The sequence below is a fragment of the Citricoccus zhacaiensis genome, from assembly GCF_014645315.1.
Classification (GTDB): Bacteria; Actinomycetota; Actinomycetes; order Actinomycetales; family Micrococcaceae; genus Citricoccus; species Citricoccus zhacaiensis.
Window position 1 is genome coordinate 72,052 of sequence record NZ_BMLQ01000007.1, and the last position, 162,952, is coordinate 235,003.

Sequence of the window (162,952 nt, forward strand, 5' to 3'; positions counted from 1 at the left end):
GTTCATCGTCCACCGGCCGGCCCGCGGCGGTTTCGGAAGGAAGAGCTCACGTGGCCCGCGTGAGCAGGCGCCCGACGACGGCCCGCGGCGTCTCCGTCCCCGTCCAGTCCGCGCCAGCAGCGGACCCGGGCGTCTCCAGCGAATCGAGTAATTCCTCCACATCCGCGAAGACGTCCTGGCGGCCGGTCCGGCGTCGCAGGGTCCAGCCGTCACCCATCAGGGTGAGCGAACAGCCGGGAGCCAGCCCGCGGCGCAGCTCTGCCAGCGCCTGGCGCTTGCGCCCGAGCCGGTTGAGGGTGGCCGTGGTGGGGGACACCGTGGTGCCCCCGGGGCATGCTCCGCACATGGTGACTCCCTACGGCATCACGTCGCCGCTGTTGGGCCCGAGCGTCTGACCCACGTAGATGTCCCCGCCCGGGGAGGATGCCAGCAGCAGGGCCGTCGGGGCGATCTCCTCGGCCGTGCCGAAGCGGCCCAGCGGCAGTTCGGCGCGCTTGGCCGCCTTCCATTCCTCGGTCACGCCGTTCAGCAGGGGCGTGTCGATGGGGCCGGGGGCGATGGCGTTCACCAGGATCCCCTCGGGTGCCAGCTCCAGGGCCATCGCCTTGGTCATGCCGATCACCCCGGCCTTCGCCGCCACATAGTGCACCAGCCCGGTGCCGCCCTTGATGCCCAGCTGGGACGCGATGTTGATGATGCGCCCGCCCCCGCGCGACTGCAGGTGCGGCAGGGCCCACCGGCCGGCGAGGAACACGCCCTTGAGGTCGATGTCCACCGTCCGGTCGAAGTCCTGCTCGGTCATCTCGGCCATCGGCTTCTCGTCCAGGATGCCGGCGGCGGTCACCAGGATGTCGATCCCGCCCAGCTGCTCTGCGACGGAGTCCATGGCCTGCCGGACCGAATCCGAGCTGGTGACGTCCACTTCCGCGAACAGCGCCGTGGCGCCGGTCTCGGTCAGATGCCCGACGACGGCCGCGCCGGCTGCCGCGTCACGGTCCAGCACGGCGATGGCCGCGCCGTTCTCTGCGTACAGCCGGGCGATGGCCGCCCCGATCCCGCTGGCGCCGCCGGTGATGACGGCGACCTTGTCCTTCAGCGCTTCCATGCGCCTGCTCCTTCTCTCACGTGCTGACTGTCGATTCCGAAGTGGGTGGCTCAGCTGGGCCAGCGGATGGTCAGTCCGCCGTCCACGATGAGTTCCTGGCCGGTGACGTAGGCCGAATCGTCACTGGTGAGGAAGCGGATGGTGCGGGCGGTCTCGTCCACGGTGCCCACGCGGCCGGCGGGGATGATCTTCCCGGCGGCCTTGAGCCCCTCGTCCCCCAGGGAGTTCTTCGCGTCCTCGGACTGTGGGCTGCGAATCAGCCCCGGGATCACCGCGTTCACGCGGATCCCGCGCGGGGCCAGTTCCACGGCAAGGGAGCGGCACAGGCCCAGCACGCCGGACTTCGCCGCGGCATAGTGGGCGTGCTCCTCCCAGCCGTACACGCCGCCGGCGATCGATGACGTCGCGACCATCGCGCCGCCGTCGGTCATCTTGGCGGCTGCCGTGCGGAAGATGCGCATCACGCCCGTGAGGTCCACGTCCAGCATGTCCTCCCAGGCCTGGTCCGTCATCTCGCCCAGCGGGTTGCGCCGCAGGATGCCGGCAGCGGCCACGGCGATGTCCAACCGGCCGAAATCCGCCATGGCGGCCTCGGCCATGGCGTCGCAGTCCTCGGTCCTGCGGACGTCGGCGGCCACGGCGATGCACCGTCCGCCGGCGGCCTCCACGGCCCGCACCGTCTCCTGGGAGTCGTGCGGGTCACCGGGGAAGTAGTTGACCACGCTGTGCGCACCGGCCCGGGCGTAGGCCACCGCCAATGCCTGGCCGATCCCGCTGGCGCCGCCGGAGATCAGTGCGACCTTGCCGGCCAGTCCGTCGTCTCGTTGGGTACTCATCAGAGCGTCACCTCATCCTTCTCCGTGTCGGGGTGATTGCCGTGGCCCAGCAGATCGGCCGGGGCGTCCGCGCCGGATCCCTCGATCCTGCGGGTGCCCATCATGCACAGCCCAGCCAGGGCCAGCCCGAGAGTGCCGGAGAGGATGGCGGCGGCGGTCATGGACAGGCCGGCGAAGAGCAGGGCGCTGAGCAGGCCGGAGCCCACGATCCCGCCCACCGGCGCCATCACATGGGCCACATTGGTGCCCATGCCGCGGGCGTGCGCCGGGAAGGACTCGCCCATGTAGTAGAGCAGTGCCGCGAACGGCCCGGTCAGGAAGAACAGGGTCAGGCCATACATGGCGATGATGAACCAGGTGGCCCCCGGGATGAGCAGCATGCCCAGGCTGGAGGCGGCGCCGGCCAGCCAGCCGAGGATCACGGTGCGCTGGCGGCCGATCCGGTCTCCGAGCCAGCCGTGGAACAGGTAGCCGACGAAGCCGACGGCGTTGGCGCCGATGAGGATGACCAGGGCGTTCTCGAAGGAGACGCCCTTGGCCTCCACGAGCACCGTGGTGCCCAGCACGGAGAAGACCTGGATGCCGATCCAGCTGAACAGCCAGGCCAGGGAGAGCAGGATGGTGTGCCGGCGCAGCGCCGGGGAGAAGACCTCCTTGAGGCCGCCCTGGGTCTCGCTGTCCATCTCGAGGCGGTGCTGGTCGATCAGGACCTGGGCGCCGGCGTCGTCCCCCACGGACTGGCGGCGGCGCGCCTCACGGATGGCGGCGAAGGTGGGCGACTCGGGAAGGCGCGTGGCCACCAGGGCCACCGCGATGGCCAGTACGCCGGCGATCACGAAGGACCAGCGCCAGCCGATGACCGGCAGCAGCAGGGCGGACATGCCGGCGGCCACCAGCGCGCCGATCGGGTAGCCGGCCTGCACCACGGAGTAGAAGAAGCCCTTGTTCTTGACGTCCTTGTAGATCTCGGAGAGATAGACCGCGTTGACGACCTCCTCGGAGAGGGACAGGCCGGTGAAGGAGCGCACCAGGATGATCGAGACGGCGCCGATCGCCATGCCGGTGAAGCCGGCGGCCAGGCCGCCGCCGATCATCAGGATCACCAGCGCGTTGCGCCGGCCCAGGCGGTCGATGATCGGCCCGACGATCAGCGAGACGATGAACACGCCCACGTGGGCCAGGGTGTTGATCATCGTGGACTGGGCGGTGCTCCACCCGAAGTCCTCGGCGATCACCGGCAGCAGCGTGCCGAAGAGGGTGAAGTCGTAGACGGAGATGACCCAGGCCAGGAAGCAGACGATCGAGACCTTGCGGATCATGCCCGGGGTGACGGGGACGTCCCAGGGGGCCACGGGCCCGGTTGAGGCGGTGCGAGGAGAGGACATGGTGGGCTTTCGTGTGAGGGGATCACCCGGCCCAGTGGGCCGGGCGATCCATCCAAAGGGGAGTGGTGGCCGGTGGGCTGATCAGGCCTGCGGGCGGGGGTGGCGCTGGGCGAAGTCCCGGGCGACGTCCTCCATGAAGGCGAACTCGACGCCGTCGTGACCCTGGATGTGGTCGAACAGCCGCTCGAGCATCAGCAGGTTCTGCGGGCGGCCGGAGACGTCCGGGTGGATGGTGATGGGGAAGACCGCGTAGTCCATCTCTCGGTAGACCCAGTCGAACTGGTCCTTCCAGAGCTGCTCCACGTCCCGCGGGGAGACAAAGCCGTGGCTGTTGGGGCTGGACTTGATGAACATCATCGGGGGCAGGTCGTCCAGGTACCAGGACGCCGGGATCTCGATGAGGTCGGTCTCCTCGCCGCGGACCAGCGGCTTCATCCAGTCGTGGGCCGAGTTGGCGGAGTAGTCGATCTTGGTCCAGGTGTCACCCACGCGCACGTAGTACGGGGTGTGGTCGTCATGCATCAGGGAGTGGTCGTAGAGGAAGCCGCGCTCGAGCAGGATCTCGTTGGTGACCTTGGAGAACTCCCACCACGGGGCCACGTAGCCCACGGGCTTCTTGCCGGAGCGCCGCTCGATCAGGTCGGTGCAGTAGTCCAGGATCTCCGTCTCCTGGGTGCGGGTCATGGCGATCGGATTCTCGTGCGAGTAGCCGTGCACGCCGATCTCATGGCCGGCGGCGACGACCTCGTCGAACTGCTGCGGGAAGGTCTCCACCGAGTGGCCCGGCCAGAACCAGGTCACGGGGATCTCCCGGCGCTGGGCCAGCTGCAATAGGCGCGGCACGCCCACCTCGCCGGCGAACAGCCCGCGGGAGATGTCACCGGGAGAGTCCTCGCCACCGTAGGAGCCGAGCCAGCCGCCCACGGCGTCGACGTCGATTCCCACGGACACGTAGATCTTCTTGGTCATGTTCGTTCCTTTCTGTGGTCAGCGCAGTTCGCTGAACAGGGTGGTGAATTCGGTGGTGGAGGGATTCCCGGACAGCAGCGCCGCCGCGAGGATCCGTGCTTGGAAGGGGTTCAGGTGTCCGGCGCTGACGGCGCCGGCCGCGATCAGGTCCACGCCGCCGCCGTTGCCGTAGATGGGAACCATGGGGCCGCTCGGAACGCGGGTGCTCAGCACCACGGGGATCCCCGAGGAGACCAGATCCGCCACAGCGTCGGCATGCCCCGGACCCGCGTTCCCGACGCCGGTGCCCGCCAGCACCGCGCCCGCCGCGCCGCTCTGCGCCGCGTGCCGCAGCGCGTCAGGAGAGGAGCCGGGGTAGGCCGTGATGACATCCACCCGGGTGGTGCCGAACCCGGGGCCGGGCAGGGCCAGGGCGCGGGGCCGGGCCGGCCGGGCGACGAGGTCGAGCTCATCATTGCGGAACAGGCCCACGGTGGCGCCGCCGTCGAAGGGTTGGCTGGCGGTGGTGTGGGCCTTCCGGGCGCCACGGGCGGTCTGAACCCGGCCGTCGAACGCGATCAGGGCGCCCATGCCGCGGAAGCGCGGATCAGCGGCCACCGTCAGGGCCTGGCGGAGGTTGCGGGGGCCGTCCGAGTCCGGCTGATCAGCTGCGCGCTGGGCGCCGGTGAACACCACGGTGGTGTCCGTGCCGTTGACCAGATCCACCAGGAATGCGGTCTCCTCGAGGGTGTCGGTGCCGTGGGTGACGACCACGCCGTCCACCGCCGTCTCGGCCGCGCGGGTGAGCGCCGCCGCGGTGATCTCCAGGATCTCCGGCAGTCCCAGCCGGTAGCTGCCCAGCGTCATGACGTCCTCGGTGGTGACCTGGAGGGCCTCATGGGCTGCGGCCGCCGGGGATGAGGCGACGAGGTCACCGATCGTGTCCGAGGCGACCGAGCCGTCAACGTGGCCCATGCCCTCCGCACCCGCGCCGGCCTGCCCGGAACGGGACGCGATGGTCCCGCCGGTGCCGATGATGTGGACTCTGGTCAATCCGTACCGCCTCTGATGCAAGTCGGGCCATGATCGGGAGCAGTGCCCCAATCGATTGCCACAAACGTTTGTGTAAAGTGATGTGATGCACATTAGAGTAGGAATCGACGTGATGCAAGACTCCATGTTCGGCCCGTAGACTGACGGCGCTCCCTCCCGCCCTGCGGGGCGAGTCAGGCGACCGCCAGCACCCGACCACCACCGAAGGCCACCGTGAGCAAGCGATCATCCGTCACCCTGAAGGGGCTGGCCCAGGAGCTGGGTCTCAGTCCGTCCACGGTGTCCCGCGTGCTGAATGACGCGGCGGGCGAGGAATCGCGCTGGGCATCCCCGGAGACCAGCCGGCGCATCCTGGCCCTGGCCCACGAGGTCGGCTACGCCAAGAACCCCTACGCTGCTTCCCTGCGCACGGCCCGGTCGCGGTTGATCGGGGTGGTGGTGCCGCGGCTGCAGGACTACGTGCTGGCCACGATCTACGAGGGCATTGACGAGGCCGCGGCCGAGCACGGCTACGTGGCGGTGGTGGCGAACTCCCTGGACAATCCCGACTCCCACGAGGCCCGCGTCCGGAAGCTGATGGACCGGCGCATCGATGGCCTGATCCTCGGGGACACGCCGTTCGACGGCTCCACCCTGACGGCGATCGAGGGGGAGGGCGTTCCCTTCGTGCTCGTCAACCGCCGGTCCCCGGGCTACCCCTCCGTGACCTGCAACGACTACCTCGGTGGGCAGCTCGCCGGGGAGCACCTCGCCGGACTGGGTATGGAGAGGATATTCCTGTTGGCCGGCAAGGACCGCATGTCCACCTCGATCGACCGCACGGCCGGATTCACCGAACGGCTGGCCGAGCACGGCATCCACGTTCCCGCCGAGCACATCGCCACTGGCGGATTCGACGCCGAGGCCGGCGAGGAGGCCACCCGGCGCCTGCTGGACACCGTGGGCGTGCCGGACGCGCTGTTCGCCGTCAACGACTTCGCGGCCATCGGCGCCCTGGGCGTCCTGGCCGAGCGGGGGCTGTCCGTCCCGGACGACGTCAGGATCGTCGGGTACAACGACACCCCCTTGGCCAGCGGGGTGGGGCTGACCACGGTGCGCTCGCCGATGCACCAGATCGGGCGCCAGGGGCTGGAACTGCTCTTGGAGCGGATGGACGGCAAGGACGTGGAGAGCCGGCAACTGGATCCGGAGCTGGTGGTCCGGACCTCGGCGTAGGGCTCATCCCACCCGGAACCTCTCGAACACCGTGTACATGTAGTCCGTGCCGGTCTTCAGCGCCTCCACGAAGATCCGCTCGTCGTCTCCATGCATCCCGATCAGTTGCTCGTTGGACAGCACATAGGGGTAGACGCCATAGCCGGGGATGCCCTTGGCACGCCAGGGGGCCAGGGAGGTTCCGGCCTCGAACAGGGCCGGGGCGAAGACCGCCTCCGGGTAGGTCGACTCGGCCGCTCCGGACAGCGCGTGGAACAGATCGGTGTCGATGTCCGCCGGGGGAGCACCCCACGTCTGATCCAACTCGTTGAGGTAGTCCTCCTCGCTCGTCCCCTCCGGGGCGGCGATGCTGACCTCCACGTCCCGCCGGGCTAACAAGCTTCGCACCTGTTTCAGGAATTCCCGTGGTTTCTGCCCTCCGGGAACCGCACGGCAGTTCAGCCGGGCCGTGGCGCTGGAGGGGATCACGTTCTCCTTGTACCCGGCCTCCTGGATCACGAAGGCGTGCGTGGTCCGCAGTAGGGCGCGGTGCAGATAGGGGTAGTCGGAGCGTGAGACCACGAGCTTCTCGGCTCGTTCCCGCATCTTGGCGGACCGCGCCGAGAGCAGAATCCGGATGGCCTGGGCGAAACGTCGGTCATCGGTGGATGCAGCCAGGGCCTTGAAGTACTCGCGGGTCACGTCTGTCAGATGGACGGGCGCCTCCCAGTCGCCCAGGTCGGCCAGCGCCCGGGACAGCGTGACCATGGCCGCGTCCGGCATCGGCTTGGACGAGTGTGTGGCGGTGCCATTAGCGGTGATGTCCAGGTTGAAGTAGACCTTGTCCTGGCGGGTGGCCGTGATGAGCATCGGGGTGGTCGCGTCTCCCTGGGCCAGGAACCAGCCGCCCTCGGTCAGGACCGAACCGGCATTGATCTTGTCCCAGTGGTTCTCGGCCAGCCACCGGGAGCCGAAGGATCCGGCCTCCTCATCGCAGTCGGTGAGGACGATGATGTCCCGGTCAAAGCGTGCCCCCTCCTGCAGGTGGCGCAGCAGGGCGCTGATGCTCGCGGCATTCGCGCCCTTCATGTCCAGCGCGCCGCGGCCGTACACCTCCCCGTCCCTCACCTCGCCGGAGAAGGGGTCCGCTGACCAGTTCTCCAGTTCCACGGGCACCACGTCCGAGTGTCCGAGCAATAGCAGGGGCTCCGCGTTGCCGGCGCCGGCGATCCGCGCGATCAGGTGCACGTTGTCCGGTTGGGGCGTCTCGATGATCTCCGCATCCACACCCGCCCGGTCCCAGACCGCCTTGAGCATCTCGGCGTGCGGCCGGGTCTTGCCGCCCTGCCCGGAGTTCTGGGTGTCGAACGAGAGCATGCGTTGCAGCAGGTTCAGCGGATCTCTGTCCTCTGCCGGAATGGTCACAGCGGCGTCGGCGCGGGAGCTGGAGGTCAGCCCCGTGAGTGCTCCGGTGCCGATGGCCGTCGCCCCGAAGGCGGCGGCGCCCACCCCTAAGAACGTACGACGCCGGATGGCCGGCTTGGGTGCGACGGTTGCGGTCGCGGTCGAGTCAGCGCCGGAGGTGGGAGTCGGGTCGAAGGATGCGGGTGATGGGCTCATGGTGTCTCCTCAGGGTGGTGCAGAGGTGAGACGGCGAGGGAAAACACATGAGACGGATGTGGGGTGAGTCACATACTTGCATGACCTGTGAGAGGACTCAACGGGTACTTATCAGCCGATGGTCCAGAGGGACTGCAGGTTGGCTGCAGGCATACAGTGTCGGTGGTAGAGAGAATTCAGCTGCATAGGACGCCCGCGCCGGGCTGATCACGAAGGACCTACATGAAGAACACATCTGCAGCCGGGGAACCCGGGGTCCTGATCGTGGAGGGCGTCGCGGCCTGGCGGGAGTGGTTGGATGCGCACGAGGAGAGTTCGGACGGCATCTGGCTGCTGCTGGCCAAGAAGGGAGCTACTTCCCCGACGTCGCTGACCTACCAGCAGGCCCTGCGGGAGGCGTTGTGCAGCGGCTGGATCGACGGCCAGTCCAAGTCGATCGATGCCACCACCTACCGTCAGCGGTACACGCCGCGCCGCAAGGCCTCGATGTGGTCCCAGCGCAATGTCACGCTCGTGGCCGAGCTGATCGAACAGGGGCGGATGCGGCCCCGCGGGCAGGCCGAGATCGACCGGGCGAAGTCCGACGGCCGGTGGGACCGCGCCTACGCCGGCCCAGCCACAGCCGAGGTCCCCGAGGACTTGGCCTCCGCGCTCGCCGCCTCACCGGCTGCTGCCGCCACCTTCGCCACCCTCAACGGTCAGAATCGGTACGCCGTCCTGCACCGGGTCCTCACCGCCCCGAGCCCGACCAGCCGGACCAATCGGCTGGTCAAGCTGGTCGGCATGCTGGAGCGTGGTGAGACGCCGTACCCGCAGTAACGACATGTCCTCGGCAAACGTTGCTAGAAGGGCCTCGCGGCGTCTCGGGAGTGGCGGGGCAGCCGTCAGAGTGGTGATCAAGGCTTGAGGCGCCAGCGCCAGCGCCCACGTCAGCGGGGCAGGCGCACGGTGCTCGTCAGGGTCGTCAGACTGGGGTGGCGCGGGGTGGAGCTGAAGCCGAACTCGGCTGGCGGATCCAGGTCTGCCAGCCTGCCCAGGTCCTCTCCCGCCCAGGTGGCGGTGGAGGCCGTGATCCGGTGCAGGTCGCGTGCGGCATACCACTCGAGGCGGTCGTTCCCCGCGCTGCCCAGGGTGCGCACGCCGGGCATAGCCCATCGGGCCACCCGGTCGGTGATCCGCGCCATGGTCAGGCTGCGGCCCACCGGTCCGGGAACGGCACGCAACACATGGCCCAGCGGCATCCGGCCACCAACCTCGAAGGCCCATGTCAGAGGACCGGCGGTGACGTGCCAGCGGGAGCCGGCGGCAGCGCCGGCGTCGGGCACCTGGACCTGGACCGGCACCTCGAGTACCTCGTCGAAGGAGTAGGTGGCCGCCACGAACTCGGTCACCCAGGCGTCCGGGGCGAGCAGGATCCGGTGGCCGTCCGGGCGTTGGACCATCACGTCCGCGAACGGCCCGTGCGGGGACCTCATCCAGCGTCCGAGCACCAACCGGGTCCCGCCCGAGGTACCGGCCCCGGCGATGTGGCCGGTGAAGCGCAGCCGCGCCTGCCCGCCCTCCATGTCCCTTGGCCGCTTGTTCACTGCTGCGCCAGTGCCGTCTCGATCGCGCCGCGCATCTTGGCGGGGGCGGTGGTCGGTGCGAAGCGCTCGAGGACGGTCCCGTCCCGGCCGATCAGGAACTTCGTGAAGTTCCACTTGACCGCGCCGCCGAGCATCCCCGAGGTCTCCTGCCGCAACCAGGCGAACAGCGGGTGCGCTCCCGAGCCATTGACCTCCACCTTGGCGAACATCGGGAAGTCGACGCCGTAGTTCAGCTGGCAGAACTCACTGGCCTCGGCGTCCGTGCCCGGCTCCTGGTGGGCGAACTGGTTGCAGGGGAAGCCGAGTATCACCAGCCCGCGGTCCCGGTAATCGGAGTAGAGCTCCTGCAGACCCTCGAACTGCGGGGTCAGACCGCACTGGCTGGCTGTGTTGACCACGACCACCACGTGCCCCGCGTAGCCGGAGAGGGGCCGGTCCTCGCCGGTGGCCGTGCGAGCCGTGAAGTCGGAGAGCGAGGGCATCAGTCCTGCACCACGTTCACGGTGACGTCAATGTTGCCGCGGGTGGCATTGGAGTAGGGGCAGACCTGGTGGGCCTTCTCCGCCAGGTCCTGCGCCTCGTCCCGAGGAAGGTCCGGGATGACCACCTCGAGGGTGACCTCCAGGCTGTAGCCGCCGTCGTCATTCGGGCCGATCCCCACGCGGGCACCGACGCTGGACTCGCCGAGGTCCTTCTTCGCCTGGCGGGCCACTCCCTGCAGGGCCGAATGGAAGCAGGCCGCGTAGCCGGCGGCGAAGAGTTGTTCCGGGTTGGCACCGTCACCGGTGCCGCCCATCTCCTTCGGGGTGGCGAGGTCCAAGCTGATCGTGCCGTCGGCGGTCTGGGTATGGCCGTTGCGGCCGCCTCCGGTGGAGAGGGCTTCTGCGGTGTACACGGTCTTCATGCGGTCTCCTTGGGTTGAGGTCAAGAGGTCAGGCGTCCGAGCCGGCGAACCGGCGGGAGAGGTCCCGGAGGCTCAGCAGGTCCTCCGGGGGCAGAGGGACGGCGCCCTCCAGGCAGCGCTGCACCTCGGCGGCGCGCGAGCGGAGGTCATCACCCGCTGCGGTCAGGTGCACGGAGACTCGGCGTGCATCCGTTGACTGGCGCTCGCGGGTGATGAGGCCGTGCTCATCCAGGCGCCGCAACAGCGGGGACAGCGTGCCGCTGTCCAGGTGCAGCCGATCACCGAGGGCGGAAACGGTCTGCCCGTCCTGCTCCCAGAGCACCAACAGCACGAGGTACTGCGGGTAGGTCAGGCCGAGCTCATCCAACAGAGGGCGGTACGCCTGCTGAGCCGTCCGGGCGGCCGCATACAGGGCGAAGCACACCTGGTCCTCCAGGCGGACGGTGGTTTCCTGGGATGTGATGCTCATGGCGAAAGCATTGCGCACGATTCAATTGTGCGCAATAGGCTGGGGGTGGCAGCACTGCCCACCGGCCAGCGATGTGCCTAGGGTTGGACGTGCGCCAGCCACCACCGTGGCGCCGGGGCGGTCCCCGCCTCGTCACTCACCACCGATGCGCCACACACGCATCACAGAGAGGTTGATCATGAAGGCCTGGCAGTTCGTTGGTACCGACAAGCCCCTGGAACTCAATGATGTCGCGGAGCCGAAGGCGGGTCCCGGGCAGGTCGTCGTGGACGTCAAGGCGTCCGGCGTCTGCCACTCCGATGTCACCACGATCGATGATCCAGGCTGGATGGCCCTCTTCCAGCACGGCCTGCCCCGCACCATGGGTCACGAGTCCGCCGGTGTGATCAGCGAGGTCGGCGAGGGCATGGATCACTGGAAGGTCGGAGACCGCGTGGGCCTGGCCCCGGTGATGTCCGATGGCGACGCCCTGGGCTACGGCAAATGGGACGGCGGATTCGCCCCTCGGATGCTCGCCACGGACGACAACCTGGTCGCCCTCCCGGACGAGGTCTCCTTCGACCTCGGGGCCATGGCCACCGACGCCGGCCTGACCGCCTACCACGCGATGATGGCCGTCGGCGGCGCGAAGAAGGGCATGAAGGTCGGCGTCATCGGCCTGGGCGGACTGGGGTACATCGGGGCGCGGGCGGCGGCCCTGGTGGGCGCGGAGGTCTACGGGGCGGAGATCAACCCGGAGACCCAGAAGCTGGCCGAGGAGATCGGACTGGCCGGCGTGGCCGATTCGATCGACGCCTTCAAAGACAAGGGCCTGGAATTGATCGTGGACTACGCCGGTTTCGGCACCACCACCTCGGCGGCTCTCGAGACGCTGGCGGAGTTCGGCACCCTGGTCCAGGTCGGCATGGGCCAGCTTGAATCGACCATCAACACCTACCCGCTGATCGTCAACCAGCTGTCCATCAAGGGCTCCAAGTCCGGAACGAAGGAGGACCTGGCCGGCATCTACGAGCTGATGCGCTCCGGCCAGCTCAACCCGCCGATCAACCACATCACCCCCGCCGACATCCCGGAGGCCATCGACAAGCTCCGCGTGGGCGGTGTGGTCGGCCGCTTCATCGCCATGTACGAGGGCTGAGGCGAGGCGGGGAGTGATCCTCAGGTAGCGCTCGGGCCGTCCTGGTCTGCTGGAAGGCCATCCACCGGGAGACCGCCCTCGGGGCCGGCCCGAGTCAGCGCCGGGACCAGCAGGGTCAGGGTGGCCGGCCGCAGGGCCTTCCGCAGGTCCACACGGCTGGTCATCCCGAGCTTCGCGAGGCACGTGGCCACCCGGTACTCCACCGTATGCACATTGAGGAACAGGTCGGTGGCGATCTCACGATCGCTCTTACCCTGGGCCACTTCGACGGCGATCTGCCGCTCGTGGGTGGACAGCTCGGCCATCAACCGGAACGCAGCCTGTGCCGGAGCCGAGACCAGTTCAAGGGCGCGGTCTGCCCCTTGGCCCGCCGCCGGTCCGGTGGCTTTGTCATCCTGCTGCTCCCGCAGGGCGGTGGCCAGTTCCTCCGCCTGGCCGTGGAGCGGCATCGCCCCACACCGCAGGAAGAAGTCGGCGGCCTGGCGGGCCCACCGGCCGGCGTCGCCCACTCGGTCCTCGGGCTGCTCGCCGGTGCCCGCGCCGCCCAGGGCGAGCCGGGACAGGTCCAGCGCCAGGAAGGCCCGGACCAAGGCATGGCCGCCGCCGGGCAGGATGTCCGGACCGATGCCGGCCACGTACGGAACCGGCTCGTCGTCCAGGGCGGCCAAGGCCTCTACCAGCTGCTCCCGTGCCTCGTCCGGTTGGGCCCGTGCGCGGTACAGCGCACCGAGCGTGGCCGCCTCCACGGCGCGCAGGACGCCCTCCGGGGCGGAGTCCATGCCCTCCGTGGCGTGGACGGCGAGGGTCTGCAGGCGGTGCACGTTTTCGGTCTCCGCCAGGGCCCGCGCGTACAGGCAGACCGTGGTGAACCCGGCGGTGGCCCACCCCACCCGGGTGGACTCGATGAGCTGGAACTGACGCGCGGCCTCCGGGTGGTCGCCGGCGAAGGTGGCGCCCATGGCGCGGGCGAAGGCCACGGCGCAGGCCACCACCTCACTGGTGGTGCCGGCGTCGTCCACCGCTCGCTGGATCAGCTGGCGGCCGGTCCGCTGTTCGCCACGGGCCAGCGGAACCAGCGCCGCCGTGGCATAGGCGGAGCGGACCCCGGCATCGGCCGGTTGCATCAGGCAGCTGTCCACAGCGTTCGTGGCATGCTCCAGCGCGCGGTCCCAGGCGCCCTGGTGGAAGGCCAGCTGGCTCAGGGTGGTCTCCAGGAAAACCCGCTGTTCGCGGGGGACCTGGGCGTCCTGGGCCGTGGCATCAAGGATCCGGGAGGCGGCGGCCACTTCCCCCTGGGCGCGGAGGCGCGAGCCGATCACCGCGGAGATCACGCTCCGCACGGGTTCGGTCCCCGGGACGGGACGCAGGTCCTCCAGCAGGGATGTCATCTGTTCGGTGAACTCGCCCACGCGGCTGCGGTCACCATGCCGCAGGCCGGACCAGAGGGCGAGCAGTGCCTCCACAGAGCGCGCCTCACTGACCTGGCGTAGAGCCTGGGGGTCCTGGCGGGCGGCGTGTTCGAACCCGCGGCGCACCGGTTCCAGCTCGTCCAACAGCGCGTCCACGGTGCTGCCCACAGCACCGAACCGTCCCGTGGCGTAGGCGACCCGTCCCGCAGCGGCCAGGGCATGGCCGAGCAGGAGCAGCCCAGCGTGCGCCTGATCATCCTCCGGCAGGTGGAGACCCTGCCGGATCTGATCCACCGCCCCCTCCAGGTCCTCCGAGGCGAGCAGATCCCAGGCGCGTGCCGCGCACCCTGGCCGAGTCTGGGGCAACCCGGCCAGGACATCCCGCAACTCGAGCACAAGGTCCGGCCTGCGGGCCAGCACGGTGGCACGCAGGGCCAAGGTCAGGGCGACCGGATCCCCGGTCAACCGCAGGGCCTGATGGAAGTGGCCGAAGGCCTCCACTCCGTCTCCGCGGCCCAAGGCCTCTACTCCGTACTGCATCAGCGTCCGGACGAGCAGCGGGGTCTCCGCCGGCTCCGGGTCCAGCCGCTGTGCCTGGACCCGGTGATTCAGGGCCACGGGCCCGTTCAGGATCGGGGCGAGGATCCGGTGCAGTTCCGCACGTCGCTGGGCCGGCAGCTGGGCCGCCATGAGCGTGGCCAGGTGCGGGTGGGACAGGGCCACTGTGCCCGCGGTGTGGGTGATGCGTACCTGGTCGGAGTCCAGCAGGCCATGATCCGGCAGGCCCGGGTAACCCAGCTCCACCAACGCGCCGCTCAGGTGCACGATGTGGAGTGGCTCGCCGGCCACCGCCAGCAGGCTGAGGGTGTCCCGCAGATGGGGAGAGACTGCCTCCAAGGAGGACTGCAGGGCACGGCCGAACAGGCGCTGGGACGCATCCTGACCCGTGCCCAAAGCCGCCATGGCATCCTGCAGCCGGCGGTGTCCTGGAGGGGCGTGGTCCAGCCACCCGGCCACCGCACCCACCAGCAGGGGGACCCCGCCCGTGCCGCGGTGGACTGTGCGGGCGAAGTCCTCGGACACGGGGATGCCCAGCCGCTCCCGCAGGACCTGCCGGCAGTCCGCTGCCCCCAACGGGCCCAACTGCAGGAGGGTACCGTGCCGCCCCGAGGCCAGGAAGCGCTCGAGGCCGACGGTGAGCTCGGTGGCCTGCGGGCGGAAGGTCAGGATGATCATGAAGGGCCCCGAGGTCATGGCCTGGGCGCAACGCCACAGCACCTCGGCGGAGAACCGGTCCGCCCAGTGGAGGTCCTCCACCACGGTGATCCCCGCCCCATCAGCCGACTCCTGGAGGGCCTCGATGGCGTCGAAGACCACTTGCACGTAGTCCTCCACCGCGGTGGGCCACTGGGCCCGGTACTGACCGGTGATGGTGGACAGCAGCCGCTGGATCAGCGCCCCGGGGACGTCCACATCGGAGGGATACACCTCCACCACCGGCAGCACATTGCGCTTGCCGGCGAGGAAGGTCTCCACCAGGGTGGTCTTGCCGATGCCGGCGGGGCCTTCGATGGCGACGAACTGAGGGGCACCGGTCTGCACCCGTTCCCACACGGCGTTCAAGCGCTGCAGCTCCGCCGTGCGGCCCGGCAACGTCTTGGACTGACCGTGTGGGTGCTGCGTCATGGCGTATCCCCTGCTGGTTGATCGGACCCCCCAGGATCCGGGCGCGCGTGAGCCACGGCGAGGGTTCGTCTGCCGCCATGATAGGTGGATCACCGGGTGGCGTCCGGCCACGTCAGGTTGATGACGTGGCCGGCTCTGGGCAATCTGACCGTGGGCGCGAGACCCAGGAGACCATAGACCCATGGTGACGATGCGAGCAGGACCCGCCCAGGCCGACGTCGTGGGCCGGCTGTTGCACGAGTTCAACACGGAGTTCGGCTCGCCCACGCCCTCCGCGGAGGACTTCACGGCGCGCTTCGGCACGCTGCTGGCGGGCGACGACGTCCTCGTGCTGCTTTCGGGCAGCACCACGGCACCGACGGGCTTCGCGTTCCTGACCCTGCGCCCGACGCCGTACGGCAACGGACCGCTGGCACAGCTCGAGGAGCTGTACGTGCGGCCGGGACAGCGGGGACGAGGCATCGGCACCGAACTGCTGCTGGACGCCATCGAGCGGGTGAGGGCGCGAGGCAGCGAGGAGATGCACATCAACGTGGATGAGATCGACGAGGACACCCGGCGCTTCTACGAACGGCACGGGTTCACGAACATCCAGCCCGGCGAGGACTACCGCATGCTCTGTTACCTGCGGGAGTTCTGAGGTCCGGGCCGGCAAGCCCGCTGGCGCGGTGGCCCGGCGGGGCGGAGCCGCCGGCCGGGGCCGGCGGCGAGGTTTTCCTACCCCAGCAGGTGCAGGGCCACTTCAAAGACGCCGACGGCGGCGGCCGCGGAGATGATGCCGGTGACGGCCCAGAACGTGACGCGCTCGGTGGTGGCCGAGTAGGTGCCCGTGGTGGGGATTTCGGACGTGGAGAGAGACAGCGGAGTGGACATGATGTCCTCCAAATGAGGGGATTCCGGGTCTGCCCAGAGCGGGCATCGGGCAGGACACTACCGCCGAAACCACACGGGTGAAAACGCCACGCCGGACGACACGCCGAACGGGTTCCGTCCGGAGCTTACGGGTCCGAAAACATGGCGACTGACCAGCGGAAACCTCTCAACCGGACGGCCTGTGTACGCTCCCGCCGGTGCCGTCTGCCAGCCCCGTCTGCCGGCCCCGTCTGCCGGCCCCGTCAGCCCATGGCGTGGCCGAGCATCCTCAGCCGCAGGGCGCGGGCCGTGGACATGTGGGCGCGCATGGCCTCACGCGCCCCGGCGGCCTCGTGCTCCCGGATGCAGCGGAGGATCTCCGCGTGCTCCTCCAAGGACTGCTCCCAGCGCCCCGGCGTGGTGAGGGTGGAAGTCGGCGCATGGATCTGGTGGGTGGAGAGCCGGTCCAGCAGATCACGCAGGATGGGGTTCCGGGCGGCCGACCACAGCGCCTCATGGAACTCGATGTTGGTGTCCAGCCGGGTGGCATTGTCCGGGTCCGTGAGGGCCTGATCCCGGGAGAGGAGCCCCTCCAGCCGGACCAGGTCCAGCTCGGTCCGGGCCGAGGCGGCCTCCTCGGCGGCCTGGCCCTCCAGGAGGATGCGGAGGTCATAGACCTGCATCAGCTGCTCGGGGTCCAGGCGCCGCACCTGCAGCCCCCGCGTGCCGCGCTCGAGCAGGCCCTCCTGCTGCAGACGGCCCAGGGCCTCGCGCACCGGCGTCCGGGACACCCCGAACCGATCCGCCAGGGCCACTTCGCGGAAGGGGGTGCCGGGGGAGTGCTCGCCGCGGAGGATCTCCGCCTTGAGCTCGCCGTGCATCGCGGCGGCGTCCATCTTCCCTGCCACAGGTGTCCCCTTCGTCCGCTCTCAGCGGTGCCGGCCGGCGTCGGGAAAACAAGGTTCCCGACGCCGGCCGGCACGCCTTTTCGATGTCAGGCCAGCGTACCGGCGCGTCGTCCGAAGACCACGCCCGCGGCCAGGCCGGAACCGCCGGGGTAGTTGCCGGCGAACAGGCCGCCGAGCATCTCACCGCAGACGTACAGCCCGGAGATGTGCTCGCCCTCGGCGTCCAGGACCCGGCCGTGGGTGTCTGACTTCAGGCCGCCGAAGGTGAACGTGATGCCACAGGTGACCGCGTAGGCGTAGAACGGTCCCTCGGTCAGGGGGGTGGCCCAGTTGGACTTGACCGGGGTGGTCTCCGCCCGGCGGCCGTCCTTGACGGTGGGGTCCCAGGGGATGGTGGTGTCGATGGACCCGTTGTAGTCCTGGACGGTCCCGGTCAGGGCCTCCGGGGCGATCCCGATCTTCTCGGCCAGCTCCTCGAGGGTGTCCGCCTCGGCCACGGTGATGCCGGGCATGTCATACTCCTCAGTCCGCAGCATGGCCCGCAGGGGGGCGTCGAAGATCTGGTAGGCGACCGAGCCCGGCTGCTTGAGGATCTCCCGGCCGAACTTCGCGTAGGTGTAGTTGCGGAAGTCCTCGCCCTCGTCCACGAACCGCTGGCCCTCGGTGTTGACGATGATCCCCAGCGGGTAGGACTGGCGGGTCAGGCGGTTGGTGAGCTCGCGGTTGGACTCGTTGTTCGGGGTGAAGGCATCCCACTGAGTGGAGTGGCAGGTGGACCAGTGCCCGGCCTTCTGCGCGCCGATCTCGAGGCCGGCGGCGATCATGTCCCCGTTGTTGAAGGGGGTGCCGCGGACCTTGGCGTTCTCCCAGCCCTCGCCGAGGTGCTCCCGGCGCCACTCGGCGTTCGACTCGAAGCCGCCGGCGCCCAGGATCACGGACTCGGCGCGCAGCTCCTGCAGGGATCCATCCTCCTGGCGGACGGTGACGCCCTTGACCTGGCCCTCCTCAACGACCAGCCCGGTCACATCCTGGCCGTAGCGGACCTCGGTGCCCAGCTGCTCGGCCACGCGGACGTGGTCATGCATCAGGCCCTCGCCGCCACCGACGTTGCCGACATGCAGCCCTCCCCAGAACAGGTAGCTGCCGTCCTCGCGCTGGTAGGCCTGACGCTCGTACATCAGGCGGTACTTCAGGCCCAGTGACTGCAGCCACCGCAGGTTCGGGGCGGCCTCCTGCACCAGGACCTCGGTCAGCTCCGGGTCGTTGCGGCCGTCGGTGACGCGGACCAGGTCCGCGGCGTAGTCCGCGGCGGAGTAGGCCGGGACCTCGGTGACGGCGTGGCGCTCGTCCGGCTCGATGAAGTCCTGCAGGTCCTCGAGACCGGCATGGGCGATGCGCGTGGCGCCGGCGGTGTAGTAGCTGTTGCCGCCGAAGGCGTCGCGGGGGGCCTTCTCCAGCAGGAGCACCTTCCGGCCCCGCTCGGCTGCTGCGTGGGCGGCGGTGAACGCCGCGTTGCCGCCGCCGACGACGATGACGTCGGCCTCCAGGCCGGTGCCGGTCTGGGCGCCGCCGGTGCGGGCGTCCGGGGTGGGGGAGGTGGTCATGAGGGTCCCTTTCAGTCGGCTCGCCGGTCCGCCCGACGACTGTGCACGAATGTATACAAATGTGGACAGAGGTGCAAGCGGTGGTCCCGCCGACCCTCCGGACCTCAGCTGATCCAGGCGTACCGGTGTTCGGGGCGCCCGGTGGCGCCGTAGCGCGGGCGCAGCTCGGCTCGGCCGCGATCGGTCAGCAGCTCGAGATAGCGGCGGGCGCTGACCCGGGAGATCCCGCAAGCGGCCGCCACCTCGCGCGCCGAGAGGTCGACGCCGGCCCCAGCCTCCCGCAGCGCGGCCGCCACCAGGTTCAGCGTGGGGGCCGAGTAGCCCTTGGGCAGGCGGTCCGGGGGCCCGCTCGGTGGGGCGGCCGCTCCCGCGTGGTGGGCCGTGCCGGATGGCACCCCCGCCCTCGGCTGCTCCGCCGTGCTGGACTGCACCGCCGTGGGCGACTGCTCCGCGTTGCCCGGGGACCGGCCGGAGGCGCCCCGGACCAACCGGTCGATCTCGGTCTGGTCCAGCTCCGGGGCGGTGCCGGCGCCCTGGTCGGAGCCGCCGTGGGATGCGAGGAGGGCGGCGAACTCACGGAGGCGCTCATTGAACTCCTCGCGGCTGAACGGCTTGACCAGGTAACCGTCCACCCCGTGGCCCACCGCGCGGCGGACGGTGTCCCGCTCGCTGGCGGCGGTCACCATGATCACCGCGACGTCATGACCAGCAGATCGCAGATCCTCCAGCACCTGGACGCCGCCCCGGTCCGGTAGGTGCACGTCCAGCAGCACGAGGTCCACCTCGTGTTGGGCCAGGAACTCTGCGACCGGCAGGCCACGCTCCAGGACGCCCACCACCTCGAACCCTTCGAGGGCCTCCACGAAGCGCCGGTGCATCCCCGCGACCGCGAAGTCGTCATCCACCACGAGTGTCTTGATCAACGGATATCCCCACTGTCCTCGGTGTTCGGTGTCCCGGTGTTGTTTCGGCCGGTTCCAGCATCGTCGCCGGTGCCGGTGCCAGTACCAGTGCCAGTGCCGGCGGCCGCCGGCCAGGCGGCTCGGAACCGGGCCCCGCCCCACGGTGACGGGGTGACCTCCACCCGGCCGTGCCGGCGTCGGGCAATCCGGTCCACCAGAGCGAGGCCGATGCCGCGGCCTCCGGCGGGACGCGATGACGCCGGGCCGGTGTCCTTGGTGGAGGCACCCCAGCGGAACAGGGTCTGCGCCGCCTCCGGGTCCAGCCCGGGGCCCGAATCGTCCACCTGGACGGCGAATCCGGCGGCCCCGGCGGTCACCTCCAGCATCACCCGGCCGCCGTCCCCGGCCGCCTCGATGGCATTCGTCAGCAGGTTGGCCACCACCGTGAGAGCGTCGTCGTCCGCACGCCAGTCCGCCTCCACCGAGCCGTCGGCGGTCAGCTCCAGCACGACGCCGGCCTCCCGGGCGAGCGCTGATTTCGCGCCGACCAGTGCGGACAGGGACGCATCCGAGAGGTCGTGCTGGAAGGGTCCGCCGGCCAGGCCCGTCAGGCCCCGGATGTACTCCTGCGCCTCCTCGGTCTCGCCGAGGGACAGCAGCCCGGAGATCACGTGAAGCCGGTTCGAGAACTCGTGGGTCTGTGACCGCAACGTCTCCGTCAGGCTGCGCTGGCCCTCCAGCTCGCGCAGGCTGGACTCCAGCTCGGTGCGGTCCTGCACGGTCAGGGTCCGGCCGATCTGCCGGCCCTGCGCCCGCGCCGGCCGCACCCGGGCCAGCAGGATGCGCTCGCCGGCCAGGGCGAAGGTCGTCAGGTCCCAGTCGGCCTCGTCTGCCGTCGTGCGGCGTGGCCCCGCATCGGCTGCCTTGCCCGTGGCCGATGTGGGAGCTGAGGTGGGGGCCGGTGTGGGGGAGGGTCCCAGGAGGGCGGCCAGGTCCGCGTCCAGCACCTCCGCAGCCGAGCGGCCCTCGACGTCCGCCCCCACCCCGAGCAGTCGGGTGGCCTCATCGTTGACGAGGGTGATGGTGCCGTCCTCGTCCACGCCGATGACGCCGTCTCCGACGCTGTGCAGCAGCGCCTGGCGGGACTGGTGCAGTCCGGCCATCTCCTCCGGGCCGGCACCGTAGATCCTGGTGCGCACGTAGCGGGACGCCCAGGCGGCCCCGGCGGTGCCCAGGCCGGCGGCCAGCAGGACCCAGGGGGCGAAGCCGAGGACGACCTCGAGAAGGTCGCCGCGGATCTCGCTCTGCAGCAGGCCCACCGAGACGGTGCCCACCACCTCGTCGCCGTCCCAGATCGGGACCTTGGAGCGCAGCGACACCCCCAGGGGGCCCTCCTCGGTACCGCGGAAGGTCTCACCGGCGCGGATCGGGGCGTGGTCCGAGGAGACCGGCTGGCCGATCTGCGCCGGGTCGGGGTGGGCCACCCGGATGCCGTCCCGGTCCGCGACGACCACGAACTCGACCCCCGCGGCCCGTTCGGCCAGATGGGCGATGGGCTGGATTCTCTCCACCGCATCGGCTGCGTTCACCGTGGCGATCACCTCGGGGACGCTGGCGATCTCGGTGGCCACGGTGTGGACCTCTTCGAAGGCGAGTTCCCGGGTGCGCAGTTCCTCGAAGCGCAGCACGATGGCCGCCACGGCCAGCACCGTCAGCAGCACGATGGCCAGCTGCAGGGTGATCAGTTGCAGGCGGAATCGGCGGCGGGGCCGGGGCCCGTGCAGGCGAGGCGGGGGACGAAACACCGTGTCGGACTCCTGGGGGATCAAGGGGCGGTCTGGGGTGCGGATGGACGGACGTGCGGTGGTGCGCTGCGGTGTTGTGACGATGCGGCGTTGTCAGAAGTTTCTTAACCACCCCTTATGACCACAACCACGATTCCGCTGTGCCATGGGTCACGTTTCTGTCAACGTGGAGGATCGGCCACGGCTTAAGTGGTCCGAATCACTGACGTAGAGAGTACGGAAGACCATGAGTTCACGCACCTTCACCAAGGCCGCCCTCGGCGTGGCAGCCGCCGGCGTCGTCGGCCTTGCCTTGGTCAATGCCGCCGCTGGCGGAGGCGAGGCCACCGCCCGATCCAAGCTGGTGCTGATGGCACCGGCGGCGCCCGGCGGCGGTTGGGACGGCTTCGCCCGCGAATCCCAGCAGGCCATCAAATCCGATGGCATCTCCAACAATGTCCAGGTCGTCAACGTCCCCGGCGCCGGCGGCACCATCGGCCTGGGACAGTTCGCCCAGATGGAGGGCCGCTCGGACATGATGATGGTCACCGGCGGCGTGATGGTCGGCGCGGTTGAGCTGGCGGACTCCGGGGTCTCCATGGAGGACGTCGAGCCGCTGGTCCGGTTGGCGGACGACTACGCCGCCCTCGTGGTGCCGGCGGACTCGCCGTACGAGACCCTGGATGACTTCATCGAAGCGTGGAAGCAGGACCCGGGCGGCACGTCCATCTCCGGCGGCTCGCTCGGCTCGATCGACCATCTACTGACCGGCCTGGTGGCGGAGAAGGTGGGGATCGACCCGTCCCAGACCAACTACATCGCCTACTCCGGCGGTGGCGAGGCCCTGACCTCCATGCTCTCCGGCACCACCGTGGCCGGCATGTCCGGCTACAACGAGGTGGCGGACCAGATCGAGGCCGGCAACCTGCGGGCCCTGGCCATCTCCTCGAAGGAGCGGCTGCCCGGCGTGGACGTGCCCACCTTCCTGGAGCAGGGCGTGGACGCCGAGATGGCCAACTGGCGCGGCCTGGCCGCAGCTCCCGGCGTCTCCGAGGAGGACCGGGGCGAGCTGCTGGAGATCGTGGAGGAGTACCGCCAGACGGAGCACTGGCAGGACGCCCTCGAGCGCAACAGCTGGACGGACAGCTACATGACGGGCGACGAGTTCGAGGCCTTCCTCGACGAGGAGATCTCCCGGACCGAAGACATCGTGGAAGGACTCGGACTGTGAGCCAGCAGCAGACTGTACCCCCGGCCGGCAATCCGGCTGAGACGGCCGGAACCGCCGGGGCGCCCGGCGGGCCGCAGGGCCCGACGCCGGCCGCACCCCGGGGCGGGACCGCGCGTCGCGGATTCTGGGCCGGCCGCAGCGAACTGATCATGCCCCTGCTGGTGGCCGGCATCGCCACCTGGCTCGCCATCGAGACGGCGACCATGAACGTCATGGGCGACTCTGTGCCAGGGCCCCAGTTCTTCCCGACGATCGTCTGCATCGTGCTCTACGCCGTCGCTCTCGTCCACGCCATCCAGCTGCTGCGCCACCCGCGGCTGCCGGACCTCACGGACGATGCGGTGAACGCGGACACGTCCTCGGACCTGCTCGGCGACCTGGCCTCCGCCTCCGAGCGCGGCCGGGAGCGGATCGCGGGCCGCACTCCCGGCGCCACGCTGCCCCAGGGCTGGAAGACGTACACCGACTGGAAGACCGTGGGCCTGATTGTCGGCGGGATCGCCGTGTTCATCCTCGTGCTGCCCGTCCTGGGCTGGGTGCTCTCCGCGGCCGGCCTGTTCTGGGTGGTCTGCAAGGCCCTGGGCAGCCAGCGTCCGCTGTTCGACCTCATCATCTCGCTGGTGTTCTCCTCGGTCATCCAGCTGGCCTTCAACGCCGGACTCGGACTGAACCTGCCCGGCGGCTTCCTGGAAGGACTGATCTGACATGGACCAGTTGAACCTCCTGCTCGAGGGCTTCGGCTCCGCCCTCACCCCGATCAACCTGCTGTGGGTGCTGATCGGCGCCCTGCTGGGCACCGCTGTGGGCGTGCTGCCCGGCCTCGGCTCGTCGATGGCCGTGGCCCTGCTGCTGCCCATCACCTTCACGCTGGACCCGACCGCCGCGTTCATCATGTTCGCCGGCGTCTACTTCGGCGGCCTCTTCGGTGACTCCACCGCCGGGATCCTGCTGAACACCCCCGGCAACTCCGCGGCGATCGCCGGCTCGTTCGAGGGCCACCGGATGGCCAAGGACGGCCGGGCCGCCAAGGCTCTGGCGACGGCCGCCGTCGGCGCCTTCGTGGGTGGTCTGATCGCCACCACCCTGGTGGTGTTCTTCGCGCCCCTCCTGGTCAAGATGGCCACCGCCTTCGGCCCGGCGGAGTATTTCGCCCTGGCCGTGTTCGCCTTCCTGGCGATCTCTTCCGTGGTCTCCGAGTCCGTGGTGAAGGGCCTGGGTGCCCTCGGCATCGGCCTGGTCCTGGCCATGGTCGGCGTGGACGGCCCCTCCGGCACCGTCCGGTACACCCTGGGGATGCCGCAGCTGTTCGACGGCATCTCGATCGTGGTCATCACCGTGGGCCTGCTGGCCCTCGGCGAGGTGCTGCACATCGCCGGCCGTATCCACCGGGACCCCGCCATGGAACGGATCGGCACCAACGGCCGGGCCCGGCTGGAACGCACGGACGTCCGCAAGGCCCTGCCGGCCTGGCTGCGCGGAACGGCCTTCGGCGTGCCCTTCGGCATCATCCCCGCCGGTGGCGCCGAGGTCCCCACGTTCCTGGCCTACGGCACCGAGAAGCGCCTGGCCAAGCGCCGCGGGGACAAGGAATTCGGTTCGACCGGCTCCATCCGCGGTGTGGCCGCTCCCGAGGCCGCGGGCAACGCGACCGCCGGTACCGCCATGGGTGCCCTGCTCGCGCTCGGACTGCCCACCTCCGCCACCGCGGCGATCATGCTGGCCGCCTTCCAGCAGTACGGCATGCAGCCCGGCCCCCTGCTCTTCGAGCGCAGTGGTGAACTGGTCTGGACCCTGCTGGCCTCGCTGTTCATCGGCCTCGTGGTCCTGGTCATCCTGAACATGCAGTTCGCGGTGGTGTGGGCCAAGCTGCTGCTGATTCCGCGCCATTACCTCTACGCCGGCATCACGGTGCTGTCCATGCTGGGCGTGTACGCCATCAGCTCCTCGACGCTGGACCTCTGGGTCCTCCTGGTGATCGGTCTGCTCGGCTTCGTGATGCGGCGCTACCAGTTCCCGCTGGCCCCCGTGTTGATCGCCGTGGTCCTCGGCCCGCTGGCCGAGACCGAACTGCGCCGCGCGCTGACCGTCTCCGAGGGTGACGTGTCCGTCCTGGTCTCCAGCCCGGTCACCGTGATCCTGTACTCCGTCCTGGTCCTGGCCCTCGTGGTCAGCGCCCTGCAGCACCTGCGTCACCGCCGCCAGAAGTCGGCCGCGGCCCTGGGCGGCACCGGTGAAGGTCCCGACGGCGGCTCCGGCGGGTCCGGCGGTTCCGGCGGGGAGCCGGTGGCCCCCTCGGGACCGACCGGTTCGACGGCGGCGGCCGACGCCTCCGGGCCGTCCGGCACCGCCAGGGAGACCGAGAAAATGGGGACCCGGCTGTAACCACTGCTGAGTCGCCGTACCTTCGAGCGCTTCTCATTGCTGCAGCGTCCTGCTCCAAACGCCACTGCCCCTCCGGATCCCACCGGAGGGGCAGTGGCGTCTGCGGTCCGGTGATCGGCAGCCGGGGTCGGCGTGGCGCGACGACCGGCGGGCGTGATGCCGGGGGGATCCGGGTGATAGGTTCCCGCACAGGGGCCGGACATGCCCCACCCGCCACCCGGACCAGGATCGCGCGGGGCATCACGAGCGAACACCAGGAGGAGCGGTGGACACATCACGGCTGGGCCAGGACCGCCTCTCCGCGATGGAGCGCCGCCTCGGCCTTCTCCTACGCTCCCAGCCCTTCGCGGTGTCCTGGTGCGTCGTCCCCATCGGCGGGGCCGTCCCGACCGGTGGAGCAGTAGCCACCCAGAGCCTCGGTGCGGGCGCCCTGCCGATTGCCGGCGGAGTGCACGCCATCGGCGACCGTGCCGATACGGTGGTGCCCTCCTTCTCCACGCGCAAGGTGAGCATCCTCTGCGCGGTGCTCGCGCTCGCCCGTGCCGGCCGGCTGGACCTCGGCCAGCGGCACACGATCACCGAGGCGCACCGAGACGGTGTCCAGGCCGGAATCATGCGCACCCTCAGCGCCGGGCTCGAACTGACCTTGGCAGACTGCCTGACGCAGATGATGTGCACCTCGGACAACATCTGCACCCAGCTGGTCTTCGAGGCGATCGGTGCGGCCGTGGGCGGCGGCGCGGCGGACGGCGAGGCCGCCCGCGAGGCCGCTCGCGGAGTCGCCGGTGTGGCGGCAGAACGTGCGGCGCTGCAGTATGTCAACGATTACTGCGCCTGGGCGGGGATGCGCTCCACCCTCCACCGTGAGGTCTTCCCTCGCACCGGTGGCCTCGCCTGGCACCACCCGATCGACGGGCTCACCGTCACCACGGCCGCCGACCAGGCCCACCTGCTGGCGCTGATCGGCTCCGGCGCCGGTGAGGGGTCAGCGGCCGTCAGTGCCGCCCGCATCCAGCTCCGCCCCGAGGACTGCCGCCGGATCATCGGCCTCATGCAGGGCATCTACACCCCACGCCTCGGTGCCGCGACCACGCGCATCAGCTTCGCGGAGAAGAACGGCCGCGGCCTGCGCTCGTTGTCCCAGGTGGGGCTGGCACTGGACGCGCACGGGGCGCCGCTGGCCGCCGTCGCCGTCTATGCCGAGACCATCCCCACCGCCCTGCCGGACGGGGTGCCGGGCCGCAACGCCGTCTTCACCGCCTTCGCCGAGGTCGGCCGCGCGATCGAGGACTGGGCCGTGCCGGTGGTCACCGCGTGAGCCGGGTGCCTGCTGTGCGTGCCCTGCGCCTCGGTGAGATCCCGGTGGCGTACCCGCAGCTGCGCTTCGCCGTCCGGTTCGCGGACGGCAGGGATTTCTCGCACGACGCCGGCGCCCGCCATCCGCTCGCCGGCACCGGCGCGGTGGTGCTCGCCGCGGCGGTGGCCCGGCTGGCCGAGTCCGATCCAGGGCTGTTGGGGGAGCGGCTCACCCTGACCGCCGACCGCCTCAGGGGGTCCCGGACGGGGACCCTGCGGAGGATGGACAGCGAGCTGCAACTGACGGTGGATGACGCGCTGTCCCTCATCGTGGGGACCGGCGATGGGGCGTGCCTCCAGGCGGTGCTCGAGTTCTTGGCGGGACGGGGTGTCGACCTGCTGGACGTGGCCCGCACCGTGGTCACCGATTGGGACCTGGCGGATACCGAGATCACCGGGTTCGCACCGGAAGCCGGTATGACGACGCCTGCCGACCTGTGCACCGCGCTGTCCCGGCTGCCCCAGCGGGTGCTGGGCTGGATGGGCCAGGTCTTCGAGCCGGCCGGCCTGGCCAGCGCACTGCCGGGATTCGGACCACGGACGGTGCCCCACCACACTGTGGCCGGCTGGGTACCGGCCAACGCAGTGAACGGCGAACCGACTGGGGACCTGTCCCGGAGGGGGTTCGCCTCGGTCCTCGTCCTGCCCGGTGCCGACGGGGGCGCAGGCGGGGACATGGACGGTGACAGGGGCGCGGGGGCGGGCGCCGCCGTCGTCGCGGCCTATCTTCCGGCGCTCCACCGGGACGGGACCGCCGTCACGCCCCTGGAGGCGTCCACCGCCTTCGGCACGCTCGGGCTGACCGTCTGGCGGGACTGGACGGGCCTGGAGCATCCGCCGTTCCCACCACCGTCTACTTCGCCGTCCATGCCGCAATCCACCTGACGGGAAACTGGCAAGGCCCTGTGCATCCGCCGCCACACCGGCAGGCCGTTTGACGCGGCCAGCCCCGGCTCGGAACCCTTGAAGGGATGACCAGAACTACTGAGGTGAAGACCCCCGAGGAACGCGCCGCCGAGGCCCTGGCCGCCAGGAGCGGACACGACGAGCCCCGCGGCGTCGAGTGGCAGCGGGCGGGAGGAGCCCCCTTCCGCCCTGCCGCCAGTGGCTCCACGCCGTCCGCCTCAGCCACGCCGTCTGCCGCCACCGCCTCTTCCAGTGCGAGGACCGCGGACGCGGATCCCAGCTTGGTCCCCATCCCGCAGCTGATCCGAGATGCCGTGCTGCTCCTGGCACGGGTGGTCCTCGGCGTGGTGCTCGTGGCCCATGGGATGCAGAAGGTCCTTCAGGGTGTGTCCGCCACCGCTCAGGGATTCGGCGGAATGGGCGTCCCCCTGCCGGAGGCCGCGGCCGTGATCACGATGGCCGTGGAGATCGGTGGCGGCGTGCTGCTCATCCTGGGCCTGCTGACGCCGATCGCCGGCGTGCTGGCCGGCCTCGTCTTGGCCGGGGCGGTGGTGTTCGCCCACTTCAGCAACGGCCTCTTCGCCGCTGATGGAGGGTGGGAGCTGGCCGCCGGACTGGGCGTCGGTGCCCTGGTGCTGGCCGTCGTCGGACCGGGCCGGATCAGCCTGGACCGGTTACTGCTCCGCCGTCTGCGCGGCCCTGAAACCCTGGCAGCACCGTGAGACCGTGATCGCGCCGTGAGCTGTGCGCAGGTGCCACCCCGGTGGCGCTGAGCAGGCACAGCACATGCTGCGAGGACTGCACTCGTAGGAGGCCAGAGGGTGGAGTTCAGTCCTCGATCACCAGGGGGAAGACGCTGAGGTAGAGACGGACCCGGCGGGTCTCCTCGCCGTCCGCGGTCTGCCCGGAGAGGGCGTCCGGGGCCGGCTCCGCATGGTCCAGCGCCTGCTCGTGACGCTCGATCACGGACATCAGCTCCTCGCTCAGGGCCCGCGCCTGCCGGGCGGTCATGGTGCGGGTGCTGGAGGAGTCGATGGAGGCCCTGACCCATTCGGGATCGGCGTGGTTCTCCACGCTCAACCACCGTCCGAGGGCTTGCGCCCGCTGGTTGAGGGTCGTCTGGAACAGGGCCTGGATGGCAGGGCGGTTGGACTCGTCCTGCGAGAGTTCGTAGGTCGGCACCGCGAACCCCACGGGTTTCCACCAGCGCTCCCGGCCGGAGCCCCGTCCGGTGTCCTCCTCCACGAAGCCGTGCTTCTCCAGCTGACGCAGGTGGTAGCTGGTCTGACCGGTGCTCTCGTTCAGGTGCTGGGCCATCGAGGTGGCCGTCGCCGTGCCACGGTCAGTGAGGAAGGAGTACATCGCCATCCGCAGCGGGTGGGCGAACGCCTTCATGGCGCGGGCGTCGAGCGCCCGGGACGCCACCCCCGGCATGGCGTCCTTGCCGATGACCGGATCGGGGGAATCGTGCGCGGAGGTCTTGTCATCGGCCATTTGCAGAGCTACCTTTGCATAGACATCTTTGCAGAGAAATCTCTGCATAAACTTCTTGGCATCAGTCTACGGAGATGATGAGCATGCTGCGATCCACCCCGAACTCCCCGCTCCCTCGGGCCGGCCGGTCCGAACTGAGGCCCACGCCGGACGCCGCCGCGGAGGCCCTGACCCCATCGTGGCGGGACCAGCGCTCTGCGGACCCGACGGTCCAGAGGGTGCTGCGTGCCGGCGTCGTCGGTGGGGGGCCGGGACTGCGATGACCGGGACTGCGATGAGAGCTGCGCCGCAACAGTCGGCACAGTGATCCTCGATCGCGGATCCTCAGCCGCGGATCCGCTGGCGCGTGTGGCCGATGAGCTCGTCGGTGCGGCCGGTCAGGCGGTCGGCCTCGCGGATGTGCGCGCCGACCTGGGCACTGGCGTCCTTGTCCTGCAGCGGGGCCAGGTCCGTCTCCAGGGTCACCGCCGCAGCCACCAGCGTCCCACGCACACAGCCGAGCCCGGCCCCGACATCGCTGAGCACGTTCGCGTTGCAGTCCGCCAACACGTCCTCCGCGATCCGCAGGGCATCACCCGAGGCCTCCACCAGATCCCGCGGTGGCACGGCGGCTGCCCGGATCGCCTCCTGGATCCGGCCGGAGCGTTTCTGGCGGTCCGCGTCCGTGTCCTTCGGCAGGCCGAAGGCCTCAGAGACCCGGGCGAAGGCCTGCTCGTCGTCATCGGAGAGGGCGAGGGCGCGCGAGGCCAGCGTGGCCGCCCGCTCCGCCAGTTCCTCGTGGTCACTGAACCGGGCGGCCATGGCCAGCAGGCCGACTCCCTGGGCCAGCAGCAGGGCACCGGTGGCCCCTCCTCCTGGCGTGGGCTCACCGGAGGCCAGCCGTTCCACGTATCCCTCGATGCTTTCGTCGCGGATCATGGTCCGAGGGTAGCCGGAGTCCCCGGTGCTGTCAGCCGCCCCGGCTCCGGGTGGTTCTCCGGGTGGGATTCAGGGTCCTCCCTGAAGGCATCTTGTCCGGGGGCCGCCGTAGACTCTCGGACGTGGACACTGCAGATGCCTCCGGCATGACCCCCGAGACCAGGTCACACCGCGTCTGGCCGCGATTCCTGGTGATCGTGCTGTGCCTGGCCGGCCTGGTCATCACGCTGCAATTCGTGCAGGGTCTCCAGACCATCATTGGTCCCGTGTTCCTCGGACTGAACCTGGTGATCATCGCCTATCCGTTACAGGCTTGGCTCATCAAGAAGGGCGTGCACCGTTTCATCGGTGCCGCGGTCACCGTACTGGTGGTCGTCGTCGTGCTGCTGGTGTTCATGGCGCTGATCCTGTGGTCCGCCTCCGAACTCGTGATGGCCCTGCCCGAGTACGGGCAGCAGTTCAACGAGATCTACAACAGCATGATCACCTGGATCGGCAGCTTCGGCGTCACCCCGGACATGATGATCGAGCAGCTCGCCGGCCTCAACATGTCCACCGTGGTGTCCACGGCCACCGGGATCGTCACCGCGCTGCTCTCCAACGTCACCGCCATCCTGGGGCTGCTGGCCACCGTGATCATGGCCGTCTTCTTCCTCGCCATGGACTCCGTGGCCGTGGACCGCCGCATGGCTCTGCTGAACACCGCCAAGTACGAGCTCGGCGCTGCCCTCACCGCTTTCGCCTACGGGGTGCGCCGGTACTGGGTCGTCACCACCCTCTTCGGGTTGATCGTGGCCGGACTGGACATCGTGGCCCTGGCGATCATCGGGGTGCCCATGATCTGGGTCTGGGGCGTCCTGAGCTTCCTGACGAACTACATCCCCAACATCGGCTTCATCATCGGCATGGTCCCGCCGGCCCTGCTCGGACTGGTCGAAGGCGGCTGGGGTGCGTTCTTCGCCGTGGTGGCCTCCTACTCGGTGCTGAACTTCGTCATCCAATCGATCATCCAGCCCAAGTTCACCGGCGATGCCGTGGGCGTGATCCCCACCGTCTCCTTCCTGTCCCTGCTGTTCTGGGCCTGGATCCTCGGGCCGCTCGGCGCCATCCTGGCCCTGCCCGCCACACTGCTGCTGAAGGCCATCATGATCGACGCCGATCCCCAGTCGCGGTGGATCAACTCCTTCATCGCCTCTGACCTGAAGGGCATGGAGTCACGGCACCGCAAGGCCAGGATCGCGACGGCGGCGCCCGCGAACGCCGGGGGCGCAGCCGGAACCGTCGAGGGCCTGGACGACGGGACGAGTGCCGGTGGTGGCGCCGGTGCGGGTGGTGACTCGGCGGCCTCCGACCAGCCGGAAGACTCCGGCGACGGGGCCGCCGTCGCCCTCGGGTCCGACGACCGGGCCCGTGCCGGAACTGACGCTGGAACCCCCGTGCGGACTGTGGAGAACGGCTGACCGTGTCCGTGGGCCGTGAAACGATGGAGGGATGAGCGGTTCCCCCTCCTACCCCTATGTCGCCGACCAGGACATCACCCGGCTGGTGGGTGCCCAGGCGGCCGAGCGCGGCAAGAAGTACGCGCGCCAGGGAGTGGTCTCAGGGCTGCTGTGGGAGCCGACGGATGGCGGCTCCGGACCGGACCGCGCCGGGGAGCCGGCACCGAACTCACCGCGCACCTTGTTCGGGCAGGTCCAGGGCAACGACCCGCTGCCGTATGACACGTTCGCGATCCTCGTGCCGGGCCGCGCCTCCTCGGAGTCCCTGCCGCGCCAATGGACTCCGCTGCGGGGCGGGTGCAGCTGCCCGGTCCGCAACGACTGCAAGCATGCCGCCGCACTGCTCTATGCAGCCACGACCTTGTCGATCCGGGACCACCTGCGGCCGCCGGCTCCCGGGACCCCGCTGGCCGGGATGTTCGATCCGAATGCTGCCCCGCCAGCCCAGGGCTGGGGCGAGGTGGACCGCTACACGGATGGTGCCGGCGCCGGGAATCAGGCGTCTCAGCACGGCGGTAGCGCCCAGGCTGCTTCAACGGCGGGCGACTGGCGGACCGTGCTCGGTGAGTTGACCGGGCAGGAGGCCGTCACGCACGCCGAGGAGCCGGTGGGGATCGGCGTGGAGTTGCTGGCCGAGCCGCGCAGTGAGATGCGCCGGCGCTGGGGCGCCAACGAGGCGTCGGTGGCGGACATCCAGGAGAGGGCGCCGCTGCACGTCCAACTACGGCCGATGCGCCGGGGTACTCGGGACAACTGGATCAAGGGCGGGCTGACCTGGAAGAAGTTCCAATACGGCGGCCTGCGCCACCAGCTGCGCGGGGACCATGTGGACCTGCTCGGACAGCTCTACCGCCTCTACCTCGCCGAGCGGCCGCACGCCTACGGCAATGACGAGACCCTGCGGCTGGACTCCCTGTCCGGTCCAGCGGCCTGGCAACTCCTGCTGCGCGCGCGGGACCTGGGCGTCGAATTCGTGGGCCAGGGCATCCTCAGCGAGGTGGTCTTCACCGGACCGGCCACCGTGCGGCTGGACGTCAGCGGACCGGACCAGGGACTGGAAGTGGCCCCGATCGTGGAATCCGAGGGTGAGGTCATCCCCGGGGCCCGGGCCGCCGGCACCGGCGGATTCGTGGCCACCGAGATCCTCGACGACGCCCCGCGCCATCTCGCGCCCGTGCGCCTGACGCTCGCGCCGGCGTCGGCGGCCATCCCCCGTCCGGTGCTGGACCTGTTGCAGCAGCCGGAACCCTTGCGGATCCCGCAGGAGGAGTCCGAGGAATTCTTCTACGACGTCTACCCGCGGCTGTCCCGCATCATGGACGTGGACAGCGCGGATGGGACCGTGGAGTTCCCCGAGGTCCCGGCCCCGGAGTTGTGGCTCGAGGTGGACCACCGGAAGAACCATGAGACCGCGCTGGAGTGGTACTGGCTGTACTGGGGGCCGCGCCGCGAACTGCCCGTGGAACACCGGCGCCCCCACACCCGCGGTGGCTGGTCCCCGACCGGCTACTCCGGCCGGGCCCGCGGGGTGGACGTGGACCGGGACGTCGAGCACGAGGATGCCGTGCTGGAAGCGGTCCGCGCGGCCGCCGAGGAGGCCACAGAGGGCGTGGCCGTGCTCCCTGGAACCATACGCAACACGCACCTGCACGGAGCGGACACCGCCCGGTTCGTCGAGTACGTGCTGCCGATGCTCTCGAAACTGGAGCACGTCAAGGTCGTCGAGCACGGCAAGCGCCCGGACTACCGCGAGCTGACGGACGATCCCCAGGTCCGCGTCACCCAGGTCGAGGCGGCGAACCCACGGGACAACGACTGGTTCGACCTCGGCTTCGAGATCACCGTCGGCGGCCAGCTCATCCCGTTCACCGCGGTCTTCAAGGCGCTGGCCCAGGGCAAGAAGACCCTGATGCTGAACGACGGCAGCTACTTCTCGCTCGACCACCCCGGGCTGAATCGCCTGCGCGAGCTCATCTCCGAGGCCGAGTCCATGGGCGAGTGGAAGTCTGACGCGCCGCGGATCAACAAATACGACGTCGCGCTCTGGGAGGAGTTCGAGGACCTCGCGGACGAGTCCGAGGAGGCGGTCGCCTGGCGTGAGTCCGTGGGTGCGCTCAAGGACCTCGCCGAGATCCCGACGCCGGCAGTCCCCTCCGGCCTGCAGGCCACCTTGCGTCCGTACCAGCTGGAGGGGTTCGCGTGGCTGTCCTTCCTCTACGATCACCGCCTCGGCGGGATCCTGGCTGACGACATGGGGCTGGGCAAGACGATCCAGACCCTGGCGCTGATGGTCCGTGCGCGCGAGCTGAGCGCCCCCGGGCCCAGCGAACACATCCACGATGCCATGGCGGCACAGTATGCGGAGATCCACGGTGAACCCGTGCCGCCTCCGCTGCAGGCACCGCCATTCTTGGTGGTCGCGCCGTCGTCGGTCCTGTCTGTCTGGGAGGACGAAGCCGCGCGGTTCGCGCCGGACCTGACCCTGCGGGTGCTCGACACCACCACCGCCAAGCGGGGGACGAGCGTCGCGGAGGAAGCCGCCGGAACCGACGTCGTGATCACCAGCTACACCTTGTTGCGGCTGGACTCGGAGGAGTACACCGGGCTCGACTGGGACGGACTCGTGCTGGACGAGGCGCAGTTCGTGAAGAACCGGGCCGCGAAGGCGCACCAGGCGGCCAAGGCCATCCGGGCGCCGTTCCGGTTGGCGATCACGGGCACGCCCATGGAGAACTCGCTGTCCGACCTGTGGGCGCTGCTCTCCCTGACGGCCTCGGGCCTGTTCCCCTCACCGACGGTGTTCCGCTCCGAGTACACCAAGCCGATCGAGCAGCCAGATTCCTCCGAGGACGGCCGGCGGTTCGCCGCCAAGCGCATGGCCCGGTTGCGGCGGCGGATCCGGCCGTTCATGCTGCGGCGCACCAAGGACCTCGTGGCCTCGGACCTGCCGCCGAAGCAGGAGCAGGTCACCCACGTGGAGCTGGTGCCGAAGCACCGCCGGCTCTACGACCAGGTGCTCCAGCGCGAGCGGCAGAAGGTCCTGGGGCTGCTGGAGAACATGGAGGAGAACCGCTTCATCATCTTCAAGTCGCTGACCCTGCTGCGCATGCTGGCGCTGGATCCGGCGATCGTGGACGAGAAGTACGCCGCCGTGCCGTCCTCCAAGATGGAGGCGCTCATGGGGCAACTCGAGGAGATCGTCTCCGAGGGGCACCGGGTGATCATCTTCAGCCAGTTCACCTCCTTCCTGACGCGCGTGGGGGACGCCCTGGCGGACCGTGGGGTGGCGTTCGCGTATCTGGACGGATCCACGCGGAACCGCTCGAAGGTGATCGAGGGGTTCAAGACCGGGACGGCACCGGCCTTCCTCATCAGCCTCAAGGCCGGCGGCTTCGGCCTGACCCTGACCGAGGCCGACTACGTGTTCCTGCTGGACCCATGGTGGAATCCCGCCACCGAGGCCCAGGCCGTGGACCGCGCCCACCGCATCGGGCAGGACCGGACCGTGATGGTCTACCGCATGGTGGCCGAGGGCACGATCGAGGAGAAGGTGCTCGCGCTGCAACAGAAGAAGGCGGCCCTGTTCTCCTCGCTGACCGACGGGGACGCCGCCTTCTCCTCCACCATCACCGCTGACGACGTCCGGGAGCTCTTCACCCCCGACACCGACTGACGTGGGGCCCTGTGCCTGCGCCTGCGCTGATCGTGCGCCGATTCCCGCCGTCATTGCCGCCGTCATTGCCGTCATCATTGCCGTCACGTGCGGTTACCTGCACTGATTGGGCTTCGATTCCCGGCGATCGTGGGGATTCCCCATGATGATGACGGGAATTATTCACTATCGTCGGGAATCCTCAAAGTGTCGGGCGCTGAGCCGTCTGCTGCGAACGGCTGGCGAGTATCTCAGCAGTATTCAGTCTTCAGCGACGCGGGACGCCGGCGCGCAGCAGCTTGGCTTCCAACCGACGGGGTGACGTCAGGTCATCCCACATCCAGCGGACGAAGCGAACGTCTTCTTCCTGGATACGTTCTGATCTCAACTTCTCGTCCAGGATCACCGGATCGACGTCGCGCCCCGAGTAGCTGTTGCCGCCGGCATACTTCCGCTTCCCGTCGAACTCACCGGCAAGCCGCAGTCCCTTCCACCAGAAGTCGAGGATGCCCAGGAGTTGACCGTCGGCAGTCCGGACATGATGCTGCAGTTCTGGCGGTTCGAAGCCAAGCTGCTCTATGACCACTCGGCTCCACGATTCGCCGGGGGAGCCAGACAAGGGCGAGGCGAAGTCCGCGATCCGACGCAGGCGGTGGGCGGCCTTCTGGGTGGAGCTCGTGTCCGCCATAGAGTTGAGGTCCTGCGCGGTCCACGGCGTCGCAACCACCGCCGGCATGTTGATCGGCGAGTTCCGCAGTCCACTCAACAGTGCGTCTGCCACCACTATCGCGTCTTCCCACGGGAGTCGCGGCAAGGTGTCCGCCAGGCACAGCCGGAGGTCCTCGAGCACCAGCGAGGATCCCGGGACGAGGCGCTGCCGGAACGGGTGCTGCTGTGCCGAAGAGAGGTCACTCCACGCCCGTGGCACGGAGATCCTCCGCTCGTCGAAAAGCGGCCAGGTAGCCCCCTTCGGCTTCGAACGTTTGACGGAGCCGGCCACACTGGTGCTTGAGGCGCGCAGGGTCAGGAGTGCGGGCCTGTTGACGAGTGGCAGCCCATACAGCAGGAGCGCCGTCTCCCGGCAGAAGACGGGGTCGGTCCGGCTGGTCAGGGCGAGAGCCGTCGCGGAAGCACCGAAGCGGTCATCGCGCGATGCCGTGTTCCACGGCTCGGCCGGGGCGAAGACACCGGGGCGGACTCTGATGAGTTCCCCGGATCTGGCCTTTCTGAACACCATGGGTGCGTCGTCCGTCGGTACACCGTCTTCGGTGGTTCGGCGCAGGGGGATCCCCCAGGCGGTGACGTCCTGCGGGGAGGTCGCCTCGAGTGGAAGCTGGAGATCCGGGGCTGAGAATCCTGCCGTGGCGGCCATCATGCCAGTCAGGACATCACAAGCGGGCGGCCCCTCATGGTCAGCTGGAGGGCCGATGTGGACCACTCTGAGCATCTCGCCGGCTGTGGAGGATCGGGCACTGCAGCCTTTCCCGCTCATCATGAGGAATCCCGGTCATTCTGACGGGGAAACTTCACGATCGTCGGGAATCGCGGTGCAGAACGTGAGCGGTGGCCGCCACGACCAGCCGAGACTCCACCCGCCCAGCACCCCTCGGCCTAGGCTGGCGCCCTTCGGGAGGGCTGCGGCAGGACTACCTGGCGGATGCCGACGCCGCGTCGGTACAGCCGCTGTGCCGGGATGGGCACCACCGTTCGCCCCGGGTAGGCGGCCCGCAAGAGCTGGTGAGCGCCGTCGTCGTGCGGGTCCTCGAAGGAGGGGACCACCACGGCGCCGTTGACGGGCAGGACGTTGACGTAGGACCAGGCGAGGGGGCCGCGATCGTCCTGGCCGGCCAGGGGTGCGGTCAGGGTGGCCACGTTCAGGGGCCGGCCCTGGGCGTCGGTCTCGTGCTGGAGGATGGACAGCGCGCGAGCAGAGACAGCGTGGTCCGGGTGGGCCGGGTTCTCCTGCCAGTGGAGCAGCAGCACGGTCGGGGAGGCAAAGGTGACGAGTTGGTCGATGTGCCCGCCCAGGCCGAACCGCCCCTGATTGCGGGTGAGCCCGCCGGGCAACCAGATGATCTTGCGGATGTCCGTGTAGCGGGTGAACTCGGCCTCGACATGCTCGCGGGTCCAACCGCCATTGCGGGCGGGATCCAGCAGGACGGCCTCGGAGGCGATCAGGGTGCCCTCGCCGTCCGTGATGAAGGCACCGCCCTCGTTGACCATGAGGGAGAGCTGGCGCCGGGCGTTGGTGAGGTCGGCGATGGTGCCGCCCACCACGTCGTCCAGGCGGTACTCGAATCCGGGCCGGCGGCCGAAACCGTTGAAGACCCAGTCGATCATGCCGAGCTGGCGCTGGCCCGTGTCCGGATCCACGTCACCGGTGGTGAAGGTCGGACCGGTCAGGCCGAGGAACGGGTTGTCCATGGCCAGCGGCACGATGGGGAACATAGGATCCACGTAGGTGTGCACGATCTGCCGGTCCGCCGGATCCACCAGCAGGGTCACCGGCTCGTAGTCCATGACCGCGTGCGCCACCCGTGTCCAGGCGCGACGGGCCCCGGACAGCTCCCACGTGGAGGTGCCCATCTGCGCATAGTCGCGGGGGAAGGCCATCCACAGCCGTTCCTGCGGCTCGGTGTCCGCGGGCAGGTGCCACACCGCTGTCGACTGGTCCGTGGACAGGTCCGTCGCGACCCCGCCGAGCGGCAGTGCCTGCGGATCCTGGCGCATGGGTCCCTTTCGTCAGGTGCTTCACGGGCATCAAGTGCGTCGGTCCTGACGTGGGCAGGGCAGCGAACATCTGGTCACCGACTCACCCATGGTATGCGAGTGCGCAACCCCATGGCCCCGTTCCGCGCCGGTCGCGACCTGTTCGTTATCCGCGGGGCCCATGGTCAGTGCCGTTCTCGGCGTCCAGCGGCTGTGCCGCCTCCTCCAGGGCGGCACGGACGGCGACGACGGCCGGAGACCGAGCCGACGAGGACCGGATGGACGTGAAGACGGTGCGCAAGGGCCGCCCGCGCAGGGAGATCCGGCGCAGCCGCTGAGGGTGGTCCACCAGAGTCAATCCGGGCAACAGTGCCAACGCGTTGCCGGACTCGACGAGCTTCACGTGGGACTGCAGGTCTGCCGAGACGAAGCGGACGTCCGGCTCATGGCCGGCGGACCGGATCAGCTGTTCGGCCCAGTGCCGGGTGGCCGTGCCCCGTGGTTCCATGACCCAGGGCAGCGGCCGGTGCTGCAGAACGGTGGCCAGTTCCTCCCCGGCGGGCAGCGGCTGGCCGTCAATCGTGAGCCCGGCGGGCACGGCGAGCTGCAGCTCGTCCCTCAGCAACTGACGGCGGTCCAGTCCCGGCCAGTGCGGGGCGGAATGTCCGGGGTACTGTTCGGCGACGACCACGTCGAAGTCCCGCGCCCACGTCTCATGCAGTGCTTCCTCCGGTTCGTACTGGACCATCTCCAGCCGCAGAGCGGGATGGCGCTCGCGCAACAGGGACAGGGCCGGCGGGATCAGCACCAGGGCGGCGGACTGGAACACCGCCAGGCGCACACGCCCGCTGAGGGCACCGCCGGCCGATCCGGCTGAGATGAGGGCGGTCTCGGCTTCCTCGAGGGCACCGAGGATCGGCTCCACCCGTTCCACAAGGGCCATCGCCGCCTCCGTGAGCTGCACGTTCCTCCCGACACGGCGCAACAGCTGGGTCTTGGTCTCGCGCTCCAGCAGGGACAACTGCTCGGAGACGGAGGAGGGGGCCAGGTTCATGGCCCGGGCCACCGCGGAGATCGTGCCTCGGATGGACAGCTCGCGCAGCAGGACGAGACGGCGGACGTCCAGCATGATTCAGGCCTTTCGTTCGGTTCAACCGAACAATACTCTGCGGAAACGTTCGCTAGTCACGCACAGTGCGGGAGAGAACAATGACAGCATGACCACCCACCCCGTTGATCGCTCCGCCCAGCCCGCAGACCCAGCCATCCCGGACCCCGCGGAACTGCGCGCACTGGCCCCGGCCGCCGTCGAGCAGGTCCGGACCTGGCTCCGGGAGGCGCGAAAGCACCCTGCGAACTTCTCGGCCAAGCAGCTGGCGGGCGTGCTGAAGGACCCGGCGGGACTGGACTTCACGGTCGGCTTCGTGGACCGTGTGGTGCGCCCCGATGACCACCGGATCGCGGCGGAGGCGCTCGCGGACCTGGCGCCCCAGACGCCCGGTTTCCTGCCCTGGTACATGAAGTCGGCCATGAACCTGGGCGGCCGGCTGGCGCCTGCCGTGGCCCCGATCGCCGTGCCGGCGGCCCGCAAGGTCCTGCGCGAGCTGGTCTCCCACCTGATCGTGGACGCCACGGACGCCAAGCTCGGCCCGGCCATCGCCAAGCTGAAGACCGAGGGCATCCGCCTGAACATCAACCTGCTGGGCGAGGCCATCCTCGGCCAGCGAGAAGCCGACCGCCGGATGGACGGCATCCGCACCCTGATCGAGCGGGATGATGTGGACTACGTCTCCGTCAAGGTCTCCGCCGCCACCGCCCCGCACAGCGCCTGGGCGTTCAACGAGGCGGTCGAGGAGGTCACCGCCCACCTTCTGCCGCTCTACGAGCTCGCCGCCTCGCAGGGTGCTGCCGATGGATCCACCAGCAGCGGTCCCACGTTCATCAACCTGGACATGGAGGAGTATCACGACCTGGACATGACGCTGGCCGTGTTCATGCGCCTGATGGATAACCCCGCGCTCCACGATCTCGAGGCCGGGATCGTGCTGCAGGCCTACCTGCCGGACGCCCTGGATGCCATGATCCGCCTACAGGAGTTCGCCGCCCGCCGCGTGGCCGCCGGCGGTGCCCCGCTCAAGGTCCGCGTGGTCAAGGGCGCCAACCTGCCCATGGAACAGGTCCAGGCCTCCATCACCGGCTGGCCCGCCGCCACGGTGCCCTCCAAGCAGGCGGCGGACACCAACTACAAGCGTGTGCTGAACTACGCCCTCACGCCCGAGCACACCCGGAACGTGCGGATCGGTGTGGCCGGGCACAACCTCTTCGACGTGGCGCTGGCCTGGCTGCTCGTACAGGAACGCGGGCTCACCACCCAGTGGAAGGACGGTGGCCGCAGCCCGGACGTCGAGTTCGAGATGCTGCTGGGCATGGCCACCGGTCAGGCCGAGGCCGTCCGGCAGGACGTCGGCTCGCTGCTGCTCTACACCCCCGTGGTCCACCCGCACGAGTTCGACGTGGCCATCTCCTACCTGATCCGCCGCCTCGAGGAGGGAGCCAGCCAGGAGAACTTCATGTCCGCCGTCTTCGAGCTGGACACGGACCCGGCGCTCTTCGCCCGTGAGCAGGACCGTTTCCTGGCCTCGCTCGAGGACCTGGACACCGCCATCCCGACGCCGGCCCGCACCCAGAACCGGCAGCTCGCCTCTGAGGCGGGCCTGAAGGCCGCGCGCGGCCCGGCCCCGGAGCCGGTGGACGGCTTCGCCAACACCCCGGACACCGACCCTTCCCTCGCGGCGAATCGCGACTGGGGGCGGTCCATCACGGCCAACATCCCGGGCTCCACGCTCGGCACCGAGACCGTGGCCGCCGCCACGGTGACCTCACCGGACCAGGTGCAGGCCGCCGTCGGGAAGGCCGTTGCGGCGGGGAAGGCATGGGCGAGCCTGACCGGGACCGAGCGGGAGCGCGTGCTGGGCGCTGTGGCCGATTCCCTCGAGGCGCACCGCGCGGACCTGCTCGAGGTGGCGGCCGCCGAGGCCGGCAAGACGCTGGACCAGGGTGATCCGGAGGTCTCCGAGGCCATCGACTTCGCGCGGTACTACGGCCGGCTGGCCCGCGGGCTCGACGAGGTACCCGGTGCGCAGTTCCACCCGTCCAAGCTCGTGCTCGTCATCCCCCCGTGGAACTTCCCCGTGGCCATCCCGACGGGCGGCGTGCTCGCCGGACTGGCCTCCGGGGCGCCCGTGGTGTTCAAGCCGGCCCCGCAGTCGGTCCGGACCGGGGCCGTCGTCTTCGAAGCCATCCGTGAGGGCCTCGTGGCGGGACTCACCGCCCTGGACGGCGTCAGTGCCGATGAGGCCGGGGCGCTCGCCTCCGACGTGGTGAGCTTCATCAGCATCGACCCGGAGCGGGAGGCCGAGCTCGGTAAGGGACTCGTTGCGCACCCGGATGTGGAACGGGTCATCCTGACCGGCGGCTACGAGACGGCGAAGCTGTTCCGTTCCTTCCGCCCGGACCTGCCGCTGCTGGCCGAGACCTCCGGCAAGAACGCGATCATCGTGACCCCGAGCGCCGACCTGGACCTGGCCGCCAAGGACGTGGTGACCTCAGCGTTCGGCCATGCCGGGCAGAAGTGCTCGGCGTCCTCGCTGGTGATTCTCGTCGGCTCCGTGGCCACCTCCCCGCGCTTCCACCGCCAGCTGGTGGACGCCGCGAACTCCCTGACCGTGCGATATCCGGAAGACCCGCGCTCGCAGATGGGGCCCGTGATCGAGGTCCCGGGCGAGAAGCTGCAGCGGGGGCTGACCGAACTGGGCACCGGAGAGACCTGGGCGCTGGAACCGCGTCAGCTGGACGAGTCCGGGCGGCTCTGGAGTCCCGGCATCCGCGCCGGGGTCCGCCCGGGCTCGGACGCACACCTCACCGAGTACTTCGGGCCCGTGCTCGGCGTGATGACCGCCGAGACGCTGGAGGACGCCATCGAACTCGTCAACGCCGTGGACTACGGCCTGACCTCGGGCATCCACTCCCTGGACCCGGACGAGATCGGGGCCTGGCTGGAGACGGTGAACGCCGGCAACCTCTACGTGAACCGCGGCATCACCGGCGCGATCGTCCGGCGACAGCCCTTCGGCGGCTGGAAGCGCTCCGCCGTCGGCGTCGGCACCAAGGCCGGTGGCCCGCACTACCTGCATGGATTGGGGTCCTGGACGGACGCCCCGGTCGCCGGTCCACCGGAGGAGAAAACCGCCGACGCCGGCCACGCCTTGGCAGGGTCCGTCCTGCGACTGGCCGAGGCTGCCGGTCTCGAGGCCGAGGACCGCGTATGGCTGGCCGGTGCCGCTGCCCTGGACGAGCAGGCGTGGAACGAGTGCTTCGGCGTGGCCACGGATGTCTCCGGGCTGATGGCGGAGCGCAACGTGCTGCGCCACCGCCCGGTCCCGGTGACCGTCCGGTGGGAGTCCGGCCCGCTGGTGCACCTGCTGCGCGTGATCATCGCCGGCCTCCGGGCCGGGGCACCGCTCACGGTGAGCGTGACCGAGGGGCTGCTGGCCGGCGTCGGGCAGGTCCTGGCGGGCGACCCGCAGGTGGAGTTGCGAGTGGAGGATACTGAGGCGTTCCACGCCCGGGCGGCCCAGCTGACCCAGCTGCCGCCGTCCGCGCCCTCCGGCGGGGATCCGCGCATTCGCCTGGTGCTGGACTGGTCGGCGGACGAGGCCCAGGTATCCCGTGCGGCCGTGCTGGCCCTGCATGAGGCGCTCGACGGTTCGCCGGACGTGGCCGTCTACGCGAATCCCGTGGTCTCGGCGGGGGACGTGGAGCTGCTGCCCTTCGTGCACGAGCAGGCCATCTCGATCACGGCCCATCGCTTCGGCACCCCGGATCACCTGACCGACCACCTGCTCTGACCACTCCTGGCAACTCCACTCCTGGCAACTGGAGGTCGAATCCGCACCGCCTACCCGCGAGTAATGGGCGAGAACGGTGCGAATTCGACCTCCTGATGGGGAGGGCGGGGCGGGGCTGGATAGAGTCGGGCGCATGACTCTGGAACCTGCGCAGTCCCGATCCGTCGAGGTCCGATCCCTGGTGGTCGAGGCCGCCGTGGAGCTTTTCAGCGAGCGGGGCTTCGAGGCCACCAGCGTGGACGACCTGGCGCGTGCCGCCGGGCTGTCCCGTTCCACGTACTTCCGTCAGGTCGGCGGCAAGGAGGACGCGGTCTTCGCGGACCACCCGCCGCTGATCGAGGAACTCGCCGCGTGGATGGACGATCAGCCGAGTGATCCCTGGACCACCGTGTGCGCCGCCTCGGAGCGGGTCTTCGCGCATCTGTCCGAGGACCTGGAGCTGGCGCGACGCCGGTACGCCGTGGTCGGCGGGGTGCAGGCCCTGCGTGACCGCGAGATCGTCACGGAACGCCGCTACGAGCAGCTCTTCTCCGGGCATCTGCGCCGGACCGTGCCCGGACTCGAGCCCGTGGACGCCATCGGGTTCGCTGCCCTCGTCACGGCCACCCACAACCACTTCCTGCGCCAGGCCGTCCGCAGCGGTGGCGAGGGGGGCAGTGGTGGCCACGGTGACAGGGAAGCGGCCGCCGAGGTCACGGCGCGCTATGCGGAGGCGCTGGACCGGGCGCTGGCCTTGGTTCGGCTGCGTTTCGGGGTCGGTTCCCCGGCGGATGCAGAGACGGGGGCCGGTCCGGGACGTGTGCCGCACCCCGCGGACGACGCCGGCCCGGCGGCGGGCGCGGACCTCGCCGACGGCTCCGGTCGGGTTCCTGACCCAGCCCTCGCACCCGGCCAGGTGGTGGTCGCGAGCTTTCCCACGACGATGCCCTCGGGCGAGGTGCTGCGCCGGGTCCGCGAGGCGCTGGAGTCGAACTCACCGTAATCTGGGCTGATGACGATCCTCGATGCCGTGCTGGCCTTCGCCGTGGTGGCCGGCCTCCTGACGCTGGTCCCAGGCCTGGACACGGCCCTGGTGCTGCGGTCCTCCCTGACCCGGACCCGTCCCTATGCCTGGGCGACCGCCGTGGGCGTGGCCACCGGGGCCATGGTCTGGGGGATTGCCGCCGCCGTGGGGATCTCGGCGCTGCTGACGGCGTCCGAGGTGGCGTACCGAGTGCTGACCGTCGCCGGTGCCGGGTACATGATCTGGCTGGGCGCCTCCATGCTCTGGAAGTCCTTCCGACGTGACGGTGATCCGCGTGAGGGCACCGCGGCCACGCCCCCGGCGGCGGCCTCACCGTGGCAGGGATGGATGGTGGGGGCCGGTACCAACCTGCTCAATCCCAAGGTGGGGGTCTTCTACATCGCCACGATCCCGCAGTTCCTTCCGCCGGGGGTCTCCCCGCTGCTCATGGGTGCGGTGCTGGCCGGGGTGCACTGCGCGCTGTCCCTGGCATGGTTCGCGGTCCTGATCCTCGGCGGTGGCTACGCCCGCCGGTGGCTGGGCAACACGCGGGGGGTGGCGGTGATCGACCGGATCACCGGCGTGGTCCTGGGTGCCTTCGGCGGCAAGTTGCTCATCGATTCGTTCGCTGGCGGGCCGCCCTCCTCGCTGGCACTGCCCAGCACCGTTCGGTATTGAGTTCCACTAGATCTGATACGCAGTCCCACCTATGCTGAGGGGATGACTGAGAACCCTGCCCGCGCCGAGCGTGCGTCTGGCGCCGCCGGATCGCCGTTTCCAGGCGCCACTGAACCCGCCTATGACGTCACGAGCCCACTGGACATCGACTACTACGGCGCCTTCCGGGCCATCCCCGCCGCTGACCGCGAGGTCTGGGAGCGGGCGCGCAAGGCTGCCACCGCCGTCGCTGATCAGATGGCCATGGGCTGGGACCGCCACGAATACCCCATCGAGGCGGCCACCAGCCTCGGACGCCACCAGCTGTTCAACGACGGGCTGACCCACCCGGACCTGGAGCAGTTCTCCCCGCTGGCTACGGGTCTGGTCAACATGGAGCTTTCCCGCGTGGACGGCTCCCTGGGCACCGTGCTGGCGGTCCAGGGTGGGCTCGCGCTGCGCACCCTCGTGTACTTCGGCAGCCAGGAGCAGCAGGAGCGGTACGTGAAGCGCATCGCCGCGGGGGAGGTGCTCGGATCCTTCGCGCTGACCGAGCCGGACCACGGCTCAGACTCCTCGGGACTGGCCACCCGGGCCACCCGCACCGCAGCCGGCTGGGTGCTGCGCGGGGCCAAGAAATGGATTGGCAACGGGGCATCAGGCGGTGTGACCTTCGTCTGGGCACGCGTGGACTCCGAAGGCGAGGAGGACCACGGAGCGGTCCGCTGTTTCCTCGTCCCGCAGGAGACCCCCGGCTACCGGGCTGAGGTCATTGCCGGCAAGGGCGCCCTACGCGCCATCGACCAGGCCCTGATCCACCTGGACGACGTGGAACTGCCCGCGGAGGCCCTGCTGCCCGGCGCGCACTCGTTCAAGGACACCTCCAGGGTCCTCTATGCCACCCGCGCCGGCGTGGCGTGGTCCGCGCTCGGCCATGCCACGGCCTGCTTCGAGTCCGCGCTGGCCTACTCACAGCAGCGGGTGCAGTTCGGCAAGAAGCTGGCCCAGCACCAGATGGTCCAGGAGAAGCTGACCCGGCTGCTCTCCCACCTGGTGGCCATGCAGATGTACTGCATGAACCTGGCCCACCTCGAGTCCGAGGGCATCCTGCGGCCCACCCAGGCGTCCCTGGCGAAGTACCACAACACGCGCACCGCACGCCTGATCGCCTCCGAGGCCCGGGACATGCTCGGCGGCAACGGCATCCTGCTGGAGAACGGGGTCATCCGCCACCAGGCGGACATCGAGGCGATCCACACGTACGAGGGCACGGAATCCGTGCAGGCACTGCTGATCGGCCGCGACCTCACCGGGTTCAGCGCCTTCGCCTGAGAACACGCGCTTCACCTATGCAGGCCGAGGCTGAGATCGTCTCGAGGTTGCCCTCGCATCGCCCCGGGCCTGCCAACGCGGGCCCGGGCGTGCACGTCCATGACCCGATCGGCTACATGCGGGCCGGCTGGCCTCGGCCCAGGCGCCAGGTGAACACGGGTTGCTCCTTGGCAGCGAAGGCCCGGCGTCCTTCGGCAAGATCCTCTCCGGACCGGAAATCGGCCCAAGAGCGGTTCCAGTCCGCCTCGTAGGCACCGACTTCGCCCTCTTGGCCCTCGCCGCATGGAGCCGCGGCCAGACGGGCATAGCTGTCGAGCAGGCGCTTCTGGGTCACCGTAGAGAACAGAGATCTCGACTGGATGGTCCGCACCGTCGCGGCGGCCTGCTCGGCGAAGTCCTCCGCCGGGATCAGGAGGGTGATCAGCCCCCACTCCGCGGCCTGGCGCGGGGTCACTTCGGCGGCGGTCAGCAGCAGATACTTGGCCCGGTCCAAGCCCACCCGGTCGACCAGCCGTTCCAGTCCCGAGCGCGGGTAGATGATGCCCAGCTTGGACGGAGTGATGGCAATCCGGGCGGTGGTTGAGGCGATGAGTAGATCGGCAGCGGCAGCGATCTGCCAGCCACCGCCCATGCAGATCCCTTCCACGAGGGACACGGTCGGCTTGCGCACCGCACGGATGGCCGCGTCCGCCTCGCTGAGCCGGTCGACACCTGTGTCTGGCACGCCTGCGGTTACGGCATCTGGAGCCTTCGCTGCCTCTGGCGGCTCCGGAATCGATGCCACGGACCCGGAGCCGCCCAGTGGGGGAGCGCCGTCGAACAGGACCTCATCGAAGGTGTCCAGCCCGGCCCCGGCGCAGAAATCGCCGCCGGTTCCCGAGATCGCCACCACGCCCACGTCCGGGTGGGCGTCCAGCACGGCCAGCGCCTCCACGAGCGACCGGCACATGTGCCGGCTCAGCGCGTTGCGGTGGCTGGGCCGGTCCAGCACCACGTTCCCCACGCCGCCGTGCACCTCCACGTGGATCTGGCCCTCGTCGGTGTTCATCGGGAGACCACCTCCTGGAGCGCGGCATCAGCGGGGGTCGCCTGTGGTGATGAATCGGGTTGAGCCTTGACGACGCCTGCCGCCACGAGGCGGTCGATGTCGGCCTCGGGAATCCCTAGGCCGGCGAGGATGCTCAGGGCATTTGCCGAGAGTCCCGGCGGTGCGGAACGGACCGGCGTCGGGTAGCCGGCCAGGCTGACGGGACCGCGGAGGATTTCCAGCTCGCGTCCGTCCGGACGGCGGGTGCGCTGGATCATGTCGAGGGCCAGGGTGTGCTCGTCCGCCATGACCTGCCCATAGTCGCGGATCGGGCCGGCCGGGATACCAAGGCCGCGAATGTCCTCGATCCACTTCTCGGCCGGGTGGGACCGCAGAGAGGCGGCGATCTCCCGGTCCAGCGCGTCCCGATGTTCCGTCCGCTCTTGGCCGTTGACGAAGCGAGGGTCCTCGAGCAGGTCGGTGCGGCCGATCAGCGTGCAGAAGTCGGTCCAGTGCCGCTGGGTGGAGACGGCCAGAACGATCGGAACGGTGGCCGTGGGGTAGGAACCGTACGGGGTGATGCTGGGGTGGCTGTTGCCCTGGCGGTGAGGTGTGGTCCCCGTGCTCAGGGCCTTCTGGCCCTGGAAAACGGACATGGCCACGGCGGTCTCGTAGAGGGAGGTGGCCCCGGTGCGGGTGGGATTGCCGCGTTCCCGTCCGAAGAGCAGTGATACGGCGGTGAAGGCGGCCACCATGCCCGAGGCGATGTCCACGATGGGCAGTCCCACCCGGTAGCCGTCCCCATCGGCCGGGCCGGTCACCGAGGTGATGCCGGTGATGCCCTGAATAACCTGGTCGAGCCCGGGCAGGTCCCGTAGGGGACCCTTCTGTCCGTAAGCGTTAACGCTGACATGGACCAAGTCCGGGTTGAGGTTGTGGAGGTCCTCCGTGCTGTAGCCCATCTTCTCCAGGGTGCCCAGTTTGAAGTTCTCCACCAGGACGTCGGCGGAACTGAGCAGGGTCCGGAACACCTCCTTGCCGTCCTCGGAGTAGAGGTCGATCCAGATCGACTCCTTGTTGCGATTAGTCGAGTCGAAGTACAGACTGTCCTTGCCGTCGAACGGTGGCCACTGACGGGACGGGTCCCCGGTGCCGGACTCCACCTTCACCACGCGGGCTCCGAGATCTGCCAACAAGGCAGTGCAATAGGGTCCGGCCAGGGCCCGGCTCAGATCGACGACGGTGACGCCGTCGAGCGGAAGGGGAGCCGGGGTCTCCTGGTCGGGGGCTTTCGAGATGGGCAGGGCCTGGGGTTCGGGAAGCGGTGACATGGTGGTCCTTTCAAAGCGGTCCCGGCCCGGAGAGGCCAGCGGTGCGGCCCTCGATGGAGATTTCTTGCGGGCATCCGAGCGAGGGTGGGGGCGGACGGGGGGTACTACTCCGGTCAGAGCATGGTGGGCAGCACCAGGGCGCCGACCATGGCAAGCGGTCCCACGACCACCATGGACAGGCCCCAGCGGGTCAGGTTCGCGGTGACACGTGGACGCTCGTCCTCGTCCACGGTGGCCACGGCGGTGGCCCCCACGGTCGAGAATGGAGAGACATCCACGATCGAGGAGCAGACCCCCAGGGCAGCGATCACAGCCCAGCCGGCGATGTCGCCGCCGGAGACCAGGGGGATGGCCAGGGGCACGAGCGCAGCCAGCATGCCAGTGGTGGAGGCGAAGGCGGATACCAGGCCGCCGATCAGGCAGATGATGAAGGCGGCGAGCAGCGGCGTGCCCACGCTGCTGGCGGCCTCGCCGAGCATGTCCACGGCGCCCATGGTCTGCAGCACCCCCACGTAGGTGATGATGCCACCCACCATGAGGATGGTGGACCAGTCGATCTTGGCGACGGCGGCACGGCCGGTGGACGGGTCCACGAGGGTCATCACCGTGGCGAAGACGAAGCAGAGGATGCCGATGTCCGGGTCGAGGCCGACCATGGCGACGGCCACCACGGAGAGGACGAGGCCGGCCATGCAGAGCACAGTGCACTTCTGAGCGAGTGTCATCGGGGTGGAGGCAGGTGGAGCCTCGGAGGCACGCTCCAGGACGGTGGTGGCCACCGCCCGGGAGCGGGTGGTGTAGCCCTCGCGCTCGAAGGGGTGTGAGGGCAACGGATCCTTCGTGGCGAAGCCCGGACGTGGGGTGGTGTCCCGATCGAAGCGGTCGGGGGACTTCAGCAACTTCAGCCCGCCGAAGAGGATGAACGCCGTCAGTAAGAGCACCACGTTGAAGGCCAGGGCGATGACGAACAGCAGTAGCGGGTTCAGATCGATGCCGACCGAGTGGGCGGTCCCATAGGTGACGATGCCAAAGAGGCTGGTGGGGGCGAAGCCGCCACCGCTGATGCCGCTGCCTACGGCGATCCCCATCAGGGTCCGGTTGATTCCGTACTTCTTGGCCAGCGGCATGGCGATGGGCATCATCACCAGCCCGGCCAAGGGGGCGCCCATGGCTGCGATGCCCGTGGTCAGCCCGAACATGGCGAAGGGCAACAGCACGGCCCGATCGCCGATCCGGGTGATCACCACGTTGATGATGCGGTCAACAGTGCCGTTCTGCTGGGCAATGGCGAAGAAATAGGTCACGCCGGCGAGGAGGACGAGGAGGGAGACGGGGAACCCCCCGATGATGTCATCCATCTCCATGTCTGCGAGCCAGATGCCGACGCCGGCTGCGGCCGCGAGCATGATGACCCCCAAATGGACCTTGCGCAGGGTGGCCAGTGTGAAGACTGCCACGAAGATCACGATTGCCAGGATCTGTAGTCCCACCATCAACCCTTCGTTTGTGGTTCACTAGATGAACCATCGGTTCATTTGCTCGTCCAAGTAACCTAGGTCACATCAGATGGTCGGTCAAGGGTGACCGGCGCTGGCGGGGCCGATGACGCGTGCCCGGGGCAGCAGAAGCCCCCGGAGGATTGAAAGGGGTCGTCATGACCACCCGAAGTGTGGACACGGCCTTGTCGATTGTCGAAATCCTGGCGGAGGATGGCGCGCTGGGCCTCTCTGAGATGGCTCGTCGCCTCGAGATGTCCAAGGCCACGGCCCTGCGGCTGCTCAAGACCCTGGAGGCCAAGGGGTGGGTTCGGCAGGAGCCGGAGCCGTCCTTGGCTTGGAGCCTGTCCCAGCAATTTGCGTGGCTGGGGCGGCAGGTCTCCATGGATACCTCTCTTCGGGAAATCGCCCTGGACAGCATGAACCGGCTGCAATTGGAGACCACGGAGACGGTGCACCTCACCGCCGTGCAGCTGGACCACCTGGTGCTCATTGAGCGGCTCGATTCACCGCATGAGCTGCGTGCCTTTTTCGCCCTGGGAACACAGTTGCCGTTCCATGCCTCGGCCTCCGGGCTTGCCTACCTGTCGGCCCTGCCGGATGTGGAGGTCGAGGGGCTGCTCCGAGGAGTGCTGGAGCGGAAGACCGAGCGAACGCTGACCGACCCCGAGGTCATCGGCGGCGCCGTGCGAGAGGTGCGTACTCGGGGTTACTCCCTCAACAACGGAGGGCTGGTGGGAGATATCTCCTCAGTCGGCGCACCCCTGGTGGGCGCCGATGGACGGCCGGTGGGAGCCCTCTCCGTGTCTGGTCCGACCAGTCGCCTGACGGAGGAGCGCCGGATGGCCGTGGGCCCCCTCGTGGTCGGCGCCGCTCGTGAGGTGTCTAGGCGCCTCGCCCGGGGCCCTGGGTCTTGAGTCGCGCGCTACCCATGAGTAACTTCTCGTGACAGCATGGTGCACATGCACCTGATCTTCCGCACCCTGCTGTTGCTCATCACCTCGCGGCGCCGCTCCAAGCTGAGCATCTGGGGCAGTTCCTCGCTGCCGCTGAGGGCCCTGCCGACCGACGTGGACATCGCGGTGCACGTCAACAACGGGATGTACTTCTCCCTCATGGACCTGGGCCGCTTAGACCTGATGGTCCGTGCCGGTGTCTGGGACCTGATGCGGAGGAAGAAGTGGTCACCGGTAGTGCAGGCCGAGCAGATCGCCTTCCGGAAGTCGGTGAACCTGTGGCAGCGCTACACCTTGGAGACCCGGATCATCGGCCTGGATGACAAGTCCATCTGGTTCGAGCAGCGCTTCGTGGTGGACGGCGAGGTCTACGTCAGGGCCCATGTGGCCACCCGGCTCCTCGGTGTGGATGGCCCGGTGTCCAACGAGGAGATCCTGACGGCGGTCGCCGAGGAGCTCGGTCAGCCGAAGCCGCCCGAGCTCGAGTTGCCCGAGTGGCTGCACGAGTGGCGCACCAATGTCGCCCTGCCCGGCTCTCGGAAGCCGGCCCCACACCTCTGGTGAGATGAACGCGGGAGGCCGCGCGCCGCCGTCGTGCGTTCTGCGTCACGTGGGTGCAGGATGGGAGGCATGAACAACCGCCTCCTCATCATCGGCGGGCTCACCACGCTCGTCCTCATCCTGGTCATCGCCTACCTGGTCGGGTTCTGGGCGTGGATCTTCCTCGGCCTGGTCGCACTGCTGCTCGTGGGGCTGGCCATCTGGGACGTGACCCAGAAGCGGCATGCGATCCTGCGGAACTTCCCGGTGATCGGGCACATGCGGTACCTGCTGGAATCGATCCGTCCGGAGATCCAGCAGTACTTCATCGAGCGGAACTTCGACGGCAAGCCCTTCGACCGGGACACCCGTTCGATCGTGTACTCGCGGTCCAAGGGCGCGGATGACCACAAGGCCTTCGGCACGGAGCGGGACACGGGGCGGATCGGCTACGAGTTCCTCCTGCATTCCACGGCCCCCGTGGCGCCGCCGGAGAAGATCCCCACCGTGCGGATCGGCGGGCCTGACTGCCGCCAGCCCTATGACCTGTCCCTGATGAACATCTCCTCCATGTCCTTCGGCTCGCTGTCCAAGAACGCGGTGGTGGCCATGAACAAGGGGGCCGCCCTGGGCGGGTTCATCCACGAGACCGGCGAGGGCGGGTTGACGAAGTACCACCGCGGCAACGGGGCGGACCTGTTCTGGGAGATCGGCTCGGGCTACTTCGGCTGCCGCACCGAGGACGGCCGGTTCAACCCGGAGAGCTTCGCGGAGAAGGCCACCCTGCCGGAGGTCAAGGGAATCACCATCAAACTCTCCCAGGGGGCCAAGCCCGGGCTCGGCGGGGTGCTGCCCGGCCCCAAGGTCACCCCGGAAATCGCGGAGGCGCGCGAGGTGCCGGTCGGCGTCGACTGCATCTCCCCGGCCTCCCATTCGGCCTTCACCACACCCCGGGAGATGGTCCGGTTCATCGGCCACCTGCGCCAACTCTCCGATGGGAAACCGATCGGCATCAAATTCTGCGTCGGTTCCCGCACGGACGTGCTGGCCATGTGCAAGGCCATCTGGGAGGAGCGGACCGCCCCCGACTACATCATCGTGGACGGTTCAGAGGGCGGCACCGGCGCGGCTCCGCTGGAGTACTCCGACCACGTGGGCACTCCGCTGACCGAGGGCCTCATGCTGGTGCACAACGCCCTGGTCGGCACGGGGCTGCGGCACATGATCAAGCTGGGCGCCGCGGGCAAGGTCGCCACCGGATCGGACATCGTCAAACGGCTGATCCAGGGGGCCGACTTCACCATGTCCGCCCGCGCCATGATGATGGCCACCGGTTGCATCCAGGCCCAGAAGTGCCACACGAACCACTGCCCCGTGGGCGTGGCCACGCAGGACCCACGGCTCACCCGGGCGCTGGACGTGGAGGACAAGTCCAAGCGCGTGCACAACTACCAGAAGCTCACCGTCCGTGAGGCCGTGCAGATCATGGCGTCCATGGGCCTGAACCATCCGTCCCAGCTGAACACCCGCATGCTGCGCCGCCGGGTGGACCACCTCAACACCCGCTCCTACGCCTCCATCTACCACTGGTTGCGTGAGGACGAGCTGCTCAACGAGCCACCGCGCGGCTGGGCCGCCGACTGGCGGGAGGCGGACGCGGACCACTTCGGCGAACACGCGCCCGTCAGCTATCTGACCGAGCCGGATCCGCAGTGGCGTGATGAACTGGACGTGCAGACCTCCGCGATGTCCCTCGAGGACCTGCGCGACTCCCTGCGTTCCGGTGAAGTGCAACGGCCAGTCCCGACGCCGGCCGGTTCCGCCAGCGCGGGCAGAGGCTCAGGCACGGGTACAGACTCAGCCGCCGACCGCAGCGGCGAGGGACAGAGCGAAGGCGAGGGCGAACCTCGTTCCGAGGGTCGGCCACCCGAGCGCAACGCCGACGAGAAGGACATCGACGGCGCCCGGCCGCGGCGTTCGGGTTCGGACACCGGTTCCACGCCCGTGGTCAGCAACGAGCCCCGGCCGGAGGGCCGGCTGGGGTCCTGACGGCCATCGCCTTCACGGCGCCGGTGCGACCTGCGGACCCAGGGCGATGGCCAGGTCCACGAAGCTCCGGCCCGGCGCGGGCAGCCTCCTCCGTTCCGCCCAGGCGATGGACGCCCGTTCCAGGTGGGGCACAGGGTCCAGGGGAACGCAGGCCACAGGCAGGCCTTCGTAGGAGACGTCCTGCCGGGGCCGCTGGATGAAGATCGAATAACCCAGGCCGCGGGCCACCAGGGACCGGATGAGCTCGAAGTCCGGGGACTTCATCCGCACGTTCGGGGCCGCACCGTGGTGGGCGAAGTACGAGAGGATGTCGTCGGAACTGGGGGAGACGTCCATGAGCAGCAGGGGCTCCGCCGCCAGTTCGGCCAGGGGTGCCCGTCCCTGTTCGGCGAAGCGGTGATCGGCCGGCAACAGGGCGTACATCGTCGTGTCGTAGAGGCGGGCGGAGCCCAATCCGGGCAGGGCATGGAGGTTGTACGCCAGGACCACGTCCAGGATTCCGAGGGAGAGCTGCTCCACGAGCTCGGCCCGGTTCCCGGTGGTCACAGAGACGGTGACGCCGGGGTGCCGGGAGGCGAACTCGGACCAGAGCGCGGGCAGGACCGTCGGGGCCAGGGACCGGAAACAACCGATGGCGAGGGTTCCGCCGAGTTGCCGGTCGCCGTCGGGCACCTCGAGGTCAAGGGCCTGGTCCAGCACCGAGCGCGCCCGGACGAAGAAGTCCTCCCCGGAGGCGGTGAGGACCACGCCCTCGGCCTTGCTGCGGCGGCACAGCACGGTGCCGGAGATGCGCTCGAGGGTGTCCAGGGCCTCCGTGATGGAGGTCCTGGACACCCTCAGCTGGGCGGCCGCGGCGCTGATGCTGCCGGTCCGGGCCACGGCGCAGAAGTGTTCGAGTTGGCGCAGTGTGAGTCGCACCCGTCCCCGTCTTCCTGCCGGACCGGTGCCGGCGGGTTCAGCGGAGGTCGCGGCGGGCGGTCTCCGGCATCTTGATGATGACCACCACGCTAACCAGGCAGAGCAGGATCATGTAGCCCACGAACAGCCCGTGCATCCCGATGCTGGACAACCAGGTGTTCAGATAGGGCGCCGTGCCGCCGAAGATCGCCCCGGAGGTGGCGTATCCGACGCCGATCAGCGTGGCTCGCAGCTTGGTCGGGACCAGTTCGGCGAAGACGGCGCCGAGCGGGGCGCAGTTCGCGGCCAGCAGCAGCGAGCCGGCGGCCATGGCCAGGAAGAGCATGAACGGGCTCGGGCCGAGCATCCACTCCAGGGGAAAGGCCACGAGTGCGAAGCCGGCGGCGAAGACCATCAGCACCGGCTTGCGCCCGAAGCGGTCGGAGAGTCTGCCCATCACGGGGATGGCCACCAGGAACACGGCCTGTCCGCACAACCCGGCCACCAGGGAAGCGTTCGGGTCCATGCCGAACTCGCGTGATGCGTAGCCGGGGGCGAAGATGAACCAGGTGTAGAAGGCCACCACGCCGGAGATCGTCAGGCCGACGATCTGCAGCAGCGGCTTCCACTCGCGGCCCAGCTCAGAGAAGACCTCCCGCAGGGACTGGGAGTCCGCACCCTCGCGTTCGTCACGCTCCTTGCGCTCGGTATGCACCTCGGACTCATTCATGGTCCTGCGGATGTAGAGCGCATAGACCCCGAGGACAGCCGCGACGGCGAAGGGGATGCGCCAGCCGAACTCGGCCATCTGCGCCTCGGAGAGCAGTGCGGTCAGCAGCACGCCGACGCCGGTGGCGAGCATGGTGCCCACCCCCACGCCGAGCCACGGGGTAGAGGCCCAGAAGCCGCGCTTGTCCTGCGGGGCGATCTCCGCCAGATAGGTGAACGCGCTGCCGGTCTCGCCGCCATGCGACAGGCCCTGGATGAGGCGGGCCACCAGGAGGACGACGCCGGCCCACACACCGATCGCGTCAAAGGTCGGTGCGACGGCGATCAGCAGGGAACCGAAGGAGGCCAGCAGGATGGCCAGGGTCAGGCTGAACTTCCTCCCCTTGTCATCCGCCAGCCGGCCGAACAGCCACCCGCCCACCGGACGCATAAGAAAACCGACCGCAAAGACGGCCAGCGTGGAGAGCAGGCTGGAGACCGGGTCCTCAGCGCGGAAGAACTGGGCGGCGAAGAACGGCGCGAAGATCGCGTAGATGTTCCAGTCGAACCACTCCAGGGCATTGCCGATGTTGACGGCGACGAGGTCCCGGGGCCGGCCGGCGCGCGGCGCGGTGCCGGCGGTGGTGGCCGTGTGGGGACCGGGCGATGAGACGGATGCGGGGTCCGGAGAAGGGCCACCCGAGGCGCGGGGCTGGGAAACGGTGCTGTGATCCATAACACCTCATGGTGCCCCTGACCGTTGGTGATCTCAACGGAATTCGCTGTGCATCGGATGCACGGAGGATGTGCATGGCGTCCGCAGCGAGCCGGCCCTAGCGTGGTGCTCATGTCCCAGATTTCCACCCCCGCCTCCTCGGCGCCGGCCTCTGTCTCCACCGCCGGGCGCCCCGACGCCACCGCTGGCCCCACGCCGCCCCGACTCGAGTTCCTGGCCACCGTGGCGGTGGACGTGGCCGAGCCCGTGGAGGTCGGACGGACCCACCGGGGGTTGCGCCGCGTCATCCCGATCTCCGGCGGCACCGTCACCGGCCCCGGGCTGAACGGTCGCATCCTGCCCGGCGGGGCGGACTTCCAGCTCATCCAGTCGGAGACGGCTTCGGACCTGGATGCCCGGTACGTCATCGAGACCGACGACGGCGACCGGCTCTACGTCATGAACGCGGCCTACCGCACGGGCTCGGCCGAGGACATCTCCGCCCTGGCCCGCGGTGAACGGGTGCCCGCCGAACGGATCTACTTCCGCTGCGCGCCCCGCTTCGAGGTGGCCGGCGAGACCTGGTCCTGGCTGGAGTCCACCGTGGTCATCGGCTCCGGCCGCCGTGAGCCCGACCGGGTCATCATCGACCTCTGGACGGTCTGCTGAAGGACTGCATCAATCCCAGTGGTGGCCCACCTCGACGAAGTCCTCCTGCCGCCGCCCGTCGGTGTCCAAGTGCCACCCGGCACGTTTGGGGATATTCGAGATGATGACGGTCTCGCGGATCTCCAGGCGGGGCAGCCTCTCTGATGCCCGCCGCTCCAAGGCCATGATGTCCGTGGGGGATCGGTGCCACATCATGAACATGAAGTTGGAACGGCCCGTCGTCGAGGCGCACAGGCGCAGGGCGCCGAGCCCGGCCAGTTCGGTGGCCGCTGCGTCGTGGTCGGCGGCCGGGAGCCGGGCGAACCACTGGCACATCACGGGATAGCCCGTGGCCCGGTGGGACACGTCGCAGCGAAAGCTCAAGGTGCCGGAGTCCAGCACCCGCTGGAGCCGGCGTCGTGCTGTGGCCGGGTGCAGGCCGGTGGCCTCGGCGACCTGTGCCGCAGAAGCCCGGCCATCGCGGCCGAGGACGCGCAGAATGGGGCCGAAGGACGGCGGCGGGGGCCCCGGGTGCGCCTCGGGTGCCGACGGCGGACCGGCGGCCGCACGGAGTGCGCGCCGCTGAGCGGAACTCAGGGCATCGAGTTCCCAGTTGGCCGCGGTGCGGTGCAGGCGGGTGCAGAAGGTGGACTCATAGCCGGACAGGTGGGCAATGTCTTCGAGCTGCGGATAGACGATCTCCGTGAGCTGGGTTGGATCGGGGGAGATGACGGTCAGCATGAAATCCCGGTCCCGGTGACATTCCTCCACCGAGAACACCTCCGGAATCCTGCCGATGGCCTCGGCAACTTGCCGCCGGTGGCCGGGTTGGCACCGGACGTCATGGAAGGACAGGGCCATCTGATCCGGGTGCCCCAGAGGGTGGGCGGTGATCCAGGCGGAGCCGCTGCGCTCGAGTCGGCGCCACCGGGCGGCCAGTGAGGTCGGATGCTGGCCGAGGATCTCGCCCAAGACCGTCCATGGCAAGCGTGGGCCGATCTGCAGGGCATGGACCAGTTGGAGATCGCCTTCATCCAGGAGCCGGGGGTCATTGTTCATGATCTTCCCCAAGCAGCCAACGAGTGTAAATTTCCTGCGAATGTCCACGAAGTGATGTAGCGCACACCACAATGGTAGCGACCAACTGCATCAATCTGCTTCCGGGCTCCGCACTGGAACCGAACTCACGAATCGAAGGACCGCCATGATCGCTGCAGCAAGCGTGGCCGCCGCCCAGGCCGCCGACCCGAGCTCGGATCCGAATGCTGTGTTGGCCCTGGCCAACATGCCCGTCCTCTGGATCTGTGCCCTGGGCGTCTTCCTGGTCATCGCCATCCAATCGGTGATCTACATGATGGCCGCCCGCAAGGCTGCGCCGGCCGCCGGCCTGAGCCAACAGGAGCTGAAGACCACGTTCCGGACCGGGGCCATCGCGGCGATCGGTCCTTCGCTGGCGGTCGTCCTCGTGGCCGTCGCCCTGCTGGCCCTGTTCGGCACCCCGGCCACCCTGGTCCGCATCGGCCTGATCGGATCGGTGCAGTATGAGACGGCCGCCGCCAGCATCGCAGCCGGGACGGTCGGCGCGGAACTGGGCGGTCCCTCCTATGACCAGCAGGCATTCGCCATCATGTTCTTCGCCATGAGCCTGGGCGGGGCCATGTGGATGCTTTCCACCCTGATCCTCACGCCCCTGCTGAAGAAGGGCGAGCACCGCATGGCCAAGGTCAACCCGGCTCTCATGACCGTGGTCCCGGCGGCCGCCCTGCTGGGTGCCTTCCTCTCCCTCGGCTTCGCCGAGGTGCCCAAAAGCTCCGTGCACGTGATCACCCTGGCCGCCTCGGCGCTAGTGATGGGGGCGTGCCTGCTGCTGGCCCGCCTGCCGGGGATGCGGTGGCTGCGCGAGTGGGGACTCGGCATCGCCATCCTCCTCGGCCTCGCCGCCGCCTACCTCGCCCAGGCCGCCGGGTTCGCGCCCGCCGCCTGAGCCCGCCCGCCCCGCACACCCCTTGACCTCCCTCCATCGCCAGGAGTCCTGATGACCGCACCATTCGCCACCACATCCGGTGCCACCGCCACCACCTCCACACCCGCCGCGTCGCCGGGCAGCATGGCCGAATTCGACGCCACCACCTCGCGGTGGGGCCGGCTGACCATGCTGGCCGGCCTAGTCTTCTCCCTGGCCGGCCCGCTCTACCTGGTCTTCTTCGCCGACCTCGGCGTGACCGCCACCGCCCTCTTCACGGCCTTCGCCGCCGTCGCCGGCACCTTCTTCGTCATCTGGATCATCGAGCCGATCACCTATTTCCCGATCCTGGGCCCGGCCTCGATGTACCAGGCGTTCATGATCGGCAACATCTCCAACAAGCTGCTGCCCTCTGCCCTCATCGCCCAGGCGCGGATCGACGCCAGGCCGGGGACGCACCGCGGCGGCCTCGCGGCCGTCATGGCCATCTGCGGTGCGGCCTTCGTACACCTGCTCTCCCTGCTCGTCTTCGTGGGGATCCTCGGCACCTGGCTCATCAGCGTGATCCCGGAATCCGTCACGGACGTGGTCCGGGTGTACGTCCTGCCCGCTGTGCTGGGCGCGGTCATCATCCAGGCCATCGTCTCCCTCAAGCAGGTCCGCGCCACGGCGGTGGCCGCGGTCGTGGCCGCCCTGGTGCAGTTCGTGCTGGTTCCCCTGGTGCCCGCCCTGGGCATGGCCGCCACGGCGATCTCCGTGATCGTCACCCTCGTGATCGGCTGGTACGTGCGCAAGCGCGAGCCGTTCGAGCCCACCACCACCGAAGGAGAGACTCACCCATGACCGACATCAGCGAGTATCCGGACATTCCGGCTGAGCTGCGCCAACGCATGCTCGACTTCTACCGGCACCTGCACGCGAACCCGGAGCTGTCCATGCAGGAGCACGCCACGGCGGCGTTCATCGAGGCGCACCTGGACACGCTGGGCATCGAACACTTCCGCTGCGGCGGCACCGGCGTCGTGGGTGTGCTGCGCAACGGAGAGGGGCCCGTCGTCGGGTTCCGGGCAGACACGGACGGATTGCCGATCCAGGAGGACTCCACGGTCGACTACCGCAGCACCGCCCGTGGCACTCTGGCCGATGGCACCGAGGTGCCGGTGATGCACGGCTGCGGCCATGACACCCACGTGGCCGCGCTGATGACGGCCGCCGAGGTCCTGGCTGCGGACCGGGACAGCTGGTCCGGCACCCTGGTGCTCCTCTTCCAGCCGGGGGAGGAGACCGCGGCCGGTGCCCAGGCGATGGTGGAGGACGGCCTGTGGGAGAAGGCCCCGCAGCCCGAGATCATCTACGGGCAGCACGTCATGCCGGGGTTGGCCGGGACCGTCGAGGTGGTCTCCGGGCCGGCCATGGCCTATGCGGACTCCTGGAAGGTGACGCTGTACGGCGAGCAGTCCCACGGCTCGCAGCCCCAGGACTCCATCGACCCCATCGTGCTTGGGGCGCACATCGTCACCCGCCTCCAGGGCATCGTCTCCCGGGAGATCGGACCCCGCCGGGCCGCCGTCGTGACCGTGGGCACCTTCCACGCCGGCCTGAAGGAGAACATCATCCCGGCCACCGCCGAGTTCACGCTGAACGTGCGCACCATGGAGGACGACGTCCGCGAGAGCGTCCTGGCCGCGATCCGCCGCATCATCTCCGCCGAGGCGGCCGCCTCCGGCGCCCCCGAGCCCCGGATCGAGGAGCTGTACCGCTTCCCGCGGAACCTCAACGACCCGGACGCGACGGCGGCGCTCGCCGAGGTGCTGCGCGGCGCCCTGGGTGCCGAGAACGTGCTGGACGGCGAACCCCGGATGGGCTCCGAGGACTTCGGCACCCTGCCCGGGGCGCTCGGTGTACCCTCCGTGTTCTGGTTCTTCGGCGGCTTCGACGCGGCCACCGTGGAGTCCGGCACCATGCCGGTCAACCACTCGCCCCGCTTCGTCCCCGTGCCGGAGCCCACCCTCTGGACGGCGGCGACGGCGGCACTCGCCGCCCTGCGATCCCGCCTCGGTTCCTGATCCCGAACCAACGCTTTCAGTCGAGTTGGGGTGGGTGGTTTCGCAGAAGACCCACCCCAACTCGACTGAAAAGGTGTGGGGTCAGAGCTCCAAGTCGAACACGCGAGTGGCGATGCCCTCGAAGAACTCGAACCTCTCCTCGTCCGTCAGCGGCAGCTTGTCCTGGAGCTCCACCTCGGAGGGCTCGTACTGGTACGGGTAGTCCATCGCGTACATCACCCGGTCCGCACCCATCATCTTCCGGACGAACATGATCTCGTCCTCCCAGGGCATGCCGCTGGTGGTGATCCAGACGTTGCGGCGGATGTACTCCGAGGGCTTCAGCGGCAGCGGCTTCACGTGCGCGTAGCGGCCGGTGGCCACCTGCTTGCCGTACATGTAGTCGATCCGGTTCAGCCAGAACGGCACGGCCTCGCCGAGGTGGCCGACCACGAGCTTCAGGGCCGGAAAGCGCTCGAACACCCCGGAGACCACCAGCCGCATCAGGTGCAGGCCGGTCTCCACCCCGAAGCCGTACATCGAGCCGTCCAGGCCTCGGTCATGCAGCGGCTTGAACAGGCCGGCGGAGGGGGCGTTGGGATGCAGGTAGACGGGCACCCCCAGGGACGCGGCGGCCTCGTAGAACGGCAGGAACTCGGGGGAATCCGTGTAGCGGTCCCGCACGTGGGAGTTCAGGATGGCGCCCTTGAGGCCCAGTTGCGTGACGGCCCGCTCAAGCTCGGCGGCGCCGGCATCGGCTGCGGTGAAGGGCACGGCGGCCAGCCCGGAGAAGCGGTCGGGCCGCTTCCGGACGATGTCCCCCAGGTGGTCGTTCGCCACCCGGGCGAGGTCGGTGGCCTGGGCGGCGGCCAGGGGGTTGGTCCCCGGTGCGGTCAGGGCCAGGATCTGATGGTCGACGCCGGCCGCGTCCATCTCCTGCAGGCGCACCCCCTCGGTGTCCACCATGCGCTCCCGGATGAACCGCGGGCGCTCCCCGTCGCCGAGCGCGTAGTAACCCATCAGGCTCATGAAGCCCGGATCGTCCTCAGGGTGCTCGCCCAGGATCCGGCGGAAGAGGTCGAACATCTCCGGCGGGGCCCAGGCCTCCTCGGTGGCGATACGGCGGTAGGGGCGGGGGGCTGCGGCGGGGCTGGTCATGTGCGGGGGTCCTTGTCTCTCTCGGGGGTGGTCGTCGGCGGTGGTGCGGGACGGGGTCACTCGGCCGCGGGGGTAACGATGTCCTCCACGGTGATCTCCTCGTCCATGAGCCCATAGCGGACCATGCGCTCGTTGAGGAACTGCAGGGTCTCCTCGTCCACGCTGGCGTTCCAGACCGGCAGGTGGATCTGGCCGGCGAGGTCGGGTTCGATCGTGGTGACCTCGGGGAGGGCCTCACGGAACGCGTCCGGGTCCTCGGCGATCGCCTGGCCCGTGGCGTCGACGCCCCGCTGGAACGCCTCCACCACCTCCGGGTTCTCGGCGGCGTAGTCCTCGGAGGTCATGTAGGTGCCCACCATCATGTCCGGCCGGGATTCGGTATAGGGGCTGGCGACCTCCACGGCCCCCTGGTCCAGTGCCATGGTGACGAAGGGTTCGATGAGCAGGGCGCCGTCCACCTGGCCGTTGGCCACCGCCGGGAGCATGTCGGAGAAGCCCATCTCCGCGAAATTGACCTGCTCGCGGTCCGCGCCCGCATCCTCCATCAAGGTCATGATGACCACGTCGTTGATGTTCTCCAGCGTGTTGACCGCGATGGTGGCGCCCTCGAGGTCGGAGACCTCCTCGATCCCGCTGGAGCTGGAAGCCACGATGCGGGCGAAATCCTCGGCGGGTTCCGCCACGGTGCGGGTGCCGGCTGCCACGATGGTGATGGGCAGGCCCTTGCTGGCGGCCAGGATGGCACTGACGGTGTTCGAGCCGGCGAACTGGGTCTCTCCGTTGACCACGGCCGGCACGGCTGCGGCACCGCCGATGCTGACGTCCACCGTGACGTCCAGGCCCTCCGCCTCGAAGTAGCCCTCGTTCACCCCGTACTGGAGGAAGGCCGAGGGCATGCCGGCGGTGTCCGCCACCCGGACCTCCGTGGTGCCCTCCGTCCCGCCCGTTCCGGTAGCGGCGCCCTCGGCGGGCGACCCTGTTCCAGCGCCGGACTCCTGGCCTGAGGTGCCGCCACCGCCGCAAGCGGTCAGCAGCAAGGGTGCTGCCAGCAGTGGTGCCAGCCAGCGGCTGCGTCGCCGGGGGCTCGTCCATGTCCTCGCGGTCGTGCTCATCGGTGCTCCTTGCTCGTGCCGGTGTGGCTGTCCCGGCTGCTGTGGATGGTGACTCCGGTGTTTCCAGAAGCGTAGGATGCGAGATCATCAGGCGGAACGATTCAGCTAAGTGTTCTGATGTACGGAACAACGGCCCGCAGGGATAGACGAGGAGGGTGCCATGACGGAGATCAGGTCCGTGGTCCACGCACTGACAGTGGTGGACCGCGTCATGGCGGAGGGCGGCGTCCGCGTGCGGGAGATTGCCGAGGACCTCGGCATCGCCCCGTCCAGCGCACACCGCCTCCTGGGCACGCTGGCCTCGCGGGACTACGTGGTCCAGGATCCCTACAGCCGCGTCTACCGACCGGGTGCCGCCCTGCTCTCCCTGGCCGGTGGCGGGATGGAGAACCGGGAGATCCGGCGGGCCGCGCACCGCCCCATGGAGTCCCTGGCCGCGGCCACGGGGGAGTCGGTCTCCCTGTCCGTGCTGGTCCGCTCCGAGGTCGAGTTCGTCGACGGGATCGAGTCCGCCCACGTTCTCCGCGCTTCTCCTCGCATCGGCGCCCGGATGCCTGCGTACGGCACGGCCGGAGGCCGGGTGATGCTGGCAGATCTGGCCCCGGCCGACGTCGCCGGAATGTTCGGCGGTGGTCTGAAGAAGCTGACGGACCACACCGTGGACACCGTGCCGGACCTGACGGGGATGCTGGCTAGAATCCGACAGGCCGGCTACGCGGTGTCCCGTGGCGAGAGCACGGAGGGGATCTCCGCCATCGCGGTGCCACTGAGGGATGTCACCGGCCGCACTGTGGCCGGCTTGGCCGTCGTGGCCCCCACGGAGCGGCTGCCGGACGCCGGGCTGTCGGTCCTCATCGACCAGCTCCAGCAGGCCGCCGAGGCGTTTTCCGAGTCGCTAGGGAATCGAGGAATGGAGTGAGCCAGGCAACGCCGGCGCCGCAACCGGAGGTGCCGAAGGCCGGCGCGGCGCTGTTGACCGTGCTGCTCATCGCCATGGGCGTGGGCCCGCTGCTCAACTACGGGCTCTCGGCGACCTCGGACTTGCTGATCCAGGAGCTCGGGGTCTCGGCCGGCCAGTTCGGCCTCCTCGTGACGGTGCTGTTCGTCAGCGCCGCCGTCTCCTCCATGGTGATCGGACGGCTCGCCGACGTCCTCAGCATCCGCAGCCAACTGGTCTTCAACTACGGCGGAACCGTGCTGGCGCTGCTGGTCTCGGCCCTCGGCCCGCAGTACTGGACCTTGATCGTGGCCTGCGTCCTCGTCGGGCCGGCTCAGGTGATCGCCAACCCGACCACCAACCGCGTCATCTACTCGGCCGTGCCCGCCGTCAAGCGGTCCGGCTGGATCGGCGTCAAACAGTCCGGGGTCCAGGCCAGCCAACTGGTGGCCGGGCTGCTCTTTCCGGCTGCGGCCCTCTGGGCCGGTTGGTCCGGTGCGGCGCTCGCCGCCGCCGCGGGGGTGCTGGTGCTGCTGTGGTGGTCTCTGCGCCACATCCCGCCGGAGGACCCCACGGACTGGTCGGCCGTCCGCAATGTCCTGGCGGACCGGTTCCGGCGTCGGCGCCCCGGCTCGGCGGCCTCCCTGCCGGTCCAGGTCTGGCTGTTCGCCGCCGTCGCCTTCTTCTCGGGCATGGGCACTCAGGCCACCAACGTGTATCTGCCGCTCTTCGCGGTGCGGGACCACGGCTACAGCCTGCTCATCGGAGGCCTCGCCGCCGGACTCTCCGGAGTGGTGGGCGTGGCCAGCCGCATCTACTGGGGCCGTGCCCTGGGTGCCGGGCGCCGGCCGGGCACATTGCTACTGCTGATCTCCTCCGGCGCCCTGCTCGGCATGGCCTGCATGGCCACCTCGTCCCTCTGGGATCTGCCCGCCCTGTTCTGGGCCGGGGTCGTCCTGCACGGATTGACCGTGCTCGGCACCAATGTGGTCGTCAATGCGGGGACCATGCAGGCCGTGGACGCCACCCGGATCGGCGCGGCCAGCGGCACCACCACCATGGGCATGTACGCGGGCTTCGCCGTCGGTCCCGTGGGGATGGGCGCGATCGTGGAGCTGACCGGCGGATTCGTCCTCGGCTGGGTGCTGGTCGGCGTTGCCTATGCCGTCCTACTCGGCCTGGCCGTGGCCATGGTCCGCACCACCAGCCGGGGTTGAGCCGGCCCGGCGTCCGTGGGCGAACCAGTAGGCCACCAGAGCCACCGCGACGAAGCCGGACAACAGCAGGTACATCCCGGAGTACCCCGTGGCCGGCAGCAGGGCTCCCAGCAGCACAGGGCCCAAGCCGGTACCGACGTCCAAGAGGAGGAAGAAGGTGGAGGTGGCCACGCCGATCTGGAAGGACGGCACCAGGGTGGCCGCCACGGTCTGCAGGGACGTGAGCGTGGAGCCGAAGCCGAGGGCACACAGGCCGGCCGAGAGCAGGATGCCGACAGTGGTCGGCCATAGTGCCAGCACGGCCAATCCGGCCACGAAGAGCACCAGCAGCGGGAAGACCACGGCATTGTCACCGTACCGGTCCTGGGCCGGACCCACGATGAACCGGGACGCCACCAGCACCGTCGCGTAGACCACGAAGAAGAGGCTGGTGACGGTAGGACCGATGCCCTGTTCCTGGGCGTATCCGTTGAGGAAGGCCAGAATGCCGGAGTAGGCCAGGCCGGCCATGAGGATGACCAAGGCGACGGGCAGGACCGGCACGGAGATCAGGCTGCGGAGGGAGAACCGGTGGCGGGATCCGTTGCCGTGGCGTAGGACGGCCGGCAGCTGCACGAGGAAGCCGGCCAGCAGGCCGATGACGGCGAAACCGGTGCACACGATGAACAGGGAATCGAAGCCGAAGCGGTCGGTCAGCTGGAAGGCCAGCACCGGGCCGACGGCGGCGCCGATGTTCATGGACGTGCCGAACCAGCCGGTGCCCTCGCCGCGGCGGTGGGGTGGGATCATGCCTTGGACCGCGGTGGCCAGTACCGTGCTCGCCGCCCCGAACCCCAGACCGTGGACGAGCCGGACGGCGATCAGCAGGCCCAGGCTGTCGGCCGCCAGGTACAGGGCCGATGCAACTAGGAAGAGGGCCAGGGCGGAGATCAGAAGTCGCTTGCGTCCGATGAACTCCATGGCCTGGCCGGAGAACAATCGGGCCACCACGGCGCCCAGCACGAACGCGCTGACGGCCAAACCGGACATGACCTCAGAGGCTTGGAACTCGTTCACCGCGTAGAGCGCCATGGCCGTCACCAGCAGGTAGAACACCAGGGACAGGAACAGGTTGGTCGTGAAGGTGAGGATGAAGTTCCGGCTCCACAGCCGCTGCGGAGGCAGCGGGGTGCTGGATTCAGAGGACACGAAGGGACCGGCTTTCTGGGCTGCGGAGAGGACGGGGCGAAGGTCCCGGCAACGGCAGGGCCGTGGCGATTCTAGCCCTCCGGCCCCCGTCGGCGGCCGAGGGAAGGGCGGGGAGACGGGTAGCGGAGGGGCGCGGGACGGAGGCAGGGGTGTGCGAGGACTACTCTGGAGATCATGGCAAACCGCGGAAACCTGACCTGGCTCTGGGTCATGATCGCCGCAGCAGTCCTCACGCAGACCGCCCTGAACCTGTTGCGGCCCGTCACGAGCTACAAGCTGTTGGCCTTGGGTGCCGGGGAAGCGACGGTCGGCCTGGCCACCGCTGCGTATGCCATCCTCCCGTTGGTGTTCGCGATGTCCCTGGGACGGCTCAGCAGCCGGCTGCCCACGCTGCGCGGCATGATCGCCCTGGGGGCGCTGGTGCTGGGACTGGGCGGTGTCGGCCTGGCCTTCGGTTCCAACGTCGCCGTGCTGATGGTGTCCTCGGCTGTGCTCGGCATGGGCCATCTGCTGTTCACCATTGCGGGCCAGACCGTGATCGGCCGGCGTTCCGCCCCGGAGAACATGGACGCGGCGTTCGGGTGGTTCACCGCCGCCTTCTCCGTGGGACAGATGTCCGGACCGCTGGTCTCCGGGCTGATCCTCGGCAACGCCACGCTCAGCGAGGCCACGCACAGCACGGAGTTCGCCGGCCGCATTGATGGTGCACTATGGCTCGGTGCGGCCTGCTCCCTGCTCGCCGTGCCGGTGATGTACCTCATGCGGGCTGACGGCGGCCGCCGCTCCCGACGCCTGCCCGCGGAGCCCACGGAGGAGCCGGGGGACCGGACCCATGGCCTGGGGGACGAGAACAGCGGGCCGGCAGGGTCGGCGTCGGACACCGAGGCTTCCGTGGGGGCGCGTGACGAGGGCACGGCAGCACCGGGAAAGCCCACGATGCTGGCCATCTGGCGGGTCCCCGGGATCCCCTCGCACATGATGGCGTCCCTGGCCCTGCTGGCGATGCTGGACATCCTCACGGCATTCATGCCACTGGTCGGTGAATCGGCCGGCGTCTCACCGTTCTGGGTAGGCATCCTGCTGGCCGTCCGCGGGGGAGCCTCGTTCCTGTCCCGGATCGTGTTGCCCTGGATGTCCGGCCGGTGGGAGCGGCACCACCTCGTGCTCGTGTCCCTGCTGGCGTCCGCTGTGGCCCTGGGATTCGTGCCGCCGGCCCTGGAAGGGTGGCACGCCATCTGGCTGGCGGTGGTGCTCATGGCCGTAGGCGGCTTCGCCCTCGGCATCGGGCAGCCGCTGACCATGTCCTTGGTGACCCAGGCGGTGCCCCCGACCTGGCGTGGGCCCGCTCTGGCGTTCCGGCTGGTCGGCAACCGGGTGGGGCAGGTGGCGATGCCGGTGGTGGCCGGCCTGGCGGCCGCACCCCTCGGGCCTGCCGGTGGCATCTGGTGCGCCTGCCTGATCCTGGCCGCTTCCGGCACGGAGCGACTGGTCTCCGGCCGGAAGCGTTAGCAGGAACTGAACGCGAGCAGAGGCTGACCGATTCTAGGCGGGGACGCCTGAGCCTTCCTCGTCTTCCTCGTCGTCCCGGCCGGCCCACTCGGAGTCCTCGTCCGGCTCGGCAGCGCCGCCAGAATCATCCGAGCTGCCCTCCTGGTAGTCCGGGACGCCGTTGTAGTCCTCGTCCCCGTCCAGCAGGAAGGTGTCCCGGCGCAACGGGTCGATCGCATCCAGTGAATCGGGGTCATCGGAGGAACCGTGATCCGTGGTCCCATCGCGGCCGTCAGCCGGCTGCTCCAGGTCGTTCTCGGGCTCTTCGATGAATTGCTGTTCCAGATCGTCTTCGTAGCGGGCCAACTCGAACCTCCTGAATCTCGGGCGGCCCTTCGGCGGACAATCCGTCCGAACGGCCGCATCGTCCGGTCAGTCTAGTGCCGACGCTCGCCGCGCGGCAGGGCCGCCAGGGCCAGGGCGATGAGGGCGATCATCATGAAGCCCACCCCCGCGAACAGCCACAGGGTGGACCCGGTGTGAGTGGTCCGCTCGGCGGCGGCCACAGGCTCCGTGCTGCCAGGGCCGTCTGTGGCCGCACGGCTGGCACCCTCAGCGCCGTCAGCAACATTGCCGGTGCCGTCCCCACTGGGGAAGTTCCCGCCGCCGGGACGCGACGTCATGCCGGCGGAGATGCCCGCGATGAGTTTCTCGGCATCCGCCACGGCCCGAACCGGGCAGGCGATGGCGGTGTCCCTGATGATGTTGCTGAGCTTCTGTGCGCTCGGCATCTCGGCCGCTGGTGCGGAGGGAGATCCGGGGCCGTCCGGCGTCTGGCCGCCCGAGCCGCCGCCACTCGAGCCGTTGTCACCCGCATCTCCGGGAGCTGAGCCGCTCGGGCTGCCGTTGCCGCCACCTCCGTTGCTGGGGGTCCCGGTGGCAGCACCGGTGGTCGGGCTCGAACCGCTGGGGGTAGCCGGATTCCGGGTCGGTCCGGCTGTAGGGCCCGACGTCGGAGCCTGGGTCGGCGTGCCCGACCCGCTGGTCGGCTCGGGGCCCGGTTCCGGGGTGGAACTCGTGGGTGCCGGCGTGGGGCTCGGGCTCGTCGGAGTGGGAGTCGGAGTAGTACTGGGGGTTGGCGTCGGGGTGGGAGTCGGTGTGTGGCTCGGTCCTGCCTGCACCAGGATGGAGATCTCGCAGTTGGACGTGCCGCCGCGTCCATCATCCGCGGTGACGATGAGGCCGTCGGTGCCGTGGACGTCGGTGGGTGCCGTGTACGTCACCACGTGTCCTTCCACGGTGGCCTCGCCGCCGAGCCAGGACGTCCCCGCACTCAAGGTGATGGTGTCCCCGTCCGGATCGAGGGCTGGGATGCGCACGGACTCGGTGTCTCCGGCTTGGGTCATGAGACCGGGGCAGTCGATCTGCGGAGGCTGATTGGCGCCCGAGGGGGGTGAAGGCGAGGACGAGGGTGGTGTGGGCGCTGGGGCCGCGGACTGCGTGGGGCCCAGTGAGTCGCTGGGCGACGGCATCGGGGTGGCCTGAGCCGTTCCGACCAGCCCGGCCAGCACCACGAGGGTGCCGGCGATGGTGGCCACGGAGCGTCCGAGGAGCGGGAAGGCTCGACTCATGGAGGAGTGGTCAGCAGTGCACCCTGCCCTGGTGGTCATGCTCCGCCCCCGTCGGTTGGCACTTGACCCCGTGTTGCCCGCCCCGTTGAGCAGAACGGGCAACACCGGCTAACTGTGATCATACCGTGATATATCCGGTTGTCCACATCACGGAAGCGTCACAGGGCGAGGAGTGACGAGGGTCACGGAGGGGTCAGGCGACGCGGCCCTCCGGGACGGATACGAGTGAGGGATCATCCGTGACGACATGGCCGATGGCCGCGTCGATGGCACCGAGCGTCGCCTCGTCCAAGGTGAGGTCCAGTGCCTTGACGTTCTCGGCAATCTGCTCCGGGCGGGAGGCTCCGACCAGCGCGCCGGCAACATTGGGGTTGGACAGGACCCAGGCAATGGCGAGCTGACCCATGGTGGCGCCGAGCCCGTCCGCGATGGGGCGCAGCTTCTGGACGGCGGTGAGGACCTCGTCCGTCATCTTGCTGGCCATCGAACGCGCTCCGCCCTTCTCATCCGCACCGCGGGATCCCTCCGGGGCCTGCTGGCCGGGCAGGTACTTGCCGGTGAGGATGCCACCGGCCATGGGAGACCAGACGATCTGGGACAGGCCGAGGTCCTCACAGGCGGGGACGACCTCGCCCTCGATGACGCGCCACAGCATAGAGTACTGGGGCTGGCTGGAGATGAGCTGGAACCCGAGCTGGGCGGCCATGGCGTGGGCCTCGCGGATCTTGTCCGCCGGCCATTCGGAGACGCCGATGTAGAGGGCCTTGCCGGCTCGGACGATGTCCGCGAATGCCTGCATGGTCTCCTCCAGCGGCGTCTCCACGTCGAAGCGGTGGGCCTGGTAGAGGTCCACGTAATCCATCTCCAGGCGCTGCAGGGATCCGTTGATGGACTCCATGATGTGCTTGCGGGAGAGGCCCGTGTCATTGTGGCCCTTGGGGCCGGTGGGCCAGTAGACCTTGGTGAACACCTCGAGCGACTCCCGGCGTTCGTTCTTCAGGGCCTCACCCAGGACGCTCTCCGCCTTGGTGTTCGCGTAGGCGTCCGCCGTATCGAAACTGGTGATGCCCTGTGCCAGGGCCTCCTTCACGCACGCATGGGCCGTCTCGTTCTCGACCTGGGAGCCGTGGGTGAGCCAGTTGCCGTAGATGATCTCTGAGATCTTGAGCCCGCTGTGGCCCAGGTAACGAAATTTCATGGTTGTACCCTAGACCGGATTCTGTTTCAGTGGTGCGCTGACATGGCGCGTTGGTCACAGCGAAACGGCCACCGTCCCCGCGGGGATGGTGGCCGTTCTGGAGCCTGAAGGGTTCAGGCGAACTCGGTCAGAGCGGGCGGACTGCAGCAGCCTGCATGCCCTTGGGGCCCTGCTGGGACTCGAACTCGACCTTCTGGTCTTCCTGCAGTTCGCGGAAGCCATTGCCCTCGATGGCGGAGAAGTGAACGAAGATGTCAGCGGACTGATCGTCCGGGGAGATGAAGCCGTAGCCCTTCTCTGCGTTGAACCACTTGACGGTACCTGTAGCCATGATGGGCCCTTTCCTGAGGTTGTAAACCCGTCGGTCTTCCAACGGGGGCGAAGCGGCATGTGCGAAACCGCTTCCTACAACGCCCCGAGCGGCCCGAGGGCCAACCGGTCCGCAGTGGTGACGGACTTACTGCTACTACTACTTCTGTGACACATAATACGGGAGAAACCGCGGAACAGAAGCCCTCAATTTCCACTGTGGGCATTCTTTTCCCGGTGTTCATCTGAGGCCGTCGTCGGTCCGGGAGCTCACTCGGGATCGAGGCCGCGGTCGAGGTCTGGCTCTGGGTCGGTACGGCCGCGGAGCCGGTCCAGCTGGCGCCGGTCTCGCTTGGTGGGCCGGCCGGCGCCCCGGTCTCGGCGGGGCACGGCCAGCAGTTCGCGGGGCACGGGTTCGGGGGAGTGATCGAGGTAGTGCCGGACCGCCTCGGGGGCGCCGACCCGTTTGGCCACCAGACCGGTGACCTCGAGGATCCGCTCGCGGCCCGGGAGGCGCAACCGGATGGTGTCACCCGGCTTGACCGGCTGGGCGGCCTTGGCCGGCTGCCCGTTCAGGCGGACGTGACCGGCCCGGCACGCCGTGGTGGCCGCCGACCTGGTCTTGTACATGCGCACGCCCCAGAGCCAGGCATCCAAACGGACCGAGCCGGCCGGCGTCGTGCTCACGCCCGCGCCCGGACGTGGACGCCGCGCGGAGGGGGTGGCGGAAGGCATGCCGGAAATCCTACCTCCGGACCGGACACCGGCCCCGAGGAACGCGGTGAGGAAGGACGTGAGCTTACTGGTTGCCCTCGGCGGTGCGCAGATTGCGGAAGGCCGAGCGGTGGAACACGATTGGCTCGTGTTCTGCGGAGTGGTCGTGCACGCCGTGCACCTCGAGCAGGACCATGGTGTGGTCACCGGCCGGCAGCTCGGAGTAGACGGTGGTGTCCAGCCACAGGGCGGCGCCGTCCAGGAAGATCGCGCCCTGGTCCGTGGAGCGGATGTCCAGGCCGGCGAAGCGGTCTCCCTCCTTGGAGGCCAACTGGCGGCAGACGTCGGTGTGGTGCTCGCCGAGGATGGAGATCCCGATCCGCTCGGCCTGCTTCAACTGGGGCCAGGTGCGGGAGGTGTTCTGCACGGCGAAGGAGACCAGCGCCGGCTCCAGGGAGACACCGACGGTGAAGGAGGAGGCCACGAGGCCCTCCTTCGCACCGTTGGCGACTCCGGCGAGCGCGGCCACGCCGGAGGGGAAGTGGGAGAAGGCCGAGCGAAGGGTCTGTGTGGACAGGTCTCGATCGAGGTGAGTGCCGAGGTCGGCGGTCTGCTGGTCGTGGGTAGCCAGGGCGGTCATGGTGGGTCCTCCGTCCGAAGGCGCATCTGCACGGCGGTACGCCACGGGAACGTCCCGATCGGCACCAGCAGAAACGCGGTACTTGCCTGCCGGGGCATCCGGTAGGCCGAATCCTCACCTGGAGCACCCCACTACTGCGTGAAGAGGGTTGCCGTCCCGCAAGCCAGGGCTGTAACAGCGGGAACTCGTGATTCTGTGTCCAGACTAACGACGGACGTCCGGATCGGTCAAAGGGTTTCCCGGACTATGAACCCGCGTGACCACCGCCCCACCGCTCCTCGGGACGTCCAGGCATGGCAGCTGGCGGGGCCGCAGGTCAGCGGAAGCGCAGGGAGACGGCCTCACCGTGGGCCGGCAGTCCCTCCGCCGCGGACAGGGAGGAGATCTTGGTGTCCAGCTCCTTCAGCCCCGTCTCCGTGTAGCGGATGAGCTGCTGCAGGCGCAGGAAGCTCACCGTGTTCAGCCCGGAGGAGTAGCGGGCGGAGCCGCCGGTGGGCAGCACGTGGTTGGAGCCGGAGGAGTAGTCGCCCAGCGGCACGGGCGAGTGCGGGCCCACGAACACGGCCCCGGCATTGGTCACCCGGCGGGCCGTCTGCAGGGGGTTCACGGTGTGGACCTCGAGGTGCTCGGCGGCGTAGGCGTCCGCCACGGCCAGCGCCTCGTCCAGGGTCCTCACGAGCAGGATCCCGGACTGCGGGCCGCCCAGGGCCTGGCGGATCTGCTCCTCGTGGAGACTTCCCGGCACCTGGCTCTCGATCTCGGCCGCCACGTCCCGGGCCAGCTCGGGCGAGGTGGTGATGAGCACCGAGCCGGCCATGGGATCGTGCTCGGCCTGGCTGATGAGGTCGGCGGCGACCCACCGGGCATCGGCGGTGCCGTCTGCCAGTACGGCGATCTCGGTCGGCCCGGCCTCCGCATCGATGCCGATGGTGCCGAGGAGGGCGCGCTTGGCGGCGGCCACGAAGATGTTGCCCGGCCCCGTGACCATGTCCACGGGGGCACACAGGCGGGTGCCGTCGTCGTCCGCCACTCCGTAGGCGAACATGGCCACCGCCTGGGCGCCGCCCGCGGCGTAGACCTCGTCCACGCCGAGCAGGGCGCAGGCCGCGAGGATGACAGGGTGCGGCAGACCGCCGAAGTCCTTCTGTGGCGGAGAGGCGACCGCGAGCGAGGCGACCCCGGCGGCCTGGGCCGGGACCACGTTCATCACCACGGAGGAGGGGTAGACGGCACGGCCGCCCGGAACGTAGAGACCCACGCGGTTCACCGGGACCCAGCGGTTCTCGACCACAGCCCCCTCCCCGAGCTCCACCTCGGACCCCGCGGGGACCTGGGCGGCGTGCACCTTGCGGGCGCGGTCGATGGACTCCTCGAGGGCGGCGCGGACCTCCGGGTCCAGGGACTCGAGCGCCTCGGCGAGCCTCTCGGCCGGCACGGCCAACGACGGCGGCCGGATCCCGTCGAACTGCTCGCCGAGATCCAGCACGGCCCGGGCCCCCTCGGTACGCACCCGGTCCAGGATCGGCAACACCTTCGGCACGGCGGCGGCCACGTCGGTCTCGGCGCGGGGGAGCACCGTGGCGGGATCGTAGGTGCGGCCGCGCAGGTCCGTGGTGGCAAGCATGGGAGGGCTCCTGTGATTCCGAGGGATCGGCTGGTTCCGGTGGTCCAGCGTCCATTCTCCCCCCGTTCAGGAACGACTGAGAACCAGATGACAGACTGGGGCCATGCCGAGTTTGTCCTTCTTCACCGACCTGTTCACCGCTTCGCCCGCCACCGTCCTCGCGTCCGGGGCGGGGCTGAACTCCGAGTCGACGGCCGAGCCCAGCGGATCCCCGGAGAACATGCAGGACAGCGTCCGCGAGGGGGCCGAAGGCGCCGTCGACTCGCTCGGACCGTTCTGGGGGATGCTCTCCACGGTGGCGATCTCCGTGGCATTCGCGCTGGCCGTGCTGGTGGTCGCCTGGCTGCTGGTCAGCGCCGTGCTGCGCCGCAAGCCACAGCTGCGCAGCCAGGTCGCCCGGTGCCGGGTCCCGGTGGCCGCGGCCGCCGTGCTGCTGGCGGTGCGGATCGCCCTCGGGTTGACCGCCTCCACCTATGCCTGGTTCAACGGCGTGAATTTCCTGCTGATGGCCGGCATCATCGCCTCCCTCGCCTGGCTCGCGCTGCGCGTGGTGCGGATCGTCGAGGAGCGGCTGCTCGGCAAGTACGCCTCGGAAGGGGTGGACGACCGCCGGGACCGCAAGATCCGCACCCAGACCGTGCTGCTGCGGCGCGTGATCCAGGCCGCCGTCATCGTGATCGCCGTGTCCATCGTCCTGCTGACCATCCCGCAGGTTCGTGCCGTCGGCGCGGGGCTGCTGGCCTCGGCCGGCGTGATCTCCGTGGTGGCCGGCCTCGCGGTGCAGTCCACCCTGACCAACGTGTTCGCCGGCATCCAGCTGGCATTCACCGACGCGATCCGCGTGGGAGACGTGGTCACCGCGGACGGGGTCTACGGCACCATCGAGGACATCACCCTCTCCTACGTGGTGGTCAAGATCTGGGACGGGCGCCGCGTGATCTACCCCTCCAGCCACTTCACCACCACCCCGTTCGAGAACTGGACGCGCACCGGGTCCGCGCTGTCCGGGACCGTGGAGATCGACGTGGACTGGCGGGTTCCGGTGGACGCCACCCGAGAACGCCTCAAGGCGCTGCTGGAGTCCACCGAGCTCTGGGACGGCAAGGACAGCACCATCCAGGTGAGTGAGGCGCTGGGCGGCACCGTGAAGCTCTGGGTGGCGGTCTCCGCCCGCAACGCCGGCGACCTGTGGGACCTGCGCTGCCTCGTGCGGGAGGACCTCGTCAACTTCCTGCGCAGCGAGCATCCCGAGGCGATCTACGCGCAGCGCTTCGCCGAGACGCCCGTGCAGGCGCCCAGCCTCGCGCCCGTCGGCGCCGAGGCCGCGGCAGGCAACCCCAGCGCAGGCGAGCCCGGCACGGGCCAGGTCGGCACGGGTGCGCCGGCGGGACAGGAGCACGACGGCGGCGCGTCCGCTGGTGCGTCCGGTGGTGCGTCCGGCAGCCAGCCGCGGACACCCACCAGCCCCCTGCCGCAGGTCGACCCCGTCACGGGTCAGCAGCCGTCCACCGGGGTCACCGCAGCCGTCACCGGCTCCACGCCCCTGACCCGGTCCAGCGACGACTCCACGGTGTTCACCGGCTCCATCACCGCGGTGGAACGCAACCGCGAGTTCGCCGGCCCGGGCGAGGCGGCCTTCGCCGAACGCAAAGAGAAGGTCGCGGAGGCCGAGGAAGCCGGCGACGGTGCCGAAACGGACAGCGACGTGGACGGGCAGCCGCAGCGGCGTCCCGGCCGGGACCACGCCAAGGGGATTGACCATGGCGATCGCTGACCTGGACACCCGGATCGGCTGACCCTTGCCGGTCGGGTGTCGGGTGGGCTATCGGCGCGGGCCGGTGTCCGTCCTGGCGGGGTCGGGGCCATCAGGGGCCTCGGTGATGTCCGTGGCCTCCTCGAGGGCCCGCGGCTCAGGGGCGGCGGCGATGTCCTCGGGCGGCGCGTTGCGGACCACGCCGGAGGGCTTGGCGGGATTCTCCTTGACGCAGAGCACCGGCTGGTCGAGCTCCTTGAGCAGCCCGTCCGAGACGGAGCCCATGACGAAGCGGCCGAAGGTGCCACGGCGCTTGAGGCCGATCACCACCACGGAGGGCTGAACCTCATCCGCCACGTCCTTGAGCTCGTCCACCGTCGAGCGGCCACGGGCGTACTGGCGGAACTCGGCAGACAGGCCGGTGGAGTCCAGGAGAGTCTGTAATTCCAGCTGCTGGTCCTCCGTGACCATGGAGTCGTGCTTGTGCTCTCCGCCAGGCCCCGCGTTGACCACGAGCAGGTCCTCATGGGTCAACCGGGCGATGCGGATGGCCTCCTGGAGCGCAGCCTTGGATTCCTTGCTGGCCGTGTAACCGACGAGAATGGTCATGGTCGGTCCTCCTCTCGTCAGGGGCTATCTGGCCTTGGGTTCGATCCGGCTGAACCGCTCCACCACGGCATCCGGGCTGAAGCGGGCGGCCGTCATGAGGGAACGATACCGGCGGGAGGGGATGCACACGCTCCGGCCCTCGGCGGCAGCGGTCAGGCCCTCGCGGACCACGTCCTCGGCATCCATCCACGCCCACTTGGGCTTCTTGGAGGTGTCGATGCCGGCCCGCGTGTGGAACTCGGTCCGCACCGGGCCAGGGCACAGCGCCGTGATGGTGACGCCGTCAGGCTTGTACCGGGTGTTGGCCCATCGGCTGAAACTGATGGACCAGGCCTTCGCGGCGCCATAGCTGCCCTCGGGGATGAAGCCGGCCACGGAGGACACGTTGATGATCCGGCCGCCGCCGCGGGCCAGGAAGGCCTGGATGGCGGCGTGGGAGAGCAGCATCGGCGCCTCGACGAGCAGCTTGAGCATCGCCAGTTCGTCCTCCGCCTCACTCGCGTGGAACTCCGTGGCCAGGCCGGAACCGGCATTGTTCACGAGCATGGTGATGGGCTGCTCACGCTGGCGCAACCGTGCGGCCACCACTTCGACGCCTTCGGTGGTGGCCAGGTCCGTGGTGAGGGTCTCCACGCTGATGCCGTACTGGGCCTCGAGACCTTGGGCCTTGGCGACCAGTTGATGCGGGTTGCGGGAGGTGATCACGAGGTGGTGCCCCTGCCCGGCGAGCTGCCGGGCGAACTCCGCCCCCAGCCCGGCGGTGGCGCCGGTGATCAGGATCGTCTGGCCGGTGCCCCGGGGCGAGGTGCCGGCCGGGACGAGCTCGTCCTGCTGGAGTGCGCGTTCATCGAGTTGTTCTGCCACGTGGTCCGCCTAGTTTCATGACTGCCGTCCGACTTCCGAGAAGTACTCGGGAGGTGGGGGTGGTGGAGGTGGACCCTCCGCATCCCATGATATTCGGGCGCGGTGCCGGAGGAGCGGCAGATCAGCGGCGCGGGAGATCACAGTCTGGACACTCTCCGCGTTGGCCGACGTCAACCCTCGTCAGACCTCATTCTCAAGGTAGGCCAATTGGGCGGACAGGGACTTGACGGCGGCGGGTCGCACCCGTTCGTCGATGTCCGGGTACACGGTGTGGGAGAGCAGCCGGGCGAGCTCGTCGATCGAGGCAGCGTTCCGCTGTCCCTCCTCCAGAGCCGCCAGCGCCTGGCGGGCCTGGTCCAGGCGCTGCTGGCGGTGGCTGCGGTAGGCCGTCCCGACCTGCGCCATGGACGGCAGGACGGGACCGTGGGCCGGCAGCACCGTGGCGTCTCCGAGGGCGATCAGGGTCTCCAGCGAACGGAGGTAGTCCGCGAGCGTGCCGTCCGGATGGTCGATCACCGTCGTCCCCCGGCCCAGCACCGTGTCCCCGGTCAGCACCGAGCCGGCCGCGCCGTCGTCGGGCAGGGCGAAGGAGAAGGAATCCGAGGTGTGGCCGGGCGTGTGCCAGGCGGTGATCACGACGCCGGCCGCAGGGATCCGCTCGCCGGGCACCAGGGGCGCCCCGCCGCGTGACCAGTCGGGGGAGCCGCCGCGGACCGGGGCCCCGGTCCGCGCGGCGAAGAGGTCCACGGCGCCGGTGTGGTCTCCATGGTGATGGGTCACGAGGATCAACTCGATCCGGCGGCCCCCGGCCGCCTCGAGTACGGCTTCGAGATGCTGCTCGGCACCCTCCACCGGACCCGGGTCCACCACGACCACGGTCTCGGCCTCAGGGTCTCCGATCAGATAGGTGTTGGTGCCCTCCAGCGTCATGCCCGAGGGATTGTCCGCCAGCACGGATGTGGTCAGGTGCGAGTCCGCCTGCGGTGAGGTCGAATGGACCGGCGGCTGTTCCGGCTGTGGCTCTGGGGCGGGTGCGGTGGAGGCCATAGGCTCAGTGTATGGACCAGAACGAGAACCGACAGGGCAGTTACGTGATGGCCGGGCAGGAATTCACCCGGGACACCAATTACATCCAGGACCGGATCGTCGCTGACCCGGCTGCCGCGCTGGCTGCGCCGCGGGTCGCCGGGGACAAGATCGGCCGGGCGCGGGGTGGACTGACCGAAGGGGCTGAGGCCTGGCCGGTGGAACCCGGCCGCTACCGCCTGGTGGCCGCCCGGGCCTGCCCCTGGGCCAATCGCACCATCATCGTGCGCCGGCTCCTGGGGCTGGAGGACGTCCTCTCTCTCGGCACCCCGGGCCCCACCCATGACGAGCGATCCTGGACCTTCGACCTGGATCCGGGCGGCAAGGACCCTGTCCTGGGCACCGAGCGCCTCCAGGAGAACTACTTCCAGCGCTTCCCCGGCTACCCGCGGGGCATCACCGTCCCAGCGATCGTGGACATCCCCACCGGCGCCGTGGTGACCAACGACTACCCGCAGATGACCCTGGACTTCTCCACCCAGTGGAAGAAGTACCACCGTGAGGGCGCACCGGACCTGCTTCCGAAGGAGAAGCTGCCGGAGATGCGGGAAGTCGTCACCCGCATCTTCACCGAGGTCAACAACGGCGTGTACCGCTGCGGCTTCGCCGGCTCCCAGGAGGCCTACGACTCCGCCTATGACCGTCTCTGGACCGCTATGGACTGGCTTGAGGAGCGCCTGACCGGCCGCCGGTACCTCATGGGGGACACCATCACCGAGGCCGACGTGCGGCTCTTCACCACGCTCGCCCGCTTCGACCCCGTCTACCACGGTCACTTCAAGTGCAACCGCAACAAGCTGGACGAGATGCCCGCGCTGTGGGGATATGCCCGGGACCTGTTCCAGACGCCCGGCTTCGGGGACACGATCGACTTCACGCAGATCAAGAGCCACTACTACGAGGTGCACCGGGACATCAACCCGACCGGGATCGTACCGCAGGGCCCGGACCTGAGCGGCTGGCTCACCGAGCACGGACGCGAGGAGCTCGGCGGCTCGCCGTTCGGAGCGGGGACCGCGCCGGGCCCGGTGCGCGAGTCCGAACGAGTGGATGCCGGCCACAATCCCCTCTACCCGGCCTGAGCGGCCGGCCTGAACGGAAGGACCCGATGAAAAGGCAGTTCCCCCGGATCTCCGAGTTGCGCCCCTTGATGCAGTTCGGCCGCCCCGGCCTGGACCGGCGGGCCGCTCGTCTGGCCCGCGCCGCGGACATCGACGATCTGCGGACCCTCGCGCAGCGGCGGACCCCGCGCCCCGCCTTCGACTATGTGGACGGCGCTGCCGGCCAGGAGCTGACGGCCCGGCGCACGCGGGAGGCCTTCGCCTCCACGGAGATGCTGCCACGGATCCTGCACGGCACCGCCGCGGCGGACCTGAGTACGCCGATCGCCGGAGGCACCTCGGCGCTGCCTTTCGGCATCGCTCCGACGGGCTTCACCCGGTTCATGCACGCTGAGGGCGAGGACGGGGGAGCGGCCGCCGCGGCTGCCGCGGGGATCCCCTTCACCCTCTCCACCATGGGCACCCGTTCACTGGAGCAGGTCGCCGAGGTGAGCGACGCCGTCGCGATGGAGCGGCATGGGTCCCCGGGCACCCGGTGGTTCCAGCTGTACCTCTGGAAGGACCGCCAGCGTTCGCTGGACCTGATCGAACGCGCTGCGGCGGCCGGCTTCGGCACGCTGATGGTGACGGTGGACACCCCGGTGGCGGGGAACCGCCTGCGGGACGTGCGCAACGGCATGACCATCCCGCCACGGCTCGGCCTCAAGACCGTGCTGGATGCCAGCCACCGGCCCGAGTGGTGGTTCAACTTCCTGACCACCGACCCGCTGACCTTCGCCTCGCTCAGCACCTCGGCACAGGACCTGCAGTCCATCATCAGCAGCATGTTCGACCCCACGCTGTCCATCCGGGACCTGGAGTGGATCCGCAGCGTGTGGCCCGGCCGGCTGTTCGTCAAGGGCGTGCTGACCGCCGAGGACACCCGGCGCTCGCTGGATGCCGGAGCCGATGGGCTCGTGGTCTCCAACCACGGCGGTCGTCAGCTGGACCGGGCTCCCGTGTCCCTCAAGGCCCTGGCCGAAGTGCGCGCCGAGGCCGGCCCGGACGTGGAGATCATCCTGGACTCCGGCATCCTCACCGGATCGGACATCGTGGCGGCGCTGGCGCTGGGGGCGGACTTCACCCTCATCGGCCGGGCCTATCTGTACGGTCTCATGGCCGGCGGGCGGCAGGGCGTGGAACGGGCCATCGAGCTGCTCGCCGAGGAGACCCGGGTGGCGATGATGCTCATGGGTGCGGCCACGGTGGCGGACCTCCGGCGCGAGGGCCGGGTCCGCGCCCCCTGGCTCTGACGGTCACGGTCTCCTCGGCTGGTATCGCGGGGTGAGAAGAACTCTTGCGCCGTGCCGTCGGCGGCGTGTAGGACTCGTCAGAGTGGTCACCGGACCATGCCCAACCCGCTTTTCAGGAGGACCCGTGCGTGCCGTCGTGTTTGAGAACTACCAGACCTTCCCCGAGCTCAAGGACGTCGAGAAGCCCGTTCCCGGTCCCGGCGAGGTCCTGCTCAAGGTGGCCGGAGCGGGAGCCTGTCACTCCGACGTTGCGATCTTCCAGGACTTCACGGAGGGAGCCCCGGGCGCCCAGAGGCCGGAGTTCACCCTGGGCCATGAGAACTCCGGCTGGATCGAGGAACTCGGCCCTGGCGTGGAAGGTCTGAACAAGGGGGATGCCTACCTCGTCTACGGGCCCATCGGGTGCCAACACTGCCGGGCTTGCTCGCGCGGCCAGGACACCTACTGCGAGAACGCCGCCACGATGCCGTACATGGGGGTGGGACTCGGGCGCGACGGCGGGATGGCCGAGTACGTGCGCGTGCCGGCCCGCAACCTGGTCCCCCTGGGCGACGCCGACCCGGTGGCCGCGGCATCCCTCTCCGACGCCGGGCTCACCCCGTACCACGCCATCAAGCTGGCCCTGCCGCACCTCAACGGTGGCGGCAAGTACGCCCTGGTCATCGGCCTGGGCGGGCTGGGCCTGCTCGGCGTGCAGATCCTCAAGGCCCTCACCGGGGCCACCGTGATCGCCACGGACATGAAGCCTGAGGCGATGGCCGAGGCCGAGAGGCTCGGCGCCGTCACGGTGCCCGGCGGCGAAGGCCAGATCGAGCGGATCCGCGAGATCACCGGCGGCCGAGGCGTGGACGCGGCCTTCGACTTCGTGGGCGTGGCTCCGACCGTGAAGACGGCCATGGAGTCCACGGCCCGCCAGGGCCGCTGCACCATCGTGGGGATCGCGGGCGGGTCCTATGACTGGTCCTTCTTCACCGCCCCCTATGAGGTGGAGCTGACCAGCACCTACTGGGGCACCATCGAGGAGCTCTACGAGGTGGTCGACCTGTTCAAGGCCGGCCAACTGGAGCCGATGTACACCACGTACCCCATGGACCGCGCCCTCGAGGCCTACCAGGCCCTGGTGGACGGGAAGATCTCCGGCCGCGCCGTCGTCGTGCCACATTCCTGACGCCCCGGGTGATCAGTTGCGGGATTCCGACCCGGTCCGGGCTCGGACCACTGGGGTGGAACCCCGCAACTGATCGCTCGACCCGGACGGCTTCGCACCTCCCACGGAAGATTGTTGAACAATCGCTGACTGTGGGGCATGCTGGGGTGACCATGAAGAGAGACGGAGGTCACCACCGTGAACGCACAGGGCAGCACCGCACAGATCGACCTGAACAGTGACGTCGGCGAGTCCTTCGGCTCGTACACCCTGGGCGACGACGCCGCGATCTTCCGCTCGGTGTCCTCCGCGAACGTCGCCTGTGGCTTCCACGGCGGCGACCCGTCGGTGATCGCGCAGACCTGCCGGGATGCCGCGGCGGCGGGGATCACGGTCGGGGCGCACGTGGCCTACCGGGATCTGGCCGGCTTCGGCCGCCGGTTCCTCGACTGCTCGCCCACTGAACTGGCCGACGACGTCCTGTACCAGATCGGCGCCCTGGAGGCGATGGCCCATGCGGCCGGGACCGCCGTCCGGTACGTCAAGCCGCACGGTGCGCTGTACAACACGATCGTCCACCATACCGTGCACGCCAGAGCCGTGGTGGACGCCGTCAAGGCCTACGATCCCGAGCTGCCGCTCCTCCTGCTGCCGGGAGCCGTGGCCGCCGAGATCGCCTCGGCCGAGGGGATGCGCGTGGTGACGGAGGCCTTCGCCGACCGCGCCTACACCCCGGAGGGAACCCTGGTCTCCCGCCGTGAGCCCGGCGCCGTCCTCCACGACGAGGAGCTGGTCGCCGAGCGCATGGTCCGGCTCGCCACCGAGGGGACGCTGACCGCCGTGGACGGCACCGAGATCCGCGTGGAGGCAGCCAGCATCTGCGTTCACAGCGACACTCCCGGGGCGGTGGCGATGGCGGCCGCCGTCCGGGCCGGCCTCGAGGGGGCCGGGGTGCGAATCGGCTCCTTCGCGTGAGCGGAACCGCACCCGGCACCCACCGCGCGGTGGCAGGCGCCAGCCCGCGCGGAATCCGCTGGTCCGGCACTCGGGCCTTCCTCCTCGAGTGCGGGTCCCTGGCCGACGTCGTGGCGTTGCACGCCCGCCTCACCTCCGAACCGTTGCCAGGACAGATCGAGGCCCTGGCCGCCGCCGAGACCCTGGCGCTGTCCTTCACCCATCGCGGGGCGGCCCTGTCCGCCGCGGAGGTCCTGCGCAGGTGGGGCCCCGTGGAGGGTGACGTGCAGACGGGCGGCCTGGTGGAGATCGAGGTCGTCTACGACGGCGAGGACCTGGACGAGGTCGGCGAACTGACCGGTCTGGGCCGGGACGGGCTCATCCGCTGGCATACCGGGACCGTATGGATCGGGGCCTTCGGCGGCTTCGCCCCCGGCTTCACCTACCTGGTGCCGGCGGACGGCCGGGCTGACAACTCGGCTGACAACCCGGCGGACGGCCGGGCAGAGGATCGGGTACCGGACCGCACCCTGGACATCCCCCGCCGCGACAGCCCCCGCACCACGGTCCCGGCCGGCTCGGTCGCCTTGGCCGGACGCTTCTCCGCCGTCTACCCCCGGACCTCCCCGGGCGGCTGGCAACTGATCGGCCGCACCAACGCCACCCTGTGGGACCTGGATCGTTCCGAGCCCGCGCTGGTGGCCCCGGGGGACCGCGTCCGCTACCGTGCCGTCCGCGAGCACGCGCGCATCAGCGCGGAAGGAAACACAGGCCCCGGCACGACGCCGGCCGGCACCACGGCCCCCGGCACCGGTCCCGCGGTGGTCATCGAACACCCCGGACTGCAGTCCCTCATCCAGGATCTGGGCCGCCCGGGCCACGGCGATCTCGGGGTCTCCGCCGCCGGTGCCGCGGACGTGGATTCGGCCCGGCAGGCCAACCGGATCGTGGGCAACGCCCCGGCGGCGGCCGTGATCGAGACGCTGCTCGGCGGACTGCGGCTGCGCGCACGCGGACACCAGGTCCTGGCGCTGGCCGGTGCGGAGGCCCCGGCGGTCATCACGGCCATCGCCGGAGGGCTGCCTGCCGACCGGGTCGTGGCCCATCGGGCACCCTTCGCCCTCTATGACGGGGAGACCCTCGAGATCGGCGAGCCCACGGCCGGGCTGCGCACTTACGTGGCCGTGCGCGGAGGTCTGGAGGCCGACGTCGTGCTCGGCAGCCGCTCGACGGACACGATGTCCGGGCTCGGGCCCGCCCCACTGGTCGCCGGCACCGACATCGCGGTGGGCACGGGGCCGCGCTGTGCCGCCGTCGGGAGCGCTGAAACGCCGTTGCGCCCGATGCCGCGGGCCGAGGCGACGACCGAGTTGCGCGTGGTTCCCGGTCCCCGCGACGACTGGTTCGGCCCGGCCGGGCTGGACCGGCTGGCCGTCCAGGACTGGCTCGTGACCGACCAGTCCAACCGCATCGGCGTGCGGCTCGCAGTGGCCCCGGGCGGGACGTCGCATGCCGGCAAGCCCCTCGAGCGGATCAGGGACGGTGAATTGGCCAGCGAGGGAGCCGTGACCGGGGCGCTGCAGGTGCCGCCGTCCGGGCTGCCCGTGCTGTTCCTGGCCGATCATCCCGTCACCGGCGGCTATCCCGTGATCGGGGTCGTGGTTCCGGAGGACCTGACCCTGGCCGCCCAGCTGCCCCCCGGGGCACGTGTCCGCTTCGTGCTGACCACCCCGTCCGAGACCATCCCGTCCGAGACCGTCCCCGAGAGGACTGATCCATGAGCCCACACCGAACCCTGACCAAGGTCCTGATCGCCAACCGCGGGGAGATCGCCGTGCGCGTGGCCCGCGCCTGCACGGATGCCGGACTCACCTCCGTGGCCGTGTACTCGGATCCGGATGCGGACGCGATGCACGTGCACCTCGCCGACGAGGCCTATGCGCTGGAGGGCACCTCCGCCGCGGAGACCTACCTGGACATCGGCAGACTGCTCGAGATCGCCCGGCGTTCCGGGGCTGATGCCGTGCACCCGGGCTACGGCTTCCTGTCCGAGAACGCGGATTTCGCCGAGGCCGTGATGGAGGCCGGGTTGACCTGGATCGGTCCCTCCCCAGCGGCGATCCGTGCCCTCGGGGACAAGGTCTCCGCCCGGAAGATCGCCATCAACGCCGGGGCGCCCCTGGTCCCGGGAACCGATGGGCCGGCGGAGGACGCCGCTCAGGTGCGGGCCTTCGCCGAGGAGCACGGCCTGCCGGTGGCCATCAAGGCCGCCTTCGGCGGTGGCGGCCGCGGTATGAAGATCGTGCACCGGATGGAGGAGGTGGAGTCCGCCTTCGACTCCGCCGTGCGGGAGGCCGTGGCGGCCTTCGGCCGTGGCGAGTGCTTCGTGGAGCGGTTCCTGGAGAAGCCGCGGCACGTGGAGGCACAGGTGCTGGCGGACACCCACGGCACCGTGGTGGTGGTCGGCACCCGGGACTGCTCCCTGCAACGCCGGAACCAGAAGCTCGTGGAGGAAGCCCCCGCCCCGTTCTTGACGACGGAGCAGCTCGAACGCATCCATGCCTCCGCGAAGGCCATCTGCCGCGAGGCGGGCTATACCGGCGCCGGGACGGTCGAGTACCTGGTGGCCCCGGACGGGCTGATCTCCTTCCTCGAGGTCAACACCCGCCTCCAGGTGGAGCACCCCGTCACCGAGGAGACCACGGGAGTGGACCTGGTCCGTGAGCAGTTCAGAATCGCCGCGGGGGAGCGGCTCTCCCTGAGCGAGGATCCGGCCCCGCGCGGCCATGCTCTCGAGTTCCGGCTCAACGCCGAGGACCCGGCCCTGGGCTTCCTGCCCTCCCCGGGGACGGTCGAGGCCTTCGAGGCGCCCACCGGTGCAGGAGTCCGCGTGGACACCGGTGTGCGCTCGGGATCCACCGTTCCGGCCGAGTACGACTCGCTGCTCGCCAAGCTCATCGTCTGGGGAGAGGACCGTCAGCAGGCGATCCGGCGGGCACGGATGGCCCTGGGCGAACTGGCCATCCGCGGCCTGCCGACCGTGGTCCCGTTCCATCAGGCCGTCCTGGACCACCCGGATTTCACCTCGCAGGATGGGCTCGGCGTCCACACGACCTGGATCGAGTCGGCCTTCGCCGCGGACCTGGAGGCCTCGCCCTACCTGGCCGCCGCCACGCCCGGGGCTGAACGCACCGAGATGACCGTGACCGTGGACGGCAAGGCCGTCAGCCTCGGCCTGCCCGCCGAATTGGTTCGTGCGCTGCGCAGTGGCGGCCGCGGCGGCAGCGGGGACACCGCCGGGAGCGACGGTGGACCGGGACTCGTCCCGGAAGGCAAGCGGGCCGGCGTCGTCCCCGCCCCGATGAACGGCACCGTGGTGACGTGGCTCGTGGAGGACGGGGCCGAGGTGGCCGCCGGGGAGGACCTGGTGGTGCTGGAGGCGATGAAGATGGAGACCGCCGTGCCCGCGCCGGCGGCCGGTGTCTTCACCCGCGCCGGGCTCAAGCCGGGCAACCCGGTGAAGCGCGGGCAGGAACTGGGTCGCCTTGACTGAGCCCTCAGCACCAACGCCGGCACCGGCACACACGGCGCGTGCCGCGCACGCGCACACGGGGGCGTGGGCGGCGCAGGTCCTGCGCACCAGGATCTCCCGCGGTGAGTTGTTGCCCGGGGCCAAGCTGGCGGAGCAGGGGCTCGCCGCCGAGCTGGCCGTCTCCCGGAACACCCTGCGCGAGGCCTTCGGGACGCTGGCGGACGAGCTGATCGTCGAACGGCTGCCCAACCGGGGAGTCTTCGTCGCCGAGCCGGATGCGGAGGACATCCGGGAGATCTACCGAATCCGCCGCATGATCGAGCCGGCCGCCCTGCTCTGGGGGGAGCTGACCGCACCGGCGCTGGCCGAGCTGGACGAGATCGTCCGGCGCGCGCTCGCCGCCCTCGCGGCCGGTGACGTCCCCGGCATGGCGGACGCGAACCAGCAACTGCACGGGGTGATCGTGGCGATGGCCGGCTCGCCGACCCTGTCCACGGTCATGGACCGGACGCTGGCCCGGATGCGGCTGGTGTTCTACCGGATGTCCGATGCCCCCGATTTCCACTCCGGGTACGCCGAGCACAACCGTGACCTGGTCCGGATGCTGCGGGACGGCCGCCGCGAGGAGGCCGCCGCCGCCCTGCGGACGTATCTGGACACCGCCGAGGCGGAACTGTTGGACCACCTGGACCGCCGGGGCCTCTGACCCGGCCGGCAGATCCGGCCCGAGCGTTGACCCCGGCGCGTCCGCCGGGGTCAGGGCACCAGGTAGTCGGAATCCCGAGCGTCGGTGATGAGCATGTGCCCGGGCGCGTGGCCGATCGCCAGCGGGGGCCGCGACTCCATGACGGCCGCCTGTGGGGTCACGCCGCAGGCCCAGAAGACCGGGATATGACCGGCTGGGATCTCCACCGGGTCTCCGAAGTCCGGGCGGGACAGGTCCTCGATCCCGAGTTCGTGCGGTGACCCCACGTGTACGGGAGCCCCATGGACCGCGGGGTAGCGGGAGGTGATCCGGACGGCGTCGGCCACCTGGGACGCCGGGACCGGCCGCATCGAGACGACCAGTGGCCCGGCCAGGTTCCCGGCCGGGGCGCATCGGGTCGAGGTGCGGTACATCGGCACGTTCACCCCTTGCTGCTGATGGGCCACCGGCACGCCACCGGCCACCAGCGCCGCCTCGAAGGTGAAGGAGCAGCCGACGATGAACGTCACGAGGTCGTCCCGCCACCAGTCGGTGATCTCGGTCGGCTCCGCCACCGGGACCCCGTCCTCGTAGACCACGTACCGCGGGACGTCCGTGCGGATGTCGCCGCCGGTCAGCAGGTCCGAGGTGACCTGGCCGGCGTCGAGCACGCCGAGCAGGGGCATGGGCTTGGGGTTGCGCTGGGCGAACAGCAGCAGGTCGAAGGCGTGGGACGCCGGGACGATGATCAGGTTGGCCTGGGCATAGCCGGCGGAGATGCCCGACGTCGGCCGTACCAGCCCGGCGCGGAAGCGCGCCCGGGCCTCGGCGGGGGAGAGGGTGGAGAGGTTCTCGGTCATAGGGTTCAGGCTCCGGTCAGCAGCTCGATGGCGGGGGCGAAGGAATAGACGGCCAGGAACACCGTTACCACCCAGGCCATCACCCCGATGACGATGAGCCACACGGGGTAGCGGTAGCCGCCCAACAGGTCCCGGCGGCGCAGGGCGACCCACAGCAGCACGGCGAAGCCGATGGGCAGGATCAGGCCGTTGAACGCCCCCGCGAAGACCAGCAGGGTCTGGGGAGCCTGACCCAGGAAGGCGTAGATCACGGCACAGACGGCGATGAAGGCCACGGTGAGCAGGTTGCGGCGGCGGGGGTTGCCGTCCGTCCTCGTGATGAAGGAGATCGAGGTGTAGGAGGCGCCGATCACCGAGGTCACCGAGGCGGCCCACAGGATCACGCCGAACATCCGCAGCCCGATCTCGCCGGCGGCGTGCTGGAACCCCTCGGCCGCCTGGTTGTCACTGGTCAGTGCCACGCCGCCGGCCACCACGCCGAGGATCGCCAGGAACAGCAGCACGCGCATGACACCGGTGACGATGATGCCGAGGACGGAGGTGCGGGTGATCTCCTTCACGGCACCCGGGCCGCGGATGCCCGAATCGATCATGCGGTGGGCGCCGGCGTAGGTGATGTAGCCGCCCACGGTCCCGCCCACCAGGGTGGTGATGACCAGGATGTCCACGGTCTCCGGCATGACCGTGTTCCTCAGGGCCTCTCCGACGGGCGGCGCGGCGACGACGGCCACATAGAGCATGAGCAGGATCATCACGGCACCGAGCATCACGACGATTCGGTCCAGGGCCATGCCGGCCCGCTTGGACAGGAAGATCAGGATGGCGACCACCGCGGAGACCACGCCGCCGATCTTCGGGTCCACGCCGAGCATGGCATTGGCCCCGAGGCCGGTCCCGGCGATGTTGCCGATGTTGAAGACCAGGCCGCCGGCGAAGACCAGGGCCGCGAGCAACCAGCCGATGCCCGGCAGGACCTTGTTGCCGAGTTCCTGGGCGCGCAGTCCGGAGATGCCGATGATGCGCCAGACGTTCAGCTGGACGGCGATGTCCACGAGGATCGAGATCAGGATGGCGAAGGCGAAGGCAGCGCCGAGCTGGACCGTGAACGTCGTGGTCTGGGTGATGAAGCCCGGCCCGATGGCGCTGGTCGCCATGAGGAACATGGCACCGAGCAGGGCCGTGCGCTGGGCGTTTCTCGGACGCCGTTTCCGAGCTGCCGGGGCGTTCGCGAGTGCGGGATCCTGCATGGGTTCCGTCATGGGGTCCTTCCAGGGGGCGCGTGATGCGGGTCACCGATCGAATCTGTGGGAACACTACAGGTTGTTCAACAATCCTGGCAATGCATTGTTCAACAATCAGCGAGGATCACCGGAGGGCGATCCGAGGATGACCGGGGGCCGGAGGAGCCTCCGGGCCGAGAATAGGGCGGATCAGCGCGGGTCAGCGCGAGGCGGCTGTTGAAACGGACCGCTCTGCGGGAACAGACTGGCCCCATGGCCAAGAAGAACGCATCCAAGGAATCCGACGCCCCACAGATCAAGGACGAGGAGATGTACGAAGCCCTCCGCGAGGACGGGGCCAGCAAGGAGAAGGCGGCCCGGATCTCGAACGCCGCCGCCCGAGACGGCCGCTCCGAGGTGGGCGAGCGCGGCGGTGACTCAGGGTCCTACGAGGACTGGACCGTCGAGGAGCTCAAGGACCGCGCCAAGGAACTGGACCTCTCCGGCTACTCGGACCTCCGCAAGGACGAACTGATCGAGAAGCTGCGCCACCACTAGTCCCGATCCGGCTGGTCCGCTCCGGTGAGCAGCTGCAGCAGCGCACGGTCCGGCTGACGGTCCAGGTTCATCACCCGTCCCCGCTCGAACAGGTCCACCACCCGGGGGTCCACGTAGGACTCCCGGGCCACGGTGGGCGTGTTGTGGAGCAGGTCCGCGCTGGCCTGGACGGCGATCTTCACGGCCTCCGGGGACGTGACTCCCGCCCGGTGCGAGCGGGCCAGGGACCGCGCCGCTGCCACCGTGCCCTGCCAGGTCCGGAAGTCCTTCGCGGTGAACTCCAGCCCGGCGATCTCGGTCAAATAGTTGTTCACGTCCGCCGCCGAGACCCCCTTCCATTCCCGGCGACGGCCGGATTGGACCGGATAGGCCAGGGCGGGGGCCTTGCGTGGAGTCGCCGGGACGCCGGCGAGGAACTCCGCGAGATCTGCATCCCGCAGGGTCACGTCCCACTCGCTGCCGGACTTGCCGCGGAACACCAGGTGGACATCGGCGCCGACGACGTCCATGTGCCGGCGTTGAAGGGTGGTGGCGCCGAAGGCCTCCAGCTGGCCGGTGTGCTCGGAACCGCCCACCCGCAGGGCACCGCGGTCCATCAGCCGCACTGCCGCTGCCAGGGCCCGACGCTGGCCGCTCACCTCGCCATTCCCGTCGCGGGCTCCTGCCCCGCCAGCGTCGTCGGAGGCCGACGTACCCGGCCGGAGGTCCCGCGTGACGCGTCGGCGCAGACCGGGCAGGGCCTCGGCGAAGGACAGGGCACGCTCGTACTTCTCTGCGTCCCGCCGCGCACGCCACTGGGGGTGGTAGAGGTACTGTTTCCGGCCGGCGTCGTCGATCCCGGTGGCCTGGATGTGGGCGTTCTCCGAGGCGGCGATCCAGACCTCGGTCCAGGCCGGCGGGATGACCAGGCCCCGGATGCGCTCGAGGGTCTTGGGGCTGGTGATGCGGCGGCCGTTGGCGCCGCGATAGCTGAAGCCGGTACCCGACCGACGGCGGGTGTAGCCGCCGCTGCCCGGAACCGACGCCGTCAGCCGGGGCATGTCAGGCGCTCTTGCGACGCTTCGCCGACGAGGCGGACGACGACTTGCGGGACGACGTCGTGGACTTCGAACCGGATGTGGCCCCGGACTTCGTTCCGGACTTGGCGCCGGACTTCGAATCCGACTTGGTCCCGGACTTCGTCCTCGACTTCGCTCGTGACGTGCCCCCCGACGTGGTGCTGGACTTCGAACCCGACGTCTTGCCGGTGCCCTTGCTGGATCTGCCGCCAGCCGCTTTGCGACCGCCCCGCTTCTTGTCCAGGGATGCCTTCAGGGCCTGCATCAGGTCGATGACCTCGGCATCCTCACCTTCCGTCTCCTCCGTGACGTCGCCGAACGTGGCGGCCGTATCCAGAGACTCACCCTGCTCGAGCTTGGCGTCGACGAGCTTGTGCAACTCCACCTGATAGGTGTCCTCGAACTCCTCGGGCGTGAAATCCGAGGCGAACTGGTCCACCAGGGCCGCTGCCAGCTTCTTCTCCTTGGTGCCGATCTTGGCCTGCGACCGGGTCGCGGGAAAATCGACTTCCCGGACCTCGTCTGCCCAGTACATGGACTGGAGCACCAGGACATCGTCCTGGACGCGCAACGCGCCCAGCCGGGTCTTCTGGCGCAGCGCGAACGTCACCACGGCGGTTCGGTCGGTGTCCCCGAGGGCCTGCCGCAGCAACAGGTACGACTTCGGGGACTTGCCCTGGGGTTCCAGGAAGTAGCTCTTGCCGAACATGATGGGGTCGATCTGGTCCGAGGGGACGAACTGCACCACTTCGATCTCGTCGTTCTGCGCCTCCGGGAGGGACTTGAAGTCCTCGTCTGTCAGCACGACCGTCTGCTCGCCGTCCTCATAGGCCTTGTCGATGTGCTCGTAGTCGATCTTCTTCCCGCACACCTCGCATCGGCGCTGGTACCGGATCCGGCCGCCGTCGGCGTCGTGGACCTGGTGGAAGCTGATGTCGTGCTTCTTCGCCGCCGAGTACGCCTTGACAGGGACGTTCACCAGGCCGAAGGTGATAGATCCAGACCAGATGGCTCTCATGGGCGTCAGCATAGGCCCTTGTCGGCAGCCGGGGGGAGAGGTGGCATGGCACGATCCGCGCGGCAGACCTACACCGTCGGTGAACATCAGCTCTCCGTCTCCAGCCTCGACAAGGTGCTCTACCCCGCCACCGGCACCACCAAGGCCGAGGTCATGCAGTACTTCCTCGCGGTGGCGGACGTGCTCATACCGCAGGTGGCCCAGCGCCCGGTCACCCGCAAGCGATGGGTGGACGGCGTGGGCACGGCGGAGAAGCCCGGACAGGTGTTCTTCCGCAAGGACCTCGAGGACTCAGCGCCGTCCTGGATCCCGACCGGCAGGATTGCGCACTCCGACCACACCAACACCTATCCGCTGGCCAATGAGCCGGCCGTGCTGGCCTGGTTTGCCCAGGTCGCCGCCCTGGAGGTGCACACTCCCCAGTGGCGTTTCGGGCGGAACGGACAGCCGCGCAACCCGGACCGCCTGGTGCTGGACCTGGATCCGGGGGAGGGCGTGGGGTTGGCCGACTGTGCCGAGGTGGCGCGCTGGTGCCGGGACATCCTCGCGGACATGGGCATGGAGTCCTTTCCCGTGACCTCGGGGTCCAAGGGCATCCACCTCTACGCCGCGCTGGACGGCCAGCACAATGCGGACGCCATCAGCGCCGTGGCCCATGAGCTGGCCAAGGCGCTGGAGGCCGACCACCCGGACGAGGTCATCTCGAGCATGCGCAAGGCCAGCCGCGCCGGCAAGGTGTTCGTGGACTGGAGCCAGAACAACGGGTCCAAGACCACCGTGGCTCCCTACTCGCTGCGCGGGCGGGACCGTCCCTGGGTGGCGGCGCCGCGCACCTGGGCGGAATTGGAGGACCCGGACCTGCAGCACCTGGAGCTCGGGGAGGTGCTGGAGCGGGTTGCCGACGGCCAGGACCCGCTGGCGCCCCTTGGTTGGGTACCGGACGGCGCGGACAGTTCCGATGGTCCGACCGACCGCCTCGCGAAGTACCGGTCCATGCGCGATGCGACCAAGACGGCCGAGCCGGTGCCGGCGGAGGCGCCCGTGGAACGGCAGCTCGGCGAGGACGAACGGCCGACCTTCGTCATCCAGGAACACCACGCCCGGCGCCTGCACTGGGACTTCCGGCTCGAGCACTCCGGAGTGCTCGTGTCCTGGGCGGTGCCCAAGGGGCCGCCCCTGGACACGGAGACCAACCGCCTGGCCGTCCAGACCGAGGACCACCCCCTGGAGTACGGCACCTTCGAGGGCACCATCGCGAAGGGCGAGTATGGCGCCGGGGAGGTCACCATCTGGGACTCCGGGACCATCGAGATCGAGAAGTGGCGGGAGGGCAAGGAGGTCATCGCCGTGTTGTCCGGGCGGCCGGACGGCGGTCTCGGCGGGGTGCCGCGGCGCTACGCCCTGATCAACGCCCCCGGCATGGGCGGGGAGGACAACTGGCTGCTCCACCTCATGCAGGACCAGCCGGAGGCGAACACCGCACACCACTCCTCGAAGACCACCGCTAAACCCACCGCCAAACCCACCGAGAAACGAGCCGAGAAGCCCACTGCGAAACCTGCCGCGAAGGGTTCGGAGGACGCCGCGTTCACGGTGGCAGACCTGCCTTCTCCGATGCTGGCCACCTCCGGCAAGCCCTCCGACCTCACCGCGGACGAGGACTGGTCCTACGAGATGAAGTGGGACGGCTACCGCCTCCTGGCCGGGGTGACGCCGGAGCAGGTCGTCCTGGCCAGCCGTAACGGCAAGGATCTGACGGCCGACTATTCCTCCCTGCAGGAACTCACCGAGCTGCTCACCGGTCCGGCGGAGGAGTGTGGCGGGATGGTGCTCGACGGGGAGCTGGTGGCCCTGGACGGCCAGGGCCGGCCGGACTTCGGACTGCTTCAGGAGGTCAGCGGCCGCACCAGCCGGGGAATGCGGCGCGGGGGCCGGTCCGGCCGGGCCGCCCGGACCGCCAGGGCTGGTCAGACCGACCGGTCCGCCGCCGATTCGGAGGGGATCGAGTTGCGGTATCTGGTGTTCGACATCCTCCAGCTCGGGCCGCCGGGCGCCTCGGGTCGGCACGTCCGCTCCCTCCTGCGCACCCCCTATGGTGAGCGTCGGGAGACCCTGGAGGCCGGCGTCGGGAACGGGGACGTGGTGTCCGTGCCCCCGGGATACCGCGGGACGCTTGCGAGGGCCCAGCAGGCCAGCCGCGATCTCGGGCTCGAGGGAGTGGTCGCCAAGAGGACGGACTCCCTGTACCTGCCGGGGCGGCGCGGCTCCGCGTGGATCAAGCTGAAGCTGCAACAGCACCAGGAGGTCGTGGTCATCGGGGCCCGGGAGGGCAAGGGAGGCCGGTCCGGCGGGATCGGCTCCCTGCTGGTGGCCGTGCCGGACGAGACGGGCGAGCTGCGATACGCCGGACGGGTGGGTACCGGATTCTCGGCGACCCAGCTGGCGGAGACCGAATCCCGGTTGCGGCGCCTGCACCGCAAGACCCCGCCGGTGCCGGACGTGCCCGCCGAGGACCGGTCCGACGCCTGGTGGGTCACCCCGTCCCTGGTGGGCGAGGTGTCCCTGGCCGGCCGGACCCGTTCCGGCCGGGTCCGCCAGGCCGCGTGGCGGGGCTGGCGTGAGGACAAGTCCCCTGACGAGGTGCGCTGGGAGATCTCGTGAACCGCGCGGCGCCGGGTCCCGAACCGGCCGGCGAGAGGGCCTCCCCGGCGCAGGCCGATGAGAGCTCGTCCCCGGAGGCGGCCTTCCGGCATGAGACGCCGGCGGAGAAGCTGGACCGCAACTGGAGTGACCTGCTCCAGGAGTTGCGGGTGATGCAGACCGGGACGCAGATCGTCACGGCGTTCCTGATGACGTTGCCGTTCCAGGCCCGGTTCGCCGAGGTGGCCAGCCATCTCCAGGGGTGGTACCTGGCGCTGCTGGTGACGGCGGTGTTGTTGACCGTCCTGATGCTGCTGCCCGTGGTGATCCACCGGCGCTTCTTCGGCCGGCTGGTCAAGAACCGCACCGTGGCGCTGGGGGACCGCGTGGTGCGGATCTGCCTGGCTGGCATGGGGCTGCTGCTGGCCGGTTGCGTGGCGTTCATCGCCCACGTCCTGGTGGCCACGGACGTGGCCTGGTGGATCACCGGCGCCACCGCCCTCGTGATCGCGGTGCTGATGGGGGTGCTCCCGCCGCTGCTGCGCCCCGGGCCCCGGACCGGCGGCCAGGCCCGCACCGGGCCGCCAGGTGGGGAGCCTCCTGTGCTCAGCCGGTGACGTACCGGTCGGTGACGGCCAGCGCCTGATCCAGGATGTCCAGTCCGTGGCGCACCACCTCGTCCGGGGCGTTCAGGGGCGGCGCCACGTGGATGCGGTTCATGTTCTGGAACGGCAACAGTCCCAGCTTCTTGCACTCGGCCACGAGCTCGTTCATCTCGGGGGAGGACCCGCCATAGGCGGCCATGGGCTCTTTGGTCTCCCGGTTCTTCACGAGCTCCACGGCCCAGAAGGCGCCCAGGCCACGGACGTCTCCCACGGAGGGGTGCGCGTCGAAGATCTCCCGCAGACGCGGTCCGATGATCTCCTCACCCAGCCGGGCCGCGTTGGCCACCATGCCCTCGTCCTGCATCGCGTTCAGCGTGGCCACGGCCGCGGCGCAGGCCAGCGGGTGGCCCGAGTACGTCAACCCGCCCGGGTAGGGCGTCTCGGCGAAGGTCTCGTAGACCGCGTCCGAGAGGGCCACACCGCCGAGTGGCACGTAGCCGGAGTTCACGCCCTTGGCGAAGGTCAGCAGGTCCGGCTCCACGCCCCAGTGGTTGACCGCGAACCACTGGCCGGTGCGGCCGAAGCCCACCATGACCTCGTCCGCTATGAACAGGATGCCGTACTCGCGGGTCAGCTCTCGCACCCCCTGCAGATAACCTGCCGGCGGCACGTAGATCCCCGCCGTGCCGGGGACGGACTCCAGGATCACCGCCGCGATCGACTGCGGCCCCTCCAGCAGGATGGTCTGCTCCAGGTGCGCCAGTGCGCGCTCGGACTCCTCCTGCTCGGTGGTCGAGTGGAAATAGCTGCGGTACGGATAGGCGGGCATGAAATGGGCGACGCCGGCCGTCGCCTTGTCGACGGGATTCCGCCGGGGGTCAGCGGTCAGGGCGAAGGCCAGGTCCGTGCCCCCGTGGTACGCGCGGTAGGCGGACAGCACCTTGGGCCGGCCCGTGTGGACCCGAGCCATCCGCACGGCGTGCTCCACGGCGTCCGCTCCGGCGTTCGTGAAGAACACGTGGTTCAGGTCCCCGGGTGTCACGTCCGCTACCAGCCGGGCCGCCTCGGACCGGGCGGCGTTGACGTGGGCAGGGTTGATGGTGGCGATGTCCGCGGCCTGCTCCTGGATGGCGGCCACGACCTTCGGGTGTGAGTGGCCGATGTTGGTGTTGATCAGCTGGCAGGAGAAGTCAATGAGCCGGTGGCCCTGCCCGTCCCAGACATAGGGGCCCTCGGTCTTGACGACCGTCATCGGCGTGATGGTCCGCTGTGCGCTCCACGAGTGGAACACATGCTCGCGGTCGAGGTCGTAGGCCTTGCGGCCGGCGGCCAGCAGGTCCTCACTGATGGACGGGTCAGGGGACACGGGCTGAATGGTCATCGACTCTCCTGGTACTGGCTGGCGGGCATCATGGTGTGGCAAACAGTGTGGCAAACGGTGTGGCCATCGTGATGTGTTCGGGGACACTCCTATCCACCAGCATGCCTGATCCACCGCGGCGGCGGGCCTGTGGGGGGCGAATGCGACCCAGGGCGAATCTGTGCGGGCAAATGCGACCAAGTGCGGACCAGTGCGGACCAGTGCGAACAGGAAAAGTATGGACAGGGATGCCCGGTTCACGTGGCGTGATGCGCACCGGGACCGGCCGGCGGAATGGCACCATGGCATCATGGACCCCGTGAGAGATTCTGTTCAGGCGGCCCGGGGCCCGGAGTCCTCCGCGGAGACCGGCCTCGACGGCGTCCGCTGGCTGTCCGCCGCGGAACGCCGGGCGTGGTTGACTTTCGTGGCCACCCACATGCAGCTCATGCCCACCCTGGAGGCAGACCTTCAGGTGGAGGGCACCGTCAGCTTCTTCGAGTACCAGGTGCTGGCCATGCTCTCGGAGAGCGGGGAGGCGTTGCCGATGAGCGAGTTGGCCGCCCGCACGAACTCCTCCCTGTCACGGCTCTCCCATGTGGCCCGCAAGCTTGAAGGCCGTGGCCTGATGCGGCGCAGCCCTTCGAGCGAGGATGCCCGGGTCACCATGGCCGTCGTCACGGACGAGGGGATGGCGGAGATCGTCCGCCTGGCCCCCCACCACGTGGCCAGCGTGCGCGCGCGGTTGCTGGACAGCCTGGATGACCGCGACCTGGCCGACCTGGGCCGGATCGGCTCCAAGATCCTCGCGCATCTGGACCCGGAGCACTGGGTCTTCCGGGACCCGGCCCTGGCGAACGACAAGCCCCGGCCCGCCTGACGGGCCTCGCCTCGCCTGACTGCCGCGATACGGCTGGCCGGCGCCTGCCCGGCTGGCCGGCTGGCCGGCGGTAGTCCTCTGGTTTGAACGATGCGGGACTGTGCCCTAAGATGGAACGGCGTTAAGCCGCGTTGAGTTGTGGTGTGCCCGTGTTCCGCAGGGGTCGCCAGAACATCGGAAAACAACGTGCTTCCCGTAACCGGATCTCCGGCCAGCCTTCACCGGGGCCGGCTGGGGACTCACCGTCTTCCCCCGCGATATAGGGCACTTCGGTTGGATCTCACCCAGCCTGGTTACCCCTTCGGAAAGTCGCAGTAAGAGCGCGGTGTCACAACTGGTGGCGGGACTCGTGGAGCGCCCGGTTCGTCCGGAGGCTTCACAACGGGTTCCGCCCGTTCTTTTACTACTACTTGCAACGAGGAGTGATCATGGCAGCAAACTGCCAGGTAACCGGGGCTGGGCCAGGTTTCGGCCACAGCATTTCCCACTCGCACCGTCGCACCAAGCGCCGGTTCGACCCGAACATCCAGAAGAAGACCTACTGGGTTCCGTCCCTGCGCCGCAACGTGACGCTGACCCTGTCCGCCAAGGGCATCAAGACCATTGACGTGCGCGGTATCGACGCCGTCATCGCCGATCTGCTCGCCAAGGGAGTGAAGCTCTGACATGGCCAAGGACAAGGACGTACGTCCCATCATCAAGCTGAAGTCCACCGCCGGCACCGGGTACACCTATGTGACCCGCAAGAACCGCCGCAACACCCCGGACCGCATCGTGCTCAAGAAGTACGATCCGGTTGCACGCCAGCACGTCGAATTTCGAGAGGAGCGCTGAGGCATGGCCAAGAAGTCCATGATTGCCAAGAATGAGCAGCGTAAGGTCATCGTTGCCCGCTATGCCGAGAAGCGCCTGGAGCTGAAGAAGACCCTGGTCGACCCGAACGCTTCTGATGAAGCGCGCGAGGCCGCCCGCGTGGGCCTGCAGAAGCTGCCCCGCAACGCCTCCCCGGTGCGTGTTCGCAACCGCGACGCCATCGACGGCCGCCCGCGCGGTACCTTCCAGAAGTTCGGCATCTCGCGTGTCCGCTTCCGCGACATGGCCCACCGTGGCGAGCTGCCGGGCATCACCAAGTCGTCCTGGTGACGTCTATCCGGTGACAGCCCGCCGGCCTCTGGCCCGGTGACGGTGCCTTCCGGCGCCAAGCACACCATCCGAAGGGGGTGGCAGACCGTAGGGTCTGCCACCCCCTTCGGCCGTTCTGAGCCCCTCTTGTCTTCATCCCGGTGCGGCGAACGTGCAGGGTTGAGTCTGGATATGGTCACCCCTAGCGTGGGAGACGCCAGGAGTTGCCGGCTCCGCTGGCACTGGCATTCCGATACCCCATCAGGAGGAGAGGAAAGCATGGCGAACGAACCCCAGAGTCCCGTCAAGGATCCCAACTACGACCTGATCTCAGTCCTGGAGGCGTCCCTGAAGATGGTCTTCCAGGCCGAGACCTACGCCCGCGACGCCGAGCAGGCCGGTGATACCGAGCTGGCGGAGTGGTTCCGAAAGATCCAGGAGAACAACCGCAAGGCCGGTGACCAGGGCAGCGAAATGCTGAAGCAGCGCCTGCAGAACCGCGCCTCCTGACCTGCCGGGACCACCCCCGGGGTCCCGAGCAGCGCTGGTCACGCCCCACGAGATGAAGGGCCCTCTCCTCTGCGGAGAGGGTCCTTTGCCGCTGTGAGGGCCCTTGGAGGCGGAAATTTGTGGGAAATCGCCCAGAATCCGCGTGTTTACAGGCTTCCACGGCGTGTTTCCGCGCTTCCGGGTGGTAGCTTTCGAAGCACGTGCCCGGATCTGATCGGTTCGGGCCATGAAAACCATCATCCAAGTCCAGGAGGACACATGGCTATGAACCGCAGTGAACTTGTCGCCGCCGCCGCTGAGAAGACCGGCAACTCCCAGGCCGCCGTGAACGGTGTGCTGGATGCCGTCTTCGAGATCTTCTCCGCCCAGGTCTCCAAGGGCGAGAAGGTCACCATCCCCGGCTGGCTCGCCGTCGAGCGCACCGACCGCGCTGCCCGCACCGGCCGCAACCCGCAGACCGGCGAGACCATTCAGATCCCGGCCGGCCACTCGGTCAAGATCTCCGCTGGCTCCAAGCTGAAGGCTGCTGCCACCGGCAAGTGATCCAGGACGGCCCCGGCCGTGGCCCGCACGGGTCCGGCCGCCCGGCCATCGACGAAGGCGCTCCACACGGTGGGGCGCCTTCGTCGGTTAAGTCCTCGGCCTCGGACCTTCCTTCCGCTCAGCCGGGCAGTTTTCTACAGCCGGTAGAATCCACGTAGCATAGAGGTCGGTCCAAGCGCTCGACGCCAGGGAGGTGCACGGTGACCACACACCATGCTCGGTACCCTGCGCCTCGCGCCGCCCCCGTTCGCGGCCCGGCCCGGTTGCTGCGCGGCTGGGCTGCCGCCGCCGTCGCCACCCTCTGGGCCGCCGGATCCCACACCGTTGCGTCCGTCTCGACCCGCTCGGCTGATCTGCCCGCGCACGGATACGTCCCAGACCACGTGCACGACGCCGGCCCGGCACCGATCGTCTGGATCCTCACCCTCGCGCTGGCCGGCCCCCTCTGCACCGCCCTGGCCGGGCGCCGGCTGTCCTGGTGGCGCCTGGCCTCCGGGGTGGGCACCAGCCAACTGCTCTTCCACTGGCTCTACTCCATCGCCGCCGTGCCCGCCGACGCCGGCGCCCTCAGCAGGCTGAGGTCGGCTGCAGGCCATGCCCACCATGCCGGCCATCTCGGCCCTGGCCCCCTGGCCGGACTGCCGGGCCCCGCCGTCGCCGACGACGCCCTCACCACGTTCTCTGCGGCGATGGTCCTTGCCCACGTGCTGGCCGCGGTCGGGACCGTGCTGGTCCTGCGCCGCGGGGAACTGCTCGCGGCGCGCGTGGCGGAACTCGCCGTCGGGCTCGTGCTGCGGTCCCCGGGCGCCCGGCTCGCCCGGTGGGTCCCGACCGTCCCGGTCCGCCGAGTCACCGTCCGCGCTGTCCGAGTGGTCCACCGGCCGGATGAGGTGCTGCTGGCATCGCCACGTCTGCGTGGTCCGCCGGAGTTCGCCCTGGCCGCCTGATCGTCCACCGATCTGCCGGCCAGGGAAACCTCACCCTCCATCCGGCAGACCCCTGCCCGGTGCCGTTCTCGGCCCGGGCTGTGAAGGACACCATGAACACTCACAGAACCACCACCCCTGCACGACCCCCGCGCACCCAGCGCGCCCGCGGCATCGGCGCCGGCACGGCAGCCCTCTCAGCCGCCGCGCTGCTCGCCTTGGCCACGGCCACCCCGGCGGCGGCGCATGACCAGCTGCTGTCCGCCACCCCGGCGGCCGGCACCGCCGTCATCGAGGCCCCGGCCGAGATCGGCCTGGAATTCTCCGGGAACCTGACCACCGGCCAGGGCATTCAGAACCTCGTGACGGTCACGGACGAGGAAGGCCACCAGTGGCAGGACGGCGAAGCCCAGGTCACCGGCCCGAACCTCACCGCCGCCCTGTGCGAGGGCCTGCCCAACGGCGAATACACGGTGGACTACCGCGTCGTGTATTCGGATGGGCACTCCGAGGAGAAGGGGTACGAGTTCACCCTCGAGGACCCCGCCGCGCCCGAAGCGGCCGTCCCGGAGGACTGCGGGGTGCCGAACCCGGACGCGCCGGTCTCCTCGGACGCCACGCCGGGTGATGCCGGCACTGGCACCGATGGTGCCGGCTCCACGGCAGACGACGGCAGCACCGCCCCCGCGGATGCTGCGGCCTCTGCGACCACGGCGGCCACCGCCGAACCCGGCACCGCGGCCACCGACCCGGCGTCGGGCGAGGCCACTGCAGACGACAGCCAGGCGCCCTCCGGTCCCGTGGCCGGCTGGGTCTGGCCTGCGGCCATCGGCGGGGTCCTCGTCGTTGTGGTCGCCATGCTGATGGTGTTCCGCAAGGCCAGGGCCATCGGCACCGGCTCCGACGGTGATGCGGGTACCGACGGCGGATCGGACGGTACGGGAACCAGCGGCCGCTGACCGGCCAGAGCACCGCTCTGTAGTGCAGGTGCAGTGCACCTGTACTGCACCGGGCGGCCCGGGGCACCCCCGCCCCGGGCCGCCACCGGCAGGACCCTCCTGCGAGAGAATGGATACTGTGAAATCTTCCCCAACCGCTGAGCGTGGCACTTCCGCGCCGGTGTGGCTGTGGCCCGTGGCCGGCGTCGTCGGCGCGGTCAGCCTGGTGCTGGCCGCCGCCTGGACGGGCATCCTGGCCGTGGACCAGCTCTCCGACCCCGGGGCCCTGACCCGTTGGGGACTGCCGGTGGCCGAGATGGTGAACAACCTGGCCATGCCCACCGCTGTCGGCGCGTTGATCTTCGCCTGCGCCATCATGCCGCCCTCCCGGGGCCAGCGTGCTCACAATGGAGAGGGCGGCGAACATCCGGCCTTCACCCGACTGATGCAGGTGGCCACCGCAGCCTCCGTGGTCTGGACGCTGTCCGCCCTTGCCGTTCTCGTGCTGTCCTACTCGGACCTCGCCGGCATGCCGTTGGACCCCAGCGCCTCGTTCACCTCCGGCCTCGTCGGCTACCTGCAGGACATCTCCGTGGGCCAGGCCTGGACCGTGGTGACCGTCCTCGCCGCCGTCATCACCTCGCTCACCCTGGCCGTCCGCTCCACGGTCGGCCTCGCCTGGACCGCCCTGCTCGGGCTGGTCGGCATCGTGCCTCTGGCCCTCATCGGCCACTCCGCCTCCGGGGATGACCACAACGGGGCCGTCAACTCGATCGGCCTGCACCTACTCGGGGTGGTCGTCTGGATCGGCGGGCTGATCGTCCTGGCCCTGATCTCCCCGAAGCTGCACGGCCCGGACGGCGCCAGCGGCAAGCCCTCCGCCCACCGGCAGGGTCCTGAACCGCTGATCTACACCGTGGTCAGCCGCTACTCGCTCCTGGCCGGGCTGGGACTGGCCACCGTGGTCCTGTCCGGAGTGGTCAACGCCGCCATCCGCATGAACACGCTGGAACAGCTCACCAGTCCCTACGGCGTGCTGGTGCTGGCCAAGCTCGTGGGCTCCGTGCTGCTCGGCCTGATCGGCCTGATGCACCGGCTGTGGGTCATCCCGCGGCTGGCCACCGGCACCACCGCCCCGCCGCCGGCCGCCAAGCGCCTGCTCTGGCAGCTGATCGCGGTGGAAGCCGCGATCATGGCGGCGATCATGGGGCTCGCGACCGTGCTCTCGCGCACCTCTCCGCCCGTCCCCGAGGAGATCGCCCCGGACGCCTCCCCGGCCCGCATCCTCACCGGCTACGACCTGCCGCCGGAACTGACCTTCCAGACCTGGTTCACGCAGTGGCGCTTCGACTGGCTGTGGGTCGCCATCATCGCGTTCCTGGTGCTCTGGTACGTGCGCGCCACCGTCCGGCTCCACCGCCGCGGTGACCGCTGGCCCATGCTGCGCACGATCTCCTTCGTGGTCGGCCTGACCATCCTGTTCTGGGTGACCTCCGGCTCCCCGGCGATCTACGGCCAGGTGCTGTTCAGTGCCCACATGGTGGCCCACATGACACTGACCATGATCTCGCCGATGTTCCTGGTGCTCGGCGCCCCCGTCACCCTGGCGCTGCGCTCCCTGCCCAGCCGGACGGACGGCACCCGCGGCCCTCGCGAGTGGATCCTGTGGATCGTGCACTCGCCCTTCGGGCGGTTCATCACCAACCCGGTGGTGGCCGCCGTGAACTTCGCCGGTTCGATCCTGGTGTTCTACTACACGCCGTTCTTCGGCTTCGCGCTCCAGGAGCACATCGGGCACGAGTTCATGAACGTGCATTTCCTGTTGACCGGCTACATCTTCGCGTCGGTGATGATCGGGATCGACCCACTGCCGCGCAAGGCGCTCTACCCGATCCGCTTGGTGATCCTGCTGGCCACCATGGCCTTCCACGCGTTCATCGGTGTGGCCATGACCTCCTCCGAGTCCCTGCTCCAGGCCTCCTGGTTCGGTTCCACGGGACGCGACTGGGGGCCCTCCGCCATCGCCGACCAGCAGATCGGCGGCGCTGTGATGTGGGGGATCGGCGAGGTGCCCACGGTGCTCATGGCCGTGGCGGTGGCCGTGATGTGGTCTCGCACCGATGCCAAGGAGACCAAGCGGCTGGACCGCAAGGCCGATCTCAACGACGAGGCCGAACTCAAGGCCTGGAACCGTATGTACGAAGAACTTGCCGAGAACGAGGAGCCCCGCCGATGACCACGCGTTCCCCCCGCACCCCGGCCATCCGGCCTTCCCTCGACTCCCGCCGGCTGCGCCGCCCGGTTGCTCGGATGGCCGCCCTGGGCCTGGCGGGGATGCTCGTCCTCGCCGGTTGCTCGGGCGGCGCCAGCGACCAGGACGGGAACGACGCCGGCGTCCCCGCCAACCCGCATGGGATCACCGCGGAGAACCCGTCCGGCAGCGCCATGCCGACCGCTGGTGCCGACGGCCAGAACGGAGAAGGAACGGAAGGCGGGGCGGGCACGGACGGTGAGACGCCGACGTCGGGCACGGCTTCCGCCGACCCTTCGGAGACCGAGGCGGCCGACGCGCGGGCCGACCAGGCCGCGGTGGGTGCCGCCGCCGAGCGGGCCGCCAGCTTCGGATTCACCAACCAGGTCTCCGCCACGGACACCGAGATCGCCGCCACGCGTGAGGACGCCCGGTTGCGGCAGACGAACTCCTCCGGCACCACGGTGGAGCCGGCCAGCTGCAAGTCCCCCCTGACGGCGGTGGACTGGTCGCCCATCCTGATGCCGGGGGCGGATGCCTCCCGCCTGGACTTCGGCTCTGAGACGTTCGCCGGGACGGGCACTGTGGAGGTCGCCTCCCTCGAGGACGCCGGCGTGGTGGAGGACCACCTGGCCAACGTCGAGCGCCTCGTGGCGGACTGTCCTGAGCTGACGATGACCGTCACGGACTCGGACCTCCAGCAGTCCACGTTCGACTTCACCGCCCGGACCTCCGCATCGGCGGGAGAAGGAGTGGACTCCGGCCTCGTGTGGACCCGCACCCCGGCCGGCGGGGGAGCGGAGACCACGGCCCACGTGCTGATCGGACAGACGGCGGAGCACGTGGTCATGGTCTCCTTCATCGGTGGCTCGGAGGTGGCCGGGGAGGAGTTCACCGCCATCGCCGAACAGATCTTGGCTGCCGCCGAGGGGGCGCTCTGAACCTCGCGGTGAACCACAGGGGTTCACGCACGGCCGAGGATGCTGTCAGGATGGCCGCACGGAACCCCTGACCGGCAGAACCCGACTCGAAGGAGCCCGCCGTGAGTACCACCCAGCCCCAGCCTGATGACAGTTTCCGGGACACGGAGACCAGCGAACTCGACCGGCAGGGCACCCAGCAGCCCCAGCGCGGCGTCACCGGTGCCGCCAACCAGCCGGGGAAGCCGGTCGAGGAGGACGGGGACACGTACTCCGAGGAACAGGCCGAGTCCGCGAACCCGGACCCGGCGGAGGAGAACGTCACCGGTCTGGACCGCGGTGGCAGCGTGCCACCGGGGGAGACCCCGCCCGCTGACGATCAGATGAGCCGGGACCAGGGTCACGAGGAGTAGGCCCGATTCAGCCGTGGGCGTTGTATGACTTCATGCGTTGGCCACCGAGGTGGGGCCGGGGCGAGAATGGAGCCCATGAGCACCTCTGCCGACCAGCCGGTCACCACAGCAGCCCCCGTTGATGCCGCTCCCGCCGTCGTCACGCCCCGGGCCACGTCCCGGGTCCGCGCGTCCGAGCTCGTCGGCCGCAACTGGCTGAACACCGGCGGCACGGCCCTGGACCTGGAGGGGCTGCGCGGCAAGATCGTGATCCTGGACTTCTGGTCCTTCTGCTGCATCAATTGCCTGCACGTGCTGGATGAACTCCGTCCCCTTGAGGCCGAATTCCACGACGTGCTCGTGACCGTCGGCGTGCACTCACCCAAGTTCGACCACGAGGCGGACCCGGACGCGCTCGCCGCCGCCGTGGAACGCTATGACGTCCAGCACCCCGTGCTGGACGATCCGACCCTCACCACGTGGCAGGCCTACTCGGCCCGCGCCTGGCCCACCCTGGTGGTGGTGGACCCCGAGGGCTATATCGCCGCGCACCTCTCCGGTGAGGGCCACGTGGCCGGACTGACCTCGCTCGTCAACGAGCTGGTGGCCGAGCACGAGGCCAAGGGCACCCTGCACCGCGGCAACGGCCCCTACGTCCCGCCAGAACCGGTGGCCCGGGACCTGAAGTTCCCCGGCAAGGCCATCGCCCTGGGAGCCCGTGGCTCGCAGCCCGGCACGTTCCTGGTGGCGGACACCGGCCACCACCGCCTCGTGGAGGTGGCCGGTGACCTCACCACGGTGGTGCGCACCATCGGCGGTGCGGTCGCCGAGGGCAACGGGGCCAAGGGCATCGACGACGGCGGCCCGGAGACCGCCCGTTTCAACGAGCCCCAGGGGCTGGCGCTGCTGCCCGAGGCCGTGGCCGAGGCCGTGGGCTACGACGTGGTGGTGGCGGACACCGTCAACCACCGCCTGCGGGGGGTGAGCCTGGCCGACGGCTCCGTCCGGACCCTGGCGGGCAACGGCGTGCAGCGGCTGATCGACCCGGAGCGGGCGCGCGTGGCCGCGGACCCGGAGGACCCGGAGGAGACGGTCTCGCTCGAGCCTTTCGGCACCGACCCGCTGCAGACCTCCCTGTCCAGCCCGTGGGACGTGCTCTGGTCCACCGCCGAGGACACCCTCATCGTGGCGATGGCCGGCACCCACCAGATCTTCAGCTTCGACCCCCGCACCGGGGACCTGGCCGTCTACGCCGGCACCGGCCTGGAGGGCCTGGAGGACGGTGCCCCGGACGTGGCCTGGTTCGCCCAGACCTCCGGGCTGGCCGAGTCGGCCGACGGCACCCTGTGGCTGGCGGACTCCGAGTCCTCCGCCCTGCGGTCCATCACCCCGGGCGGCACCTCGGCCAGCAGCAGTTCCGCGGACGGAACCGCCTCGGCCACCGGCGCAGATGCGCGGGAACGCCAGGTGAGCTCCGCCGTCGGGACCGGCCTGTTCGATTTCGGCTTCCGCGATGGGGCCGCCGCGCAGGCCCGCTTCCAGCACCCGCTGGGCGTGGCCGCCTTGCCAGACGGTTCCGTGCTGGTGGCGGACACCTACAACGGGGCCATCCGCCGGTACGCCCCGGCCGGGGTGGCCGCTGATGGCCGCGCCACCGAGGCCGAGGTGTCCACCGTGGCCCGCGGCCTGAAGGAGCCCTCGGACATCCTGGTCGAACCCGACGCCGAGGGGAACCCCGCCTCGATCGTGGTGGTGGAGACCAACGCCCACCAGCTGGTGCGGCTGTCCGTGCCGGACGAGTACCTGCAGGTGGACGAGGGCGCGCTGCAGACCCAGCGTCCCCGGACCGCCATCGCCGCCGGGGACGTGGAGCTGGCGGTGGCCTTCAAGGCGCCGAGCGGGCAGAAGCTGGACGACCGCTGGGGCGACCCCACGCAGCTGAAGATCTCCTCCTCCCCGGAGAACCTGCTCCTGGGCGGCGGGGGCACCTCCACCGGACTGCACCGTACCCTGCGGATCAACCCGGACGTGGCCGAGGGGGTCCTGCACATCACCGCGCGCGCCGCCTCCTGCGACGGTGAGAAGGGCCAGCCGATCCCGGACCACGCCGCCTGCCACCTCTACCAGCAGGACTGGGGCATCCCGGTGACCGTGCACGCCGGAACCGGTGCAACCGATTCCACGAGAGAAGCCGAGACCGAGGCCGGGACCGTGAACGAGACCACTGCATCGGGTCCGGTGCCGGAGACCCGTCTGGACCTGGACCTGCGCGGGATACACTGACAAGCGCCAGCACCGCACCCGACACCCGAAGGCGGCAGATGTCCCATGACCACCCTGGTTGTAGCCTCCTCACAGCACGGATCCACCCGAGAGATCGCCGAACGGATCGCCAAGGTCCTGCGCGTGAACAAGGGCGTGACCACCGTGGTGGAGCACCCGAAGGACGCCCCGAAGTGGCTCGCGACGGTCGACGCCGTGGTGGTGGCCCTGCCGATCTACCGTGATGCGCTGGACAAGGCCGGCAAGGCATTCCTGGACACCCACCGGGCCGAGCTGGCGGACAAGTCCCTGTTCATCCTCGCCTCCGGCGCCGCGCCCTCGATCAACCCGCGCCTGCAGGCCACCATCGACTCCTACGGGCCCCGGGACACCGCCTACCTGCGCGGCGCCCTGACGGAGGAGAAGCTCGGCTTCCTGGACAAGCTGAGCATCAAGCTGGTCAAGGGCCAGTACGGTGACTTCCGCAACTGGGAGGCCATCGAGGCCTGGGGCAAGTCGCTGTCCGACCGCGGCGCCCACTGAATCCCTCCCCGTAAATCACTCCCGGCTTCCGCGCCGGGATTCCTTGACGCATCCCTCACCGGAGGTTCACGGTTGCAGTACGTGAACGCTGTTGAGGGATGCGGAACATGAACACACTCTCGAAGTCCCCCCGGGTCGTCATCATCGGCGCCGGGATCGTCGGCGCGAACCTGGCCGATGAGCTCACCGCGCGCGGGTGGACGGACGTCACCGTACTGGACCGGGGGCCGATCCCGCTCACCGGCGGATCCACGTCCCATGCCCCCGGGCTCGTTTTCCAGACCAACCCCTCCCGGGCCATGACCCGGTTGGCCGCCTACACCCGGACCAAGCTCGCCTCCCTGATCCACCCCCGCACCGGGGAATCCGCGTTCAACCCGGTCGGCGGCCTTGAGGTGGCCACCACTGCCGAACGCCTCGCCGAACTGCACCGCCGCGCCAACTTCGCTGTGGCCTGGGGGCTGGAGGCCACGGTGCTGGACCCGGAATCGGCGGCCGCCCTGCACCCGCTGCTGGAGGCCGACCGCATCCTCGGCGCCCTCCACCTGTCCACCGACGGCCTGGCCTCCTCCGTGCTGGCCGTCGAGCTGCTCCGTGCCCGCGCCGAGGCCCGCGGGGCCCGGTTCCTCGAACGCGTCACCGTCACCGCCATCCAGCACGACGCCGGCCGCGTCACCGGGGTGCGCGCCGGGGACTCGGTCTTCGGTGCAGACGTGGTGGTCAACGCCGCCGGGTTCTGGGGGCCGCAGGTCGGCGAGCTGGCCGGGGTGCCGGTGCCACTGGTGCCCCTGGCGCACCAGTACGTGACCACCACCGAGGTACCCGCCCTGGCGGCGTGGACGGCCAGGGGGGCCGGTGTGGCTGGTAGGACCGAGGGCGCCGGGAGAGAACCGCGCGGTGACCGGGGCACCCCAGCGGAGGGCGCCGTCGTCGGGACCGGGAACTCCGCGCGCCTGCCGATGCTGCGGCACCAGGGCGAGGACCTGTACTTCCGGCAGGTGGGGAACCGGATCGGGATCGGGTCCTACGCGCACCGGCCGATGCCCGCCCGTTACGACGAGCTGCCAGAACTTGAGGGACCGGGCGGCCCCACCGGGAGCATGCCGTCCAAACTGGCGTTCACCCCGGAGGACTTCGACGGGCCGTGGGAGCAGTCCAGGCTGCTGCTGCCGGCGCTGAGCGAGACCACGCTGCAGGATGGCTTCAACGGGATCTTCTCCTTCACCCCGGACGGCGGCTCGCTCGTGGGGGAGTCGAGGGAGTTGCGGGGCTTCTACCTGGCGGAGGCCGTGTGGGTGACGCATTCGGCCGGCGTCGCCAAGGCCGTGGCCGAGCTGCTCGTGGACGGGCAACCGGAGACGGACCTGCGCGAGCTGGACCTGGCCCGGTTCGAACAGGTGCAACTGGAGCCGGACTACGTTCTGGAGACCGCACAGCAGGCCTTCGTGGAGGTCTATGACATCAAGCATCCACTGGAGCCGCGACTCTCCCCGCGAGACCTGCGGCTGGCCCCGTTCCTCGCCCGCCAGGTGGAGCTCGGGGCCGTCTTCCTGGAGTCCGGCGGCTGGGAGCGCCCGCACTGGTTCGAGGCCAACCGGCCGCTGCTGGAGGAGCTGCCCGCGGACTGGCGGCCCCCGGAACGGGACTCCTGGGCGGGCCGCTTCGACTCCCCGATCTCCGCGGCGGAGGCCCACGCCACCCGCACCGCCGTGGGTCTGTATGACCTGTGCTCGCTGAAGCGCCTGGAGGTCTCCGGTCCGGGGGCCCTGGGTCTGCTGCAGCGGGTGACCACCACGCCCATGGACAAGCGCGTCGGCGCCGTCACCTACACCCTGATGCTGGACGAGGCCGGGGGCATCCGCAGCGACATCACCGTGGCCCGGGTGGCCGAGGACGTGTTCCAGATCGGGGCCAACGGCGGGATCGACGCCCTGTACCTCGAGCGGCAGGCGGCGGACTGGACGGACGGCACGGTGCGGGTGGAAGACATCACGGACCGTACCTGCTGCATCGGCGTCTGGGGGCCGCACGCCCGGGACCTCGTCCAGCCGCTGGCGGCCCAGGACCTGTCCGACGACGGCCTGCGCTACTTCCGCATGGCCCGCACCTCGATCGCCGGGATCGAGGTCCGCCTGCTCCGGGTCTCCTATGTGGGCGAACTGGGTTGGGAGATCTACGCCGATGCCGCTGACGGACTCGCCCTGTGGGACGCCCTCTGGGAGGCCGGACGCGGCCTCGGGGTGGTGGCCGCCGGGCGCGGGGCGTTCAACAGCCTGCGGCTGGAGAAGGGGTACCGGGCCTGGGGATCCGACATGGACACCGGACATGACCCGTTCCAGGCCGGACTCGGCTTCGCGGTCCGGGCGGCCAAGGAGGGTTACGTCGGCCGGGAGGCCGTGGAACGGCTCCGCGGTCAGGAGCTGGCCTCGAGGCCCCAGTTGCGCTGCCTCACGGTGGACGACGCCACCACGGTGGTGATGGGCTCCGAGCCGGTCTTCTCCGGCGGCCACCCCGTCGGCTACACCACCAGCGCGGCCTACGGATACACCGTGCACCGTCCCCTCGCCTATGCCTGGTTGCCCGGGGAGCTGGACGTGGGGGACGCCGTCGAGATCCGCTACTTCGACCGGATGGTGCCCGCCACGATCACCGCCGAGCCCCTGGTGGACCCGGAGGGGACCCGGCTTCGCGGGTGAGGGATCCACGGGTGAGGCCGGATCAGCCGGCCGAATACCCCATCCGCTGGCTGGCGGCCAGGCCGGTCCGGTGCAGGGCCTCCAGTACCGAGGGATCGCCGTCGGGGGAGAACCGGAAGGCCGGGCCGGACACGCTGATGCTCGCGATCACCGCGCCCCGGTGGTCGTGGACCGGGACGGCCACCGAGGACAGGCCGATCTCGTACTCCTCCCGGGTCACGGCGTGCCCGGCGTGCGCTGCCTGCAGCAACTCCTCCTCGAGCCGGGCCCGTGACGTGATGGTTCGGGAGGTGAACCGCGGCAGGCGGGTGCCCTGCAGCAGATGGCGGCGGTCCTCCGTGGACAGGGCCGCCAGCAGCACCTTGCCCGAGGCCGTGGCGTGCAAGGGCGTCAGGCTGCCGATCCAGTCCTGGGTGGCCAGCGTGGACGGGCCGAGGGCCTGGTCCACGTTGACGGCGTAGCCCGAGCGGAGCACGGCCAGGTTCACGGTCTCCTTCACCGCGGTGGCGAGGTCCTGCAGCAGGGGGCCGGCCTCCTGGACGAGGTTCAACCGTCCCGGGATGGCGGCGGCCAGGCGCAGGATGCCGAACCCCAGCTGGTACTTGCCGCGGTCATGGTCCTGCTGCACCAGTTCCCGGGCCACCAGGGCTCCGAGCAGGCGGGACGCCGTGGACTTGTGGATCCCCATCTCCGCGGCGATCTCGCTGACCCCGGCCCGTCCCTCCCGGGCGAGGATCTGCAGGACGGTGGCGGCCCGGTCCACGGACTGCACCCCGGAGGCGCCACCACCGTTCTCGCTGACCTCCGTGGCCCCGGCGGAGTTGGCGGTGTCCGGCCCGGGCCGGACACCGCCCTCATCCTCAAACGGCGGCATCCAGCCCCCGTTGGCGGAGGATCTCGCGCTGGTTCGGGTTGACGGAGGGCCGGAAGGGGACCTCGACCACCTCGGCGGCCACGGGGCTGCCCGGGACATCGGAGTACTCGTCCGGCAGCTGCACCCACAGCTGGGTCCCCACCCCGGTGAAGTCCACCGGCACATAGCCCATGGCAATGTTCTGGCCGAGCTCCGGCGAGAACCAGGGGGAGGTGACGTAGCCGACCGGCTCGCCCGGGCCGCCGTCGTGGGTGGGGCTGATGAGCCAGAAGTCCGGCGCATAGTCCTCAATGGGCTTGCCGCCCAGCCGCAGGCCGACCAGCTGGTGGGTGTAGGGCGGGGTGCCGGCTTCGAGTTGGCGCCGGGCCTCCTCCAGGGCAGCCTTGCCGATGTAGTCGGCGGCCTTCTGCCGGGGGACCTGGTAGCCGAGGTTGGCCTGGAAGGGCAGCGTCTCCTGGTCCATGTCCTGGCCCCAGGACAGGATCCCGGCCGCGATCCGGCGGTGGTGCGCCGGGGCGACGACGGCCAGCTGGTGGGGCTTGCCGGCCTCCAGGACCGTGTTCCACAGGGTCTCTGCGTGGAGCGTGGAGTCCTTCAGGTAGATCTCGTAGCCCTTCTCCCCGCTGAAACCGGTCTGGGAGACGATGACGGGGCAGCCGCCCACGTCACCGGCCAGCAGGCCGTAGGGCGGCAGCTCGGCCACGGCCGGGCCGAACAGGTCCGCCATCAGGTCCACCGACTTGGGGCCCTGGATCTGCACCGGGGACACGTCGATCTCACGGATGTCCACGTCGAACCGGCGGCCGACATTGACGCCCTGGAGCCAGAACAGCAGGTCGGAGTCCGAGAGGCTGAACCAGAACTCGTCCTCGGCCACGCGCAGCAGCACCGGATCGTTGAGGATCCCGCCGTCCTCGTTGCAGAGGATCACGTAGCGGGCGTGCATGACGGGGATCCGGGTGGCGTCCCGGGTGATGACGAAGTTCACGAAGTCCTCGGCGCCGGGGCCCTGGACCCGGATCTGCCGTTCCACCGCCACGTTCCACAGGGTCACGTGGTTCACGAGCGAGTCGTACTCGGCCATCATCCCGCCGTCCTCCGGCCGGACGTAGCCGCGCGGATGGTACATGCGGTTGTAGACGGAGGCCCGCCAGCAGCCGGCCTCCATGGACAGGTGCCAATAGGGCGATTTGCGGACGCGGGTGTCGATCAGCATCTGGACCGGGGTCGGACCGGACTGCCGGAGATTGATCGGGACGGTGCGGTCCTGTTGGTCGATCGAGGGGACGTTGGGGTGGGTGTTCTGCATGGGGGTCATCCTCTGGGCGCTGTGGGCGGCGGGGAGGCTGCCGCGGCGACGGCCGGACAGCCTCGCCAGACGTTGCGCATCATGAACACCGTTCCGTCATGCGCATCTGGTGCGACCACCGTAGCGGCGTCGAAAGTCCCGGGGAAGAGGTGCGGTCCCATCGTTTTGCCGTCGTCTTCCACTCGTCTTCCCGCCGGTGTGCCCGACGGCGTCAGGGAACGTTCGGCATGTAGCGCACCGCGTCCGGGGTGACGGTGAGGTCGGCCTCCAGCGTGAACGGTTCGCGGTGCTCGACCGTGCGCTGTTCCCCGGTCACCAGGTCGATCTCGCTCAGGGACAGGATGGCCTCCGCCTCCAGCGGTGCCACCACCGTGGGATCGTCGCCCTCGGCAGGCAGGTCATGCACGCTGGCCTGGGGGTCGCCGGCCATGGACCAGGTGATCGACTCCGGCGGAATCCGGTTCACCGTGTCATAACCCATGGGACAACCCGCCGGGTTGAGGACCTTCTGCTCCGTACATCCGGCGAGGAAGCGGTCCAACTGCTCGTTGACCTCGGTGGAGACGGCGTCCGTGTACTGCAGCGCCAGGTCCAGGGTGAGGGAATCTGCCGACGGGTCGGTGGTGCCGGCCTCAGTGCCTGGGTCGTGGCCTGCGGTGTGGTCCACGACCAGCCGGGCCGGCTCGGCCTGCAGGTAGGTGCTCTCGAAGCTGGCCTCCACCACCATCGGGGGCAGCACCGCGAAGGTCCGTCCGGGCGTCTCCTCCTGCTCGGTCACCAGGGGCGCCTGGATGCCGTTCACTGAGGCGGTCAGCGGACCGGACGCGGCCTCCGGCGGCAGGTTCGCCGGCGCCACGTGGACCGACCGCACGGGAACCTCTGCCATCCGCCACCGGTCGAAGAAGAGCCAGTCGCGGCCGGTCTTCTCCACCGTGAAGGTGGTGCTGTGCTCCTCGCCGTCCACGGTGTAACCGACCAGGACCTCAGCCGATCGCCCCTCCGGCGTGTCCTCACCCCGGGAGACGGTCAGCTCTCCGAGGGCCGCCATGCCGGAGATCAGCGGCTCCCCTTGCAGCAGGTCTGTGGCCGTGCCGGGCGCCAGTTCGGCGGGCGAACCAGCGGAACCGTCACCGGAGGCCAGGGCCACAGCGGTCCCGCCCTCTCCGGCGGTCAGTGCTGCCAGGTAGTCCTCGACCTGGGCTTCGGGGGAGTAGACAGTGCTGTTCACCGTGGCGATCGCGATGCCGCCCGCCAGCAGCGCCACGGCGGCGCCGCCGCCCCACCAGGCCCAGGCCGGGCCCGGGGCCCGCCCGCGGCGGTTCCCCGTTGCGCCGGAGCCTCGTCCTCCGGATCCGTCCTGCGCCGGCTGACTGTCGATCCCGGTGGCGGCGTCGTCTCTGACCTCTGGCATGAGTGACATCCTAGGATGGGCCACATGCACCAGCCGCAGCGCTACGCCGCCGCCGTGGTGTTCCTCGTGGTGGTGGCCTATGCGACCGTGGCAGCGTTGCAGATCCTCGTGTGGAACCCGCTGGCGGCCGTCCCCGGGATGACCCTGGGGCAGATCCGCCATGCCATGGAAGAGGCCAACGAGGCACTCCACATCGCCCCGGTGATCATCGTCCTGGGACTGGGCGTGCTCCTGACGGCGGTACTGGTGACCTGGATGGTGCGAGCCGGCGGGGCAGCGGTCCACGTGGTGCTGCTGGGGTTGGCCCTGGTGGCCTGCGGTGCCCCCGCGTACTTTGTGGCGTCCTTCAACGCCGGCATGAGCCTGGCCGATGCGTTTGCGATCTCCGGTGCGGACGTCGCCCCGTGGGGTGGGGTGCTGCTGCAGATCAGCCTCGTGGCGTTCGTGGCGTTCTGGCTCGTTCTGCTGTGGCGGGCCGGCGTGAAGGCCGCGCGTCGCCGCAGCGTCAGAGGCTGAACCGGGCCGGACACGAACTCGCTCAGGCGAAGATCAGCGCGACGGCGATCATGGCCGGGATCGCCACGATGGTGGTGATGAGGATCGTGTCCTTCGAGGCCACCATGCCGGTCTCATAGCGGGAGGCCGAGACGAACACGTTCTGCGCCGTGGGCAGGGAGCCCAGGACAACCGCGATCAGCAGCTCGTTGCCCTCCATCCCGAACAGGGGCCCGGCCACGACCCAGGCCAGCAGCGGATGGATCAACAGCTTGATGGCGGAGGCCAGTGCCACGTCCGGGCGGCGGCCGGCGGCCTTCTCGAGGGGCTTGGAACCGACCAGGGACATGCCGAATGCCAGCAGCATGGCCGGGATGGACGCCCCGGCGATCAGGCTGACGGATTCGGCGACCGGCTCCGGCAGGACCCACCCGGTCGCTGAGAAGACCAATCCGAGCACCGAGCCGATGATCATCGGGTTCACCGCGATGTGGCCGACCTGCCGCCAGAAGGCGACCCACCGGTTGGGCGGGCGCTTCGGACCGGGCGAGCGGCCGGCGTCGTGCCCTGATGCGCCTTCCGCTTCCGCGCGGCGGCGGGCCTCGGCCAGGGTGGTGGAGTCCAGTGACGCCACGTAGATGGGGGTGTAGATGGCGAGCTGGAAGATCAGCACGGGGGCCGCGAGGGCGGCGTCGCCGAGGACATAGGCGGCGATGGGGATGCCCAGGTTGGCGGAGTTGACCATCGAGGCGCTCAGGGCACCGATGACGGTCTCCGAGCCGTCACGCTTCGGCAGGATGAACCGTGCCAGCAAGAGGTAGAGGCCGGCGGCGGCGAAGGCGGAGATGCCGGCGACGAGCAGTTGCGGACCCAGCACGGACTGCACGTCAGCGGCGGAGAGCGTGTCGAAGAGCAGGGCGGGGCTGGCGACGAAGAACGCGAGACGGGACAGGACCGGCTGACCGTGATCACCGAGGACCTTGGAGCGGCCGGTGACGTAGCCGACCAGGATGATCACCCAGACGACCGTGAATCCGGAGATGACCTCCAGCACCGGCATCCCCTTCCCCTGCGGTTCCGTCACTGAGGCTGGATCCGGCCGGATCGGGCGCACCCCGGGCAGAAAGAGAGCGGGCGACGGGAATCGAACCCGCGTATCTTGCTTGGGAAGCAAGCGCTCTACCATTGAGCTACGCCCGCAGGACACGGCCTGATCAGCCTGTCACGCGCAGTCCAGCTTACACGGATTCCCCCGCAGGTCACTGCCGGACACGGAGCCCGGGCGGAGTCCGCTCCTGCATTGCTCCTGCACCACGTCTCCACGACTTCTCCAGCATGGTCTGCCCTGCGCTACTTTGGGTAGGTGCTTCTCTCAGACCGCGACATCAGGGCCGAACTCAGCGCCGGGCGCATCCAGCTGGACCCGTTGGTCCTGGACATGGTCCAGCCCTCCAGCGTGGACGTCCGTCTCGACCGGTTCTTCCGCCTCTTCGACAACCACAAATACGCTCACATCGACCCGGCCGAGCCGCAGGAGGAACTGACCCGGCTGGTCGAGGTGGACCCCGAGGAATCGTTCATCCTGCATCCGGGGGAGTTCGTGCTGGGCTCCACCTATGAGCAGGTCACCCTGCCGGACGACATCGCCGCGCGTCTGGAGGGCAAGAGCTCGCTGGGACGGTTGGGGCTGCTGACGCACTCCACCGCCGGCTTCATCGACCCCGGCTTCTCCGGGCATGTGACGCTCGAGCTGTCCAACATGGCGACTCTGCCGATCAAGCTGTGGCCCGGCTCGAAGATCGGCCAGCTCTGCTTCTTCCGGCTGTCCTCGCCGGCCGAGCACTCCTACGGCTCCGGTCCCTACCTGAACCGCTACCAGGGACAGCGTGGCCCCACGGCATCCCGCTCGCACCAGAACTTCCACCGGACCATCATCGAGCGCTGAGGCCGGTCCGGCGGGTCGGCTTGCCAGCTATGGATCAGGTGCTGAACCTGTGCCCAGTGTTTGACCCGGTCACGGGGGTCGAATCCAGCAACTGATGATCAACAGCGGTGCCCTACGCCGTGGCTGAGTTGCCGTGAGCCTCGAACCGGCGGCGAACCACGTGGATCAAGCGACTGAAACCCTGGCCGAGGTCGAGCGACGTCAGGCGGATCACGAGCCATCCGCGTTCCTGGAACCACGCGTCTCGGTTGGCATCGGAGGCCTGCTGTGACGCCGTGCGATGGTGTTTTCCGTCGTACTGGATGGCAATCTTCTGCTCTCGGTAACCCAGGTCTGCCGCCGGGGCAAAGCGGTCGCTGGGATCCCCCTTGAGCTGCACGGCCGGTTCGGGAAGGCCTGCATCCACCAGTGCCAGCCGCGTCAACGTCTCCGGTGGCGAGTCGGCGCCGACACGGCATCTCGCGAGCGCGGCCCGTGCATTGCGGACTCCCTTGACCGAGCCCGCCCTGAGTAGCGCATCGGACAACCCAGCCAGGGTTGCCAGGCCGTCAACGCGCCGATCCTGGTCCCACGGTCTGTTCACGATGGCATCCCCCAGGATGATGAGGTCGGTGAGGTCCAGGTGACTGGCCATGTCCACCCAGGTTCTCGCCGGGCTGGTCAGTGGCAGCCGCCGGAACTGCACCCGATCTTCTTCTGGCACCGGTGAGCGATGGGCCGTGATGCCCTTGCGCTGGGCGGCACCGGTCCCACTGCACCACGTCAGGTGGATCGTCGTGTCCGAGGCGACGATGTCCGGCAGGGGCAGACGGAACACGAGGGCGGCGGTGCCGTGGGAATACACCGCATCCGGAAACTGTCGTGCCAGCGCGGCCAGGGACAGCCGACCCATTCCGTGGCCGGGTTCGTCGAAGCCGGCGGGCCATCCCGTGTCAACCGATGAGGACGCCAGCAACCCGTGGCCGAGGCGAACGATATCCCGTGCCTCGAGACGCTTCCTGCTGACGCCATGGCGACGTGCCTCGGCGCGGGTGAAGGGCGTGTGCTGCAGCGGTTCCGGCAGTGCGCGTCGATGGACCATGAAGCCATCGTGGTCCGGTGGCAGGTCTTGCGGGTCCGGACCGGACAACCTGTGGACAACTGCGGTCGAGCCAGCGGTGGACCGGGGCGGTGGGCTGGGGCGGTGGCCAACCACCAGTTGTTGAGGATGTCCCGGTGCCAGACCGCAACACCGGCGCGCGATCCAGCAACTGATGTGGAGGCCACGTGGTGGGAATGCCGTCACGTCGACGCCGGCAGTTCACGGTCCGGTCCCGGCAGCCAAGTAGCATGCCCGCATGAGCACACCCAACGCACCGGCGTCGCCCGCGGCCACGCCACCGGACGCCGGTCCGATCGACCGCCCGCTGAACCGCAAGCACGTCACCGCGTGGGCGCTGTGGGACTGGGGTTCTGCCTCCTTCAACGCGGTGATGGTGACGTTCGTGTTCGCCACCTATCTGGCCTCCGACTCGTTCGGGCCGGATGACCGGGGTACGCAGTGGCTCACGGCGGCCAACGCGATCGGCGGCATCGTGGTGGCACTCACTGCCCCCGTGATGGGCCAACGCTCAGACCGGGGCGGCCGGCGCAAGTTGTGGCTGGGGATCAACACCGGCGTGGTCATCCTGCTCACGGCCCTGTGCTTCTTCGTCCGCCCGGACGAGGCGTACCTGTTGCTTGGCGTGGTCCTGATCGCTGCCGCCAACGTGGCCTTCGAGTTCGCCGGGGTGAACTACAACGCCATGCTGCTGCAGGTGGCGACGCCGAAGACCATCGGCAAGGTCTCCGGCATCGGCTGGGGCGCTGGCTACGTGGGCGGGATCTTCCTGCTGCTCATCCTCTACGTGGGATTCATCTCGGGGGACACGCACTGGCTCGGGGTGACCAACGACGACGCCATGAACATCCGTGTGGTGGCCCTCTTCTCAGCCCTGTGGTTCATCGCCTTCGCCCTGCCACTGTTCTTCAGCACCCCTGAACACCGGGGCTCCGGCGAGGACGAGAAGGTCAGCCTGCTCGAGTCATACCGACGTCTCTGGCGGACCATCCTGGGACTGTGGCGGGATCAGCGCAACACCTTCTGGTTCCTGGCGTCCTCGGCGGTCTTCCGTGACGGCGTCGGTGCCGTCTTCGCCTACGGCGCCATCCTCGGCACCACGGTCTACGGCGTGGATCCGGCAGACATCCTCATCTTCGGGATCGCCGCCAACGTGGTCGCCGCTGCCGGCTCCTTCGCCGGTGGCTGGATCGACGACCGGATCGGGCCCAAGCGGGTCATCATGGGGTCGCTGGTCGGGTTGATCGTCACCGCCGGGGTCGTCTTCTTCCTCAACGGGACCACGGCCTTCTGGATCTTCGGACTGCTCCTGTGCTTCTTCGTGGGCCCCGTGCAGTCCTCGTCCCGATCCTTCCTCGGCAGGCTGACCTCGGAGCAGCGGGCGGGGGAGATCTACGGCCTCTATGCCACCACCGGGCGGGCGGTGTCCTTCCTGACGCCGGCCCTGATCTCCGTGGGGATTGCCCTGACCCGCGACTCGCGGTACATGGTCCCCGCCATCCTGCTGGTGCTGATCGCCGGCATGGCCCTGCTGGTCAGGGTGCGGGATCCGAAGACCGCAGACGCGCTCTAGCCCTGAACAAACACTGGGCAGATCGTCCGTATTCCCTTGACGCCATGAGAATAATCGGGGAGTCCAGCCGACCTGCGCCCGGTAGGATGTAACCAACCCCCCACCCCGAAGATGGAGGCCGCCCCGTGCTGACTGTGCTCATTGCGCTCTTTGCAATGGCACTCGTGGCCCCCTTGGTCTTCCGGGTCGCGGATCGCAACGGGTTCTACATCCTCGCCGCCGTCCCGGCCGCCGGTTTCGTCTGGCTCCTGTTCCAGTTGCCCGCCGTCCTCGAGGCTCAGGAGGCCGTCAACGCGGGGGCCTCCCCGCCCGCCGCCGCTCCCGGCGGACTCGTCCAGACCTACGAGTGGATCCCCGACCTCGGGATCAACCTGTCCTTCCGGATGGACGCCCTCGCCGCATTCATGGGATTGATCGTCCTCGGGGTCGGCGCCCTCGTGCTCGCGTATTGTGCCCGGTACTTCACGGTCAACGAGCCGCGCAACGCGGCCTTCGGCGCCCAGCTGATCGCCTTCGCCGGCGCCATGTTCGGCCTCGTGACCACGGACGACCTGATGGTGCTCTACACCTTCTGGGAACTGACGTCCGTCCTCTCGTTCCTGCTGATCGGCTACTCTGCACACCGCATCTTCGCTCGCCGGTCCGCCATCCAAGCCCTGATCGTCACCACCTTCGGGGGTCTGGCGATGCTGGTCGGACTGGTGATGCTCGGTCAGGCCGCCGGCACCTACCGCCTCTCCGAGATCGTGGCCCGCGGTCAGGAGCTGATGGCCGGTCCCTACGGCGGCGCGTTCATGGAGTGGGCCATCGTGCTCGTCCTGGTGGGCGCCCTCTCCAAGTCCGCGCAGGCGCCCTTCCACTTCTGGCTCCCGGCAGCCATGGCCGCCCCGACCCCGGTCTCGGCCTACCTCCACGCCGCCGCCATGGTCAAGGCCGGTGTCTACCTCGTCGCCCGGCTCGCCCCGGCCTTCGCGGAGTCCGGCTGGTGGCAGGCGCTGGTGCTGGGCGTCGGCCTCTGGACCATGCTCGTCGGCGGCTGGCGGGCCCTGCGCCAGACGGACATCAAACTGGTCCTGGCCTACGGCACCGTGTCTCAGCTCGGCTTCCTCATGGTCGCCAACGGGCTCGGCAACCAGGACGCCGCCATGGCAGGGTTGTCGATGCTGGTGGCCCACGCCCTGTTCAAGGCACCCCTGTTCATGGTCGTCGGCATCATCGACCACGAGGCGGGCACCCGTGATCTGGCCAAGCTCTCCGGGGTCGGTCGGAACCACCCCTGGCTGACCACCACCGCCGTCATCTGCGCCGCCTCCATGGCCGGCATCCCACCGCTCTTCGGCTTCGTCGCCAAGGAATCCGTCCTCGAGTCACTGCAGCACTGGGCCGAGGCCGGCTCCGGCGGCGGACTCTGGGCCACTGTCTGGGCTTGGACGCCACTCGTGGTCGTCGCCCTCGGCTCCGTGCTGACGGTGGCCTATTCGGCGCGCTTCGTGTGGGGCGCGTTCGCCTCCAAGAAGCTCCGCACGGACGGCGAACTGAAGGCCGTCGCGGACACCCGCTTCCACGGCCCCGTCACAGCCGGCGCCCTTGGCCCGTCCGCCTTGCTGGCCCTGGCCTGCGTGGTCGGCGCCTTCATCCCCACCGTCATGGATGCCCTGCCCGTGGCCTTCGGTGGATCAATGGCGGCCCTCGATCCGGGTGCCGAGCCCGCCCACCTGGCCCTGTGGCACGGCTTCACGCCGATCCTGGCCATCTCCGTGGGCATCGTCCTGCTCGGCCTCGCCCTGTACGCCATCAAGGACGGAGTGGCCCGCTTCCAGGAGGCCGTGCCGTCCTGGGTGGATGCCCAGCGCCTCTACCGCTCCGCACTGCGGGGGTTGGATGACGTGGCCGTCTGGGTCACCGGCCGCACCCAGCGTGGTTCCCTGAGCTTCTACCTGTTCATCATCTTGGCGGTCGCCTTCGTCGCGCCGTTGTTGGCGCTTCTGTTCCCCCACGAGCACGACGGCGGCGCAGGCATGGCCGCGTCCCTCTTCAGTTCAGCGAACTGGACGTGGGGCGATTCCCTCGCCCAGATCCTCGTCGGTGCGGCCATCATCACCGGCGCCATCGCCGCGATTCGGGCCCGCAAGCGCTTCATGGCGGTGCTGCTCGTCTCCGTTTGCGGCTACGGGCTGGCGGCCATCTTCGCCTTGCAGGGCGCACCGGACCTGGCCCTGACGCAGCTGCTGGTGGAGTCCATCGTCCTCGTGGCCATGGTGCTCGGCCTGCGCGTGCTGCCGGCCGGCTGGTACACCCGAGACCGCACCAACATCCGCTGGGCACACGCACTACTCGGCATCCTCTTCGGGCTGGTGATGATCTGGGTGGCGATCACCGTCATGGCCTCCCGAACCGCCGACCCCATCTCCCTGGAGATGCCGCAGCTGGCCTATGAGGACGGCGGCGGCGCCAACATCGTCAACGTGCTGCTCGTGGACATCCGCGCCTGGGACACCTTCGGGGAACTCACCGTGCTCGCCGCGGCTGCCACCGGTGTGGCCTCGCTGATCTTCATCCAGCACCGGGACCGCCGCACCGGCGACCTGGACAAGGTGGCCTCGGGCTCGGTGGGACGCTACAGCCCCACGGGACCCGACGAATCCCGGCAACTGGCCGCCCTGCGCAAGTTCGCCATCGTGGACGAGGACCAGTGGCTCGTGGCCGGCCGCACCGTGGCCCCGGAGCGCCGGTCCATCATCTTCGAGGTGGTCACCCGGCTCGTCTTCCACGTGATCATCCTGCTGTCCATCTACCTCTTGCTGGCCGGCCACAACACTCCGGGCGGCGGATTCGCCGGCGGGCTGATCGCCGGACTCGCCCTGACCATCCGTTACCTGGCCGGCGGTCGCTACGAGCTTGAGCAGGCCATGCCGATCCCGGCCGGCGTCCTGCTGGGCTCGGGGCTCGCCTTGGCCGCCGTCACCGGCATGGTTCCGCTGTTCTTCGGGGGCCAGGTGTTCCAGTCGGCCATCATCGAGTTCACCCTGCCGGTGCTCGGACACGTCAAGTTCGTCTCGGCCACCATCTTCGACATCGGCGTCTACCTCGTGGTGGTCGGTCTGGTCATCGATGTCCTGCGCTCCCTCGGCTCGGAGGTGGACCGCCGCCACGAGGTTGAGACCACGGCGCTCGTGGAGGCCGAGAAGCGGCGCCGTGAGGCCCGCGCCGGCCTCGCGGCAGCCACCTCCACTGCCGCGACTTCCACTACCGCCACGGCCGCCGGCACCGTAACCTCCACCAGCACGTCCAATGCCACCACCACCGGATCCACCGGTGCCTCGGGAACCACGGGAACTACGGGAACCGGGACGGTGACGCCATGAGTGTGAACATTGTGCTGCTGCTGGTCATGGGAGTCATGTATGCCGTCAGCATCTACCTGCTGCTGGAGCGGACCCTGACGCGCGTGCTGCTGGGGTTGGTCCTGATCACCAACGCCACGAATCTGCTGATCCTCACCATGGCCGGCGCCCCCGGCCAGGCCCCGCTCGTGGAGGACGGCGTGGATCCCAGCGCCTACACGGATCCTCTGCCCCAGGCCATGACCCTGACCTCGATCGTCATCTCCTTCGCCATCACGGCCTTCATGCTCGGCATGATCTACCGGTCCTGGAAGCTGGGCCGGCGGGATGAGGTCCTGGTGGACACCGAGGACGTCAAGGTCGCCGAGCAGTCCTCCTTCGACGCGGAGGAGGACGCGGAACTCCTGGAGGAGCCGTCGGAGTTCCTCGAGGAGAACGAGGACCCGAACGCGGACTACGAGCACGCCACGGCCATCAACCCCTCCACCGGTGCCCTGGCGGTCCGCCACCGTGCAGACGGCACGGTGAAGGTGAAGACGGACGCCAACCGGCACCTGCCAGGCAGCGGCCGCCGCTCACGGCACGAACCGGAGGAGGGCGAACACCCCGTCGGATCGCTCGGACACGACGACCACCTCCCGGATGAGGACGAACGCTCCGGCAGCCCCCGGTCCCGACCACGGGGCCGCGACCCGAAGGACGGTGAGTGATGGACCTGGACATCGTCTCGCTCGCACCCCTCGCAGTCCTGCTGCCGATCCTCGGCGCTGCCCTGGCCTTCGTGCTGGTCCGCCGCCCCAAGGCTCAGATCGCCACCACCGTCACCACCATCACCCTGACCCTGCTCCTCGAGTGCCTGCTGCTGGCCGCCACCTGGGACACGGGCGCCGTGGCCGTGTTCATCGGCGGCTGGGAGGCCCCCTGGGGCATCACGATGGTGGTGGACCGGTTCTCCGCCCTGATGCTGGTGGTCTCCTCGGCGATCGTCCTCGCGGTGCTGATCTACGCCTCCGCGCAGGGCATCACGGACCAGGACCAGGGCGGGCCGGTCTCGATCTTCCACCCCACGTTCCTGATCCTCGTGGCGGGCGTCTCCAACGCCTTCCTCGCCGGTGACCTCTTCAACCTCTACGTCGGGTTCGAGATCCTGTTGACGGCCTCGTATGTGCTGCTGACCCTGGGAGGCACCGGACCACGCGTCCGGGCGGGCGTGACCTACGTGGTGGTCTCGGTGATCTCCTCGGTGCTCTTCCTGATCGCCATCGCCATGATCTACGGCGCCACGGGCACCATCAACATGGCCGACCTGGCCGTGAAGCTCGCGGAGCTGGACCCGGACGTTCAGATGGTGCTGCACGTGATGCTGCTCGTCGGCTTCGGCATCAAGGCCGCCGTGTTCCCGCTGTCCTTCTGGCTGCCCGACTCCTACCCGACCGCCCCGGCCCCCGTGACCGCCGTGTTCGCGGGCCTGCTGACCAAGGTCGGCGTCTATGCCATCATCCGCACCGAGACGCTGCTGTTCCCGGGAGACCGGGTGAACTCACTGCTGCTCTGGGTGGCGCTGCTGACGATGATCGTCGGCATCCTCGGGGCCCTCGCCCAGAACGACATCAAACGTGTCCTGTCCTTCACGCTCGTCTCCCACATCGGCTACATGATCTTCGGTGTGGCCATGGCCAGCGTGCTCGGGCTGGGGGCCACGGTGTTCTACGTGGTCCACCACATCACCGTGCAGACCGGACTGTTCCTCGTCACCGGTCTGATCGAACAGCGGGCCGGGTCCGCCAACATCGACCGTCTCGGGGGGATGGCGAAGATCTCCCCGCTGATCGCGATCCTGTTCTTCATCCCGGCCATGAACCTGGGCGGAATCCCGCCGTTCTCCGGCTTCCTCGCCAAGATCGGTCTGGTCCAGGCTGGCGTGGGCGCGGATCACGGCATGGCATGGGCGCTCGTGGCCGCCTCTGTGGTGACCTCGCTGTTGACGCTGCTGGTGATGGTCCGCGTGTGGACCCGCTCGTTCTGGCGCCGGGTGGAGGATGTGGAACACCCGCCGGCCAAGCTCGTCCTGGCGCTGGAGGAGACCGAGGCACGGCGCACTGGCCGGGACGCCAGGCCTGTCGCGATCGAGACTCAGACCAAGACCCCAACCCGGGCCGATACCAAGGTCCTGACCAAGACCCAGACCAAGACCCAGATCAAGACCCCGACCAAGATCGCCAAGGGACCGGCCCGCGGCATGGTGTATCCGACGATCGGGCTCGTGGCCTTCGGCCTGGCCTTCACCGTGTTCGCCGGACCTCTCTACGCCTTCTCTGACCGGGCCGCCACGGACATGCTCTTGCGCACGCCGTATATCGATGCCGTCCTCGGCCCGGAGGCCGCCGCCCAGGCGGAGCAGGACCTGGGCGGCCTGGAGGAACGGGGCATCCGTGTCCCGGACCAGGGGAACAGCGGTCCGGGCGAGCTGGACTCCATCCGCGGGGACTCCGAAGGCCACGATGTCGGCGACAGTACGGAAGGGGGGCAGCCATGAGCACCGGTCCGGACGACCAGGACGGTGGCCGCTCCTTCTGGAGCCAATGGCCCATCCTCCTGGGACTGACCCTGACGTGGGGCGCCCTCTGGCAGGACTTCTCGCCGGGAGTGCTGCTGGCCGGCGTCGTGTTCTCGATGCTGACGTTGAGCTTCTACCGGCTGCCGCGCGTGAACTTCTCGGACCGATTCAACCTCTGGTACTTCCTGGTCTTCACGTTGCGGTTCCTCTGGCACGTGGTGACCGCCTCCGTCTCGGTGGCCTGGGATGCCATCAGCAAGGGGCCGACGATCGTCAACTCCGTGGTGGCGGTGCCACTGCGCAGCCATGATGACCTCATCGTCACCCTCACGGGCCACTCACTGGCCTTGGTCCCGGGATCTCTCGTCATCGACGTGGACCGTCCCAGCTCCACCCTGTACCTGCACTGCCTCAACGTGAAGAATGCGGAGGCCGTCGAGGCCTTCCGCGCCGAGGCGCTGAGGACCGAGGCCGCGATCATCCGGGCCCTCGGTTCCAAGGCCGACCTGGCGCTCGTGCAGGACGACGAGGCGCGGCGCGCCGCCGACACCGCTGGGGGGGACCGCCGATGACCGTGCTGGAATGGGCGGGCGTCGTCTGCCTCGTGCTGCTGGGCGTGGGCGCGCTGGCCGCGATCTACCGGATCGTTCGCGGGCCCTCGATCCTGGACCGGGCCATCGCCACGGACGTGCTGCTGATCGTCATCTCGTCCGCGCTGTGTGTGGACATGGCCGTGCACCACCACACGGACAACATCGTGTTCGTGGTGGTGGCCTCCGTGATCGGCTTCGTGGGATCGGTGACGCTGTCCCGGTTCGTGGCCGAATCCAGGAAGGAGCCGAGTGAGCATGTCTGACAGTGGGGTCTCGATGGTGGAGGTGTTCGACGGGATTGCCGCCGTGCTGCTGGTGCTCGGCGCCCTGATGTCCACCGTGGCCGGGATCGGCTTGTTCCGGTTCCCGGACCAGCTCTCCCGCATGCACGCTGGAACCAAGCCCCAGGTCCTGGGCCTGTTGCTGATGCTGCTGGCCCTGGCCTTTGCCTGGCGGGCCTGGGTGTGGGTCCCCGTTCTGGTGCTGGCGTGGGTGCTCCAGATGCTCACCGCCCCGGTCTCCGCCCACCTCGTGGGCCGAGCGGGATACCGGACCAAGCACCTCAAGAAGGAGTACCTCTTCGTGGACGAGCTCGCGGACGTGGTTGCCAGCCATGACGACGCCGGCAAGCCTGCGGCTTCGGCGCCGGACCGGCGGACCGTACCGAGGGAGGATCCCACCGACCACGGGGGCCGGGACTAGGCGCTCCTGTCCTCCCGATTCTGGTCGGCCTGCCCGCCCGGACCCGGACCTCGGCCCGGTGCGGCCATCGGAGAACGCGACGGCCGGCGTCGGGCCCGGTGAACGGTGCCCGACGCCGGCCGCTGGATGACGCTGTACAGATCGGTTCGGCTCACACCTCGGCGGCGCCGGCCTTGCGGGGGGAACGGGCTTTCATCGACTCCATGGCCTTGTGGGCGCCACGCTGGGAGGTGACGCGGATCAGGGCGGTGATGCCGGCGGAGATCGTGGCGAACGTGATGGCACTCCACATGTTCGCCTCGGTGTCCTCCGCATCCTTGGGCGCATCATGGCCGGTGACCTTCCGCCAGGTGAACTCGACGATCTTGGTGCCGACGTAGCCGCCGACGACGGTGATCGCCGTGCTGACGATCTTGTCCGTGAGATTGTTCATGGGGTGTCCTCCCGGCTTGACTGCATGGTCGCTGCCAGCCTAACGGTTCACCGGCCCCGACGCGCTGCGAGTGGACTATGATGGAGGGACACTGTGAACGACAGGGGAGCACCTTCGGGTGCTGAGAGTGCGCCCAGCGCAGACCCTCGAACCTGCTCCGGCTAGCACCGGCGAAGGAAGTCGAGTTCTCTGATGGAACGTCAGGAACCGTCCACCGGCATTCGTCTTCGAGTGCCCTCGGCGTACCGTTCCGTCCCCCTCCTTGCATCCTTGAGGAGGAACACCACATGGTCTCCATGAAGACCGGCAACACCCCGCAGCACCCCGGCGCAACCCCCGGGCACGACGCCGGCCACGCACCATCCGCCGCCACCGGCGCCGGCACCGGCACCGGCACCGGCGCCGATCAAGCGTCCGGAAACGGCCAAGCGTCCGGAAACGGCCAAGCGTCCGGAAACGGCCGAGCGTCCGGCAACGCCGCGCCGAACCGGCGCTCCTGGCGGGTGGTGGACATCGTGGTGGCGGCCGTCATCGCGGTGGCCTCCGGCGTCATCTTCTGGGCCTGGAACCTGGCCTATGCCGGGCTGAGCCCCGCCTTCGCCGCCTTCCCGCCGTCCTCCGCCCTCGTGGCCGGGATGTGGCTGTTCCCAGCCGTGCTCGGTGGGCTCATCATCCGCAGGCCCGGGGCCGCCCTGTTCACCGAACTCGTGGCCGCAACGGTCTCCGCGCTGCTCGGCTCCCAGTTCGGGCTGACCGTGCTGGCCTCCGGCGTAGTCCAGGGCCTCGGCGCCGAACTGATCCTGCTGGCGTTCCTCTACCGCCGCTTCACACTGCCCGTCGCTCTGCTCGCCGGCCTGCTCACCGGGATCTTCGGTGGCATCAATGACGCCTTCATCTTCAACTGGTTCCCCGAGTACACGCTGGACTGGAAGTTGATCTACGTGGGACTGGTGGGCGTGTCCGGGCTGGTGATCGCCGGCCTGCTGTCCTGGCTGGCCACGCGCGGACTCGCGGCCACAGGAGCCCTGTCCGCCCTCGCCTCCCGCCGTGCCCACCAGGAGCCGGTGGCCTGAGCGGTGCCAGGAGCGTGCATCACCGCCGCGGACTGGGGCTGGCGCCACGCCGGCCGGACGGTTCCCGCCGTCGCGGGGCTGGACCTGGAGGTGCCGGCCGGGCAGAAGATCCTGCTGGCCGGGCCCTCCGGTGCCGGCAAGTCCACCCTGCTCTACGCCCTCGCCGGAGTGCTGGACCCGGCTGACGAGTCCGAGGAGTCCGGTTCCCTGCGGGTGGACGGAGCCGTGTCCCGCGAGCTCCGCGGCCACGCGGGGCTGGTGCAGCAGGATCCTGAGACCCAGGTGATCCTGTCCCGGGTCGGCGATGATGCCGCGTTCGGCGCCGAGAACCTGCAGGTGCCGCGGGAGCAGATCTGGGACCGCGTCCGGGACGCCCTGGACGCCGTGGGGCTGGGTGAGGACCAGGGGATCTCCCTGGCCCGGGACACCTCGCGGTTGTCCGGCGGGCAGAAGCAGCGCCTCGCCCTGGCCGGGATCCTGGCGATGCGCCCGCCATTGATCCTGCTGGACGAGCCGACCGCCAACCTGGATCCGTCCGGGGTGCTGGAGGTCCGCGACGCCGTGCTCGCAGTGGTCGAGCGGACCGGCGCGACCCTGCTCGTGGTCGAGCACCGACTCGCCGTGTGGGCCGACCAGGTGGACCGCATGCTCGTCTTGGAGCCCGGCGGCGGGATCAGCCATGACGGCTCCCCGGGCGAGCTCCTCGCCCCGGGCCCCGTCCGGGATGAGCTGGCAGCGGCTGGCGTCTGGGTTCCCGGCCGCGTTCCGACACCGATCACCCCCACCTCTCGCAACTGGAGGTCGAATGCGCACCGGAATGGCCCTGGCTTCGGCCAATACCGGGGCGATATTGACCGCCAGATGCAGGGGGTCGTGGATGGCGCACACAGCCCGACGGCGGCGCCCTCCGGTGTGCTCTTGACCGCCCGTGGCCTGGCCGTCTCGAGAGATCCCGTGACGCCGGGATGGCGCCGGCGCTTCGGTGCCACCCCGAAGCCGGTCCAGCGGGACCTGCACCTGGAGCTGGGGGCCGGCGAGGCCGTCGTCGTGACCGGGGCCAACGGCAGCGGCAAGTCCACGCTGCTGCTGACCCTGGCCGGGCTGATCCCCTCCCACGCGGGCACGCTCACGGCGGGGACGGTGCTCAAGGGGGAGCGGGCGGGCCACCTGCCGGACGATCCGCACCGGTGGAAGGCCGCTGACCTGGTCAGCCGGATCGGCACCGTCTTCCAGGAGCCCGAGCACCAGTTCGTCGCCACCACCGTGCGGGACGAGCTGCTGTTCGGCCCCCGCCACGCCCGCGATCCCGAGACCGGGCAGCGGCTGTTCACGGACGAGGAGGCCGCCGCGCGGGCGGACGGGCTGCTGGCGGCGCTGAATCTGGAGCCGCTGGCCGAGGTCAACCCGTTCACGCTCTCCGGCGGGGAGAAGCGGCGGCTGTCCGTGGCCACCGTGCTGGCCGCCGGGCCCGAGGTGGTGTTCCTGGACGAGCCGACTTTCGGCCAGGACGCCAACACGTGGGCCGTGCTCACCGGGTTGCTGCGGGGGCTGGTGGCCGAGGGCCGCTCGGTGCTGGCCGTGACCCATGATGCCGACTTCGCCGCGGCGCTCGACGCCCGGGTGGTCGAGCTGGAGGTGGCCGCGTGACGGTGCCCGTCGCCGCGCTCGCGGCTCCGTCCCGCCCGGTGGCCGGCTCGGTCTTCGAGCGGGCCAACCCCTTGGCCAAGCTCGCGGCGCTGCTGCCGGTGACGGCGGTGCTGGTGGCGACGATGGACTGGGTGTCCTCCGGGATCGTGCTGGTGGCCGCCGTGGCCCTGTTGCCGCTGTCCGGGATCCGCGTTGGCGAGTTCTTCCGGCGGGCCTGGGTGCTGGTGGCGGCCGCCCTGGTTTCCGCGTGGGGCACCGCCTTGGTCGGCGAGGACTCCGGGTCGGTGCTGTTCGAGGCGGGGCCGGTGAGCATCTCGGAGGGCTCGGTCCTGGCCGGGCTGGCTACGGGTCTGCGCATTCTCGCGGTGGCGCTGCCGGGCGTGATGGTCTTCATCACCACCGACCCCACCGACCTGGCCGACGCCCTGTCTCAACGGCTGAGGCTGCCCGCCCGCTTCGTCCTCGGCTCCCTGGCGGCCTTCCGGCTACTGGGCGTGTTGACGGAGGAATGGCGGACCCTCGGCCAGGCCCGGCGGGCTCGAGGTGTCGGGGCCGGCGGCAACCCGTTCCGCCGATTGGGCTCCTGGCTCGGTCAGGTGTTCGGACTCATGGTGCAGGCCATCCGCCGGGCGACCAAGCTCGCCATCACGATGGAGGCCCGGGGCTTCGGAACGGGCGACCGCACCTGGGCGCGGGAGTCGCGATTCGGTGCGGTGGACGCCTGGGTGATCCTGGGCGGCGTCGGGCTGGCTGCCTTGGCGGTCGGCCTGTCCATGGCCACCGGCGCCTTCAACCTCGTCTGGGCGTAGGGTCACGGCCCGTGTTCGCCGGGTTCCCGGTCCTCGGCCAGGAAGCCGTTCAGCAGCTCGGTGAGCTCGGGATCCTGGAGGATCTCCTCGCCGTCCAGGTGGGTCACGGGGGCGACCAGGCGCACGGAGGACACCAACCAGACCCCGTCGGCATCCACGAGGTCCGAGGGCTCCAACGGCCCGTACCCCAGCTGCCAGCCGGCGGCCTGGGCGGCGGCGAAGATGGTGCCCTGGGAGGTGCCGGGCAGGATCCCGGAGCTGCGCAGGGGCGTGATGAGCTCGATTCCGGTGCTGCCGTCCTGCTGCGGGATCCGCCGGGCCATCAGCACGGTGGAGGTCGGCCCCTCCAGCACCTGGCCGTCCGAGGACGTGAAGATCACGTCGTCCGCGCCCTGAGAGGCGGCGTAGCGCAGGGCGGCCATGTTCACGGCATAGCTGAGCGACTTGGTGCCCATCAGCAGCCAGGGCGCGCGCTCGGCCACCCCCGAGTCGACGCCGCGGTCCAGCAGCAGCACCTTCAGGCCGCGCTCACGGGCGGCGGCCAGACCCCGGGACACGGGGGAGACGAGCACCCAATAGGTGCCGGTGAGGTGCGGCGGGGCCAGCAGCCCCGGTTCCGTGGCCTCGGCCAGCTCACCATCGGAGCCGACGTCGGCTGCGCCCCGCACGTAGTGCCCCCCGCCGGGTGCCCCCTCGGGGCCCCGGGTGGCCACCAGCTTCACCACGGCGTCGACGCCCGGGTTGCCGGCCGCGAATGCGTCCAGCCCCGCCGCGGCGGCCTGCCGCCAAGCCGGAGCCGGTGGAAGGGGAATCTCCAGGGCCTCGGCTGAGGTGGCCAGCCGCGCGAGGTGGGAGTCCTCCTTGCGGACCCGGAACGGTGCTCCCGTGCCCGAGCCAGAGCCAGAGCCCTCAGTCGCCACGGCGGTCATGGTCTCGAACACGCCGTCCCCCCGCGTCAGGCCCTGATCGGTGACCAGGATGGCCGGCCGGCGGGGATCGTCCACCCGCAGGCTCACACCGGGACCGTCTGCGGGACCGTCTGCGGAACCGGGACTGCTTGCGGAACTGGCCGGGCCGGCGTCGGGCTCGAGGTAGACGACCACGGATTCCCCGGGACCCGGGACGAACGGTGCAGCTGGCTGGGACGACTCTGTCATAGGCCACAGCCTACGCAGAAGGGCGGGGCGCATCCGTGATGCGCCCCGCCCCAAAGCGGTGGTGATGCGGTGTCAGACCCGGGTCAGTGCGGGGTCGTCGTCGCGGCCCCCGCCGTCAGGACCACCAGCACCGCCAGCATCGTCAGTACCGTCAGCGCCGGCCAGCTCCGGATCCGAGTAGCCGTGGCTACGCTCCAGCGAGGCACCCTCGACGTCCACGTTCGGCAGGATCCGGTCCAGCCACTTCGGCAGCCACCAGGCGGCATCCCCGAACAGGTGCATCAGGGCTGGGATCAACAGCAGCCGGACCACGAAGGCGTCCACGAGCACGCCGAAGGCCAGGCCGAAGCCGATCGGGCGAATCATGGCGGACTCGGAGAACACGAAGCCGCCGAACACGCTGATCATGATGATGGCCGCGGCGATGACCACGGAGCGGCCGGCCTTCAATCCCTGCTGGACCGCCACGCGGGCCGAGGAGCCGTGGGCATAGGCCTCACGCATTCCGGTGGAGATGAACAGCTGGTAGTCCATCGCCAGGCCGAACAGCACGCCCACCATGATGGTCGGCAGGAAGGCGAGGATCGGAGCCGGGTGGTGGACCTGGAAGACGGTGGCCAGCCAGCCCCACTGGTAGATGGCCACCACGCCACCCATCGCGGCGAAGGCGGAGAGGATGAACCCGCCGGTGGCGATCAGGGGTACCAGCAGTGAGCGGAACACCACGATCATGATGATCAGGGACAGCCCGACGACGACGCCCAGGTACAGCGGCAGGGCCTCGGCGAGCTTCTCCGCCACGTCCACGAAACCACTGGTGGTGCCGGCCACGGCCAGGTTGGTGGACTCCGACTCCGGCTCCGTGGCGCGCAGCGTGTGCACCAGTTCCTCGGTGGAGACCGCGTTCGGGCCCTCCTCCGGGATGACCTGGAACATCGCCATGCCGTTGTCCTCGGACACGGCGGCCGGGACCACGGAGGTCACGTTCTCGATGCCCTGGAGCTGCTGTGCGACGTCGAGCTGCTCGTCCACGATCTCGGTGTCCGTCAGCCCCTCGGGCAGGTCAGCGGTGACCACGAGGGGGCCGTTGCGGCCTTCGCCGAACTTCTCGCCCAGGGTCTCGTAGGCCTGGTAGCTGGCCGACTCCGGCGGCTCCGAGGCACCATCCGGCAGGCCCAGGCGCATGGAGAAGAACGGGATGGCGATGACGGCCAGCAGCACCACGGACCCGACGGCGGTGAGCACCGCGCGCGCCGTGGACATCGGCTGGGGCGCCCGGCCGGTGGGGGAGGCGTGCTCCGCAGCCGCGGTGTGCTTGCCGGTGCTGGCCGTTCTGGTGGCTGCCGCCACCGTGGCGTCCGCGGCGGCCCGCTCCTTCTTGGACAGCACCCGGTGCTTCGCCAGGCCGAGCAGGGCCGGCATCATGGTGATGGCGATCAGCACGGCCAGAGCCACGCAGACGGCACCCACGGTGCCCATCAGGCCCAGGAACGGGATGCCGGTGACGTTCAGGGCGGCCAGGGCGATGACCACGGTCAGGCCGGCGAACACCACGGCGTTGCCGGAGGTGCCCGTGGCCAGGCCGATGGACTCGTGCAGCGGGACACCGTCCTTGAGCTGGCGTCGGTGGCGGTTGATGATGAACAGGGCATAGTCGATGCCCACGGCCAGGCCGAGCATCAGGCCCAGCACCGGCGTCACGGACAGCATGTCGATCATCCCGGAGAATGCCAGCGTGCCGGCGGCGCCGATGGCCACGCCGATCAGGGCGGTCAGGATCGGCAGGCCTGCGGCCACGAGGGTGCCGAGCATGATGAACAGCACGATCCCGGCGATGACCAGGCCGACGACCTCGGCCGGCCCGGCGATCTGGGGGATGGCCTGGGAGAGGTCGTTCGCCGGCAACACCTCGACGCCCGCGATGTCCGCCTCGGTCAAGGTGGAGACCACCTCGTCCTTGATGCCCTGCTCGACCTCCATGGCCGGGAGGGTGAAGGACACGGTCCCGACGGCGGCCGTGCCGTCCTCGGACACGGTCCGGTAGTCCTGGGTGAGGGTCAGCATCTGCTCGCCCTGGGCCAGTTCGGTCTCGCCGTCCGCCAGTTCCTGGGCGGACTCGTCCAGGGTGGCCTGGTTCGTCTCGATCTCGCCCCGGCCCTCGTCGAGCTGGGCGCGGGCCGCGTCCAGCTGCTCCTGCTGGGCATCCAGGGCGGCCTGTTGCTGCTGGAGCTGGGCCATCATCGCGGCCGGGGAACCGGCCGCCTCGGCCTGGGCGCGCGCCTCATCCAACTGGGCCTGGCCGGCATCGAGCTGCTCCTGCCCGGAGTCCAGTTCGGCCTGCGCCGCGTCCAGCTGGGCGACCGCGTCATCCAGTTGGGACTGGCCGTCCTCCAGCTGCTGGCGGCCGTCCTCGAGTTCGGCGCGGCCGTCCTCCAGGTCCTGCTGACCGTCCGCCTTCTGCTGTTCGGTGGTGAAGGGGTCCAGGGTGGAGTCGACCCCCTCGATGTCCCCGACCTCGGTCATCAGGTCGGTGATCTGCTGTTCCTGCTCCGCTGTGAACTCGGAGCCGTCCGCGGTGCGGAACACCACGGACCCGGCGCCGTTGGCCGCCTCCGGGAACTCCTCGGTCAGCCGGTCGGTGACCTGGCTGGTGGGGGTGCCCGGGATGGTGATGGAGGAGGTCAGGGTCCCGCCGAAGGCAACGAAGCCGCCCACGGCCAGTGCCAGCACCACCAGCCAGCTGCTGATCACGGTCCACGGGCGCTTGGAGGACCCGAAGCCGAGTCGGTAGAGCAGTTCAGCCATGAGGCGTCACTCCTTGAGGAGAAGAATGGGCGGCCAGGAGAGTCGGCGGGCGGATCATACGGCGGCCTGCCGAGACCCAACACGTTCGGCAACGACTATAGTAGACGGAACGTCTCGTATCGAAATAGTCGGTGTGAGATGAGCCACGGGACGCCGGCCATAGGCTGGCGGACAGATCAGCTGGCGGACAGGCCACAGGAGCAGGAGGGCGTCATTGAGCGTCGGGGCGGAGAAACCGGTGGAGCACCGGGGGCGGCCGCGCAGCGAGAAGTCGCGCGTGGCCGTATTGGAGGCGGCGGCGGACCTGATGGCCGGCTGCGGGTTCCAGGAGCTCACCATCGAGGGGATCGCCGCCGCAGCGGGGGTCGGCAAGCAGACCATCTACCGCTGGTGGGGCTCCAAGGCTGGCGTGGTGGTCGAGGCCCTGGCCGAGGGTTTCCTGGAGATGCCCCTCGGGGTGCCCGAGGACACCGGTGACCTGCGCGGCGACCTGGGCGCCTGGCTCGCGGCGCTCAAGTCCGAGATCGAGGAGCCGGAGGTCTCCCGGCTCATCCAGACGATCATGTCCGCCCTGACCTCCGCCGGGGAGACCTCCGCCGCCATGCACTCGGCCCTGGTCCAGCCGATCATGGCCGGGCTGGACGCCCGGTTCCAGGAGCACGACCGGAACCACCCCGGGGGACTGGCCGCGCCGCCGTCGTTCCTCGCCGAGACGGTGGGGGCGAGCCTGCTGCTGCGCCTGATGTTCTCCCGGCCCCTGACCACCGAGTGGATCGACCAGCTGCTGGACCTCGTGGTCCCGTCCGGGAGACCTGACTCACCGTAAGCTGGGGTGATGCTCTGGCCCACCGCCGAGTTCGGCGTCTTTCCCGACTGGCTGACCATCGTCTTCTGGATCATCGACGTCGGCATCCGCATCCTGTTACTCGGCATCGTCCCGGGTGGTCGCCGCCCCGCGGTGGCGATGGCATGGCTGCTCATCATCTTCTTCCTGCCGCTGCCCGGCCTCATCCTGTTCCTGCTGCTGGGCTCCTTCCGGCTCGGGGGCCAGCGCCGCTCCCGCCAGAAGGCGGTCAACGAGGCGCTCGGCCAGGCCACCGCCCATCTGCGGCTGCCCAATGACGCCGGCATGGCACCGCGGTACGTGGTGTCAGCGGCGCGCTTGACCCGGAACCTGACGAGCTTCCCCATGCTGGACGGCAACGAGTTCGAGTTCCTCACCGACTACCGGGCATCCATGCGGAGAATGGCCGAGGACATCGACCGGGCCCAGGACTACGTCCACCTGATCTTCTACATCCTCGCGGATGACCCGAAGGACCGGCAGGGGTACTCCTCCGTGGTGCTCGAGGCCCTGGAGCGGGCCCATGCCCGGGGCGTGACGGTGCGGATCCTCTTCGACCACATCGGCTCGCTGCGGGTCAAGGGCTACCGGCAGCTGCGGCGCCGGCTGGACGCGGCCGGACTCGAATACCACCTGGCGATGCCGGTGCTGCCGTGGCGTGGCAAGTACCAGCGCCCGGACCTCCGCAACCACCGCAAGATCCTCATCGTGGACGGGCTGGTGGGCTATACCGGCTCGCAGAACCTGGTGGAACCCGGCTACAAGCGGGCCTCGTCCCACGACATGGGCCGGGAATGGGTGGACCTCATGAGCCGCATCACCGGGCCCGTGGTCGCTTCACTCGACGTGGTGTTCGTGACGGACTGGTTCGCCGAGACCGGGGACGAGCTGGAGGGCAAGTTCCGCGAGCCCGACCTCTCGGAGTACGAAGTGGACGAGGGCAGCATCGCCCAGGTGATCCCCTCCGGCCCGGGATTCTCCACTGAGAACAACCTGCGCCTGTTCAACCACCTGTTCTACTCGGCCCGGGAGCGCCTGGTGGTGGTCTCGCCGTATCTGGTGCCGGACGACTCGATGCTCTATGCGTTGACCACCGCCGCCCAGCGGGGAGTGGACGTGGAGCTGTTCGTCTGCCGCAAGGCGGACCAGTTCATGGTCCACCACGCCCAGCAGTCCTACTACGACGCCCTGTTGAAGTCCGGCGTCCGGATCTTCCGCTATCCGGATCCCAACGTGCTGCACGCCAAGCTGTTCACCGTGGACAACGACGTGGCGGTCTTCGGCTCCTCCAACATGGACATGCGGTCCTTCTCCCTGAACATGGAGGTCTCGGTGCTGACCGTGGGCTCCGAGACGGTGGAGGCGCTGCAGCCGGTGATCGAGGACTACCGTGCCGTGTCTGAGGAGCTGACCCTGGCGGAATGGCAGAACCGGCCGCGTGCCCAGCGCTGGGTGGACAACGTCTTCCGCCTGACCTCCGCCCTGCAGTGACCAGTCCCACTTTCAGTCGAGTTCGGGTGGGTGCGTGGCGAAAACACGCACCCCAACTCGACTGAAAACGGTGGGGGTCAGGCGTCCGGGAAGGCCGAGCCGAGCACTCGGAGCACGCCATGGGCCTTGGTCCGCACCTCGTCCCATTCCTCCTCCGGCACGGAGTCCGCGGTGATCGCCCCGCCCACGCCGAGGGACAGGTGCGTGCGCCCGGATCTCCCCGCGGCCGACGCCGGCTCTGCAGACTCCACCGGTTCCGTCACCCCTGCCGGCCCCGCCGGCACCGCGACCAGCGTGCGGATCAACACGTTCAAATCGGCCGCACCATCGGCGGAGAGATAGCCGGCCACCCCGGAGTACACCCCGCGGGGACCCGCCTCGAGGTCCTCGAGGATGTCCATGGTGGAGATCTTCGGGGCACCGGTCATGGACCCGGGCGGGAAGGCCGCGGCGAGCGCATCGGCCGGCGGCACGCCGGGCTGCAGCTGGGCGGTCACCGTGGAGACCATCTGGTGCACCGTCGGGTACGACTCGATCGCGCACACCCGCGTGGTCGCCAGCGTCCCGGGCCGGGCGAACCGCGAGAGGTCGTTGCGGGCCAGGTCCGTGATCATGATGTTCTCGGCCCGGTCCTTGGAGGAGGACGCCAGCTCCTCGGCCAGCGTGCGGTCCTCGTCCGGCGTGGCACCGCGCGGGCGCGTCCCCTTGATCGGCTCTGTCACCAGCCAGCCTCCTGCCGCCCTCGAAGAGACTGAGAGGAACCGCTCGGGACTGGTGGAGAGGATCTGCACCGGTTCGCGCCCGACGCCGGCCCCTGCCACCTGGGCACGCAGGTACAGGGTGAACGGGGCCCGGTTCGCCGCGGCGAGCCGCCGGTAGGTGGACCAGCCGTCGAAGGCGTCCACCGTGGACTCCAGGGCCGTGGTCAGGCAGACCTCGTAGGTGTTCCCCTCGTGGATCTCCTGCTGGGCCGCCCGGATCTTGGCCAGGTACTGCTCACGGGTGTCCCGCACGGTGAAGACCGGGGGAGAGGCGGGCGGTGCGGCGGTCTGTCCCTCCCCGAGCTCCGGCGGCAGCTCCTTCAGCAACTCGCCCGCCACCCGGTCCGCCCACTCCGGTCCGCCCGGGTCGTCGGCGGACCAGAAGAGGGCTGTGGTACCGGCCACGTGGTCCACGCTGGCGCCCCGCCCCGGGCGGAACAGCAGTGCCTCGGGTACGGTCGGCGCTGTTTCGTCGGCGGATGCGGCCAGCGTCGCCGCGCCGTCCGGGGACCCGGCCTCGCGTTTGATGCCGTAGCCGATCCAGCCCATCCAGCCGGGCTGGAACGGGCTGTCTGGATCGCCGCCATCGGGGCCGCCGGGCCAGACCGTGGCCAGCCACGGGAAGAACGGCCCCGCGCGCCGCAAGGTGAGGAGGCCGGAGGAGACGGTGGTGACGCCGTCCGTATGGGCCGCGACGGTCGAGGAGTCGGTGGCCAGGCCGATGAGCGAGTATCGGCTGCGCTCCGGTGCGGGCGTCACATCCCGGTCCGAACTCTCCAGCAACAGGGCGGTCGCGGCATCCGGCCCGCCCGCGGCGGCGAACAGCGCTCTCGGCTCGGCGGCCGTGGCCAGGGTGCGGCGTTCCCACTGGGGCGGGCCGGGCGCCGGCACGAGGGCGAGCGCGGCCTCCCAGCCAGCCAGGGATCGCAGGCCCTCCACCAGGTCGGCCGCAGCCTGCGGTGTGGGTCCGTGGCCGTCGAGGGTCAGCCAGGCCGCCTCGTCCACCCGGTCCCCGGCCAGGTAGGAGTCCTCCTGCGCGGCCCACCGATCCCAGTGCGCGGCGAACGTCTCGCCGTCACGCCGCAACGCCCGCCGCTGGCGCTCGTCGTCCTCCATGGCCACCCAGGCCACGGCATCCAGGTATGGACGGGCGTTCCGGTTCCCGGCCCCCACGCCCTCCAGGATCACGACGTCGGCCGGCGGGGTGGCGTCCGCGCGTCCCGGCGCATCGGCCGTCCAGTCCCACCAGGTCCACCGGGCGGTACGGCCTCCCGACAGGGGCGTGACGATGTCCTGGACATAGGTGGGCAAGGAGGCGGCGAGGCCGTCCCAACCTGGATAGATGGAGTCCAGGTGGAAGACGGCTACCTCCAGGTGCGGTCGCAACAACGCGGCCGTCTCCACGGCGAGCGAGGTCTTGCCGGCGCCGGAGCGTCCGTCGATCGCCAGCAGGAGGGGAGCTGGCAGTCGCCTTCGCGCGGTCTCCGTGCAGGGTCCGGAACGAGCGGTGGAGGTCATGACGGGGCGTTGGTGGGCGAAGGGCCCGGGGTCTCGAAGGTGTCGAGGGCCTCGGTGGCCGCCGCCAGGACCTCGATCGCGGTCTCCATCTGTTCCGGCGTGAATTCGGACAGACGGTCGGCCATACTGCGGGCCATCGGCATGAAGATCTTCCGGCCGTCCAGGGCGGCGGTGTCCGTGTGGGAGATGCTGACCCGGCGCCGGTCCGTGGTGGACGGGGTGCGCTGGGCGTGGCCGTTGGCGACCAGACGGTCCACGAGGGCCGTGGTGGAGGCCGAGGTGAGGCTCAGCATCCGCCCGAGGTCGGTGGGGCTGGTGTTCAGACCGGCTGCCTGACGTTGCATGAGGATGGTCAGGGCACGCAGGTCGGTGCGGTGCAGGCCGCTGCGGTGGCCGGCGGCGTCGATGGTCCGGTCCGCCACTTCGGCGTACCGCCGCAGGGCCTGGATCAGCTGGAACAGCTCCGAAGGCTCCTGGCCGGAGTGCGACATGGGACCTCCTTCCGCCGGTATCTGACGCCTCAGTCTACTGAGCGGCAGTGATCAGAAAATAACTCGACGGCAGATATCTCGATCATCGAGTGAATGCATTAGCGTAGTGCCCATGCCAGAGAACCCCCGACATCGGGCCGAGCCCGAAGCCGCCGACCTTCAGCCGGGCCTGCAGTCAGCCCCACAGCCAGATCGCCAGCCGGACCACCGTGCCGAGGATCGGCCCGAGAGCCAGCCGGAGGACCGGCCGGACCACCGTGCGGGTCAGGAGAAGTCCCGTCCGTGGGGCACGGTGTGGATCCGGGTGGTGGCCGCCGCCGTGCTGGTCCTGGCCTGGTTGGCCGGCACCGGCCTGGGTGGGCCGACCTTCGGCAAGCTCGGGGAGGTCTCCTCCAATGACCAGTCCACGTTCCTGCCGGCCTCCGCCGAGTCCACACAGGCGGGGGAATGGGTCTCCCAGTTCACGGACAGTGAGCAGATCCCCGCCCTCGTGGTCCTGGGGCTGCCGGACGGACAGGCGCTCGCCGAGGGCGCCGAGTCCGCCGGTGAGATGGAGGCGCTGGCTGGTTTCGGTGAGGAACTGGGCGCCGTGGAGGGCGTGGACCAGATCATCGGCCCGGTGCCCTCGGAGGACCGGGAGGCGGTGCAGTACATCGCCCTCGTCAACACGGAGTCGGCCGAGTCGGACGCGGTGGTCGAGGACTTGCGGGCCGTGGCCGCCCACTCCGAGGCGGAGCTGGCCGGCGCGGGCAACGGAGGCCTGGATGGAGCCGAGGTCCACGTGGCCGGGCCCGCCGGGCTCGCTGCCGACCTGGCCGGTGCGTTCGCGGGCATCGACGGGATCCTGCTGGCCGTGGCCCTCAGCGTGGTGTTCGTGATCCTGGTGCTGGTCTACCGCTCCGTACTGCTGCCCCTACTGGTGCTGTTCAACTCCGTGGCGGCCCTGTGCGTGGCCATCCTCGCGATCTACTGGATGGCCGCGGAGGGGTGGATCGCCCTGAACGGCCAGTCGCAGGGGATTCTCTCCATCCTCGTGATCGGCGCCGCCACGGACTACTCGCTGCTGATGGTGGCCCGTTATCGAGAGGAACTGCGCGTCCGGACGAACGTGGCCACGGCGGTGCGGAACGCCTGGAAGGGGTCCTTCGAACCCATCACTGCCTCGGCAGCTACGGTGGTGATCGCCCTGTTGTGCCTGCTCTTCTCAGACCTCAACTCGAACCGCTCCCTCGGCCCTATCGCGGCCTCGGGCATCGTCCTGGCCTGGGCGGCATCCCTGACCTTCCTGCCGGCGGTGCTCTACCTCGTGGGGCGTGCGGCCTTCTGGCCCTCGATTCCGCGGCCAGGTGCCGTGTCCCGCAAGGACGCCCGGTTCCGCCAGCCCGTCAATGCCGCCGGCACGCCGATCCGCGGGCTCGAGTCCAACCACGGGGTGTGGAGCAAGGTCGGCGCCCTGGTCGCCCGCCGTCCCCGCGCCGTATGGATGGTCACCGCTGCGGTGCTGCTGGTCGGAGCGGCCGGCATCACCCAGCTCCAGGCCAGCGGGGTCCCGCAGACCGAGGTCCTGCTGGGCGAGAGTGACGCCAAGGCCGGGCAGGTGGTGCTCGAAGACCACTTCGACGCCGGCACCGGCGCTCCGGCCACGATCATCGCCCCCGCGGACCGTGCGGACGAGGTCCTCCAGGATGTCCAGAACACGGACGGCGTCGCCTCCGCCTACCTCACCGCCGAGGGCGGCGGCCCGGCAGGGCCTGCGGGCGAAAGCGCGGGCGCTCCGGGTGGTGCGACCCAGGAAGGTGTGGGGCAGGAAGGCGCCCCGGAGGGCGCCGGACAGGGCGGTCCGCCGGCGGAGCCGCTCGAGGTCGACGGCCGCGTCTACCTGCAGGCGACCCTCGCGGATGCCGCGGACTCCATGGAGGCCGAGCAGACCGTCGTCGAGCTCCGGGAGAGCCTGCATGCCATGGATCCGGGAATCCTGGTGGGAGGGACCACCGCCACCGACCTGGACACCAACACCACGGCGCAGGCCGATGTGCGGACCATCATCCCGCTCGTGCTGATCGTGGTGCTGGTCATCCTCATGGTGCTGCTGCGCTCCGTCATTGCACCGGTCCTGCTGGTGCTGGCCACCGTGCTCAGCTTCGGTACCGCCATCGGCGTCTCCGCGCTCGTGTTCAACCACGTGCTGGGCTTCTCGGGGGCCGATCCCACCGTGCCGCTCTACGGCTTCGTGTTCCTCGTGGCGCTCGGCGTGGACTACACGATCTTCCTCATGACCAGGGCCCGGGAGGAGGCGTTCTCCCTCGGCACCCGGGCCGGGGTGCTCAAGGCCCTGACTGTGACCGGCGGCGTCATCACCTCGGCTGGCGTCGTGCTGGCGGCCACCTTCGCGGCACTCGTGGTGATCCCGCTGATGTTCATGGTGCAACTGGCGTTCATCGTGGCCTTCGGCGTCCTGCTGGACACCTTTCTGGTCCGCTCACTCGTGGTCCCGGCGCTCACGTATGACATCGGGCCGAAGGTCTGGTGGCCCTCCAAGCTGGCCAGGACCACGTGAAACAGCAGGGCCCCGTCATGATGACGGGGCCCTGCTCTATGTCACGCGGTGATCAGGACTTCTTGGCCGAACCCTGCTTGGCGGCACCCTTCTCTGTGGTGGCGCCCGCCGTGCTCAGCTCACCGGCAGCGTTGGTGAGGAAGGAGCGCAGGAACCACTGGAACTGCTCCAGGTCCCCGGTCTGTCCGGTGAGGATGTCCTCCGTGATCGGGTCCAGCTTGCCGGTCTCCTCGATGGCGTTGCGGTGGTCGGCGATCACGCCGTCGTAGACCTGGTCCAGCGCGGCTATGTGCTCAATGGTGTCGGCCCGGCCGAGGGAGTAGTCATCCCACGTCCGCTCGGCCACCAGGGCGCCAGGGGTGCCGCCGGGGGAGACCCCGAGCGTGGCGATGCGCTCGGCGATGACGTCGACGGCGGCGCGGACCTCGTCGATCTGGGGGTCGAGCATCTCGTGGACGCCGATGAAGTTCGGACCGACCACGTTCCAATGGGCGTGCTTGAGCGTCAGCTGAAGGTCGTTGAGGGCATGGAGGCGCATCTGGAGGATCTCGGCGACGCGGTGCCCGTCCTCGATCTCCAGACCGGGCACGGTGTACTTGGCCTGGGTGTCCTTGGCCTTGCTGTTCTTCGCTGCCATCGTGACTCCTTTCGTGCGGCGCCGACTGTCGGTACTGCATTGCGCCGCTGTGTCGATGCCCTTACTCAAACACCCCGGTACCGTGCCCGCAAGGCGACGGAGCCTTGCCTTGATTAACGTGACTTGCTCAGAACAGGCACGGAGTCATCCCTGGCGGCACGCCGATTGCCGCTGGTGGGTGTGGGCGAAGATCGGCATGGGCCCCGGCGGGAATGAATGCCGGAAGCCCGTGGTTATCTCCATCGAAGGCAAAGTTGAGTCAGGTTGGCTCAAGGCAGATTGACAGGGACCTCCTGGGCATGAAACCTTGAGTCTTGAACGCTCAGGTGACTGGATGGCGGGGAAGCCCGCAGGCCCCGGCCATCAGTCCGGCACCATGCGGCGTCCGGCTCTCGCAGCCCTCGAATCGTCCGTCAAGGAAAGGAACCGCCCATGTCCCGTGCAGTGGGAATCGACCTCGGCACCACCAACTCTGTCGTCTCCGTCCTGGAGGGTGGCGACCCCGTCGTCATCGCCAATGCCGAAGGCTCCCGGACCACCCCGTCCGTCGTCGCCTTCTCGAAGTCCGGCGAGGTCCTCGTCGGTGAGATCGCCAAGCGCCAGGCCGTGAACAACCCCGAGCGCACCCTCGCCTCCGTCAAGCGCCACATGGGCACTGACTGGAGCACCGAGATGGATGGCAAGAAGTACACCGCGCAGGAGATCTCCGCGCGCACCCTGATGAAGCTCAAGCACGACGCCGAGGACTACCTGGGCGAGAAGGTCACCGACGCGGTCATCACCGTGCCGGCCTACTTCAACGACGCTGAGCGTCAGGCCACCAAGGAAGCCGGCGAGATCGCCGGCCTCAAGGTCTCCCGCATCATCAACGAGCCGACTGCTGCCGCGCTGGCCTACGGACTGGAGAAGGGCAAGGAAGACGAACTCATCCTGGTCTTCGACCTCGGCGGCGGCACCTTCGACGTCTCCCTGCTCGAGGTGGGCAAGGATGAGGATGACTTCTCCACCATCCAGGTCCGCTCCACCGCCGGTGACAACCGCCTCGGCGGCGACGACTGGGATCAGCGGATCGTCGACTGGTTGCTGACCCAGGCCAAGTCCAAGGGTGCCGACTTGTCCAAGGACAAGATCGCCCTGCAGCGCCTGAAGGAAGCGGCGGAGCAGGCCAAGAAGGAACTGTCCTCCGCCACCTCCACCAACATCTCGCTGCAGTACCTGTCCGTGACCGCGGACGGCCCGGTGCACCTGGACGAGCACCTGTCCCGCGCCAAGTTCCAGGACCTCACCAAGGACCTGCTCGAGCGCACCCGCAAGCCGTTCGAGGACGTCATCAAGGAGGCCGGCGTGTCCGTCAAGGACATCGACCACGTGGTCCTCGTCGGCGGTTCCACCCGTATGCCGGCCGTGGCGGAGCTCGTCACCGAGATGACCGGCGGCCAGGAGCCGAACAAGGGCGTCAACCCGGACGAGGTCGTGGCCGTGGGTGCTGCCCTGCAGGCCGGTGTGCTCGCCGGTGAGCGCAAGGACGTGCTGCTGATCGACGTCACCCCGCTGTCTCTGGGCATCGAGACCAAGGGTGGCGTGATGACCAAGCTCATCGAGCGCAACACCGCGATCCCGACCAAGCGGTCCGAGACCTTCACGACCGCCGAGGACAACCAGCCCTCCGTGTCCATCCAGGTCTTCCAGGGCGAGCGCGAGTTCACCCGGGACAACAAGCCGCTGGGCACCTTCGAGCTGACCGGGATCGCCCCGGCCCCGCGGGGCATGCCGCAGGTCGAGGTCACCTTCGACATCGACGCCAACGGCATCGTCCACGTCTCCGCGAAGGACAAGGGCACCGGCACCGAGCAGTCCATGACCATCACCGGCGGCACCTCGCTGTCCGATGACGACATCGACCGCATGGTGAAGGACGCCGAGGCCCACGCCGCGGAGGACAAGGAGCGCCGCGAGGCCGCCGACCGCCGCAACCAGGCCGAGCAGACCGCGTACTCCGTGGACAAGCTGCTCGCGGACAACGGGGACAAGCTGCCCGAGGACATCAAGACCGAAGTCCAGGCCGACGTTGACGCCCTGAAGGCCGCCCTGGAGAAGCAGGACAACGATGATGAGGTGAAGGCCGCCTACGAGAAGCTGCAGGCGTCCCAGACCAAGATCGGTGAGGCCCTGTACGCCTCCCAGGCCTCCGAAGCTGGCGCTGCCGGGGCCGAGGGTGCCGACTCCGGCACGGCCGGCGAGGACGAGGACATCGTCGACGCCGAGGTCGTGGACGAGGAGGAGCCGAAGGACGGCGAGTCCAAGGGCGAGTCCAAGTAAGGCCCGTCCCCCGTCGTTGATCCCCAGCTGATACCGGCCCGTCGTCCGACGGCGGGCCACCGGACCCGGGCCGGTCGGATCCTGTCCCTGCACCGTCAGGGTAGGGCCGGCCGGCCCCGGGGGTACCGGAGGAAAGGACCCCAGACCATGCCGAACCACGGTAATGAAGAAGACCGCGAGCGCGAGGAGCCGGTGAGCTTCCAGGACAAGCGCCGGATCGACCCGATGACCGGGAAGGTCCGCGAACCGGCGGGCCAGCCCGCCGGCGAGGCGGAAGAGCAAGCCAACACCGACCACGACGCCGGCTCCGGTGCGGCGGACGCGGACGGAGACGCGCTCTCCCAGGCCGAGCAGATCCTCAACAGTGTTGCCGATGCCTCCGACGAGGGCGTCACCGGCGCCCAGGACCCGGAACCGGCCAGCGCCACGGCCCGCGAGGAGGAGCTGCGCAACGACCTGTTGCGCGTCCAGGCCGAGTTCGTGAACTACAAGCGCCGCGTGGACCGGGACCGGGACGTGTCCAAGGACAACGCCATCCAGTCGGTCCTGACGGCCCTGCTGCCCGTGTTGGACGATCTGGACGCCGCGCGCGCCGCGGGTGACCTCGCCGAGGGTCCGTTCGCCGCGATCGCCACCAAGTTCAACTCGGTGCTCACCGGCTTCGGGCTGGAGCGGCAGGACCAGGACTCCCTGGTCGGCCAGCCGTTCGACCCGACCCGCCATGAGGCCATGCTGCGCCAGCCGAGCCAGGAGATCCCGGAGGAGCACGTCGTCCAGGTCTTCCGCAACGGATACCTCCGCGGTGAGCGCGTCCTGCGCGCCGCCCAGGTGATGGTCTCCGCCGGCGAAGGCTGACCCAACCCCCCGCCAGACAGGAAAGGAGGCACCATGGCCTCACAGGATTGGGTGGACAAGGACTTCTACGCCGTCCTCGGTGTCTCCAAGGACGCCTCGGAAGCGGACATCAAGAAGGCCTACCGGAAGCTGGCCCGCAAGTATCACCCGGACCAGAACCCCGGTGACGATGCCGCCGAGAAGAAGTTCAAGGAGGTCACGGAGGCCAACTCCGTGCTCTCCGACCCGGAGGAGCGCCAGCAGTACGACGCGATCCGGGCGATGGGATCCGGGGCGCGGTTCTCCGCGCCCGGTTCCGGCGCGGGCGGCCCCGCCGGCGGCGGTTTCGAGGACATGTTCGGCGGACTGTTCAACACCGGCGCCGGCCGCGGCCGTTCCGGGCCGACCACCGGTGACATCCCGCCGGAGTTCGCCGATCTGTTCGGTGGCTTCGGGGGCCGCTCCGGTGGTTTCGGCGGCGGGGGCGGCTTCGGCGGCCCTCCGACCAAGGGCGCGGATCGCACCGCCAGTACGAGCATCTCCTTCGCCGGGGCGATGCGCGGCACCACCATCTCCCTGCGGGCGGCGGACGGCGAGGTCATCGACGTCCGGATTCCCGCCGGCATCAAGGACGGCCAGAAGGTCCGCTCCCGTGGCAAGGGCTCGCCCGGTGCCGCCGGTGCCGGGGACCTGATCGTCACCGTCAGCGTGAAGGACCACCCGTTCTTCCACCGTGACGGGAACAACCTGCGCGTCCAGGTGCCCATCTCCTTCGACGAGGCTGCCCTCGGCGCCACGATCGAGGTGCCCACGCTGGACGGTTCCGTGAAGGTCAAGGTTCCCGCCGGCTCATCCTCCGGGCGCGTGCTGCGCGTCAAGGGCCGCGGCGTGAAGTCCGCCAAGGGCTCGACGCCGGCCGGAGACCTCCTGGTCGAGCTCCAGGTCGAGGTGCCCACCACCCTGTCCGATGACGCCCGTGCCGCCGTGGAGGCATTCGCCGCCGCGACCGCGGGACACCATCCGAGGGCGGGACTGGCGGACAAGGCCCGACTGTGACCACGTTCTGGGAGGAGCCGATCTACGTCATCTCGGTGGCAGCCGAGCTGGCGGACATGCATCCGCAGACCCTGCGCCAGTATGACCGGATCGGACTGGTGGTCCCGCAGCGGCAGGGTGGTCGGCAACGCCGATACTCCCGGCAGGACGTGGACCGCCTCCGCACCATCCAGCAGCTCAGCCGGGACGGCGTCTCCCTGGAGGGCATCCGCCGGATCGTGGAGCTGCAGGGCGAGGTCGAGCAGCTGCAGAACACCGTGGCGGAACTCGCCGGGCAGATCCAGGCCTTCCACGCCTACGCCCGCTATCCTCGCGTGTTCACGGCCGGAGCCACCGGGGACGTGACCAGCACCTTCGACGCCGGCTCGGAAGGATCGCAGCACGCCTCCCGGACCCGGGACGCGGAGACGGCGGCCACCATCGAGCGCGCCCGCCGGGCCGCCCGCTGGCGCCGCCCGGCCGCGGCCCTGACGGCGGCTCCCGGCATCTTCGAGATCACCGCGGGCTCCGGCCTCGCACCTGTCACCACCACGGGGAGCCGGCACTATCCCGCCGAGGGATCGGAGCCACACCCCGGCACGAGGTCCACGGTGCGGATATGGAAACGCCAGGGCTGAGGCCGGAGCAACCGGCCACGCCTGCTGAGCCGGCCGCGCCAGACGAGCCGGCCACGCCGGACCAGCAGGTCGCGCCGGTTGCCCGCCGGGACATCTGGGACGCCGCCGAGCGGGAGGCCACGCGGGATCGCCTCCGGGCGGACATGCGCCGTCGCCAGAGCCTGGGCCCGCGGCAGAAGTCCGCCCTGGACGGTCTGGTGCACGCCTTGAAACCGGGCTCCATGGACCGCTCCTACCCGGAGCGGCATCTGCTGGCCTATGACCTCGGCACGGCCCTGCGACCGGCCTCCGCCGCCATCGCCGTGGGGGAGCCGTCCACGGCCAGCCATCTGACCTGGCAGGTCTCCGGCATGGGGATCTTCGTGCACACCGCCATGTGGGGATCGGTCCGGGAGGCCGGGCAATTGTGGGCCGCCCAGCGGGAGGCCGGGGCATCACTGCCTTGCGTGGTGGCCTGGCTCGGCTACCACCCGCCCGGCCCCTGGGGTGTGTTGTCCGGCCAGTCCGCCCTGCGCGGCGGAGCCCGGCTGGCCCGTCACCTGGACGGCTGGTTCGATTACCGCGAGCGGCTCGCTGCGGGCTCCGGGCCCGCCCTTGAGAACGGCCCGTCGGTCGGGGACGGCTTGCCCTCTGAAACCGCGCCGGGCGCTGGGGCTGCGCGGGCCGGCGTCGGACCCCAGGCCGGGATGGCCGCGCTTCCGCACACTGCCGTGGAGGCCCATTCCTACGGGAGCGTGGTGGCCGCGCGGGCCCTGCAGATCCTGCAGCGGCGCGAGCCGCCGCGCAGCCTGGACGCGCTGGTGGTGTCCGGCGTGGTGGGACTGCCCCGCGATCTGGCGGACGATCCCGGAAAGCTGGGGATGGCGGCTGAGCACATCTACCTCGCCTTGGCGGAGACCGATTACCTGTCCAGGCTCGGGCGGCTGCTCTCGCGGCGGCCACGCTGGAACCGGTTCACGCCGCTGGAGGTCGGGGCGGATGACTCGCGTGGTCTCGCCGGCGTGGTCGGGCACAACACGTCACGTCATCGGCCTGATTCCGGACCGATGCACCGCGGCTTCGGCTATCGGGACGTGGGAACCACCTCGCTGTACCGCATCGCCCGTGCGACGGCGGGCCTGCCCCTCGACTGAATCTCGGGTCGTCCGGGTGCCACCGGAAGACCAGAACGCCCCGTCCTCCGCCGGTAACCGGCGGGGAACGGGGCGTTTCGCACCGCACTGACTGTCTGGACGGCAGTCGGGGCAGTGCCGGAGTCAGCTGGTGGACGTTCCACGGCCCGGCCGGCGGTCCGGGACACCGGGGTCCGCGGCCTGGTCCTGGCTGGGGTCCTCGTCAGCGCTGGCGTCAGCGGTGCTGCTGGCTGTGGCGGCGAGGGGCTCGGTGCCCTCCGGCGTCCAGCCGTCGGCGTAGGTGCCGGTCTCGTAGTCGTAGTCGACCGGCTGACCCTCCTCGTCGGTGCGCTGGTACCACTCGGTGACCTGGTCCGCGGTGGAGTCGAAGTCGGCACCGGCACCGCGGCCCTCCGGGGCCTCGCGGACGGAGAGCTCGAAGTCGTCGCCGTGCTCCTCGATGCCGCGGCGCACGGCATTCTTGATGGCCGTGCGGGCGTAGTCCCGGCGGATGGCCTCCGGGTCCGTGGACAGGTCCCGCAGGAAGGCGACCACCATGAGCAGCAGGATGACCGAGAACGGCAGGGCGATGAGGATGGTCAGGTTCTGCAGGCCGGTCAGGACGGTCTCGCCGCCGACCAGTAGCATCACCACCGCGATGCCCATCATGCACAGGCCCCAGAAGACCACCACGAGCTTGTTGGGCTCGGGGTTGCCGCGGGAGGACATGGTGCCCATCACCACCGAGGCCGAGTCGGCCGAGGTGATGAAGAAGATGGCCAGCACCGCGATCACGATGAACGGGGTGATCTGGGACAGCGGCAACTGGTCGAACAGGGTGAACAGCAGGGACTCCGCGGAGGCCGAGCCGTCGGTGCCCTCCACGCCGTTGCGGTTCATCCAGATGGCGGCGCCGCCGAAGATGGTGAAGGCGAAGACCAGGATGGAGGTCGGCACGCCCATGACCACCAGGACGAACTCGCGCAGCGTCCGGCCGCGGGAGATGCGGGCGATGAAGACGCCGACGAAGGGCGTCCAGGCGATCCACCAGGCCCAGTAGAACCCCGTCCAGACGGACTGGAAGTCCACGGTGTCCGCACCCCAGGACAGGGACTTGCCCATCATCGAGAACATCTCGTCCGCGTACTCCATGACGCCCGAGGGCAGCAGGTTCAGCAGGAACAGGGTGGGTCCGGCGATGAACACGAACAGGACCAGGCCCAACGTCATCAGGATGTTGACGTTGGACAGGTAGCGGATGCCGCGGGCCACGCCGGAGACGGCGCTGATGACGAAGGCCGCGGTGAGCACCGCCAGGATGATGATGAGCCCGTTGTTGCCCAGCGGGCCGGCCCCGGAGATGATCTCCACGCCCTGGCCGATCTGGATGGCCGCCAGTCCGAGCGTGGCGGCGGTGCCGAAGAGAGTGGCGATGATCGCGAAGATGTCCACGACCTTGCCGGCCAGGCCGTCGGTCTGCCTCGCCCCGAAGAGGGTCCGGAACACCGAGCTGATCAGGGGGACGCGGCCGCGGCGGTAGGAGGCATAGGCGATGGCGCCGCCGACCAGGGCGTACATGGCCCAGGCGTGCAGGCCCCAGTGGAAGTGGGACTGGGCCATGGCCTGGTGCAGGGCGGAGTCCGTGCCGGCGGCCACGGTGTCCGGCGGCGGGGAGAGATAGTGGGAGAGGGGCTCGGAGGGACCGAAGAAGAAGATCCCGACGCCGATCCCCGCACCGAACATCATGGCCACCCAGGAGAAGCGGGAGAACTCCGGTTCCTCGTCGTCACGGCCCAGGCGGATCTTGCCGAAACGGCTGAAGCCGATGAACAGCATGGCGCCGAGGGCCACGATGGCGGTGATGTTCAGCAGCCAGCCGGCGTTGGTCATGGACCAGCCGAAGGCGGAGGCGGAGACCTCAGACACGGATTCCGGTGCCATGACGCCCCATGTCACGAAGGCGACGATCAGCGCACCTGTGATGCCGAAGACGAGCTTGTCCAGGCCGAAGCGGTTGCGCTGCTCGTCCACGCCGATGCCGGGCACCAGGCCCGGGTGGATGTCGTGCGGGTACAACCCGACGGCACCGGACGTCTCCGGCGGACTCTTCGGCAGACCGGGTGTGGCAGGGGAGGGGGTGGTGTCGGGCACCGGGGTCCCTTCGGTTGTGACCCGCCCAGGGTAAGGCGCAGACCGGACCTGCCGGGCGCTTCGCTGGCGCCCTGGGGGAGGCCGGTGGATGATTCGGCCTCCCAGTATCCCTGTCCGGGGGTGCTGGCGCAAAGGCGGGGGCGCCTGACCGGCACCTCGGAACGATCTGCCGAGGGGCCTCCTCCAGTGCGGGCAGGCGGCTAGAGACGGACGTACGTGAGATCGAACACGAGCCGTCCCGCGCGCAGCGCCTTGTTCTCGAAACTGGTCAGCGGGCGGCCCTCGAACCGGGGCGCCCAGCCACCCTCGTGGTCCACGGGGTCCTCCAGGCCGGCCCCGGAACTCGCCTCGCTGACCCCGGCACGAGCCGAGCCGGTGCGGGGTGCGATCGGCTGTGCCCCGACCTCCAGTTCCCTGCCCTCCAGCCGGACCCGGGTCAGCGGGGAGTCCTCTCCGGTGGCGCGGCCCGGATGGGCGTTGGCCAGCTGTGGGTGGGCCTCCATGGCCGAGCGCATGTGCACGGCGTAGCTGGACCAGTCGGTGGCCAGGCGCAGCACGCCACCCGGGGCCAGGACCCTGGCGACGCGGTCGGCGAAGGCGGGGCTGACGAGCCGGCGTTTATGGTGGCGGGTCTTGTGCCACGGATCCGGAAAGAAGACCCAGATCTCCTGCACCCCACCGGCGGGCAGCAGGCGGTCCAGGACCTCGGGGGCATTGGCCTGGACGCCACGGACGTTCTCCAGGGCCCCGTCCTCGACCCGCACGAGCAGGGCGGCGAGGCCGGGGGTGTAGACCTCCACCGAGATGAAGTCCCACTCCGGGTGGTCGATCGCCCCCTGGGCGGTGGACTCCCCGAGGCCGGAGCCGATGTCCACCACGAGCGGGGCAGCCCGGCCGAAGACCTGGTCCCAGTGGATATCCGTGCCCTCGGCCACCGACGTGGTGGCGCGGTCCCGGGGCACATCCACGATGTACTTGCCGTGGGAACGATCCCACGTCTTCTGGCGGCGCGGGTTCAACCGCTCGCCGCGGCGTACGAAGGACACCGGCTCGGTGCGGTAGAGCTCCGGATCGGGTCGGTTGTTGTGCCCGTGGGCGTGCTGTGCGGGGGCGGGATGGTCGCTGGTCATGAGGACTTCAAGGGTACCGGGAGATCAGTGGGGGAATCGGTCACGGGGTCACCCCTCCGAGGGGATGATCTCCTCCACGGCGGTCAGGAAGTCCCGGACCACGGGACCGTTGTCATAGCCGCCGCCGAGCCCCTCGTTGAAGAACAGGGCCACGGCCAGGTCGCCGTGGATGGCGACCAGCCAGGTGTGGGCCAGGTCCTCACCATCGGCGACGAACTGGGCCGTGCCGGTCTTGGCCAGCACGGGGGCACCCGGGACGTCCTGCAGCATCTCGGCGGTGCCGGTCTCCACCACCCCGGACATCAGCGCCAGCAGCTGCTCGGCCTCCGCGGCGGTGACCCCGGACTCCGGGGCGGCAGGCGCCTCCACGGCCGGATCGGTCACGAAGAGGGGGCGGACCGTCTGCCCGGCGGCCACTGAGGCGGCCACGGTGGCCATGCCCAGCGGCGAGGCCTCCACCACACCCTGGCCGAAGAGGTTGGCGGCGTGCTCGGTGCCGGTGGAGTCGTCCGGGACGGACCCGAGGAAGGCGGAATCGAGTCCGGTCACCGGATCGGTGGCCAGCCCCAGGGCCTGGGCGGCCTCGGCCTCGTCAGCGGCGCTGATCTCCTCGTGAGCGCCCACGAAGACGGTGTTGCAGGACTCGGCGAAGGCCTCGGAGAACGGGATCTCGCCCACGGACGCATCCGGGTAGCCGTCATAGTTGCCCACCACCATGCCGCCCACATTGAGCGTCTCCGGGCACTGCACCGTGTCCCCGGGGGCGATCCCGGACCGCAGCATGGCCAGGGCGGTGACGACCTTGAACGTGGAGCCCGGAGCGTAGGACCCGGACACGGCCACGGGCCACCCCTCGGGGCTGGAGGCCGCGGCGAGTACCTGCCCGTCAGAAGGCCGCAGGGCCACCAGACCGGCCGGCACGTCCGAGGCGGCGACGACGGCCTCGGCCTCCTCCTGCACGCGCCGGTTCAGCGTGGACGCCAGGTCCTGGCCCGCTACCGGGTCGGTGCTGAAGACCGGCCCGTCCGGTGCCGTCGGCGTGGCGGCCGCGGTGGCGCTGGGGGAGCTGGAGGCGTCCGTCTCGGACTCACCCGCGTCCGGCTGGTCCGGGTTGTCGATGGTGATCTGCACCCCCGGGGTGCCGGCGAGGTGGTCCTCCCACGTGGCCTGCAGGCCGGACAGGCCGACCTCGACGCCGGCCTCCAACTCACCGTCAGAGGCCTCGATCTGCTCGGCGTTGGGTTCACCGTAGGTGCCCAGCACGTCGCGCGCGAAGGCGCGGGTGGGGGCCAGTACGGCGGTGTCCTCGAGGACCCGGCCGCCCGGGATGGCCAGCAACTGGTCCGTCGGGATCTCGGTGTCCCCGTTGTTGCGCACGGTGATGGCCTGCACGAAGGCCTTCTCCCCGGCGGCCTCAGCTCGCGCCACGAAGGCGTCCTCGTCCACCCCGGCGACCTCGGCCACCTGACGGGCGGCCTCGGCCAGGACCTCGGGATCGTCGGCCTCGAGGTGGGACTTGTCCAGCCCGAGGATGGCCACGTCCCGTTCCATCATCAGTTCCTCGCCCGCGCCGTCGAGGATGCTGCCGCGCTCGGCGGGAACGGTCGTGAGGTTGACGGTGCCGCCTTCGGCCAGTTGCGGCACGACCGTCTCCGGGGCCAACTCCACGAGCCACTCCTGGGCCTCCTCGTCCCACTGCAACTCGGCGGTGGTCTCATAGGACCAGGTCCGTTCCGAGCCAGCGCCAGCACTGGCCTCGGCGTCGGCATCAGCAGCAGCCTCATCATTGCCTGCGAGTTGCCAGTCGACGGTCAGGGTGGCGGTGGCACGGTCGTTGTCCTCGCCGTCCACCTCAGCGGAGGCCACGGTGACCGTGCGGTCCACGCCCTCCAGGTCCGCCAGCGCCTCGGTGAGATGCTCGGGGACGTCCTCGGACTCCGGTGTCAGGGACACGGTGGAGTAGTCGCCCGAGGAGATCGCGCCGGCCAGGGCTGTGGCGGTCTCCTGCGGTGCGGGGCGCGATTCACCGAAACAACCGGTGGCGGTCAGCACCAGGGCGGCCGAGAGACCGAGCACCGCCGCGGGACGGCCGAGGCGGAGGGAGCCGTGGGGACGGACGGCCAGGCTGGACGGCTGGAGAGGACGGGAACGGCCCGTTGACTGGTGGTTCTGCATGAAATCTCCTGACAAGACTCCCGCCAGAGTAGCCGCTGACCCGGACGTGCTGGGAGCATGGTCACATGAACCGTCCCCTGAACCTCATCCTGAACATCATCTGGCTGGTCTTCGGCGGCCTGTGGCTGGCCGTGGGCTACTTCCTGGCCGGACTCATCTGCTGCATCCTCATTGTCACCATCCCCTTCGGCATCGCCTCGTTCCGGATCGCGGGGTACGCCCTGTGGCCCTTTGGCCGCGTGGTGGTGGACACCCAGCCGGGCATGGGCGTCTTCACCGGCCTGGGGAACATCATCTGGTTCATCGTGGCCGGCGTCTGGATCGCCATCGGCCACGTGCTGACCGCCATCCCCATGTTCATCTCGATCATCGGCATCCCGTTGGGCATCGCCAACCTGCGCATGATCCCGGTCTCGCTCCTGCCCCTGGGCAAGAAGGTCATGGACTCCGGTGAGGCACGCTCACTGCCGCAGTACCTCCCGGCCGCCCAGGCCGGCTACCGGTAACCCGCCGGAGCGCTACTTGCGGCCGTGCTGGGAATCGGCGAGGAGGGCCTCCATGCGGGCCACGGCCTCGTCGGCCGAGGGCGGCACGTAGTTCGGGTCCTTGGCTCGCCGGCGGTTGCGCAGGATGCGGGCGGTCACCCACCAGACGATGAACACGATCACGGCGATCAGCACGAGGTTGGAGAAGACGTCCGCGTAGTCGGACACCAGGTGCCAGTTGTCCCCGAGCTGGAAGCCCGCCCAGACGAAGATGGTGTTCCAGATGCCGGAGCCGATCAGCGTGAAGAGGGTGAACAACCACAGGTTCATGCGCTCGATGCCGGCCGGGATGGAGATCAGCGAACGGAAGATCGGGACCATGCGGCCCAGCAGCACGGTCCAGTAGCCGTGGCGGTTGAACCAGCGCTCGGTCTTCTCCACGTCCTCGATGTCCACGAGCGGCAGCCAGTCGGCGATCCTGTACAGCCGCCGGCGGCCCAGCCACGCGCCGAGCCCGTAGAGCATGAGCGCGCCCAGCACGGAACCCACGGTGGCCCAGATCAGGGCCTCCCACGGGCTGAAGGAGCCGCCGGCCGCGGTGAAGCCGGCCAGGGGCAGGATCAGCTCGGAGGGGATCGGCGGGAAGAGGTTCTCGGCGAAGACGGCCAGCGCCACACCGATCGGGCCGATGGTCTCCATGATCGAGACCACGATGTCACCGAGCCAGCCGTAGGAGGCTTCGCCCGTGGATCCGGCAGCGGACCCGGCGGCTGATGCGGTGGCGATCGAAGGCGTCATGCGCACCATTCTCCCGGACCGCGGGGCCGAACACCGAACCGACGGGCCGGGGAGGGCAGGCATAATGGGAGGCATGCGGTTTAAACCCGACGCGGCCGGGCTGGTCGGAGCCCACGTCATGAGTTGGGTCTCACTGTCCCCCAGTTTCATTCCGCGCACGTGGTGGATGACCGCCGTGAACACCGGGATATCCCAGACCTTCGGCTATGTGGTCGGTGCCGCCGGGACGGCAGCGGCCCGGGCCGTCGGTCGGCAACTGGGGATCGAGATCAGGATCGACGAGGAGAAGGCCCGGCCCGCCATCGAGACCCTTCCGTGGCTCATGTTCGGCATCAGCGGGCTGTCCTGGCTACGCAACCTCAGGGCCCAGACGGAGATCGCCGGTCTGATGGAGACCCGTCCCATCCGCAGCCGAGAGCATATGGTCGGTGTGGTCGGCGGCCTGGCCCTGACCGCCGGACTCGTCTCGGTCGGCCGGGGCATCAACGCGATCGCCACCCACCTCTCCTCGGCACTCAAGCCGGTGATGCCGGCACCGGTCGCCGCGGCCATCGGTGCGGGGGCCACGGCCACGGGGACGGCTCTCGTGCTGGACAAGGTGGTCTACCGCCGGCTCCTGGAGTGGCTGTCCAAGGCCGCCCAGGAGACCAACGCCAAGCTGTTGCCGGGCCGGGTCCCCCCGGTGGAACCCGAACGCTCCGGCTCCGCCGCGTCCTACGAGGCCTGGAGCACCCTGGGCGCCAAGGGGCAGGCCGTCGTCTCGGACGGACCCCGCGCCGTGGATATCGAGGAGGCCACGGGTAAGCCGGCCCTGACGCCCATCCGGGCCTATGCCGGATGGCGCGAGGGGCGGGACCTGGAGGAGACTGCGGCCGCCGTCGTCGCCGAACTGCACCGCACCGGGGGCTTCGACCGCGAGGTGCTCCTGGTGCTGACCTCCACGGGCACGGGCTGGTTGCAGGAGTGGTCCGCCTCCTCTGTGGAGTTCCTGACCGGCGGCAACTGCGCGCTGGCATCCATGCAGTACACCTACCTGCCTTCCGGCGTGGCCTTCTTCGCCGACCGGATCTCACCCGTGCTGGCCGCCAGCACCCTGCTTGCCGCGATCGAGGCGGAATTGGAGCAACGGCCCGTTGAGCGGCGGCCGAAGCTGCTGGTCGGCGGAGAGTCGCTGGGTGCCCTCGGGGGTACCAAGGCCTTCGAGGGCCTCGAGGACATGATCGGCCGCGTGGACGGGGCCGTCTGGTCCGGCCTGCCACGGTTCACCGAGTTCTGGGAGTCCCTCGTGCCGTTCCGTCGGCGCGGTACCCCGGAGATCGCTCCCGTGATCGACGACGGCCGGCACGTCCGATTCGCCACCAGGCCCGAGGACCTGGTCACCGACGTCACCGGAGTCCCCTACGGTGCGTGGGACAGCCCCCGGATCGTGGTGGCCCAGCACGCCTCCGACCCGGTGGTGTGGTGGAGCCCGGACCTGCTGTGGCGCAAGCCCGACTGGGCCAAGGAGAAGGCCGGGTCGGACGTGTCCCGCAGCCTGCAGTGGCAGCCGTGGGTGACGTTCTGGCAGGTGGCCTCGGACATGCCGCAGTCCGTCTCCGTTCCGGGCGGCCACGGCCACCGCTACGTGGAGGACATGCTCCAGTACTGGGCCGCCGTCCTGGGTCAGGATCCGCTGACGGACTACTCGACCATTGCCCAGGCGATCCGCCGGACGATCGTCCCGAACTTCGCCTGAACCCGTCCGAACCTGCTCGAGTCTGTCGGGGTCTGTTGGGGCCCGGCTGCCAGCGAACGGTGGACCCACCTCGGCTGCCAGGCGGACACTGGACCTATGAGCGCGCCACGTCCCACCGCCCACCAGCTCGTCACCTGCCTGTGGTTCACCGGGCAGGCCGAGGAGGCCGCCCGGTTCTACGTGGAGGCCTTCTCCGGCTATCGCCCGGACACCCACGTGGGTGCCGTCCACCGCAGCAACATCGACGTGGCCCCGCAGGGGGAGACGGTGCTGGAGCGCGGTGAGGTGCTGACGGTCGACTTCACGTTGGACGGCCAACGCTTCGTGGCGCTCAATGGCTCAACCGAACCGGTGCCCTACACGGACGCCGTCTCCTTCCAGATCCTGTGTGCGAACCAGCAGGAGATCGACCACTTCTGGACCGCCCTGACGTCCGATGGCGGGCAGGAGGTCGCCTGTGGGTGGGTCACCGACCGCTACGGCGTGCGGTGGCAGGTGGTTCCGCAGGTGCTGTTCGAGTTGCTGGCCGGCGAGGACCAAGACGCGGCGGCCCGGGTGCAGAGCGCCATGATGGGCATGGGGAAGTTCAGCATCGAGGGCCTGATGGACGCGGCCAAGGATGCCTACGGGGCCGAGGAGGAATAGCCGGCGCCTGAGCGCCGGGCCGTAGTGGGGATCAGCGGGAGAGGACCGCGACGAGGAAGTCGGCGTCGTCGGTGAAGGGCTCGAGCTGCCACGAGGAGAACTGGCCCTGGCAGTGGAAGCCGGCCCGGCCGGCGTCGTCCACGAAATCGGCGAAGTCATAGCCGCGCCCGGCTCCGAAGCCGATCACCGCACGGCCGCCGTCCCGCAGCAGGCCGCGCAGGTGGCGCAGCACGTCCCCGCGTGAGGCCGGGGAGAGGAAGCCGAAGACGTTGCCGGCGGAGAAGACGAGGTCGAACGGCTCGGACTCACGCAGGGTGGCCAGGGCCTCCGCGTCCAAGGACTCGAGATCCGCCACGTACCAGTCGGCCTCGGGATGGTCCTCGTTGGCGACCTCGATGAGGTGCTCATCCAGGTCCACACCCGTCACCTGATGGCCGCACCGCGCCAAGTAGCCGCCCACGCGGCCGGTGCCGCAACCGGCGTCGAGGATACGGGAGCCCCGGGAGGCCATCGCATCGATGAGCCGGGCCTCCCCGTCCAGGTCCATGCCCTCGGAGGCGAGGCGGCGCCAGCGCTCGGCATAGCGGCGGGAGTGCTCGGGATCGTTGGCCACCATGGTGGCCCAGAGGTTCTGGCTCGCGTTCTCATCCATCACCCCAGTATCGCCCCTGGCGGCTGCGGTCCGCCTGGATCTGGCTGGATCTGGCTGGCCACGATGGACCGAGGTTACCGATCGGTCTCCCCGTGGGCCCCGTGTGCCTATAGGCTGACCTTGGAATCAGAGAAGACCTTCGGAAGGAAATTCCATGAGCATCGCGCAGCTCCCGCTTCGGCTGACCGCCGGAGCCTTCATCCTGAACTCGGGCATCAACAAGACCAAGCTCACTGAGGAGCAGGCTGAACAGATGAGGGACCTGGGAGCCAACGGGCTTCCATTCCTCAAGGACCTGACCCCGAAGCAGTTCAAGCAGTTCATCAGCGCCTCCGAGATCGGCATCGGCGCCGCCTGCCTGTTGCCGTTCGTGCCGGGCTGGCTGGCTGGTGCCGCCCTGACCGCCTTCTCCGGCGGCCTGCTGGCGATGTACAAGAACACCGACTTCATGACCGAGTCGGACGGCATCCGCCCCTCCGAGCAGGGCACCGCCGTGGCCAAGGACGTCTTCCTGTTCGGCATCGGGACCGCCCTGATGATCGACGGCGCCGTGAACCGCGTCGGCCGCAAGAACGCAGCCGCGTCCAAGCGCGCCCACAAGCTCGAGGCTGCCAAGGAGGCCAAGGTCACCGCGATCGAGGCCGCCAAGGAGGAGCAGGCGGAAGCCATCCGTGCCGCCGCCGCGGAGAAGGCTGAGGCCATCAACAAGGCCCGCGTGGAGCAGACCGAGGCGCTGCGCACCGCTCGCAAGGAGATGCAGCAGGCGCGCAAGAAGATCTGATCTCGCACCGCTGATGCCAGCGGAGCGTCATGATGGCCCGTCCCCGGTGATCCGGGGGCGGGCCATCATGCCTTGAGCCTGACCGAAGGACATCCCGGCGGTTCGAGGTCAGTGGGCCCTCATCCTGGGTGGCGGCGCGCCTCCTGGATGGCGTCGGCGGCTCGGATGAGCGCGAGGTGGGAGAACGCCTGCGGGAAGTTGCCCGCCAGGCGCCCGGAGCCGGCGTCGTACTCTTCGGCCAGCAGGCCGAGATCGGTGGCGCAGGAGCACAGCAACGCCATGGTCTCCTCGGCATCGTCCAGCCGACCTGACGCGGCGTACTGCTCCACCAGCCAGAACGAGCAGATCAGGAACGCGTACTCGTGCCCTTCCAGGCCGTCGAGGTCGGAACCGGTGCGGTAGCGGTGGACCAGTCCGCGCGTGCCCATCAGGTCCCTCTCGATGGCGGCCACGGTGCCGAGCATCATCGGATCGTCGGCGGCCAGGAAGCCGGTGTGCGGCAACTGCAGCAGGGAGGCGTCCACCTCACTGCCTCCGTAGGTCTGGGTGAACGAGTCCAGTTCTGTGCTGAAGCCGCGCTCCAGGATCTCCGCACGCAAGGCGTCGCGGTGCCGGGTCCAGGACGCCACGTCCCCGTCCAGGCCATGCTCGGTGACGGCCCGGATGCCCTCGTTGAACGCCGCCCACATCATCACCCGGCCATGGGTGAAGAAGTGCGGTGCGCCGCGCATCTCCCAGATCCCGTGGTCCTTGCGGTCGAGGTTGCGGACGCAGAAGGACAGCAGTGACTTCTGCAGCCGCCACGAGTACTCGTCCTCGGTGATGCCGGCGTCCCGGAGCTCGGCGAGGGCGAGCATCACCTCGCCGACCACATCGGCCTGGTACTGGTCCGCGGCGCCGTTGCCGATCCGGACGGGGCGGGAGTCGGCGTACCCGGCCAGGTGGTCCAACTCCTTCTCGTCCAGCTCCCGTTCGCCGGCGAGGCCGTACATGATCCGCAGCTTCTCCGGGTCCCCGGCCACGGCCCGCAGCAGCCAGTCCCGCCAGTGCAGGGCGCCCTCCGTGAACCCGTGGGAGACGAGGACCTCGATCGTCAGGGCCGCATCGCGCAGCCACGTGTAGCGATAGTCCCAGTTCCGCGAGCCGCCGAACTCCTCCGGCAGGGAGGTGGTGGGCGCCGCGACGATCCCGCCCGTCTTCAGGTTGGTGAGCGCCCGCAGCACCAACAGGGACCGGGCCACGAGGTGTTCCTCCGGCGAGTCGACCTCCAGCCGGGACGCCCAGTCGGTCCAGAACTCCTGGGTCCGGTGCTGAGCCGCCTCCGGCTCCATCGGGACCGGAGGCTCTTCCCAGGAGGGGAACCAGGTCAACACCCAGTCCAGCCGCTCGCCGGCGCGCAGCCGGAACCGGCCGGCCAGCCGGGGTGCCTGGAGGCCGCCGGAGTCGGGGGAACCTGCTGGCCGGTCCTCGCCGCCGATCTCACGCCCGTGCTCAGAGGCCCCGCTGACGGGATTCCCGACGCCGGCCCCGCCCTGGCCGCCGCCGGCCGCCTCCGCGGATTGTTCGTCGTCCGCGGTCGGCCGGGTGGTGGAGTAGAGCAGCGGGCCGGTCACCAGCACGCCGTCCGGCCCGGCCGTGCACAGCAACGCCGGCTCGGTGCCCTCGGTGCCGTCGGTGCGGCGAAACCAGGGCAGCGCGCGGGCATAGTCGAAGCGGATCCGCAGGTCGTGTTCCACCACCACCTCGCCGGACAGGCACTCCACCCGGCGGTACAGGTCGTCCTGTGCCTCGGCCGGCGGCAGGAAGTCGGTGACCCGCACGGTCCCGGTCGGGGTGCGCCAGGTGGTCTCGAGGACGAAGGTGTACGGCACGTAGCGGCGTTCCACGGCGTCCCCGTCCACGGCCCAGAGCTTCCATCGGCCGTCGTCGGGCCCGCCGAGCAGGGCGGCGAACAGGGCGGGGGAGTCGAAGCGCGGCAGGCAAAGCCAGTCGACAGATCCACGCCGGGACACCAGCGGTCCGGTGCTCAGATCGGACAGCAGCGCGTAGTCCTCGAGCGGGGTGGCCCCGGCGGGATGGAGTGACGGCGAGGGAGTGGATCCGGGCCGTTCCGTTGAGTCGTGGGTCGGGTGCGGGCGGGCGGAGGGCGTCTGGTCCGTCATGCCCCCTGTCTACCGAATGAACCGTTCTCGGCATAGGCCCGGGCCGATACGGTGGGGTCATGAGCGAACTGCGTACGCTGGTCATCTTCGGTGCCGCCGGTGATCTGACCCGGCGGCTGCTGCTGCCCGGGCTGGCCACCTGCCTGGCGGCTGGGGTGCCGGAACGGGGCATCATGCTGGTCGGCTCCGGCCTCGACGAACGGGAGGACTTCGCGGCTGTGGTGCAGGAGGCGTTCGCCGCTGAGCTCAGCGAGGATCAGTTGGCCCTGCCAGCGGTGCGCCACACGATTGATTCGGCGCGATGGATCACCGCGGACGCCACCGATCCCGAACACCTCGCCGCACTCCTGGACCAGGTGGAGGGTCCTCTCGGCCTGTACTTCGCGCTCCCGCCGTCCGTGACCATGCTCTCCTGTGAGGCACTCTCGCGGTTGCATGACTCGGGGCGGCTGCCACAGGACACCGTGCTCGTACTGGAGAAACCCTTCGGCACCGACCTGGACTCCGCGCGGGACCTCAACTCCCTGCTGGCCGGCTTCGTCCCCGAGGAGCGGATCTTCCGCGTGGACCACTTCCTCGGTCTGCCCGGCGTGCTGGGCTTCGTGGGCCTGCGCTTCGCGAACCGCATCCTGGAACCGCTGTGGAACCGGGAGGACATCGAGCGGATCGAGATCGTGTTCGACGAGGTGCTCGGGCTGGAGGGGCGCGCCGGGTTCTATGAGGCTACCGGGGCGGCGAGGGACATGATCCAGTCCCACCTGCTCCAGGTCATGGCGCTGGTGATGATGGACCCGCCGACCCGGTTCGACGGCGTGGAGATCCCCGCCAACACCGCCCACGTCCTGCGGGCGACCCGGCTGTGGTCCGGGGACGCGACGGGGGAGTCGGGGGGCGGGACGCCGGCCGTGGTGCGCGGCCGGTACACCGCCGGCACCGTGGACGGCCGGGCCATGCCGTCCTATGTGGACGAGGACGGCGTGGACCCGGCGCGTGAGACCGAGACCTTCGCCCAGGTGGTCGTCGAGGTGGATTCCTGGCGCTGGAACGGCGTGCCGGTGGTGCTACGGAGCGGCAAGGCCATCGGCTCGCCTCGGCAGGAGATCGCCGTGGTCTTCCGGCGCCCGCCGCACGACTACGAGCAGTTCCCCTCGTCCGGACCCCAGCCCCCGGACGTGTTGCGGGTCGGCTTCGAGGACGAACGGATCGACCTGGAACTCAACGCGGGCGGCCCGTTCGACTCCCGGGGCATGACCCGCACGGTACTGTCCACGGAGTTGCCCGAGCCGGGGCTGACCGCCTACGGTTCGGTGCTGCGCTGGGTGCTCGAGGGCAAGACGGCCTTCACCGTCCGCGGTGATGGGGCCGAGGAGGGCTGGCGCATCCTGGCCCAGATCGCGGCGGCCTACGCCTCCGGGCAGGTGCCGTTGCAGGACTATGAGGCCGGTTCGGCCGGCCCGGCCTCCGCGGGCTTGGATGGCTAGCCCTGACCACTGCGGTCAGCTGCCGGTCAGTGCCGACCATGACTGACTAGCCCTCGACCGCCATCCGGGACCACCCGCCGTCGGGATCTGCGGGAAGGTCCTTGACCGGCCGGGCAGGCACCCCCAGTGCGACCACGTTCGCCGGCAGGTCTCGGGTGACCACGGCGCCGGCGCCCACCACCGTGTTCTCGCCGATGGTCACGCCGGGGCCCACGATCACGCCGCCGCCGAGCCACACGTTGTCCGCGATGGTGATGGGCTCGGCACCCTCCCACTTGTCCCGGCGCGGACCCGGCTCCAGCGGGTGGGTCGGGGTGAGCAGCTGGACGTTCGTGCCGATCTGCACATCCGCACCGATCCGCACCGGGGCCACGTCCAGCACCATCAGGCCGAAGTTCGCGAAGCTGCGGTCACCGATGCTGATGAACTGCCCGTAGTCCACGTGGAACGGCGGGCGGATCACCACCTCCTCACCGAGGGATCCCAGCAATTGGGACAACAGCCGCCGGCGGAGGGCCGGCTCGGTGGCGGAAGTGGCGTTGTACTGCTCCGTCAGCAGGGCAGCCGCCGTGGAGAGTTGCTCGAGCCGCGGGTCATCGGCGATGTACGGGTCGCCGGCGACCATCCTCTCGTACATGGAACGGCCGTCCGGGAAGAACGGGGACGGGGCCGGAGAAACAGGGGACTGGTCCGGGTCAGGCAGCATGGACCCAGCTTGCCAGAGGGTCCACAATGGGCGCATGCCACGCCACGAAGAACACCGCGAACCCACGGGCTCTGTCGTCGACGGTCCGGAGGGCCCCACGATCCAGATCCAGCGCACCCTCGGGCACCCGCCCGAGGACGTCTGGAGCTACCTGGCAGACCCGGAGCTGTTGCGCTGGTACGGCACCTACACGGGGGACCCGGCCAGCGGCAGCGTGCAGCTGGCCATGGTGGAGGCGCCGGACCATCCGGGCGAGTGCGTGATCGAGGTGTGTGAACGGCCCTCACGCCTGCACGTGACGCTGGCCGATCCGAATGGCAACCCCTGGCGGCTCCGGGTGTCCCTGGACCGGGCCGCGGCGGGGGCGGACACCGACCTGGTCTTCCGCCAGCCGCTGGCCGGGTCGAAGGACGAGGCCGGCGATATCGGCCCCGGCTGGGAGTACTACCTCGACCGGCTCACGGTGGCCCTGGACGGCGGAGACGTGGACGCGGTGGACTTCGCCGAGTACTACCCGGCGCAGAAGGCGCACTACAGCCCGGGCACCTCGGCGGCCGGGGTGACGGCCTAGATGTACTTCCCCGTGACGTTGTGAACGCGGGCTGAGGGGGTCTTGCCGTCGATGCCAGTGTGGGGTCTGTGGTGATTGTAGTGATGCAGCCAGGACTCGTAAGCGGCTGTGC

The 162,952-nt window shown here is 69.7% G+C and carries 142 protein-coding genes, 1 tRNA gene, 1 pseudogene and 2 riboswitches; of the genes and pseudogenes, 78 read left to right on the forward strand and 66 right to left on the reverse strand.

The features are described 5' to 3' along the window. Positions 1 to 46: 46 nt before the first annotated feature. From IEX49_RS12200 to IEX49_RS12225, 6 genes are all read right to left on the reverse strand, one after another. Positions 47 to 346: a hypothetical protein gene (locus tag IEX49_RS12200; protein ID WP_188806440.1), complete on the reverse strand. Its 300-nt coding sequence runs from the start codon at positions 344 to 346 to the stop codon at positions 47 to 49. Between the two features lie 9 nt (positions 347 to 355). After that, positions 356 to 1,105: an SDR family NAD(P)-dependent oxidoreductase gene (locus tag IEX49_RS12205; RefSeq protein ID WP_188806441.1), complete on the reverse strand. Its 750-nt coding sequence runs from the start codon at positions 1,103 to 1,105 to the stop codon at positions 356 to 358. Positions 1,106 to 1,155: 50 nt separating this feature from the next. Continuing rightward, on the reverse strand, positions 1,156 to 1,941 hold the full coding sequence (locus IEX49_RS12210; protein WP_188806442.1) for an SDR family NAD(P)-dependent oxidoreductase: 786 nt from the start codon (positions 1,939 to 1,941) through the stop codon (positions 1,156 to 1,158). Beyond that, positions 1,941 to 3,326 (reverse strand): MFS transporter, encoded by a 1,386-nt coding sequence (locus IEX49_RS12215; protein ID WP_188806443.1) that lies wholly within the window; start codon positions 3,324 to 3,326, stop codon positions 1,941 to 1,943. Before IEX49_RS12215 ends, IEX49_RS12210 begins: the two co-directional genes overlap by 1 nt. Before the next feature lie 81 nt (positions 3,327 to 3,407). Further along, complete coding sequence (locus IEX49_RS12220) at positions 3,408 to 4,295, reverse strand: polysaccharide deacetylase family protein (protein WP_159554086.1); 888 nt, start codon at positions 4,293 to 4,295, stop codon at positions 3,408 to 3,410. Between the two features lie 18 nt (positions 4,296 to 4,313). Beyond that, positions 4,314 to 5,327: an asparaginase gene (locus IEX49_RS12225; protein WP_188806444.1), complete on the reverse strand. Its 1,014-nt coding sequence runs from the start codon at positions 5,325 to 5,327 to the stop codon at positions 4,314 to 4,316. Between the two features lie 213 nt (positions 5,328 to 5,540). On the opposite strand from IEX49_RS12225, the gene IEX49_RS12230 reads away from it, so the two are divergent. Further along, positions 5,541 to 6,542 carry a LacI family DNA-binding transcriptional regulator gene (locus tag IEX49_RS12230; RefSeq protein ID WP_188806445.1) on the forward strand — a complete coding sequence of 334 codons (1,002 nt, stop codon included), beginning with the start codon at positions 5,541 to 5,543 and terminating at the stop codon, positions 6,540 to 6,542. Between the two features lie 3 nt (positions 6,543 to 6,545). On the opposite strand, the gene IEX49_RS12235 is transcribed toward IEX49_RS12230, so the two are convergent. Beyond that, complete coding sequence (locus IEX49_RS12235) at positions 6,546 to 8,141, reverse strand: M20/M25/M40 family metallo-hydrolase (RefSeq protein WP_188806446.1); 1,596 nt, start codon at positions 8,139 to 8,141, stop codon at positions 6,546 to 6,548. A gap of 222 nt (positions 8,142 to 8,363) precedes the next feature. Here IEX49_RS12235 and IEX49_RS12240 point away from each other — a divergent pair, with 222 nt between their 5' ends. Next, complete coding sequence (locus tag IEX49_RS12240) at positions 8,364 to 8,960, forward strand: YdeI/OmpD-associated family protein (protein ID WP_188806447.1); 597 nt, start codon at positions 8,364 to 8,366, stop codon at positions 8,958 to 8,960. Positions 8,961 to 9,070: 110 nt separating this feature from the next. On the opposite strand, the gene IEX49_RS12245 is transcribed toward IEX49_RS12240, so the two are convergent. Genes IEX49_RS12245 through IEX49_RS12260 form a run of 4 tightly spaced genes read right to left on the reverse strand, consistent with a single transcriptional unit; the run spans position 9,071 to position 11,100 of the window. Further along, the gene (locus IEX49_RS12245) at positions 9,071 to 9,727 is read right to left on the reverse strand and encodes a hypothetical protein (RefSeq protein ID WP_308421944.1); all 657 of its coding nucleotides are present in this window, start codon (positions 9,725 to 9,727) and stop codon (positions 9,071 to 9,073) included. Then, positions 9,724 to 10,209, reverse strand: a complete 486-nt coding sequence (locus IEX49_RS12250) for a glutathione peroxidase (RefSeq protein WP_188806448.1) — start codon at positions 10,207 to 10,209, stop codon at positions 9,724 to 9,726. Before IEX49_RS12250 ends, IEX49_RS12245 begins: the two co-directional genes overlap by 4 nt. Then, positions 10,209 to 10,631, reverse strand: coding sequence for an organic hydroperoxide resistance protein (locus IEX49_RS12255; protein ID WP_188806449.1), 423 nt, complete (start codon positions 10,629 to 10,631; stop codon positions 10,209 to 10,211). The genes IEX49_RS12250 and IEX49_RS12255 overlap by 1 nt, the downstream gene beginning before the upstream one ends. A 28-nt stretch (positions 10,632 to 10,659) precedes the next feature. Continuing rightward, entirely contained in the window at positions 10,660 to 11,100 is a 441-nt protein-coding gene (locus tag IEX49_RS12260; protein WP_188806450.1) for a MarR family winged helix-turn-helix transcriptional regulator, read from the reverse strand. Between the two features lie 178 nt (positions 11,101 to 11,278). Between IEX49_RS12260 and IEX49_RS12265 the strand changes: the two genes are divergently transcribed. Continuing rightward, the gene (locus IEX49_RS12265) at positions 11,279 to 12,238 is read left to right on the forward strand and encodes a zinc-binding dehydrogenase (RefSeq protein WP_188806451.1); all 960 of its coding nucleotides are present in this window, start codon (positions 11,279 to 11,281) and stop codon (positions 12,236 to 12,238) included. Between the two features lie 20 nt (positions 12,239 to 12,258). Here IEX49_RS12265 and IEX49_RS12270 read toward each other — a convergent pair whose 3' ends face one another. Continuing rightward, the gene (locus IEX49_RS12270) at positions 12,259 to 15,333 is read right to left on the reverse strand and encodes a helix-turn-helix transcriptional regulator (RefSeq protein WP_188806452.1); all 3,075 of its coding nucleotides are present in this window, start codon (positions 15,331 to 15,333) and stop codon (positions 12,259 to 12,261) included. Between the two features lie 190 nt (positions 15,334 to 15,523). On the opposite strand from IEX49_RS12270, the gene IEX49_RS12275 reads away from it, so the two are divergent. Then, positions 15,524 to 15,973: a GNAT family N-acetyltransferase gene (locus IEX49_RS12275; protein WP_188806453.1), complete on the forward strand. Its 450-nt coding sequence runs from the start codon at positions 15,524 to 15,526 to the stop codon at positions 15,971 to 15,973. A gap of 77 nt (positions 15,974 to 16,050) precedes the next feature. Here IEX49_RS12275 and IEX49_RS12280 read toward each other — a convergent pair whose 3' ends face one another. From IEX49_RS12280 to IEX49_RS12300, 5 genes are all read right to left on the reverse strand, one after another. Next, the gene (locus tag IEX49_RS12280; RefSeq protein ID WP_188806454.1) at positions 16,051 to 16,206 is read right to left on the reverse strand and encodes a hypothetical protein; all 156 of its coding nucleotides are present in this window, start codon (positions 16,204 to 16,206) and stop codon (positions 16,051 to 16,053) included. A gap of 242 nt (positions 16,207 to 16,448) precedes the next feature. Further along, positions 16,449 to 17,093: a GntR family transcriptional regulator gene (locus IEX49_RS12285; protein ID WP_188806455.1), complete on the reverse strand. Its 645-nt coding sequence runs from the start codon at positions 17,091 to 17,093 to the stop codon at positions 16,449 to 16,451. Positions 17,094 to 17,179: 86 nt separating this feature from the next. Then, complete coding sequence (gene tcuA, locus IEX49_RS12290) at positions 17,180 to 18,697, reverse strand: FAD-dependent tricarballylate dehydrogenase TcuA (RefSeq protein ID WP_188806456.1); 1,518 nt, start codon at positions 18,695 to 18,697, stop codon at positions 17,180 to 17,182. A 104-nt stretch (positions 18,698 to 18,801) separates the two neighbouring features. Further along, the gene (locus IEX49_RS12295) at positions 18,802 to 19,620 is read right to left on the reverse strand and encodes a response regulator transcription factor (RefSeq protein ID WP_188806457.1); all 819 of its coding nucleotides are present in this window, start codon (positions 19,618 to 19,620) and stop codon (positions 18,802 to 18,804) included. After that, positions 19,617 to 21,404 (reverse strand): sensor histidine kinase, encoded by a 1,788-nt coding sequence (locus IEX49_RS12300; protein WP_188806458.1) that lies wholly within the window; start codon positions 21,402 to 21,404, stop codon positions 19,617 to 19,619. The genes IEX49_RS12295 and IEX49_RS12300 overlap by 4 nt, the downstream gene beginning before the upstream one ends. A 226-nt stretch (positions 21,405 to 21,630) precedes the next feature. Here IEX49_RS12300 and IEX49_RS12305 point away from each other — a divergent pair, with 226 nt between their 5' ends. The 6 genes from IEX49_RS12305 to IEX49_RS12330 all read left to right on the forward strand — a co-directional run bounded on the left by IEX49_RS12305 (position 21,631) and on the right by IEX49_RS12330 (position 27,980). After that, entirely contained in the window at positions 21,631 to 22,614 is a 984-nt protein-coding gene (locus IEX49_RS12305; RefSeq protein ID WP_188806459.1) for a Bug family tripartite tricarboxylate transporter substrate binding protein, read from the forward strand. Then, entirely contained in the window at positions 22,611 to 23,318 is a 708-nt protein-coding gene (locus tag IEX49_RS12310; protein ID WP_229672635.1) for a tripartite tricarboxylate transporter TctB family protein, read from the forward strand. Before IEX49_RS12305 ends, IEX49_RS12310 begins: the two co-directional genes overlap by 4 nt. Before the next feature lies 1 nt (position 23,319). After that, entirely contained in the window at positions 23,320 to 24,996 is a 1,677-nt protein-coding gene (locus IEX49_RS12315; protein WP_188806460.1) for a tripartite tricarboxylate transporter permease, read from the forward strand. Between the two features lie 265 nt (positions 24,997 to 25,261). Next, positions 25,262 to 26,314: a serine hydrolase gene (locus IEX49_RS12320; protein ID WP_188806461.1), complete on the forward strand. Its 1,053-nt coding sequence runs from the start codon at positions 25,262 to 25,264 to the stop codon at positions 26,312 to 26,314. After that, positions 26,311 to 27,237 carry a serine hydrolase gene (locus tag IEX49_RS12325; protein WP_188806462.1) on the forward strand — a complete coding sequence of 309 codons (927 nt, stop codon included), beginning with the start codon at positions 26,311 to 26,313 and terminating at the stop codon, positions 27,235 to 27,237. Before IEX49_RS12320 ends, IEX49_RS12325 begins: the two co-directional genes overlap by 4 nt. 86 nt (positions 27,238 to 27,323) lie before the next feature. Beyond that, entirely contained in the window at positions 27,324 to 27,980 is a 657-nt protein-coding gene (locus IEX49_RS12330) for a DoxX family protein (protein WP_188806463.1), read from the forward strand. Between the two features lie 106 nt (positions 27,981 to 28,086). Here the strand turns inward: IEX49_RS12330 and IEX49_RS12335 are convergent, their stop codons facing one another. Further along, positions 28,087 to 28,752 carry a winged helix-turn-helix domain-containing protein gene (locus IEX49_RS12335; RefSeq protein WP_188806464.1) on the reverse strand — a complete coding sequence of 222 codons (666 nt, stop codon included), beginning with the start codon at positions 28,750 to 28,752 and terminating at the stop codon, positions 28,087 to 28,089. A 74-nt stretch (positions 28,753 to 28,826) separates the two neighbouring features. Between IEX49_RS12335 and IEX49_RS12340 the strand changes: the two genes are divergently transcribed. After that, positions 28,827 to 29,015, forward strand: coding sequence for a hypothetical protein (locus tag IEX49_RS12340; RefSeq protein WP_188806465.1), 189 nt, complete (start codon positions 28,827 to 28,829; stop codon positions 29,013 to 29,015). A gap of 61 nt (positions 29,016 to 29,076) precedes the next feature. Here the strand turns inward: IEX49_RS12340 and IEX49_RS12345 are convergent, their stop codons facing one another. Next, positions 29,077 to 29,670 carry a cyclodeaminase/cyclohydrolase family protein gene (locus tag IEX49_RS12345; RefSeq protein ID WP_188806466.1) on the reverse strand — a complete coding sequence of 198 codons (594 nt, stop codon included), beginning with the start codon at positions 29,668 to 29,670 and terminating at the stop codon, positions 29,077 to 29,079. Between the two features lie 122 nt (positions 29,671 to 29,792). Here IEX49_RS12345 and IEX49_RS12350 point away from each other — a divergent pair, with 122 nt between their 5' ends. Next, on the forward strand, positions 29,793 to 31,130 hold the full coding sequence (locus IEX49_RS12350) for an AI-2E family transporter (RefSeq protein WP_229672636.1): 1,338 nt from the start codon (positions 29,793 to 29,795) through the stop codon (positions 31,128 to 31,130). Positions 31,131 to 31,161: 31 nt separating this feature from the next. Beyond that, positions 31,162 to 34,842, forward strand: coding sequence for a DEAD/DEAH box helicase (locus tag IEX49_RS12355; protein ID WP_188806467.1), 3,681 nt, complete (start codon positions 31,162 to 31,164; stop codon positions 34,840 to 34,842). A gap of 247 nt (positions 34,843 to 35,089) precedes the next feature. Here the strand turns inward: IEX49_RS12355 and IEX49_RS12360 are convergent, their stop codons facing one another. From IEX49_RS12360 to IEX49_RS12370, 3 genes are all read right to left on the reverse strand, one after another. Further along, entirely contained in the window at positions 35,090 to 35,671 is a 582-nt protein-coding gene (locus tag IEX49_RS12360) for a hypothetical protein (RefSeq protein WP_188806468.1), read from the reverse strand. 761 nt (positions 35,672 to 36,432) lie between these two features. Continuing rightward, a complete protein-coding gene (locus tag IEX49_RS12365) occupies positions 36,433 to 37,551 on the reverse strand; it encodes an agmatine deiminase family protein (protein ID WP_188806469.1) in 1,119 nt (372 codons plus the stop codon). A 145-nt stretch (positions 37,552 to 37,696) separates the two neighbouring features. Further along, the gene (locus IEX49_RS12370) at positions 37,697 to 38,659 is read right to left on the reverse strand and encodes a LysR family transcriptional regulator (RefSeq protein WP_188806470.1); all 963 of its coding nucleotides are present in this window, start codon (positions 38,657 to 38,659) and stop codon (positions 37,697 to 37,699) included. Between the two features lie 88 nt (positions 38,660 to 38,747). Here IEX49_RS12370 and IEX49_RS12375 point away from each other — a divergent pair, with 88 nt between their 5' ends. The 4 genes from IEX49_RS12375 (at position 38,748) to IEX49_RS12390 (ending at position 45,429) form a co-directional block, all read left to right on the forward strand. Continuing rightward, positions 38,748 to 42,437 (forward strand): proline dehydrogenase family protein, encoded by a 3,690-nt coding sequence (locus IEX49_RS12375; RefSeq protein ID WP_188806471.1) that lies wholly within the window; start codon positions 38,748 to 38,750, stop codon positions 42,435 to 42,437. 133 nt (positions 42,438 to 42,570) lie between these two features. Beyond that, complete coding sequence (locus IEX49_RS12380; RefSeq protein ID WP_188806472.1) at positions 42,571 to 43,419, forward strand: TetR/AcrR family transcriptional regulator; 849 nt, start codon at positions 42,571 to 42,573, stop codon at positions 43,417 to 43,419. Positions 43,420 to 43,428: 9 nt separating this feature from the next. Further along, positions 43,429 to 44,118 carry a LysE family translocator gene (locus IEX49_RS12385; RefSeq protein ID WP_188806473.1) on the forward strand — a complete coding sequence of 230 codons (690 nt, stop codon included), beginning with the start codon at positions 43,429 to 43,431 and terminating at the stop codon, positions 44,116 to 44,118. Between the two features lie 42 nt (positions 44,119 to 44,160). Further along, on the forward strand, positions 44,161 to 45,429 hold the full coding sequence (locus IEX49_RS12390; protein ID WP_188806474.1) for an acyl-CoA dehydrogenase family protein: 1,269 nt from the start codon (positions 44,161 to 44,163) through the stop codon (positions 45,427 to 45,429). A 112-nt stretch (positions 45,430 to 45,541) separates the two neighbouring features. On the opposite strand, the gene IEX49_RS12395 is transcribed toward IEX49_RS12390, so the two are convergent. From IEX49_RS12395 to IEX49_RS12405, 3 genes are all read right to left on the reverse strand, one after another. After that, positions 45,542 to 46,477, reverse strand: a complete 936-nt coding sequence (locus IEX49_RS12395) for an enoyl-CoA hydratase/isomerase family protein (protein ID WP_188806475.1) — start codon at positions 46,475 to 46,477, stop codon at positions 45,542 to 45,544. Next, positions 46,474 to 47,787 (reverse strand): CaiB/BaiF CoA transferase family protein, encoded by a 1,314-nt coding sequence (locus IEX49_RS12400; RefSeq protein ID WP_188806476.1) that lies wholly within the window; start codon positions 47,785 to 47,787, stop codon positions 46,474 to 46,476. The genes IEX49_RS12395 and IEX49_RS12400 overlap by 4 nt, the downstream gene beginning before the upstream one ends. A 113-nt stretch (positions 47,788 to 47,900) precedes the next feature. Next, complete coding sequence (locus tag IEX49_RS12405) at positions 47,901 to 49,280, reverse strand: SLC13 family permease (protein ID WP_188806477.1); 1,380 nt, start codon at positions 49,278 to 49,280, stop codon at positions 47,901 to 47,903. 161 nt (positions 49,281 to 49,441) lie between these two features. Between IEX49_RS12405 and IEX49_RS12410 the strand changes: the two genes are divergently transcribed. The 3 genes from IEX49_RS12410 to IEX49_RS12420 all read left to right on the forward strand — a co-directional run bounded on the left by IEX49_RS12410 (position 49,442) and on the right by IEX49_RS12420 (position 52,828). Beyond that, on the forward strand, positions 49,442 to 50,200 hold the full coding sequence (locus IEX49_RS12410; protein ID WP_188806478.1) for an IclR family transcriptional regulator: 759 nt from the start codon (positions 49,442 to 49,444) through the stop codon (positions 50,198 to 50,200). Between the two features lie 45 nt (positions 50,201 to 50,245). Next, complete coding sequence (locus tag IEX49_RS12415) at positions 50,246 to 50,803, forward strand: acyl-CoA thioesterase (protein WP_188806479.1); 558 nt, start codon at positions 50,246 to 50,248, stop codon at positions 50,801 to 50,803. A gap of 66 nt (positions 50,804 to 50,869) precedes the next feature. Next, a complete protein-coding gene (locus IEX49_RS12420; RefSeq protein ID WP_188806480.1) occupies positions 50,870 to 52,828 on the forward strand; it encodes an FMN-binding glutamate synthase family protein in 1,959 nt (652 codons plus the stop codon). 12 nt (positions 52,829 to 52,840) lie between these two features. On the opposite strand, the gene IEX49_RS12425 is transcribed toward IEX49_RS12420, so the two are convergent. Together IEX49_RS12425 and IEX49_RS12430 are read right to left on the reverse strand one after the other, a co-directional pair. Continuing rightward, on the reverse strand, positions 52,841 to 53,746 hold the full coding sequence (locus IEX49_RS12425; RefSeq protein ID WP_188806481.1) for a LysR substrate-binding domain-containing protein: 906 nt from the start codon (positions 53,744 to 53,746) through the stop codon (positions 52,841 to 52,843). A gap of 37 nt (positions 53,747 to 53,783) precedes the next feature. After that, positions 53,784 to 55,169, reverse strand: coding sequence for an MFS transporter (locus IEX49_RS12430; RefSeq protein WP_188806482.1), 1,386 nt, complete (start codon positions 55,167 to 55,169; stop codon positions 53,784 to 53,786). A gap of 111 nt (positions 55,170 to 55,280) precedes the next feature. Here IEX49_RS12430 and IEX49_RS12435 point away from each other — a divergent pair, with 111 nt between their 5' ends. Continuing rightward, on the forward strand, positions 55,281 to 55,817 hold the full coding sequence (locus IEX49_RS12435) for a DUF3237 domain-containing protein (RefSeq protein ID WP_188806483.1): 537 nt from the start codon (positions 55,281 to 55,283) through the stop codon (positions 55,815 to 55,817). Positions 55,818 to 55,826: 9 nt separating this feature from the next. Here the strand turns inward: IEX49_RS12435 and IEX49_RS12440 are convergent, their stop codons facing one another. Next, positions 55,827 to 56,855, reverse strand: a complete 1,029-nt coding sequence (locus IEX49_RS12440; RefSeq protein ID WP_188806484.1) for an Lrp/AsnC family transcriptional regulator — start codon at positions 56,853 to 56,855, stop codon at positions 55,827 to 55,829. A gap of 145 nt (positions 56,856 to 57,000) precedes the next feature. Between IEX49_RS12440 and IEX49_RS12445 the strand changes: the two genes are divergently transcribed. The 3 genes from IEX49_RS12445 to IEX49_RS12455 are packed head-to-tail and all read left to right on the forward strand — an operon-like array spanning position 57,001 to position 59,825. Further along, entirely contained in the window at positions 57,001 to 57,780 is a 780-nt protein-coding gene (locus IEX49_RS12445; protein ID WP_188806485.1) for a DUF5058 family protein, read from the forward strand. Positions 57,781 to 57,831: 51 nt separating this feature from the next. Continuing rightward, complete coding sequence (locus IEX49_RS12450; RefSeq protein WP_373286732.1) at positions 57,832 to 58,602, forward strand: hypothetical protein; 771 nt, start codon at positions 57,832 to 57,834, stop codon at positions 58,600 to 58,602. Beyond that, entirely contained in the window at positions 58,599 to 59,825 is a 1,227-nt protein-coding gene (locus tag IEX49_RS12455) for an amidohydrolase (protein WP_188806486.1), read from the forward strand. The genes IEX49_RS12450 and IEX49_RS12455 overlap by 4 nt, the downstream gene beginning before the upstream one ends. An 81-nt stretch (positions 59,826 to 59,906) precedes the next feature. Here the strand turns inward: IEX49_RS12455 and IEX49_RS12460 are convergent, their stop codons facing one another. After that, on the reverse strand, positions 59,907 to 60,962 hold the full coding sequence (locus tag IEX49_RS12460; RefSeq protein WP_188806487.1) for an amidohydrolase family protein: 1,056 nt from the start codon (positions 60,960 to 60,962) through the stop codon (positions 59,907 to 59,909). 56 nt (positions 60,963 to 61,018) lie between these two features. Then, positions 61,019 to 62,074 carry an ABC transporter substrate-binding protein gene (locus tag IEX49_RS12465; protein WP_188806488.1) on the reverse strand — a complete coding sequence of 352 codons (1,056 nt, stop codon included), beginning with the start codon at positions 62,072 to 62,074 and terminating at the stop codon, positions 61,019 to 61,021. A 160-nt stretch (positions 62,075 to 62,234) separates the two neighbouring features. Here IEX49_RS12465 and IEX49_RS12470 point away from each other — a divergent pair, with 160 nt between their 5' ends. Further along, positions 62,235 to 62,993, forward strand: coding sequence for an IclR family transcriptional regulator (locus IEX49_RS12470; RefSeq protein ID WP_188806489.1), 759 nt, complete (start codon positions 62,235 to 62,237; stop codon positions 62,991 to 62,993). Then, positions 62,990 to 64,228 carry an MFS transporter gene (locus tag IEX49_RS12475; protein ID WP_229672638.1) on the forward strand — a complete coding sequence of 413 codons (1,239 nt, stop codon included), beginning with the start codon at positions 62,990 to 62,992 and terminating at the stop codon, positions 64,226 to 64,228. The genes IEX49_RS12470 and IEX49_RS12475 overlap by 4 nt, the downstream gene beginning before the upstream one ends. Here IEX49_RS12475 and IEX49_RS12480 read toward each other — a convergent pair. Next, a complete protein-coding gene (locus tag IEX49_RS12480; RefSeq protein WP_229672639.1) occupies positions 64,181 to 65,416 on the reverse strand; it encodes an MFS transporter in 1,236 nt (411 codons plus the stop codon). The two genes, IEX49_RS12475 and IEX49_RS12480, sit on opposite strands and share 48 nt — an antisense overlap. Positions 65,417 to 65,590: 174 nt before the next feature. On the opposite strand from IEX49_RS12480, the gene IEX49_RS12485 reads away from it, so the two are divergent. Next, positions 65,591 to 66,925 carry an MFS transporter gene (locus IEX49_RS12485; RefSeq protein WP_188806490.1) on the forward strand — a complete coding sequence of 445 codons (1,335 nt, stop codon included), beginning with the start codon at positions 65,591 to 65,593 and terminating at the stop codon, positions 66,923 to 66,925. Between the two features lie 33 nt (positions 66,926 to 66,958). Here IEX49_RS12485 and IEX49_RS12490 read toward each other — a convergent pair whose 3' ends face one another. From IEX49_RS12490 to hisD, 7 genes are all read right to left on the reverse strand, one after another. Further along, positions 66,959 to 67,270: a hypothetical protein gene (locus IEX49_RS12490; RefSeq protein ID WP_188806491.1), complete on the reverse strand. Its 312-nt coding sequence runs from the start codon at positions 67,268 to 67,270 to the stop codon at positions 66,959 to 66,961. Positions 67,271 to 67,341: 71 nt separating this feature from the next. Beyond that, on the reverse strand, positions 67,342 to 68,535 hold the full coding sequence (locus IEX49_RS12495; protein ID WP_188806492.1) for an Ig-like domain-containing protein: 1,194 nt from the start codon (positions 68,533 to 68,535) through the stop codon (positions 67,342 to 67,344). 193 nt (positions 68,536 to 68,728) lie between these two features. Continuing rightward, the gene (locus tag IEX49_RS12500) at positions 68,729 to 69,733 is read right to left on the reverse strand and encodes an aldo/keto reductase family protein (RefSeq protein ID WP_188806493.1); all 1,005 of its coding nucleotides are present in this window, start codon (positions 69,731 to 69,733) and stop codon (positions 68,729 to 68,731) included. Positions 69,734 to 69,860: 127 nt separating this feature from the next. Continuing rightward, positions 69,861 to 70,064 carry a cold-shock protein gene (locus IEX49_RS12505; protein ID WP_115932123.1) on the reverse strand — a complete coding sequence of 68 codons (204 nt, stop codon included), beginning with the start codon at positions 70,062 to 70,064 and terminating at the stop codon, positions 69,861 to 69,863. 248 nt (positions 70,065 to 70,312) lie between these two features. Further along, entirely contained in the window at positions 70,313 to 70,777 is a 465-nt protein-coding gene (locus tag IEX49_RS12510) for an RNA-binding S4 domain-containing protein (protein WP_268237719.1), read from the reverse strand. Between the two features lie 64 nt (positions 70,778 to 70,841). After that, positions 70,842 to 71,396, reverse strand: a complete 555-nt coding sequence (locus tag IEX49_RS12515) for a flavin reductase family protein (protein WP_188806494.1) — start codon at positions 71,394 to 71,396, stop codon at positions 70,842 to 70,844. A 73-nt stretch (positions 71,397 to 71,469) separates the two neighbouring features. Further along, positions 71,470 to 71,589: riboswitch (SAM riboswitch) on the reverse strand. Between the two features lie 123 nt (positions 71,590 to 71,712). After that, positions 71,713 to 73,020 (reverse strand): histidinol dehydrogenase, encoded by a 1,308-nt coding sequence (hisD, locus tag IEX49_RS12520; protein ID WP_188806495.1) that lies wholly within the window; start codon positions 73,018 to 73,020, stop codon positions 71,713 to 71,715. 103 nt (positions 73,021 to 73,123) lie between these two features. On the opposite strand from hisD, the gene IEX49_RS12525 reads away from it, so the two are divergent. After that, positions 73,124 to 74,794 (forward strand): mechanosensitive ion channel family protein, encoded by a 1,671-nt coding sequence (locus tag IEX49_RS12525; RefSeq protein ID WP_188806496.1) that lies wholly within the window; start codon positions 73,124 to 73,126, stop codon positions 74,792 to 74,794. Positions 74,795 to 74,842: 48 nt separating this feature from the next. Here the strand turns inward: IEX49_RS12525 and IEX49_RS12530 are convergent, their stop codons facing one another. The 3 genes from IEX49_RS12530 to IEX49_RS12540 all read right to left on the reverse strand — a co-directional run bounded on the left by IEX49_RS12530 (position 74,843) and on the right by IEX49_RS12540 (position 77,293). Next, positions 74,843 to 75,382 carry a universal stress protein gene (locus IEX49_RS12530; protein WP_188806497.1) on the reverse strand — a complete coding sequence of 180 codons (540 nt, stop codon included), beginning with the start codon at positions 75,380 to 75,382 and terminating at the stop codon, positions 74,843 to 74,845. A 24-nt stretch (positions 75,383 to 75,406) separates the two neighbouring features. Continuing rightward, complete coding sequence (locus IEX49_RS12535) at positions 75,407 to 76,246, reverse strand: SDR family NAD(P)-dependent oxidoreductase (RefSeq protein WP_188806498.1); 840 nt, start codon at positions 76,244 to 76,246, stop codon at positions 75,407 to 75,409. 180 nt (positions 76,247 to 76,426) lie between these two features. Then, entirely contained in the window at positions 76,427 to 77,293 is an 867-nt protein-coding gene (locus IEX49_RS12540) for an MBL fold metallo-hydrolase (RefSeq protein ID WP_188806499.1), read from the reverse strand. An 11-nt stretch (positions 77,294 to 77,304) separates the two neighbouring features. Between IEX49_RS12540 and IEX49_RS12545 the strand changes: the two genes are divergently transcribed. The 7 genes from IEX49_RS12545 to IEX49_RS12575 all read left to right on the forward strand — a co-directional run bounded on the left by IEX49_RS12545 (position 77,305) and on the right by IEX49_RS12575 (position 86,024). Continuing rightward, positions 77,305 to 78,414 carry a glutathione S-transferase family protein gene (locus IEX49_RS12545; RefSeq protein WP_188806500.1) on the forward strand — a complete coding sequence of 370 codons (1,110 nt, stop codon included), beginning with the start codon at positions 77,305 to 77,307 and terminating at the stop codon, positions 78,412 to 78,414. 26 nt (positions 78,415 to 78,440) lie between these two features. Next, positions 78,441 to 79,685, forward strand: a complete 1,245-nt coding sequence (locus IEX49_RS12550; protein ID WP_188806501.1) for an alpha-hydroxy acid oxidase — start codon at positions 78,441 to 78,443, stop codon at positions 79,683 to 79,685. A gap of 124 nt (positions 79,686 to 79,809) precedes the next feature. Continuing rightward, positions 79,810 to 80,853 (forward strand): NAD(P)-dependent alcohol dehydrogenase, encoded by a 1,044-nt coding sequence (locus IEX49_RS12555; RefSeq protein WP_188806502.1) that lies wholly within the window; start codon positions 79,810 to 79,812, stop codon positions 80,851 to 80,853. 177 nt (positions 80,854 to 81,030) lie between these two features. Continuing rightward, positions 81,031 to 81,807 (forward strand): LamB/YcsF family protein, encoded by a 777-nt coding sequence (locus IEX49_RS12560; protein WP_188806503.1) that lies wholly within the window; start codon positions 81,031 to 81,033, stop codon positions 81,805 to 81,807. Next, entirely contained in the window at positions 81,804 to 83,567 is a 1,764-nt protein-coding gene (locus IEX49_RS12565) for a 5-oxoprolinase subunit B/C family protein (RefSeq protein ID WP_229672641.1), read from the forward strand. The genes IEX49_RS12560 and IEX49_RS12565 overlap by 4 nt, the downstream gene beginning before the upstream one ends. Further along, entirely contained in the window at positions 83,564 to 85,339 is a 1,776-nt protein-coding gene (locus tag IEX49_RS12570) for an acetyl/propionyl/methylcrotonyl-CoA carboxylase subunit alpha (protein WP_229672643.1), read from the forward strand. Before IEX49_RS12565 ends, IEX49_RS12570 begins: the two co-directional genes overlap by 4 nt. After that, complete coding sequence (locus tag IEX49_RS12575; protein WP_188806504.1) at positions 85,332 to 86,024, forward strand: GntR family transcriptional regulator; 693 nt, start codon at positions 85,332 to 85,334, stop codon at positions 86,022 to 86,024. Before IEX49_RS12570 ends, IEX49_RS12575 begins: the two co-directional genes overlap by 8 nt. A gap of 50 nt (positions 86,025 to 86,074) precedes the next feature. Here the strand turns inward: IEX49_RS12575 and IEX49_RS12580 are convergent, their stop codons facing one another. Together IEX49_RS12580 and IEX49_RS12585 are read right to left on the reverse strand one after the other, a co-directional pair. Beyond that, positions 86,075 to 86,863 (reverse strand): putative hydro-lyase, encoded by a 789-nt coding sequence (locus IEX49_RS12580; protein WP_188806505.1) that lies wholly within the window; start codon positions 86,861 to 86,863, stop codon positions 86,075 to 86,077. A 5-nt stretch (positions 86,864 to 86,868) separates the two neighbouring features. Beyond that, complete coding sequence (locus IEX49_RS12585) at positions 86,869 to 88,110, reverse strand: NRAMP family divalent metal transporter (RefSeq protein ID WP_229672661.1); 1,242 nt, start codon at positions 88,108 to 88,110, stop codon at positions 86,869 to 86,871. A 246-nt stretch (positions 88,111 to 88,356) separates the two neighbouring features. Here IEX49_RS12585 and IEX49_RS12590 point away from each other — a divergent pair, with 246 nt between their 5' ends. After that, positions 88,357 to 88,641 (forward strand): DUF7218 family protein, encoded by a 285-nt coding sequence (locus IEX49_RS12590; protein WP_188806507.1) that lies wholly within the window; start codon positions 88,357 to 88,359, stop codon positions 88,639 to 88,641. Here the strand turns inward: IEX49_RS12590 and IEX49_RS12595 are convergent. Together IEX49_RS12595 and ku are read right to left on the reverse strand one after the other, a co-directional pair. Then, complete coding sequence (locus tag IEX49_RS12595; RefSeq protein WP_188806508.1) at positions 88,638 to 89,681, reverse strand: DNA topoisomerase IB; 1,044 nt, start codon at positions 89,679 to 89,681, stop codon at positions 88,638 to 88,640. The genes IEX49_RS12590 and IEX49_RS12595 overlap by 4 nt on opposite strands. Position 89,682: 1 nt before the next feature. Then, a complete protein-coding gene (gene ku / locus IEX49_RS12600) occupies positions 89,683 to 90,717 on the reverse strand; it encodes a non-homologous end joining protein Ku (protein ID WP_188806509.1) in 1,035 nt (344 codons plus the stop codon). Between the two features lie 45 nt (positions 90,718 to 90,762). Here ku and IEX49_RS12605 point away from each other — a divergent pair, with 45 nt between their 5' ends. Both IEX49_RS12605 and IEX49_RS12610 read left to right on the forward strand, forming a co-directional pair. Continuing rightward, positions 90,763 to 93,378: an ATP-dependent DNA ligase gene (locus tag IEX49_RS12605; RefSeq protein ID WP_188806510.1), complete on the forward strand. Its 2,616-nt coding sequence runs from the start codon at positions 90,763 to 90,765 to the stop codon at positions 93,376 to 93,378. Continuing rightward, positions 93,375 to 93,974, forward strand: coding sequence for a DUF6328 family protein (locus tag IEX49_RS12610; protein WP_188806511.1), 600 nt, complete (start codon positions 93,375 to 93,377; stop codon positions 93,972 to 93,974). The genes IEX49_RS12605 and IEX49_RS12610 overlap by 4 nt, the downstream gene beginning before the upstream one ends. Here IEX49_RS12610 and IEX49_RS12615 read toward each other — a convergent pair. Further along, the gene (locus IEX49_RS12615; protein WP_188806512.1) at positions 93,964 to 95,343 is read right to left on the reverse strand and encodes an aspartate aminotransferase family protein; all 1,380 of its coding nucleotides are present in this window, start codon (positions 95,341 to 95,343) and stop codon (positions 93,964 to 93,966) included. The genes IEX49_RS12610 and IEX49_RS12615 overlap by 11 nt on opposite strands. A gap of 370 nt (positions 95,344 to 95,713) precedes the next feature. Between IEX49_RS12615 and IEX49_RS12620 the strand changes: the two genes are divergently transcribed. The 14 genes from IEX49_RS12620 to IEX49_RS12685 all read left to right on the forward strand — a co-directional run bounded on the left by IEX49_RS12620 (position 95,714) and on the right by IEX49_RS12685 (position 109,305). Continuing rightward, on the forward strand, positions 95,714 to 96,202 hold the full coding sequence (locus IEX49_RS12620) for a MarR family winged helix-turn-helix transcriptional regulator (RefSeq protein ID WP_373286733.1): 489 nt from the start codon (positions 95,714 to 95,716) through the stop codon (positions 96,200 to 96,202). Positions 96,203 to 96,630: 428 nt separating this feature from the next. Continuing rightward, on the forward strand, positions 96,631 to 96,867 hold the full coding sequence (gene rpmB / locus IEX49_RS12625; RefSeq protein ID WP_115932101.1) for a 50S ribosomal protein L28: 237 nt from the start codon (positions 96,631 to 96,633) through the stop codon (positions 96,865 to 96,867). Position 96,868: 1 nt separating this feature from the next. Continuing rightward, entirely contained in the window at positions 96,869 to 97,036 is a 168-nt protein-coding gene (rpmG, locus tag IEX49_RS12630; RefSeq protein WP_159552753.1) for a 50S ribosomal protein L33, read from the forward strand. A 3-nt stretch (positions 97,037 to 97,039) separates the two neighbouring features. Continuing rightward, positions 97,040 to 97,345: a 30S ribosomal protein S14 gene (gene rpsN, locus IEX49_RS12635; protein WP_115932099.1), complete on the forward strand. Its 306-nt coding sequence runs from the start codon at positions 97,040 to 97,042 to the stop codon at positions 97,343 to 97,345. A gap of 258 nt (positions 97,346 to 97,603) precedes the next feature. Next, positions 97,604 to 97,834 carry a hypothetical protein gene (locus IEX49_RS12640; RefSeq protein ID WP_188806514.1) on the forward strand — a complete coding sequence of 77 codons (231 nt, stop codon included), beginning with the start codon at positions 97,604 to 97,606 and terminating at the stop codon, positions 97,832 to 97,834. A 258-nt stretch (positions 97,835 to 98,092) separates the two neighbouring features. Further along, positions 98,093 to 98,377: an HU family DNA-binding protein gene (locus IEX49_RS12645; protein ID WP_115932098.1), complete on the forward strand. Its 285-nt coding sequence runs from the start codon at positions 98,093 to 98,095 to the stop codon at positions 98,375 to 98,377. A 200-nt stretch (positions 98,378 to 98,577) separates the two neighbouring features. Then, a complete protein-coding gene (locus IEX49_RS12650; protein WP_188806516.1) occupies positions 98,578 to 99,324 on the forward strand; it encodes a hypothetical protein in 747 nt (248 codons plus the stop codon). Positions 99,325 to 99,416: 92 nt separating this feature from the next. Continuing rightward, on the forward strand, positions 99,417 to 100,262 hold the full coding sequence (locus tag IEX49_RS12655) for a copper resistance CopC family protein (protein WP_188806517.1): 846 nt from the start codon (positions 99,417 to 99,419) through the stop codon (positions 100,260 to 100,262). Between the two features lie 109 nt (positions 100,263 to 100,371). Continuing rightward, positions 100,372 to 102,477, forward strand: a complete 2,106-nt coding sequence (locus IEX49_RS12660) for a bifunctional copper resistance protein CopD/cytochrome c oxidase assembly protein (protein WP_188806518.1) — start codon at positions 100,372 to 100,374, stop codon at positions 102,475 to 102,477. Continuing rightward, a complete protein-coding gene (locus tag IEX49_RS12665) occupies positions 102,474 to 103,433 on the forward strand; it encodes a hypothetical protein (protein ID WP_188806519.1) in 960 nt (319 codons plus the stop codon). The genes IEX49_RS12660 and IEX49_RS12665 overlap by 4 nt, the downstream gene beginning before the upstream one ends. A 101-nt stretch (positions 103,434 to 103,534) precedes the next feature. After that, complete coding sequence (locus IEX49_RS12670) at positions 103,535 to 103,825, forward strand: DUF6480 family protein (protein WP_188806520.1); 291 nt, start codon at positions 103,535 to 103,537, stop codon at positions 103,823 to 103,825. Positions 103,826 to 103,900: 75 nt separating this feature from the next. After that, entirely contained in the window at positions 103,901 to 106,087 is a 2,187-nt protein-coding gene (locus IEX49_RS12675; RefSeq protein WP_188806521.1) for an NHL domain-containing thioredoxin family protein, read from the forward strand. A 45-nt stretch (positions 106,088 to 106,132) separates the two neighbouring features. Then, positions 106,133 to 106,609: a flavodoxin domain-containing protein gene (locus tag IEX49_RS12680; RefSeq protein WP_188806522.1), complete on the forward strand. Its 477-nt coding sequence runs from the start codon at positions 106,133 to 106,135 to the stop codon at positions 106,607 to 106,609. A gap of 107 nt (positions 106,610 to 106,716) precedes the next feature. After that, positions 106,717 to 109,305, forward strand: a complete 2,589-nt coding sequence (locus IEX49_RS12685) for a GcvT family protein (protein ID WP_188806523.1) — start codon at positions 106,717 to 106,719, stop codon at positions 109,303 to 109,305. A 22-nt stretch (positions 109,306 to 109,327) separates the two neighbouring features. On the opposite strand, the gene IEX49_RS12690 is transcribed toward IEX49_RS12685, so the two are convergent. The 3 genes from IEX49_RS12690 to IEX49_RS12700 form a co-directional block, all read right to left on the reverse strand. Next, the gene (locus tag IEX49_RS12690) at positions 109,328 to 110,179 is read right to left on the reverse strand and encodes an IclR family transcriptional regulator (RefSeq protein ID WP_188806524.1); all 852 of its coding nucleotides are present in this window, start codon (positions 110,177 to 110,179) and stop codon (positions 109,328 to 109,330) included. After that, positions 110,166 to 111,488 (reverse strand): glycine cleavage T C-terminal barrel domain-containing protein, encoded by a 1,323-nt coding sequence (locus IEX49_RS12695; RefSeq protein WP_188806525.1) that lies wholly within the window; start codon positions 111,486 to 111,488, stop codon positions 110,166 to 110,168. Before IEX49_RS12695 ends, IEX49_RS12690 begins: the two co-directional genes overlap by 14 nt. Positions 111,489 to 111,699: 211 nt before the next feature. Beyond that, the gene (locus IEX49_RS12700; RefSeq protein ID WP_188806526.1) at positions 111,700 to 112,899 is read right to left on the reverse strand and encodes a hypothetical protein; all 1,200 of its coding nucleotides are present in this window, start codon (positions 112,897 to 112,899) and stop codon (positions 111,700 to 111,702) included. A 24-nt stretch (positions 112,900 to 112,923) separates the two neighbouring features. Between IEX49_RS12700 and IEX49_RS12705 the strand changes: the two genes are divergently transcribed. Further along, positions 112,924 to 113,415, forward strand: coding sequence for a hypothetical protein (locus IEX49_RS12705; protein ID WP_188806527.1), 492 nt, complete (start codon positions 112,924 to 112,926; stop codon positions 113,413 to 113,415). 22 nt (positions 113,416 to 113,437) lie between these two features. Here the strand turns inward: IEX49_RS12705 and IEX49_RS12710 are convergent, their stop codons facing one another. Continuing rightward, on the reverse strand, positions 113,438 to 114,448 hold the full coding sequence (locus IEX49_RS12710; RefSeq protein WP_188806579.1) for an AEC family transporter: 1,011 nt from the start codon (positions 114,446 to 114,448) through the stop codon (positions 113,438 to 113,440). Between the two features lie 75 nt (positions 114,449 to 114,523). After that, positions 114,524 to 114,594: transfer RNA gene (locus tag IEX49_RS12715), tRNA-Gly, on the reverse strand. Positions 114,595 to 114,757: 163 nt separating this feature from the next. Here IEX49_RS12715 and dcd point away from each other — a divergent pair. Continuing rightward, complete coding sequence (dcd, locus tag IEX49_RS12720; protein ID WP_188806528.1) at positions 114,758 to 115,339, forward strand: dCTP deaminase; 582 nt, start codon at positions 114,758 to 114,760, stop codon at positions 115,337 to 115,339. A 112-nt stretch (positions 115,340 to 115,451) separates the two neighbouring features. Here dcd and IEX49_RS12725 read toward each other — a convergent pair whose 3' ends face one another. Further along, complete coding sequence (locus IEX49_RS12725; protein ID WP_188806529.1) at positions 115,452 to 116,420, reverse strand: DUF559 domain-containing protein; 969 nt, start codon at positions 116,418 to 116,420, stop codon at positions 115,452 to 115,454. 256 nt (positions 116,421 to 116,676) lie between these two features. On the opposite strand from IEX49_RS12725, the gene IEX49_RS12730 reads away from it, so the two are divergent. From IEX49_RS12730 to mnhG, 7 genes are all read left to right on the forward strand, one after another. Continuing rightward, positions 116,677 to 118,011, forward strand: coding sequence for an MFS transporter (locus IEX49_RS12730; RefSeq protein ID WP_188806530.1), 1,335 nt, complete (start codon positions 116,677 to 116,679; stop codon positions 118,009 to 118,011). 125 nt (positions 118,012 to 118,136) lie between these two features. After that, positions 118,137 to 121,376, forward strand: a complete 3,240-nt coding sequence (locus tag IEX49_RS12735) for a Na+/H+ antiporter subunit A (RefSeq protein WP_188806531.1) — start codon at positions 118,137 to 118,139, stop codon at positions 121,374 to 121,376. Continuing rightward, on the forward strand, positions 121,373 to 122,065 hold the full coding sequence (locus IEX49_RS12740) for a Na(+)/H(+) antiporter subunit C (RefSeq protein WP_188806532.1): 693 nt from the start codon (positions 121,373 to 121,375) through the stop codon (positions 122,063 to 122,065). Before IEX49_RS12735 ends, IEX49_RS12740 begins: the two co-directional genes overlap by 4 nt. Further along, positions 122,065 to 123,891 (forward strand): Na+/H+ antiporter subunit D, encoded by a 1,827-nt coding sequence (locus tag IEX49_RS12745; RefSeq protein ID WP_188806533.1) that lies wholly within the window; start codon positions 122,065 to 122,067, stop codon positions 123,889 to 123,891. Before IEX49_RS12740 ends, IEX49_RS12745 begins: the two co-directional genes overlap by 1 nt. Further along, on the forward strand, positions 123,888 to 124,484 hold the full coding sequence (locus IEX49_RS12750) for a Na+/H+ antiporter subunit E (RefSeq protein WP_188806534.1): 597 nt from the start codon (positions 123,888 to 123,890) through the stop codon (positions 124,482 to 124,484). Before IEX49_RS12745 ends, IEX49_RS12750 begins: the two co-directional genes overlap by 4 nt. Beyond that, a complete protein-coding gene (locus IEX49_RS12755; protein WP_188806535.1) occupies positions 124,481 to 124,768 on the forward strand; it encodes an MrpF/PhaF family protein in 288 nt (95 codons plus the stop codon). The genes IEX49_RS12750 and IEX49_RS12755 overlap by 4 nt, the downstream gene beginning before the upstream one ends. Beyond that, positions 124,761 to 125,207, forward strand: coding sequence for a monovalent cation/H(+) antiporter subunit G (mnhG, locus tag IEX49_RS12760; RefSeq protein ID WP_188806536.1), 447 nt, complete (start codon positions 124,761 to 124,763; stop codon positions 125,205 to 125,207). The genes IEX49_RS12755 and mnhG overlap by 8 nt, the downstream gene beginning before the upstream one ends. A 151-nt stretch (positions 125,208 to 125,358) precedes the next feature. On the opposite strand, the gene IEX49_RS12765 is transcribed toward mnhG, so the two are convergent. Continuing rightward, positions 125,359 to 125,640, reverse strand: coding sequence for a DUF4235 domain-containing protein (locus IEX49_RS12765; RefSeq protein WP_188806537.1), 282 nt, complete (start codon positions 125,638 to 125,640; stop codon positions 125,359 to 125,361). Between the two features lie 92 nt (positions 125,641 to 125,732). Further along, positions 125,733 to 125,836: riboswitch (TPP riboswitch) on the forward strand. Positions 125,837 to 126,143: 307 nt separating this feature from the next. Between IEX49_RS12765 and IEX49_RS12770 the strand changes: the two genes are divergently transcribed. From IEX49_RS12770 to IEX49_RS12780, 3 genes are read left to right on the forward strand one after another with little or no spacing between them, the layout of a single operon-like run. Next, the gene (locus IEX49_RS12770; RefSeq protein ID WP_188806580.1) at positions 126,144 to 126,713 is read left to right on the forward strand and encodes an ECF transporter S component; all 570 of its coding nucleotides are present in this window, start codon (positions 126,144 to 126,146) and stop codon (positions 126,711 to 126,713) included. Between the two features lie 3 nt (positions 126,714 to 126,716). Beyond that, on the forward strand, positions 126,717 to 128,360 hold the full coding sequence (locus IEX49_RS12775) for an ABC transporter ATP-binding protein (RefSeq protein WP_188806538.1): 1,644 nt from the start codon (positions 126,717 to 126,719) through the stop codon (positions 128,358 to 128,360). A 2-nt stretch (positions 128,361 to 128,362) separates the two neighbouring features. Further along, complete coding sequence (locus tag IEX49_RS12780) at positions 128,363 to 129,169, forward strand: energy-coupling factor transporter transmembrane component T family protein (RefSeq protein ID WP_188806581.1); 807 nt, start codon at positions 128,363 to 128,365, stop codon at positions 129,167 to 129,169. A 2-nt stretch (positions 129,170 to 129,171) separates the two neighbouring features. On the opposite strand, the gene IEX49_RS12785 is transcribed toward IEX49_RS12780, so the two are convergent. Together IEX49_RS12785 and IEX49_RS12790 are read right to left on the reverse strand one after the other, a co-directional pair. Beyond that, on the reverse strand, positions 129,172 to 130,326 hold the full coding sequence (locus IEX49_RS12785) for an aminotransferase class IV (RefSeq protein WP_188806539.1): 1,155 nt from the start codon (positions 130,324 to 130,326) through the stop codon (positions 129,172 to 129,174). Positions 130,327 to 130,398: 72 nt separating this feature from the next. After that, positions 130,399 to 133,131 carry an MMPL family transporter gene (locus IEX49_RS12790; protein ID WP_188806540.1) on the reverse strand — a complete coding sequence of 911 codons (2,733 nt, stop codon included), beginning with the start codon at positions 133,129 to 133,131 and terminating at the stop codon, positions 130,399 to 130,401. Positions 133,132 to 133,408: 277 nt separating this feature from the next. Here IEX49_RS12790 and IEX49_RS12795 point away from each other — a divergent pair, with 277 nt between their 5' ends. Next, the gene (locus IEX49_RS12795; RefSeq protein ID WP_229672649.1) at positions 133,409 to 133,957 is read left to right on the forward strand and encodes a TetR/AcrR family transcriptional regulator; all 549 of its coding nucleotides are present in this window, start codon (positions 133,409 to 133,411) and stop codon (positions 133,955 to 133,957) included. Between the two features lie 9 nt (positions 133,958 to 133,966). Further along, positions 133,967 to 135,466 (forward strand): cardiolipin synthase, encoded by a 1,500-nt coding sequence (gene cls / locus IEX49_RS12800; RefSeq protein WP_188806541.1) that lies wholly within the window; start codon positions 133,967 to 133,969, stop codon positions 135,464 to 135,466. A gap of 77 nt (positions 135,467 to 135,543) precedes the next feature. On the opposite strand, the gene IEX49_RS12805 is transcribed toward cls, so the two are convergent. Both IEX49_RS12805 and IEX49_RS12810 read right to left on the reverse strand, forming a co-directional pair. Beyond that, complete coding sequence (locus IEX49_RS12805; RefSeq protein WP_188806542.1) at positions 135,544 to 137,745, reverse strand: chorismate-binding protein; 2,202 nt, start codon at positions 137,743 to 137,745, stop codon at positions 135,544 to 135,546. Next, complete coding sequence (locus tag IEX49_RS12810; RefSeq protein ID WP_188806543.1) at positions 137,742 to 138,236, reverse strand: MarR family winged helix-turn-helix transcriptional regulator; 495 nt, start codon at positions 138,234 to 138,236, stop codon at positions 137,742 to 137,744. Before IEX49_RS12810 ends, IEX49_RS12805 begins: the two co-directional genes overlap by 4 nt. A gap of 112 nt (positions 138,237 to 138,348) precedes the next feature. Between IEX49_RS12810 and IEX49_RS12815 the strand changes: the two genes are divergently transcribed. Continuing rightward, positions 138,349 to 140,793 carry an MMPL family transporter gene (locus tag IEX49_RS12815; protein WP_188806544.1) on the forward strand — a complete coding sequence of 815 codons (2,445 nt, stop codon included), beginning with the start codon at positions 138,349 to 138,351 and terminating at the stop codon, positions 140,791 to 140,793. A gap of 52 nt (positions 140,794 to 140,845) precedes the next feature. Here the strand turns inward: IEX49_RS12815 and IEX49_RS12820 are convergent, their stop codons facing one another. Continuing rightward, a complete protein-coding gene (locus tag IEX49_RS12820) occupies positions 140,846 to 141,430 on the reverse strand; it encodes a Dps family protein (RefSeq protein WP_188806545.1) in 585 nt (194 codons plus the stop codon). A gap of 432 nt (positions 141,431 to 141,862) precedes the next feature. Here IEX49_RS12820 and dnaK point away from each other — a divergent pair, with 432 nt between their 5' ends. The 5 genes and pseudogenes from dnaK (at position 141,863) to IEX49_RS12845 (ending at position 147,389) form a co-directional block, all read left to right on the forward strand. Further along, the gene (dnaK, locus tag IEX49_RS12825; RefSeq protein ID WP_188806546.1) at positions 141,863 to 143,749 is read left to right on the forward strand and encodes a molecular chaperone DnaK; all 1,887 of its coding nucleotides are present in this window, start codon (positions 141,863 to 141,865) and stop codon (positions 143,747 to 143,749) included. 147 nt (positions 143,750 to 143,896) lie between these two features. After that, positions 143,897 to 144,604, forward strand: a complete 708-nt coding sequence (locus tag IEX49_RS12830) for a nucleotide exchange factor GrpE (protein ID WP_188806547.1) — start codon at positions 143,897 to 143,899, stop codon at positions 144,602 to 144,604. A gap of 33 nt (positions 144,605 to 144,637) precedes the next feature. Beyond that, the gene (locus tag IEX49_RS12835; protein WP_188806548.1) at positions 144,638 to 145,639 is read left to right on the forward strand and encodes a DnaJ C-terminal domain-containing protein; all 1,002 of its coding nucleotides are present in this window, start codon (positions 144,638 to 144,640) and stop codon (positions 145,637 to 145,639) included. Further along, positions 145,636 to 145,989 (forward strand): annotated as a pseudogene (locus tag IEX49_RS16885) (heat shock protein transcriptional repressor HspR); the annotation flags it as partial. The gene IEX49_RS12835 and the pseudogene IEX49_RS16885, both read left to right, overlap by 4 nt. A 248-nt stretch (positions 145,990 to 146,237) precedes the next feature. Beyond that, positions 146,238 to 147,389, forward strand: a complete 1,152-nt coding sequence (locus IEX49_RS12845; RefSeq protein ID WP_229672651.1) for an alpha/beta hydrolase — start codon at positions 146,238 to 146,240, stop codon at positions 147,387 to 147,389. 123 nt (positions 147,390 to 147,512) lie between these two features. On the opposite strand, the gene IEX49_RS12850 is transcribed toward IEX49_RS12845, so the two are convergent. The 3 genes from IEX49_RS12850 to IEX49_RS12860 all read right to left on the reverse strand — a co-directional run bounded on the left by IEX49_RS12850 (position 147,513) and on the right by IEX49_RS12860 (position 152,824). Further along, entirely contained in the window at positions 147,513 to 149,519 is a 2,007-nt protein-coding gene (locus IEX49_RS12850; RefSeq protein ID WP_229672655.1) for a BCCT family transporter, read from the reverse strand. A gap of 200 nt (positions 149,520 to 149,719) precedes the next feature. Then, on the reverse strand, positions 149,720 to 150,649 hold the full coding sequence (gene trmB / locus IEX49_RS12855; RefSeq protein ID WP_188806550.1) for a tRNA (guanosine(46)-N7)-methyltransferase TrmB: 930 nt from the start codon (positions 150,647 to 150,649) through the stop codon (positions 149,720 to 149,722). A 48-nt stretch (positions 150,650 to 150,697) separates the two neighbouring features. Continuing rightward, entirely contained in the window at positions 150,698 to 152,824 is a 2,127-nt protein-coding gene (locus IEX49_RS12860) for a penicillin-binding transpeptidase domain-containing protein (RefSeq protein WP_188806551.1), read from the reverse strand. Between the two features lie 65 nt (positions 152,825 to 152,889). On the opposite strand from IEX49_RS12860, the gene IEX49_RS12865 reads away from it, so the two are divergent. Then, positions 152,890 to 153,330, forward strand: coding sequence for a YccF domain-containing protein (locus IEX49_RS12865; protein WP_188806552.1), 441 nt, complete (start codon positions 152,890 to 152,892; stop codon positions 153,328 to 153,330). A gap of 12 nt (positions 153,331 to 153,342) precedes the next feature. Here the strand turns inward: IEX49_RS12865 and IEX49_RS12870 are convergent, their stop codons facing one another. Next, complete coding sequence (locus IEX49_RS12870) at positions 153,343 to 154,107, reverse strand: DedA family protein (protein ID WP_188806553.1); 765 nt, start codon at positions 154,105 to 154,107, stop codon at positions 153,343 to 153,345. Between the two features lie 73 nt (positions 154,108 to 154,180). On the opposite strand from IEX49_RS12870, the gene IEX49_RS12875 reads away from it, so the two are divergent. Then, the gene (locus tag IEX49_RS12875) at positions 154,181 to 155,842 is read left to right on the forward strand and encodes an alpha/beta-hydrolase family protein (protein ID WP_188806554.1); all 1,662 of its coding nucleotides are present in this window, start codon (positions 154,181 to 154,183) and stop codon (positions 155,840 to 155,842) included. A gap of 96 nt (positions 155,843 to 155,938) precedes the next feature. After that, positions 155,939 to 156,487, forward strand: a complete 549-nt coding sequence (locus IEX49_RS12880; RefSeq protein ID WP_188806555.1) for a VOC family protein — start codon at positions 155,939 to 155,941, stop codon at positions 156,485 to 156,487. A gap of 31 nt (positions 156,488 to 156,518) precedes the next feature. Here IEX49_RS12880 and IEX49_RS12885 read toward each other — a convergent pair whose 3' ends face one another. Beyond that, the gene (locus IEX49_RS12885) at positions 156,519 to 157,139 is read right to left on the reverse strand and encodes a class I SAM-dependent methyltransferase (protein ID WP_188806556.1); all 621 of its coding nucleotides are present in this window, start codon (positions 157,137 to 157,139) and stop codon (positions 156,519 to 156,521) included. 154 nt (positions 157,140 to 157,293) lie between these two features. On the opposite strand from IEX49_RS12885, the gene IEX49_RS12890 reads away from it, so the two are divergent. Then, positions 157,294 to 157,920, forward strand: coding sequence for a hypothetical protein (locus IEX49_RS12890; protein WP_188806557.1), 627 nt, complete (start codon positions 157,294 to 157,296; stop codon positions 157,918 to 157,920). A gap of 119 nt (positions 157,921 to 158,039) precedes the next feature. Here IEX49_RS12890 and IEX49_RS12895 read toward each other — a convergent pair whose 3' ends face one another. Beyond that, the gene (locus tag IEX49_RS12895) at positions 158,040 to 160,082 is read right to left on the reverse strand and encodes a glycoside hydrolase family 15 protein (RefSeq protein ID WP_188806558.1); all 2,043 of its coding nucleotides are present in this window, start codon (positions 160,080 to 160,082) and stop codon (positions 158,040 to 158,042) included. A 59-nt stretch (positions 160,083 to 160,141) separates the two neighbouring features. Between IEX49_RS12895 and IEX49_RS12900 the strand changes: the two genes are divergently transcribed. After that, a complete protein-coding gene (locus IEX49_RS12900; RefSeq protein ID WP_188806559.1) occupies positions 160,142 to 161,563 on the forward strand; it encodes a glucose-6-phosphate dehydrogenase in 1,422 nt (473 codons plus the stop codon). Between the two features lie 46 nt (positions 161,564 to 161,609). Here the strand turns inward: IEX49_RS12900 and IEX49_RS12905 are convergent, their stop codons facing one another. Beyond that, a complete protein-coding gene (locus tag IEX49_RS12905) occupies positions 161,610 to 162,269 on the reverse strand; it encodes a sugar O-acetyltransferase (RefSeq protein WP_229672656.1) in 660 nt (219 codons plus the stop codon). A gap of 34 nt (positions 162,270 to 162,303) precedes the next feature. Here IEX49_RS12905 and IEX49_RS12910 point away from each other — a divergent pair, with 34 nt between their 5' ends. After that, a complete protein-coding gene (locus IEX49_RS12910) occupies positions 162,304 to 162,840 on the forward strand; it encodes an SRPBCC domain-containing protein (protein WP_188806560.1) in 537 nt (178 codons plus the stop codon). Here the strand turns inward: IEX49_RS12910 and IEX49_RS12915 are convergent. Beyond that, positions 162,837 to 162,952, reverse strand: a 116-nt coding sequence (locus IEX49_RS12915) for an integrase core domain-containing protein (RefSeq protein WP_188806561.1), incomplete at its 5' end; no start/stop codon positions are given. The genes IEX49_RS12910 and IEX49_RS12915 overlap by 4 nt on opposite strands.

Excerpts from the sequence above, each read along its gene's own strand:
- IEX49_RS12675 (WP_188806521.1), top strand. The coding sequence starts at position 103,901 with ATGAGCACCTCTGCCGACCAGCCGGTCACCACAGCAGCCCCCGTTGAT.
- IEX49_RS12250 (WP_188806448.1), bottom strand. The coding sequence starts at position 10,209 with ATGCCCTCGCTCTCCGACTTCACGGCTCGCACGGCCACCGGCGAGGAC.
- cls (WP_188806541.1), top strand. The coding sequence starts at position 133,967 with ATGCTCTGGCCCACCGCCGAGTTCGGCGTCTTTCCCGACTGGCTGACC.
- IEX49_RS12205 (WP_188806441.1), bottom strand. The coding sequence starts at position 1,105 with ATGGAAGCGCTGAAGGACAAGGTCGCCGTCATCACCGGCGGCGCCAGC.
- hisD (WP_188806495.1), bottom strand. The coding sequence starts at position 73,020 with ATGCTTGCCACCACGGACCTGCGCGGCCGCACCTACGATCCCGCCACG.
- IEX49_RS12755 (WP_188806535.1), top strand. The coding sequence starts at position 124,481 with ATGACCGTGCTGGAATGGGCGGGCGTCGTCTGCCTCGTGCTGCTGGGC.
- IEX49_RS12690 (WP_188806524.1), bottom strand. The coding sequence starts at position 110,179 with ATGCCGCCGTTTGAGGATGAGGGCGGTGTCCGGCCCGGGCCGGACACC.
- IEX49_RS12400 (WP_188806476.1), bottom strand. The coding sequence starts at position 47,787 with ATGTCACCGCTTCCCGAACCCCAGGCCCTGCCCATCTCGAAAGCCCCC.
- IEX49_RS12695 (WP_188806525.1), bottom strand. The coding sequence starts at position 111,488 with ATGCAGAACACCCACCCCAACGTCCCCTCGATCGACCAACAGGACCGC.
- IEX49_RS12705 (WP_188806527.1), top strand. The coding sequence starts at position 112,924 with ATGCACCAGCCGCAGCGCTACGCCGCCGCCGTGGTGTTCCTCGTGGTG.
- IEX49_RS12215 (WP_188806443.1), bottom strand. The coding sequence starts at position 3,326 with ATGTCCTCTCCTCGCACCGCCTCAACCGGGCCCGTGGCCCCCTGGGAC.
- IEX49_RS12725 (WP_188806529.1), bottom strand. The coding sequence starts at position 116,420 with ATGGTCCATCGACGCGCACTGCCGGAACCGCTGCAGCACACGCCCTTC.
- IEX49_RS12355 (WP_188806467.1), top strand. The coding sequence starts at position 31,162 with ATGAGCGGTTCCCCCTCCTACCCCTATGTCGCCGACCAGGACATCACC.
- IEX49_RS12745 (WP_188806533.1), top strand. The coding sequence starts at position 122,065 with ATGGACCTGGACATCGTCTCGCTCGCACCCCTCGCAGTCCTGCTGCCG.
- IEX49_RS12645 (WP_115932098.1), top strand. The coding sequence starts at position 98,093 with ATGGCTATGAACCGCAGTGAACTTGTCGCCGCCGCCGCTGAGAAGACC.
- IEX49_RS12255 (WP_188806449.1), bottom strand. The coding sequence starts at position 10,631 with ATGAAGACCGTGTACACCGCAGAAGCCCTCTCCACCGGAGGCGGCCGC.
- IEX49_RS12370 (WP_188806470.1), bottom strand. The coding sequence starts at position 38,659 with ATGCTGGACGTCCGCCGTCTCGTCCTGCTGCGCGAGCTGTCCATCCGA.
- IEX49_RS12750 (WP_188806534.1), top strand. The coding sequence starts at position 123,888 with ATGAGCACCGGTCCGGACGACCAGGACGGTGGCCGCTCCTTCTGGAGC.
- IEX49_RS12395 (WP_188806475.1), bottom strand. The coding sequence starts at position 46,477 with ATGAACACCGACGAGGGCCAGATCCACGTGGAGGTGCACGGCGGCGTG.
- IEX49_RS12860 (WP_188806551.1), bottom strand. The coding sequence starts at position 152,824 with ATGCAGAACCACCAGTCAACGGGCCGTTCCCGTCCTCTCCAGCCGTCC.
- IEX49_RS12845 (WP_229672651.1), top strand. The coding sequence starts at position 146,238 with ATGGAAACGCCAGGGCTGAGGCCGGAGCAACCGGCCACGCCTGCTGAG.
- IEX49_RS12405 (WP_188806477.1), bottom strand. The coding sequence starts at position 49,280 with ATGGTGGGACTACAGATCCTGGCAATCGTGATCTTCGTGGCAGTCTTC.
- IEX49_RS12805 (WP_188806542.1), bottom strand. The coding sequence starts at position 137,745 with ATGACCTCCACCGCTCGTTCCGGACCCTGCACGGAGACCGCGCGAAGG.
- IEX49_RS12580 (WP_188806505.1), bottom strand. The coding sequence starts at position 86,863 with ATGACCGAGAACCTCTCCACCCTCTCCCCCGCCGAGGCCCGGGCGCGC.
- IEX49_RS12545 (WP_188806500.1), top strand. The coding sequence starts at position 77,305 with ATGGACCAGAACGAGAACCGACAGGGCAGTTACGTGATGGCCGGGCAG.
- IEX49_RS12380 (WP_188806472.1), top strand. The coding sequence starts at position 42,571 with ATGACTCTGGAACCTGCGCAGTCCCGATCCGTCGAGGTCCGATCCCTG.
- IEX49_RS12345 (WP_188806466.1), bottom strand. The coding sequence starts at position 29,670 with ATGATCCGCGACGAAAGCATCGAGGGATACGTGGAACGGCTGGCCTCC.
- IEX49_RS12265 (WP_188806451.1), top strand. The coding sequence starts at position 11,279 with ATGAAGGCCTGGCAGTTCGTTGGTACCGACAAGCCCCTGGAACTCAAT.
- IEX49_RS12640 (WP_188806514.1), top strand. The coding sequence starts at position 97,604 with ATGGCGAACGAACCCCAGAGTCCCGTCAAGGATCCCAACTACGACCTG.
- IEX49_RS12865 (WP_188806552.1), top strand. The coding sequence starts at position 152,890 with ATGAACCGTCCCCTGAACCTCATCCTGAACATCATCTGGCTGGTCTTC.
- IEX49_RS12495 (WP_188806492.1), bottom strand. The coding sequence starts at position 68,535 with ATGAGTCGAGCCTTCCCGCTCCTCGGACGCTCCGTGGCCACCATCGCC.
- IEX49_RS12700 (WP_188806526.1), bottom strand. The coding sequence starts at position 112,899 with ATGCCAGAGGTCAGAGACGACGCCGCCACCGGGATCGACAGTCAGCCG.
- IEX49_RS12505 (WP_115932123.1), bottom strand. The coding sequence starts at position 70,064 with ATGGCTACAGGTACCGTCAAGTGGTTCAACGCAGAGAAGGGCTACGGC.
- IEX49_RS12365 (WP_188806469.1), bottom strand. The coding sequence starts at position 37,551 with ATGCGCCAGGATCCGCAGGCACTGCCGCTCGGCGGGGTCGCGACGGAC.
- IEX49_RS12890 (WP_188806557.1), top strand. The coding sequence starts at position 157,294 with ATGAGCATCGCGCAGCTCCCGCTTCGGCTGACCGCCGGAGCCTTCATC.
- IEX49_RS12455 (WP_188806486.1), top strand. The coding sequence starts at position 58,599 with ATGACCGACATCAGCGAGTATCCGGACATTCCGGCTGAGCTGCGCCAA.
- IEX49_RS12235 (WP_188806446.1), bottom strand. The coding sequence starts at position 8,141 with ATGAGCCCATCACCCGCATCCTTCGACCCGACTCCCACCTCCGGCGCT.
- mnhG (WP_188806536.1), top strand. The coding sequence starts at position 124,761 with ATGTCTGACAGTGGGGTCTCGATGGTGGAGGTGTTCGACGGGATTGCC.
- rpmB (WP_115932101.1), top strand. The coding sequence starts at position 96,631 with ATGGCAGCAAACTGCCAGGTAACCGGGGCTGGGCCAGGTTTCGGCCAC.
- IEX49_RS12315 (WP_188806460.1), top strand. The coding sequence starts at position 23,320 with ATGGACCAGTTGAACCTCCTGCTCGAGGGCTTCGGCTCCGCCCTCACC.
- IEX49_RS12665 (WP_188806519.1), top strand. The coding sequence starts at position 102,474 with ATGACCACGCGTTCCCCCCGCACCCCGGCCATCCGGCCTTCCCTCGAC.
- IEX49_RS12280 (WP_188806454.1), bottom strand. The coding sequence starts at position 16,206 with ATGTCCACTCCGCTGTCTCTCTCCACGTCCGAAATCCCCACCACGGGC.
- IEX49_RS12385 (WP_188806473.1), top strand. The coding sequence starts at position 43,429 with ATGACGATCCTCGATGCCGTGCTGGCCTTCGCCGTGGTGGCCGGCCTC.
- IEX49_RS12660 (WP_188806518.1), top strand. The coding sequence starts at position 100,372 with ATGGATACTGTGAAATCTTCCCCAACCGCTGAGCGTGGCACTTCCGCG.
- IEX49_RS12210 (WP_188806442.1), bottom strand. The coding sequence starts at position 1,941 with ATGAGTACCCAACGAGACGACGGACTGGCCGGCAAGGTCGCACTGATC.
- rpsN (WP_115932099.1), top strand. The coding sequence starts at position 97,040 with ATGGCCAAGAAGTCCATGATTGCCAAGAATGAGCAGCGTAAGGTCATC.
- IEX49_RS12765 (WP_188806537.1), bottom strand. The coding sequence starts at position 125,640 with ATGAACAATCTCACGGACAAGATCGTCAGCACGGCGATCACCGTCGTC.
- IEX49_RS12515 (WP_188806494.1), bottom strand. The coding sequence starts at position 71,396 with ATGACCGCCCTGGCTACCCACGACCAGCAGACCGCCGACCTCGGCACT.
- IEX49_RS12420 (WP_188806480.1), top strand. The coding sequence starts at position 50,870 with ATGAACAACCGCCTCCTCATCATCGGCGGGCTCACCACGCTCGTCCTC.
- IEX49_RS12305 (WP_188806459.1), top strand. The coding sequence starts at position 21,631 with ATGAGTTCACGCACCTTCACCAAGGCCGCCCTCGGCGTGGCAGCCGCC.
- IEX49_RS12880 (WP_188806555.1), top strand. The coding sequence starts at position 155,939 with ATGAGCGCGCCACGTCCCACCGCCCACCAGCTCGTCACCTGCCTGTGG.
- ku (WP_188806509.1), bottom strand. The coding sequence starts at position 90,717 with ATGAGAGCCATCTGGTCTGGATCTATCACCTTCGGCCTGGTGAACGTC.
- IEX49_RS12615 (WP_188806512.1), bottom strand. The coding sequence starts at position 95,343 with ATGACCATTCAGCCCGTGTCCCCTGACCCGTCCATCAGTGAGGACCTG.
- IEX49_RS12330 (WP_188806463.1), top strand. The coding sequence starts at position 27,324 with ATGACCAGAACTACTGAGGTGAAGACCCCCGAGGAACGCGCCGCCGAG.
- IEX49_RS12790 (WP_188806540.1), bottom strand. The coding sequence starts at position 133,131 with ATGGCTGAACTGCTCTACCGACTCGGCTTCGGGTCCTCCAAGCGCCCG.
- IEX49_RS12430 (WP_188806482.1), bottom strand. The coding sequence starts at position 55,169 with ATGGATCACAGCACCGTTTCCCAGCCCCGCGCCTCGGGTGGCCCTTCT.
- IEX49_RS12815 (WP_188806544.1), top strand. The coding sequence starts at position 138,349 with ATGCCAGAGAACCCCCGACATCGGGCCGAGCCCGAAGCCGCCGACCTT.
- IEX49_RS12485 (WP_188806490.1), top strand. The coding sequence starts at position 65,591 with ATGGCAAACCGCGGAAACCTGACCTGGCTCTGGGTCATGATCGCCGCA.
- IEX49_RS12835 (WP_188806548.1), top strand. The coding sequence starts at position 144,638 with ATGGCCTCACAGGATTGGGTGGACAAGGACTTCTACGCCGTCCTCGGT.
- IEX49_RS12680 (WP_188806522.1), top strand. The coding sequence starts at position 106,133 with ATGACCACCCTGGTTGTAGCCTCCTCACAGCACGGATCCACCCGAGAG.
- IEX49_RS12585 (WP_229672661.1), bottom strand. The coding sequence starts at position 88,110 with ATGCAGGATCCCGCACTCGCGAACGCCCCGGCAGCTCGGAAACGGCGT.
- IEX49_RS12830 (WP_188806547.1), top strand. The coding sequence starts at position 143,897 with ATGCCGAACCACGGTAATGAAGAAGACCGCGAGCGCGAGGAGCCGGTG.
- IEX49_RS12875 (WP_188806554.1), top strand. The coding sequence starts at position 154,181 with ATGCGGTTTAAACCCGACGCGGCCGGGCTGGTCGGAGCCCACGTCATG.
- IEX49_RS12605 (WP_188806510.1), top strand. The coding sequence starts at position 90,763 with ATGGCACGATCCGCGCGGCAGACCTACACCGTCGGTGAACATCAGCTC.
- IEX49_RS12435 (WP_188806483.1), top strand. The coding sequence starts at position 55,281 with ATGTCCCAGATTTCCACCCCCGCCTCCTCGGCGCCGGCCTCTGTCTCC.
- IEX49_RS12810 (WP_188806543.1), bottom strand. The coding sequence starts at position 138,236 with ATGTCGCACTCCGGCCAGGAGCCTTCGGAGCTGTTCCAGCTGATCCAG.
- IEX49_RS12685 (WP_188806523.1), top strand. The coding sequence starts at position 106,717 with ATGAACACACTCTCGAAGTCCCCCCGGGTCGTCATCATCGGCGCCGGG.
- tcuA (WP_188806456.1), bottom strand. The coding sequence starts at position 18,697 with ATGACCACCTCCCCCACCCCGGACGCCCGCACCGGCGGCGCCCAGACC.
- IEX49_RS12445 (WP_188806485.1), top strand. The coding sequence starts at position 57,001 with ATGATCGCTGCAGCAAGCGTGGCCGCCGCCCAGGCCGCCGACCCGAGC.
- IEX49_RS12415 (WP_188806479.1), top strand. The coding sequence starts at position 50,246 with ATGCACCTGATCTTCCGCACCCTGCTGTTGCTCATCACCTCGCGGCGC.
- IEX49_RS12895 (WP_188806558.1), bottom strand. The coding sequence starts at position 160,082 with ATGACGGACCAGACGCCCTCCGCCCGCCCGCACCCGACCCACGACTCA.
- IEX49_RS12885 (WP_188806556.1), bottom strand. The coding sequence starts at position 157,139 with ATGGATGAGAACGCGAGCCAGAACCTCTGGGCCACCATGGTGGCCAAC.
- IEX49_RS12655 (WP_188806517.1), top strand. The coding sequence starts at position 99,417 with ATGAACACTCACAGAACCACCACCCCTGCACGACCCCCGCGCACCCAG.
- IEX49_RS12375 (WP_188806471.1), top strand. The coding sequence starts at position 38,748 with ATGACCACCCACCCCGTTGATCGCTCCGCCCAGCCCGCAGACCCAGCC.
- IEX49_RS12340 (WP_188806465.1), top strand. The coding sequence starts at position 28,827 with ATGATGAGCATGCTGCGATCCACCCCGAACTCCCCGCTCCCTCGGGCC.
- rpmG (WP_159552753.1), top strand. The coding sequence starts at position 96,869 with ATGGCCAAGGACAAGGACGTACGTCCCATCATCAAGCTGAAGTCCACC.
- dnaK (WP_188806546.1), top strand. The coding sequence starts at position 141,863 with ATGTCCCGTGCAGTGGGAATCGACCTCGGCACCACCAACTCTGTCGTC.
- IEX49_RS12260 (WP_188806450.1), bottom strand. The coding sequence starts at position 11,100 with ATGAGCATCACATCCCAGGAAACCACCGTCCGCCTGGAGGACCAGGTG.
- IEX49_RS12570 (WP_229672643.1), top strand. The coding sequence starts at position 83,564 with ATGAGCCCACACCGAACCCTGACCAAGGTCCTGATCGCCAACCGCGGG.
- IEX49_RS12200 (WP_188806440.1), bottom strand. The coding sequence starts at position 346 with ATGTGCGGAGCATGCCCCGGGGGCACCACGGTGTCCCCCACCACGGCC.
- trmB (WP_188806550.1), bottom strand. The coding sequence starts at position 150,649 with ATGACCAGCGACCATCCCGCCCCCGCACAGCACGCCCACGGGCACAAC.
- IEX49_RS12450 (WP_373286732.1), top strand. The coding sequence starts at position 57,832 with ATGACCGCACCATTCGCCACCACATCCGGTGCCACCGCCACCACCTCC.
- IEX49_RS12590 (WP_188806507.1), top strand. The coding sequence starts at position 88,357 with ATGGCCAAGAAGAACGCATCCAAGGAATCCGACGCCCCACAGATCAAG.
- IEX49_RS12525 (WP_188806496.1), top strand. The coding sequence starts at position 73,124 with ATGCCGAGTTTGTCCTTCTTCACCGACCTGTTCACCGCTTCGCCCGCC.
- IEX49_RS12730 (WP_188806530.1), top strand. The coding sequence starts at position 116,677 with ATGAGCACACCCAACGCACCGGCGTCGCCCGCGGCCACGCCACCGGAC.
- IEX49_RS12240 (WP_188806447.1), top strand. The coding sequence starts at position 8,364 with ATGAAGAACACATCTGCAGCCGGGGAACCCGGGGTCCTGATCGTGGAG.
- IEX49_RS12275 (WP_188806453.1), top strand. The coding sequence starts at position 15,524 with ATGCGAGCAGGACCCGCCCAGGCCGACGTCGTGGGCCGGCTGTTGCAC.
- IEX49_RS12820 (WP_188806545.1), bottom strand. The coding sequence starts at position 141,430 with ATGGCAGCGAAGAACAGCAAGGCCAAGGACACCCAGGCCAAGTACACC.
- IEX49_RS12220 (WP_159554086.1), bottom strand. The coding sequence starts at position 4,295 with ATGACCAAGAAGATCTACGTGTCCGTGGGAATCGACGTCGACGCCGTG.
- IEX49_RS12540 (WP_188806499.1), bottom strand. The coding sequence starts at position 77,293 with ATGGCCTCCACCGCACCCGCCCCAGAGCCACAGCCGGAACAGCCGCCG.
- IEX49_RS12900 (WP_188806559.1), top strand. The coding sequence starts at position 160,142 with ATGAGCGAACTGCGTACGCTGGTCATCTTCGGTGCCGCCGGTGATCTG.
- IEX49_RS12740 (WP_188806532.1), top strand. The coding sequence starts at position 121,373 with ATGAGTGTGAACATTGTGCTGCTGCTGGTCATGGGAGTCATGTATGCC.
- IEX49_RS12410 (WP_188806478.1), top strand. The coding sequence starts at position 49,442 with ATGACCACCCGAAGTGTGGACACGGCCTTGTCGATTGTCGAAATCCTG.
- IEX49_RS12270 (WP_188806452.1), bottom strand. The coding sequence starts at position 15,333 with ATGACGCAGCACCCACACGGTCAGTCCAAGACGTTGCCGGGCCGCACG.
- IEX49_RS12465 (WP_188806488.1), bottom strand. The coding sequence starts at position 62,074 with ATGAGCACGACCGCGAGGACATGGACGAGCCCCCGGCGACGCAGCCGC.
- IEX49_RS12870 (WP_188806553.1), bottom strand. The coding sequence starts at position 154,107 with ATGACGCCTTCGATCGCCACCGCATCAGCCGCCGGGTCCGCTGCCGGA.
- IEX49_RS12905 (WP_229672656.1), bottom strand. The coding sequence starts at position 162,269 with ATGCTGCCTGACCCGGACCAGTCCCCTGTTTCTCCGGCCCCGTCCCCG.
- IEX49_RS12470 (WP_188806489.1), top strand. The coding sequence starts at position 62,235 with ATGACGGAGATCAGGTCCGTGGTCCACGCACTGACAGTGGTGGACCGC.
- IEX49_RS12500 (WP_188806493.1), bottom strand. The coding sequence starts at position 69,733 with ATGAAATTTCGTTACCTGGGCCACAGCGGGCTCAAGATCTCAGAGATC.
- IEX49_RS12335 (WP_188806464.1), bottom strand. The coding sequence starts at position 28,752 with ATGGCCGATGACAAGACCTCCGCGCACGATTCCCCCGATCCGGTCATC.
- IEX49_RS12440 (WP_188806484.1), bottom strand. The coding sequence starts at position 56,855 with ATGAACAATGACCCCCGGCTCCTGGATGAAGGCGATCTCCAACTGGTC.
- IEX49_RS12390 (WP_188806474.1), top strand. The coding sequence starts at position 44,161 with ATGACTGAGAACCCTGCCCGCGCCGAGCGTGCGTCTGGCGCCGCCGGA.
- IEX49_RS12460 (WP_188806487.1), bottom strand. The coding sequence starts at position 60,962 with ATGACCAGCCCCGCCGCAGCCCCCCGCCCCTACCGCCGTATCGCCACC.
- IEX49_RS12550 (WP_188806501.1), top strand. The coding sequence starts at position 78,441 with ATGAAAAGGCAGTTCCCCCGGATCTCCGAGTTGCGCCCCTTGATGCAG.
- IEX49_RS12530 (WP_188806497.1), bottom strand. The coding sequence starts at position 75,382 with ATGACCATTCTCGTCGGTTACACGGCCAGCAAGGAATCCAAGGCTGCG.
- IEX49_RS12910 (WP_188806560.1), top strand. The coding sequence starts at position 162,304 with ATGCCACGCCACGAAGAACACCGCGAACCCACGGGCTCTGTCGTCGAC.
- IEX49_RS12785 (WP_188806539.1), bottom strand. The coding sequence starts at position 130,326 with ATGACAGAGTCGTCCCAGCCAGCTGCACCGTTCGTCCCGGGTCCCGGG.
- IEX49_RS12510 (WP_268237719.1), bottom strand. The coding sequence starts at position 70,777 with ATGCCTTCCGCCACCCCCTCCGCGCGGCGTCCACGTCCGGGCGCGGGC.
- IEX49_RS12595 (WP_188806508.1), bottom strand. The coding sequence starts at position 89,681 with ATGCCCCGGCTGACGGCGTCGGTTCCGGGCAGCGGCGGCTACACCCGC.